Source organism: Actinacidiphila acididurans, assembly GCF_016918855.1.
GTDB lineage: Bacteria > Actinomycetota > Actinomycetes > Streptomycetales > Streptomycetaceae > Actinacidiphila > Actinacidiphila acididurans.
In genome coordinates this window covers 1-193391 of sequence record NZ_JADKYB010000018.1, presented here as the reverse complement: position 1 = coordinate 193391, position 193391 = coordinate 1, and the positions used below count along the sequence as shown (strand labels likewise).

At 72.1% G+C, this 193391-nt stretch carries 184 protein-coding genes, 1 tRNA gene, 1 rRNA gene and 6 pseudogenes; 89 read left to right on the top strand and 103 right to left on the bottom strand.

Annotation, left to right across the window (positions count from 1 at the left end):
• Positions 1–492 precede the first annotated feature (492 nt).
• The gene (gene trpS, locus ITX44_RS29365) at positions 493–1491 is read left to right on the top strand and encodes a tryptophan--tRNA ligase (protein ID WP_205360733.1); all 999 of its coding nucleotides are present in this window, start codon (positions 493–495) and stop codon (positions 1489–1491) included.
• Between the two features lie 34 nt (positions 1492–1525).
• Here trpS and proC read toward each other — a convergent pair whose 3' ends face one another.
• From proC to ITX44_RS29350, 3 genes are all read right to left on the bottom strand, one after another.
• Positions 1526–2338, bottom strand: a complete 813-nt coding sequence (proC, locus tag ITX44_RS29360; RefSeq protein ID WP_205360731.1) for a pyrroline-5-carboxylate reductase — start codon at positions 2336–2338, stop codon at positions 1526–1528.
• Between the two features lie 557 nt (positions 2339–2895).
• Positions 2896–3363, bottom strand: coding sequence for a hypothetical protein (locus ITX44_RS29355; protein ID WP_205360723.1), 468 nt, complete (start codon positions 3361–3363; stop codon positions 2896–2898).
• Positions 3360–3572 carry a hypothetical protein gene (locus ITX44_RS29350; protein WP_205360722.1) on the bottom strand — a complete coding sequence of 71 codons (213 nt, stop codon included), beginning with the start codon at positions 3570–3572 and terminating at the stop codon, positions 3360–3362. The genes ITX44_RS29355 and ITX44_RS29350 overlap by 4 nt, the downstream gene beginning before the upstream one ends.
• A 166-nt stretch (positions 3573–3738) precedes the next feature.
• Between ITX44_RS29350 and ITX44_RS29345 the strand changes: the two genes are divergently transcribed.
• The 3 genes from ITX44_RS29345 (at position 3739) to ITX44_RS29335 (ending at position 6471) form a co-directional block, all read left to right on the top strand.
• On the top strand, positions 3739–5001 hold the full coding sequence (locus ITX44_RS29345; RefSeq protein ID WP_236061906.1) for a sensor histidine kinase: 1263 nt from the start codon (positions 3739–3741) through the stop codon (positions 4999–5001).
• Complete coding sequence (locus ITX44_RS29340) at positions 4998–5690, top strand: response regulator transcription factor (protein WP_205360721.1); 693 nt, start codon at positions 4998–5000, stop codon at positions 5688–5690. Before ITX44_RS29345 ends, ITX44_RS29340 begins: the two co-directional genes overlap by 4 nt.
• A gap of 142 nt (positions 5691–5832) precedes the next feature.
• On the top strand, positions 5833–6471 hold the full coding sequence (locus ITX44_RS29335) for a Uma2 family endonuclease (protein ID WP_205360720.1): 639 nt from the start codon (positions 5833–5835) through the stop codon (positions 6469–6471).
• Positions 6472–6504: 33 nt separating this feature from the next.
• Here ITX44_RS29335 and ITX44_RS29330 read toward each other — a convergent pair whose 3' ends face one another.
• Positions 6505–7593, bottom strand: a complete 1089-nt coding sequence (locus ITX44_RS29330; RefSeq protein ID WP_205360719.1) for a hypothetical protein — start codon at positions 7591–7593, stop codon at positions 6505–6507.
• Positions 7594–7790: 197 nt separating this feature from the next.
• On the opposite strand from ITX44_RS29330, the gene ITX44_RS29325 reads away from it, so the two are divergent.
• Positions 7791–8057 (top strand): hypothetical protein, encoded by a 267-nt coding sequence (locus ITX44_RS29325; RefSeq protein WP_205360718.1) that lies wholly within the window; start codon positions 7791–7793, stop codon positions 8055–8057.
• Positions 8054–8458: a DNA-binding protein gene (locus ITX44_RS29320; RefSeq protein WP_205360717.1), complete on the top strand. Its 405-nt coding sequence runs from the start codon at positions 8054–8056 to the stop codon at positions 8456–8458. The genes ITX44_RS29325 and ITX44_RS29320 overlap by 4 nt, the downstream gene beginning before the upstream one ends.
• Before the next feature lie 101 nt (positions 8459–8559).
• Here ITX44_RS29320 and ilvD read toward each other — a convergent pair whose 3' ends face one another.
• The 3 genes from ilvD to ITX44_RS29305 form a co-directional block, all read right to left on the bottom strand.
• Positions 8560–10413, bottom strand: a complete 1854-nt coding sequence (gene ilvD / locus ITX44_RS29315) for a dihydroxy-acid dehydratase (protein ID WP_205360716.1) — start codon at positions 10411–10413, stop codon at positions 8560–8562.
• A gap of 176 nt (positions 10414–10589) precedes the next feature.
• The gene (locus ITX44_RS29310) at positions 10590–11444 is read right to left on the bottom strand and encodes a sugar phosphate isomerase/epimerase family protein (protein WP_205360775.1); all 855 of its coding nucleotides are present in this window, start codon (positions 11442–11444) and stop codon (positions 10590–10592) included.
• 300 nt (positions 11445–11744) lie between these two features.
• Positions 11745–12743 carry a Ppx/GppA family phosphatase gene (locus ITX44_RS29305; protein ID WP_205360714.1) on the bottom strand — a complete coding sequence of 333 codons (999 nt, stop codon included), beginning with the start codon at positions 12741–12743 and terminating at the stop codon, positions 11745–11747.
• 187 nt (positions 12744–12930) lie between these two features.
• On the opposite strand from ITX44_RS29305, the gene ITX44_RS29300 reads away from it, so the two are divergent.
• A complete protein-coding gene (locus tag ITX44_RS29300; protein ID WP_205360773.1) occupies positions 12931–13671 on the top strand; it encodes a DUF3109 family protein in 741 nt (246 codons plus the stop codon).
• A gap of 89 nt (positions 13672–13760) precedes the next feature.
• On the opposite strand, the gene ITX44_RS42840 is transcribed toward ITX44_RS29300, so the two are convergent.
• Positions 13761–15458, bottom strand: coding sequence for a BACON domain-containing protein (locus tag ITX44_RS42840; RefSeq protein WP_205360712.1), 1698 nt, complete (start codon positions 15456–15458; stop codon positions 13761–13763).
• A 269-nt stretch (positions 15459–15727) separates the two neighbouring features.
• Here ITX44_RS42840 and radA point away from each other — a divergent pair, with 269 nt between their 5' ends.
• A complete protein-coding gene (gene radA / locus ITX44_RS29290) occupies positions 15728–17143 on the top strand; it encodes a DNA repair protein RadA (protein WP_205360709.1) in 1416 nt (471 codons plus the stop codon).
• 368 nt (positions 17144–17511) lie between these two features.
• Complete coding sequence (disA, locus tag ITX44_RS29285; RefSeq protein ID WP_205360771.1) at positions 17512–18570, top strand: DNA integrity scanning diadenylate cyclase DisA; 1059 nt, start codon at positions 17512–17514, stop codon at positions 18568–18570.
• Positions 18571–18637: 67 nt separating this feature from the next.
• Here disA and ITX44_RS29280 read toward each other — a convergent pair whose 3' ends face one another.
• On the bottom strand, positions 18638–19540 hold the full coding sequence (locus ITX44_RS29280) for a hypothetical protein (RefSeq protein WP_205360708.1): 903 nt from the start codon (positions 19538–19540) through the stop codon (positions 18638–18640).
• 152 nt (positions 19541–19692) lie between these two features.
• Here ITX44_RS29280 and ITX44_RS29275 point away from each other — a divergent pair, with 152 nt between their 5' ends.
• The gene (locus ITX44_RS29275) at positions 19693–20706 is read left to right on the top strand and encodes an iron-sulfur binding domain-containing protein (protein WP_205360706.1); all 1014 of its coding nucleotides are present in this window, start codon (positions 19693–19695) and stop codon (positions 20704–20706) included.
• 382 nt (positions 20707–21088) lie between these two features.
• Here the strand turns inward: ITX44_RS29275 and ITX44_RS29270 are convergent, their stop codons facing one another.
• The 5 genes from ITX44_RS29270 to ITX44_RS29250 form a co-directional block, all read right to left on the bottom strand.
• Positions 21089–22330 (bottom strand): ATP-binding protein, encoded by a 1242-nt coding sequence (locus ITX44_RS29270; RefSeq protein WP_205360704.1) that lies wholly within the window; start codon positions 22328–22330, stop codon positions 21089–21091.
• A 1-nt stretch (position 22331) separates the two neighbouring features.
• Complete coding sequence (cseB, locus tag ITX44_RS29265) at positions 22332–23015, bottom strand: two-component system response regulator CseB (protein WP_205360702.1); 684 nt, start codon at positions 23013–23015, stop codon at positions 22332–22334.
• Between the two features lie 4 nt (positions 23016–23019).
• A complete protein-coding gene (locus ITX44_RS29260) occupies positions 23020–23796 on the bottom strand; it encodes a hypothetical protein (RefSeq protein ID WP_205360700.1) in 777 nt (258 codons plus the stop codon).
• On the bottom strand, positions 23784–24341 hold the full coding sequence (locus tag ITX44_RS29255) for a SigE family RNA polymerase sigma factor (protein WP_372441023.1): 558 nt from the start codon (positions 24339–24341) through the stop codon (positions 23784–23786). The genes ITX44_RS29260 and ITX44_RS29255 overlap by 13 nt, the downstream gene beginning before the upstream one ends.
• 226 nt (positions 24342–24567) lie before the next feature.
• Positions 24568–26169, bottom strand: a complete 1602-nt coding sequence (locus ITX44_RS29250) for an MDR family MFS transporter (RefSeq protein ID WP_205360698.1) — start codon at positions 26167–26169, stop codon at positions 24568–24570.
• A 209-nt stretch (positions 26170–26378) separates the two neighbouring features.
• Between ITX44_RS29250 and ITX44_RS29245 the strand changes: the two genes are divergently transcribed.
• On the top strand, positions 26379–26960 hold the full coding sequence (locus ITX44_RS29245; protein ID WP_205360696.1) for a TetR/AcrR family transcriptional regulator: 582 nt from the start codon (positions 26379–26381) through the stop codon (positions 26958–26960).
• Positions 26961–26990: 30 nt separating this feature from the next.
• On the opposite strand, the gene ITX44_RS29240 is transcribed toward ITX44_RS29245, so the two are convergent.
• Positions 26991–27737 carry a M23 family metallopeptidase gene (locus ITX44_RS29240; protein WP_236061905.1) on the bottom strand — a complete coding sequence of 249 codons (747 nt, stop codon included), beginning with the start codon at positions 27735–27737 and terminating at the stop codon, positions 26991–26993.
• Between the two features lie 436 nt (positions 27738–28173).
• Between ITX44_RS29240 and ITX44_RS29235 the strand changes: the two genes are divergently transcribed.
• Positions 28174–28524: a trypco2 family protein gene (locus ITX44_RS29235; RefSeq protein ID WP_205360695.1), complete on the top strand. Its 351-nt coding sequence runs from the start codon at positions 28174–28176 to the stop codon at positions 28522–28524.
• 173 nt (positions 28525–28697) lie between these two features.
• Here the strand turns inward: ITX44_RS29235 and ITX44_RS29230 are convergent, their stop codons facing one another.
• On the bottom strand, positions 28698–31217 hold the full coding sequence (locus ITX44_RS29230; RefSeq protein ID WP_205360692.1) for an ATP-dependent Clp protease ATP-binding subunit: 2520 nt from the start codon (positions 31215–31217) through the stop codon (positions 28698–28700).
• A gap of 392 nt (positions 31218–31609) precedes the next feature.
• Between ITX44_RS29230 and ITX44_RS29225 the strand changes: the two genes are divergently transcribed.
• Positions 31610–32251: an SCO3374 family protein gene (locus tag ITX44_RS29225; RefSeq protein ID WP_205360690.1), complete on the top strand. Its 642-nt coding sequence runs from the start codon at positions 31610–31612 to the stop codon at positions 32249–32251.
• Here ITX44_RS29225 and ITX44_RS29220 read toward each other — a convergent pair.
• The 4 genes from ITX44_RS29220 to ITX44_RS29205 form a co-directional block, all read right to left on the bottom strand.
• Entirely contained in the window at positions 32182–32520 is a 339-nt protein-coding gene (locus ITX44_RS29220) for a histone-like nucleoid-structuring protein Lsr2 (protein WP_205360688.1), read from the bottom strand. The genes ITX44_RS29225 and ITX44_RS29220 overlap by 70 nt on opposite strands.
• Before the next feature lie 122 nt (positions 32521–32642).
• The gene (locus ITX44_RS29215) at positions 32643–33161 is read right to left on the bottom strand and encodes an amino-acid N-acetyltransferase (RefSeq protein ID WP_205360686.1); all 519 of its coding nucleotides are present in this window, start codon (positions 33159–33161) and stop codon (positions 32643–32645) included.
• A gap of 10 nt (positions 33162–33171) precedes the next feature.
• Positions 33172–33567, bottom strand: coding sequence for a BlaI/MecI/CopY family transcriptional regulator (locus ITX44_RS29210; RefSeq protein ID WP_205360684.1), 396 nt, complete (start codon positions 33565–33567; stop codon positions 33172–33174).
• Positions 33568–33681: 114 nt separating this feature from the next.
• Positions 33682–33861, bottom strand: coding sequence for a hypothetical protein (locus ITX44_RS29205; protein WP_205360682.1), 180 nt, complete (start codon positions 33859–33861; stop codon positions 33682–33684).
• A 167-nt stretch (positions 33862–34028) separates the two neighbouring features.
• On the opposite strand from ITX44_RS29205, the gene ITX44_RS29200 reads away from it, so the two are divergent.
• On the top strand, positions 34029–34823 hold the full coding sequence (locus tag ITX44_RS29200; protein ID WP_205360680.1) for a hypothetical protein: 795 nt from the start codon (positions 34029–34031) through the stop codon (positions 34821–34823).
• Positions 34824–35044: 221 nt separating this feature from the next.
• Here the strand turns inward: ITX44_RS29200 and ITX44_RS29195 are convergent, their stop codons facing one another.
• The 6 genes from ITX44_RS29195 to ITX44_RS29170 form a co-directional block, all read right to left on the bottom strand.
• The gene (locus tag ITX44_RS29195) at positions 35045–35500 is read right to left on the bottom strand and encodes a hypothetical protein (RefSeq protein ID WP_205360678.1); all 456 of its coding nucleotides are present in this window, start codon (positions 35498–35500) and stop codon (positions 35045–35047) included.
• A 131-nt stretch (positions 35501–35631) separates the two neighbouring features.
• Complete coding sequence (locus ITX44_RS29190; protein ID WP_205360676.1) at positions 35632–36426, bottom strand: type III pantothenate kinase; 795 nt, start codon at positions 36424–36426, stop codon at positions 35632–35634.
• Positions 36427–36433: 7 nt separating this feature from the next.
• On the bottom strand, positions 36434–37432 hold the full coding sequence (gene nadC, locus ITX44_RS29185; RefSeq protein WP_205360768.1) for a carboxylating nicotinate-nucleotide diphosphorylase: 999 nt from the start codon (positions 37430–37432) through the stop codon (positions 36434–36436).
• 69 nt (positions 37433–37501) lie between these two features.
• Positions 37502–39316, bottom strand: coding sequence for an L-aspartate oxidase (locus tag ITX44_RS29180; protein WP_205360674.1), 1815 nt, complete (start codon positions 39314–39316; stop codon positions 37502–37504).
• Entirely contained in the window at positions 39313–40179 is an 867-nt protein-coding gene (gene panC, locus ITX44_RS29175) for a pantoate--beta-alanine ligase (RefSeq protein ID WP_205360672.1), read from the bottom strand. Before panC ends, ITX44_RS29180 begins: the two co-directional genes overlap by 4 nt.
• Positions 40176–41066, bottom strand: a complete 891-nt coding sequence (locus ITX44_RS29170; protein WP_307795535.1) for a Rossmann-like and DUF2520 domain-containing protein — start codon at positions 41064–41066, stop codon at positions 40176–40178. The genes panC and ITX44_RS29170 overlap by 4 nt, the downstream gene beginning before the upstream one ends.
• A 774-nt stretch (positions 41067–41840) precedes the next feature.
• Here ITX44_RS29170 and ITX44_RS29165 point away from each other — a divergent pair.
• Complete coding sequence (locus ITX44_RS29165) at positions 41841–43112, top strand: threonine aldolase family protein (protein WP_205360668.1); 1272 nt, start codon at positions 41841–41843, stop codon at positions 43110–43112.
• Here ITX44_RS29165 and ITX44_RS29160 read toward each other — a convergent pair.
• The 4 genes from ITX44_RS29160 to cdgB form a co-directional block, all read right to left on the bottom strand.
• The gene (locus tag ITX44_RS29160; protein WP_205360666.1) at positions 43096–44073 is read right to left on the bottom strand and encodes a quinone oxidoreductase family protein; all 978 of its coding nucleotides are present in this window, start codon (positions 44071–44073) and stop codon (positions 43096–43098) included. The two genes, ITX44_RS29165 and ITX44_RS29160, sit on opposite strands and share 17 nt — an antisense overlap.
• A gap of 154 nt (positions 44074–44227) precedes the next feature.
• Complete coding sequence (locus tag ITX44_RS29155; protein ID WP_205360664.1) at positions 44228–44917, bottom strand: response regulator; 690 nt, start codon at positions 44915–44917, stop codon at positions 44228–44230.
• A 48-nt stretch (positions 44918–44965) separates the two neighbouring features.
• The gene (locus tag ITX44_RS29150; RefSeq protein ID WP_205360662.1) at positions 44966–46186 is read right to left on the bottom strand and encodes a sensor histidine kinase; all 1221 of its coding nucleotides are present in this window, start codon (positions 46184–46186) and stop codon (positions 44966–44968) included.
• Positions 46187–46441: 255 nt separating this feature from the next.
• The gene (gene cdgB / locus ITX44_RS29145) at positions 46442–48094 is read right to left on the bottom strand and encodes a diguanylate cyclase CdgB (protein WP_205360767.1); all 1653 of its coding nucleotides are present in this window, start codon (positions 48092–48094) and stop codon (positions 46442–46444) included.
• A gap of 429 nt (positions 48095–48523) precedes the next feature.
• Here cdgB and ITX44_RS29140 point away from each other — a divergent pair, with 429 nt between their 5' ends.
• Positions 48524–49036, top strand: coding sequence for a flavin reductase family protein (locus ITX44_RS29140; RefSeq protein ID WP_205360660.1), 513 nt, complete (start codon positions 48524–48526; stop codon positions 49034–49036).
• Between the two features lie 37 nt (positions 49037–49073).
• On the opposite strand, the gene arfB is transcribed toward ITX44_RS29140, so the two are convergent.
• On the bottom strand, positions 49074–49499 hold the full coding sequence (gene arfB / locus ITX44_RS29135) for an alternative ribosome rescue aminoacyl-tRNA hydrolase ArfB (protein ID WP_205360658.1): 426 nt from the start codon (positions 49497–49499) through the stop codon (positions 49074–49076).
• A gap of 243 nt (positions 49500–49742) precedes the next feature.
• Here arfB and ITX44_RS29130 point away from each other — a divergent pair, with 243 nt between their 5' ends.
• The 4 genes from ITX44_RS29130 (at position 49743) to ITX44_RS42835 (ending at position 53465) form a co-directional block, all read left to right on the top strand.
• Positions 49743–50318, top strand: coding sequence for a TerD family protein (locus ITX44_RS29130; protein WP_205360656.1), 576 nt, complete (start codon positions 49743–49745; stop codon positions 50316–50318).
• 248 nt (positions 50319–50566) lie between these two features.
• Positions 50567–51565 (top strand): zinc-binding dehydrogenase, encoded by a 999-nt coding sequence (locus ITX44_RS29125; RefSeq protein WP_205360654.1) that lies wholly within the window; start codon positions 50567–50569, stop codon positions 51563–51565.
• Between the two features lie 244 nt (positions 51566–51809).
• Positions 51810–52265, top strand: coding sequence for a tellurite resistance TerB family protein (locus ITX44_RS29120; RefSeq protein WP_205360652.1), 456 nt, complete (start codon positions 51810–51812; stop codon positions 52263–52265).
• Between the two features lie 204 nt (positions 52266–52469).
• A complete protein-coding gene (locus ITX44_RS42835; protein ID WP_205360650.1) occupies positions 52470–53465 on the top strand; it encodes a helix-turn-helix transcriptional regulator in 996 nt (331 codons plus the stop codon).
• A gap of 393 nt (positions 53466–53858) precedes the next feature.
• Here the strand turns inward: ITX44_RS42835 and ITX44_RS29110 are convergent, their stop codons facing one another.
• From ITX44_RS29110 to ITX44_RS29095, 4 genes are all read right to left on the bottom strand, one after another.
• Positions 53859–54434, bottom strand: a complete 576-nt coding sequence (locus tag ITX44_RS29110; RefSeq protein ID WP_205360648.1) for a hypothetical protein — start codon at positions 54432–54434, stop codon at positions 53859–53861.
• A 110-nt stretch (positions 54435–54544) separates the two neighbouring features.
• A complete protein-coding gene (locus ITX44_RS29105; protein ID WP_205360646.1) occupies positions 54545–55513 on the bottom strand; it encodes an SMP-30/gluconolactonase/LRE family protein in 969 nt (322 codons plus the stop codon).
• A gap of 85 nt (positions 55514–55598) precedes the next feature.
• On the bottom strand, positions 55599–56498 hold the full coding sequence (locus ITX44_RS29100) for a helix-turn-helix domain-containing protein (protein ID WP_205360644.1): 900 nt from the start codon (positions 56496–56498) through the stop codon (positions 55599–55601).
• Between the two features lie 167 nt (positions 56499–56665).
• Positions 56666–57829 carry a methyltransferase gene (locus ITX44_RS29095; RefSeq protein WP_205360642.1) on the bottom strand — a complete coding sequence of 388 codons (1164 nt, stop codon included), beginning with the start codon at positions 57827–57829 and terminating at the stop codon, positions 56666–56668.
• Positions 57830–58312: 483 nt separating this feature from the next.
• Between ITX44_RS29095 and ITX44_RS29090 the strand changes: the two genes are divergently transcribed.
• Positions 58313–59413: a right-handed parallel beta-helix repeat-containing protein gene (locus ITX44_RS29090; protein WP_205360639.1), complete on the top strand. Its 1101-nt coding sequence runs from the start codon at positions 58313–58315 to the stop codon at positions 59411–59413.
• A gap of 58 nt (positions 59414–59471) precedes the next feature.
• Here the strand turns inward: ITX44_RS29090 and ITX44_RS29085 are convergent, their stop codons facing one another.
• From ITX44_RS29085 to ITX44_RS29075, 3 genes are read right to left on the bottom strand one after another with little or no spacing between them, the layout of a single operon-like run.
• Positions 59472–60497, bottom strand: a complete 1026-nt coding sequence (locus tag ITX44_RS29085) for an NAD(P)/FAD-dependent oxidoreductase (protein WP_205360637.1) — start codon at positions 60495–60497, stop codon at positions 59472–59474.
• Positions 60494–61036 carry an isoprenylcysteine carboxyl methyltransferase family protein gene (locus ITX44_RS29080; RefSeq protein ID WP_205360766.1) on the bottom strand — a complete coding sequence of 181 codons (543 nt, stop codon included), beginning with the start codon at positions 61034–61036 and terminating at the stop codon, positions 60494–60496. Before ITX44_RS29080 ends, ITX44_RS29085 begins: the two co-directional genes overlap by 4 nt.
• A gap of 52 nt (positions 61037–61088) precedes the next feature.
• Positions 61089–62165: a type III polyketide synthase gene (locus ITX44_RS29075; RefSeq protein ID WP_205360635.1), complete on the bottom strand. Its 1077-nt coding sequence runs from the start codon at positions 62163–62165 to the stop codon at positions 61089–61091.
• A gap of 469 nt (positions 62166–62634) precedes the next feature.
• On the opposite strand from ITX44_RS29075, the gene ITX44_RS29070 reads away from it, so the two are divergent.
• On the top strand, positions 62635–63453 hold the full coding sequence (locus ITX44_RS29070) for a UbiA family prenyltransferase (protein ID WP_307795534.1): 819 nt from the start codon (positions 62635–62637) through the stop codon (positions 63451–63453).
• A gap of 65 nt (positions 63454–63518) precedes the next feature.
• Here ITX44_RS29070 and ITX44_RS29065 read toward each other — a convergent pair whose 3' ends face one another.
• From ITX44_RS29065 to ITX44_RS29060, 3 genes are read right to left on the bottom strand one after another with little or no spacing between them, the layout of a single operon-like run.
• Positions 63519–63950, bottom strand: a complete 432-nt coding sequence (locus tag ITX44_RS29065; protein ID WP_205360633.1) for a hypothetical protein — start codon at positions 63948–63950, stop codon at positions 63519–63521.
• Positions 63947–64075: a hypothetical protein gene (locus ITX44_RS42355; RefSeq protein WP_265934320.1), complete on the bottom strand. Its 129-nt coding sequence runs from the start codon at positions 64073–64075 to the stop codon at positions 63947–63949. The genes ITX44_RS29065 and ITX44_RS42355 overlap by 4 nt, the downstream gene beginning before the upstream one ends.
• 33 nt (positions 64076–64108) lie before the next feature.
• Entirely contained in the window at positions 64109–64471 is a 363-nt protein-coding gene (locus ITX44_RS29060; RefSeq protein WP_205360631.1) for a hypothetical protein, read from the bottom strand.
• Between the two features lie 240 nt (positions 64472–64711).
• Between ITX44_RS29060 and ITX44_RS29055 the strand changes: the two genes are divergently transcribed.
• On the top strand, positions 64712–65098 hold the full coding sequence (locus ITX44_RS29055) for a hypothetical protein (RefSeq protein WP_205360629.1): 387 nt from the start codon (positions 64712–64714) through the stop codon (positions 65096–65098).
• A 171-nt stretch (positions 65099–65269) separates the two neighbouring features.
• Here the strand turns inward: ITX44_RS29055 and ITX44_RS29050 are convergent, their stop codons facing one another.
• Complete coding sequence (locus tag ITX44_RS29050; protein WP_205360627.1) at positions 65270–67231, bottom strand: tetratricopeptide repeat protein; 1962 nt, start codon at positions 67229–67231, stop codon at positions 65270–65272.
• Positions 67232–67591: 360 nt separating this feature from the next.
• On the opposite strand from ITX44_RS29050, the pseudogene ITX44_RS42830 reads away from it, so the two are divergent.
• Positions 67592–68002, top strand: a pseudogene (locus ITX44_RS42830) (DUF6193 family natural product biosynthesis protein); the annotation flags it as partial.
• Here the strand turns inward: ITX44_RS42830 and ITX44_RS42350 are convergent.
• Together ITX44_RS42350 and ITX44_RS43125 are read right to left on the bottom strand one after the other, a co-directional pair.
• Entirely contained in the window at positions 67932–69398 is a 1467-nt protein-coding gene (locus ITX44_RS42350) for a recombinase family protein (RefSeq protein ID WP_265934325.1), read from the bottom strand. The pseudogene ITX44_RS42830 and the gene ITX44_RS42350 overlap by 71 nt on opposite strands.
• A complete protein-coding gene (locus ITX44_RS43125; protein WP_372441027.1) occupies positions 69371–69934 on the bottom strand; it encodes a transposase in 564 nt (187 codons plus the stop codon). The genes ITX44_RS42350 and ITX44_RS43125 overlap by 28 nt, the downstream gene beginning before the upstream one ends.
• A 354-nt stretch (positions 69935–70288) precedes the next feature.
• Between ITX44_RS43125 and ITX44_RS42340 the strand changes: the two genes are divergently transcribed.
• The 4 genes and pseudogenes from ITX44_RS42340 to ITX44_RS29025 form a co-directional block, all read left to right on the top strand.
• The gene (locus ITX44_RS42340) at positions 70289–70423 is read left to right on the top strand and encodes a hypothetical protein (RefSeq protein ID WP_265934318.1); all 135 of its coding nucleotides are present in this window, start codon (positions 70289–70291) and stop codon (positions 70421–70423) included.
• 128 nt (positions 70424–70551) lie between these two features.
• The gene (locus ITX44_RS29035) at positions 70552–70704 is read left to right on the top strand and encodes a hypothetical protein (RefSeq protein ID WP_205360623.1); all 153 of its coding nucleotides are present in this window, start codon (positions 70552–70554) and stop codon (positions 70702–70704) included.
• A 149-nt stretch (positions 70705–70853) separates the two neighbouring features.
• Complete coding sequence (locus ITX44_RS29030) at positions 70854–71120, top strand: DUF4190 domain-containing protein (protein WP_307795538.1); 267 nt, start codon at positions 70854–70856, stop codon at positions 71118–71120.
• A 54-nt stretch (positions 71121–71174) separates the two neighbouring features.
• Positions 71175–71366 (top strand): annotated as a pseudogene (locus tag ITX44_RS29025) (CHC2 zinc finger domain-containing protein); the annotation flags it as partial.
• A 364-nt stretch (positions 71367–71730) separates the two neighbouring features.
• On the opposite strand, the pseudogene ITX44_RS42820 reads toward ITX44_RS29025, so the two are convergent.
• Positions 71731–73387, bottom strand: a pseudogene (locus ITX44_RS42820) (reverse transcriptase/maturase family protein); the annotation flags it as partial.
• 225 nt (positions 73388–73612) lie between these two features.
• Between ITX44_RS42820 and ITX44_RS29015 the strand changes: the two are divergent.
• From ITX44_RS29015 to ITX44_RS28995, 5 genes and pseudogenes are all read left to right on the top strand, one after another.
• A pseudogene (locus tag ITX44_RS29015) lies at positions 73613–73984 on the top strand (adenylyl cyclase); the annotation flags it as partial.
• Positions 73985–74000: 16 nt separating this feature from the next.
• Positions 74001–74357: a hypothetical protein gene (locus ITX44_RS29010; protein ID WP_205360621.1), complete on the top strand. Its 357-nt coding sequence runs from the start codon at positions 74001–74003 to the stop codon at positions 74355–74357.
• 337 nt (positions 74358–74694) lie between these two features.
• Positions 74695–74991: a WXG100 family type VII secretion target gene (locus ITX44_RS29005; protein WP_205360619.1), complete on the top strand. Its 297-nt coding sequence runs from the start codon at positions 74695–74697 to the stop codon at positions 74989–74991.
• The gene (locus tag ITX44_RS29000; RefSeq protein WP_205360617.1) at positions 74976–76442 is read left to right on the top strand and encodes a WXG100-like domain-containing protein; all 1467 of its coding nucleotides are present in this window, start codon (positions 74976–74978) and stop codon (positions 76440–76442) included. Before ITX44_RS29005 ends, ITX44_RS29000 begins: the two co-directional genes overlap by 16 nt.
• Before the next feature lie 22 nt (positions 76443–76464).
• Positions 76465–76758 carry an immunity protein CdiI family protein gene (locus tag ITX44_RS28995; protein ID WP_205360615.1) on the top strand — a complete coding sequence of 98 codons (294 nt, stop codon included), beginning with the start codon at positions 76465–76467 and terminating at the stop codon, positions 76756–76758.
• Positions 76759–76894: 136 nt separating this feature from the next.
• Here the strand turns inward: ITX44_RS28995 and ITX44_RS28990 are convergent.
• The 3 genes and pseudogenes from ITX44_RS28990 to ITX44_RS28975 all read right to left on the bottom strand — a co-directional run bounded on the left by ITX44_RS28990 (position 76895) and on the right by ITX44_RS28975 (position 79968).
• Positions 76895–78435, bottom strand: a pseudogene (locus ITX44_RS28990) (relaxase/mobilization nuclease domain-containing protein).
• Positions 78435–78821, bottom strand: coding sequence for a MobC family plasmid mobilization relaxosome protein (locus tag ITX44_RS28980; protein WP_205360609.1), 387 nt, complete (start codon positions 78819–78821; stop codon positions 78435–78437). Before ITX44_RS28980 ends, ITX44_RS28990 begins: the two are co-directional and overlap by 1 nt.
• An 889-nt stretch (positions 78822–79710) precedes the next feature.
• Complete coding sequence (locus ITX44_RS28975; protein ID WP_205360761.1) at positions 79711–79968, bottom strand: helix-turn-helix transcriptional regulator; 258 nt, start codon at positions 79966–79968, stop codon at positions 79711–79713.
• A 501-nt stretch (positions 79969–80469) separates the two neighbouring features.
• On the opposite strand from ITX44_RS28975, the gene ITX44_RS41605 reads away from it, so the two are divergent.
• The 4 genes from ITX44_RS41605 (at position 80470) to ITX44_RS28960 (ending at position 83702) form a co-directional block, all read left to right on the top strand.
• Positions 80470–80862 carry an N-terminal phage integrase SAM-like domain-containing protein gene (locus ITX44_RS41605; protein WP_236061898.1) on the top strand — a complete coding sequence of 131 codons (393 nt, stop codon included), beginning with the start codon at positions 80470–80472 and terminating at the stop codon, positions 80860–80862.
• A gap of 266 nt (positions 80863–81128) precedes the next feature.
• Positions 81129–81719 (top strand): tyrosine-type recombinase/integrase, encoded by a 591-nt coding sequence (locus ITX44_RS41600; protein WP_236061897.1) that lies wholly within the window; start codon positions 81129–81131, stop codon positions 81717–81719.
• A 227-nt stretch (positions 81720–81946) separates the two neighbouring features.
• Positions 81947–82735 carry a hypothetical protein gene (locus tag ITX44_RS28965; RefSeq protein WP_205360607.1) on the top strand — a complete coding sequence of 263 codons (789 nt, stop codon included), beginning with the start codon at positions 81947–81949 and terminating at the stop codon, positions 82733–82735.
• 124 nt (positions 82736–82859) lie between these two features.
• Positions 82860–83702 carry a BRCT domain-containing protein gene (locus tag ITX44_RS28960; RefSeq protein WP_236061896.1) on the top strand — a complete coding sequence of 281 codons (843 nt, stop codon included), beginning with the start codon at positions 82860–82862 and terminating at the stop codon, positions 83700–83702.
• Positions 83703–83704: 2 nt separating this feature from the next.
• On the opposite strand, the gene ITX44_RS28955 is transcribed toward ITX44_RS28960, so the two are convergent.
• Together ITX44_RS28955 and ITX44_RS28950 are read right to left on the bottom strand one after the other, a co-directional pair.
• Complete coding sequence (locus ITX44_RS28955) at positions 83705–84085, bottom strand: hypothetical protein (RefSeq protein WP_205360605.1); 381 nt, start codon at positions 84083–84085, stop codon at positions 83705–83707.
• A 115-nt stretch (positions 84086–84200) separates the two neighbouring features.
• Positions 84201–84274 (bottom strand) — tRNA-Thr (locus ITX44_RS28950).
• Positions 84275–84488: 214 nt separating this feature from the next.
• Between ITX44_RS28950 and ITX44_RS28945 the strand changes: the two genes are divergently transcribed.
• The 3 genes from ITX44_RS28945 (at position 84489) to ITX44_RS28935 (ending at position 87156) form a co-directional block, all read left to right on the top strand.
• Entirely contained in the window at positions 84489–85610 is a 1122-nt protein-coding gene (locus ITX44_RS28945) for an ABC transporter ATP-binding protein (RefSeq protein WP_205360602.1), read from the top strand.
• 195 nt (positions 85611–85805) lie between these two features.
• Positions 85806–86234: a hypothetical protein gene (locus tag ITX44_RS28940; RefSeq protein WP_205360600.1), complete on the top strand. Its 429-nt coding sequence runs from the start codon at positions 85806–85808 to the stop codon at positions 86232–86234.
• 172 nt (positions 86235–86406) lie between these two features.
• Positions 86407–87156, top strand: a complete 750-nt coding sequence (locus ITX44_RS28935; protein WP_205360598.1) for a nucleotidyltransferase family protein — start codon at positions 86407–86409, stop codon at positions 87154–87156.
• A gap of 174 nt (positions 87157–87330) precedes the next feature.
• On the opposite strand, the gene ITX44_RS28930 is transcribed toward ITX44_RS28935, so the two are convergent.
• The 7 genes from ITX44_RS28930 to ITX44_RS28900 all read right to left on the bottom strand — a co-directional run bounded on the left by ITX44_RS28930 (position 87331) and on the right by ITX44_RS28900 (position 94581).
• The gene (locus ITX44_RS28930) at positions 87331–89154 is read right to left on the bottom strand and encodes a DoxX family membrane protein (RefSeq protein ID WP_205360758.1); all 1824 of its coding nucleotides are present in this window, start codon (positions 89152–89154) and stop codon (positions 87331–87333) included.
• Between the two features lie 246 nt (positions 89155–89400).
• Positions 89401–90357, bottom strand: coding sequence for a 23S rRNA (guanosine(2251)-2'-O)-methyltransferase RlmB (rlmB, locus tag ITX44_RS28925; protein ID WP_205360596.1), 957 nt, complete (start codon positions 90355–90357; stop codon positions 89401–89403).
• A gap of 82 nt (positions 90358–90439) precedes the next feature.
• Positions 90440–91831: a cysteine--tRNA ligase gene (cysS, locus tag ITX44_RS28920; RefSeq protein ID WP_205360594.1), complete on the bottom strand. Its 1392-nt coding sequence runs from the start codon at positions 91829–91831 to the stop codon at positions 90440–90442.
• 119 nt (positions 91832–91950) lie between these two features.
• Positions 91951–92343 carry a PPOX class F420-dependent oxidoreductase gene (locus ITX44_RS28915; protein ID WP_205360592.1) on the bottom strand — a complete coding sequence of 131 codons (393 nt, stop codon included), beginning with the start codon at positions 92341–92343 and terminating at the stop codon, positions 91951–91953.
• A gap of 217 nt (positions 92344–92560) precedes the next feature.
• Positions 92561–93100 (bottom strand): 2-C-methyl-D-erythritol 2,4-cyclodiphosphate synthase, encoded by a 540-nt coding sequence (gene ispF, locus ITX44_RS28910; RefSeq protein WP_205360590.1) that lies wholly within the window; start codon positions 93098–93100, stop codon positions 92561–92563.
• Positions 93090–93821: a 2-C-methyl-D-erythritol 4-phosphate cytidylyltransferase gene (gene ispD, locus ITX44_RS28905; RefSeq protein WP_205360756.1), complete on the bottom strand. Its 732-nt coding sequence runs from the start codon at positions 93819–93821 to the stop codon at positions 93090–93092. Before ispD ends, ispF begins: the two co-directional genes overlap by 11 nt.
• Positions 93822–94098: 277 nt before the next feature.
• Positions 94099–94581 (bottom strand): CarD family transcriptional regulator, encoded by a 483-nt coding sequence (locus ITX44_RS28900; RefSeq protein ID WP_205360582.1) that lies wholly within the window; start codon positions 94579–94581, stop codon positions 94099–94101.
• A gap of 552 nt (positions 94582–95133) precedes the next feature.
• Here ITX44_RS28900 and ITX44_RS28895 point away from each other — a divergent pair.
• The gene (locus ITX44_RS28895; protein WP_205360580.1) at positions 95134–95808 is read left to right on the top strand and encodes a DUF461 domain-containing protein; all 675 of its coding nucleotides are present in this window, start codon (positions 95134–95136) and stop codon (positions 95806–95808) included.
• Positions 95809–95976: 168 nt separating this feature from the next.
• Here the strand turns inward: ITX44_RS28895 and phoP are convergent, their stop codons facing one another.
• Both phoP and phoR read right to left on the bottom strand, forming a co-directional pair.
• Positions 95977–96657: a two-component system response regulator PhoP gene (gene phoP / locus ITX44_RS28890; RefSeq protein WP_031525271.1), complete on the bottom strand. Its 681-nt coding sequence runs from the start codon at positions 96655–96657 to the stop codon at positions 95977–95979.
• Positions 96654–98012 carry a two-component system sensor histidine kinase PhoR gene (gene phoR, locus ITX44_RS28885; RefSeq protein WP_205360578.1) on the bottom strand — a complete coding sequence of 453 codons (1359 nt, stop codon included), beginning with the start codon at positions 98010–98012 and terminating at the stop codon, positions 96654–96656. Before phoR ends, phoP begins: the two co-directional genes overlap by 4 nt.
• A 291-nt stretch (positions 98013–98303) precedes the next feature.
• On the opposite strand from phoR, the gene phoU reads away from it, so the two are divergent.
• A complete protein-coding gene (phoU, locus tag ITX44_RS28880; protein ID WP_205360576.1) occupies positions 98304–98975 on the top strand; it encodes a phosphate signaling complex protein PhoU in 672 nt (223 codons plus the stop codon).
• A 552-nt stretch (positions 98976–99527) separates the two neighbouring features.
• Here the strand turns inward: phoU and ITX44_RS28875 are convergent.
• Complete coding sequence (locus tag ITX44_RS28875; protein WP_205360574.1) at positions 99528–99905, bottom strand: hypothetical protein; 378 nt, start codon at positions 99903–99905, stop codon at positions 99528–99530.
• A gap of 229 nt (positions 99906–100134) precedes the next feature.
• A complete protein-coding gene (locus tag ITX44_RS28870; protein WP_236061895.1) occupies positions 100135–100494 on the bottom strand; it encodes a hypothetical protein in 360 nt (119 codons plus the stop codon).
• 118 nt (positions 100495–100612) lie between these two features.
• On the opposite strand from ITX44_RS28870, the gene ITX44_RS28865 reads away from it, so the two are divergent.
• Together ITX44_RS28865 and ITX44_RS28860 are read left to right on the top strand one after the other, a co-directional pair.
• Positions 100613–101050, top strand: coding sequence for a hypothetical protein (locus ITX44_RS28865; RefSeq protein ID WP_205360572.1), 438 nt, complete (start codon positions 100613–100615; stop codon positions 101048–101050).
• 264 nt (positions 101051–101314) lie between these two features.
• Entirely contained in the window at positions 101315–102385 is a 1071-nt protein-coding gene (locus ITX44_RS28860; RefSeq protein WP_205360570.1) for a glycoside hydrolase family 43 protein, read from the top strand.
• A gap of 79 nt (positions 102386–102464) precedes the next feature.
• Here ITX44_RS28860 and ITX44_RS28855 read toward each other — a convergent pair whose 3' ends face one another.
• Positions 102465–103223, bottom strand: a complete 759-nt coding sequence (locus ITX44_RS28855; RefSeq protein WP_205360568.1) for a phosphoglyceromutase — start codon at positions 103221–103223, stop codon at positions 102465–102467.
• 125 nt (positions 103224–103348) lie between these two features.
• On the opposite strand from ITX44_RS28855, the gene ITX44_RS28850 reads away from it, so the two are divergent.
• Positions 103349–104665 carry an MDR family MFS transporter gene (locus ITX44_RS28850; RefSeq protein WP_205360566.1) on the top strand — a complete coding sequence of 439 codons (1317 nt, stop codon included), beginning with the start codon at positions 103349–103351 and terminating at the stop codon, positions 104663–104665.
• A gap of 24 nt (positions 104666–104689) precedes the next feature.
• Here ITX44_RS28850 and ITX44_RS28845 read toward each other — a convergent pair whose 3' ends face one another.
• The 3 genes from ITX44_RS28845 to ITX44_RS28835 form a co-directional block, all read right to left on the bottom strand.
• Positions 104690–105322 (bottom strand): YbjN domain-containing protein, encoded by a 633-nt coding sequence (locus ITX44_RS28845; protein WP_205360564.1) that lies wholly within the window; start codon positions 105320–105322, stop codon positions 104690–104692.
• Positions 105315–106652 (bottom strand): D-inositol-3-phosphate glycosyltransferase, encoded by a 1338-nt coding sequence (gene mshA / locus ITX44_RS28840; RefSeq protein ID WP_372441018.1) that lies wholly within the window; start codon positions 106650–106652, stop codon positions 105315–105317. The genes ITX44_RS28845 and mshA overlap by 8 nt, the downstream gene beginning before the upstream one ends.
• A 318-nt stretch (positions 106653–106970) precedes the next feature.
• Positions 106971–107762 carry a class I SAM-dependent methyltransferase gene (locus ITX44_RS28835; RefSeq protein WP_205360561.1) on the bottom strand — a complete coding sequence of 264 codons (792 nt, stop codon included), beginning with the start codon at positions 107760–107762 and terminating at the stop codon, positions 106971–106973.
• Positions 107763–108789: 1027 nt separating this feature from the next.
• Between ITX44_RS28835 and ITX44_RS28830 the strand changes: the two genes are divergently transcribed.
• Positions 108790–110004, top strand: coding sequence for a PP2C family protein-serine/threonine phosphatase (locus ITX44_RS28830; protein ID WP_443609514.1), 1215 nt, complete (start codon positions 108790–108792; stop codon positions 110002–110004).
• 103 nt (positions 110005–110107) lie between these two features.
• Here the strand turns inward: ITX44_RS28830 and ITX44_RS28825 are convergent, their stop codons facing one another.
• The 3 genes from ITX44_RS28825 to ITX44_RS28815 form a co-directional block, all read right to left on the bottom strand.
• A complete protein-coding gene (locus ITX44_RS28825; RefSeq protein ID WP_205360556.1) occupies positions 110108–110473 on the bottom strand; it encodes a DUF2516 family protein in 366 nt (121 codons plus the stop codon).
• Between the two features lie 239 nt (positions 110474–110712).
• A complete protein-coding gene (locus ITX44_RS28820) occupies positions 110713–111249 on the bottom strand; it encodes a hypothetical protein (RefSeq protein ID WP_205360554.1) in 537 nt (178 codons plus the stop codon).
• Positions 111233–111760, bottom strand: a complete 528-nt coding sequence (locus ITX44_RS28815; protein WP_205360552.1) for a helix-turn-helix domain-containing protein — start codon at positions 111758–111760, stop codon at positions 111233–111235. The genes ITX44_RS28820 and ITX44_RS28815 overlap by 17 nt, the downstream gene beginning before the upstream one ends.
• A gap of 246 nt (positions 111761–112006) precedes the next feature.
• Between ITX44_RS28815 and ITX44_RS28810 the strand changes: the two genes are divergently transcribed.
• From ITX44_RS28810 to ITX44_RS28760, 11 genes are all read left to right on the top strand, one after another.
• Complete coding sequence (locus ITX44_RS28810; protein WP_205360550.1) at positions 112007–114601, top strand: lantibiotic dehydratase; 2595 nt, start codon at positions 112007–112009, stop codon at positions 114599–114601.
• A gap of 63 nt (positions 114602–114664) precedes the next feature.
• On the top strand, positions 114665–116002 hold the full coding sequence (locus ITX44_RS28805) for a B12-binding domain-containing radical SAM protein (RefSeq protein ID WP_205360540.1): 1338 nt from the start codon (positions 114665–114667) through the stop codon (positions 116000–116002).
• 4 nt (positions 116003–116006) lie between these two features.
• Complete coding sequence (locus tag ITX44_RS28800) at positions 116007–117101, top strand: arginase family protein (RefSeq protein ID WP_205360538.1); 1095 nt, start codon at positions 116007–116009, stop codon at positions 117099–117101.
• A complete protein-coding gene (locus ITX44_RS28795) occupies positions 117098–118150 on the top strand; it encodes a hypothetical protein (protein ID WP_205360536.1) in 1053 nt (350 codons plus the stop codon). Before ITX44_RS28800 ends, ITX44_RS28795 begins: the two co-directional genes overlap by 4 nt.
• On the top strand, positions 118150–119085 hold the full coding sequence (locus ITX44_RS28790; RefSeq protein ID WP_205360534.1) for a PHP domain-containing protein: 936 nt from the start codon (positions 118150–118152) through the stop codon (positions 119083–119085). The genes ITX44_RS28795 and ITX44_RS28790 overlap by 1 nt, the downstream gene beginning before the upstream one ends.
• A complete protein-coding gene (locus ITX44_RS28785) occupies positions 119082–121679 on the top strand; it encodes a lantibiotic dehydratase (RefSeq protein WP_205360532.1) in 2598 nt (865 codons plus the stop codon). The genes ITX44_RS28790 and ITX44_RS28785 overlap by 4 nt, the downstream gene beginning before the upstream one ends.
• Complete coding sequence (locus tag ITX44_RS28780) at positions 121676–122929, top strand: MFS transporter (RefSeq protein WP_205360524.1); 1254 nt, start codon at positions 121676–121678, stop codon at positions 122927–122929. The genes ITX44_RS28785 and ITX44_RS28780 overlap by 4 nt, the downstream gene beginning before the upstream one ends.
• Complete coding sequence (locus ITX44_RS28775; RefSeq protein WP_205360523.1) at positions 122926–123834, top strand: phosphotransferase family protein; 909 nt, start codon at positions 122926–122928, stop codon at positions 123832–123834. The genes ITX44_RS28780 and ITX44_RS28775 overlap by 4 nt, the downstream gene beginning before the upstream one ends.
• 42 nt (positions 123835–123876) lie before the next feature.
• The gene (locus tag ITX44_RS28770) at positions 123877–124452 is read left to right on the top strand and encodes a cob(I)yrinic acid a,c-diamide adenosyltransferase (RefSeq protein ID WP_205360521.1); all 576 of its coding nucleotides are present in this window, start codon (positions 123877–123879) and stop codon (positions 124450–124452) included.
• Between the two features lie 120 nt (positions 124453–124572).
• Positions 124573–125694: a MerR family transcriptional regulator gene (locus ITX44_RS28765; protein WP_205360519.1), complete on the top strand. Its 1122-nt coding sequence runs from the start codon at positions 124573–124575 to the stop codon at positions 125692–125694.
• Positions 125695–125898: 204 nt separating this feature from the next.
• Complete coding sequence (locus ITX44_RS28760) at positions 125899–126999, top strand: oxidoreductase (RefSeq protein ID WP_205360518.1); 1101 nt, start codon at positions 125899–125901, stop codon at positions 126997–126999.
• Between the two features lie 87 nt (positions 127000–127086).
• On the opposite strand, the gene ITX44_RS28755 is transcribed toward ITX44_RS28760, so the two are convergent.
• Positions 127087–128028 (bottom strand): FG-GAP repeat domain-containing protein, encoded by a 942-nt coding sequence (locus tag ITX44_RS28755; protein WP_307795533.1) that lies wholly within the window; start codon positions 128026–128028, stop codon positions 127087–127089.
• 397 nt (positions 128029–128425) lie between these two features.
• Here ITX44_RS28755 and ITX44_RS28750 point away from each other — a divergent pair, with 397 nt between their 5' ends.
• Both ITX44_RS28750 and ITX44_RS28745 read left to right on the top strand, forming a co-directional pair.
• Complete coding sequence (locus ITX44_RS28750; protein ID WP_205360517.1) at positions 128426–129718, top strand: M14 family zinc carboxypeptidase; 1293 nt, start codon at positions 128426–128428, stop codon at positions 129716–129718.
• Between the two features lie 153 nt (positions 129719–129871).
• The gene (locus ITX44_RS28745) at positions 129872–130768 is read left to right on the top strand and encodes a YhjD/YihY/BrkB family envelope integrity protein (RefSeq protein WP_205360516.1); all 897 of its coding nucleotides are present in this window, start codon (positions 129872–129874) and stop codon (positions 130766–130768) included.
• Here ITX44_RS28745 and ITX44_RS28740 read toward each other — a convergent pair.
• A complete protein-coding gene (locus tag ITX44_RS28740; protein WP_205360750.1) occupies positions 130765–131877 on the bottom strand; it encodes a HesA/MoeB/ThiF family protein in 1113 nt (370 codons plus the stop codon). The genes ITX44_RS28745 and ITX44_RS28740 overlap by 4 nt on opposite strands.
• Positions 131878–132147: 270 nt before the next feature.
• On the opposite strand from ITX44_RS28740, the gene ITX44_RS28735 reads away from it, so the two are divergent.
• Positions 132148–133449 carry a M14 family zinc carboxypeptidase gene (locus ITX44_RS28735; protein WP_205360508.1) on the top strand — a complete coding sequence of 434 codons (1302 nt, stop codon included), beginning with the start codon at positions 132148–132150 and terminating at the stop codon, positions 133447–133449.
• A 131-nt stretch (positions 133450–133580) separates the two neighbouring features.
• Here the strand turns inward: ITX44_RS28735 and ITX44_RS28730 are convergent, their stop codons facing one another.
• The gene (locus ITX44_RS28730) at positions 133581–134612 is read right to left on the bottom strand and encodes an aspartate-semialdehyde dehydrogenase (RefSeq protein ID WP_205360506.1); all 1032 of its coding nucleotides are present in this window, start codon (positions 134610–134612) and stop codon (positions 133581–133583) included.
• 97 nt (positions 134613–134709) lie between these two features.
• Positions 134710–135942 (bottom strand): dihydrodipicolinate synthase family protein, encoded by a 1233-nt coding sequence (locus ITX44_RS41595; protein ID WP_236061894.1) that lies wholly within the window; start codon positions 135940–135942, stop codon positions 134710–134712.
• Between the two features lie 84 nt (positions 135943–136026).
• Between ITX44_RS41595 and ITX44_RS28715 the strand changes: the two genes are divergently transcribed.
• Positions 136027–136437 (top strand): GNAT family N-acetyltransferase, encoded by a 411-nt coding sequence (locus tag ITX44_RS28715; RefSeq protein ID WP_205360497.1) that lies wholly within the window; start codon positions 136027–136029, stop codon positions 136435–136437.
• A 34-nt stretch (positions 136438–136471) separates the two neighbouring features.
• On the opposite strand, the gene ITX44_RS28710 is transcribed toward ITX44_RS28715, so the two are convergent.
• Together ITX44_RS28710 and ITX44_RS28705 are read right to left on the bottom strand one after the other, a co-directional pair.
• A complete protein-coding gene (locus tag ITX44_RS28710; RefSeq protein WP_205360496.1) occupies positions 136472–137272 on the bottom strand; it encodes an HAD family hydrolase in 801 nt (266 codons plus the stop codon).
• A 33-nt stretch (positions 137273–137305) separates the two neighbouring features.
• Entirely contained in the window at positions 137306–138175 is an 870-nt protein-coding gene (locus ITX44_RS28705) for a GntR family transcriptional regulator (protein ID WP_205360494.1), read from the bottom strand.
• 246 nt (positions 138176–138421) lie between these two features.
• Between ITX44_RS28705 and ITX44_RS28700 the strand changes: the two genes are divergently transcribed.
• A complete protein-coding gene (locus tag ITX44_RS28700) occupies positions 138422–138616 on the top strand; it encodes a hypothetical protein (protein WP_205360493.1) in 195 nt (64 codons plus the stop codon).
• A gap of 16 nt (positions 138617–138632) precedes the next feature.
• Here the strand turns inward: ITX44_RS28700 and ITX44_RS28695 are convergent, their stop codons facing one another.
• Both ITX44_RS28695 and ITX44_RS28690 read right to left on the bottom strand, forming a co-directional pair.
• Positions 138633–139889, bottom strand: coding sequence for a GNAT family N-acetyltransferase (locus ITX44_RS28695; RefSeq protein WP_205360491.1), 1257 nt, complete (start codon positions 139887–139889; stop codon positions 138633–138635).
• A 126-nt stretch (positions 139890–140015) separates the two neighbouring features.
• A complete protein-coding gene (locus ITX44_RS28690; protein ID WP_205360489.1) occupies positions 140016–140588 on the bottom strand; it encodes a TetR/AcrR family transcriptional regulator in 573 nt (190 codons plus the stop codon).
• A 112-nt stretch (positions 140589–140700) separates the two neighbouring features.
• Here ITX44_RS28690 and ITX44_RS28685 point away from each other — a divergent pair, with 112 nt between their 5' ends.
• A complete protein-coding gene (locus ITX44_RS28685) occupies positions 140701–141585 on the top strand; it encodes an SDR family oxidoreductase (RefSeq protein ID WP_205360487.1) in 885 nt (294 codons plus the stop codon).
• A 196-nt stretch (positions 141586–141781) separates the two neighbouring features.
• Here the strand turns inward: ITX44_RS28685 and ITX44_RS28680 are convergent, their stop codons facing one another.
• Complete coding sequence (locus ITX44_RS28680; protein ID WP_205360485.1) at positions 141782–142420, bottom strand: RsiG family protein; 639 nt, start codon at positions 142418–142420, stop codon at positions 141782–141784.
• A gap of 196 nt (positions 142421–142616) precedes the next feature.
• On the opposite strand from ITX44_RS28680, the gene dtd reads away from it, so the two are divergent.
• A complete protein-coding gene (gene dtd / locus ITX44_RS28675) occupies positions 142617–143042 on the top strand; it encodes a D-aminoacyl-tRNA deacylase (RefSeq protein ID WP_205360483.1) in 426 nt (141 codons plus the stop codon).
• Positions 143043–143084: 42 nt separating this feature from the next.
• Here dtd and ygfZ read toward each other — a convergent pair whose 3' ends face one another.
• The 6 genes from ygfZ to ITX44_RS28645 form a co-directional block, all read right to left on the bottom strand.
• A complete protein-coding gene (gene ygfZ / locus ITX44_RS28670; protein WP_205360481.1) occupies positions 143085–144053 on the bottom strand; it encodes a CAF17-like 4Fe-4S cluster assembly/insertion protein YgfZ in 969 nt (322 codons plus the stop codon).
• Positions 144054–144077: 24 nt separating this feature from the next.
• The gene (locus tag ITX44_RS28665; protein WP_205360479.1) at positions 144078–144521 is read right to left on the bottom strand and encodes a Fur family transcriptional regulator; all 444 of its coding nucleotides are present in this window, start codon (positions 144519–144521) and stop codon (positions 144078–144080) included.
• 34 nt (positions 144522–144555) lie between these two features.
• Positions 144556–145119 (bottom strand): heme-binding beta-barrel domain-containing protein, encoded by a 564-nt coding sequence (locus ITX44_RS28660; RefSeq protein ID WP_205360477.1) that lies wholly within the window; start codon positions 145117–145119, stop codon positions 144556–144558.
• A gap of 178 nt (positions 145120–145297) precedes the next feature.
• A complete protein-coding gene (locus ITX44_RS28655; protein WP_205360475.1) occupies positions 145298–146233 on the bottom strand; it encodes a hypothetical protein in 936 nt (311 codons plus the stop codon).
• Complete coding sequence (locus ITX44_RS28650) at positions 146233–147201, bottom strand: hypothetical protein (protein WP_205360474.1); 969 nt, start codon at positions 147199–147201, stop codon at positions 146233–146235. The genes ITX44_RS28655 and ITX44_RS28650 overlap by 1 nt, the downstream gene beginning before the upstream one ends.
• Positions 147198–147917: a hypothetical protein gene (locus ITX44_RS28645; RefSeq protein ID WP_205360472.1), complete on the bottom strand. Its 720-nt coding sequence runs from the start codon at positions 147915–147917 to the stop codon at positions 147198–147200. The genes ITX44_RS28650 and ITX44_RS28645 overlap by 4 nt, the downstream gene beginning before the upstream one ends.
• 93 nt (positions 147918–148010) lie before the next feature.
• Between ITX44_RS28645 and ITX44_RS28640 the strand changes: the two genes are divergently transcribed.
• Positions 148011–148373 carry a DsrE family protein gene (locus ITX44_RS28640; RefSeq protein WP_205360470.1) on the top strand — a complete coding sequence of 121 codons (363 nt, stop codon included), beginning with the start codon at positions 148011–148013 and terminating at the stop codon, positions 148371–148373.
• Between the two features lie 65 nt (positions 148374–148438).
• On the opposite strand, the gene ITX44_RS28635 is transcribed toward ITX44_RS28640, so the two are convergent.
• The 8 genes from ITX44_RS28635 to ITX44_RS28605 form a co-directional block, all read right to left on the bottom strand.
• Positions 148439–148726, bottom strand: coding sequence for a DUF3099 domain-containing protein (locus ITX44_RS28635; protein ID WP_205360468.1), 288 nt, complete (start codon positions 148724–148726; stop codon positions 148439–148441).
• 218 nt (positions 148727–148944) lie between these two features.
• Positions 148945–149235 (bottom strand): DUF1416 domain-containing protein, encoded by a 291-nt coding sequence (locus ITX44_RS28630; protein WP_205360466.1) that lies wholly within the window; start codon positions 149233–149235, stop codon positions 148945–148947.
• Between the two features lie 25 nt (positions 149236–149260).
• Complete coding sequence (locus ITX44_RS28625; RefSeq protein ID WP_205360464.1) at positions 149261–150100, bottom strand: sulfurtransferase; 840 nt, start codon at positions 150098–150100, stop codon at positions 149261–149263.
• Positions 150101–150247: 147 nt separating this feature from the next.
• Positions 150248–150328, bottom strand: coding sequence for a putative leader peptide (locus ITX44_RS43120; RefSeq protein ID WP_355342331.1), 81 nt, complete (start codon positions 150326–150328; stop codon positions 150248–150250).
• Between the two features lie 183 nt (positions 150329–150511).
• A complete protein-coding gene (locus ITX44_RS28620) occupies positions 150512–151210 on the bottom strand; it encodes an LmeA family phospholipid-binding protein (protein ID WP_205360462.1) in 699 nt (232 codons plus the stop codon).
• 200 nt (positions 151211–151410) lie between these two features.
• Positions 151411–153174, bottom strand: a complete 1764-nt coding sequence (locus ITX44_RS28615) for a hypothetical protein (protein ID WP_307795532.1) — start codon at positions 153172–153174, stop codon at positions 151411–151413.
• The gene (locus tag ITX44_RS28610; RefSeq protein WP_205360747.1) at positions 153171–153431 is read right to left on the bottom strand and encodes a MoaD/ThiS family protein; all 261 of its coding nucleotides are present in this window, start codon (positions 153429–153431) and stop codon (positions 153171–153173) included. Before ITX44_RS28610 ends, ITX44_RS28615 begins: the two co-directional genes overlap by 4 nt.
• Before the next feature lie 33 nt (positions 153432–153464).
• The gene (locus ITX44_RS28605; RefSeq protein WP_205360460.1) at positions 153465–154403 is read right to left on the bottom strand and encodes an alpha/beta hydrolase; all 939 of its coding nucleotides are present in this window, start codon (positions 154401–154403) and stop codon (positions 153465–153467) included.
• 198 nt (positions 154404–154601) lie between these two features.
• On the opposite strand from ITX44_RS28605, the gene ITX44_RS28600 reads away from it, so the two are divergent.
• The 5 genes from ITX44_RS28600 (at position 154602) to ITX44_RS28580 (ending at position 160341) form a co-directional block, all read left to right on the top strand.
• Positions 154602–155417 carry a response regulator transcription factor gene (locus tag ITX44_RS28600; protein WP_205360459.1) on the top strand — a complete coding sequence of 272 codons (816 nt, stop codon included), beginning with the start codon at positions 154602–154604 and terminating at the stop codon, positions 155415–155417.
• Positions 155418–155460: 43 nt separating this feature from the next.
• On the top strand, positions 155461–156489 hold the full coding sequence (locus tag ITX44_RS28595; RefSeq protein ID WP_205360456.1) for a LacI family DNA-binding transcriptional regulator: 1029 nt from the start codon (positions 155461–155463) through the stop codon (positions 156487–156489).
• Positions 156490–156638: 149 nt separating this feature from the next.
• The gene (locus tag ITX44_RS28590) at positions 156639–157799 is read left to right on the top strand and encodes a S1C family serine protease (RefSeq protein ID WP_205360454.1); all 1161 of its coding nucleotides are present in this window, start codon (positions 156639–156641) and stop codon (positions 157797–157799) included.
• Between the two features lie 368 nt (positions 157800–158167).
• Positions 158168–158911, top strand: coding sequence for a response regulator transcription factor (locus ITX44_RS28585; protein ID WP_205360746.1), 744 nt, complete (start codon positions 158168–158170; stop codon positions 158909–158911).
• A complete protein-coding gene (locus ITX44_RS28580) occupies positions 158908–160341 on the top strand; it encodes a sensor histidine kinase (protein ID WP_205360452.1) in 1434 nt (477 codons plus the stop codon). Before ITX44_RS28585 ends, ITX44_RS28580 begins: the two co-directional genes overlap by 4 nt.
• 51 nt (positions 160342–160392) lie before the next feature.
• Here ITX44_RS28580 and ITX44_RS28575 read toward each other — a convergent pair whose 3' ends face one another.
• Positions 160393–160821: a PIN domain-containing protein gene (locus tag ITX44_RS28575; protein WP_205360450.1), complete on the bottom strand. Its 429-nt coding sequence runs from the start codon at positions 160819–160821 to the stop codon at positions 160393–160395.
• Positions 160818–161069 (bottom strand): type II toxin-antitoxin system Phd/YefM family antitoxin, encoded by a 252-nt coding sequence (locus ITX44_RS28570; RefSeq protein ID WP_205360441.1) that lies wholly within the window; start codon positions 161067–161069, stop codon positions 160818–160820. Before ITX44_RS28570 ends, ITX44_RS28575 begins: the two co-directional genes overlap by 4 nt.
• A gap of 384 nt (positions 161070–161453) precedes the next feature.
• On the opposite strand from ITX44_RS28570, the gene ITX44_RS28565 reads away from it, so the two are divergent.
• The 10 genes and pseudogenes from ITX44_RS28565 (at position 161454) to pstB (ending at position 173345) form a co-directional block, all read left to right on the top strand.
• Entirely contained in the window at positions 161454–161948 is a 495-nt protein-coding gene (locus ITX44_RS28565) for a hypothetical protein (RefSeq protein ID WP_205360439.1), read from the top strand.
• A 158-nt stretch (positions 161949–162106) separates the two neighbouring features.
• Positions 162107–163381, top strand: coding sequence for an MFS transporter (locus tag ITX44_RS28560; RefSeq protein WP_307795531.1), 1275 nt, complete (start codon positions 162107–162109; stop codon positions 163379–163381).
• Complete coding sequence (gene mshD / locus ITX44_RS28555) at positions 163378–164334, top strand: mycothiol synthase (RefSeq protein ID WP_205360437.1); 957 nt, start codon at positions 163378–163380, stop codon at positions 164332–164334. The genes ITX44_RS28560 and mshD overlap by 4 nt, the downstream gene beginning before the upstream one ends.
• Positions 164335–164733: 399 nt before the next feature.
• Complete coding sequence (locus tag ITX44_RS28550) at positions 164734–166956, top strand: RNA degradosome polyphosphate kinase (protein WP_205360436.1); 2223 nt, start codon at positions 164734–164736, stop codon at positions 166954–166956.
• Positions 166934–168292 carry a CHAD domain-containing protein gene (locus tag ITX44_RS28545; RefSeq protein ID WP_372441017.1) on the top strand — a complete coding sequence of 453 codons (1359 nt, stop codon included), beginning with the start codon at positions 166934–166936 and terminating at the stop codon, positions 168290–168292. Before ITX44_RS28550 ends, ITX44_RS28545 begins: the two co-directional genes overlap by 23 nt.
• A gap of 229 nt (positions 168293–168521) precedes the next feature.
• Positions 168522–168940, top strand: a pseudogene (locus ITX44_RS28540) (NUDIX hydrolase).
• Positions 168941–169204: 264 nt separating this feature from the next.
• Positions 169205–170368: a phosphate ABC transporter substrate-binding protein PstS gene (gene pstS / locus ITX44_RS28535; protein ID WP_205360435.1), complete on the top strand. Its 1164-nt coding sequence runs from the start codon at positions 169205–169207 to the stop codon at positions 170366–170368.
• A gap of 109 nt (positions 170369–170477) precedes the next feature.
• The gene (gene pstC / locus ITX44_RS28530; RefSeq protein ID WP_205360434.1) at positions 170478–171458 is read left to right on the top strand and encodes a phosphate ABC transporter permease subunit PstC; all 981 of its coding nucleotides are present in this window, start codon (positions 170478–170480) and stop codon (positions 171456–171458) included.
• On the top strand, positions 171455–172534 hold the full coding sequence (gene pstA, locus ITX44_RS28525) for a phosphate ABC transporter permease PstA (RefSeq protein ID WP_205360433.1): 1080 nt from the start codon (positions 171455–171457) through the stop codon (positions 172532–172534). The genes pstC and pstA overlap by 4 nt, the downstream gene beginning before the upstream one ends.
• Before the next feature lie 34 nt (positions 172535–172568).
• Complete coding sequence (gene pstB, locus ITX44_RS28520) at positions 172569–173345, top strand: phosphate ABC transporter ATP-binding protein PstB (protein ID WP_205360432.1); 777 nt, start codon at positions 172569–172571, stop codon at positions 173343–173345.
• A gap of 141 nt (positions 173346–173486) precedes the next feature.
• Here the strand turns inward: pstB and ITX44_RS28515 are convergent, their stop codons facing one another.
• Together ITX44_RS28515 and ITX44_RS28510 are read right to left on the bottom strand one after the other, a co-directional pair.
• Positions 173487–174479, bottom strand: a complete 993-nt coding sequence (locus tag ITX44_RS28515; protein WP_205360431.1) for an inorganic phosphate transporter — start codon at positions 174477–174479, stop codon at positions 173487–173489.
• A gap of 6 nt (positions 174480–174485) precedes the next feature.
• Positions 174486–175106 carry a DUF47 domain-containing protein gene (locus tag ITX44_RS28510; RefSeq protein WP_205360430.1) on the bottom strand — a complete coding sequence of 207 codons (621 nt, stop codon included), beginning with the start codon at positions 175104–175106 and terminating at the stop codon, positions 174486–174488.
• Positions 175107–175297: 191 nt separating this feature from the next.
• On the opposite strand from ITX44_RS28510, the gene ITX44_RS28505 reads away from it, so the two are divergent.
• On the top strand, positions 175298–175624 hold the full coding sequence (locus ITX44_RS28505) for a metal-sensitive transcriptional regulator (protein WP_205360428.1): 327 nt from the start codon (positions 175298–175300) through the stop codon (positions 175622–175624).
• A 104-nt stretch (positions 175625–175728) separates the two neighbouring features.
• Here the strand turns inward: ITX44_RS28505 and ITX44_RS28500 are convergent, their stop codons facing one another.
• Entirely contained in the window at positions 175729–175929 is a 201-nt protein-coding gene (locus ITX44_RS28500; RefSeq protein ID WP_205360426.1) for a hypothetical protein, read from the bottom strand.
• A gap of 143 nt (positions 175930–176072) precedes the next feature.
• The gene (locus ITX44_RS28495) at positions 176073–176936 is read right to left on the bottom strand and encodes an SCO4651 family lipoprotein (protein ID WP_205360425.1); all 864 of its coding nucleotides are present in this window, start codon (positions 176934–176936) and stop codon (positions 176073–176075) included.
• Between the two features lie 309 nt (positions 176937–177245).
• Here ITX44_RS28495 and ITX44_RS28490 point away from each other — a divergent pair, with 309 nt between their 5' ends.
• Positions 177246–178823, top strand: a complete 1578-nt coding sequence (locus ITX44_RS28490; RefSeq protein WP_205360423.1) for an FAD-binding oxidoreductase — start codon at positions 177246–177248, stop codon at positions 178821–178823.
• A gap of 74 nt (positions 178824–178897) precedes the next feature.
• Here ITX44_RS28490 and ITX44_RS28485 read toward each other — a convergent pair whose 3' ends face one another.
• Positions 178898–179596 (bottom strand): phosphatase PAP2 family protein, encoded by a 699-nt coding sequence (locus tag ITX44_RS28485; RefSeq protein WP_205360421.1) that lies wholly within the window; start codon positions 179594–179596, stop codon positions 178898–178900.
• 343 nt (positions 179597–179939) lie between these two features.
• The gene (locus ITX44_RS28480; protein ID WP_205360419.1) at positions 179940–180941 is read right to left on the bottom strand and encodes a bifunctional lytic transglycosylase/C40 family peptidase; all 1002 of its coding nucleotides are present in this window, start codon (positions 180939–180941) and stop codon (positions 179940–179942) included.
• A gap of 236 nt (positions 180942–181177) precedes the next feature.
• Between ITX44_RS28480 and ITX44_RS28475 the strand changes: the two genes are divergently transcribed.
• The 6 genes from ITX44_RS28475 (at position 181178) to ITX44_RS28450 (ending at position 188476) form a co-directional block, all read left to right on the top strand.
• Entirely contained in the window at positions 181178–181486 is a 309-nt protein-coding gene (locus ITX44_RS28475; protein ID WP_205360417.1) for a DUF8827 family protein, read from the top strand.
• A gap of 156 nt (positions 181487–181642) precedes the next feature.
• Positions 181643–182503, top strand: coding sequence for a hypothetical protein (locus ITX44_RS28470; RefSeq protein ID WP_205360415.1), 861 nt, complete (start codon positions 181643–181645; stop codon positions 182501–182503).
• Positions 182493–183818 (top strand): hypothetical protein, encoded by a 1326-nt coding sequence (locus ITX44_RS28465; RefSeq protein WP_205360413.1) that lies wholly within the window; start codon positions 182493–182495, stop codon positions 183816–183818. Before ITX44_RS28470 ends, ITX44_RS28465 begins: the two co-directional genes overlap by 11 nt.
• Entirely contained in the window at positions 183815–185359 is a 1545-nt protein-coding gene (locus tag ITX44_RS28460) for an SCO6880 family protein (RefSeq protein WP_205360411.1), read from the top strand. Before ITX44_RS28465 ends, ITX44_RS28460 begins: the two co-directional genes overlap by 4 nt.
• A gap of 32 nt (positions 185360–185391) precedes the next feature.
• Positions 185392–186801 (top strand): ATP-binding protein, encoded by a 1410-nt coding sequence (locus ITX44_RS28455; protein WP_205360743.1) that lies wholly within the window; start codon positions 185392–185394, stop codon positions 186799–186801.
• Between the two features lie 34 nt (positions 186802–186835).
• Positions 186836–188476, top strand: a complete 1641-nt coding sequence (locus ITX44_RS28450; protein WP_205360409.1) for a type IV secretory system conjugative DNA transfer family protein — start codon at positions 186836–186838, stop codon at positions 188474–188476.
• A gap of 84 nt (positions 188477–188560) precedes the next feature.
• Here the strand turns inward: ITX44_RS28450 and ITX44_RS28445 are convergent, their stop codons facing one another.
• A complete protein-coding gene (locus ITX44_RS28445) occupies positions 188561–189655 on the bottom strand; it encodes a LacI family DNA-binding transcriptional regulator (RefSeq protein ID WP_205360408.1) in 1095 nt (364 codons plus the stop codon).
• 475 nt (positions 189656–190130) lie between these two features.
• Here ITX44_RS28445 and ITX44_RS28440 point away from each other — a divergent pair, with 475 nt between their 5' ends.
• The gene (locus tag ITX44_RS28440; protein WP_236061890.1) at positions 190131–191192 is read left to right on the top strand and encodes a hydroxyacid dehydrogenase; all 1062 of its coding nucleotides are present in this window, start codon (positions 190131–190133) and stop codon (positions 191190–191192) included.
• Between the two features lie 137 nt (positions 191193–191329).
• Here the strand turns inward: ITX44_RS28440 and ITX44_RS28435 are convergent, their stop codons facing one another.
• The 3 genes from ITX44_RS28435 to rrf form a co-directional block, all read right to left on the bottom strand.
• Entirely contained in the window at positions 191330–192460 is a 1131-nt protein-coding gene (locus tag ITX44_RS28435; protein WP_307795530.1) for a sigma-70 family RNA polymerase sigma factor, read from the bottom strand.
• A gap of 207 nt (positions 192461–192667) precedes the next feature.
• Entirely contained in the window at positions 192668–193195 is a 528-nt protein-coding gene (locus tag ITX44_RS28430) for a GNAT family N-acetyltransferase (RefSeq protein ID WP_205360407.1), read from the bottom strand.
• 73 nt (positions 193196–193268) lie between these two features.
• Positions 193269–193385, bottom strand: a 5S ribosomal RNA gene (rrf, locus tag ITX44_RS28425).
• Positions 193386–193391: the final 6 nt, after the last annotated feature.

Here is a 193391-nt window from a genome sequence, read left to right as displayed (position 1 = left end):
CCAGTCAGCGGGGCTTGTCTTTCCGGCCCTTCGGCCGTTCCGACGAGTGAGACTTTAGCCGACCTCCAGCGTCCGAACCAAATCGACCGCTTTCCGATCCGCCACACCCAATCCCAAAAACAACACAGGCCGACCGCGAATGCGCACAGCCGTGCACAGCACAGCCATGACCCTTCCGGGCCTTACGAGTGGTGTTCCGGGATGGTCGTCCGGGGACCGACCGAAGTCGGCGCTCACGTCGGACAACCCGAAGAACTTTACGCATCGACCTGCCCCGTGTCAACCCGTGCCGGTACGGCCGCCCGCGGGTTACTCTGAGCACCATGATGACGCGTACGTGCCGAAGCCAGTGGTGGGCCGCCTAGGGCGGCCCCGGGTTACGTACGCATCCACGGCCGCCGCCTCCGGCGGCCGTTCTCGTCTCTCCACAGGCCGTCGGTCGGCGGTGGTCCCACGCAGCAGTCGCTTACGGGACGAGGAGTGAACGGCGTCATGACGCGGATCTTCAGCGGGATCAAACCGACCGGGCATCTGACCCTGGGGAACTACCTGGGCGCGGTCCGGCGGTGGGTGGCGGAGGACCAGCACAGGGCAGAGGCGCTTTTCTGCGTGGTGGACCTGCACGCGCTGACCGTCGAGCACGATCCGGCGCGGGTGCGTCGGCTGAGCCGGCAGGCGGCGAGCCTGCTGCTGGCCGCCGGGCTGGACCCGCGGCTGTGCACCGTGTTCGTGCAGAGCCATGTGGACGAGCACGCGCGGCTGTCGTACCTGCTGGAGTGCGTGGCGACCGACGGCGAGATGCGGCGCATGATCCAGTACAAGGAGAAGTCCGAGCGGGCCCGGCGGTCCGGGCAGAGCGTACGGCTGTCGCTGCTGACGTACCCGGCGCTGATGGCGGCGGACATCCTGGCGTACCGCGCGGACGAGGTGCCGGTCGGGGACGACCAGACCCAGCACGTGGAGCTGACCCGGGACCTGGCCGTTCGCTTCAACCAGAAGTACGGCGCCACGTTCGTGGTGCCGCGGGCCACGCCGCCGGCAGTGGCGGCGCGGGTGATGGACCTTCAGGACCCGGCCGCGAAGATGGGCAAGTCGCACGACGCGACCGCCGGGATCGTTTACCTGCTCGACGAGCCCGAGGCGATCACCCGGAAGATCATGCGCGCGGTCACCGACAGCGAGCCCGGGGTGTCGTACGACCCCGAGGGCCGGCCCGGCGTGGCGAACCTGCTGGAGATCCTGTCGGCCTGTACCGGCAAGGAGCCGGCGGCGCTCGCCGAGTCGTACGAAGGCGCGGGTGTGCTCAAGCGGGACACCGCGGAGGCCGTGGTCGAGCTGTTGCGGCCGCTCCAGGCCCGGCACGCCGAGCTGGCGGCCGACGCCGGCTATCTGGAGGAGGTGCTGCACGAGGGCGCGGCCCGGGCGCGCGCCCTCGCCCGGCCGACCGTGGACGCGGCCTACCGGGCGATCGGGCTGCTGCCGCCGCAGTGAGCGCGACATCCGGTCGTACGGCCGGCTGCTCCCGCTAGGCGCCGGAGGCCAGCTCACGGCTGCGGTCGCGGGCGGCCTCCAAGGCGTCGAGCAGGGCGGCGCGTACGCCGTGCTTCTCCAGCTCGCGGATGGCGTTGATCGTGGTGCCGGCCGGGGAGGTGACGGCCTCGCGGAGCCTGACCGGGTGCTCGCCGCTGTCGCGCAGCATCACCGCGGCGCCGATCGCGGACTGCACGATCAGGTCGTGCGCCTGGGCGCGGGGCAGGCCGAGCAGGATGCCCGCGTCCGTCATGGCCTCGACCAGGTAGTAGAAGTACGCCGGGCCCGAGCCGGACAGCGCGGTCGCGGCGTCCTGCTGCTTCTCCGGGACGCGCAGGGTCTTGCCGACCGGCTGGAAGATCGCCTCCGTACGGGCCAGGTGCTCCTCGCCCGCGTGGCGGCCGGCCGAGATCACGGACATGCCCTCGTCGACCAGGACGGGCGTGTTGGGCATCACCCGCACCACCGGGGTGCCCTCGGCCAGCCGCTCCTCGAACCACGCGGTCGGGATGCCCGCGGCCGCGCTGATCACCAGGCGGTCGGCTGCCACGTGCGGGGCCAGCTCGTCCAGCAGCGCGCCCATGTCCTGCGGCTTCACCGCGAGGATCAGGGTGTCCGCGGATTTGGCCGCGTCCGGGTTGCCCACGGCCTCCACGCCGTAGCGGTCCCGCAGGTCCGCCGCGCGGTCCGCGCGGCGGGCGGTCACCAGGAGGTCGGCGGGGGACCAGCCGGCGCGGATCATGCCCGAGAGGAGGGCTTCGCCGATTTTGCCTGTGCCCAGGACAGCGATCTTTTGGCTTACGTCCATGGGGTCATCCTTCCACCCTTGGGGGTGGGGTTTCCCCGGCTTGGGCTTTGGCGGGGTTCAGCTCGGGGGGTTCTGTTGCGTTGCCGAGGGTGCGTTGTTTGTGGGTGGGGCGGCTTCCAGCTCGGGGGGGGTTCTGTTGCTTTGCCGGGTGACGGTGCGTTGTGGTTTCTCGCGCAGTTCCCCGCGCCCCTGAGGGGCCGGCTTCCATCTGTCGCGCCCACGCGGCGCCAGCCGCAGATTGAATACAGCCTCGTGCCCCTGAGATTCGGTGCCGTATTCCGCCGGGGCGGCTTCCAGCTCGGGGGGTGCGGTTGCGTTGCCGGGTGCCGCGTGCGCTGTGGTTTCTCGCGCAGTTCCTCGCGCCCCTGAGGGGCCGCCTTCCACCCATCGCGCCCACGCGGCGCCAGCCGCAGATTGAATACAGCCTCGCGCCCCTGAGGGGGCCGCCTTCCGCCCGTCGCGCCCACGCGGCGCCGCCCGCACGTCAAAGACAGCGCCGCGCACCTGGGAGGTGCCCTGCATCCGCTGGTGGCGGCCGTGCGGCGGTAGCCGCACATTCAGCGGCGGGCGGCGCTGACTGCGCCCACGGTGCCGACGATGGCGGTGACGACGGCGGCGTGCCAGAGGGAGGTCCAGAGGGTGCTGAAGAGGCCTTGGGAGGTGAGGACTTGGCGGATGAGGAGGTCGGTGAAGAACATGAGGGCGGCAGGGACGGCGGCGACCTGCCAGGGGTGGGTGCGGGCCCAGCGGCGGATGCGGCGGTCACGGTTGGAGCTTCGGCCGGAGTAGCCGAGGACGGCGCCGGAGCCGCCGACGGCGTAGAAGAGGAGGGCGGCGACGGAGGCGGCGCCGGCGAGGATGCCGAGGCCGAAGTGGCCGTGGACCAGGTGGAGGGCGAGAGAGACGCCTCCGCCCAGCGCTCCCACGACCGCTGCCGGCCGCCAGGGACCGAGGGTCGCCGATGCCACGGCCAACTGCCGCTTCTCCGCGCCCGACACACTCATTTCACGGGATGAACGCCTCATACCGCAACGGTCCTCCCGGGCGCCCCAAGAACGCCATAGGGGATGACCCTGACCCTTCCCTCACCCCGGGACGAGGGCAGCCCGGTGCCGTACTCCCCGGACAGTGCCATGCCGCCGACGCTGCCGGCGCCGAGCAGCAGCATCATGGCGCCGATCTGGGTGAAGGCGTCGCGCAGTGCCCAGTCGGGGACGAAGTCGGCCCTGATCATGGGGCCGTAGTGCGGCCAGTTGGATGTCGATCACCCGCACACCGTGGCGCGGCTCGGGCGGGAGCGGCATCGGGCAGGGAGTCACAGGCGGCGCGGGGGCGGTGGCCCGGCGGTGTACTCCCGCGGGCCGATGCCGGGCCGGTGACCTGCTGGTTACGATCCGGGCATGTCGCTTCTGGCGCGTGTGCCGCGGTCCGCGCGGGTGGAGTCGCGGATGGAGTCCCCGGGCGGGCCACCGCCGCTGCTGCTGCCGCTGCCGAGGAGGGCGTCGCCGGGGGTGTGGCTGACGCTGCTGTGGTGTGCGGCGATGGCGTTTCCGTTGCTGGTGCCGCGCGGGCCCGGGCCGATGCCGGGCGGGCCGGTCTGGTTCGGGGGCGGGGGTTTCGTCCTGTTCTTCGTCATGGCGGCGGCCGCGGTGGGGGCCTCGGCGATGGCACGGCACCGGCCGGTGTCGGCGCCGGCGCTGCTGCCGGCGGTCACGGTGGTGGCGACGGCCGCGCTGCGGGTGCTGGGGGTGCCGCTGCTGGAGTTCGTGCCGGTGGCGGTGGCCGTGTGCTGGATCGCGGCGACCTGGCCGCGCCGGGTCTCGGTGACCGTGATGTCGTTGCTGGCCGTCGCCGGGTACACCACCACCAGGTTGCCGCTGTGGCTGTCGGCCGCGCCGAGCACGGCCGCGCTGGTCGGGCTGAGCGCGGTGATCGCCTGGCTGATCGGGGACTCGATCCGGCAGAACCGGCTGCACGCGGAGGCGCTGCGGGCCCGGGCCGCCGAGCAGGCGGTCATCGCGGAGCGGCTGCGGATCGCCCGCGAACTGCACGACGTGATCGCGCACAGCGTAGGGGTGATCGCCATCCAGGCCGGGATGGGCCGCCGCGTGATCGACACCCGGCCCGCCGAGGCCCGGGCGGCGCTGGCCACGATCGAGGCGACCAGCCGGGAGACGCTGGCGGGGCTGCGCCGCACGCTGGGGGCGCTGCGCCGGCCGCCCGGTACGGAGGGCGCCGGTCCGGCGGCGGGATCCGTACCGCTCGCGCCGACACCTGGGCTCGCGGACCTGGACCGGCTCGCCTCGTCCACCGGGGACGCGGGGGTACGGGTGCGGGTGCGCCGGGAGGGCGAGCCGCGGCCGCTGCCGCCGGACGTGGAGCTGGCGGCCTTCCGTATCGTGCAGGAGTCGCTGACGAATGTCGTACGGCACGCCGGGACCGCGGAGTGCGCGGTGACCGTCGATTACGGGGCCGCCGCGCTCACCGTGGAGGTCCGCGACCGGGGCCGGGGCGTGGTGGGCGGTGCGCCGCCCGTGCAGGGGTACGGGATCGCGGGGATGCGGGAGCGGGTGGCGCTGTTGCGCGGGGAGTTCGCTGCGGGGCCGCACCCGGAGGGCGGGTTCCGGGTGGCGGCGGTGCTTCCGCTGGGGGCCGGCGGATGACCACCGTGGGGGCCGAGCAGCCGGTGATACGGGTCGCGCTCGCCGACGACCAGCCGCTGGTGCGGGCCGGGCTGCGGGTGCTGATCGGGGACGAGCCGGGGATGGAGGTGGCCGGGGAGGCGGGCACCGGTGCGGAGGCGGTGCGGCTGGTGGCGCGGGTGCGGCCCGACGTGGTGGTGATGGACATCCGGATGCCCGGCATGGACGGCATCGAGGCCACCCGGGAGATCACGGCGGCCGGCGGCCGCACCCGGGTGCTGGTGCTCACCACCTTCGACGACGACCCGTACGTGTACGGGGCGCTGCGCGCGGGGGCGAGCGGGTTCGTGGTCAAGGACATGGCCGTGGAGGACATCCTGGCCGCGATCCGGGTGGTGGCCGCGGGCGACGCCCTGATCGCGCCCGCGGTCACCCGCCGCCTGATCGCCGACTTCGCCGCCGCGGACCCGGCGCCGCGCGCCCCGACCCCGCACCGCCCCCTTCCGCCCACGGTCACCGACCGGGAACGCGAGGTCCTCGCCCTGGTCGCCCGCGGCCTGTCCAACGCCGAGATCGCCGAGCGCCTCTTCATCTCGGCGGCCACCGCCAAGGCCCACGTCGCCCGCCTGTTCACCAAGCTCGCCGCCCGCGACCGGGTCCATCTCGTCATCCTGGCCTACGAATCGGGCCTGGGCCCGCCGCCGCCCTGACGTACCGTCAGTTTCCCGACGCCGGGTCCTGCGGGGCGCCGCCGAGGAGGGCGAGCCCGTGCGGGCCCAGGGGTCACCCTTACGGGTGGTAGCGGCGGCATAGGCCGTGGGTAGTCTGGACACACCGGACAGAATCCCGTCCATGGGAGGAACCATGATCGCCGAGGCCGAGCCGGACACTCAGGCGGCGGAGCCCGCGCAGCCCGACGGGGCCCCGTGGCCGATTCCGCCGGAGGGCGGTTACACCCTTGACGATCTCTACACGCTGAGCCTCCCGCCGCACACGCAACTGATCGACGGGAGCCTGGTCTTCGTGAGCCCGCAGCGGAAGTTCCACACTGTGGCGATGTATTTGCTGGAGACGGGGCTGCGCAGCAGCGTGCCCGAGCACTACCGGGTGCGCCGGGAGATGGCCGTGGTGCTGGGGCCGCGGAATGTGCCGGAGCCCGACCTGGTGGTGGTCACCGCGGAGGCGGACGCGGACCAGAACCAGACGCGGTACGAGGCGAAGGACGTGGTGCTGGCGGTCGAGGTGGTCTCGCCGGATTCCGAGGAGCGGGACCGGGACACCAAGCCGCACAAGTACGCCGCCGCGGGCATCCCGCACTTCTGGCGGGTCGAGCAGGCCGCGGAGTCCCACCACCCGGTGGTGTACGTGTACGAACTGGACCAGGGCGCGAAGGCGACGTCGTACGTACTGACCGGGATTCACCGGGACGCGCTGAAGGTGGAGGTGCCGTACGGCATCGGGATCGACCTGACGGAGATCGACCGGTTGTGACGGGGCGCCGGGCCCGGCAGCCGGGAGGGGCGGTCAGGCCGGGAGGTCGGTGGGGGTGGCGGTGAGGCGTTCGCCGGCGAAGGTGTGGAGGGTGGGGAGGACGGCGGGGGCGCCGCCGGGGAGGCGGTCGAGGCGGATCAGGGCGTAGGCCTGGTGGCCGTCGACGAGGTGGGTGCGGCCGCGGTCGAGGGGCGTGCCGGGCAGGGGCCAGACGGTGAGCCAGGGGCGGGTGTCGGTGGCGTTGGGGGCCGGGCCGACGGTGACGGCGGCGATGTCGGGCCAGGGGATGCGGAAGTCGGCGGGGGCCGAGGTGTCGCGGACCGCGATGCCGGCCGGGCCGATGCGCAGCCGCAGCGGGCGCCGCCAGTGCCGTATCGTGCGAGCGGTGGCCCACCAGGTGAACGCGGTGCCCAGGAACCACACGCCCAGCAGTTGAGCGGGGACGGGCATCCGGCGGGTGAGCAGCAGGTCCACCAGCGGCAGGACGAGGGTCGCGGACAGGGCGAGCAGCGCCAGGGCGGCGGGGCCGAGGGCCGGGGAGTGCGCGGTGAACACCCGCTCCGCGCCGGGCACCCGGTGTTCCGGGCCGGACACGGTGACCGGAGTCGGCGGCCGCAGTGAGCGCGGCGCGGTCTCGTAACGAGCGCCCCCGTACTGCGCGAGCGCGGCGCCGAGCGCGGCCGTGCCCTGGTCGAGGTCGCCGGTGTCGACCAGGGTGTAGCGCCGACGGCCGTCGAACGTACGGTCCGGGCGGCGCGGCAGGGTCACCCCGGGCGCCGGCCACACCACCAGCCGCGGCGGGACCGGGTCGTCGTCCTCGTCCCCGGACTGCGGCGGATGGTGCAGGGCGACGGCCGCGATCTGCTCCCAGCTCAGTTCGGCGTCGTGCAGCGTGATCCCGAAGTCGTCCACCATCAGGTGGAACGGCTTCTTCAGCCGGGCCCGTTCCCGTATCCCCACCACCAGCACCGCCACGGCCAGCCCCAGCGCGGTCAGCGGGCCCCCCGGCTTGTGCCCGCCCGCCGCCACCAGCCACCCCACCGCCCCGACCACCCCGGCGCCCCCACCCGCCAGCATCCCCCGCGCCCGCCGCCCCACCCGTCTCGCGATCGTGAACTCCACGCCTCCGCCCCCCTGTCCGCGCGTCCCCCGCGCTCTCCCCCACCACCATCGCCCCCACCCCGCCCCCGCGGAATCGGCCGTACGGGGCTGATGCAGGACGGTGACAGAAGGGGGCGAAAGTGAAGAGGGGGTGACCGGTGGGCGCCTCGGTCGGAGGTCGCGCCGCCGCGGCGAGCATACTGCAGTATGCTCGCCCTATGGCCGATACGACGCGGATCACGGTGACCTTGCCCACGGAGCAGGTGGCGGAGCTGAAGAAGCTCACGGACAACGTGTCCGGGTATGTGGCCGAGGCGGTGGCGCGGCAGATCAGGCATCAGTTGCTCGGGGCCGATCTGCGGGCGCACGCCGAGGAGCACGGCGCGTTCAGCGAGGAGGAGATGGAGCGGGCGCGCGGGCGGATCTTCGGGAACGCCGGGAACGCCGGGAACGCCGGGAACGAGGGCGGCGCGAGCGCCGCGTGAGCGGGCAGCACATCGAGACGGTCGTCCTGGACAGCGAAGGGCTGTCCGCCTGGATCGCGCAGGACCGGGCGGTGCTGGCCATGTTCCAGGTCTTCCACGACATGGGGACGGACCTGGTGATCGGCGCCAACACGATCGTGGAGGTCAGCCACTCCCGGGTGAACCTGCCTCGCCTGCACTGGGCGCTGTCCCGGGTGAAGGTGGAGCCGGTCACCGAGCAGTCGGCGAAAGCGGCCGCCCGGCTGCTCAAGGAAGCTGGCCTGCACGGTCACAAGTACGCGATCGACGCCACCGTGGCCGAGACCGCGCTGCGCCAGCCGGGCCCCGTCGCCGTCCTCACCTCCGACGCCGACGACATCGGGCGGCTGTGCGGCGACCGCGTCCGGGTCATCGCCCTCTGAGCCCCCCTGAGCTCTCCGGGACCGCCGCCGCACAGTTTGCACAGCAGCGGGGGCGCCCCGCGCGCGAACGCGGGGCGCCCCACCGTGGAAAAAACCGAAGCTCAGCCCTGGAGGCGGGACACGTCGCGGACCGCGCCCTTGTCCGCGCTGGTGGCCATGGCCGCGTAGGCGCGCAGGGAGGCGGAGACCTTGCGGTCGCGGGACTTGGGGGCGTAGACGCCGCCGAGGGCGGCGCGGCGGGTGGCGAGGACGTCGTCGGGGACGAGGAGGTCCATGGTGCGGCCCGGGATGTCGATGCGGATCCGGTCGCCGTCCTCGACCAGGGCAATCGTGCCGCCGGAGGCCGCCTCGGGGGAGGCGTGGCCGATGGACAGGCCCGAGGTGCCGCCGGAGAAGCGGCCATCGGTGACCAGGGCGCACACCTTGCCCAGGCCGCGGCCCTTCAGGAAGGACGTCGGGTAGAGCATCTCCTGCATGCCCGGGCCGCCGCGCGGACCCTCGTAGCGGATGACCACCACGTCTCCGGGCTTGACCTCCTTGCGGAGGATCTTGTCGACGGCCTCCTCCTGCGACTCGCAGACCACCGCCGGGCCCTCGAAGGTCCAGATCGACTCGTCCACACCCGCGGTCTTGACCACCGCGCCGTCCTCGGCGAGGTTGCCGCGCAGCACCGCGAGGCCGCCGTCCTTGGAGTACGCGTGCTCCACGTCGCGGATGCAGCCGGTGGCCGCGTCGCTGTCCAGGCTGTCCCACCGCTCGGACTGCGAGAACGCCTCGGCGCTGCGGCGGCAGCCGGGCGCGGCGTGCCACAGCTCGACGGCCTCCTCGGACGGCGAGCCGCCGCGCAGGTCCCAGGTGCCCAGCCACTGCTTGACCGACGGAGAGTGCACGGTGCGCACGTCCTCGTTGAGCAGCCCGGCCCGGTACAGCTCGCCGAGGATCGCCGGGATGCCGCCGGCCCGATGCACGTCCTCCATGTAGTACGTGCCGGTGGGCGCCACGTTCGGCGCCACCTTGGCCAGGCACGGCACCCGGCGGGAGACGGCGTCGATGTCGGTCAGCCCGTAGTCGAGCTCGGCCTCCTGGGCTGCGGCCAGCAGGTGCAGGATCGTGTTGGTGGAGCCACCCATGGCGATGTCCAGCGCCATGGCGTTCTCGAACGCCGCCGGGGTGGCGATCGCGCGCGGCAGCACGGTCGCGTCGTCCTGCTCGTAGTAGCGCTTGGTCAGCTCGACCACGGTGGTGCCGGCCTTCTCGTACAGCGCGCGGCGGGCGGTGTGGGTGGCCAGCACCGAGCCGTTGCCGGGCAGCGACAGGCCCATCGCCTCGGTCAGGCAGTTCATCGAGTTGGCGGTGAACATGCCCGAGCAGGAGCCGCAGGTCGGGCAGGCGTTCTCCTCGATGCGGAGCATGTCCTCGTTGGAGACGTTCTCGTTGACCGCGTCCGAGATCGCGTTGATCAGGTCCAGCTTGCGGACCGTGCCGTCGACCAGGGTGGCGCGGCCGGCCTCCATCGGGCCGCCGGAGACGAAGACCGTCGGGATGTTCAGCCGCAGCGCGGCCATCAGCATGCCCGGGGTGATCTTGTCGCAGTTGGAGATGCACACCAGGGCGTCGGCGCAGTGCGCCTCGACCATGTACTCCACCGAGTCCGCGATCAGGTCGCGGGACGGCAGGGAGTAGAGCATGCCGCCGTGGCCCATGGCGATGCCGTCGTCCACCGCGATGGTGTTGAACTCGCGCGGCACCGCGCCGGCCGCCTTGATCGCCTCGGAGACGATCCGGCCGACCGGCTGGAGGTGGGTGTGGCCCGGTACGAACTCCGTGAAGCTGTTGGCGACCGCGATGACCGGTTTGCCGATGTCGGAGTCGGCGACGCCGGAGGCGCGCATGAGGGCGCGGGCGCCCGCCATGTTGCGGCCGTGGGTGACCGTACGTGACCTCAGCTCGGGCACGGTGTCCACTCCCTTTTTGGTCCCTTTGGGTGCCTCGGGTTCACTTCACTCGCACGAGGTGTACCCGAGCGTACGCCCCGCGGCCCAGGATCCGGACGTCCCGTCCGTATCCCGGAATGTCAAGTCTTCGCGTGTCCGTACGGCTTCCCGTAGGGCTTCCCGTACAGTGCAGGCGGTCAGCCGCCCACCTGCGCGGCCGCGGCCAGGTGCAGGCGGGTGAAGGCCAGCGCCTCGGCGAGGTCGCCCTCGCGCTCGGCGGACGACATGGCACGCCGCGTGTTGACCTCCACCACCACATGGCCGTCGAAACCGCGGGCGGCCAGCGACTCCAGGAGTTCGCCGCACGGCTGGGTGCCGCGGCCCGGCACCAGGTGCTCGTCCCTGGCCGAGCCGCTGCCGTCGGCCAGGTGCACGTGCGCCAGGCGCTCGCCCATCCGGTCCAGCATCTCCAGGGTGGCGCTGCGGGAGGTCGCGGCGTGCGACAGGTCCAGGGTGAAGTGCCGGTAGTCGCCGTCCGCGACGTCCCAGTCGGGGGCGTAGGCGAGCATTTCCCGGTCCCGGTAGCGCCAGGGGTACATGTTCTCGACCGCGAACCGTACGTCGGTCTCGTCGGCCATCCGCCACACCCCGCGTACGAAGTCCTTGGCGTAGCCGCGCTGCCAGCGGAAGGGCGGGTGCACGACCACGGTCGAGGCGCCCAGCCGCTCGGCCGCGAGCCGGGCCCGCTGGAGCTTCACCCACGGGTCGGTGGACCACACCCGCTGCGTGATCAGCAGGCACGGCGCGTGCACGGCCAGCACCGGGATCCCGTGGTAGTCGGACAGCCTGCGCAACGCGTCCACGTCCTGGCTGACCGGGTCGGTCCACACCATCACCTCGACCCCGTCGTAGCCGAGCCGCGCCGCGATCTCGAACGCCGTCGCCGTCGACTCCGGATACGCCGACGCCGTGCTCAGCGCCACCTTCGCGTCCGGCACCCGTACGACACGACCGGCCCGGCTCCGCGCCTCCCGCGCGACGCCGGGCTCCACGTGCTCCCCGGGTTCGGCCACGCACTCAGCGTACGGCGGCCCACCCCCGATGGGCCGCCCCCAACGACCACCTGTGCGATGCCTCACCCCCGGGCATGGCCTCCAGGATGCACAAATGAGCCACGGACGAAGCAGGGCGAATGTCCACGGAAGAAGCCCAGCAAAAAATGAGCCCGCCCGGCGATTGAGGGCAGCGGACCGGACGGAGCCGCACGACTGGCCACGTCCTGCCTGAGCGCTTCCGGAGCCCGCCCGGCGATCGAGGGCAGCCACGGACCGGCGAGCCGCACGAAAAGCGTGCTACTCCCGGACGCGGGCCACCGCGACCTCGGACCCGGGATCCTCACCAGGTCGCACCACATGATCGGGCTCGGTCGCCATGACATCGAGCTTCCGCAGGATCACCCCTTCCCGCAGCGCCCAGGGACAGATGTCGAGCTCGTCGACCTCGAACAGATCCATCGCCCCCTCGGCGACGAGGGCGCCGGCCAGCAGTTGAGGCGCGCGACCGGTGGAGACGCCGGGCAGCGCACTGCGCTGCCCGGCACTCATCGCGGCCAGCCGCGGCACCCACTCCTCGAGGGCGCCGCGCCGCAGGGTCCGCTGCACGTAGAGCCCCTCGGCGCTGCGCGCGGCGCCGGCGATCCGGGCCAGCTGGCGGAACGTCTTGGACGTGCCGACGGTCAGGTCGGGCCGGCCGAACCGGGCGAAGTCGGCGACGGTACGGGCGATTTCGGCCCGTACGTGGCGGCGCAGGGCCCGTACGTCCGAGGTGCCGGGCGGATCGCCGGGCAGCCAGCCGCCGGTGAGCCGCCCGGCGCCCAGCGGCAGCGACACCGCCGCGTCGGGGTACTCGTCCATGCCGAAGCCGATCTCCAGGGAGCCGCCGCCGATGTCCAGCACCAGGAGCCGGCCCGCGGACCAGCCGAACCAGCGGCGTACCGCGAGGAAGGTCAGCCGGGACTCGTCCTCGCCGGACAGCACGGTCAGGCGTACGCCCGTCTCGCGCTCGACGCGATCGAGCACCGCCTCGCCGTTGGTGGCCTCGCGGATCGCGGAGGTGGCGAACGGCAGCACGTCCTCGGCGCCCTTGTCCTCGGCGACCCGCAGCGCGTCCTGGACGGTGGCGACCAGCCGGTCCACCCCGTCGCGGTGGATCGAGCCGTCGCGGTCGAGGAGTTCGGCCAGCCGCAGATCGGCCTTGTGCGAGTACGCGGGCAACGGGCGGGCGCCCGGGTGCGCGTCCACCACCAGCAGGTGGACAGTATTGGAACCCACGTCGAGCACTCCGAGTCGCATGCGACGACGCTAGCGCGGACCGGGACCCTGCCGCGCGGCCGGGTGACCGCATTCCGCGCATTCCGGTCTTACGCTTGGCGGCGTGGCGAAGGCGAGGGCCCGCAGGGGCGACAGGCAAGGTACGGACGGTACGGCGGAGACGAGCGGTACGGGCGGGACCGCCGGGCCGGCGCGCGACGAAGCGGAGCTGGATTTCCCGCGGGCGTGGGTGGAGTTCGCCGACCCCGCGGACGAGGAGCAGGTCTTCCGGTGCGACCTGACGTGGCTCACCTCGCGCTGGGCGTGCATTTTCGGCAGGGGCTGCCAGGGGATCGTGGCGGGCCGGGCGGACGACGGGTGCTGCTCGCTGGGGGCGCACTTCTCGGACGACGACGACGAGAAGCGGGTGGCCCGGCACGTGGCCCGGCTCACGCCGGAGACCTGGCAGTTCCACCCGCTCGGCACCGGTGCGGACGGGTACTGGGCGGAGGAGAACGAGGACGGCGAGCGGCAGACGCGCGTGGTCGACGGGGCGTGCATCTTCGCGAACCGGCCCGGCTTCCCCGGCGGCGCCGGCTGCGCGCTGCACGCGCTGGCCCTGCGGGAGGGCCGCGAGCCCCTGGAGACCAAGCCGGACGTCTGCTGGCAGCTCCCGATCCGCCGCACCTTCGACTGGGTCGACCGCCCCGACGACACGCGCGTCCTGGTCGTCTCCATCGGCGAGTACGACCGCCGCGGCTGGGGCCCCGGCGGCCACGACCTCCACTGGTGGTGCACCTCCGCCACCTCCGCCCACGCCTCCGGCGACCCCCTCTACCTCTCCTACCGCGCGGAACTCACCGAACTGATGGGCCCGGCCGCCTACGCCCGCCTCACCACCTTCTGCGAGTCCCGCCTGGCCTCGAGCCTGCCCCTGGTCGCGCCCCATCCGGCGGACCCGGAGGGGTAGCACCCGCCCACGCACCGGCAGCCGCCGACGGCGGGGAACCCCCACGGGAAGACCCGCGGACGACATCGCATCCGCACAGGTGGGGGGGCCTACGTCGAGGTCGGAGAAGGCGAGGCGGTGGGCGAAGGGGACGTCGGGGGCGGGGTGGCCGAAGGGGAAGCCGTGGCCGTGGGAGAAGGGGACGGGGGCGGGGTGGACGTGGGAGACGGGTGCGTGAAGCCGTGGAGGGTGACCGTGGCCGCGCCCGGGGAGAGGGTGACCGTGGCGGTCCAGGGGCCGGAGGGGGCGAGGGCGGGGTCTGCGGTGACCGTGATGGTGACGGATTCGCCGGGGCGAAGGGTGCCGGCGGTGGCGGACAGCCGCAGCCAGTAGGCGGAGGGGGTGGCCGTCCAGTGGACGGGGGCGCCGGAGGCGGTGAGGGTGACGGCGGTGACCGAGGCGGACCGGGAACGGGCGGTCACGGCGAGGTAGCCGGCGCTGCCGCCGGGGCCGTCGGTCGGCGGCGCGGCCGGGGAGACGGACACGCCGGTGGCGGCCCGCCCGGGCGGGGGCGAGGCAGAGGGCGCGGCGGAAGGCGCGGGCGCACCGCCGAGTCGCGGCGGGGAGGGCCGTACGCTGTCCGCCTTCTCGTACGGCAGCCCGCCCACCTCATCGGGCGCCGACGTCCGCCCCCCGCCGGACGAGGGCGCCGCATCTCCCGCGGTCTCCGCCCGGCACGCGGCCCAGACGGCGAGCACGGGCGCGGCCACCACCGCGGCGACCACGGTGGTGGTCACCGCCCGGTGCCGCAACTGCGCCCGCCGCGCCGCCCGCTCCCGCAGGTCCAGCGGAAAGCCGCGCCGGTCGAAGCGGGGCGTGCCCTCCCGGCTGCGCCCCGCGCCGCCCTCCATGGCGTCGAGCATCGCCGCGTAGACCGCCGAGCGCGGCGCCTCGGCGAGCGCCAGCACCGCGCCGGCGGCGCCCGGCCCGCCCGGCCAGGGCCCCGCGGCCACCACCCGCTCCGCCGTGCACCGGCACTCCTCGCACTCGTCCACGTGCCGCACCAACTCCGCCCGCAGCGCCGTCCCGAGCGGCGCCCGGCCCGCCCCGGCGAACCGTACGATCCCGGGGCACGCCCGGCACTCCGCGACGGCCAGCGCCGTACGGGTCCGCTCCACCTCGCAGGCGGCCCGCGCCAGCAGCGTCCGTACCGGCTCGGCCTCCAGGCCGAGCACGAGTGCGACGCCCGCCGCGGAGAGCTGATGGCGGACCGCGAGTTCCAGCGCCTCGCGCTGGCCGGGGCTGGTGCCGGCCGCCTCCGGCCAGGCCAGCGCGGCCAGTTCGGCCTGCCGGGCCGCGGCGACCGCGGGCGCGGCCCGGCAGGGCGAGGGCGCGGGGCCGGCCGCGAGCCGGCGCAGGCACACCCAGCGGGCCAGCGCGTACAGCCACGGCCGCCGCAGCGCGGTCTCGCGCAGCCGGGCCCGCTGGCGTTCGGCGAGCGCGAGCACCTCGCCGAGCCCCGAAGCCGCGGCGTCGTGCTCGCGCAGCACGCCCAGGCAGTACGTGAACAGGCCGTCCAGATACGGCTCGTAGTGCGCGGGCGGCTGCATGGGCAGCGTGCCGCGCGGCCGCCGCACCGGCTCCCGGTCCCGGCCGCGCTCCCCGCCGCGGTCCCGGTGCTGGCCGCGGTCCGGGTCACGCTCCCGGTCGCGGTCCCGGCCCGCGGGCGCCCGGTGCCTGCGGTGCGCGCCGGTGCTCACAACGCGCCCGGCGCCGGTCGTGGTGGGGCTCTGCTGCCTGCTCGTCACCGGAGCGACGGTAGGCCGCGCGGCGCCCCTGGACCCGTACTCCGGGCCGCCATTGACCCGTACGGGTGACGATCAGTGGCAAATCCGGACAGGACATCCCTTCGTACGAGTGAATACGCGCGCGTGCGCTCGAACCCGCGCCCCGCGCCCCCCGAAGCGCCCCCGGAGCACCCGCGGTTGACGGCCGGGGCGCCCCGCCACCCCGTAAGGTCACGGCCGTCCACCCCGTACCGGCCCGCTTGTCGGACCCGCCCGCTACGGTGAACGGCATGGCTGCCCGCAAACCCGCCTCCAAGGACCGCCCCTCCTACCGCTGCACCGAGTGCGGGTGGACCACCGTCAAGTGGCTCGGCCGGTGCGGCGAGTGCCAGTCCTGGGGCACGATCGAGGAGTACGGCGCGGCGCCCGCCGCGCGCACCACCGCCCCCGGCCGGGTCTCCGCGGCGGCCCGCCCGATCGGCCAGGTCGACGGCAAGCAGGCCACCGCCCGCTCCACAGGCGTGCCCGAACTGGACCGGGTGCTCGGCGGCGGCCTGATCCCCGGCGCCGTCGTACTGCTGGCCGGCGAGCCCGGCGTCGGTAAGTCCACGCTGCTGCTGGACGTGGCCGCCAAGGCGTCCGGCGAGCGGCACCCGACGCTGTACGTGACGGCCGAGGAGTCCGCCTCCCAGGTGCGGCTGCGCGCCGACCGCATCGGCGCCCTCGCCGACCACCTCTACCTGGCCGCCGAGACCGACCTGTCCGCGGTCCTCGGCCACCTCGACGACGTGAAGCCGTCGCTGCTGATCCTGGACTCGGTGCAGACCGTCGCCTCCCCGGAGATCGACGGCGCCCCCGGCGGCATGGCCCAGGTCCGCGAGGTGGCCGGCGCCGTGATCCGCGCCTCCAAGGAACGCGGCATGTCCACTCTGCTGGTCGGCCACGTCACCAAGGACGGCGCGATCGCCGGCCCGCGGCTGCTGGAGCACCTGGTCGACGTGGTGCTCAGCTTCGAGGGCGACCGGCACGCCCGGCTGCGGCTGATCCGCGGAGTGAAGAACCGGTACGGGGCGACCGACGAGGTGGGCTGCTTCGAGCTGCACGACGAGGGCATCACCGGCCTCGCCGACCCCTCCGGGCTGTTCCTGACCCGGCGCGACGAGCCGGTGCCGGGCACCTGCCTGACCGTGACCCTGGAGGGCCGCCGCCCGCTGGTCGCCGAGGTGCAGGCGCTGACCGTGGACACCCAGATCCCCTCGCCGCGCCGCACCACCTCCGGCCTGGAGAACTCCCGGGTGTCGATGATGCTCGCGGTGCTCGAGCAGCGCGGCCGGATCCGGTCCATCGGCAAGCAGGACATCTACACCGCGACCGTCGGCGGGGTGAAGCTCACCGAGCCCGCCGCCGACCTGGCCGTCGCCCTCGCGCTGGCCAGCGCCGCCATCGACACCCCGCTGCCGAAGAACCTGGTGGCCATCGGCGAGGTCGGCCTGGCCGGGGAGGTGCGCCGGGTCACCGGCGTGCAGCGGCGGCTGTCCGAGGCGCACCGGCTCGGCTTCACCCACGCCCTGGTGCCGCCGGACCCGGGCCGGATCCCGGCAGGCATGAAGGTGATCGAGGTATCGGACATAGGGGACGCCCTGCGCGCCCTGCCGGGCCGCGCACCACGACAGAAGGAGCAGGGAAGCAGCAGGTCCGGAGGCTGATCGGCAGGTCAGGGGCCCGGCCGGGGCGGAGTCTTCCCCGCCCGGCCGGCCGGGGACGACGTAAACTTTGCCCTGGTCTCGCCTCTGGCCCGGCGGGCAGCGCCGCGCGACGGCGTGCGCCGAGGCGCGCCGACGTGCACCGAAAGCGCGCCGGAGCGCGCCCGCCGGGCTTCAGGCATCCGTAGCGACCGGAGGATTGCTAAGTGGCAGCCAACGACCGGGCCGGCGGCACCGCCCCGGCCCGAAGGGCAGCGGGGGACTCCGCCGGCCGGTCCGGGCCGGGGGCGCCTCCCAGGCCGAAGGCTTCGGGGGACGCACCTCCGCGGCCCAAGGCCCTGGCGGACGGCGCCGGCGCCGACGGCGGGCTGATGCGCGCCGCGCTGAGCGCGGCGGCCCCCGGGACCTCCCTGCGCGACGGCCTGGAGCGGATCGTCCGGGGCAACACCGGCGGCCTGATCGTGCTCGGCATGGACAAGGCCGTGGAAGCGCTGTGCACCGGCGGCTTCGTGCTGGACGTGGAGTTCACCGCGACCCGGCTGCGCGAGCTGTGCAAGCTCGACGGCGCCCTGATCCTCGACAAGGACATCACCAAGATCCTGCGGGCCGGCGTGCAGCTCGTGCCCGACCCGGCCATCCCCACCGAGGAGACCGGCACCCGGCACCGCACCGCCGACCGGGTCAGCCAGCAGGTCCCGTTCCCGGTGATCTCGGTCAGCCAGTCGATGCGGGTGATCGCGCTGTACGTGGACGGCCAGCGCCGGGTCCTGGAGGACTCCGCGGCCATCCTCTCCCGCGCCAACCAGGCACTGGCCACCCTGGAGCGCTACAAGCTGCGACTGGACGAGGTGGCCGGCACCCTGTCCGCGCTGGAGATCGAGGACCTGGTGACGGTCCGCGACGTCACCGCCGTCGCCCAGCGGCTGGAGATGGTCCGCCGGATCGCCACCGAGATCGCCGAGTACGTGGTGGAGCTGGGCACCGACGGCCGGCTGCTGTCGCTCCAGCTCGACGAGCTGATCGCCGGTGTGGAGCCGGAACGCGAACTGGTCGCGCGGGACTACGTGCCCGAGCCGACCGCCAAGCGCAGCCGTACCGTCCCCGAGGCGCTGGCCGAACTCGACGCGCTGCCGCAGAGCGAGCTGATCGAACTCACCACCGTGGCGCGGGCGCTGGGCTACACCGGCTCCCCCGAGTCGCTGGACTCGGCGGTCTCCCCGCGCGGTTACCGGCTGCTGGCCAAGGTGCCGCGGCTGCCCAACACCGTCATCGAGCGCCTGGTCGACCACTTCGGCGGCCTGCAGAAGCTGCTCGCGGCCAGCGTGGACGACCTCCAGACCGTGGACGGCGTCGGCGAGGCCCGCGCCCGCTCGGTCCGCGAGGGCCTGTCCCGGCTGGCGGAGTCCTCGATCCTCGAACGGTACGTGTAGGGCGTACGGCCGGCCGGCCGTACGCCCTGCGGGTGACGTCGTCGGTGGGACTGCTCAGTCGCGACGCTCAGTCCGCGGACAGGACGAACGAGACCTGGCGGGCCGGGTAGCCGGCCAGCTCGGACTGCACGAGGTACGTGCCGGCGGGCGCCGACTGCCCCTTGGGGGCGGCGCACTGCGGCGAAGAGGTCTTCTCGTTCCACCGCACGGTGTAGGTGGCGGAGGAGCCGGCCGGGACCTCGATCGGGTACGAACCGGTGGCCGGGCAGTCGTTCGTCGCCCACACGTGGTGGTTGTCGGTGGCGGTCACGGTGAGCACCGCCGACCGCGGGCCGACGTCGATCCGGCAGCTCACCGAACCGGAGTTGACGGCCTTGAGCTGGAACGCCGGTACGTCGCCGGGCGAGTAGGAGTTGCTGACGCTGCTCAGGGTGACCTGGACCGAGCCAGGGGCGCAGTCCGGCAGGGTCGAACTCGCCGCCAGCGGGGCCGGGTTGGGCGGCAGACCGGCCGTGCCGCCGGAGCCGCCCGTACCGCCGCCGGCCGTGCCGGAGCCGCCGGATCCGCCGGCCGATCCACCGGCCTGGCCCGCGGTCGCGCCCGCGTCGGAGGCCGTTCCCGTCGTACCGCCGTCGGCCGGGGTGTCGCCCGCGCTCGGCGTGCTGCCGCCCGAACTGCCGTCGCCCGTACCGCCGTCGGAGGAACCCGAGGCGGGCGGCGCGGTGTCCCGGCCGCCGGGCCGGCCGCTGATGTGGGTGCCGCTGGGGTCGGGCCCCGGGGTGATCGAGGCGACCGGGGTGTGCGAACCCGCGGGCGCACTACGGCCCTTGCCCTTCCCACCGCCCCCGCCGGACGCCACCACCCAGGCGACGACGGCGACCACCAGCGCACACAGGCAGGCCAGAATGACCCGCCGCCGCCAGTAGATCGTGGAGGGCAGAGGTCCTACGGGATTGCGCAGAGAGCCCACAGACGCACTCTATGGGAGATCACCCACGCTCCGGCGCAACACCCGCCGCTCCAGGGCCGGTCTTTGCGGATCATCACGTTTACCCGTGCCAAATCGTTACGTTGACGCGCGCACGGAGGTGGTGCGGGTGGTGTGCGAGGATCGGAGATGTCATGAGTTCACGCCCGGCCGATTCCGTGCCTGCTGCTTCGCCCGTGCCCGCTGCTGCGTCTGCGGTTGCCGCGTCCGCTGTGTCCGCCGCTTCTGTCGCGTCCGGCGTGCCCGCCGTACGGGCCGCGGGTGGCGCGGCCGACGCCACGCCGGAGCTGCACGGCCTGGTCATCGACTGGTTCGACGCGCACGCCCGGGACCTGCCGTGGCGGCGCCCCGACGCCGGGGCCTGGTCGGTGATGGTCAGCGAGTTCATGCTCCAGCAGACGCCGGTCAGCCGGGTGCTGCCGGTGCACGCGCAGTGGCTGGCCCGCTGGCCGCGCCCGGCCGACCTGGCCGCCGAACCGGCCGGCGAGGCGGTCCGCGCCTGGGGCCGGCTCGGCTACCCGCGCCGGGCGCTGCGGCTGCACGCCGCCGCCACCGCCATAGCGCAGCAGCACGGCGGGGAAGTGCCGCACGACCACGCGGAGTTGCTGGCGCTGCCCGGGGTCGGCGAGTACACCGCCGCCGCGGTGGCGTCCTTCGCGTACGGGCGGCGGCACGTGGTTCTCGACACCAACGTCCGGCGGGTCTTCGCCCGTCTGGTCACCGGGGTCCAGTACCCGCCCAACGCGACCACCGCCGCCGAGCGGCGCACCGCCACGGCCCTTCTCCCCCCGGACGACCCCACCGCCGCGCGGTGGGCCGCCGCCACGATGGAGCTGGGCGCTCTGCTGTGCACCGCCCGCTCGCCCCAGTGCGGGACCTGTCCCGTCGCCCGGCGGTGCGCCTGGCGGCTGGCCGGCGCTCCCGCCCACGACGGGCCGCCGCGTCGCGGCCAAACCTATGCCGGCACGGATCGTCAAGCCCGCGGACGTCTCCTCGCCGTCCTCCGGGCTTCGCCCGGGCCCGTACCCCAGTCTTCCCTCGACGCGGTCTGGGCCGACTCCCTCCAGCGCGCCCGCGCGCTTGACGGTTTGGTCGAGGACGGCCTGGTCGAACCTCTCGCTGACGGCTTCTACAGGTTGCCCCTTTAGGGCCCGCTCCCGTTTTCGGGTCCCCCCGTCAACGGCGCCCTTTCCCCGGCTTGGGCTTTTTTACGGCTTCCAGCTCGGCGGGTTCCGGCCGCCGGCCGGGTGCGGATGTTTTTGGGTTGCTCGCGCAGTTCCCCGCGCCCCTTCGGGGCGCGCCCTGCCCCCGGCGGAAGGCGGCACCCTCAGGGGCGCGGGGAACTGCGCGACAAGCCACGACCGACCGGCAGTCGGCAAAGAACAGAACCCCACGAGCTGGAAGCCGCAAAAACCCCGAGCCCGAAAAAGCGCACCGCAGAACAAGAACCGCGCCTCTCGCAAGCCCAAGCCGGGAAAAGCGAACCGCAGCGGGAGAACGGGACCCCGTTCAAGCCCAAGCCTGAAGCGCTCAGCGCGGAAGGAGAAGCTGAGCCACGGCACCGCCACCTTCTTCCGGAACGGCGTTCCGGAAGGTGAGGCGGGCCCCCAGGACGCGGGCTTGGCCGGTGGCGATGGTGAGGCCGAGGCCGTGGCCGCTGCCGGAGCGGTCGGAGGAGCCGGTGCGGAAGCGGGAGGGGCCTTCGCGGAGGAGGTCGGGGGGGAAGCCGGGGCCGTGGTCGCGGACGCGGACGTAGGGGCCGTCGACGACGACTTCGATGGGGGCGCGGCCGTGGCGGGCGGCGTTGGCGAGGAGGTTGCCGAGGATGCGTTCGAGGCGGCGCGGGTCGGTCTGGACGACCGCTTCCTCCTCGACGGCGACCTTGGCGTCGGGGGCGAGGGTGGCGACGCGGCGGCGGACGAATTCGCCGAGGGCGACCTCGGTGAGCTCGGGGTGCTCGGCGGCGCCGTCCAGCCGGGCGACCTCGAGGACGTCCTCGACGAGGGTGCGCAGGGCGTGCACGCGGTCCCGTACCAGCTCCGAAGGGCGGCCGGGCGGCAGCAGCTCGGCCGCGGTGACCAGCCCGGTGACCGGCGTGCGCAGCTCGTGCGCGATGTCCGCGGTGACGCGGCGCTCGGCCTCCAGGCGGAGCTGGAGCGCGTCGGCCATGGCGTCGACCGCGCGGGCCAGCTCGTCGGTCTCGTCGCGCACCCGGCGGCCGCCGATCGCCTCGCGCACCCGTACCTGGTTGTCGCCGTCGGCGACCTTGCGTGCGGCGGTCGCCGCTTTGCGCAGCCGCCGCGACATGCGGCCGCCGATGAGCACGCCGATCGCGGTGCCGCCGACCACCACCGCGAGCGACCCGGCCACCAGCGCCTGGTCGAGGTCGTCCAGCACCGAGTAGCGGTCGGTGAAGGGGCTGCGCAGGGACAGCACGTGGCCGCCGCCGGCCGGGGTCTCGGCCCAGACCTCGGGCGCGTGCCGGGTGTCCTGCACGTAGGTGGCGCGCTGGCCCTTGGCGGCGTACGCCTTGAGCTCCTTGGGCAGCGAGGGGTCGTCCATCTCGGCCAGGAAGGCCAGCCGGCCGGTGGTCTCGTAGATCCGCAGCGCGGACTGCACGCGCTCGTCCTGCACGTCCCGGGTGCTGTTGATCATGCTGACCTTGGCCGCGTTGTGCACGACCAGGCTGAGCGCGAGGGCCACCAAGCACGAGACGACGGCGATGGCCGCGCTGAGCTTCCAGCGCAGGCCGCTGCGGAAGAAGGGGTGCACGTCAGGCCCGCAGCTTGTACCCGAAACCGCGCACGGTCTCGATCCGGTCCTGGCCGATCTTGGCCCGCAGCCGCTGGACGTGGACGTCCACCACGCGGGTGTCGCCGCCCCACTCGTAGTCCCAGACCCGCTCCAGCAGGCGGTCCCGGGAGAGCACCGTGCCGGGGGCGGCGGCGAACTCCAGCAGCAGCCGCATCTCGGTGGGGGTCAGTGCGAGCCGTTCCCCGTCGCGGGTGACCTCCATGCCCTCGGGATCGATCTCGATGTCGCCGAAGGACAGCGGGGTGCTGTCGTCACCGTCGCCGGCGGCCGAGGAGACACGGAAGCGGCGCAGTACGGCCCGGATGCGGGCGACCAGGACGGCGGTGTCGAACGGTTTGGTCACGTAGTCGTCGGCGCCGGCCTCCAGGCCGAGCACGATGTCGATGGAGTCGGCCCGCGCGGAGAGCATGATCACCGGCACGGTCGACTCGTCGCGTATCCGCCGGCACAGGCTCACCCCGTCCAGGCCGGGGACCATGACGTCCAGCAGGGCGAGGTCGGGTTGCTTGGTGCGGAAGGCGTCCAGTCCGGTCAGCCCGTCGGGGGCGGCCGTGACCTGGAAGCCGTCGCGTTCCAGCGCGAGGGTGGTGGCCTCGCGGATCACGTCGTCGTCCTCGACGAAAAGGACATGGGTGGCAGCCATGCAGCTATCGTGCCGCACCCGAAGGGGTGCCGGACCCGGTCCCCGAAGGAGTGCCCGATCCGGTCGGTGTCGGGTCCGGCCGGGGGGAGGGCGAATAGTGCGGCAGCGTCCGGGGGGTGGGCGTGTCGCTGGGCAGGTCCGGGTCGAGCGGGGTGGACGAGGGCTGCGGCAGGGGCTCGGTGGAGGTCGGCTCCGGGGAGGCGCTGGGCGTCTTGGAGGTGAAGTCCGAGAAGGACCGGGCCACTTCCTTGAACCGGTTGCCCTCCCATGCGTAGGTGATCTGCTCCTGCCCGGTGGGGTACGAGACCGGGTCGTCGGTCTTGTAGACCTCGTGGATGATCTGCAGCCGGCCGCCGTCCGCCGCTCCGTACACCGGCGGGCGCTCGTCGGTGAACACGTTCTGGTACTTGCCGTTGATCATTCGGTACACATAGGCCGCGACGCCGAGGCCGTCGCCGCAGGTGGTGACGTTCACCACAAGGTCGGGCCCGTCGCCGGAGGTGAGCCAGCCCGGGGTGGCGTCCATGGGGTAGTCGTCGCCCACGCACGGGGTCAGGTCCTCGCGGACGTCGGCGCTCACGCTGGTGTCCCGGCGGAGCATGCCGGCCAGGGCCGCGGGGTTCGCCGCGATCGCCGGGGTCGCGGCGGGGGTCTTCTTGACGGTGGCGACCGGTGCCGGGCCCTCCCGGCGCGCGCCCGTGGTGGTGGTGCCGCAGCCCGCGGCCACAAGACAGGCGCACACCAGCGCACCCGCCGTGGCGATGGGGGCTATGCGGCGCACACGTCCTCCTTGCGTGAGTAGCCGTACCGGCCGTGCTCCAGTTCGTGCCGCAAACGGGCGAGCGCCCGGTGCAGGGTGCTCTTCACCGTACCCGTGGACATCCCCAGGGCGCGGGCGGTCTCCTCCGTGGTGAGCTGGCCGTAGTGGCGCATCATGACCACCTGGCGCTGCTTGGGGGCGAGCACCTTGAGCACGTCGCGCAGCATCTCGCGGTCGGCCCGCTGGTCGGCGCCGTCGTCCACGCTCGCGTCGGGCAGCTCGCCGGTGGGTACTTCCTCCAGTTTGCGGTTGCGCCACCACTCGGTCCGGGTGTTGATCATCACGCGGCGCATGTACGCGTCGGCGAGGGTCTTGTCGGCGATGCCGTCCCACCGCGGGTAGGTCCGCACCAGGGCGGTCTGCACCAGGTCCTGGGCGTCGACGGGGTCGGGGACCAGCCGTCGCGCGCTCCTGAGCAGCGCGTCCTGCCGGGTCCGTACGTACTCCTCGAAGTCCAGAACCGCGCCGTCCGCCGCCATGGCTGCCTCCGTCCACTGCATCCGCATGCCCGCCCCGGAACCTTCCGGGCGGCCATGACGAAGCTACGGAGCGGATGTTGGGCTTCTGCGACTGTGAGCGCACAGCGGCCGCACAGCGACCCATCGGTTGTGTAACGGCCGGTGCGCCATTGCCGCACACTGCGCATCGCGTGGCATTTCCGGCATTACGCGCGGAGCGGCGGTGGCACCGGGGGTCCGGTGCCACCGCCGCTCCGGGGAACGCGGGTGGTGCCTACAGCGCGTCGGCCACCAGTTCCGGGGCCTCTTCCGCCTCGCCCTCCGCCGAGGGGGCCGCCTTGGGGGCGGCGCCGCGCAGCGGGGTCTCGACCAGGAACCAGGCGGCGAGGAAGCCGAAGACGCTGATCACCGTGCCCCACAGGAAGACCGTGTGGGTGCCGGAGGAGACCGCGTGGAAGTAGGTGTCCTTCACGGCGGCCGGGAGCTTGGCGATGGTCGCCGGGTCGAGCTGAGCGCCCGACTTGGTGACCGCGGCGCCCTGGCTGCCGCCGGAGGCCATCACGTGCTGCACCCGGTGCGAGAACAGCGCGCCGAACAGCGAGACACCGAAGGAACCGCCGATGGTGCGGAACAGCGTCGCCGAGGACGAGCTCACCCCGATGTCCCGCATCGACACGCTGTTCTGGGCGATCAGCATGGTGATCTGCATGATGAAGCCCATGCCGGCGCCGAGCACGGCCATCCACAGGCCGGAGACCAGCCGGCTGGTGTGCACGCCCATGGTGGACAGCAGGAACATGCCGACGGTGATCAGGGCGCCGCCGACGATCGGGAAGATCTTGTACTTGCCGGTGGAGGTGGTGATCCGGCCGGCCACCATGGACACGGCCATCATGGCCAGCAGCATCGGCAGCAGGAGCAGGCCGGAGTTGGTGGCGGACGCGCCCTGCACGGTCTGCTGGTACAGCGGCAGGAAGGTCATCGCGCCGAACATGGTGAAGCCGACCAGGAAGCCGATCACCGAGATCAGCGAGAAGTTGCCGCTGCGGAAGATGCGCAGCGGCAGCACCGGCTCGGCGGCGCGCGTCTCGGCGTAGAGGAAGCCCGCGAGCGTGACCAGACCGACCACCAGCAGTCCGATGATCACCCCGGAGCCCCAGGCGTACTGCGTGCCGCCCCACGTGGTGAGCAGCACCAGCGAGGTGATGGACACCGTCAGCAGCGCCGCGCCCAGGTAGTCGATCCGGCCCTCGGAGCGCTTCTTGGGCAGGTGCAGCACGATCGTGACCATGGCCAGGGCGACCACGCCGATCGGCAGGTTGATGTAGAAGCTCCAGCGCCAGCCCCAGTTGTCGGTGATCGAGCCGCCGACCAGCGGGCCGCCGATCATGGCGACCGCCATGACGCCGGCGATCAGGCCCTGGTACTTGCCGCGCTCGCGGGGCGGGATCAGCTCGCCGATGATCGCCATCACGCCGACGATCAGACCGCCGGCGCCCAGGCCCTGGATCGCCCGGAAGGTGATGAGCTGGTCCATCGACTGGGACATGCCCGACAGCGCCGATCCGCACAGGAACAGCACGATCGAGGTCAGGAAGATGCCCTTCCTGCCGTACATGTCGCCGAGCTTGCCCCAGATCGGGGTCGAGGTGGCGGTGGTCAGGGTGTAGGCGGTGACCACCCAGGACAGGTGGTTGAGACCGCCGAGCTCGCCGACGATGGTCGGCATCGCGGTGCCGACGATCATGTTGTCGAGCATCGCCAGCATCATGGCGATCATCAGGCCCATCATCACCACGCGCACGCTGCGCGGGCGCGGACCCGAGGCAGCGGCTGCGGCGGTGGCTGTGGGCGGCGGCGCATCGGTCTGGGACATGACCGGATTCCTCCCCCGCGTCGGGCGGTGCGTACCGTTCGCTTCTTACTTGCCGCCCAGCTAGTACAACGTCGCACAGCACGGTACGGTGTTTACTAGCCGGGCGTCAAGTAAGTGCGTGGCGAGGCCCTCAGGCCGTACCGTTGAGCATCGGGTCCGTCACACCGTGGGAGCGGGGTGGCGCCACAGTGCAGCAGGAGAGCGACACCATGGCCACACCGCAGCAGCCGCGCCGCGGCGACACCCGGCGCCGGATCCAGGACGTCGCCCTGGAGCTGTTCGCCGAGCGGGGCTACGAGAAGACATCGCTCCGCGAGATCGCCGAGCACCTGGACGTCACCAAGGCCGCCCTCTACTACCACTTCAAGACCAAGGAAGACATCCTGATCAGCATCACGGACGACCTGGCCCGGCCGGTCGACGAGCTGATCGCCTGGGCCCAGTCGCAGCCGCGGACGCTGGCCACCAAGCAGGAGGTGCTGCGTCGCTACAGCGATGTGCTGTGGGGGGCGGCGGCGCTGTTCCGCTTCATGCAGGAGAACCAGGCCACGGTGCGCGAGCTGAGCATCGGGGAGTCCTTCCGCAGCAAGGTCTCCGCGCTCAACGGGCTGCTCACCGAGTCCGAGTCCACGCTGACCGCGCAGGTACGCAGCTGCACCGCGCTGTTCGCGCTGCACGCCGGGATGTTCGCCATGCAGGGCATCGAGGCCGACCCCGAGGAGAAGCGCGCGGCCATCCTCGAGGTCGCCCTCGATCTCGTCGCCCAGGCGGAGGCGGCGGTCACCGCCTGACGTCCTCCTCCGTACAGGTCAATGTGCCCGTCACGGGTTGACGCCGTGCTGCTTCAGGAAGTGGATCGGCTCGACACCCGAGCCGTAGTACGGCGTGGTGCGCACCTCGAAGTGCAGGTGCGGGCCGGTGGAGTTGCCGGTGGAGCCGGACAGGCCGATCTCCTGGCCGGTGTTCACGTGCTCGCCGACGTAGACGCCTATGTGCGACAGGTGGCCGTACTGGGTGTAGAGGTGCGACCCGTGCTCGATCACGATGTTGTTGCCGTACGCGCCGCCCCAGCCTGCGGTGACGACGACGCCCTCGTGCGCGGCCCGGACGTGGGTACCGGTCGGCACCACGAAGTCCTGGCCGGAGTGCTTGTGCATCCAGTGCGAGCCGGCCTGGTTGAAGTGGGCGCCCAGCACGTAGCCGGTGGTCGGGGTCACCCAGGCGGCGTTCTGCTTGGCCTGGTCGGCGGTCTTCATCGCGGCGACCGGCCGCGCGGTGACGGTGGTCGTCGTCTTGGCCGTGGTCGTCTTGAGGACGGCCGGGGCGGCCTTGACGGCGCCGGCGCCGTGGTCCGGCTGCTGGTCGGCCGTCTGGTGCACGGCCTGCGCCACCGCGCCCGTGCTCGCGGCGGAGAACCCGTGGTGCTGCCCTCCGCTCGCGGCGAACGCCGCGGTGGAGCCCAGCGCGAGCGCCGCGACCACGCCTCCGGTGACCACGGCCGCGCGGCGGCGGGTCAGGGACTTCGCGGTGCGGGCCGTGCGGTTCTTCATCGTCGAGTTCTTGAGCATGGAGAAATGACCTCACTGAATGGGGGGAGCGGCTTCCGCCTGCGTCGAGCCGCGAATCCTTGGTAACCCGGCATTCCGCCGGGCGGCAAGGAACCCTCCTACGAAGCGAGGTCGTAGCGAAGGGCATGTCGGAACGCCACCACCGCATGTCCTTGAATGCACTAAATGCCCGAACTATCCACACGGCAAAGCAGGACAAGCCGGGCTCCCCCGCCGAACAGCGCCCTCTCCCCGCCCGCCCCCCGAGCACCCCACTATTTCCCTTCGTACGTGGCCCCCGTCACGTGCGACACCTCACCCGGCGGCGGTCCCGACCCTCTTTCCCGGCAATTCCGGACCCTCCCCATTCCCCGGAATTCATGGCGCCGGTCACATTTGCTGCACTACGGTGGAGGGCCGCGCGCACAGCGCCGATCCGGCAGGGGGTACACCGTTCATGGCCGACGCCGACCACGTGGAGCCCGTCACGGGCATGGAACTCGCCGACGCGGTCGAGGCGATCCGCCAGGGCCTGATGAGCGGCGCCGCGCGGGGCGCGGGAGCGGGCATCCGCTTCGAGGTGGGCGAGATCCGGATGGAATTCGCCGTCCAGCTCTCCCGCACCGGCACCGGCCGCGCCGGCGTCAAAGCCTGGGTCATCGACGCCGGCGCCGAACGCACCCACACCGACGCCCGCACCCACACCGTCTCCGTCACCCTCCGCCCCAAGGACCCCACCACCGGCGCCTACCTGGAAATCGGCGCCCCCCGCCCGGGCGAAGACCCGGACCTGTCCTACGAGGGCTGAGCGCGCTCATCGCTCCGCCACGCGGAAGATCGCTCTGCTACGTGGAAGAACCCCGCGGAAAACACGACGCCCGGCCCCGCGCCCTCCGGGAGCCCCGGTGAGGGGGCTCGAGAGGAGGCGGGGCCGGGTGTCGTGAGTGGCGTCAGCCCGGGTGCGGGGCCCGGACGGGGTGACTACTCCTTGGAGAGGTTGGGAGCGCCGCCGGCCGTCTCGATGGGCGGGGCGTCGGCGACCGTGACCTTCTCCTCGCCGCGGAAGGTGAACTTGGCGTTCTCGCCTTCACCCTCGGTGTCCACGACCACGATGTGGCCGGGGCGCAGCTCGCCGAAGAGGATCTTCTCCGACAGCGAGTCCTCGATCTCGCGCTGGATGGTCCGGCGCAGCGGCCGGGCGCCCAGCACGGGGTCGTACCCGTGCTTGGAGAGCAGCACCTTGGCCTCGGTGGACAGCTCGATGCCCATGTCGCGGTCCTTGAGGCGCTCGTCCACCCGGCTGATCATCAGGTCGACGATCTGCAGGATGTCGTCCTGGGTGAGCTGCGGGAAGACGATCACGTCGTCCACACGGTTCAGGAACTCCGGCCGGAAGTGCTGCTTCAGCTCGTCGCTGACCTTGGCCTTCATCCGGTCGTAGTTGGACTTCGTGTCGCCCTGGGCGGCGAAGCCCAGGTTGAAGCCCTTGGAGATGTCCCGCGTGCCGAGGTTGGTGGTCATGATGATCACCGTGTTCTTGAAGTCCACGACCCGGCCCTGGGAGTCGGTCAGCCGACCGTCCTCCAGGATCTGCAACAGGCTGTTGAAGATGTCCGGGTGGGCCTTCTCGACCTCGTCGAACAGGACCACGGAGAACGGCTTGCGCCGCACCTTCTCGGTGAGCTGGCCGCCCTCCTCGTACCCCACGTAACCGGGGGGCGAGCCGAACAGCCGCGAGACGGTGTGCTTCTCGCTGAACTCCGACATGTCCAGGGAGATCAGCGCGTCCTCGTCGCCGAACAGGAACTCCGCCAGCGCCTTGGACAGCTCGGTCTTACCGACGCCGGACGGGCCGGCGAAGATGAACGAGCCACCGGGACGCTTGGGGTCCTTCAGCCCGGCACGGGTGCGCCGGATCGCCTTGGACAGCGCCTGGACGGCGTCCTTCTGGCCGATGACGCGCTTGTGGAGCTCGTCCTCCATGCGCAGCAGCCGCGAGGACTCCTCCTCGGTCAGCTTGAAGACCGGGATGCCGGTCGCGGTCGCCAGGACCTCGGCGATCAGATCGCCGTCGACCTCGGCGACGACGTCCATGTCGCCGGCCTTCCACTCCTTCTCCCGCTTGGCCTTGGCCGCCAGGAGCTGCTTCTCGTTGTCCCGCAGGGACGCGGCCTTCTCGAAGTCCTGCGAGTCGATCGCGGACTCCTTCTCCCGGCGCACGTCGGCGATCTTCTCGTCGAACTCCCGCAGGTCCGGCGGCGCGGTCATGCGGCGGATCCGCATCCGCGAGCCGGCCTCGTCGATGAGGTCGATCGCCTTGTCCGGCAGGAACCGGTCGGAGATGTAGCGGTCGGCCAGGGTGGCCGCCTGCACCAGGGCCTCGTCGGTGATCGAGACGCGGTGGTGCGCCTCGTACCGGTCGCGCAGGCCCTTGAGGATCTCGATGGTGTGCGGCAGGGACGGCTCGGCGACCTGGATGGGCTGGAAGCGGCGCTCGAGGGCCGCGTCCTTCTCCAGGTACTTGCGGTACTCGTCCAGGGTGGTGGCACCGATGGTCTGCAGCTCGCCGCGGGCCAGCATCGGCTTGAGGATGGAGGCCGCGTCGATCGCGCCCTCGGCCGCGCCGGCGCCGACCAGGGTGTGCAGCTCGTCGATGAACAGGATGATGTCGCCGCGGGTGCGAATCTCCTTGAGCACCTTCTTCAGGCGCTCCTCGAAGTCACCGCGGTACCGGGAGCCGGCCACCAGGGCGCCCAGGTCCAGGGTGTAGAGCTGCTTGTCCTTCAGGGTCTCGGGGACCTCGCCCTTGACGATGGCCTGCGCCAAGCCCTCCACGACGGCGGTCTTGCCGACGCCGGGCTCGCCGATCAGGACGGGGTTGTTCTTGGTGCGGCGGGACAGCACCTGCATGACCCGCTCGATCTCCTTCTCGCGCCCGATGACCGGGTCGAGCTTGGCCTCGCGGGCGGCCTGGGTCAGGTTGCGGCCGAACTGGTCCAGGACGAGCGAGGTCGAGGGAGTGCCCTCGGCCGGCCCGCCGGCCGTGGCCGACTCCTTCCCGCCGGAGTAACCGGACAGCAGCTGGATGACCTGCTGCCGCACCCGGTTCAGATCGGCGCCCAGCTTCACCAGGACCTGGGCGGCGACGCCCTCGCCCTCGCGGATCAGGCCGAGCAGGATGTGCTCGGTGCCGATGTAGTTGTGACCCAGCTGAAGGGCCTCGCGGAGCGACAGCTCCAGGACCTTCTTGGCACGGGGGGTGAAGGGGATGTGCCCGGACGGGGCCTGCTGGCCCTGGCCGATGATCTCCTCCACCTGCTGGCGGACCGCCTCAAGAGAAATCCCGAGGCTCTCCAGGGCCTTAGCGGCGACACCCTCACCCTCGTGGATCAGGCCCAGGAGGATGTGCTCGGTGCCGATGTAGTTGTGGTTGAGCATCCGGGCTTCTTCCTGAGCCAGGACGACAACCCGCCGCGCGCGGTCGGTGAACCTCTCGAACATCGTTAATCGCTCCTCAGAGCGGTCGGGCAGTGGGGGGTCGGTCCCCTCCCTGTCCTTCCGCATGCTAGTCCCGCACAGCGGCGCCGCTCACGTATCACCCCCGCTGCTACGGGGAAAGCTGCGCTACCGGCTGACGTCACTCCCACAACCTCGATGGTGCGAGACGATGTTCCCGCAGGCCAGGCGAATACCCCTTTATCAACTACGCCTACGGCGAACGCCCGCCCCTCCTGCTCGAACACCAGCCCTTCTCACTAGGTACTTCTTACCCTCAGCCGCACGTAATCCACATCGTGTCGGCTCCGGGAGTGCGCTACGGGCGAACAGCGTTGCGCGATTGCGGCGGCTCTCCGATGGGCATCCGGTGACACTCCGGGACGGCACCCTCACCGATGGTGACTCGGCGTAACCCCGGGGGTCCGCCGACAGTTGCACCGGGTATGGGCTGGTACGAGCAGGAGCTGGGCTGGCCGGTGACCGGCACCGTGCCCCCGGGGCTGGTCACCGGGGTGCGGTTCGACGTGCTGGACGCGCCGGCCGAGGCCGGGTTCGCGATGCTGGGCCGGTTCTCCCGGCCGGGACTGCTCGGCCCGGTGGCGCTGGAGGGCCACCGGATCCGGCTGCTTGTGGCCGCCGGCTCCGCCGAGGAGCTGCCGGGGCTCCTGGAGTGGCTGGAGTGGGCCGGCCTCGGGCTGGACCTGGCCGCACTGGGAGCGGGGCAGGCGATGCGGGCGCCCGCCCATCCCGACTGGGGCCGCCGGGAGGCCGCGTACGACCGGTCGGCACCGGTGTGGCTGCGGCCTCCTCGGCCGGGACTCGACGTGGAATCCACCGTGCCCGCGCTCCGCCTGGGCGGCGGTGCGGGTCAGTCCGATGGGGCGGGGGCGCCCATCGGCCTTCCGGCGCTGGTGGCCGCCCTTGCGACGGCCTGCCATCGGATCGCGCTGCGAACGCGGAGCCAGGATCAGCCGTGGGCCTTCTCGTACGCCTCACGGATGGTCGCCGGCACCCGGCCGCGGTCGTTGACCTCGTAGCCCTTCTCCTTGGCCCACGCGCGGATCTTGGCGGTGTCGGGGCCGGAGCCGCCGCTGCCGCGGACCGCCTTGGTACGGCCCCGACCGGCCCGGCCACCGGTACGACGGCCACTGTCCGTGTACGGGTGGAGCAGCCCGCGCAGCTTGTCGGCATTCTCCGTGGTGAGGTCGATCTCGTACGTCACACCGTCCAGTGCAAACGTCACGGTCTCGTCAGCCTCGCCACCGTCGAGGTCGTCAACAAGAAGGACCTGAACCTTCTGTGCCACCGGCTTCCCTTTCATCGAAAACGGATTAACGGTAAAAGCAAAGCGCCTTTCTGCGGAAAACACAAACCCCTTGCGCGAAGAGGTTCGCGCGAGGTAGGTGCGATCCGGACAAACCGGATCACTCACAGTTGCAGCAGCATGCGAGTGTTACCCAAGGTGTTCGGTTTCACTCGCTCCAGGTCGAGGAACTCGGCCACGCCCTCGTCATTGGAACGGAGCAGCTCGCCGAAGACATCGCCGTCCACCGGGGTCTCCCCGATCTCCACGAACCCGTGCTTGGCGAAGAAGTCCACTTCGAAGGTGAGGCAGAAAATACGTCTGACCCCCAGCCAGCGTGCGGTCTGCAGCAACTTGGCCAGCACGTGGTGGCCGGCGCCCTGCCCCCGCCAGGCCGGATCGACGGCCAGCGTCCTGACCTCGGCCAGGTCCTCCCACATCACGTGCAGCGCGCCGCAGGCGACCACTACGCCGTCCTCGTCGCGTTCGGCGACCCAGAACTCCTGGATGTCCTCATAAAGCGTCACGGTGGCCTTGTCGAGGAGGATCCCCGCGCGGACATAGGAGTCCAGCAGGCGCCGCACGGCGGCGACATCGCCCGTGCGGGCGCGGCGGATGGTGACCTCATTCGAGAGCAGCGGCATGGGCCGGACGCTATCGCCCTTCGGCTTCCGGCGGGCCGGAGGGGTCCACGGACTGGATGATGCGCAATGCGTCGCGGACCGCTTCGCGCTGTTCCGGCGTCATCATGCCGAAGAAGTGGACGAGCGCCGCCGCAGGGTTGTCACTGGCCGACCACGCTTCGTTCATCAGTGCGGCTGCGTAAGCCGCTCTTGTCGAAACCGCCTCATAGCGATATGCCCGGCCTTCCGCCGACCGGCGGAGCCAGCCCTTCTGGCGCAGGTTGTCCATTACGGTCATCACCGTTGTGTAGGCGATCGTCCGGTCCTGTGTCAGGTCCTCGAGCACCTCACGAACCGTGACCGGGCGGTTCCACTCCCACACCCGTGTCATCACGGCGTCTTCGAGTTCTCCCAGTGGTCGCGGCACACTGGAAATACTACGGTCCGTTAAGGACGAATGCCGGAATTGCCCCTGCCCGGCCCCGGCCGGAGGAGCTGTCGCCGGAGGGAGTGGCGAGGGGGTGCGCGGCCGAGCCGTCGCTCAGCGGTCCTCGCCGGCCGCCTCGGCGCCGCGCGCGGCCTCGCGGGCGAGCATGGCGTCCACGGCCGCGTCCTCCTTGGCCTTGTTGGCGCCGCCCTGGTTCTTGATGATCGTCACGACCAGGCCGATGAAGAACACCGCCATCACCAGCGGGGGCACGATCGCGGATACGTAGTCCATGCCGCCAAGAGTAGCCAGCACCCTTTGCGGCGCTTCGGGCGCCCTCCCAAGGTCTTCCCGGGGCCCTCACGGATTCTTCCCAAGGGCCTTCCCGGCGCCCGGCAGAAAGCGGACTGGGCAATCCCGGATGTTGTGGCCGAGCCGGGGGCAGGCCACACTCTGGGGTCATGCGAGAGGACGAACAGCCGGTCGAGGCGTACCTGGACGGGCTGAGCGGTCGTACCCGCAGAGCCCTGGCGGACGCCGGATTCGGCATGGAACGGCTGCGACAGCTGGGCACCACCGCGTCCGGCGCGCGGCAGGTGCGGCACATCGTCACCGAGTTCGGGGTGCTGCCCGACCGCGACGGGCGCTTCGTGCTGCCCGGCGACCGGCGCGAGGTCGCGGCCGGCTGGGCGTGGGCCCTGCTGGCGGTCCTCATGGGGCTCGCGGCTGTGGTCGCCGCCTCGATCTGGGCCGGGCGGCCGGTGGGGCTGCTGGTGGCCTTCGTGGCGGGCGCGATCCTGGCGGTGCTGGCGCTGCGCACGCCGGAGTCGCGCGGGCGCGAGCCGGCCGTCCTGATCGCCCTGGCGGCCGGGGCGGTGCTGTACTTCACCGCCTTCATGAACGCCCCGCAGTGGTATCTGGCCGTGCACGGCAAGGACGCCACCGCCACGCTGGACACCCCCGCCCTGCTGACCCGCGGCGGCCACGTCCGGCACTGCCGGGTGGAGCTGCCCGACGGCAAGGTCCGCCAGGTCGACCACGACAACCGCACCTGCCTGGCCCGGGCCGGCCGGACGGTGCACGTGGTCTACGACCCCTCCGACAACCTCGCCCCGGAGCTGGGCACCAAGAACGGCCTGGCCACCATCAGCGGCACCGTCGCGGTCGCCTCCCTGGCCGTCCTGACGGCCACTGCCACGGCCGCGGTGTCGGCCGCGGGCCCCCGCACTCGGCTGCGGGGGCCGGACGGCCGCTAGGCCGTGTCTGACAAATAGCGTCGTCCGCCCGCCAGGGCGGGGCCCGCGGCGTCCGGTGCGTGCGATCGCAAGGCGGAGGGAGGAGAGCGCAGCGGGCTGCGCCGACGACCGACAACGCAGCGAGCGTGCGTGCGGGGCGTCGCGGGCCAGGCGGGATTTGTCAGACACGGCCTAGGGCGTACCGGGGCCGTACGACGGCGCATCGGGGCCCGTACCGCGGATCAGGCGCTGCGGGCCTCGCCCGGTTTGCGGGGACGGCGGTGGGGCGGCCAGATCTCCGCGGGGGTGGGGGTGCGGCGGCGGGCCGGCTGCTCGGGCTCGGGCGTCTTCGGCTGCTGCTGGGGCGGCTGCTCCTTGTCCGGCGCCGGCGCCGCGGGCTGCTGCTCCTCGCCCGGCTTCGGTTCCGGCTCGGTGTCCTTCCGGTCCTTCCTGTCGCGCTCCTCCGCGAGGGACGGGTGCGGCAGGGTCAGCAGGCGGCGCGGCGCGGGCATATGGGCCTCCAGGCGCAGTCGTACGTCGTTCTCCGCGAGGGTTTCGCAGCGGCGCGGCAGCGCGGCCGGGTCAACCGCGGCAACCGGCCGGGACGGGCGCGGCGCCTGTGCCGGAGCGCGCCGGACCACCCGCGCCTCGTCCGCGCCGAACGCCGGCCCTCCTCGGGTTCCGTGTGGCGTGGGCATGAATGGACTTTAAGTGCCAATCGGAAAAAATACGCGCATTACGGTGATCACGGTGCGTCGCGGACAGCCCACGGGCCGGGCCCGTACCCGGACCCGGCCCGTACCGCGGCAGTGACCGCTCGAGCGGCCGCTCAGGTGACCGAGACGTTCCGCTCGTACACCAGCCGCAGCCCGATCAGGGTCAGCCAGGGCTCGTGCGCGTCGATGATGGACGCCTCGCCGAGGACCAGGGGGGCCAGACCGCCGGTCGCGATCACGGTCACGTCGTCCGGGTCGTCGGCCAACTCGCGGGCCATCCGCTCGGCGATCCCGTCGGCCTGCCCGGCGAAGCCGTACAGGATGCCGGACTGCATCGCCTCGATCGTGTTCTTGCCGATCACGCTGCGCGGCCGGGCCAGTTCGATCTTGCGCAGCTGCGCCCCGCGCATCCCGAGGGCGTCCACCGAGATCTCGATACCCGGAGCGATGGCGCCGCCCACGTACTCCCCGCGCGCGGTGACCGCGTCGAAGGTGGTGGCGGTACCGAAGTCGACCACGATGCACGGGCCGCCGTAAAGGTGCACCGCGGCCAGCGAGTTGATGATCCGGTCGGAACCGACCTCCTTGGGGTGGTCGACCAGGATGGGCACGCCGGTCTTGATGCCGGGCTCGACCAGGATCGAGGGGACGTCGCCGTAATAGCGGCGGGTCACCTCGCGCAGCTCGTGCAGCACCGAGGGCACCGTGGAGCAGATCGCGATGCCGTCGATGCCGTCGCCGAGGTCGCCCAGCAGCGGGTGCATGCCCATCAGGCCCTGGAGCAGGACCGCGAGCTCATCGGCGGTCCGGCGGGCGTCGGTGGAGATCCGCCAGTGCTCGACGATCTCCTCTCCGTCGAAGAGCCCCAGGACGGTGTGGGTGTTGCCGACGTCGATGGTGAGCAGCATCCGCCTTCTACGCTTCCGCTCGCAGGTCCAGGCCGATGTCCAGGATCGGGGAGGAATGGGTGAGGGCGCCGACGGCCAGGAAGTTGACGCCGGTCTCCGCGTAGGCGCGGGCGTTGGCCAGGGTGAGCCGGCCGGAGGACTCCAGGAACGCCCGGCCGCCGACGATGGCGACGGCCTCGGCGGTCTCGGCGGGAGTGAAGTTGTCCAGCAGGACCAGGTCCGCGCCGGCCTCCAGCACCTCGCGCACCTGGTGCAGGGTGTCCACCTCGACCTCGATGGGCACGTCCGGGAACTCCTCGCGGACCAGCTTGAACGCCTGGGCCACGCCGCCGGCGGCGACCACGTGGTTGTCCTTGACCAGCGCCGCGTCCGACAGCGACATCCGGTGGTTGACGCCGCCGCCGCAGCGCACCGCGTACTTCTCCAGCGCACGCAGCCCCGGAGTGGTCTTGCGGGTGTCGCGCACCTGCGCCCGGGTGCCCTCGATCGCGTCCACCCAGTGCCGGGTGGCGGTGGCGATGCCGGACAGCCGGCACAGCAGGTTGAGCGCGCTGCGCTCGGCGGTGAGCAGGTCGCGGGTGCGGGTGCGCACGGTCAGCAGCACCTGCCCGGCCTCGACCCGGTCGCCGTCCGCCACGTGCCGCTCGACCTCGAACTCGTCGGTGCACACCACCGACAGCACCGCCTCGGCGATCCGCAGCCCGGCCACCACGCCCGCCTCGCGGGCGGTGAAGTCACCGGTGGACAGCGCGTCCTCGGGCACGGTCGCCACCGTGGTGACGTCCACGCCCTGGTCGAGGTCCTCCTCGATGGCCAGGTGCGCGATGTCCTCGACCTGGACCGGGTCCAGGCCGTCGGCGACGATCAGCGACGCCAGGTCCGGGTCGAGGCCGCACTCCAGCGGGTCGAGCTCGTACTCGCCGTGGGCGTCGGCGGCCCCGCAGGCACAGCCGTCGCCGCAGCCGCCGTCCGCTGCGGCCTGGCCCGGCGGCCCGAACTGCGGCATGGGGAGAATGACGGGCTGGGGACGGTCCGGGGTGGTCACGGCTGCTCCTCGAAAGCGGCGTATCTGTGGTCAGGCGCGGCGGCCGGCGGCGGAGCCGGGTTGCGCGGCGGCGGCCCCATCATCCCCGAAAGCGGGCCCCTCCACGACGCCGGCCGGGTGACGTACGGGCACGGTTGCGTCGAAATCCGGCCCCGCGGTGGTGCGGACCTCCAGCGTACGGTGCGCGGTGAGGCGTACCACCAGGTGACGGCGCCACGTCAGGTCGTCACGGGCGGGCCGGTCCTCGCGCCAGTGGCAGCCGCGGGTCTCCTCGCGGCGCCGGGCGGCGGCCACCAGCACCCGGGCGACCAGGGCGAGGTTGGTGGCCTCCCAGGTCTCCACGCACGGCTCGGCGGTCTTGCCGTCCCGCTCGTACGCCTCCACGGCCGCGGTGTGCAGCCGCTCCAGGGCGGCCGCGGCCGCCGTCAGGCTCTCGGCGCTGCGCAGCACGCCCGCGCCCGCGGTCATGATCCGCTGCACCTCGTAGCGCGCCTCGGAGGCCAGCAGCGGGGCGGGCGCGGGGTCGGGGAGCACCGGCTCGCCCGGGCCGGCCGGGTGGGCGGCGATGTCGGCGGCGATCCGCTCGGCGAACACCAGGCCCTCCAGCAGGGAGTTGGAGGCCAGCCGGTTGGCGCCGTGCACGCCGGTGCAGGCGACCTCGCCGCACGCGTACAGGCCCGGCACCGTGGTACGTCCGCGCAGGTCGGTGCGCACGCCGCCGGAGGCGTAGTGCGCGGCGGGGGCGACCGGGATCGGCTGCGTGACCGGGTCGATGCCGTGCGCCCGGCAGGCGGCCAGGATGGTGGGGAAACGTTCCTGCCACATGGCGGCGCCGAAGTGCCGCGCGTCCAGGTACATGTGCGCGGCGCCGGTCTCCCGCATGCGGCGCATGATCGCCTTGGCCACGATGTCGCGCGGCGCGAGTTCGGCCAGTTCGTGCTGTCCCACCATGAAGCGCACCCCGTCGGCGTCCACCAGGTGCGCGCCCTCGCCGCGGACCGCCTCGGACACCAGCGGCTGCTGGCCCTCGGCGTCCGGGCCCAGCCACAGCACGGTCGGGTGGAACTGCACGAACTCCAGGTCGCTGACCTCGGCCCCGGCGCGCAGCGCCAGCGCCACCCCGTCACCGGTGGACACCGGCGGGTTGGTCGTCGCCGAGAACACCTGGCCCATGCCGCCGGTGGCCAGCACCACGGCGCCCGCCCGCACCGCGCCCACTCCGTCGCGCTGCCCCTCCCCCATCACGTGCAGGGTGACGCCCGCGGTACGGCCGGCCACATCGGTGAGCAGGTCCAGGACCAGCGCGTTCTCCACCAGCTTGATCCCCTCGGCGGCGCGCACCGCGGCGATCAGGGCCCGCGAGATCTCCGCGCCGGTCGCGTCGCCGCCCGCGTGGGCGATACGCCGCCGGTGGTGGCCGCCCTCCCGGGTGAGCAGGATCGTGCCGACCTCGTCCGCGTCGAAGTGCGCGCCGGTGGCGATCAGCCGGCGCACCGCGTCCGGCCCCTCGGTGACCAGGGCCCGCACCGCCGGCTCGTCGCACAGCCCGGCGCCCGCGACCAGGGTGTCCGCCAGGTGCTGGTCGGGCGTGTCGCCGTCGCCGAGGGCGGCGGCGATGCCGCCCTGGGCCCAGCGGGTGGAGCCGTCGTCCAGATGCGCCTTGGTCACCACCGTGACCTTCGCGCCGGCGGCGGCGCAGCGCAGCGCCACGGTCAGCCCGGCCACGCCGGAGCCCACGACCACCACGTCGGAGGCGATCGTCCAGCCGGGGGCGGGGGCGTGCAGGCGTATTCCGGTGGACGGATCGGCGTAGGGGGCGGCGGCTCTGGCGTCGTTCGCGGTCATGGGGCGGCTCCGAACTGCGGAGTGGCGGCTGCTTGCGGGCCGGGGAACTCCAGCGGGATGTTGTCGATCAGACGGGTGGTGCCGACCTTGGCGGCGACGGCCAGGACGGCAGGTCCGGTGTGGCCGGGCGGGGCCGCGGTGAACGTCGCGGGGTCGATGAGGTCCAGGTAGTCCACGGCGACGCCCTCGGCGCCGGCCAGCGACGCGCGGGCGGCGTCCCGTACCGCCGCGGGACCCTGCGCGAGGCGGTCACGGCCGGCGAACAGCGCGCGGGACAGCGCCAGGGCCTGACGGCGCTGCACGCCGCTCAGGTAGCGGTTGCGGCTGGACAGCGCCAAGCCGTCGTCCTCGCGGACGGTGGGCACGGCGGTGATCTCCACCGGGAAGTTCAGGTCGGTCACCATGCGGCGGATCACCGCGAGCTGCTGGGCGTCCTTCTGCCCGAAGAAGGCCGCCCGCGGCCGGGTCAGGTGCAGCAGCTTGGCGACCACCGTGAGGACCCCGTCGAAGTGGCCGGGCCGCGACGCGCCCTCGTACCCCTGTCCCATCGGCCCCGCGGTGATCCTGACCTGCGGCTGCCCGCCCGGGTAGACCTCCTCCGCCGCCGGCGCGAACACCCGGTCGGCGCCCGCCTTCGCGGCCACCTCCAGATCCGCGTCCAGGGTGCGCGGATACCGGTCCAGGTCCTCGTTCGGCCCGAACTGCAGCGGATTGACGAATACGGTGACGGTGACCGGTCCCTCGCCCGCGTACTCCCGGGCCGCCCGGATCAGCGTGGCGTGCCCCTCGTGCAGCGCGCCCATGGTCATCACCACGGCCGCCGCCGGGGGCAGGTCCGCGGCGCGCCGTATCAGCTCCGTCATCGGTTCCCCTCGTCGGCCAGGGCGCCCAGCAGCGCCTCGGCGTACTCCGCCTTGAGCATCCCGTTGGCCAGGGCGCGGTCGGCGGTGGCGCGGGCCATGGCCACGTATCCGGCCACGGTCTCGGGCGCGTGCGTACGCAGCTCCCGCAGGTGGGCGGCCACCGTGCCGGCGTCCCCCCGGGCGACCGGGCCGGTCAGCGCGGCGTCCCCGGAGCGCAGGGCGTTGTCCAGCGCCGCGCCCAGCAGCGGCCCCAGCATCCGGCCGGGCTCGGCCACCCCCGCCTCCCGCAGCAGGTCCATCGCCTGCGCGACCAGGGTGACCAGGTGGTTGGCGCCGATCGCCAGCGCCGCGTGATAGAGCGGGCGGGCCGACTCCTCGATCCACTCCGGCTCGCCGCCCATCTCGATCACCAGCGCCTCGGCCGCGGTGCGCAGCTCCACCGGGGCGGTCACGCCGAAGCAGCAGCCCGCCAGGCGCTGCACGTCCACCTCCGTGCCGGTGAAGGTCATCACCGGATGCAGCGCCAGCGGCAGCGCGCCCGCCCTCAGCGCCGGCTCCAGCACGGCGATCCCGTACCGCCCCGAGGTGTGCGCCACCAGCTGTCCCGGCCGCACCGCCCCCGTCTCGGCCAGCCCGCTCACCAGGTCCGGCAGCGCGTCGTCCGGCACCGTCAGCAGCACCAGATCGGCCCGCTCCAGCACGGCCGCCGGCTCCACCAGCGGCACCCCCGGCAGCAGTTCCTCGGCCCGCCGCCGCGACGCCTCCGACACGCCCGACACGGCCACCGGGTGGTGCCCCGCCATCCGCAACGCCGCGGCCAGCGCGGGCCCCACACGCCCGGCCCCCACCACCCCCACGGCCAGCCTCGCCGGCTTCTCCTCCACCACCACACGCCTCCCGCGGCCCGGACTTCTCGTCAATCCTACGCGAATCCCCTTCCCGGGGGGTTCCCCGACGCAGTGACCCTTCGCACGTCCTGCCTCCCTCTTCCCGGCTTGGGCTTGGAGGTCGCCTGCCTGCTCCCGCCGGGGGGCCGCTGCCACGGAGGGGGTCGTTGCGGGGAAGGGGTGCGGTTCGCAGGGGCGTGCCTCTGCTCAAGGGGTTCGAGGGGAAAGGCTGTTGCGGGGCCGAGGCAGGTGAGTGGTGGAGCGCTCTTGACGGCTCGCCGCCCCGCTTGCGGCCGGCTCGGCACCGCCGATTTCCGCCATCGTCGCGCGCCGCCGCGGCGGCGGATTCGAGGGTGCGGGCCGGCGGAGGGCCAGGCAGGGGTGGCCCGGAAGGCGCGGGTGCCCCGGGAGACGGGGTGGCCGGAGGACAGGGTGGCCCGGGCTGGCGGGTGACGGAAGGGGCGGGCCAGCCCGGGGGTGCGGGCCGGAGGCGAACTCGGGAGGCGGCGTGACCCGGGGGACGGCGTGGCCCTGGGGTGGTGGGAGGGGTCGGAGGGGTGGGGGTCCGAAATGCTGACTTATATTTGTGGGCCGCCAGGCCCGTAAATATGAGATTTCGGACTCCCGCTCCGGAGGCCCCGACCCCCGTACGTACAACCCGCGCTCCGTTCAAGGCCCGCCCCCGTACGACCCGCACCCTTCGAAAACAAGCGCCGCAGCATTTCCCGGCGCCCCGGGGTCGAAGTGGGAACCCCCGGAGGGGAGGATCGGGGGATGGATGACGTGACGGAGAAGGCGCGGCTGGTGGCGGCCGTGGACGCGTGCGGGAAGGTGCTGAACGGGGGGAAGGGCGAGTCGGTCCGGGCGCGGTGGGAGCGGCTGGGACGGGAAGGGGGTGAGGTGTGGGATCTGGAGGGGGAACCGGATCGGTACGGGGACGAGGTGGTGCGGGGACTGGAGGAGAAGGTCGCCGAGCTGCTGGGAACGCAGGACGCCGCCTTCTTCCCGACCGGGACCATGGCCCAGCAAGTGGCGCTGCGCGCATGGGCGGGCAGGACCGGCAACCCGGTGGTGGCCCTCCACCCGCTGGCCCACCCCGAAGTGCACGAGCGCAACGCCCTGTCCACGGTGACCGGACTCCGCACGGTCCACCCCACCCGCGCCCCCCGCCTCCCCTCGGCCGACGAAATACGCGAATTCCCTGAACCGTTCGGCACCCTGATGCTCGAACTCCCCCTGCGGGACGCCGGATTCGTGCTGCCGTCGTGGGACGAGCTGACGGCGACCGTGGCGGCGGCCCGCGAACGGGACGCCGTGATCCATTTCGACGGCGCCCGTATATGGGAATGCGCCCCGCACTTCGGCCGTACGCTGCCCGAAATCGCGGCCCTCGCCGATTCGGTCTACGTGAGCTTCTACAAGTCGCTGGGCGGCCTGGCCGGCGCCGCACTGGCCGGCCCCACCGACCTGATCGACGAAGCCAAGGTGTGGCGGCACCGCTACGGCGGCCTCGCCTACCAGCAGTTCCCGATCGCACTGGCCGCACTGGCCGGCCTGCACACCGAACTGCCGCGCCTGCCCTCGTACGTGGCGCACGCCAAGACCGTGGCGAAGGCCCTGCGCGAGGGCATCGGCGAAGGGCTCGCGGACGCGGGAGCCGCCCGGGGCTGGCCCAAGGTCCACCCGGCCGAACCCCACACCCACCAGTTCCAGCTCTGGCTCCCGTACCCGGCCGAGATCGTGAACGCCGCCGCCCTGCGCCAGGCCGAGCAGGACCGGGTCACCCTCTTCGGCCGTGCCCGGTTCACCGAACCGGGCCTGCCCGGCCTGTCGATGACCGAGATGATGATCGCGGCGAGCGCCCTGGAGTGGACGGAGAGCCAGGTACGGGAGGCGGCGGCATCCTTCGTACGCCACCTGGTCGCCGCAGAAACCGCCGCGCATGCCGATCAGCCCGCACCTGACATCCCGTCACAACCGGCCGGTCAGGCGGAACGTCAGGCCGAACATCACGCCGAAGAGGAACCCGTCACGCCGGCACCCTGAGCAGCAACTTGCCCGTCGTCGTCCGCGACTCCACCAGCTCGTGGGCCCGCCCCGCCTCCTCCAGCGGGAACTCCGCGGTTATGGGCAGCTCCACCCCGCTGTCGGTGAGCAGGGAGAACGCCCGCTCGGCCAGGGTCCGCAGCGCCTGCGGGTCCTCCCCGGCCATGCTGAGCATGGAGAACCCGGCGACCGAGATCGCCCGCGGGGCGATCTCGGCGGCGGCGGTCTGCCACGGCTCGGCGCCGCGCGCGTTGCCGAAGTTGACCAGGCGGCCGAACCGGGCCAGCACCTGGAGCGTGCGGTGGAAGGTCTCGCCGCCGACTGAGTCGAGCGCGAGGTCCACCCCGCGCCCGCCGGTCACGGCGAGCACGTCCGCGTCGAAGTCAGCCGCCTCGAAGACCTGGTCGTAACCGGACTTGAGCGCGTGCTCGGCCTTCGCGAGGCTGGAGACCGTGCCGTAGACCCCCGACGCGCCGCCCATCCGGGCGAGTTGGCCGGCGATGGTGCCGACGCCGCCGGCCGCGCTGTGGATGAGGACGGTGTCGCCCTCGCGCAGCCGGCCGATCTCGTGCAGCAGGGCGTACGCGGTGGGCAGGACGGTGGGCAGCGCGGCCGCGGTGCGCAGCGAGACGCCGTGCGGGAGCGGGAAGACGGTGGCGGCCGGGGCGACGGCGATCTGCGCGTAGCCACCGCCGCGCATGAAGGCCGCTACTTCCTGGCCGGGAACGATTCCGGAGACGCCGTCACCGACCGCCCGCACCGTGCCCGAGACGTCCATGCCGGGGCGGAAGGGCAGCTTCGGCACCCGGTAACCGTCCGCGCGGGCTTTGATGTCGGCGAAGTTGACGCCGGCGAAGGCGACGTCGATGGTGACCTCGCCCGGCCCCGGATCCGGCTCCGGCAGTTCCACCGTGGTCAGGACCTCGGGACCGCCGAACTCTTCGATGACGATGGCACGCATGCAATGCTCCCCGTAGCTGAACCGGTACTGCTCGTCCGCGGGCGCCGGTTGGCGCCCGACAGCGCTTGCCGCCGTACGAACACCGCGAATGCTGGGATCATTCCAGCCGCGCGCGACTTCCCCCCGTTCGGGGGTGCGGGCCCGGCGGCGCCGGTCAGTTGGCGCTCCCACCTGCGCGAACCAGGCCCGATTCATAGGCGAGCACCACCGCCTGCACCCGGTCCCGCAGACCCAGCTTGGTGAGGATCCGTCCGACGTGCGTCTTCACAGTAGCCTCGGACAGCACCAGCTTGGCAGCGATTTCGCCGTTCGACAGGCCCTGGGCGACCAGCAGCAGCACCTCCCGTTCCCGGTCGGTGAGTTTGTCGACCTCGGTGTGGCGGCGCTCGCCGGCGGCGCTGGGCAGCATCGGGGTGAACCGGTCCAGCAGCCGCCGGGTGGTGCTGGGCGCCACCACCGCGTCCCCGCTGTGCACCGCCCGGATCGCGGTCAGCAGCTCGTCCGGCGGCACGTCCTTGAGCATGAAGCCGCTGGCGCCGGCCTTGAGCGCGGCGAACGCGTACTCGTCGAGGTCGAAGGTGGTGAGGATGAGGACGCGCGGCCCGCCCGCCTCGGGGGTACGGTCGCCGCCGCAGATCCGGCGGGTCGCCTCCACCCCGTCCATCTTCGGCATGCGCACGTCCATGAGGACCACGTCCACCCGGGTGGCGCGCAGCACCTCCAGCGCCTCCGCGCCGTCCCCGGCCTCGGCGACCACCTCCATGTCCGGCTGCGCGGCCAGCACCATCCGGAAGCCGGTGCGCAGCAGCACCTGGTCGTCGACGAGCATGACGCGGATCGCCATCGGAAGCCTTTCGGTTTTTCTGTTGGGATGGGGGTGCTGGTCGGTACGTCACGGCAGGGCCGCCGTCTCGCCGCTGGTCCGCAGCGGCAGCACCGCGCTGACCCGGAAGCCGCCGCCCGGGCGCGGGCCGGCGTCGAGGGTGCCGCCGATCATGCCGATCCGCTCGCGCATGCCGATCAGGCCCTGGCCGAGGCCGTCCTGGCCGCCCTGCCGGTACAGCTCGGCGCGGGCGCCGTGCCCGTCGTCCTCGATCAGCAGGTCGAGCGCGGCGTCGCCGAAGCCGAGCAGGACCGAGGCGCTGGCGCCGTCGCCGCCGTGCTTGCGGACGTTGGTCAGCGCCTCCTGGACGATCCGGTACGCGGTCAGCTCCACGCCGCTGGACAAGGGGCGGGCGTGCCCGGCGACCTCGAAGCGGACCGGGAGGCCGGCGCCGCGCACCTGGTCGATGAGGTCGGCGAGCTGGTCCACGCCGGGCTGCGGCACGTATTCCCCGCCTGCGTCGTCGCCGGCCCGCAGCAGGCCGAGCAGCCGGCGCATCTCGGCCAGCGCCTGGCGGCCGGTGCTGGAGATGGTCTCCAGCGCCTGCTTGGCCTGGTCGGGGGCCGCGTCCAGCACATAGGCGGCGCCGTCGGCCTGGACGACCATCACCGAGACGTTGTGGGCCACCACATCGTGCAGTTCGCGGGCGATCCGGGCCCGCTCGGCGGCGACCGCGGCCTTGGACTGTGCCTCGCGCTCCCGGTGCAGCCGGGCGGCCCGCTCCTCCAGCTCCGCGTAGTAGGCGCGGCGGGTGCGCAGCCGGTCGCCGACCACCCAGGACAGGGCGAAGATGCCGGTCAGGAAGCAGGTGGACAGCAGGGTGGTCCAGATGGTGCTGTCCCTGCCGTGCGGCGGCCAGCGGATGATCGACAGCGGCGCGGCGAGCAGGCCGGCGGTCAGCGCCAGCCGGGAGGACCAGCGGGTGCCGGTGGCGGCGCAGGTGTAGATGATCACCAGGTACGCGATGTCGCCCGGGTTGGTGGACACGTCCAGGGCGAGCTGGAGCAGCCCGGTGGCCAGCGCCACCAGCAGCATCTTCTCCGGCACCTTGCGGCGCAGCGCGACGACCGCGGCCAGCGCGAAGGACAGCGGCACCGCGGCGACCCGGGCGGCCGCGGACAGGCTCGGGTCCAGGACGATCCACACGCCGGACACGCCGAGCAGGACGACGGCCCAGAAGCTGTCGACCCACGTCGGGTGTCGGCGGAAGAAGTCGTAAACGCGCTGCACATCACCCAGCGTATGCACGGCGCCCCGCGACGGGGTCACCCCCAGGAGCGATCTGGACCTACGCCCCAAGGTGGACGGCCCTTTTTATTGCCGCGCCTTCGCCTCCGGGCGCTCAAGCCCGATGTCGACAGTCGATCGTGCTCCGTCCCTCGTTCCTCGGGACGCTGCGCGCGTTCTCCCTTTCGACATCGGCGCGCCCTTTGGCTCAGTCGCTACACGGCGAACCCTGCACGGGCCGCCACCAACGGTCGCCCGTCAGCCTGCCCTGCGGTGGCTCGGGCGGGTGGCGGAGCGGGAGCGTTTTTCGACGTACATGCGCTGGTCGGCGGAGTGGAGGACTTCCTCGGCGGTCATGCCGCAGCCGGCCCAGCCGATGCCGAAGCTGGCGCCGACGCGGACGGCGCGGCCGTCCACCCGGATGGGGGGGATGATCGCGTTGCGCAGGCGGACCGCGAGGTCGGCCGCGTCGGCGGGGGCGAGGCCGTCGGCGAGGACGACGAATTCGTCGCCGCCGAGTCTGGCAACGGTGTCACCGTCGCGGACGGCGCCGCTGAGCCGCCGGGCCACCTCGATGAGCACGGCGTCGCCGGTGTGGTGGCCGAAGCGGTCGTTGATGGACTTGAAGCCGTCGAGATCGCAGAAGAGGACCGCGAGCCCCTTGCCGGCCGCCTCGTCCTTCTCGTCCGGGGCGACGGTGTGGGTGTGGGAGTCGAGGGAGCCCAGCGGTGCGGCGAGCTCGTCGGGGCCGTAGCCGTAGCTGAAGGCGAATTCGTCCAGGCCCTCGGGGCCCTCGGCGGCGCGCGCGGCCGCGTCCTTGTCCTGGGGGCGGCCGCACAGCCGGGCGGACAGGCGCGCGCGCAGTTCGGCGCTGTTGGGCAGGCCGGTCAGGGAGTCGTGGCTGGCGCGGTGGGCGAGCTGGAGCTCGCGGCCCTTGCGTTCCTCGATGTCCTCGACGTGGGTGAGCAGGAAGCGGGGGCCGTCGGCGGTGTCGGCGACGACGGAGTTGCGCAGCGAGACCCACACGTAACTGCCGTCGCGGCGGGCCAGCCGCAGCTCGGCCCGCCCGCCCTCGGCGGAGGTGCGCAGCAGCAGGCCGACGTCCTCGGGGTGGACCAGGTCGGAGAAGGAGTAGCGGCGCATGACCGAGGCGGACCGCCCCAGCAGCCGGCACAGGGCGTCGTTGGCGCGCAGCAGCTTGCCGTGCTGGTCGCCGCCCATCTCGGCGATGGCCATCCCGCTGGGCGCGTACTCGAAGGCCTGCCGGAAGCTCTCCTCGCTGGCCCGCAGCGCCTGCTGGTCGCGTTCGAGCCGGACCAGGGCACGCTGCATGTTGGCCCGCATCCGCGCGTTGCTGATCGCGACACCCGCCTGGAAGGCGTACATCTGCAGCGCCTCGCGGCCCCAGGGGCCGGGGTGACGGCCGCTGGAGGGCTTGTCGACCGAGATCACGCCGATCAGCTCGCTGCCGACGCTCTGCGAGGAGAACATCGGCGCGTACAGGCGGTCGCCGGGGTGCCATTCGTCGGGGAAGCGCGGCAGCGGGCCCTCGGTGTGCCACTGGGGCACGTCGTCGTCGATGAGCACCCAGCCCTCGGTGTGCGGGATGAACCGCAGGGTGCCCCAGCGCTCGCCCATGGTCAGCCGGCGCTCCCAGGAGGTGCGCGAGCCCACCCGCCCGGCCAGCAGCGCCTCACCGGCGGTGCTGCCGGCGAACGCGGCCACCACGAGGTCGCCGTCCGGGCGGACCAGGTTCACCGCGGCCAGCTCGAACCCCAGCCCGCGGACCACCCCGTCGGCCACGGCCTGAAGGGTGTCGGCGAGGCTGCGTGCCGTGTTGAGGTCCGCCACGACCTGGTGGAGCTGGCGCAGGGTCGCCAGGCGGACGTACGGCTCCGACTCGGTGTCCATGCCCCCCTCCACGCCCTCGGCGTCGTCTCGTCCAGTGGTGTCCGGTGCTCGGCTGCCGGCCCACTGGCCGGCCTGGTGGCCGTCGCTGCGGCCACCGCGTGCGCGGTGGCTGATGCCCTCACTACGCATACGCATTCATCCGATTACACCGCCACTGAATCACAGCGAGCTGTGCGCCCGGTACACAGGGTCAACAATTCGTGCTCCTTGTGACTCAAGTCACACCATCGGGTGAGCAGTTGAACACAGAACGTATAGCCTCCGGTCCACGGTGCCCCGGGCACCCCCGGGTCCTGGGCCACGCCTCGGGACACGTCCTAGGTCCGCCGTCCGGCCGTCTGCGACCACCGGCCGATGTCCGCGCCTCTACCGACCCGTAACGTGATGAGGGTGCACCACACTTCAGCAGGACGGCATTCTGGGACCACCATGGGCCAGCCCGTCAACACCGATGAGTTCCGTGCCGCGATGTCCCGGCTCGCCGCCGGCGTGGTCCTCGTGACCGCCCACGACCCGGAGGACGGGCCGCGCGGCGAGGACGTCGGCATGACGGCGACCGCGTTCATGTCCGTCTCCCTCGAACCGCCTCTGGTGCTGGTGAGCGTACGTGCCGGCGCCCGGATGGACGAACTGCTGGAGCGGCAGCCGCGGTGGGCGGTGTCCGTGCTCAGCGAGAGCCAGCGGCACATCGCCGGCCGGTTCGCGCTGCGCGGCCGGATCAGCGACCGGCTGCTGTTCGAGGACATCGCGTACTACCGCGGCCAGGAATCCGGCGCGCCCGTGCTCGGCGGGGCGCTGGCGATACTCGAGTGCGAGACCGACCAGCGGGTCGAGGCGGGCGACCACACGCTGATCGTGGGGCGCGTGCTCACGGTGCGCACGCCCAGCGCGGACGGCGGCCCGCTCACCTACTTCCGGGGGCGGTACCGCTACCTGGGGTAGTGCCGCTACCGGGGTAGTGCCCCGGAATTCCCGGGCCTCAGTCCCAGGACCCGGAACGCGAGCGCTTGGTGTCGCTGCGCTGCCGCTTCTGCCGCAGCCGGTGCTCGTTGACCGACCGCGGGATGCGGGTCGGGCGGCGCGGCTGGGGCGGCGGCGCGGTGGCCTGGGCCAGCAGCGCGGCCATCCGGGCCGCTGCGGTCTCGCGGTTGCGCCACTGGGAGCGGTGCTCGGAAGCGGTCACGGTGAGGGCGCCGCCGGTCAGCCGGCCGGCCAGCCGCTCCAGCGCGCGCTCCTTCCACACCGGCGGCAGCGCGTCGGTGCCCGCGAGGTCGAAGCGCAACTCCACGCGCGAGTCGGAGGTGTTGACGTGCTGCCCGCCGGGCCCGGAGGACCGCGAGAAACGCCACATCAGTTCGGCCTCCGGCACGGAGACCGAACCGCGGATGAACAAGGGCCCGGACATGCCTCCATGGTCGCGCGTCCGGCGCGGTCCGTCACGGGGATTTAACGGGCACAGCTGCACGGGACCCGGCGGTACGCGACCCGGCGGCGACCCGGCGGTGCGGGAATTGCCGATGGTGCGGCCGTGGCCCGTGCTTCGGGCGGGTTTCCGGCGGGTCAAGGAACCGTAAGGGCCGGGCTCCGCGTAAGGAGGGATGACGGTAGTTTCGACGGCAACACCCACGACCACAAAAGGGGACTTCCCATGGCGGTAAGCCTGTCCAAGGGCGGCAACGTCTCGCTCAGCAAGGAGGCGCCCGGCCTGACGGCCGTGACGGTCGGCCTCGGCTGGGACGTCCGGACCACCACCGGCACCGACTTCGACCTGGACGCGAGCGCCATCGCCGTCAACCCGACCGGCAAGGTCTACTCCGACGGCCACTTCGTCTTCTTCAACAACAAGCAGAGCCCCGACCAGACCATCGTCCACACCGGCGACAACCGCACCGGCGCGGGCGAGGGCGACGACGAGCAGATCAACGTCAACCTCGCCGGCCTGCCCGCGGACGTCGACAAGATCGTCTTCCCGGTGTCCATCTACGACGCCGAGTCCCGCAGCCAGAACTTCGGCCAGGTGCGCAACGCCTACATCCGCATCATCAACCAGGCCGGCGGCGCCGAGATCGCCCGCTACGACCTGAGCGAGGACGCGGCCACCGAGACCGCCATGGTCTTCGGCGAGCTCTACCGCAACGGCGCCGAGTGGAAGTTCCGCGCGGTCGGCCAGGGTTACGCCTCCGGCCTGGTCGGCATCGCCCAGGACTTCGGCGTCAACATCTGACTGCCGCGCCCGCAGTCCGCGGCCTCTCGACGGCCGCCCCGCAGCCCGGACAAGGCACCCGGCACCGCCCAACGCGGCCGGGTGCCTTTCCATTTGGGCTTTCGCGGGCCTCCTCGGGTCCCCCTGGGCCTTTCCCGGCTTGACCTCAAGCGGACTTGACGTTGTTGGCTGAGCGTGACCGGCGAAGAGCCAACGGAACGACGGACCGGAACACGACGGGCCGGAACACGAAAAAGGGGGAGCGGCGGATGCGCGCGGTGATGCTGTACGAGTTCGGGCCGGCGGAGAACCTGCGGTACGAGGAGGTGCCCGATCCGGTGCCCGGCCCCGGCCAGGTCCGGGTGGCCGTCGAGGCGGCGGGCGTGCACCTGGTGGACACGCTGCTGCGGGCCGGCGGTTACGGCAACGGCCCGATCCCCGCGCCGCGGTTGCCGACGATCCCCGGCCGCGAGATCGCCGGGACGGTCGACGCGCTCGGCGCGGACGTCGGCCCGCAATGGTTCGGCCGCCGGGTGGTCGCCCACCTGGGCATGGCGCCCGGCGGCTACGCCGCGTCGGCGGTGACCGAGGTGGAGCGGCTGCACGAGGTGCCCGCCGGGCTCGGGTTCGCCGAGGCGGTCGCCATGATCGGCACCGGGCGCACCACGATCGCGGTCCTCCGCCAGGCCGCCCTGACCGCGGCCGACACCGCGGTGGTGCTGGCGGCCGCGGGCGGCATCGGCTCGCTGCTGGTGCAGCAGGCGCGTGCGGTGGGCGCGACCGTGGTCGGCGCGGCGGGCGGGCCGGACAAGACCGCCCGGGTCCGCGACCTGGGCGCCGATGTCGCCGTGGACTACGCCCGGCCGGACTGGGCCGGCGAGGTACGGCGCGCGCTGGGCGGCGAGCGCCCGGCGACCGTGGTCTTCGACGGCGTGGGCGGTACGGCGGGCCGCGCCGCGGTCGGCCTGCTCGCGCCGGGCGGCCGGCACCTGGTGTACGGCTGGGCGGGCGGCCCCGGCCCGGTCCCGTTCGCTCAGAGCGAACTCGCCGCCCTGGGCGTCACGTCGACCGTCGTCGTGGGCCCCGCGATGCAGAAGATCACCGGCACCCCGGAGGGCCTGCGCGCCGTCGAGGCCGAGGCCCTGGCCGCGGCCGCCGAGGGCCGGCTCGTCCCCGCCGTCCACCCCTTCCCCCTCGCCGACGCCGCCCGCGCCCACGCCGCGCTGGAGTCCCGGGCCACCATGGGCAAGGTGGTGCTGATCCCGTAGCGGGGTCGGGCATGGAGCCGTGCACCGGGTCGTACGCGGGATCGCATCCGGGGCCGTATACAAAAGGACACGGCGCACGCGCGTCCGTACCCCGGACGTACCCCCCGAGTACCCCGGACGCGGCACCGTACGGCGCCGCACGGCACTGCCTCGGCCCCGGGACTTGGGAACTCCTTTACGCTTCGTGAGAGTTGTCGGAGCGAACGCCGACACCGGACGACCGTACGACGAGGAGAGCCCTCCGATGCCTCTGTGGGACCGCTTCAAGGAATCCGCCCAGTCCATGCAGACCCAGCTCAACGCCAAGAAGAACGACCTGAAGAGCGGGGCCTTCCGGGACGCGAGCATGGCGATGTGCGCCCTGGTGGCCGCCGCCGACGGCTCCGTCGACCCCGCCGAACGGCAGCGCGTGGCCGCCCTGATCGGCAGCAACGAGGTCCTGCAGAACTTCCCGGCCATGGACCTCCAGCGCCGGTTCGAGGACTACCTCAACAAGCTGACCGCCGACTTCGACTTCGGCAAGGTCGCGATCCTCCAGGAGATCGGCAAGGTGCAGAAGAAGCCGGCCGAGGCGCGCGCGGTCATCCAGATCGGCATCGTGATCGGCGGCGCGGACGGCACGTTCGACAAGACCGAGCAGGCCGTGGTGCGCGAGGCGTGCTACGCGGTGGGCCTGAACCCGGCGGAGTTCGACCTCTGAGCCGCTGATGAGCCGCTGACGAGCCGCTGAGCTCCCGACGCCTCCCCCCGTCACCCGTACCCCTGCCTGCGTACCGCCTCCGTACCGCCGCCGCCCGACTCCCCCGGCCACCTCGCACCGCGGTGTGACCGGGTGGGTATCGTCGGTCACCCGGGGGAGTCAGGGGAACATCGTTGTCCCAGTTGTCCCAGGGGAGGGCGTCCGGTGCCGGACGAGGACGAATACGCGCTGTCGGTGTATCAGGCGCTGCGCAGCCGAGGGGGGCTGGCGGCGGGCGCGCTGCGCAAGGCGGCCGGGCTGAGCGAGGAGCAGACCAGGCACGGCCTGGCGCGGCTGCGCGAGCTCGGCCTGGTCGAGGAGCGCGCGGGCCGGCTGGACCCGGTCGAGCCGGACACCGCGGTCGTGCAGACCATGGAGGCGATGCACCGCGGCGCCGAGGAGCTGATCCGGGTCCAGCGGCTGACCCGCGCCCTGGTGTCGGTCTACCGCCCGGCGGCCAGCCGCGGGGCGTCGCAGGTCGAGGTGGAGTACGTCACCGGCCGCCGCCGCAAGGACCGGCTGATGCTGGACTTCAACACCACCGTCCGCCAGGAGTGCGCCTCGCTGCACCCGGGCCCGATGCCGCCCATGGACGTCCTGGAGGGCTCGCTCGGCCTGGACGAGGCCATGCTCGCCCGCGGTGTGCGGGTGCGGGCGATCTATCCCACCGCGCTCCTCCAGACCCCCAAGCACGTCCGCTACCTGCAGCGGCTGGAGAGCCTCGGCGTCGAGGTCCGGCTCGTCGAGCACGCCGCGTACGACCTGCTCATCTTCGACCGGGCCGTGGCCTGCGTGCCCGGCGACCCGGACAACCCCGGCGAGTCGATGCTGGTGGTGCGCGGCTCGGCGCTGATCAAGACGTACGCCGCGATGTACGAGGACTACTGGCTGCGGTCGGTGACGCTGGACGCGGGCACCGCCGCCGCCTCGGTCACCCGGCTCACGTCCCAGGAACGGGTCGTCTTCCGCCTGATGGCCGGCGGCCTGACCGACGACCAGATAGCCCGCCGCCTGGGCGTCCACCGCCGCACCGTCCAGCGGGCCGTCACCAAACTCATGGAACGCCTCGGCGTCGCCAGCCGCTTCGAGGCGGGGCTCCGGCTGGCCCAGGACCCGGAGTTCGCCCGCGCGGCCCGGTGGGTGGGGCCGCCGGCGCACTGACAGGTACTGGTGCGTGCAGTGGGGGCCGGCGGGCCGGGCCGGCCCCCACGGTGCCGGCACGTGTCCCCCCCGGGAGACCGGGCGAGCAGTCCGGTTCGCCACGTGCCGGCGCCGGCCGCAGCGCTCGGGGATACCACGGCCGGTCGGCACCTTTCGGTGCCGCGGCACTCTCGGTAGACGGGGAGTCACGCCTCGAAGTGCCGCAACAGATTGGTACCTGATCACGCCGGTGCGTGCCTACCGCGTTCGACCCGCCTCCGCCGCTCGGCTCCCGGTGCGAACCGCCCCCGACGTGCACCTTTTCCGTCGTCGGCCTTTGGATGTCCAAAAAGGAACATCTACCAATGTGGACAGCGATATGGACATCGAACGACCGGACCCGGTCCGCAACGGTCACCAGAGCGACTTCAGGGCCCGCCGGGTGACGGGCCACCACAGGCCCGGCCTGGAGAGGAACCCGTACAGAAGGAGGACGGGGTTGGGTACGGGTTTCCGCAGCCACGCGTGCTCGTCGCTCAGGCCCACGAGGGCGGCGCTGCACCAGGCGGCCGTGATCGCGGGGACGAGGGTGAGCAGGACGGTCAGCAGCACGGGTCCGTAGCCGACGTCGGTGATCACTGCCACGATCCCGACCTCGCCGAACCACATGACGGCCGCCGGGAACGCGGCGAGCAGGCCCCGCGGAATCGCGTGCCGTAGCAGCCCTTCGGGCACGACGGCCAGCACAGTCGCCACCGCAGCCCCGATCAGCACTGCGACGGCCAGGGTCCCCAGGGCGCCCACCACCAGCCACGCGTCGCACCACACCGCGTCGCTGATGCCGCCCCGGACATCGCCCATAACAGCGCCCGCCGCCACCGAGTCCAACCCCAGCGCGAGCGCGAGCGCTCCCCAGACCACCGCGCCCACACGCCCGAGCCGGACCCCGAACCGCACCCCGCGGACCAGGATTTCGCGCCTCGACACCATGCCGCCCCCCACAGAGCCGGTCGGGGTCGTCCCCCGCTCAGCAGTATGGCTCCGGCCCGGGGAGAGGGGCGCGGCGGCCCCTCCCCCGGGCCGGACTCGGGCTCAGCGGCTCAGCGGCTCAGCCGGGCGACGATCAGGTTGGGGTCCTCCGCGGTGTTGTACGCGGCGCTGAAGACGGAGACGGTGTCGCCGCGTACGGCGACGGACGTGGGGTTCTGCAGGCCGTCGGCCCCGGTGAGGACGATGGAGTGGGTGCCGTCGGGGCGGACGAGGGCGACCTCGTTCGGGGCGTTCAAGGCGGCCAGCAGCTGGTCGCCGTGGCCGGTGAACGCGAAGTCGTCGATCCCGGCCAGGCCGGTGGCCACGGTCCGGACCGCGCCGGCGCGCCCGTCCGGGAGGACGGGGACGCGCAGGACGGTGCCCTTGTCGAGGTTGGTCGCCCACAGCGCGCCGCCATGGAGCTTCAGGCCGTTGGCGCCGAGGAAGCCGGTGGAGGCGAGTTCGGGGGCGGTGGACCAGGCGGTGGGGGTGCCGCCGGTGGTGGGTACGCGCCAGATGGTGCCGAGCGCGGAGTCGGCGGCGTAGAGGGTGTGCGTGCGCCGGTCCAGCGCCAGGCCGTTGGGCAGGGCGTCGGCCGGCAGTGCGGCTATCCGCCGCGGTACGCCGCCGGGGCGCAGCCGCCACACCCCGGTCAGGTCGGCGGTGCCGGTGGCGTACAGGAAGTACAGCGTGCCGTCGTCGGCGCGGACGATGCCCAGGGTCAGCGGGAAGCCCAGGACCGGGGTGTGGACACCGCCGTCCGCGGGCGCGGGCAGGGTGGCCAGCACGCGGGTGGTGCCCCGGGCGGTGATCTCGGCGACCTGGCGGCCCTCGGCGAAGGTGACGTACGCGGCGCCGCCCGGTGCGGCCGCCACGTTCTCGGGCGTCTGCCCCTGCGCGAGGTCGAAGTGCACGGCGATCCGCGGGTCGCTCAGCGGCGCGGAGGCGGCCGAGGCCGCCGGGAGCGGGCTGAGCGCCGCGGCGGCGGCACCGGCGAGGACGGCCGCCGAGGCGGCGACCCTGGAGAACTTCTTGGTCATGGTTCCTTCTCAAAGGGATCGTGTGTGTGGGCGTGCGGCAGCGGTACGCCGACGCGTGGGTGGAGGCGAGAGAGGTACGGGAACGTCAGCCGGTGCCGGCCGGGAACCCGCTGCGCGGCTGCGGGACCGGTACGGCGGCTTGGCCGACGGTCTGGGCGAGCAGGGCAAGGGCCGCCCGCGAGGACGAGCCCGCCTCCGTGGTGGCGGCCACCACGGCGGGGCCCGGGCCGTGCGAGAGGGTCTGCTGCACGACGGTGAGCGGGCCGACCAGCGGATGCCGCATCCCGTACGTGGCGACAGTGCAGGCCCGGACCCGGTGATCGGCCCACATGGCGGCGAACTCGGTGCTCTTCGCGCTCAGTTCGCCCACCAGGGTGTGCAGGGCCGCGTCGTGCGGATGCGCGCCCGCCACGATGCGCAGGTTCCCCACCACCGCCCGGGCCTTGGCCGGCCAGTCGTCGTAGAGATCGCGGGTGTGACTGTCGAGGAACACCAGTCTGGCCATGTTCGGCCGCCGGCCCGGGAGTTGCGGGGCCTCCGGGTCCAGGTGCCCGGCGAACAGCGCGTGGCCCAGGCGGTTCCACGCCAGCACGTCGCTGCGCCGGCCCACGACGACCGCGGGCGTGTCCCCCAGGGCGTCGAGCAACTGAACGACGGCCTGCGTCACCCGTTCCGGCGCGGCCCGCCGCGCACCCGTACGCCGCCGGCCCGCGCGGACCAGATCGTGCAGGTACGCCCGCTCGCCTTCGTCCAGCCGCAGCGCGCCGGCCAGCGCGTCCAGCACCTCGGCCGACGCGCTCACCGCCTGCCCCTGCTCCAGCCGCCGGTAGTACGACACGCTCACCCCGGCCAGCAGCGCCAACTCCTCGCGCCGCAACCCCGGCACCCGCCGCCGCTCCCCGTACGTCCGCACCCCCACGTCCTCGGGCCGCGCCTGCGACCGCCGCGCCACCAGAAACTCCCCGAGCCGCGTTCTCCCCTCCATGCCCCCGAGTATGAGCCGCACCCACTGCCCGCAGCCTGCCCCAACCATGGGTACCCACGGACGGGGCCCGGGCCAGGTGCGGGCTTGCGGGACGGGAATCGGCGGGCTCCCGCCGTACCGGAAGGGGTACGGCGGCGGCCCGGTGGATGGCTCGGCGGCGGCGCGGGTCAGGCGGTGGCGATCAGCAGGCCTGTCGAGGAAGCCAGAGCCGTGGTCGCGACGTGGCGCAGGCCGGCGGCGGCGAAGAGGGCGGCGTATTCCGATTCGGTGCGTTCGCGGCCCGGGTGGAGGGTCATCATGATGATGTCCCGCAGCTTGCCGTCGTGGGGTACGTTGCCGGCCGGGACGATGGACTCGACGACCATGATCCGGGCGCCCGGGGCCATGGCCCGGCGGATCGTACGGAGCACCGATACGCACTGCTCGTCGTCCCAGTCGTGCAGGATCATGGAGAGCAGGTAGGCGTCCGCCCCTGACGGCACGTCGTCGAAGAAGTTGCCGCCGACCAGGTCGACCCGGTCCGCGACGCCGGCCGCGTCGAGCACCGCTTTCGCGCCCACCACCACCGACGGCTGGTCCAGCAGGGTGGCCCGCATCTCCGGGTAGCGCGGCAGGATCGTGGCGAGCAGGTGCCCGTGCCCGCCGCCGACGTCGACCACCCGCGCCACGCCGGTCAGGTCGCAGCTCTGCACGGCCGCGGCGTGGATGCGCCGGGCCAGGGCGCCCATCGCGTCGTTGAAGAGGTCGGCCTGCTCGGGGTGGACGGCCAGGTGCGACCACCAGTCCGTGCCGTACAGGTGCGGGAAGGCCGGGCGGCCGGTGCGCACCGAGTACGACAGTTCGTTGATGGCGCGGAGCTTTTCGGGCAGCCCCCAGACCCGGGCCCAGGCCCGTACCGACCCGGGCGAGCCGGCCCGTAGTGTCTCGGCCAGCGGGGTCAGGGCGAACACCCCGGGTTCCGCCTCCTGGAAGACGTCCTGGGCGGCCAGCGCCCGCAGTACCCGGTGCAGTGCCTGCGGGTCCGCCTCGCACCGGCGGGCGAGCTCCTCCACCGGCAGCGGCCCGTCGGCCAGCAGCTCCGCGATGTCGAACTCGGCTGCCACGGTGAGGAGTTGCGTGACGAGGGCGCCGTGCAGCAGGTGCATCATCTGCTGCACCCGGCCGTCGACCGGCGCGGGAGCCGTGCCCGGCGGGTCGGCCGGCTTCGCACCCGGCGGGCGCCCGGCCGCGGTCCCGGGCGTGGCCTCGCCGGCCTTCGCCGAGCCGTGCGCCTTCCGCGCTTCCCGCTCTTCCGGCTCTCCCCGCTCTTCCCGGATCTCGTGGCTCTGCATGTGGCTCCTCCTTGCTGTGAGTGCTGTGCGTACCGACCGCGCCTACCGGCTGCGCGTACCGACCTCTCGGGCCTCGGGTGATCGGCTCTCCCCGGGCGTGCCTTCGGCGGTGCTCCGCGCGACCCGCGCCTGCCCCCGGGCATGGCACCGGCGGGACCGCAGGCGTGCCCGTCGGGTGCCGGCGGCGCCCGGCGCTTGCGCCGTGGCCTCAGGCCCCCCGCTCGTACTCCCGCACCGCGGTCCACCGGGCCGGCTATCCGTCGTCCTCCGCGCCCGCCCCGCCGGACCCTCTCGAACAGCCACTCACGCGACGTGTGCACCAGCGGTCTCCCGGACCTGGGCCGTGATCAACAGCCACAGCGTGAACTCCGTACGGTCCGCAGCCACCGATTACGCCGAATGCGGCATGTCGCCCACTCGCCCAGCACACTCAACGTCATTTTCCGATCGCGAAACGTAATCCCCGCGGTTAGCGTGTGCCGCATGTCGACCCAAAAGCTCACACATCGGATAATCCGTCAGTCGCGCCCCTACGCCGCCCTGGCCGCGGCCGGCGCCACCACCGCGCTCCTCGCGCTCGCCGCCCCCACCCCCGCGCAGGCCACCGGCCTGCACCTGGTGCTCCCGGGCCAGTCGATCCAGCAGGCCATCGACCGCTCGGCGCCCGGCGACACGATCCTGGTCACTCCCGGCACGTACCGCGGCAGCCTGCGCATCTCCGTCCCCGGCCTGACCCTGCGCGGGATGGGCGCGACCACCGTGATCGCCCCTCAGGACGACCCGGTGACCGGCAGTGCGGCCGACTGCGCCGCGGCCGGCCACGGCATCTGCGTCACCGGGACGGCGGACAAGCCGGTCCCCGACGTCACGATCGAGTCCCTCGCCGTCTCCGGCTTCGTGCACAACGGCATCTGGGGCAGCGGCACCGACCGGCTGACCGTCCGCCGGGTGCTCGCCGAGCAGAACGGCCAGGAGGGCATCGGCGAGGAGAAGTCCGTCCGCGGCCGGTTCACCGACAACACGTCCCGGGACAACGGCGAGGCCGGCATCTTCCTGGCCAACATCGCCGACGGCAAGGGTGGCGCGACCGACACCCAGGGCACACTGATCGCCCGCAACGACCTCACCGGCAACCGGATGGGCCTGGTGGTCCGCCGGCTGCGCGACCTCACCGTCGAACACAACACGATGAGCAGCAACTGCGCCGGAGTCTTCCTGGTCGGCGACGACGACCGGCCGCGCACCGGCGACCTCGACGTCCGCGACAACCAGGTGACCGGGAACAACAGCTACTGCCCGGCCACCGACAAACTGCCGTACCTGCAGGGCATCGGCATCGTGCTGACCGGCGTCGAGCAGACCCGGGTGACCCACAACCAGGTCACCGGCAACACCGGCGCCGCGCCGATGTCCGGCGGCATCGTGCTGTTCAAGAGCTTCAACGGGGGCCCGAGCATGGACAACACGATCAGCGACAACATCGTGACCGGCAACGGCCCGGCCGACCTGGCCGACCGTGACACCGGCACCAACACCTTCACCGGCAACCAGTGCCAGACCTCCGAGCCCGCGGGCCGGTGCTGACCGACCCCTGGTCCTCCCGGACCCCGGCCCCCCGAGTGGCCGGGGTCCTGCCCGCCGGTCACCCGAGCTGGTTGACGGCCGCCGTGAACAGCGCCGGGAAGCGGGCGGCCGTCGGGACGATGTGCGCCGCCAGGCGCGGCTGGTGGCGTGCCCACAGCAGCGCGCCGGTCAGTGCGCGGTGCCGGCGGGACATGCGGCGCCAGGCCCGGTCGTAGTCCTGCGGCCGGTCCGCGCGCAGGCACCGTACGAGGTGGGCCGCCGCGGCCAGTGCGGTGGAGATGCCCTCGCCGGTGAGCGCGTCGACGTATCCGGCCGCGTCGCCGACCAGCAGGGTGCGGCCCGCGACGGGGCTGCGGACGCGCTGGCGCAAAGGCCCGGCGCCGCGGGCGGGCGTCACCGCGGACGGCGGCAGCCGGGCGGCCAGCCGGGGGAAGCGGGCGAGTTGACTGTCGTACGGCGCCCGGTCGGCGGTGAGGATCGCGACGCCGACCAGTCCCGGTCCGACCGGGGTCACGTACGCCTCGCTGCGCGCGGACCAGTGCACTTCGACGCAGTCGCTCCAGGGCGGTACGGCGAAGTGGCGGCGCAGCCCGTACCGCGTGGGGTGCCCGGCAGCAGGCGGCAGGTCCAGGCCGAGGCTGCGCCGGATGGGTGAGTGCAGGCCGTCGGCCGCGGCGAGGTAGCGGGCGGTGATGCCGGCGGCCGTGACGCTGTCGCGATCGTGCCGCAGGGTGCGTACGTCCACCCGCAACGGCAGGACCCGCACGCCGAGTTCGGCCGCTCTGCGGGCCAGTGCGCCGTGCAGGGCCGTACGCCGCAGGCCGAGGCCCGTCCCGCCGCGGAAGTGCGCCTCCGCCTCGACGGCGCCGTCGACGTACCGGATGCCGCGGAAGGGGTGGCCCGTGACGGCGACCCCCAGGTCGGCCAGCGCCCGTACGCCCGCGGGCATCACCCCTTCGCCGCAGGCCTTGTCCACCGGTGCGGGCCGCGGCTCGGCGACCACCACGTCGAGCCCGGCCCGGGCGGCGTGGATGGCCGTGGCCAGCCCGGCCGGTCCGCCGCCGGCCACCAGCAGGTCGATCACGGCGTCGTGGCCGCGGGTGCGGCCGGCGGCGGGGCGCTCGCGCCGAGGGCGGCGTTCTCGCAGCGCAGGCGGACCGCGAGCAGCGGCACGTCGGCCGCGGTGAAGCACGCGGCGGTGAGCCAGGCGCCGTGCACCAGCGGCAGCGCGGCGCCCTCCACCACGACGGCGAGGTAGTTGGGATGGCGCATCAGCGCGTACGGTCCGGCGCTCACCAGCGGCAGACCGGGGACCACGATCACCCGGGTGTTCCAGCGGGGCCCGAGGGTGCCGATGCACCACCAGCGCAGGGCCTGGGCGGCGAGCGCGAGCGCGGCCATCGGCCAGCCGAGCGCAGGCTGGAACGGCCGCCCGGCCCCGTACACCTCGGCCAGGCACCCGGCCAGCAGGCCGGTGTGCAGCGCGACCATCACCGGGTAGTGGCCGCGGCCGTACTCGACGCCGCCGCGTCGGCGGCTCCATGCCGTGTTGCGGCGGGCGACGGTGAGTTCGGCCAGCCGCTCGGCGGCGACCAGCAGGACGAGGACGGCGTACCAGGGCATGTTCGACGGCATGGTCACGGCAGGTTCCAGGGCACGTTCGAGGGCATGGCGGTCACCAGCGGAGCAGGACGAGTTCGGTGCTGAAGCCCGGCCCCATGGCGAGCAGCAGTCCGTACGAGCCGGGGAGCGGGCGGGCCAGGTCGATGGTGTCGCGCAGGATGTGCAGCACGGACGCCGAGGAGAGGTTGCCGACCTCGGTGAGGGAACGCCAGGTCAGATCCAGCGCGCGGGCGGGCAGGTCGAGCGCGTCGCGTACCGCGTCGAGGACCTTGGGGCCGCCCGGATGGCAGATCCAGGCGGCGATGTCCTGGGGTTTGAGGTCGTGGTCCGCCAGGAACGCGCGGACGTCGGGGCCGAGCCGCTGCCGTACGAGGTCGGGGATGTCGGTGCCCAGGACGATCCGGAAGCCGCTGTCGACGATGTCCCAGCCGAGCAGGCGCTCGGTGTCCGGGTACAGGTGGCTGCGGGTCGACACGACCACCGGTCCGCTCGCCGCCGGTTCCTGCTTCCGGTGTGCCGGGTGCCGCGGGCCCACGGCCACGACGGCCGCCGCGCCGTCCCCGAAGAGCGACCCTGCCACCAGGTTGGCCGTCGAGGCGTCCTGGCGCTGCACGGTCAGCGAGCACAGCTCCACCGACAGCAGGACCGCGACGCCGTCCGGCCGGCCGGCCAGGAAGTCGTGCAGTCGGGCGAGCCCCGCCGCACCGGCCACGCAGCCCAGTCCGAAGATCGGCACCCGTCTGACGTCCGGCCGCAGCCCGAGCCGTCCCGCCAGCCGCGCCTCGATCGAGGGCGCGGCGATGCCGGTGACCGAGGTGGAGACGACCAGGTCCACGTCGCTTGCCTGCAGCCCGGCGTCGGCGAGCGCGCCTTTGACCGCCTGCTCGCCCAGTTCCAGGGCGCTGGCGATGAACATGTCGTTGGCCTCGCCGAAACCGCTCAGCGTGGCGTAGCGCTCCAACGGCATGGCCAGCCGCCGGGTGCGTACGCCCGCGGTCCCGGACAGCCGGTCCAGGACCCCCCGTTCACCCGCGGGTGCCATTCCCATCGCCGCCAGCGCGTCGGTGATCTCGTGCTGTTCGTACCGGTACGGCGGAAGCACACCGTGTACGGCGGCAATTCGCGTCATTGGCGCAGTATAAGGAGCTATGCGGTGGATTTACGGCAATAGGGGTGGGCGTGGTGGCGGCGCTGGGGGCGGGGGTGGTGCGGGGGCCGGCGGCGGCGTGGGGCGGGGGCCCGCAGGGGGGTCGGTGCCGGTCGGGGCACCGGGACCCGTGGGGGCACGGTCAGGTGTGGGGCCACCGTCAGGTGTGGGGTCACCGTCAGGTGTGGGGTCACCGTCGGGCGTGGGGGCACCGTCGGGCGTGGGGGCACCGTCAGGTGTGGAATCACCGTCAAGCGTGAGGCCACCGTCAAGCGTGGGGCCACCGGCAGGCGTGGGGTCACCGTCAGGTGTGGAATCACCGTCAAGCGTGAGGCCACCGGCACCGGTCGGGGCACCGGCGACCGTCGAGTCACCGGCACGCGTAAGGCCGCCCGCAGCCGATCACCCGTCGGCCGCGGCGTCCGGAGGGGGCACATCTGCTCTCGCGGCCGTGACCGGGCTGGTCCCGGCCTGCCACCCCGAACCGGTCGTCGTGGTGACCGTGCTGGTCACCGCGCTGGCGGTGGCGTCGGGGCGGAGCGCGGGCGGCTGCGCGCTGGTCGCGGGCGCGATCCTGACCGGGCAGTTGTCGGTGGGCTGGTGCAACGACCGCCTGGACGCCGGACGGGACACCGCGACGGGACGGCGCGACAAGCCGCTGGTGACCGGTGCGGTCGGCGCGCGTACGGTCACGGTGGCCGCGGCGGGTGCGCTGGCGCTGTGCGTGCCGCTGTCACTGGCCAGCGGCCCGGCGGCTGGCGCGGCGCACCTGGTCGGGGTCGCGGCGGCCTGGAGCTACAACCTGGGCGTGAAGCGTACGGCGGTCTCGTGGCTGCCGTACGCCGTCGGCTTCGGCCTGCTGCCGGCGTTCGTCACCCTCGGCCTCCCGGGCCACCCCTGGCCCCCCGCCTGGTCCACGGCGGCCGGCGCGTTGCTGGGAGTGGGCGCCCACATCACCAATGTGCTGCCCGACATCGACGCCGATCTGGCCGGCGGCGTACGGGGGTTGCCGCAGCGCCTGGGCCGCCGCCGGGCCCGCGCCGTGGCCCCCGTACCCCTCTTCGCGGCCGCGGCCCTGCTGGCGTTCGGCCCTCCGGGCCCGGCCGGCCTCGCGGGCTGGGCCGCCTTGGCCGTCACCGGCCCCTTGGCCCTCGCCACGGCCGTCCCGGCGTCCGCCGGTTCCGCGAGCCGCCTGCCCTTCCTGGCCACCCTGCTGACCGCGGCCGCGGCGGTGGGTTTGCTGCTCCTGCACGGCGGGGCGCTGGCGTGACCGTTTTCCGGGGCGCCGGCCGTTTCCGCCTCACGCCTCACGCCTCACGCCTCAGGTGTCAGGTGTCACGCGAAGTGCGGGTTCGTCAGATCGATGGTGACGGAATTGCCGAGGTTGTTGGTGAAGGTGGCCAGCGAGCCGTGGGCCTCGGCCTTCTCGAACGGATTGGAGTCCAGCAACGACACCAGCCACACCAGGTTCTTGTCCTTGTCGAGCCGCGCGAAGAACCCCTCCGAGCCGTGCGCCCCGTCCCCGCAGCACACGTACCCCGACCGGTCCGGCAGCTCCGTGAAGCCCTGCGGATGCGGGTCGGCCGACGTCAGCCACTCGGGATCCTCGGCCAGGAACCCCTCCAGGTCGAACGGCCCGCCGACGTCGAACCAGGACAGCCGCGGACCGTCCACCTCGACCGCCCACGCGGACCCGTCCGCCCGGAACAAGCCGTCCACGGCCGGCCGCTCGTCCGCCAGCCACAGATCGACGATGCTTTTCCTCACTTCTCCTCGCCCTCGGACTGCCACTGCCGTCGCTTCCACTCCCGGTAGACGACCGACAGCGCCACGAGACCAGGCACGAAGGCCACCTGACGCCACGACTCGTGCACCCACAACCGGGCCGCCACGGAGCAGAGACCGGCCCACGCGCGCGAAGGGTCTCACGCGTCCAAGTAGCGGTACGCCTCGACGCCGCCGCGGATGTGAACCACGCCGTCCCGGACCTGCCACTCACTCATTCCGTCCACTTCATGGCTGACCAGGAACAGTCCCACGAGGTGATAGCCGTCCTCGTCGGGCGGGAGCGCGGCGATCTTCCGCAACTGCCGCAGAAATCCCTCGACCCCGCTCTCCCGCATTTCGGCGCCGTAGAAGACGAACCCGATCCCGTTGTACGGGCGCTCGGGAAACCCCCAACCGCCTCCGTACACCTCGTCCGCCTCCGCACGCACCACCTCCCTGGCCCGGGCCAGTTCCTTGTGACCGCCCTCGACCCACCCCCGGACGTTCACGTAGACGCCCATGTCGTCCCCCCTTCGCTGGACCGCACCGAAGCTGTACGGTGCGGCACCGCCTCGGCAGCCCAACTCCACGAACGCAGATCCGTGCAGGAGCCCATCATCACCCGCGCACCCCCGCTGCCGCCCCCCGAAATCGGCACCCCCGGCCCCCCTCGGCGGCAGCTTTGGAACCGCCCGCGCGCGGTTCCACGTAATACATTGCGCCGGCACCAGCGCACCGAACCAGCCCGAGGAGGGGTGCGGATGAACTCGCCGTCCCTGTCGGTCGGTATCTGGTGGACGATCGCGGCAGCGGCCGGCGCGCTCCACCTGGCAACGATGAGGCGCTGGATGCCCACGCCGTGCACCCAGCTCCAGGTCTCCATGGCCCCCCTCCTCGCCGCCGTCATCGTCCCCGCGGTGTCCCTCGGCCGGCACAAACCCCTCTCGGAAGGCCTGGGCATGGCCTCGGGCCTCCTGCTGGGCATCCCCCTCTCCCTGGTGGGCCGGCACCGCGAGCTGTCCCGTCGCATCCTCGAATGGGAGGCAAACGGCCGCAGGCGAGGCGAACTCCTCGCCCCCACCTGCGTGATCGCCCGCTACGTCATCATCGTCCCGCCCCTGGCCGTCTTCGGCTGGTGGCTGGCCTGACGACCCCAATGACGGTCGGCGAATCGGTCACCTACCCCTCCCGTCGGCCCGGCCCGCCTCCACCTCCAGGACCCCTCAACCAGCCCAGTCCTCCTCATGAAAACAATCCGCGCCGCCCTGGCCCACCACCTCCACCAAGCAGGCATCCCTACAAGGGGCAGAACGGCCCTCTCAGGACCGTTGGAATTCGCCGGCTTGCTCTTCGAGGAGACGCAGCAAATCCGCGCAGGCAAGGGTGTCGCGATGGCCTTCCCCAAGCGCTCGGCGACGAATGTCGAGAACGGCTCGGCACTCCGTCATTGCGTCGGACAGGTGACCAGTTTGTTGAAGAGCCACCACGAGAGCGAACCGGGAAGCAAGCGTCGCGTGGTGATCCGGGCCCAGTTCCGGGTCTGTGCTCCGGGCTTCGACGTCGGCACGCAGGCGTTCCAACGTCGAGAAAGGGGAGCCGCGCTCCTCGCGCATAGCGTCAAGCGCCTGTCTGCTTTCCACGGTCAGTTCGTGACTGTCCCCGAGAAGCCGGACCCGTATGGCGAGTACTCCCTCACATTCGGCCACCGCAGCATCTGTGTCACCGAGTTCATAACTGAGGAGCGACCGTAGGTGGCGGCTGGCGAGGGTCTGGGGGTGATCGCTGCCAAGCGCCCGGCCCTGCGCATCGACGACCGTTCGGACTTCCTGTCTGGCTTCAAGAAGGTCACCCATGACATGCAGCCAGCGCGCGAAGGTGAACCGTACGGACAGAGTGCGGATGTCAGTGGCGCCGAACTGCTCCGTGTACAGGAAAATTGCTGATTGGAATGCCCGACGCGCAGTGGAAGGGTGGCCGTAAGCGTGTGCTGCGGCAGCGATGCCCTCCGCTTCATCCGCAGTCACCTGGTTGAGGACAGCGGCACAGATGTCTTCCGATACCCAGACCGGCCCATTGTCCCGTGCCCGGTCGTCCTGCTCAGTAGCGTCGACGAGATACGGGAAGACATCTACCGGAGACTCGCCACCGGACGGGACCGAGGGAAACAGTAAGGAGACTGTTCCTTCACGCTGCTCCAGTGCCCATGCCCAGGCATCACCCAGCGGCTCGGGATTCCAACGCGGGCGCTCCCTGAGATAGACAGTGTGGAGGTCCTGAAGCAATCCGCGTGCCAACGGCCGGGTGAGACCGAGACGACGGCAGTCGACAGCCGCTCGCACCAACGACGCTCCGCGTGGGTTCGCACCCCAAGCGTTGCGCCACCGCTCGAACTCCAGTGGGCCCGCCCCGAAGTATTCGGCCAATCCGAACTCACGGGGCGGCCGGAGCGCCGCGGCGATTCGCTCGTCCGAGATCAGCGAGTACGCCCGATCGAGTTCTGCTTGGGAGAGCTGCCAGGGAAGCAGCACCCGCTCACTGCGTAAAAGAAGAAGTTTGATCTCCCTCAACTCCGGCGTTGTGCCCTCCAGGAACGGCTGCAAGTCGTCGCTTCTGATGGTCGCTACGATCGCCCGATACTTTCCACCGTCCACCAAGTGCTGGACATCGTGAAGAGTGAGCCCGCCCGTCTGGAGGTACCGGTCGATCTGGTCCAGCCACAGAACTGCCGACGGCAGCCGCTTGCTGTGTTCTATGGCTGCGCGCAACGACTCCGGCTCTTGGGGCGCGACGAGCAAGTGCTCCGGCAGCGCTTCGCGCATCGCCTCATACGCCGTTCTCGTGGTGCCGGTCAGCCTCTCACCGACGAGAAGGACGAACTTCCCAGCTCGAAGGTGCCGGACCAAGGCCTCGTGGACATCGCGGCGGACGTACGGCGGCGAGGCCGGCTCATCGGGTAACGACCAGGTCGGCCGCACTCCTAGGTAAGTCGGGTCAGTCACCTCATGTACCAAGGGAAGGCGCCCCTCGCCCGGCACCGTCAAGCAGCCCGCCAAGACCGCCCCCCGATGGTTCTCCGCGCGTTGCCACCTGGCCTTCACCGAATCGGCCAGGGGCGAGGTAAGAACTCCAGCAACCGCGGCGATCAAGACTCCCAGGACCAGCAGCCAACGGGCCTTGATTCCCGCGCTCTGCAATGCCACCGGAACAGCCACGACAAACGCCGCCGCACACGCGCCGAGTACCAGCGCAGAGGTCGGCACCTCCCGCCGGAACCACGCCATCCCCAGCCCCCTGCCGACGTGTAGGCCGCCGATGCCCTATCGTCACCGCATCCCCAGTCCAGGGTCAACTATCGTCAGCCCCCAAGACGGGCACGAGGGGCGCCACGCGGTTGCGTGATCCGGGCCCTTCGACGCTTGTCAGCCATCGGGGCGAGCGCGCAGATCAGCACCTCGGCACCGACGAGCCCGAATGACCTGCAGGTCGCGTGAGCCGATTCGATAAGTTGCGCAGGTCAATGGCCCATCCCCTGCCTCAAATCGTCAGATCGTTCCTCCGCACCCGGGCATTCAACCGAACAGTTGAAGTCGGGAGCAACGGGCAGTTGCCTTCCCCGCGCCCAACGACAAGTCGGTGACGCTATGCGCACAGCAGATCGCTGGGATCCCGGCCATGGCACACGAGGGGCTGCCTTTGGCGACACAGGTTCACCCTGCCGTCCTGCACTTCCGGTACTGGCCTCGTTCGTATGCGCCCCGGGGCAAGATGCCGGGGTGACCAGCCCAGAATCAGCGATGAGCGTCGTTGAGGCAGCGTGGCAGGAGTTGCTGACCTCGGACCGGATCAACCACGAATTGGCAGAGGCGGTCCACGCCGAACCTCGGCTCCGCCGGCTCTTCCCTTGGGCGGGCATGTGGGAACTGCACTTCAGCCGGTGCACAGAACACCCACCGACCTGGGACATCCCGTACATCGCGCCGCTCAAGGGCGAGTGCTTCCTCGTTGAGGGTCCCTCCCGGTCGGAGGTCGTCGGACCCGCGCCGACGGTCGAGACAGCCGAGGCCATGGTGGTCGAACGACTGCCTCTGCGGTGCGGACCGGCCTTCCTCGGGAACCGCCACGAACTGGCGGCTTACGAGGCGAACCTCTGACGCCCACGAGTCCCGCGGCGGGTGCGCGGACCATCCAGCTCGGACCGCACACTGGCACGTAAGTGGCACGCCCGTGATCAAGGGACAGGGCCAGGCTCGGGGGATCAAGCCCCTGACCTGGCCCTGATGCGTGAGCCCCCTGGGCGGCTCCGACAGCAACGCCACCCTTGGGGCCCTTCAGCGGGCTGCGGGTGTGCGCCGGCATGGCGGTGGTGATCCTTTCGGCCATGAGGGCCAGGTCGGGAAGGTAGTCCGCGGGCAGGGTGATCGTGAGCGTGAGGTCGTCGCTGTCGGCGTGGAGGCGGACGGTGAGCTGGGTCAGCTCGAACAGCCGCTGGAGAAGCGGCTCGGGCGCGTCGGTGAGGTTCATGGCCACGTACGGCAGTGCGTCCAGCAGGCCGACGGCGTCGGCGCTCGGGCGAGCGGGTTCCTCCGCGTCGGCCGCGTCCAGGCCGGCGATCGCCTCCAGGGCGGCGGTGCGCTGCTGTTCGAGGTCGTTGTACGACTCTCGGAGCCTTCTGGCGAAGGGGTCGTCGGGTGCGGAGTCCTGGGCCTGGCGGATGAGGTTGTCCTGGCGGCGGGTGAGGTCGGCGAGAGTGCGCCGCCAGCGCTCTCGCTCGGCGTCTCGCTGCCGGGCGGCGCGGTCGTCGCTCGTGGCGAGATCCGCGGCGAACAGCTCTCGCCGGTCGGGGCCGAACACGCGGTCGGCGTAGAAGGCGCTCACGGCGTCGAGAATGGCGCTCTCGCCGATGTAGACGGTCTTGGGGTGCTCTGCGTACGCCTGCGGCCGGCCGCGGTTGTTCCCCTTGGGCCAGCACTTGTAGTAGGTGACGCGTTTCCTCTCGGCCCCGGTCATGCGGCGCTGGCAGAAGCACAGGACCCTGCCCCGGAGCAGGTACGTGCGGCGCGTGGCCGGATGGGTGTTGGGGGCATCGCCGTCGCGGGAACCGCGCTTGGCATTGCGGCGGGCCGTCAGTTCGTCGTGCATCCATTTCGGCATGAGCGGCTCGTGGGTCGGCTCCGGCGACCAGACCCACAGGACGGGGTCGTTGTAGGCGCCGCGCTTGGAGCGGGTGCCGCGCCGGTTGAAGACCTGGTATCCGGTGTACTTGGGGTTGCGGAGGATGTCGCACACGGTCGACTTGCTCCACGCGCCTCTGGCCCGCGCCCTGCCACCCGGAGGTTCCGGGAACGGGTAGCGGTCCGGGTCGGCGTTGAGGCGCTCCACGATGGTGTCGTAGCCGAGGTCTTCGTAGTAGCGCCACCGGGCTATCTGGGTGACCGTCTCCCCGCGCAGGCCGTCCGGCTCAAGCCGTGTCTTGGTCGCTCCGCGTTCGGCCTTGACGGGGTTGGGATGCCGGTAGCGCTTGGCCGACCCGTACGGCGGCTTGCCGATGTTCCATCCTTCGCGCACGTGGGTGCACATGCCGCCCTGCGTACTCGGCCACCGACTGGTTGATACGCCGCTGCAGGATCTGCTGGGCGCGACCCCCGTCGAGCTTGATGGGCTCGTGGAGGCGAACAACGGCACTCCGGCTCGCTCCAGTTCCCGTTCGATGGACAGCCCTTCGAACATCCGGCGGGCGGTCCGGGAGACGCTTTCGCAGATGACGACGTCGAACCGCCGGTCGGGTCGTGCCGCCTCGGCGAGGAGGGCACCAGGCCGGTTCGCCTGTGATGGCGGCCGAGACGGCGAGTCATGACCATGGTCATCGACCAGAGGATCATCGCCTCGGATGGCGCGGGCAGCCGCTCGTAGACGCGGGCCAGGCGCCGGGAGCGGGTGAGCCAGACGAAGGTCCGCTCGAGGATCCACCGTTTGGGCAGCACCACGAAGCCCTGCTGGCCGTCGTTGCGGCGGATGATCGTCAGTTTCAGGTTCACGGCGGTCGCGCACCAGCCAAGCAGCAAGCCGGTGTATCCGCCGGTGCTGCGGACCGGGATGCCGCGGCAGAGCGCCGTCTACCCGGAGGACGCGCGGCCGGAGACCTTCCACGTCGCCGCGTACGACGGGCAGGGCGCGGTGCGCGGCTGCGTGACGGTCTTCCCCGACGCCCTGCCCGGCGAGGCCGCCCCCGCCCACCGTTTCCGCGGCATGGCAGCGCCCCCGGGGCCCGCGGCCGGGGCTACGGCGCCGCCGCTCTCGTCGCGGGGCTGCGCGAGGCCGCCGCCCGCGGCGGCGAACTGGTGTGGTGCAACGGCCGCACCTCCGCGACCGGCTTCTACGGGCACTTCGGGTTCACCGCGGTCGGCGAGGAGTTCGTCCTCAGACCGAGCGGCGCGCACTACGTCTTCGTCACCAAGGACCTGCACCCGGCCTGACGGCCGGCCACTCCCGCACGGACCGGGCCGGGCACGAACGAAGAAGACCGCCGGTACGCCCGCGCCCCATGGTGGTTGTGGCGGGCCATGAGGCCCGGCACCACTCGGCGTACCGGAGGTGCACGGCAATGAGTCTGGTGGTCCTCCTGGTGGGCATGGGCGTCCTGATGGGCGCCGCGGCCCACACCTCCCTCCCCGTCTTCATCGCGGCCGCCTCCGCCATCGGACTGTGGCTGGCGGCCTTCGCCGTCCGCGAGACCCTCGGCCGCCGCCGCGGCTGAACCGGCCGTCGCCCACCACGACAGCGCAGGGAAGGGACACCGTGAACACCGCAGCATCGACCGGCGCCGCGGGCCGACCCGCGAGCGACACCGCGGGCCGGCCCGTAACGGAATCCGCGGCCGGGTCCGTATCCACACCCGCCCAGCCCCTGCGTACGCCAGGTACGCCGCGCAACCCCCGGACCCACGACGCCGACGGCATGGCGGTCGCGTCCTTCCTGCTGGGCCTGCCCGGACTGCTCGTGCTGAACCTGGTCCTCGGCCCGACCGCCATCGTGCTGGCCCTGATGGCCCTCGCCCAGGGCACCAGCCGCCGCGGCCGGGCCCTGCTGGGCTTCGCGCTGGGCGTCGCCGACCTGGTCATCATGGTCGCCCTGATCATCGCCGACCACGGCGTCATCTGGTCCTTCGACTGACGTCCCCGACCGTTGTGGCGGCACCGCTGTCGCAGCCGCGCCGTACACTTCCCCGTGGCCGGCAGGATCAGGGACGAAGAGGTGAAAGCGGTACGGGACGCCGTCCCGATCGACACCGTCGTCTCGGAGTACTTCCAGTTCAGACCGGCCGGCGGCGGCAACCTGAAGGGCCTGTGCCCCTTCCACGACGAGAAGTCCCCCTCCTTCCAGGTCGATCCGTCCAAGGGCCTGTACCTGGGATTCGGGTGAAGCCGCAGGCCAGGAAGCTGTGGTGGGGAGGACACCGGAGGGGAACGAGGCGGGGACGCCGTCGGCGGCGAAGCCGGGGTCGGTGGTTCCGGTCTGGCGGGAGGGGCTGTCGGCCGAGGTGCTGGCGCCGGAATATCAGCAGGTCCTGAGCTTGCTGGCTGAACGTCGTGTCACCGGCGGTCAGCCTCGGATGACGCGGGCAGCCGCTCGTAGTCGCGGGCCAGGCGCCGGGAGCGGGTGAGCCAGGCGGTTGGGTCGGCCGCGCGGTGAGGTGCCTGCCGTGCAAGCGGGTCCTGTTCCGCGCGGCCTCCCGCCGAACCGGACATGACGGTTTCCCGGTCATCCGGCTCTCCAGTGACCACTGCGTGAGTGGTCTGGCCGGCCGTTCCGAGTGGATGCGGTCGTGGCAGTTGTCGCAGGCCACGACGGTTTTGCGGCGTCGGTGGAGCATGACGCGCGCCCAGTCGAAAGGCTGCCATCCGGCATGTGCGAGGTCGGCGAGGGCTCGGACATGGTGCACTTGCACGTTGCCTTTGCTTCCGCAGATTTCGCAGGTATCCGCCAGGAGCCTCGTGATGAGTTCCTTTTGCGGATAGTCCACCCTCACTGGCTCGCGGTCGGCGATCTGTGCTGTCCGCTGCCGTTGGAGAGGAATTCCACCGAACCGTGCCACCAGTGGTTTCCTGTTCTTCCGTTCGATGCGGGCCTCGAAACAGACTCGGGGCCCGTTGGGGGTGTCGATTCGGGCCTTGTGCTTGGCGGCCATCTTCGGCACCGACGAACGGTGCTTGGCCGCAAGAGTCTTGAGCATGGATGTCTCCATGACCCATTGCAGCCGGTGCAGCCGGAAGACGTCTCCGGCAAGCAGGTAGTACTGGGCTATGCGCCGGTAAACGGCACCGAACGTTGCAACGATCGCGTGATCACTGCTGTTGATCAGAGCCTTTCTCTTCGCGGGTTTTCCGCGCATGAGTGATCAGGGTCTTGTCCTGGGACAGTTCCAGCCTGAGTTCATCACGCAGGAACTGGGACAGGCGCAGCTTGATCTGCTCGGCCTCGGATTTTGGTCCGGCAAAACCCAGGAGATGATCGTCCGCGTAGCGGATGTAGCGCAGCCTTCGATATCCCGGATCATTCGGATCCGAGCTCGGCAGGCGACCTTCTGCTGACGCAGCATGCGGGCCTGGGCCCGGTCGCCGCGCCGGCGGGCTTTCGCCAGCAGATTCTGCATCTCCAGATAGGCCGGATTGCGGGCCCGGCGATCTCCTCGGGTGTACTCCGGGATCAGAACCGTCTCGACGAACTCGTCCAGCCTGTGCAGGTAGATGTTGGACAGGATCGGGGAGGCCACGCCGCCTTGCGGTGCTCCGGAGAGCGTGGCGCCCCACTTCCAGTCCTCCAGGTATCCGGCGCCCAGCATGTTGCGCACCAGCCGCAGAAACCGCTGGTCATGGATCTTCTCACCGAGAATCGACAGCAGAACCTGGTGGTCCAGGCTGCCGAAGCAATCGGCGATGTCTCCTTCGATGAACCACGCCGTTCCGGTCCAGGTCTGGTCCACCTCCCGCAGCGCGGTATGGCAGCCGCGGCGGGGACGGAATCCATGCGGGCGATCGGAGAACGTCGGCTCGTAATACGCCTCCGCTAACAGGCGGACCACTTCACCAACGAGCTTGTCCGACCAGGTCGGCAGCCCCAGCGGGCGCATCTTCCCGTTCTTGTTCGGGATATGGACACGTCGCACCGGACGGAACCGATAACGCGTGGTGCATCGCCTCGACGATCCGGGCGATCTTCCGCTGGGACATGCCCTCCACGGTCTCCGACGTGACCCCGGGCGTCATCGCGCCATGGTTGGCGTAGATACGTCCGTAGGCCAGCAGATACAACTGCGGGTTGAACAATTGCCGATACGGTTCATCGCACGGCAGGTTGCGCCTGCCGCGTTCACGCAGGACACCCAGCACCGTTGCGGCGCTCTGCGTTTCGCATACCTCCCGAGTCTCGGGTGTCCGAATCGCCTGGCCCCCTTCGCCCTGCGGACGGCTTTCCCGTCCTCCCTGGCCGGGCGTTAATCCGGCGACTACTACGGGGCCTCCGTCGCCATAGGACTCGCGTCCCGTAGGCGATCCCACGTTCGTCTCTGTCTGTACGTTCTAGTGCGAGGTAGGCGTCCCACTCATCTCCTTGAATGCCCTCGCTGGGCATCGCTCCGCATTCCGGAAGTTGCTCCGGCCACACCATACGAAGTCACCACCGAGATCGAAACCGAGGTCGGCGACCTCAATGCCATGGCCGAGATCCTCACCAACCTCGGCCTGCGCGAAGTGCGCTACCAGGAGAACTTCCGCGAGGAATGGCAGCTCGGCGACCTCGCCTTCGACTTCGACACCTGGCCCGACCTGCCCACCTTCCTGGAGATCGAAGGTCTCGACGAGCAGTCCGTCCGCCAGGCCGCCGCCGATCTCGGCCTGGACTACGCCGAAGCCCGGTTCGACAGCGTCGACGTCATCTACAAGAGCGAGGCCGGCCGCGACATCCTCGCCGAACCCACCCTCCTGTTCGCCGACACCGCCCAGGAGCAGCCCCTCCAGGCTTCCGCACCTGGACAGTAAGGGCCGAGGCCGAACCGTGCTGACAGAGGTCTCTCTCCAGCACCGCGTAATCCCAGGCATCGCCGCGTTCGCCCGCGGCGGCCTGCCCGAACCCGCGACCACGGACGACGGCAACGAGTGGACCGACGGCTACTGCTGGCTGTTCTGCGGCCGGCAGTGGACCCGCGTCCTGTGGATCGGCCCCGCCAGCGTCGCCGGAGCCCAGGCACCGATGTTCGCCTGTGAGCCCTACATCCGGGAACTGCAGGGACGGATCTGGCAGGCCATCCTGCTGAAGGACGAGCCCGTGGCATCCACTCCGCCGCCCGGCCTTCCCCGATCCGTGGAACCAAGCAAGCCGAGCCGGCGAGCACGACGCCGACGCTGGAGTTAGCGTTCCTGAGCGCCCCTCATGGAAACCCGGAGCGCTTGCCTTGTCTCCGCGTGGGAGGTGCGCACCGCGATGCAGCATCAGCAATCCGCAGAGAGTGACCGCGCGGGCTCCGCCGGCCTGCGCCCCTGGCGGAAATGGTAAGAGGAGCCCAGTCCTGGTAGGTGGTCGGCTCAGGCTCCGCTCATAGGGGCGGATGGGCGGGATGGATGCAGCCGGTGCGCCTCTCGTAGGCCACCTCGAGGGAGCATGTTCAGGGGCCTGGCGCGATCCGTACGTAATCTTCAACGGAAAGTAACAACGCTCGCTAGGCTTGCCCGGCGACGAATGTGGGGGGCAGATGCCTGGACGACTGACCGTGCACCTTCCGCACTTGGCTCAGGCCGCCGCCGACCTCGACACCTTGGCCGCTGAGCTGGAGAAGCATCTGGCCGAGGTCGACCGCGGAGTGCGCCGAGTTGCAGAGACCTGGGAGGGAGAAGCGCAGAAGGCGTTCCACGAACGCTACCGGCAGTGGCACTCGGCCTCGACCGACCTGCACCGCGCCCTGCGCACGCTGCAGGGGATCGTGGACACCGCTCACGGCAATTACTCAGCCGCCCGTGCCGCCAACTTACGCATGTGGGGCGGCGCATGAGTCGGCCAGCCGATGACGGCGGAAGCAGCACACTCGACGTATATCCGGACGACCTGCACAACGTCGGACTGCAGTTCGCGGGCGGCCAGGACCGTATCGACACCATAGCCAGCACGCTGAACAGCGCTCTGCAGAATGCCGGCGGAATGGCGGGGGACGACGAGTACGGGCGCAACTTTGGCGCCAAGTACGATCCTGCGGCAAAGGCCCTGTTCGCGGCCCTGTCCGCAGCCGTACGCGCGATCGGCCAAGCAGCGACCGGGCTGGTGACTACGGCCAACAACTACCTTCTGGCCGACTACCACTCCAACGCTCACGCCTCGCGCTCCGGCGGCCCGGAACAGTATCCGCTACCACCGGTCTTCACCGACATCATGTACCCCGACCCGAACTCCGCGATCGGGGCAGGCCACAGTTCCGTCCCCCACGTCATCGCGAAGTACTGGCCCAACGGCCACCAGGACACGCTCCGCGCTGCCGCGAGCGCCTACCGCACGGCCTCCGGCGACATCTCCACTCTCGGCACCAACCTGCACCTGCAAGTGCTGTCGATCACGGACGCAACATCCGACGATTCCGTCAAGGCGATGGCCGCCTTCTGGGGCAAGATCTGGCAGGACGGCGACACTGGTGGCAAGGCACCGCTTTCCACAGCGAAGCACGCCTGCGATCAGCTCGCCAAGGCATGCGACTCCTTCGCCGAAGCCATCGACCACGCCCACAGCTCCACAGAAGACAAGCTCGCCGGGGCGGGTATCGCCATCGGATTAACCACCGCTGTCGGCGTCCTGCTCACCGTCTTCACCTTTGGCGGGTCGGACGCCGCTGCCGGTGGACTGGACGCGGCCGAGGCCGCCGCCATCCTCGGCGACGTCGAGGTCACCCTTGACTCCACCGTCGCCACGATCAGCGCGGACACCATCGCGGACGTCGAAGCCTCCCTGTCCACCGCCGCCGAGAGTGTCCCGGACATTGAAGTCGTGGACGCGGAGACCACCCAGGTCAGCCAGGAACTCGACCGCGAACTCGCCGAAACCGAAGCCCGCGAGCCCGGTGCCACCCGCGCCCCGGAGGAGGGCGCGGGGCCTTCAGACGGGCCGGCCAGGGACGCGCTGGTCAAGGAGTTGCAGGACAACGGCGTGAAGTGCGACCCGTCCAAGATCGTGCGAATCGAGCGTGGCGCGGACGGGAAGATACGCTTCCTGGAGCGGGGAAACGGCCGAGCCGGCCTGCAGCACATCGTCGAGCGGCACGCGGAGGACTTCGCGAACAAGGGAGTCCCCGAGGGAGACATCCCCGATGTTGTCATGCGCGCCGTGACCGAAGGAAAGCAGGTCGGAATGCAGGGAACCCGGCCGATATACGAGACGACCTACCAGGGACAACCGCTGAAGATCGCCGTCACCGTCGGCGACAACGGCTTCATCGTCGGCGCCAACCCCGCCTCCTGAACCGGAAAGGAACCCCCAGACCGTGCCGAAGCTGCGGCTCTCCCCGGAGATCCAGTGTCACCCCACCTGGCTGGAGAAAGACGGCGCCGTCGAGAACGTGGCCCCCGAGAAGCTGCCCGTCTCCCCGGAGCTGGCCGCCGCCCTCAACGAGTGGCGCGACCGCTGGGACGCCACGTACGACATGGATGACCCCATGAACTCCGGGTTCTCCTCCGACGCCGAAGAGCAGAAGTTCCGCCAGGACGGCGAGAGCCTCGCCGCACGGCTCGAGTCCGAACTCGGCCCGGACTGGGTGGTTCAGCTACGCCTCAGCTGACGTGAGGTGCCCATGCACCTCGCACCGACAGGGGTACCGACGCTCCGGCGGCCTCGTCGATCTCGGCGAGGCCCGGGGTCGAAGCCGAGGTCGGCGGTAGCAAAAGACTCCGGCTTCAGCTTCCGTGGAAGCCCATCTATCGGTGCCTTCGTGTGCTCTGTTCCGACTGACCGTTCGGCGGCCTAATCGTCATGTCATTGGGCCCGGCGCGTGAAGTCCCGATCTTGGTGCGGGCCTGGGCGGCCTGGGTTCGGTGATTGGGGACGAGGGTGATGCGCCAGGTGAGGACTTCGGCGGGTGAGTGGGCGGTGTCCAGTTCGCGTTGGGCGGTCTGGGGGCGTGGGGTGCGTTGGGTGAGGTCGGCCAGGACGGGGGCGGCGGCTTGGCGGTAGCCAGCCTGGAGGTGGGTAAGAGTCTGCTGGGCGGCTGCTGCTTGCTGCTGGTAGCCGCGCTGTTCGTACCAGCGAGCCGCGGCAACAGCGAGGTGGACGATGGTGGCGATCACCGCGACTGGGAGGCCGCCCGCGTCGTGGGATGCGTAGATGAGGTCTTTGGCGGCTTCGCGTAGTGCGGTGGCCTTGTGGTGGTCGGCCCGGATGGCGGAGCGGCGGGCGCGGTTGAAAGCGGTGGCGGCGGCGCGCAGCTCGGCCCGGTAGGCAGGTGGCGCGTTGAGGGCGGTGTTGTGCAGGAGGGTGCTGTAAGCGGCAAGGTGGGCCTGGGCTGCGGCGTCGTCTCCGCTGTCGAGGATGTTCGCGGTCTCGCGCAGGGCCGTCTCGGCCTGCCGCCACACCTCTTGCGGGCGCGGCGGGGTCCGCCTGGCCGGGGTCTGGTCTGCGTGGGCGAGGGTCTCGCGGATGCGGTTGAGGGACAGGTCAGGGGCGAGTTTGGAGCCGCCGAAGTAGACAGGCTCGCCTTCGGTGTTGGTGTCGCCGGGGGCGGCGAGGCTATAGCCGGTGACCTCGGCGGTCTCGGGGCCGACGCGCTTGTGGACCTTGATACCGAGGCTGCCGAGGACGTCGAAGAACTGCTCCTCGGTGCGGACTGCCGCCAGCACGGCGTACGCCTGCTCGCGTAGCCACTGCCGGCTGGTCACCGCCCTTCCCATACGGGTGGCCTTGGCCTGCTCTGCGCTGGTGGGAGTCTTGGGCGCGGTCATGTCCCCGGACTTGAGCTGCCGCAGCCCGTACTCCTTCTCGATCTCCCGGCAGGCCTTCTGCGCCCGCCACCCGTCACGTTGGTACGGGCACGGCGGCCGTCGGCACGTACCGACACCGTGGCGATGTGGATGTGGTCGTCCGCATGGCGTACGGCGATCCACCGGCAGGCCAGATCGTCTCCCTCGGGGGCGATGCCGGTGGCCGCGACGATCCGGCGGCCGACCTCCGCCCACTCGGCGTCGGTCAGGTAGCGGTCCCCGGGCGCGGTGCGCACCGGGCAGTGCCACACATGCTTGGCCGGCATGGCCCCGGTCTCCCTGGCCCGCAGGCGCGCGTGCAGGTCCAGACGGTCGGCGAGCTGGGTGATGGTGGCATTCGGGTCGCGGCCGGGATCGGGGGCGCCGGCAAGGTCCCAGGCGGCAACGATGTGCGGGGCGGTGTGCTCGTCACGGCGGCCCTTGCCGAACAGGTAGTACAACAGACCGGCGGTATGGGAGCCGGTGGAGACGTCAGGGACCATCAGCCCACGTCCAGGCTGTCGGCGAAGCCGTCGAGGAGGACGAAGACGTCCTCCACTGCCGTGTCGACCCGGGCGAGAATGCGGTCGGCGTGCTCGGGGATCGTGCCGGTGTTGACCGCGCGGGCGACCTGGTTGAGGTTGTTGCCCACGCGCCGCAGCTGTGCGATCAGCCTCTCCAGCCGTTCCACCAGCGGGCGGAACGGATCGTCGTCGGGGCTGGTCACGCTGGTACGGCCCAACGCGATGGCGTAGGCGGCGTCCCCGACGAAGCCCGCGAAGTACTTCCGGTAGTCATCGGCGGCCTTGTCGATGACCCGAATGGCGGTCGGGCTGAAACGGATACTCTTGACCTCGGTCCGGCTCTCGCTCGTGCGCTTGCGGTACATCCGCGTCAGCAGCGGCGGCTCCTCCGAACCCCGCCACGGCGGTTGCTCCTCGGCGGGCTCGAAGCCGGGGGCTGTCTGGCAGCCGCATGCCGGGCACGGCGGATGCGCCGGCGGTGCGGACGACGGGTGCCCTGCCGGGTGGAGGTCGCGCTCGGCCTCCACCTCCTGCTCCGGCGCCCCCAGGCGCCGGGCCTCCCCCGCCCCCGATGGGGCGGGGACAAGCGCGGACGAAACCCGAAAGGAGTTTCGACCGCTCCAGCTTGCTCCCACTCGGGCCACCTCCGAGGTGGTGCCGGAGACCGTGTTGTCCCTGGCCCCAGTGCCAGGGCCGTGATCAGGCCGGGGCGCCAGTGGCGGCCGAGCGTTGGGGAGTTCGTCGGTGTGGCGGGTCATGGTGGTACTCGATTCGGTGGAGGGCGTCGTCAGTACCGGCGGGGTCGCAGGCAAGGCGGCGCCAGGGCAAGAACTGAGCGGGCGGAACGGAAAGGCGAACGGCAGCGTGTTCAGAGACTGAATAGGTGAGGAGCCGCTCTCGGAGAACGACCCGGCCGGTGGTCACGGGGAGAGCGAGCCCGGTGTTCTGGTGACAGAACGGGATGTCTGCCGGTTGGCGGGCAGCGGCGTGTTGTGTGCGGTGGCTGGTCGGTTGCGTGCTGACCGGAAGGGCGGACCGGCCTGGGGCCCGGTCCGCCGGTAGCCTGCGGTGATTTCCGCCCTCGGGGTCTTGGGGCGTATCGTTCATGTTGAACTCCTCCCGGTGAGGCAGTGGGCTGGCAGGCCCGCCCCACCGTCGTGATCGATGAACAGTCGCTTGGGGTGTTCACGAGGCCCTCGGTGTTCCAGCACCGGGGGTCGTTTCGTTCTCTGTGGCTGGTCGCGGCTGGGGTGGTCAAGCCGCCAGGTCGATGACCTGCCGGTCTACCCACGCCTCCACCTCCGTCCAGCGGTAGCGCAGGTGACGGCCCAGCTTGTGGACCTTCGGCCCGATCCCCCGGTGCCGCCACTGGTACAACGTGGCCACCGGCAACCCCAAGTACTGCGACACCTCCGCCGGAGTCGCCAGCGGCCGACGCTCCGCCTCGACGGCGTCGTTCTTCGTCTTCGGCGCTCTTCTTTCTTCCTCTCTCCTGGCCGGGGGCGCGGACAACACAACCACGTGTCACCCGCGCCATCCAGCCACATTCTGGTGACGATTCACGGATGCCCCAAATGAGCTGCGGCCGGGATCTCGAAAACGGTAGGTGCCGATCGGCGGTCGACCAAGTAATTCGGGGGTTTGGCTCCAGGAACCTGCGAACCACATCGGGCAAGAGGGATCAAATGCTGCACATTGCGGCGTCTCCGAACACGGCCACCAGCCTTCCGACTCCCTGCCCCTGAAGGCCCTTCACCAGGAGAGACCCGGGCCGCGGGTCCGGGCGCGGGAACATACCACGGGGTTCGCCGCGATGGCGCATCCTTATCAATAAGACGGAGCGTCAGGTTTAGACCCCTTGGTTCGGGCTCACTTATCACGGAAAGACGGGCAGACCAAACCACTCCCCAGACCGCAGAATGCCGTGTACATTCACCGAGCCCATGAACCGAATGCAAGGGAGCAGCACAGCTTGTTCATAGCGAAACCCGCACACCCCCAGGCAGGTGCCTGATGGCACGCGTCTGGATCGAGGACCGCGCCGGCCACACCGCCTACACCCAAGCCGTCGCCAAGGCCAAGCAAGCTGGGCGCACACTGCCCGGCCGCTATCGGGTGCGCTGGTACGGCCCCGACGGCATGCCGAAGATGAAGACGGTTGTCCGGAAGGTCGATGCCGAAGCGGAGCGGACCCGGATCGAGGCCCGCCTGGCCGATGGCTCGTACCGCGACCCGGCGGCCGCGCGCGTGAAGTTCGCCGAGGTCGCCGAGTCCTGGCTGACCGCTCAGGTGCACCTCAAGCGGTCAACCCGCAACCGCTACCGCGGCGTGCTCGACATCCACGTTCTTCCCCGGTGGGGTACCACTCCCCTGGACCGCATACGCTACGACGATGTCGCGGCCTGACTCGCCGACCTCCTGTCCGGCGAGGCCGTCGGGGGCCGCGAGCTCAGTCCCCGCAGCGTCCGCAAGGCGTACGTCGTCCTCAGCCGTGTCCTGGGCTTCGCGGTCAGGGCACACCGCCTGGCGGCCAACCCGGCCGCCGGCGTTCCCCTGTCCAAGGTCACCCCGGCCGACCACGTCTACCTTGACGAGCTCCAGGTCGAGGCGCTCGCCGAAGCGGCAGGCGGCTACGGGATGTTCATTCGACTGCTCGCCTACACGGGCCTGCGTTGGGGCGAGGCGTCACCCTCAAAGTCGGCCGGATCGACCTTGACGCGAGGCGGGCGTACATCGTGGAGGCGTACGCCGACGACAACGGCAAGCTCTACCTGGACTCCCCCAAGGACCACGAGCGCCGCTCCGTCCCGCTGCCGCAGTTCCTCGTAGCCGATCTCGCGGGGCACATCGCCGAACGGGAGCCGGATGAGCTGCTGTTCACGGCCCCGCAGGGCGGTCCCCTGCGTATCCGCAACTTCCGCCAGCGCTTCTTCGACCCGGCTGTGAAGGCAGCGGGCCTGGATCACCTCAAGCTGACCCCGCACAAACTGCGGCACACCGCCGCCTCGCTCGCCATCGCCAGCGGCGCGGACGTCAACGTCGTCCAGACCATGCTCGGCCACAAGTCCGCCACCCTCACCCTCGATGTCTACGGCCACCTCTTCCCGGACCGCCTCGACGAGGTCTTGGAGAAGATGCACAAGCGCCGCGCCAAGCTCATCGCCAAGGCGAAGGCCAAGGCGGTGAAGGCGGAGCGAAAGGCCAAGAAGGCGGCTGAGGAACTGGCTGCGCTGGCGGGACAGGAGGACCAAGCGAGCGCCTGAGAGGGCCCCGATGACGAGCGCCGCTCACTGTCAGCGGCGCTCGTCACCTTCCCTAGCGACCTTGATCGTGACCACCGCACCCACAGAGCGGAGGCCAAGGGGCGTCCCTGGGCGCTCCTTTCATGATGGCGGCGCGAGCTACTGCGACGGTCTGCGTCGGCCGCAGCAGATGCCGCATTTCTGGACTTTCGCTCAGCCAGATGAGTCCCGCTGGCATGATGCCGGGCGTGGGGAGACAGGACAGCGACGAGGCATACGTCCTCGGCTTGTGCGATGAGGTACTGGCCGAGCGGGGAAAGCGGCAGCACCGGTTCGACTGGCTGCTCGGTGACCCGAGTCAGTCAGGGCGACAGGTGAAGCTGCCGGTCGATTCGTACTGGCCGCGATACGGGCTCGTGGTGGAGTACCGGGAGGTCCAGCATGACCGGCCCGTGGCATTCTTCGACAAACCGGACCGGCTGACCATCAGCGGTGTGCACCGTGGCGAGCAACGCGTCCTCTACGACGAGCGCCGCGACATCCTGATACCGCGCAAAGGCCTCGACCTCGTCGTCATCCGCCCCGCCGACCTGGCCGCCGACGACAGAGGCCGCTTGTACCGCAACCGCGAAGCAGACCTGACGGCCGTGCGCGGGCTCCTCGCAGCAGCGCGCCCCCGCATCACATCGGACGAGGACCGCGTGGTCGACGCCTTCCGCCGATGGCTGCGCTCGGAAGGCTGGACCCCGATCTCGCCCACCGACGACCACACCGATATCGAGGCAGTACGAGACGGCAACCGGCTCGTCGGCGAGGCGAAGGGCCGGACCCAAGAGCCGGGGACGGACGTCGACATCGCCTACGGCCAACTCCTCCGCAGGATGACCGCCAGTTCGCCAGATACGCGTTACGCCGTCGTCGTTCCGACGCCTGCCGTCTGGCACGCTCAGCGAGTGCCGGCGGCCGTCCGCCGCGCCCTTCGGATCGAGGTGTACGAGGTCACCGACCAAGGAGAGGTTCAGTCGGTGGCCGACTAGCGAGGGAGCCCAGCGAGATGCGCCCGGCGGTGCTGACACCGTGTGCCTGCACCTCTCGCAAGGCTCCGTCCAACCGTCCCGCCATTTCCTTTGATGCGACGTCTTCGATACCGAGGAGGGTGTGATGCACGGCGAGCAATGTGACGGGTGGGTTCACACTCTTCGCGGTCAGTTGATCTGTTACACCGGCAAGGTCTGGATCGACGGTCTCAAGACCACTCGCGAAGAGTGCGCTGAACGTGCAAGGCGGTACGGAGCTGGCTGGAAGAACGACTTCTCGCGCAAGATCACGCTTGTCGTCCACGGCGATCTCGCCAGTCAGGCAGTGACCGATGCTCGTCGGCAGTACAGCGGGACGCTCGTTCGAGCGGCATGGGAACGGGATCGCGGCTTTCACGTATGCGTTGTGGACGCTGAAGGCTTCACCGACCTCTTGGCCGGCCATTCGGCTCGTTGCCGTGAATTGCTACGCCTCAGGGGAGAAGCCAAGGAGAAGGTCATGGTCCTGTCCCAACCTGGGGACGGAGTACTCGGAGGACCTCTGCGGCGTCACGCATCAGGTCGGCACGATCCCGCAGAGCTCATCCTGGATCTCAACCTCCTTGATGAAGGTACAGAAGCCCACGAGTCGACCTTGACCGCCCTCGTCAGCCACCTGGCTGACCAAGGCATAGAGGTCCGAGGCCACGCCCGTAAGGCTCCGCGCTTCGACGCCGGCTGGACGCGAGGCGACGATGTGTTCGTGGCGGAAGTCAAGAGCCTCAGCCCGGCCAATGAAGTGCAGCAGATACGCCTGGGCATTGGCCAAGTGCTCGACTATGCAGATCAGGTGCAGCACCAAGAGGCACTGCATCGGGTGCGACCGACCCTTGTCCTGGAGCGGCAGCCTACGGATCCACGGTGGCGTCGTCTCGCCGACTCCCACGGCATATTGCTGACTTGGGGCCCGAACTTCGAGGGTTGCTGATCCTAGCGAACGGGGTTGTCCCGCCGAGACGTGGGCACCTCTTGGCGCCCGGACTTCCGTCCCCAGACACCGTCCATATTCCGGACACCTTGCTGCAGAATCAGATCGCGCACCGCTTCCGGCGGCTCCCGGTCATCCACCACGAAGACCCGCCCGTCGATCTCCCGCGTCACCATCTTCCACCCCAGACGCCGGCCCACCGCCCGCGCTGCCCGCCGGATCTCCTCAGCCGAGCCGCCCAGATCCTCCACCATCTCCACGCTCAGCAGGACCTGGCCGCCGTACCCCTCAAACTCCGGCCGCAGCGAGCCCGCCATCAGCTCCTCAACCCGGCACGCCAGCTTCCCGTAGCGGCGCCTCGCCAGCTCGTCCTCGGCAGCCATCCCAGCCGCCTCCCCCACCGCACTCGTCCCGCGCGATGTGTGCCAAATGTGTGCCGGGCGCTCCCGCTCAGGAAGCCGCAGCCCACGCCACGGCCCCTGACCTGGGAAAACGAAGAGCCCCCTGTCGGGTTCGAACCGACGACCCCCGCTTTACAAGAGCGGTGCTCTGGCCAGCTGAGCTAAGGAGGCGTAGGTGCAGTGTAGCGGGCGGGTGGGGGGAGGGGTGGGGGGAAATTGGGGGTCAGGGGCTGGTGACAAGGGGCGTTTGGGCAGGTAGCGTCACCGGCAGTGCTGCTCGGCGTGGACTGGACCACTGGGGACGGGACGCGGAAGGACCGGGGCGGCACCTACCTTTACTCGGATCGTCCGGCACGTTCCTGCCGGTGAAGGGACCCGTGAGGTCATGGCAACTGTCACGTTCGACAAGGCGACCCGGATCTACCCGGGTGGCGACAAGCCCGCCGTCGACTCGCTCGAGATCGAGGTCGGGGACGGCGAGTTCCTCGTCCTCGTCGGCCCGTCCGGCTGCGGCAAGTCCACCTCGCTCCGCATGCTCGCGGGGCTGGAGGACGTCAACTCCGGAGCCATCCGGATCGGTGAGCGGGACGTCACGCACCTGCCCCCCAAGGACCGGGACATCGCCATGGTGTTCCAGAACTACGCGCTCTACCCGCACATGACGGTCGCCGACAACATGGGCTTCGCGCTCAAGATCGCCGGCGTCAACAAGGCCGAGATCCGCAAGCGGGTTGAGGAAGCCGCCAAGATCCTGGACCTCACCGAGTACCTGAGCCGCAAGCCCAAGGCGCTCTCCGGTGGTCAGCGCCAGCGTGTCGCGATGGGCCGGGCCATCGTCCGCGAGCCCCAGGTCTTCCTCATGGACGAGCCGCTGTCCAACCTGGACGCCAAGCTCCGTGTCCAGACCCGTACCCAGATCGCGAGCCTGCAGCGCCGCCTCGGGGTCACCACGGTGTACGTGACCCACGACCAGGTCGAGGCCATGACCATGGGCGACCGCGTCGCGGTCCTCAAGGACGGCATCCTCCAGCAGGTCGACAGCCCGCGGAACATGTACGACCGCCCCGCCAACCTCTTCGTCGCCGGCTTCATCGGCTCCCCCGCCATGAACCTGGTCGAGGTCCCGATCCACGACGGCGGCGTGAAGTTCGGCAACGCCGTGGTCAGCGTGGCCCGCGAGGCCGTCCAGGCCGCCGCGGACAAGGGCGACCGCACGGTCACCGTCGGCGTGCGCCCCGAGCACTTCGACATCGCCAACGGCGACACCAGCAACGCCCTGTCCAAGGACGCCCCGGCCGGCCTCGCCGTCACCGTCAACGTCGTCGAGGAGCTCGGCGCCGACGGCTACGTCTACGGCACCGCCAAGGTCGGCGACGAGTCCAAGGACCTGGTCATCCGGGTCGGCGGCCGCCAGATCCCGGAGAAGGGCTCCGTCCTGCACGTGGTCCCGCGCGCGGGCGAGACCCACGTCTTCTCCACCTCCACCGGCGAGCGCCTGAGCGACTGACCCCGGGGCGGCTGATCTCGGGCGGCTGGTCTCGGGGGGCGACCCCGAGCAGTCGGCACGAAAATCCGGCACGAAAACGGTGGGCGGGTACGTTTCGGACGTACCCGCCCACCGTTTTGCCGTAACCGCCCGCCCCATCCCCCATTAGGGTGACTAAATGTCGCCAAATCACTACTCTTCGCTACCATCCGTTGCGTGAACCAGGTAGCCCGCCGTCTCGGCAAGACCCTCGCACTCGTTCTCCCGGTCGTCCTCGTCCTGTCCGGGACGCTCGCCGTCACCCGTGTCCCGTGGGTGGCCTCGTCGTCGGAAGCCCAGATCCTCACCGCCTCGGCCAAGAGCCAGGCGGAGGTGGCCGCGAACGACACCACCCGCGCTCCCCAGGAAGTGCTGCGCCGCCGCCTGCTGGCCGAACTCCAGCAGAAGGACCCGGGCACCGCCCTGACCGGCCTCCAGGTCGCCATGGCCGAGCACCCCTCCCTCGCCCGCTACTGCTCCTCCATCGCCCGCTCGCTGGGCCGCGCGGCCGTCGCCAAGTACGCCGGCTCCGTGCGCCGCGCGCAGAAGTGGTCCCGCCCGGTGTGCGACACCGCCTTCGCCACGGGGGTCGCCTCGGTCGGGTGACACCGGCGCGGACCGACGCGGACCGGACCGGGGTGGACCGGCGCGGACCGACGTGGACCGGCCCGGGTGACTTCGCGGTACGTAGGCTGACGCCCCGGAACACGCCGGACGCCACCGGGCGTGCCGCCCGCCCTGCGCGGGGCGCACGCCCGGTTCGCATAGGGTGCGCTGCATGACGCGTGCCGACCAGCAACCCGCTCACCACAGCGCCACCCCCGTCACACAGGCCGTCCTGCTGGCCGGCGGACAGGGCTCGCGCCTGCGGCCGTACACCGACGACCGGCCCAAGCCGATGGTCGAGATCCCCGGTACGGGAACGCCGATCATCGGCCACCAGCTCGCCTGGCTGTCCGCCGAGGGCGTCACCGACGCCGTGGTCTCCTGCGGCCACCTCGCCGAGGTCCTCCAGGAGTGGCTGGACGCCACCCCGCTGCCGCTGAACGTCACCACGGTCGTCGAGCACGAACCGCTCGGCCGCGGCGGCGGGCTGAAGTTCGCCGCCGCCTCGCTGCCCCGCCCCTACGAGCCCTGGTACGCCACCAACGGCGACATCTGGACCCGCTTCTCGCTGCGCGAGATGGCCGCCTTCCACGAGGAGCGGGACGCCACCGCCACCTTGGCGCTGGCCCGGCCGCGTATCCCCTGGGGCGCTGTGGAGACCAACGAGTTCGGCCAGGTGCTGGACTTCATCGAGGCGCCACCCTCACCGTTCCTCATCAACGCCGGCGTGTACGTCTTCGCGCCCGAGTTCACCGCGCTGCTGCCCGACCTGGGCGACCACGAGCGCACGACCTTCCCCCGGCTGGCCCGCGAACGCCGCCTCGCCGGCTACCCCATCCCGCAAGGCGCCTACTGGCGGGCCATCGACACCGCCAAGGACCTCCGCGAGGCCGCCAAGGAGCTCGGCGTCCACCACAAGTAGGTCCCGCCGAAGGCAATCTCCGCCGGAAGCAATCCCCAAAACCCGACACCTGGCGCCCGATAGGCCACTACCCACTACCCGGCACAAATGCGGCGGCCCGTACCAGGGAGGGGTTCGGTACGGGCCGCCGCGGCCTTGGGCGAGGCCCACGAGGGGCCCGCGGAACGGGAGTTGTTACGCCGCTCCCTGCGGGCTCGTGCCCGCCCGCCGCGGGGACATGCCCAGCAGCAGGCCGGTCGGTGACTTGCTGCCCAGCAGGCCGCCGATGGCGCCGCCCTGAGTGGGCTTGGCGGTCGGTTGGGGCTGCGGGGCGGGCGCCGGGGCCTGGGCGGGCGGTGCGGCCGGGGACTGGACCCCCTGAGTACCACCGCCACCGCCGCCGGACCCGGTCCCCGCGCCGGTCGTACCGCGCGGACGTGAGCCCGTACGGGACGGGGAGGATCCGCCGGAGAAGGGCGTGGACGACGCCGGGCCGGACGATGTGCCGCCCGCGACGGTACGGCCCGGGGTCGCGGTCGGGCTCGCCCCTGCGGCCTTACGGTGCCGGGTGGGCGCGGTGGCGCTGCCGGACGGGACCGGCGAGGCGCCGGGAGCGGTCGTCCCGCCGGAGCCGGCGGAGGACGGCAGCGGGACGCCCGGCAGGTTGTTGGTGGGCACCACGGTGGGCTCGGTGCCGCCGGGACGGACGGGGGTGCTGGCCCGCACGGCCGCGCCCAGCATCGAACCGACCAGCAGGGTCAGGCCGATGACGAGGGTGGCGATCACGGTGCCGCGGCGCAGCACCCTGCGGCGCAGGTCCCACACGGTGACCCGCGGGCCGAGCGTGCGCCAGGCGTCGGCGGCCAGGTGGCCGTCCACGGAGTAGACGGGGGCGCCGGCGATGACCAGCGGGCTCCAGGCGGCCAGGTAGACGAAGTCCGGGGCGTCGTACACCGGGACGGTACGCCAGCTCACGGTGACCAGCAGGGCGATCGACAGGGCCGCGCCGAAGACGGCCGCGATCCGCTGCCACAGGCCGAGCACGGTGAGCACGCCCACCACGACCTGGAGGAAGGCGATGCTGAGCCCGGCGCCGACGGGGTGGTTGAGGGCGGCGGCACGCAGCGGCTCGGCGGCGGCCCAGGGGTGCAGCGAGGACAGCCAGGTGACCATGGAGCCGCGTCGGCCGCCGTCGAAGTAGACGCGGTCGCACAGCTTGCCCATGCCGGCGTAGATGCAGACGAAGCCGAGGAAGACGCGCAGCGGCAGCAGCACGATCCCCAGGTTCATCCGGCGGCCCGGGTACCAGGCGTGGCGCACCGGCTCCCCGCGCCGGTCGCGCGGCCGCCGCTCCTCGCCCCGCAGGCCCCGTTCGCCCCGGACACCGTCGTCGCCCTGACCGCCGCCGCCCACGTACCCGACCCGCGGCTCACCGGCGTGACCCGCGTGACCCGCGTGACCCGCGTGACCCGCGTGACCCGCGTGACCCGCGTGACCCGCGTGACCCGCGTGACCCGCGTGACCCGCGTGAGCAGCATCGGCGGAACCCGGCGCCATGGTGTCGTACGCCCCCGTGGCCGGCCGCATGCCGCTGAGCAGCCCGGTGGGTTCCTGGGGGGTGCGCGGGCCGACGACGGTGGGCAGGACGGTGGTCTCGTCGATCCGCGGCAGCACCTGGGTGGCAGCGCCGGCGCCGGGCGGGCGCGACGGGTGCGCCGGGTCCGCGGGGCCGGGCTGCGCGCCGGCCCGGCGGACGGCCCGCAGCAACTCACCGGCGAGCGGGTCGCCGGGCCTTGACCGCCCGGACCAGACCAGGGGCGCGGACCGGCGCCGCGGGGCGGCCACCCCGGCGCCGCCGGTGACCGCGGCGGACGCGGAGGCGTAGGCGCCGCCCCGGACCGCGGAGAGTTCCCTGGTGACGCCGAGGCCGAGGGCGCGCGTCGAGGTCGCGCCGAGCTGGACCCGGAAACTCGCGTGATTGACGATGACCTGGGCAGGGTCGCTCGGCACCCGCGGCATGGTCAGCACACGCTCGTCGTACCCGGGCGCCCCTCCCCCCGTGGGATTGCGGGGTGTTCTGGTGTCCACACTCAACTAACCGAGTGACGGGGGGATAGGACACTGCGTTGGTTGACGCTTACCGTGAGCGACCGGAAATCGTTACGCGGCAGGGCCGTGTGGACACGCGTACGGATCCGCCCCTATGCCCCGCCGACCCGCGGGTCGGCGCCCCCGCGGACCGGCAGACCTGGGCCCCCGCGGCCCTCAGCTGTCCCGGCGCCGCGCGGCCTCGTACAGCACGATCCCGGCCGCCACACCGGCGTTGAGGGATTCCGCGCCGCCCGGCATCGGGATGCGCACCAGCAGGTCGCAGGTCTCGCCGACCAGCCGGGACAGCCCCTTGCCCTCGCTGCCGGCCACGATCACCACCGGCCCGTCCAGGACTTCGAGTTCGTGCAGCGCGACGCCGCCGTCCGCGGACAGGCCGACCACGGTCAGGCCCGCCTTCTGGTACGCCTCCAGGGCGCGGGTGAGATTGCCGGCCCGGGCGACGGACACCCGGGCCGCGGTGCCGGCCGAGGTCTTCCAGGCGCCGGCCGTCATCCCGGCGGCGCGCCGCTCGGGCACGACCACGCCGTGACCGCCGAAGGCCGCGACCGAACGCACCACGGCACCCAGGTTGCGCGGGTCGGTCACCCCGTCCAGGGCGACGATCAGCGGGTCCTCGCCGATGTCCGCGGCGTCGGCCACCAGGTCGTCGGGGTGCGCGTACTCGTACGGGGGAATCTGCAGCGCGACGCCCTGGTGGTTCAGACCGCCGGTGAGCCGGTCGAGTTCGGGGCGGGAGGCCTCCATCAGCGGCACCCCGCGGTCGGCCGCCAGGCTCAGCGTCTCGCGCACCCGGTCGTCGTTGTCGATGAACTGCTGCACATAGACGGCGGTCGCGGGGATCTCGGCGCGCAGCGCCTCGACCACCGGGTTACGGCCGACGACGAGTTCGGGCGCGTCCTTGTTGGGGCGTCCGGTACGGCGCCGGGGCTGGGTGGCGCCGCGCTTGGCCTGCGCGTTGGCCGCGCGGAACTTCTTGTGGCCCTTGCGCATCTCGGCGGGGGGCGTGGGGCCCTTGCCCTCCAGGGCCCGGCGCCGCTGCCCGCCGCTGCCGACCGTGGCGCCCTTCTTGTTGGACGTACGGCGGTTCCTGCGCTGGCTGTTGCCGGCCATGGGGCACTCTCACTCTTCTGCGTCGGGTCGCACGCTTCGTGCGTAGGTCATGCGTCGCTCGCGCGCCGGGACCCCGCGGCGGTCAGCCGCGCAGGGTCCAGCGGGAGCCGGTCGGGGTGTCCTCGATCTCCAGGCCGGCCTGGACGAGCTGGTCGCGGATCGCGTCGGCGGTCCCGTAGTCCTTGCGGGCCCGGGCCGACTGCCGCTGTTCCAGCACCAGGCGGACCAGGGAGTCCACCACGCCGTGCAGGTCGTCGCCGCGGTCGGTGCCCGCCCAGTGCGCGTCGAGCGGGTCCAGGCCCAGTACTCCGAGCATCGCACGGACGTCGGCCAGCCGCGCGACCGCGGTTTCCTTGTCGTCGGCGGACAGCGCGCTGTTGCCCTGGCGTACGGTCGTGTGCACCACGGCGAGCGCCTGCGGGACGCCCAGGTCCTCGTCCATGGCCTCGGCGAAGGCGGGCGGCACCTGCGCGGCGGGTTCCACGGTGCCGGCCTTCTCCACCACCCGCTGCACGAAGCCCTCGATGCGGGCGAAGGCGGCCTCGGCCTCGCGCAGGGCCTCCTCGCTGTACTCGATCATCGACCGGTAGTGCGGGGTGCCCAGGTAGTAGCGCAGCACAATGGGGCGCCAGCGCTGGACCATGTCGGAGACCAGCACCGAGTTGTCGAGCGACTTGCTCATCTTCTCGCCGCTCATGGTGACCCAGGCGTTGTGCACCCAGTAGCGGGCGAATTCGTCGCCGTAGGCCACGGCCTGCGCGATCTCGTTCTCGTGGTGCGGGAAGATCAGGTCGATGCCGCCGCCGTGGATGTCGAAGGCGCGGCCCAGGTACTTGTGGGCCATCGCCGAGCACTCCAGGTGCCAGCCGGGCCGGCCGCGGCCCCAGGGCGTGTCCCAGGACGGCTCGCCGGGCTTGGCCGCCTTCCACATGGCGAAGTCGCGCTGGTCGCGCTTGCCGGTCTCGCCCTCCCCCTCGGGCTGCTTGAGGTTGTCCAGTTCCTGGTTGGACAGCGCCAGGTAGCCGGGGAAGGAGTGGACGTCGAAGTAGACGTTGCCGTCGACGGCGTACGCGTGACCGCGCTCGATCAGGCCCTGCATCATTTCGATCATTTCCGGCACATGGCCGGTGGCCCGCGGCTCGTACGAGGGCGGTTGGCAGCCGAGCGCGTCGTAACCGGCGGTGAAGGCGCGCTCGTTCTCGTACCCGATGGACCACCAGGGCCGCTCCTGGGCGGCGGCCTTGGTGATGATCTTGTCGTCGATGTCCGTGACATTGCGGATGAACGTCACGTCGTAGCCGCGGTAGCGGAACCAGCGCTGGAGGATGTCGAAGTTGAGCCCCGACCGGATGTGGCCGATGTGCGGGGCGGCCTGTACGGTCGCGCCGCACAGGTAGATCGAGACGCGGCCCGGCGTGAGCGGGACGAAGTCGCGTACCTGGCGCGCGTTGGTGTCGTACAGGCGAATAGTCACGCCTTCAAGGGTAGTGGGCCGGAGCGTGTGCCTTGCGCGGTTGGGCGCAGGGCACACACAGCCGTGACAATTGCGCAGTGTTCGGTCAATGATCCGGGCCGGGGTCCCGGCCCGAGGGGTCAGGCGCGCTCGACCACGTGCTCGGGGGTGACGCGGACGGTGACCCGGCGGGCGCCGGGCTCGTCGAAGGTGTACGGCTTCCCGGTGTACTTCACGCTCAGCGCGTCGACCGTCTCGGTGTTCTCGGCCGGCACCAGGGTGGCGGTGCCGCGGATCTCGGCGTACGCGTACGGGTTGTCGACCTCCGTCACCAGGACGCTGAGCCGGGGGTCGCGGGCCAGGTTGTGGTACTTCTGCCGGACCGCCAGCACCGAGAAGATCACCTCGTCGCCGTCCCGCATCACCCATACGACGCTCTGCTGCGGCCGGCCGTCGGCCTGGACGGTGGCGACGGTGGCGAAGTTCTTGCCGTCGAGCAAGGCGCGGGCGGACTCGGACAGGGTGGTGGCCATTGCGGGGGTCCTTTCACGGAGCGGGCGATCAACCCGGCCAACGCGCGGGGGCTCCGGGGGGATTCCCGCGATTGGGCCGTACGGGGAGCCCTTCCGTACCGGCTTCATACGCGCTTCGTACGGCGTCACGCGGGCGTCGTACAGGCTTCACACGTTCTTCGTACGGGCGCCGCCCGTTGCCCGTCCCGTACGGCCGCGGGCGCCGCCCCTGTACGTCTCAGCCCGTCGCCGGGCCGACCCGGACCACCAGGGCGGTGGCGATCGCCGCCAGGCCCTCTCCGCGGCCGGTGAAGCCGAGACCGTCGGTGGTGGCGGCGCTGACCGCCACCGGGGCGCCGACGGCCGCCGAGAGGACCTTCTGGGCCTCGTGGCGGCGCTTGCCGATTTTGGGGCGGTTGCCGACGACCTGGACCGCGACGTTGCCGATCACGTAGCCGGCGGCGCGGACGATCCGGGCCGCCTCGGTGAGCAAGGTCACACCGGAGGCGCCGGACCACTCTGGGCGCGAGGTGCCGAAGTGGGCGCCGAGGTCGCCGAGGCCGGCCGCGGAGAACAGTGCGTTGCAGGCGGCGTGCGCGACCACGTCGGCGTCGGAGTGGCCGGCCAGCCCCGGACCCTCGCCCTCCCACAGCAGGCCCGCGCACCACAGCTCGCGGCCCTCCTCGAAGGCGTGGATGTCGGTGCCGACGCCGACCTGGGGCAGCGGGGGCAGCCCGGCGACGCTTCCAAGGGCCTCGGCGGCCGGCTCAGTAGCCATCGGTGGCCCTCCTGCGCGCCAGGACCGCCTCGGCGAGCACCAGGTCCAGCGGGCGGGTGACCTTGAAGGCCTCCTCGTGGCCCGGCACCACCTGCACCGGCACCCCGAGCTGTTCGACCATGCTCGCGTCGTCGGTGACGTCGTGGGTGACGGTGTCGTGCGCCTTGACGAGGGTGGCCCGGTCGAAGCCCTGCGGGGTCTGCACGGCCCGCAGCAGGGCGCGCCGCGGGGTGCCGGTGACCAGGCCGGTGTCCGGATCGACGGTCTTGACGGTGTCGGCCAGCGGCAGCGCGGGCACCACGGCGGGCGCGCCGGCCCGTACCGCCTCGGCGACGGCTTCGACGGTGTCGACCGGCACCAGGGGGCGGGCGGCGTCGTGGACCAGCACCACGTCCACGTCGTCGGGCAGCGCGGCCAGCCCCAGGCGGACCGATTCCTGCCGCGCCTCGCCGCCGGCGACCACCTTTATGTCGGTGGACTCCGGCATGCCGTGGGCGTCCAGCAGGGCTCTGACCTCGGCGGTACCGTCGGGCGGCGCCACGACGACGATCACCTGCACGGCGCGGGCGCGGGCCATCGCCCGGACCGCGTGCACCAGGATGGGAACCCCGCCGAGCGTGCGCAGCGCCTTGGGCACGCCGGGGCCCAGCCGGACGCCACGTCCGGCAGCGGGAATGACGGCAGCGGTACGCAGGTTTGTGTCCTTGTATGAGATGGGTATCGCACTCAACGTGCCGGGTACGGCCTCTTCCGGACCCCTTCCGTGAAGTCCGGTGACGCCGTGAACAGCATGCCGCAGCACCCGGCAGTCGCGCTCGACCGGGTGCCACGGCAGGTCCCCGGGGACGGGTTTCCCCGGGGTGCGTCTTCGGTTGCCGGCACGTCGCAGAGGCGTCGGGCCTCCCGCCCGGCGCGGTCCGGGGGGAGGCACGGCATGTGACGAGCGGCACGAGAGCGTCCAAGGTGGACGGTTCGGCGACCGCCCGGAAGGGACGGTCTTACGACGCGAGGACCTCGTCGAGCAGCGTCTCGGCCTTGTCCTCGTTGGTGTTCTCCGCCAGGGCGAGCTCGCTGACCAGGATCTGCCGCGCCTTGGCGAGCATGCGCTTCTCGCCGGCCGACAGGCCCCGCTCACGCTCCCGGCGCCACAGGTCGCGCACGACTTCCGCGACCTTGATGACGTCGCCGGAGGCGAGTTTTTCCAGATTTGCCTTGTATCGGCGGGACCAGTTCGTGGGCTCCTCGGTGTACGGCGCGCGCAGCACCTCGAAGACCCGGTCCAGGCCCTCCTGACCGACCACGTCGCGCACGCCGACGAACTCCGCGTTGTCCGCGGGCACACGCACTGTCAGGTCGCCCTGGGCGACCTTGAGCACCAAGTAGGTCTTGTCCACGCCTTTGATCTGGCGAATTTCGATGGCCTCGATCAGCGCGGCCCCGTGATGGGGATAGACCACGGTGTCGCCAACCTTGAACGTCATGTGACAGGTACCCCTTCCGTGGCTATCCAGGGTAACACGGGAAGGGCTTCTTCTGAATGGCGTTTTCGCAGGTCAGGGCATATCTCGGGGCTTGACAAGCGCCCCCGGGACGTGCTGGAGGGGGCCTCACGAAGGGGGTATTCGCAGGTCGGAGCCGGTATGCGGGGAGGGTGAAACACGCCCGTTACGCCCCTGGAAGACCGGGTAGACGAGGCGATACGTCCCGCTTTGTCACTCCCGCAGGAGTGGATCTTCGCTACTCCGTTCGGGTTCCACAGATGTCGGCCGGCAGAACCCGCGGAAGCTTCCCGGATCATCCCCTGTTCACCTCCCCGCCAGGTCAGCGGGGCGGAAGTGGACACGGACGGTGGATGAACACCGGCCGGAGATCACGCGAAGATGAGGCCGAAGATCCAATTTTGCGCAGTCATGGAAAAAGGGCGGGTAATCGGCGGCCGGTTAAAGCGAGCCCCCGTGCACGAGCGGCAGGGGGCCTCGGTAATCTATGGCCGCTGGAAGATCTTCCCGACCTGCCCAAGGAGATGCGCCGCCGTGGTCCGCAGCTTCCGTCGCGGCGGCCTCGCCGCCGTCCTCGCGCTCTCGCTCGCGCCGCTGACCGCCTGCGCGGCCGGCAGCAGCTCGCAGACCCTGCACATCAAGCCGGACAACGCCGAGGTCACCAAGGGTTCGATCCAGGTGCAGAACGCCTGGGTGCTCACCCAGACCAGCGGCCCGGCCACCGTCTCGGCCCGGCTGTTCAACAACGGCACCAGCACGCAGACGCTCCAGGCCGTCCAGATCGCGGGCGGACTCGTCGCCACGCTGAAGGACAAGAACGGCAGCTCGACGGTCACCGTCCCGGCGCACGGCACGGTGCTGCTCGGCGGTCAGGGCAACCCGGCAGCCGTGCTGAACAGCGGCGCCGAGACGCTGCGCAATGGTGACGTGCAGAACGCGGTGTTCGTGTTCAGCTCGTCCGGCGCGGTCTCCCTGCCGATCAACGTGACCCCGGCGGCCGGCTTCTTCGAGCCCTACGGTCCCGGCTCGCTGGCCCCGTCCACGCCGCCGTCCCCGACCGCCACGCCCGGTGGGACGGCCACGCCCGGCTCGACCGCCACCCCGACCGGCACGGCGTCCCCCGGCTCCAGCTCCGGCAAGGGCCACAAGTCCACGAAGGGCGCGACGGCCGGCTCCACCGCCACCCCGACGAGCACGCCCACCCGGTGACGCCCACGGCTCCGCTCGTCGCCTGTGCGGCGGGCGGACCCGTACGACGTCACCTGCGGACGCGTCACGTACGCACGTACGAGCAGGGCGCGCGCCACGACGGCGCGCGCCCTTTGCCGTATGGAATTCGCGACCGGACTGCCCACCCGCGGACCGCCCGCCCGCGGTTTACGGCTCGAACTTGTAGCCGAGGCCGCGGACGGTCACCAGGTAGCGCGGGGCGCCCGGGTCCGGCTCGATCTTGGCGCGCAGCCGCTTGACGTGCACGTCGAGGGTCTTGGTGTCGCCGACGTAGTCCGCGCCCCACACCCGGTCGATGAGCTGCATCCGGGTCAGCACCCGGCCGGCGTTGCGCAGCAGCATCTCCAGCAGGTCGAACTCCTTCAGCGGCAGGTCGACCTTGCCGCCGCCGACCGTGACGACGTGCCGGTCCACGTCCATCCGGACCGGCCCGGCCTCCAGGGCGGCCGGCGAGATCTCCTCCGGCTCGCCGCGGCGGCGCAGCACCGCGCGGATGCGGGCGACCAGCTCGCGCGAGGAGAACGGCTTGGTGACGTAGTCGTCGGCGCCTATCTCCAGGCCGACGACCTTGTCGATCTCGCTGTCCTTGGCGGTCACCATGATGACGGGGACATTGGACTTCAGGCGGAGCTGGCGGCACACCTCGGTGCCGGGCAGTCCGGGCAGCATCAGGTCGAGCAGGACCAGGTCGGCGCCATTGCGCTCGAATTCGTCCAGCGCGTCGGGCCCGGTCGCGGAGATGGCGACCTCGAAGCCCTCCTTGCGGAGCATGTACGACAGCGCGTCGCTGAAGGACTCTTCGTCCTCGACGACGAGTACGCGGGTCACGGAAGGACCTCCGGGGCGGGGATGTGTTCGGGGAGGGTCTGGAAAAGCTGATCGTCCGACGGCTCGTCGGCCGGGTCGGCCTCCGCCTCGGCAACAGGGTCGGTGCCGGGCGCAAGCGCGCGGTCGCGGGCGATCCCGGCCTCGGGAAGCCGCAGTGTGAAAGTGGAGCCCTGCCCTTCGACGCTCCACACGGTGACCTCCCCGCCGTGCGAGGCGGCCACGTGCTTGACGATGGACAGGCCGAGCCCGGTGCCGCCGGTGGCCCGCGAGCGCGCCGGATCGACCCGGTAGAAGCGCTCGAAGACCCGTTCGCGGTCCTTCTCGGAGATGCCGATGCCCTGGTCGGTGACGGAGATCTCGATGAAGTCCCCACCGGAACCGCCGGAGCCGCCCGAGCCACCGGCCCGGGAGGCGCCCGTACCGGAACCCGCGGCGCGGGAGGAACCCCCCGGCCCCGGGGTGCGGCGGGCGGCGATGCCGACCCGGGTACGGGCGGGACTGTAGTTGACCGCGTTCTCCACCAGATTGCCCAGGGCAGCGGCGAGCTGGCCGCGGTTGCCCCAGATGAACAGGTCGGGGGCGGAACCGGTGGCCATGGTGATCTGTTTGGTGTTGGCCTGGTGCCGGCAGCGGTCCACGGCCTCGGCGACCAGGTCGTCCACGGCGACCGGCTCGGCGTCGTCGAGCAGGTCGTCGTCCTGGACCCGGGACAGGTCGATGATCTCCTGCACCAGGCTGGTCAGCCGGGTGGCCTCGATCTGCATCCGCCCGGCGAACCGGTTGACCGCCTCGGGGTCGTCGGCCGCGTCCATCACGGCCTCGGACAGCAGCGAGAGCGCGCCGACCGGTGTCTTGAGCTCGTGGCTGACATTGGCCACGAAGTCCCGCCGTACCGCTTCGATCCGACGGGCCTCGGTCAGGTCCTCGACCAGCAGCAGCACCAGCCGGGAGCCCAGCGGGGCGACCCGGGCGGAGACCGCCAGGCCCTCCCCGCGCCCGGCGCCCCGGCGCGGCAGGTCGAGTTCGACCTGCCGTATCTCGCCGTCGCGGCGGGTCTCCCGCGCCATCTGCAGCATCTGGTCGACGGCCAGCCGGCCGCCGCGCACCAGACCGAGGGCGTACGCCGCCGAGCTGGCCTTGACCACGGTGTCGCCCTCGTCCAGGACGACCGCGGAGGACCTGAGCACGGACAGCACCGTGTCCACGCCCGGCGGCAGTACCGCCTCGGTGTGCAGTGCGGTACGGGTCGGGCGGGCCTGTTCCCGCTCGCTCCAGCGGAACGCGAGCACGGCGATCACGCCGGTCAGCAGACCGGCTGTCGCAGAGGCCGCGGCGACGGCCGCGTTCACGTCCATGGGCCCAGGGTAGGTGGACGTTTCAAGCACTCCACACCCCTGTGAGACACCTCTCGGATGTACGTTGCCAAGAGTTCACCTTCACGTGGGGGCTGATTCATTCCGGGTGCGCGGCCGGTACGCGTATCCCCTTCAGCGTTGGAGCGTGGAGGAGAGGCCTTGCGGCGTACGGCCGTACGGTCGGTACGTATGGCGTACGGACAGTCGTATGAGCTGTTCTACGGACTGCCGTACGGATCGTCGTACCCGTGTCGTGCGTACGGGGTCTCCGTACCCAGGGGAAGGAAAGCGATGCGGGACGCATATCACGAGGAGCTCGACTCGATCAGCGACGCGCTGGTCGAGATGGCGCGGCTCGTCGGCTCCGCGATCGGCCGGGCGACCACCGCGCTGCTGGACGCCGACCTGAACGTCGCGGAGAGTGTGATCGCCGCGGACGAGAAGGTCGACGGTTTGCAGCGGGACCTGGAGAACCAGGCGATCGCCCTGCTGGCGCGGCAGCAGCCGGTGGCCACCGACCTGCGGGTCGTGGTCACCTCGCTGCGGATGAGCGCGGATCTGGAACGGTCCGGCGACCTGGCCCGGCACGTGGCCAAGCTCGCCCGGCTGCGGTTCCCCGCTTCCGCGGTGCCGGGTGATCTGCACAGCACGATCCTGGAGATGGGCCAGCTCGCGCAGCGGCTCATGGCCAAGGCGGCCGAGGTGATCGTCACCAAGGACGTGGACGAGGCGCTTCAGCTCGAGGCCGACGACGACCGCATGGACGACCTGCACCGCACGCTGTTCCAGCACCTGCTGGACGACCGCTGGAAGCACGGGATCGAGACCGCGGTGGACGTGACGCTGGTGGGCCGATACTACGAGCGGTTCGCCGATCATGCGGTGTCGGTGGCGAAGCGGGTCATTTACCTGGTGACCGGTGAGCACGCGGACGAGATGACGCCGGCGCCGATCGAGCCGTAGCGGCGGGGTCGCGGGCGTCGCGCGGGGTGGGCTTCCCCCGGGGCGGCGCTCTTCCGGGTGCGGGCGGTCGGTGTCCGTCCGGGCCGGGGTACGTACGTGCGTGGGGCGCGAGAGCGGGGCGCGCGCGCCCCGCACCGCGAGGTGGTATGCCCTTGTGCGCCCTGGATACGCCTTGATACGCCGGATCGTCCGGCGGTTGACTGGCTGGCAGGCCAGCAAGAGGAGGGTGTACCCATGCCGGAATCCGCCACCCCATCGCCCGTCCGTGACCTGCCCGCCTCCGACGCGGAGGCTCCCCTGCGCATCCCGCTCCCCCTGGTCGCCGCCTGCGGCTGCGGCTCGGGCTGCGGCTGCGGCTGCCAGTCCGGCGGCCCCTGCCAATGCGGCGGCTGCACGTCCTGACCCCTCCCGCTGCCGCACCCCAGGCCCCGCCCGCACTTGGGCGGGGCCTGAGCGTTCCCTTTGTCTATGGGCGGGCGCTACGGGCCCGCCTTGTCCAGAGCTTCGGCAGGGCTGCCGGGACCGGCTGCCAGGACGCGTCGCAGGAGTTGGTCAGCCGTGATGTCCGCCGCTGTGGTGGCCGCTGTGGAACCCGCCGCCGGCGTCATGATGCCCGCCCCCGCCGACGAAGCCGGCGGGCTCCAACCCGTGGCCGCCATGCCCATGGTGACCCTGATGTCCGTGGTGGCCGTGGTGGCCCCCGGCCCCATGTCCGGGCTGCTGCTCGATCGCCTCTTGGAGGCATTGGGCACCGACAGCCGACGGTACGACCGCACGGCCGTCGTCACCCCAGTACGCCGACCAGCGCGCAGTCGTCACGCTCCTCCTGGGCCGCCGACCGGCGACGATGATCAGCCCCAGGACCACGGCCACGACGGCGACCACCGCCAGCCCCGCGATGCCCATCGCGAGCACACCCACGATCGCCATCCCCGCTTCTCCCGTCCCCGATCACGCCGAGCCACCCCAGGTCTCCCCCCGGACTGTGCCCCACCCCCCACCCCATGTCACCTGATTTGAGCCTTTCCTGAGCTTTGAACGATCGACAAGGGCCGGCGAGGCCACCCGGCGGAAACGGCGAGCCAGTCGAGATCGGCGATGGGCGGGAGGTCCAGGGGGCGCCGTGCCGTCAGAATGCCAGGCCGTACCCGACGGGACGTCAGAGCCCTTCGACGATGCGGGGTGGGGCGAAGAGGTGACGGGCGCGGTGTTCCATGACCAGTTCGGGCGGCATGGTGCTGCTGGCCAGATCGGAACGGCAGCGGGCGCAGGCCGGATCGGGGTCCGGGACCTGTTCGGCGTGGTGGAGGGCGATGTGGCGGGCCAGCCGGATCTGGGTCGAGAGCACCGAGTCGAAGGGGTCGCAGTCGTACCCCGGGCCCAACTCCTCCCGGGCGGCCTCCACCAGCTCCGGCGCACGCTTCATCGCCTTGTACAGCTCGGCGCACTGCTTGCAGGCCCACATCCACGGCGGCGGCAACGGCCACTCGTCCGCGGAACCGGCGTCCCTGGCGTTCATGGCCACACCGTAGGACCTCCCCACCCCCACTGCCCCCACCTTCGCGACACCTTCACCCGCCCGTGCACCGGCCTCCCGCGGCGCACCCCGGATCGGGCCGTACTCCATCATGTGCGTCATGCCACTGACCTTCGGCCCCGACCGGCAGACCCGCGAATTCACGTGCGACTGCTGCGGTGCCCCCATCGAACGAGCCTGGAACTTCGTCCACGCGAACGGCGCCCCGTACGCGCTCTATTACGCGAACTGCTACCACCACAGGGACCAGGATCATGACGCCTGGATAGACGTGATCTTCGGAACCTGGGGCGTGGGCCCCGACCAGTGGGACGACCACATCTCCTTCGCCTGCCGAGTGGGCCCCGTCGTCGACCGCCCGGGACCCGCTTCCACTCTGGTCACCGCAGGCCTCGTAAACCCCGATGGCCCCCTCTTCGGCCACAAGCTCGACCGGGAAGCCGCCCTGCAGCACCCCCGCCTGCCCGAGTTCTGGCAGGTCTCCGACTTCGTCCTGGAAAACGATCCCTTGGTGCGAGGCCACATCTACGGGCGCTGACCAACCACCTGTCCACGACGACAGGCACCGCGTATCCAGGCGCGGATGCGGCAAGCTGCACCACTGATTGACATGCCCACACCCATTCGGGATGCTGTTGGAATGTGCGCCCAGCGGTGTTGAGCCCTGTGCGGAAGCGGTGGAATCCGGACGGTCAGAGCGCCCAGATCCCCCCTCCGATGCGATTCTGACCGGACGTCGTGCCTCGGTCGGCGTGCCGCCGGCGGACGGCGTCGAAGCGGAGGCCGACCATGGAACGGGACCATGAAGCATCTGCGAAGTCTCAAGGGAGCCTTGGCCTTCACACTGAGCGGTGCCCTGGCCGCGCTGTTGGCGCTGCTGTACCCGGCGCCCGCACAGGCGTCCCAGACCACCATTCACAACGCGGATCCGAGCGTCATCCGGGTCGGCAGCACGTACATCTCGGCGGAGTCGTCCGGCGGGGGTGTCGCGGTGCGGGAGGCGTCCTCCCCGAGCGCGCTGGGGGCGGCGACTTCGCGGAAGGTGTGGTCGGACGCCAAGGGCCGCGGTGAGGTGTGGGCCCCGGAGATCGTGGTGGACGGCGGCCGGTACTACATCTACTTCACGGCCGGCACGGGATCGGCCCACCGGATGTACGTGATCAGTTCGGCCACCGCGAACAGCGGGTACGGCGCGGAGACCGAGCTGGCCCTGCCGGACGACAAGTGGGCCATCGACGGCAACATGTTCACGTTCAACAGTCAGCGGTGGTTCGTCTGGTCGGGCTGGGCGGGCGACACCAACGTCGAGCAGAACCTCTACATCGCCCGGATGAGCAGCCCGACCACGCCGACCGGAGCGCGGTACATCATCTCGCAGCCGCGCGAGAGCTGGGAGCGGGTGGTCGGCAACCCGTACATCAACGAGGCGCCGGCGGCCATCAAGGACCCGAACGGCCAGCTGCACATCGTCTACTCCGCCAACGGAAGCTGGAGCGACCAGTACTGCATGGCCGATCTGCGGCTGCGGTCGGGCGGCGACCCGACCTATGTCTGGGACTGGTACAAGTCGAACGGCTGCCTGTTCGGCTCCCACGCCAACACGATGATGACCGGCTGGGACCCCACCCTCTACGTCGACGGCCCCGGCAGCCACAGCTTCGTCCTGCTCAACGGCGACATCAACACCAGCCCGCCGGCCGGCCCGACCTTCCCCCTGATGTTCACCGCGGTCCCCAAGGGCACCCCGTACTCCTGGTCCAACCGCTACTGGTTCACCGGCACCTTCTGCTGGTGGGGCAACACCACCTACACCCGCGCCGACGTCCCCGGCGCGACCAGCAACACCGGCTGGGGCCTGAAGTTCTTCGAGTAGCCGCGCCCCGACCACCCCACCACCATGCCCCCCGCCCCGCGGAGAACCCGCAGGTCGGGGGCATGGTCAAACAAAAGACCTACTTCTTGCCCTGGTTCTTCACCGCTTCGATCGCCGCCGCGGCCGCTTCGGGGTCGAGGTAGGTGCCGCCGGGGGTGACGGGGCGGAAGTCGGGGGTGAGGTCGTAGACGAGGGGGATGCCGGTGGGGATGTTGAGGGTGGCGATCGCCTCGTCGGAGATCTGGTCGAGGTGCTTGACCAGGGCGCGCAGGGAGTTGCCGTGGGCGGCGACCAGGACCGTGTTGCCGGCCAGGAGGTCGGGGACGATGCCGTCGTACCAGTACGGGAGCATCCGGGCCACGACGTCCTTGAGGCATTCCGTGTCGGGGCGCAGCTCCGGCGGGATCGTGGCGTAGCGCGCGTCGTCGGCCTGGGAGAACTCGGCGTCGGCGGCCAGCGGCGGCGGCGGGACGTCGTAGGAGCGGCGCCACAGCATGAACTGCTCCTCGCCGAACTCCGCGAGGGTCTGCGCCTTGTCCTTGCCCTGCAGCGCACCGTAGTGGCGCTCGTTCAGCCGCCAGGAGCGGCGGACCGGGATCCAGTGGCGGTCCGCGGCCTCCAGCGCCAGCTGCGACGTGCGGATGGCCCGCTTCAGCAGCGAGGTGTGCAGCACATCGGGCAGCAGGCCGGCGTCCTTGAGCAGCTCGCCGCCCCGGACCGCCTCCTTCTCGCCCTTGTCGTTGAGGTTGACGTCCACCCACCCGGTGAACAGGTTCTTCGCGTTCCACTCGCTCTCGCCGTGGCGGAGCAGGATCAGCTTGTACGCAGCAGCAGCCATGGCGCTGAGCCTAATCGAAATGCCGTGGCGCCTCACCGACGCCCTCTGTAATCTGCCCACGGCGGTCGCGGGCATTACAGGGCCCATGACGGGGACGGCCGCGGGGCCGGGAACGGGGAGGCACGGTGGCGGCACTGTCACGCGCGATACGGGAGACGACCGCGGGACTGCCCCGCCAGTTCTGGTGGCTGTGGACCAGCACCCTCGTCAACCGCCTCGGCGGCTTCGTCGTCACCTTCCTGGCCCTCTATCTCACGGTGGACCGCGGCTACTCCGCCTCGTACGCGGGCCTGGTCGCCGCCCTCTACGGGCTCGGCGGCGCGGGCGGCGCGGTCCTCGGCGGAGTCCTCGCCGACCGGGTCGGCCGCCGCAGCACCCTGCTCGTCGCCCAGATCGGCGCGGCCGCCACCACCGCCGTGCTCGGCCTGGTCACCCATCCGGCCGCCATCGCCTGCGTCGCCGCCCTGGCCGGCCTGACCAGCAACGCCTCCCGCCCCGCCCTCCAGGCCATGATCGCCGACCTGGTCCCGCCCGCCGACCGCGTCCGCGCCTTCGCCCTCAACTACTGGGCGATCAACATCGGTTTCGGCGTCTCGGCCGCCGCGGCCGGCTTCATCGCCGAGGTCGGCTACCTGTGGCTGTTCCTGGGTGACGCGCTCACCACCGTGCTGTGCGCGCTCGTCGTGTACGCCAAGGCCCGCGAGACCCTCCCGGCGCGTGAGCCGCACACCCCGGACCCGGCGCGGCCCGCGAAGGACGTCCGCGAGACCCGCTTGGCCGACGTCCTGCGCGACCAGCGCTTCATGGCCCTGGTCGCGCTCACCTTCCTGCTCGGCAGCGTGATGCAGCAGGGCAACTCCACCCTCGCCGTCGACATGGGCGACCATGGCCTGTCCGCCCGCCAGTTCGGCCTGGTCGCCGCGATCAACGGCGTACTGATCGTCATCCTGCAGATCCCGGTGACCCGCCTCCTGCGCGACCGTTCCACCGCGGGCCTGCTGGCCGCCGGCTCCCTGCTGGCGTGCTGGGGCTTCGGGCTGACCGCCTTCGCCGGCACGGTCGGGATGTACGCCCTGACGGTCGTGGTGTGGACGGTCGGCGAGATCGTGCACGCCCCGGCGTCCATGTCGGTGGTCGCCGACCTGGCCCCGGCCCGGGCGCGCGGCCGCTACCAGGGCATGTACACGCTGGCCTGGTCGGCCGCCTCCTTCGCCGGGCCGCTGGCGGGTGGCCTCACCCTGGACCTCCTCGGCCGCGACGCGGTGTGGGCCGGCTGCGCCCTGGTCGGTACGGTCACCGCGGCCGGCTACTACGTCCTGCTGCGCACCCGCCACGCTCCCGTCGCCGTCCCGGTCCCGGCGGCCCCCGCGCAAGCCGCCGCTCCGGCGGACCCGCACCCCCAGGACGTCCCCGCGCGCGAGGCGGGCGCCCCGGGCCGCTGAGTCGGCGGTCGTACGAGGGCCCGCTCAGCCCTCCTCGGCGATCAGCCGCGCGAAAGCGTCCAGATTGCGGGTCGACTCCCCCCGCGACACCCGCCACGCGTACTCCTTGCGGATGGACGTGGCGAAGCCCAGCTCCAGCAGGGTGTTGAAGGGGCCGTCGGAGTGTTCGGCGACCGCGCCGAGCAGCCGGTCCACCTCGTCGGGCCGGACCGCGGCCAGCGGCACCCGCGCGGTCAGGTAGACGTCGCCGAGCCGGTCCACCGCGTACGCGACGCCGTACATCCGCAGATTCCGCTCCAGCAGCCAGCGGTAGACGGCCTCGTGGTTCTCGTCGGGGCGGCGCACCACGAAGGCGTTGAGCGACAGGGTGTGCCGGCCGACGATGAGCTGGCAGGTGGTGGACAGCTTGCGGGTGCCGGGCAGCTGGGTGACGTACGTGCCCGGGCGCGGCGCGTCCCACTCCAGGCCGGCCTCGGCCAGCGCCTGCTCGACGGCCTGCCGGGCCTGCCGCTGCTCGGGCCCGTCCGGGCCGCCGGCCCCTTCCGGTACGCCGTCGGATCCGTGCTCCGGGCGTACGCCTGTCCCGGGTACGCGCTCCCGTACGCCGCCGTCTTGTACGCCGTCGTCGCCGGCGTCCTCGCCGCTGCCGTCAGCCATGGGCCGATCGTAGGCGACGGCGGTGGTCGTGCAGCGCCGCCGCGTACACCTCGGCCGTGTCCCTCGCCGCGGTGTCCCAGCCGAAGCCGCGGGCGTGCCCGGCCGCGGCGGCGCCGAGGCGCTCGGTGAGGTCCGGCCGGTCGACGAAGCGGCGCAGCACCCGGGCGTAGTCGTGCGGGTCGTGCCCGGGGACCAGGAAGCCGGTGTGCTCGTCGCGCACCGCCACCGGCAGCCCGCCGACCCGCGCCGCGATCACCGGGGTGCCGCACGCCTGCGCCTCGATGGCCACCAGCCCGAACGATTCGCTGTGCGAGGGCATCACCAGGACGGTCGCCGCCCGGTACCAGTCGGCCAGCCGCGTCTGGTCCACCGGCGGCTGGAACCGTACGACGTCGCTCACGCCGAGCGTGGCCGCCAGCTTGTGCAGCGCCTCGGGGCGGGCCAGCCCGGTGCCGCTCGGGCCGCCGACCACGGGCACGACCAGCCGGTCGCGCAGTGCCGGGTCCTCCGCGAGCAGCACCGCGACCGCCCGGATCAGCACGTCGGGCGCCTTCAGCGGCTGGATCCGGCCCGCGAACAGCGGGACCACCGCGTCCTGCGGCAGGCCGAGCCGCGCGCGGGCCGCGGCCCTGCCCTCACCAGGCCGGAAGAGGTCCAGGTCCACGCCCGGATGGACGACCGCGACCTTGCCGGGCGCCGCGTCGTAGTGCCGTACCAGCTCCCCGGCCTCCTCCGCGGTGTTCGCGATCAGCCGGTCCGCGGCGTCCACCACCTGCGTCTCGCCGATCACCCGGGCGAGCGGTTCGGGGCAGTCGTCGGCGGCCAGCGCGGCGTTCTTGACCTTGGCCATCGTGTGCATGGCGTGCACCAGCGGCACGCCCCAGCGCTGTGCGGCCAGCCAGCCCACCTGGCCGGACAGCCAGTAGTGCGAGTGGACCAGGTCGTAGTGGCCCGGGCGGTTGCCCGCCCATGCCTGCATCACGCCGTGCGTGAACGCGCAGAGCTGCGCCGGCAGGTCCTCCTTGGCCAGACCCTCGTACGGCCCCGCCGTCACGTGCCGCACCAGCACCCCGGGGGCCAGCTCCACGCACGGCGGCAGAGCGCCGGTGGTCCCGCGCGTGAAGACCTCCACCTCCATGCCCCGCTCGGCCAGCCGCTTGGCCAGCTCCACGATGTACACGTTCATCCCGCCGGCGTCCCCGGTGCCCGGCTGATGCAAGGGCGAGGTGTGCACGCTCAGCATGGCCACCCGCCGCACCCGCCGTCCCGACGGCCACCGCGCGTGCGGCCGACCGGACAGCGACGCGAGCCGGGACGTGTGCTTGGTCACTTCCCTGTTCCTTTCGCCGTGCCGTCCTACCGTTCTGCGCGGGGTCGCTGGGCGCTGGGCCGCAAACGCCGTGCCAACCCCCGTCAACACCGGAATGGGGAGTTCCATTTCCGGTCGGGGGGAGCTGTCGCCGAATCGATACCAAGAGGAGGCTTTTCGGGGGCCCGTGGGGGGACGGTGCCGTACTCCTGTGGAGCTCGCGCTCTCCGGGCTTGGGCTTGGGCGCCGCGGTCCCTCGCCGTTGGCTTGCGCCCCTGGAAGTCGGTGCCCTACCCCGCCGGGGGCGCAACCCGCCGTTGCACCTGCGGCGCGTTGCCGTCAGGCGTGGGGCGCGACCGCGGACCAGGCGAGGGTGACCTCGCCCTGGCGCCAGCGGGAGGGGCCGTCGGTGACGGGCCAGCCGTCGGCGCGAAGGGAACGCACCGCCGCGGCCCACCGTTGCCGCGCGCCCAGGGTGGACAGGGGCGCCGCGGTGGCCCAGGCCCGGTCGAAGGCGGTCAGGAACGCATGGACCGGCTCACCCTGGACGTTGCGGTGGATCAACGCCTTGGGCAGCCGTTCGGCCAGGTCGGAGGGCCGGGTCAGGGAGCCGAGCCGGGTGGCGAAGGTCACCGTGCGGGGCCCCTCCGGGCCGAGCGCCACCCATACGTGGCGGCGGCCGATCTCGTCGCAGGTGCCCTCGACCAGCAGACCGCCGGGCGCGAGCCGGGCGCGCAACCGTTCCCAGACGGCCGCGACCTCGGCCTCGTCGTACTGCCGCAGGACGTTCGCGGCCCGTATCAGCACGGGTCGCCGGCCGCCCGGCAGCGGCACCTCGAAGCCGCCGTGCGCGAAGGTGAGCCCGTCGCGGGCGTACGGTTGCGCGGCCGCGACCCGCGCGGGGTCGATCTCGATGCCCGTCACCGTCAGGTCCGGCCGTACGGTGCGCAGCCGCCCGAGCAGCTCGACGGCGGTCCAGGGTGCGGCTCCGTAACCGAGGTCCACCGCGATCGGGTCGGATGTCCGGCGCAGTTGGGCGGCGAACGTCGCCGCGATCCACCGGTCCATTCGGCGCAGGCGGTTCGGGTTGGTCGTGCCGCGGGTGACCGTGCCGATCGTCCGCGGGTTCATGGGTTGAGCGTATAGGTGGCCGTACTCCTTTTGAGCTCGCGCTCTCCGGGCTTGGACTGGTCGAAAATCGGTGCCCTCGCCTTTGGCCTGCGCCCCTGGAAGTCGGTGCCTACCCCGCCGGGGCGGCAACCCGCGGTTTCGGTGCCCTACTTCTCCAGAGCGGCAACTCGCCGTTGCACCTGCGGTGCGTCGCCGGCTGCCGCCGGTTCGCGGCTGGTCGCGCCCCCCCGGCGCCAGCCCCACATCAGGCAGAGCCCCGCGCCCCTTGGGTGACCGTCCTCCCGCTGCAGCCGCGCCTCCGCAGCAGCACCGCACTCCCCCGCACAACAACCCACCGTCACCCCCTCCGTACACGGCCAAGCCCCTACCCCAACCACAGCAACCCACCCCGCCCGGCACCAGCCGCAGGTCCCGTGCGGGCAGAACCCGCACAACCCCCGCACCACCCCAAAAGCGCCCCTCCCGAAAGGCCACCCCCGGCCACAGGGGATTCATAGTCGGCTGAAATAAGGTGAACGTTCACCGTGGGGTGAGCGTATGTATTGCTGTAGGTGGGGAAGAGGATCGCGACCGGGGCATGGTTGTGACCTGTAGGCGTGATGTTCGTCATGTGCGGACCGGCACATCGGGGGTGAAATCCCCCGCTGGCCACCGCATATGACCGTGGCGGTTTACAACTGGCTCTCCCGTCACGCCCATCGCAGCCATTAGGGTCACCCGTGACCCTCGGGGAGGGAAGGAGTCGGGTGTGATGTCCGCACGGCGCGGCACTGAACGGCCCTCAGCCACCGCACCCGGTGCAGAGGGCGGGACGGTCATGCCCGCGGACGGGCACGACGGGCTGGCGGCGCACGACGGCGACGACCAGGCCCGCGACCTCGATCCGGACACGCCCGGTCATCCACAGGCCGCCGGCGAAACCGGCGCCGCGGCGGAGTTCCCCGTGGGGGACCTCGCGGACGTGGACGGCGGCGTGCCCGGCCTGGACGGCTTGGACGACCTGGACCTGGGCGAGCAGGGGCTGGACCTGCCCGGGGCGGTGACGCTGCCGCGGCAGCGGACGAACGGGGCCGGGCCGCTCACGCTGACGCTGCTGGTGATCGGGGACGACCCGACCAGCGCGTTCACGGCGCCGTACTTCGAGGAGAAGGGCGGCCCGCGGATCAAGGTGCTGCGTGCGGCCAATCTGACCGCGGCGGGCCGGCTGCTCACCGACGGCGTGCACTGCATCCTGCTCGACCTGCCGGACGTGCTGGCGAGCCTGCGGCAGGTGAACCGGCTGGCGCCGGGCACGGCGGTACTGGTGCTGACCGACGGCCCCGACGACGGCCGGGCGGCCGAGGCGGTACGGATCGGCGCGCAGGACCACCTGTCGCGGCACGACGTGGGCGCGGCGACCGTGACCAGGGCGGTGCGGTACGCGGTGGAGCGCAAGCGGGCGGACCTCGCCCAGCGGCAGCTCACCGAGTCGCGGCTGCTGGCGCAGGAGAACTCCCGGCTGGAGCGCGGCCTGCTGCCGACGCCGCTGCTGGAGGGCGCGGCGGGCCTGCGGTTCGCCGCGCGGTACCGGCCCGGCCGCAGCCGCGCGCTGCTCGGCGGCGACTTCTACGACACCGTGCGCACCGCGGACGGCACCGTGCACGCGATGATCGGCGACGTGTGCGGGCACGGCCCGGACGCGGCGGCGCTCGGCGTGGAACTGCGCATCGCCTGGCGCGCGCTGACCTTCGCCGGGCTGGGCGGCGAGCAACTGCTGCACACGATGCAGGAGGTGCTGGTCCACGAACGGGCCAGCGAGGAGATTTTCGCCACCTTGTGCCTGGTGGACATCGCCGCGGACGGCGACCTGGCCTGCCTGTACCTGGCCGGCCACCCCGCGCCGCTGGTGGCGGGCCCCGGCCGGGTGCCGGCGCTGCTGCCCTGCGACGAGCCCGGGCCCGCGCTCGGGCTGCTGCCGGACGCCTCGTGGGAGCGGGTGCCGGTCCGGCTGGACGGCGAGTGGGCGCTGATGCTCTACACCGACGGCCTGATCGAGGGCCGGGTGGACGGCAGCAGGCAGCGGCTCGGCCAGGACGGCATGGTGCGGCTGGCCGCCCGCCTCCTCGCCTCGGGGCTGCGCGGCGAGGGCTTCCTCGACGCGGCGGTCACGGAGGTGCGCGAGCTCAACGGCGGCGAACTGACGGACGACGTGGCGGTGGTGCTGCTGGAGCGGCAGCCGCTGGAGGGGCCGGCGAAGGGCTGAGGTCCTGGGGTCCCCGGGGCAGATGCCGTCCTGATCGGCGCGCGGGGTGCGGCCGGGCGTGCGTACCGCCGGCCGTCCCCCGTATCGGCTGTGTATCGGCGTCTCAGCGGCGGCCGTTGTACGGGCCGTACGGGCCGTCGCTGCTGCTGCCGCGGTTACGGCGCCGGAAGGCCGTCCGGTTGCCGCCCGTGCCGCGCCCGGTGACCTGCCGGACGGCGGGGCGTACGTCGACCATGTACACGATCACGGCGACGAGGCCGATGATCGGCAGGAACGAGAGGATCGAGACGAACTTCATCACCACGGCGGCCAGGCCCAGCACGACCAGCCAGAACGGCTTGGACTTCTTGTCCGCGGCGCGGTATGCGTCCTCGCGGTGAATGGCCGCGTCGACGAAGGCGAACAGCGCGAAGAGGAAGAGCGCCCAGGAAAGCAGGGCGATGACTCCGAAGAACCCCGTGATCAGCATGCCGTCCACCGCCTAGCGTGTCGCTTCGTCCGCCGGCCACCACCGTACCGGTCCCACCGGGACAACGACCCGGTACGGAGTTCGGTGCCCGCACTTCTTGGCGTCACTCATACGGGTACCGGTTTCCGGGGGCTGCTCTCACGGGTGCTGCTCTCCGGACGCCCCTTCCGGCGCCGTCCCCGCCCGGCCGCGGAACCGGTACGGCACCGCGGGCCGGCGGGGGCGGGCACCGGCAGGTGTCACTTGGCCGGCTTCTTCGGGGTCGACCTGCGGGCCGCCGGCTTCTTGACGGGCTCGTCCTTGGCCTCGGCGGCCTGGTCCTTGTCCGGCTCGACGGCGGCGGCGATCTCCACCACCTCGTCGGCGGTCTGGCCGCGCCAGTTCGCGACGGCGCCCTTGCCGCGCGCGGCGAGGTCGTCGTACGTCTCGCGCAGCGCCACAGCGGCGCCGGCCGCGCGGCCCACGCCCTGGAGGGCGGCGCTCTGCACGGACTCGCTGATCCGGCGGACGTCCCGCAGTTCCTTCAGGTCCAGCTCGTGCCAGGTCTGCTGGACCTTGGTCTGGGCGTCCTTGGCCTGGGCGGTGACCCGCTCCTGGACCGCCTTGGGGTCGGTGCCGCGCAGCTTCTCCAGCCGCTCGGGCGCCTCGTCCCGGATCCGCACCAGCAGCGGGGGCACTTCCCGCAGCTTCTGCGCGGCCAGGTCCGCCGCGCCCGCGACCGCGTACAGCGGGGTGGGGTTGCGGAGGTTCTTCACGATGTCATCGGTGATCGCCATGATCGGTTTCCTCCCGTACGGGTCCGCGCGCGTCGTGGCGTCCGGCCCCGGCTTTCGTGTCGTTCCCGTGGTCGTCCCGGGGATCCCCGGGCTCACGGCCGTCCTGGTCGCCCCGCTCGCCGCCGGCATCGTCGCCGGCCGCCGGGTCCTCCGGTACGGGGTTCCCTTCCGCGGCCGCGGCATTCTCCTTGCGGAAGGACTCGTAGATCTGGATGAGCACCTGCTTCTGGCGCTCGTTGATCGACGGGTCGGTGAGGATCGCGGCCGGCACCTCCAGCGCGTCCCGCTCCCGTGCGTCGAGGATTCCGGCCTGCACGTAGAGCGTCTCGGCCGATATCCGCAGCGCCTTCGCGAGCTGCTGCAGGATCTCCGCGCTGGGCTTGCGCAGCCCGCGCTCGATCTGGCTCAGATACGGATTCGACACCCCGGCCGCGTCCGCGAGCTGCCGCAGGCTGAGCTGCGCACTGCGCCGCTGCTCCCGCAGATACTCCCCGAGCTTCAGGGTTCCCATGCCTTCCAGCGTCCCCCATTCCGCTAACTTTTGCAAGCAACCCGCTTGCAAGTGTTCCCGCCACGCGTTGCGGCTGGGACACAGGACGACAGATGTCGCATTCGCGGGACAACCACCCCCGCCCCAAAGAATGATCAAGCCACTCTTTGGCTTGAAGTCGGCGAGCCTTGCATATGCCATTGAATACGCCCCACTGCATGACTAGCGTCACTCCCGTTGCGAGCACTGAGCCGCCGAGGGGCACGCATGGACACGCGAGCGCAGCGTCAAAACGACGCGCGACTTCGAGGTGACAAGACCCTGACCAGCCACTTCAATGACCACAACGAGTGGGCGCTCGCGCCGATCATGCTGCTGCGCCACGCCGGATTCCCCAGCTCTCTCCTGCGGCACGTGGCCGACTCGTCGACCGCCGAAGCCGCGGATGCCGTACTCGCCCACTGCGATGAGGCGCTGGGGATCGGCCAGCGGTTGAAAGCGGTATTACGTGCGGAGCGCGTGGGCACGAAGGGCGACATCGCCTCCGGCGTGGGCATGCTGCGTCCCTTCCCGCCCCGCGACCTCGCGCGCTTGGAGCAGGACCTCGGCCCGTCGGCCATGGCGACGGTCAAGCGCTACCAGGACGCGGTGCTGACCCTGGACAGCGCGTGGGTCGCCTTCGAGAAGGATCACGCCGCCGCGCTGGCCCGCGGTCGCGAGACCGTCCTGCGCCTCTTCCGGGACCCCGCGCTCCAGCAGGTCCTGCTCCTGTCGAACGACGCGCGGTTCGAGGAGTTCGCCGGCTGGATCGACGGTGGTGGAGGGGGATCGGACGGGCACGTCAGGCGCATGACCGACCTGCTCACCATGTACCTCCAGCGGGTCACGACGAAGAACGAGACCCACTCGCACTTCGGCCCCCTGGCGGTGGCCCGGGTGGCACCCGACACCGCGGGGATCTCCTGGTCCACCGGTCCACTGCGACGCGTCGCCTTCCTGAGCCACTGGGCGGGCGAGGCGATGGCCGAGGCATTCAGCGGCCGCCCCGAGCTCTTCGAGACCGTACGTCCACGGCGGCGCCCGCTCGCGTTCGGCCAGGACTCCCGGATCCGGCGGTACGCGTTCGAGACGCGCACCGGCATGCCGGACGACTGGCGCTTCACCGAGGTGACGGCCGACACGTTCGACGACGACCAGTCATGGCTGTGGGAACGATGCGACGGCGAGCACACGGTGGCACAGCTGCGCGCCGATTGGATGCGCCGCGGCAGCACCTCGCCCGGTCGCACCTTCGACGAGGTGCTGCGCGAACTGGTGGCCAAGGACTGGCTGACCGCGCGCTGGGAGATTCCCGTCGGGGCCGCCGATCCGCTCCGGACGCTGTCGGGACACCTGGAAGAGGGAGCGGAAGGGGCGGCCGAACTCGCGGTGGTGCGGTGGTTCGCCGACACGCTGCGCCGGTTCGCCGACGGCCCGGTCGAGGACCGTGCCGCCCTGTTGGGCCGCCTCAAGGAGACCTTCGAGGAGGTCACCGGGACCGCGGCCAACCGTTCCCAGGGTCTGCACTACTCCGACCGGAGCGTCCTCTACGAGGAGGCGTACAGCCCGGTCAGGAACATGACCCTCGGCGAAGACCTCGGGAACGTCATCAGTCGCGAGCTGTCCGTGGTCTACGACCTGACACTTCTCGCACCCCGGCTCCGTGTCCGCCGCGAGCAGGAAATCCTGCGCCGCTGGACGGAGGACCGTTTCGGCCTGGGAAACCCCGTTGCCCTCCAGCACTTCTACGCCGGCTTCTTCGAGGACAAGCCGCAACTCGCCCGACTGTGCGAGGAAGTGGACCGGGACATCGCGGCGCTCGACCAGGAGATCACGGACGTACTGCTGGCCGGGACCACCGGTGATCAGCACGAGACGGTCGTGGACCGGGACCGGCTGGAGGAACTGCTCGCCCGCCATCCGGCCACGCCACCGGCCCTGTGCAATCCGGACGTCATGCTCGCCGCGCGGGACGCCGACGCCCTCGCCGACGGCGACTTCCTCGCGGTCGTGGGCGACTGCCATGCCGTCCGCGAGGCCCTCACCCACTCCAGCTTCGCCCCGATGATGCAGGCGCAGGCCCCGGACCTGCTCGACGAGGTCTACGCCCGGTACCAGAGCCTGCTCGACGAGGACGAGGTGCTGATCGACCTCTCCCGCGCGCATCCCGACAAAACCGCCGCCCAACTGACCTACCCCTGCCCGGACCTGGAGGTTCACGGGCTGTCCCCGAAAAGCCGGGACACCGTGCTCCAGCCCGACCGGCTGTACCTCGTGGCCACCGCCGAACGCCTGGAGTTGCGCGCCCAGGGAGTGGAAGGCCGGCTGAAGCTGCTCGCTCCGCTGGCGGGCGGACCCAGCATCCGCCAGGACCCGCTCTCCCCGTTCGCCTTCCCCCGGCACTTCGGGGGCGTCGGCATACGCAGCGTCGGCCTCGACCATCTGCCGCGCATCCGCTGCGGCCGTATCGTCCTGCACCGGGAGCGCTGGCGCATCCCCGCGAACGCCCTTCGCGGCTGGAGCCCGGGGACGCGCCCGGCGAAGGGGGACGCGGCCGAGTTCGCCGCCGCCGGCAAGCTGCGCCGCGACCTGGGTCTGCCCCGCCACGGCTTCCTGAAGATCCCCGGCGAGCCGAAGCCGGTGTATGTCGACTGGGAGTCCCCTCTCGTCGTCAGACAGATCTTCCGTCTTTCCCGGAAATCGGATTCCCCGCTGGAATTCAGCGAGATGCTCCCGTCGCCGGAAGAGCTCTGGCTCGACATCGACGGAGAACGTCACACGAGCGAACTGCGCTGTGCGGTCTTCTCCCGCGGTTCCCACTGACTTCATGACTGCTTGACTGCACCACTTCGAGGATGCCCCCACATCATCGAGCAAGGGACGACCATGCCCAAAAGCTGCATAGTCCAACTTCCTTTCCCGTCCAGTCATGACCCGGATCCCCGGCTGTCGAACTACTACGACGACTACGACCGGAGATTCCGGGCGTTCCTCCCCGAGTACTTCATCCCGTCCGACGGGTTATGGGAAATGCCGCTGTGGGTCGCCCATCTGACGGCCCTGCTGGACACCGCGGGCATCGACTCCGTCTTCCGTGACCTGTCGAGGACGCCGGCGGAACCGGACGACTGCTCCGAACCGCTGCTGGCGGCGACGGCCCCCGGCGACCTGGTCCTCATGTCGCCTCTCGCCCAGAACTTCCGCCTCGCGCTGGACGTGGCCAAACACCTGGAACACGCCGGACGCCGTGTCGTCCTCGGCGGGAACATGGCCCCGCTCGCCCCGGACGGTGCCGTCCACGCGGTGCACCGCGGTCAGCTCGACGCCACCTTCGTGCGCAGACTGGTGGGGCTCGCCTCCGGAGCGGGCGGGGGCCTGGAGAAGCCGCTGCTGCCCGGGCTGGCGTCCGAGCGGATCACCTGGGCGCCGGACTACCGCCACCTCGGCGGCTACGAGGGCCAGGTTCCGCTGCTGCGGCTCAATGCCAGCCACGGATGCCTGTACCAGTGCTCCTTCTGCGGCGACGCCTGGAGCAAGCAGCTCACCCTCGTCGAGAAGAGCGCCCTCGAGCAGGAAGTGGACGAGCTCACCGCCCGGTTCCCGGAGACCCGGCTCTTCTACATCGGGGACAAGACGTTCGGTCAATCACGCGAGGCGGTCGCCAATCTGCTGGACGTCTTCCGCGACCGGCCCGGATACCGCTTCATCGTGCAGACGCATGTCATGCAGGTGAAGGACTGGATCGTCGACGCCATGCTGGAACTCGGCGTCGTCGCCGTGGAACTCGGCTTCGAGTCGGCCGACTCCCAGATGCTGAAACGGCTCAACAAACTCTCGCGGGGCCTCGACGACTACACGACGAAAATCCACAAGTTGAGCGACGCCGGTCTGAAGGTCGTACTCAACATGATGGGCGGCCTCGACGAGGAAACGGAAGCCGCGCACGGCCAGACCGTCGACTGGATGCGGGAGAACAGTTCGGCGCTGTGGCTCTTCAACCTCTACAATTTCGTTCCCTATCCGCTGACCCCGGACTTCCCGAGGCTGCGTGAGCGCATTTTCGACTGGGAATTCGCGGATTGGCGGGAGGACGCGCCCGTCGTCTACCGGCCGCAGCACCTGTCCCCCGAAGCGAGCTGGGACCTGTTCCAGGAGAAGATCGCCGCCGCGCACGACATCATCCGCACCCCGACGACCGTTCCCACGTCCTCTGCGCAGGAGTGATGACATGACCGAGCTCCCCGACTTCGAAGCGCTGCAGAACAGCGTCAAGGCCGAGGACTTCGTGGCGGACCCGCTGCCGGGTTGGGCCGGTATCGGGACACTCTTCGGTGCCCCCACCACTCCCGCCGACCGGGTGGACGTGGGGGAGGACGGCTGGGTGGTGTCCGGCGTTCCCTTCGACGCCACCGCCAGCTCCCGGCCGGGAGCCGCGGAAGGGCCCCGGGCCATCCGCCAGGCGAGCCTGGTCTTCTCCAGCTACCTGACCAGTCTGGGCCAGTGGCGGATGCTGGACACCCGCACCGGCCAGGCCTTCCGCTACCGCGCCCCCCAGGTCGCGGATGCCGGTGACCTGCACGTCTACCCGACGGACACGGTGCGGACGTTCCAGGCCGTCGCGGCGGAGAGCCGCCGGGTGAGCCAGTCCGCCCCACGGGTGATCTTCCTCAACGGTGACCACTCGTGCACGTTCCCCACGTTCGCCGGTTTCCGTGCCGGGCGGCTCGACCGCGGCGCGGGCCGCGTGGGGTTCATCAACATCGACCACCACTTCGACTTCGGCAACTGGAGCACCCTGCACGGGCCGCTCTACCACGGCTCCAACTCCCGCCGGATCAGCGAGATCCCCGGGATGCACCCGGAGGACATGGCCTTCGTCGGTGTCGGCGACGTCACCAAGTACGACCAGTACCGGGGGCTGATCGACAGCGGCTTCCACATCGTGCCGGGCTCGCAGATCGTCAGGGACGGCGCCGCCGCCGCGCTGCGCCCCCTCGTCGAGGACCTCGGCTCGCGGTGCGACACCGTCTACGTCTCGCTCGACATCGACGTGCTCGACAGCGCCTCGGCGACCGGCACCGGCCATGTGACCATGGGCGGCATCAGCACCGGAGACCTCCTCGACGTCTACGAGGAACTCCGCGCGCTTCCCGTCGGCGCCGTCGACATCGCGGAGATCGCCCCTCGCTACGACCCGTCCGGCAGCACCGCCCAGATCGCGGCACGCCTGCTCTTCGAGTTCCTCTTCCGCGCCGAGTGCGTTCCGTCCGACTTCGCGCCCTGGTCCGACAGCACTTCCGACGAACCCCTGGAGCAGCAGTGAAATTCACCCCCAGCGAGGCTCGGTTCGACTGCACCGATCTCGTCTCCGGGTCCGAGGACCGGCGCGAGCAGGCGCTGGACGACCTGGCCGCCGCGTCCGTCGACGTCATCCACCGGGTCGGCTACGCGGTGTTCCGGATCGGCCGCCTGCGGCTGGGCGTCGAGGAGAGCCGCCGGCTGTCCACCGCCCTGGCCGAACGGATCCGCGCCGCGCTGATCGCCCGCGGCGCCCCCGCGCAGATGCGGCTGGAGATCGACCGACCGCAGCAGACGTACGTACCCGAGGGCTTCTCCACCCGGACCCTGCTGCCCCACCACGACGGACAGCACTGCTCGTACCTGACGCCCAGTCTCCAGGACGCGCCCGACTGGGATCCCGCCTGGCGGGAGTTCGGCAGTTCCGGCTACACCACCACTCCCGCGCACAAGATGTACCAGGGCATCTTCCTGCCCGACGTGGGAGAAGGACTGAGCGTCACCACCTACTACGACTTCCTCGGCGTCATCGACGACGTGCTCGACCGGCGCGGCATCGACCTGGGGGACGACCGGCCGGCCGCCGCGGCCCGCTGGATCGGTGACAACCTGCGCCGGGGGCTGGAGCGCCAGCCGGAGCACGGCTGCGTCTACCCGTCGTTCGGAGCCATGCTCGGTCTCGAGGAACCCCATTGGCACGGCCTGTCCTTCCACCACAGCGAGGCCGTACTGACGAAGGAGGAACGGGTCCGCTTCCCCGCCGCCGTGCCGCTGACCCAGCGCTGTGCCTGCGGGGAGTGCGAGGGCGAGGCGGCACGTCTGTTCTGCCACCAGGTGCTCATGGCCACCGGCCTGACCTGGGCGCAGTTCCGGCGCCGCTGGGAAGTACTCGCACCGGGTGAGCACTGCGACCTGTTGTTCGGCCACAACCTCACCATGCTGCACGGCGGCCTGGCCGGCGGCCCCGGGCGGATCATCGAGCCCTTGTGCCTGGTGATGGACAACCCGTCCGGCGCCGAGTACGAGCGATGGCTGGCCGCGTCCTGGCGGCGAGCCCTGCCCGGAGCGCATTGATGCGGGGGGCGTCCGCCACTCTCGCCACCGCGGTGGACCTGCATCTGCACACTCGGCACTCCGACGGGGACGAGACTCCGGCCGAGCTGGCACGGCGCTGTGTCGACGCGGGGCTGCGGGTGGCCGCGGTGACCGACCACAACACCGTGGCCGGCATCGCCGCGTTCGAGCAGGCCCTCGGCGGACGCCTCACCCTCGTACCGGCCTGCGAAATCACCGCCGCCTGGCGTGGCGAGGAGACCCACTGCCTGGCCTACTTCGTCGACCCCCACGACCTGCGGTTCCAGGAACGGATCGGTGGCGTCCACGACGCCGAACTGGCGTGGTGGCGCACCTGGATCGACCGTGCCCACGCCATAGGAGTGCCGCTCACCTGGGACGATGTGGTGCGGCGCCTCGGCGGCCACCGGGTGGCCTATGTGGGGGACTATCTCGCCCTGCTGCTGGAGGCGGCGCACGGCGACCCGAGGTTCGCCGCGTACCCGGCGGATGCGTACGACCGGCTCGTGGCCGACTGGTGCCGTCCCGGCCGGCCGCTCCATGTGGAGCACCCCGAGATGCCCGACGTGGTCGACGTCCTGTCGTGGATCGAGGAGGCGGGCGGGGTCGCGGTCCTCGCCCACCCCGGCCGGTTCGTGACAGGCATGGACGGCTCCGAGTGCGCGGCGCTGCTGGAGCCCCTGCGGGAAGCCGGACTGGCCGGGCTCGAAGTATGGACGAGCTGGCACACGCCGACGCAGAGCAGCCACCTCGCCGAGGTGTGCGACCGGCTCGGCCTGGTCGCGACCGCCGGGTCCGACTACCACGGGGTCCGGGTCAAACCCTGGGCGCCGCGGCCCGGCCTGCTGCCCGCGCTCCCCGCGGATCCGCCGGCCGTCATCGACGCGCTGCACGATCGTCGTCCCGTCCGCACGAGTACCAAGGCAGGGCTGTGACCAGCGTCAACGACTCCCAGACCAGCACGATCCCCGTCCCGGGCGGGGCGTGGAGCCTGGTACCGATCGTCGTGCTCCGGCAGGCCGGCTTTCCGATGGAGGCGCTGGACCCCCTCGTGGACTCCGCCTCCGTCGGCGAGGCACACGCCCTCCTGGAGCACAGGAAGCGGCTGGCCTCGCTGGCGCGGGAACTCAAGCCGGTGCTGCGGCGGCACCCGGTCCCCGGTGGCCCGCAGTCGGCGTCGCGCGTGGGCCGGCTACGGCCACTGCCCGGCCGTGAACTGCGGCGTGCCACCGCGGCGCTGCCCGACGAGGCCGCACGCACCCTGCGCGCCTACCAGGAGTGCGCGCAGGAGTTCGCCGGAGAACAGGAGGCCTTCGCCACCCGGCACCGCGCCCGCCTGGACCGCGCCAGAACCGCCGTGGTCGAGGCGTTCGGCGACGAACGCCTGCGGCAGGTGCTGCTGTTGTCGAACGACTCCGCGTATCCCGAGTTCGCGGCATGGCTCGACGCCTTCCAGGGGGACATGGGCCGGCACACCCGGAGAATGACCGACCTGCTCACGATGTACCTCCAGCGGGTCACGACGAAGAACGAGACGCACTCCCACTTCGGACCGTTCACCGTGGGCCGGGTCGGGGACGTGCCGGGCATCGCATGGACCTCGGAACGGGAGATGGAGCGCAGGACGCTCTTCAGCCACTGGGCCGCGGAGAAGCTCGCCCAGAGCGCCGCGGCGGCCCCGGGCCTGTTCGACTTCGTACGTCCTCGCAGGCGCCCGCTGTCCTTCCTGCGCGAGGGCCGTATCGACCTCTACGCGTTCACCACCCGGGACGGGCTGGACACCGACTGGAACTTCCAGCACCTCGGGGGCAGGGAGGTGGCGGCGCACGAGGAATGGATGTGGCGACGCTGCGACGGCGAACGGACCATTCACGAGTTGCGCTCGCACTGGGACACCGAGTTCGGTCCCGACGCCCCCGTCTCCTTCGAGCAGGTGCTCAAGGAACTGGTCGAGCGCGAGTGGGTGGTCGCCGAATTCGAGATCCCCGTGGGCGACCACGAGCCCCTGGCCGCCCTGCGCCGGCAACTGCTCCCCGCTCCACCGGAACAGGCCGCACCGATCCTCTCGGCAACGGATCGCTTCGAGCAGGACCTGACCCGCTTCGCGACGCTGCCCCTCGCCGAGCGCCCGGCCGCACTGGCCGCGATCAAGGCCAGGTTCGAGAGGCTGACGGGGACACCCGCGAACCGCAACAGCGGCCTGCATTACGCCGACCGGAGCATCCTGTTCGAGGAGGCCCACGGCGAGCCGGCCGACCTGACCATCGGACCGGACATCGCCCGCTTCATCACGGACGAACTGTCGATCGTGTACGAGACCGTGCTCGCGCGACCGCGGCTGCGCATGCGGCGTGAGCTCGTCATTCTCACGCGATGGGTGGCGGAGCGCTTCGGCGCCGACGTCGAGGTGCCGCTGGACCGCCTCTACTCGGAGTTCTTCCGGGACCGGCACGCCCTGGCGCAGGAGTGCGCCGCCGTCGAGACCGAACTGGCGGCTCTCGACCGGGTGATCACCGACGCCCTGCTGGGCGAAGAGGGCGTGGACCGGCCGGAGGTCGTCGTGGAACGGGACCGGATGGAGGCGATCCTCGCCGCCCATCCCCGTACCCCCGCGGCGGTCGTCGATCCGGACGTGCTGTTCGCCGCCGCCAGCCGCCAGGATCTGCGGGAGGGCCGGTTCACCGCGGTGATCGGAGACTGCCACGCCGTCCGCGAGGTCATCACCCACACCAGTTTCGGCCCCCTGATCCAGGAACGCGCCCCGGAACTGCTGCCGGAGGTCTACGCGGGCTACCTGTCCCTGCTCGACGACGGCGAGGTCCTGGCCAACCTGTCCCGGGGCCACCCGGACAAGTCGTCGACGCAGCTCGTCTACCCCTGCTACGACCTGGAGGTCTTCGGCCGTTCCGGGCAGTCCCGCGACCGGGTGGTGCAGCCCTCGCAGCTGTACGTCGTGCTGCGGGACGGGCGGCTGGAGCTGCGGGCCCGCGGTGTCGAGGGCAGGCTGCGCCTCATGGCGCCCCCGGCCGGCGGACCGAGCATCCGCCAGGACCCGCTCTCCCCGTTCGCCTTCCCGCGGCACTTCGGCGGAGCGGGGCTGGACGCCCCCGCCCTGGACCACATCCCCCGTATCCGGTCCGGCCGTGTCGTCCTGCAACGCGAGACCTGGCGGGTCCCCGCTGCGCGCCTGCGTGGCGCGGCCGCTTTCGACGGCCCGGTGGAGCGGACCGGGGAACAGGCGGGCGGGGAGGAGAGCGCGGAGTTCGTCGCGGCCTGCCGGCTGCGCGCCGAACTCGGCCTGCCCCGACACGTCTTCGTCAAGATCCCGGGTGAGCCGAAGCCGGTCTACGTCGACTGGCAGGCACCGCTCCTGGTCAGGCAGCTGTGCCGGCTGGCCGCGCGGAAAGGCGGCACCCTGGAGGTGTCCGAGATGCTGCCCACGCCCGACCAGCGGTGGCTGAGCGTGGACGGCCGTCGCTACACCAGCGAGCTGCGGTGCGCCGTGTTCTCACCGGGGAGCCCGGCGTGAGCGCCCCCACCGCCGTTCGCTTCAGCTCCGGGTATCACCGGATGATCGGCGCCGCGAGCGCGTCGGCGGTCGGCGACGGCATGCGGTTCGCCGCCCTGCCGCTGCTGTCCGCAGCGCTGCTGCACGGCGCGTTCCGGGTGTCCGCGGTCACCGCCGCCACGACGGTGCCCTGGCTGCTGTTCGGCCTGCCGGCGGGGGCGTATGCCGACCGGTTCGAGCGCGGTCGCCTGATGGTGATCGCCGACCTGCTGCGCGCCCTGACGCTGATCGTCACTGTGGTGCTGCTCGCCTGCGGCGGGCTCACCTTCTGGCCCCTGCTGGCCGCGGCCTTCCTGCTGGGTGTCGGGGAGGTGCTGTTCGACTGCGCGTCCTTCGCGCTGCTGCCCAGCGTCGTTCCCAAGGACAAGCTGGAGACGGCGAACGGCCGGCTCTTCCGGGCCCAGACCGTGGGCCGCGATCTGCTGGGGCACGTGCTCGGAGGGGTGCTGTTCACGGTGGGCCGGGCCATCCCCCTCCTGCTCGACGCGCTCTCCTTCCTGATGTCCGCGGCGCTGCTGACCGGCGTTCGCGGGCCGCGGCCCGAGCGCTCCGCCGACAGGCCGCGACTGCTGGCCGACATCCGCGAGGGCCTGGACCATGTGCTGCGTGATCCTCTGCTGCGCGCCATGACCGTCTCCGCGGGCGTCATCAACGCCGTGTACCTCGGACAGATCGCCGTCTTCGTCCTGCTGGTGCGCGACGTGCTGAAGCTCCCGAACGCCGCGTACGGGGCGCTGCTGGCCGCCGGAGCCGTCGGAGGCGTCGTCGGCAGCATGGCCGCGAGCCGTATGACCGCGGCGACGGGCCGGATCCCCACCCTGGTCGGGAACCTGGCCCTCATGGGTGTCGGAGATCTGGCGGTGGCGGCGACGAAAAGCGTGTACGTGGTCGCCGTCGGCTACTTCGCCGCCGGGTTCGGCCTCATGGTCTGGAACATCGTGGCCGTCTCCCTGCGGCAGGAGCTCATCCCGGACCGCCTGCTCGGCCGGACGACGGGCGTGTACCGATTGTTCGCCTGGGGGACGATGCCGCTGGGCGCGCTGCTCTTCGGCTGGCTGAGCACGATGGGGGGACCGCAGACGGCCTTCGCGGCCGGCGGCGCGGTCACACTGGCGATGTGCCCGCCCATTGCTCTCACCATGCTGAGGGACAGCAGGCTGAAGGGCAGCAGGATCACCGACGACCGCAAGACCCCCGAAGGTGCACGATGAGTGAGCGATTCGCCGAGTTGGACCGCCTGGCCGAACAGTGGGGCCTGAGCGGCCTGGAACCGGTCGGCAAGGGTCTGGAGTTCTCCGTCTACCGGGCGCAGGGGCGCGACGGGCTGCCGGTCGCGGTACGGCTCGCGCACCGGCGATTCGACTCGAACGCCAATGACCCGCACGTGGACACCCGAGCCCTGCTCCTTCAGGAGTACGCGATCGCACGGCATCTGGCCGCCCACGGTCTGCCGGTCGCGGAGGCGAGGGAACTCGTCCTGGCGGACGATCCGGCACTCCCCGACGTATTGCTGTCCGCGTACGTCCCCGACGACGGGTCGGAGCTCGACTCCTTCGCGCTCGGGCAGCTCCTCGCGCGGCTTCATCAGGTGCCGCCGCCGCGCCTGACGCCCGTCGCGTCGGAGGCAGTGCCCACGGCGCGTGCGATCGCCGCACGCATCGGCCGCCGATGGGCCCGGATCGGCGACCTTGTCGACGACTGGCCCGAGCCGCCGGACGCGTCCCTCGTCGCCGAACGGCTCGCCGGCCTCACCGAGGACAGCCTCCTCCACCTCGACGTCCGCAGCGACAACATCAGGCGCCGGCACGGGCGGGCCGTCGCCCTACTGGACTGGTCGAACGCGCTGCTCGGGCCCCCCGCGCTGGAGTTCGGGCGGCTGGTGGAGTACGCGAGGTATCCGGAGAACGAGCTCGACATGGAAGCGATCCGCAGCGGATACGCGACGCTGGCGACCGTGCCGCCCGACAGCGATCCTTGCCTGTCCGTGTGCCGGCTGGACGCCGCGCTGATGCTGGCTCTCGTCTTCCTTTCCGAGGCGCCCGACCCGAGCCGTGGACCGGCGGCGGCCGACCACGCACGGGAGCTCGCGCTCAGGACGATCGCACCGCACGCGTAACAGCTCAGGTCATTTCTCACCGCGAATCCCTTGGAGTGCGTCATGGTGAACCTCACCCGTATCTACACGAAGACGGGAGACGACGGCACGACCGCTCTTGGTGACATGAGCAGAACGAGCAAGCTGGACCCGAGGCTCGCGGCCTACGCCGACGTGGACGAGGCGAACTCCGCGATCGGCGTGGCCGTCGCCGCGGGGGACCTCCCGGACGAGATCGTCACCCTGCTGGTGCGGATCCAGAACGACTTGTTCGACGTGGGCGCGGATCTGTGCACGCCCCTGTCGGGATCCGGGCGCGACACGGCTTCGCTTCGGGTGGCGGAGTCGTACATCGAGTTCCTGGAAGAGCAGTGCGACCGGTTCAACGAGGGGCTCGAAAAGCTGCGCAGCTTCATTCTCCCCGGCGGAACTCCCGGCGCCGCATTCCTCCATCAGGCCCGCACGGTGGTACGCCGCGCCGAACGCGCGACCTGGGCCGCGCTGGACGAGCACGGCGACACCATGAACAGCGCCACGGTGAAATACCTGAACCGCCTCTCCGACCTGCTCTTCATCCTCGCCCGGCAGGCCAACGTCACCCGAGGCGACGTCCTCTGGCAGCCGGGCGCCAACCGGTAGGACGCCTCCGGCCCGACCGCCGAGGCCGACGTCCCGGCACGAGGTTGACCTTGCCCCTGGGGGAGACGGCAGGGTCGGTGGAGCCGGGCCGGGAGGCGGCCCGGGACGAGGAGGGGCCGGATGGAGCCGGAGCTGCTGGGGATCGGGGCGTTCGCCCGTGCGTCGCGGCTGTCGCCGAAGGCGCTGCGGCTCTACGACGATCTGGGCCTGCTGCGGCCGGCCCGGGTGGACCCGGTGACCGGGTACCGGCGGTACGCCCCGGACCAGCTCGAACAGGCCCGGCTGGTGGCGTGGCTGCGCCGGCTCGGCATGCCGCTGGCCCGTATCCGGCGGATCTGCGCGCTCGCGCCGGAGCAGGCCGCGCACGACGTCCGGGCGTACTGGGCCGCCGTGGAGGCCGACACCACCGCCCGACGCGACCTGGCCGCCTTCCTCGTCGACCACCTCAGCGGGAAGGACCATGCCATGCCCACCCCTTTGACGATCCGTTACGCCGCCGGCTCCGACGCCGGCCTGGTACGGGCGAACAACCAGGACATCGCCTACGCCGACGACCGGCTGCTGGCCGTCGCCGACGGCTTCGGCCCCGGCGGCGCCCGCGCCGGAGCCGCGGCCGTCGCGGCACTGAAGCCCTTGAAGCACATGGAGCACATGGCAGACCCGGACTCCGCGGCCCCGCCGGCCGGCGGCCTGCTCGCCGAACTCCAGGACGCCGTAGACCGAGCCGAGCATGCCGTGCGCGCCCTGGCCGATACGGACGGCGCCCGTACCCCGGACGCCCCGGACGACGACTCCCGCGCCGGGACCACGCTCACCGCGATGCTGTGGACCGGTTCCCGGCTCGCCCTGGTGCACATCGGGGACACCCGGGTGTATCTGCTGCGCGGGGGCGAGCTGTTCCGGATCACGCAGGACCACACCCTGGTGCAGGCGATGGTGGACGAGGGACGCATCACGGCGGAGGAGGCGGCCGGCCACCCGCAACGGGCCCTGCTCCTGCGTGCGCTGGCGCCCGGCGCCGACGGCACCCCCGACCTGCGCCTGCACGACGCCGAGCCCGGAGACCGCTATCTCCTGTGCTCCGACGGCCTGTCCGCCGTCGTCCCCGACCCGGACCTGCGGCGCGCGGTGGTCGCAGCGGACGGCCCCGAGCAGGCCGTACGCGACCTGATCGCGCTCGCCAACGCCCACGGCGGCCCCGACAACATCGGATGCGTGGTCGCGGACGTACTGGCGGCGTGATCGCGAGCGAAGGGCTGCCCGCGCGCCGGACGGCCCGACGGCGGCGGCCCTGCTCGCCCGCTTACCCGGGCGAAAGCGAGGAGCCATGACCCCTGCGGGTGCCGGCCGCCCGCCGCGAAGGGCGACCCTCAGCCCCGAGAAAGCGCTCGCCCCTTCGAGCCGCGCTTGATGGCCGCCCCAGCGGGCGTTTCTAACGTCAAGGACATGACCTCCTCACCCTCACTGTTCGCGTCCGCTCGCGTCGGCGGGCTGGAGCTGCCCAATCGCCTGGTGATGGCGCCGATGACCCGGACCCGGGCCGGCGCCGACGGGGTGCCGGGGCCGCTGATGGGCACGTATTACGCGCAGCGTGCCGGTGCCGGGCTGATCGTGGCCGAGGCGACTACGCCGAGTGCGGTCGGGCGGACGTATCCGCACATTCCCGGGATCCACAGCGACGCGCAGGTGGCGGGGTGGCGGACCGTCACCGAGGCGGTGGGCGCGGCGGGCGGGCGGATGGTGCTCCAGCTCCAGCACGGCGGGCGGGTCGGCCACCCGGCGACGTCCGGGCACATCCCGCTCGCGCCCTCGGCGGTCGCGCTGCCCGGGACGATCATGACCCCGGACGGGCACCTGCCGACCGTCGAGCCGCGTGCGATGACGGCCGCGGACATCCGGGCCACGGTCGCCGACTTCGCCGCCGCCGCGCGCAACGCGGTGGCGGCCGGTTTCCACGGGGTCGAGGTGCACTCGGCCAACGGCTACCTGCTGCACCAGTTCCTGGCGCAGAACACCAACCGCCGTACCGACGGCTACGGCGGCCCGGTCGCGGCGCGGATCCGGTTCACCGTCGAGGTGGTGGCCGCGGTCGTCGAGGCGATCGGCGCGGACCGGGTGGGGGTGCGGCTGTCCCCGGGGTGGCGGGCGGAGGGCATCGAGGAGGGCGACACCGAGGCGATCTACCCGCCGCTGGTGGCGGAGCTGGCCCGGCTGGAGCCGGCCTGGCTGCACCTGGTGCAGGCCGACCCGGACCAGCCGCTGTTCGGCGGGATCCGCCGGGCCTGGCCCGGCACGCTGATCGCCAACCCGGCCTCGTCCCACCGGATGATCCCGGCGGACGGCGGCCTCGCCTCGGCGACCCGGCTACTGACCGCCGGCGCCGACCTGGTCTCGCTCGGCCGGCTCTTCCTGATCAACCCGGACCTGGTCGAACGGCTGCGCACCGGCGCGCCGGTCAGTCAGGCGCTGCGCGGCGACCGGCTGCTGTACGTACGCGGCGCCGAGGGCTACACCGACTACCCGGCGCTGGCCGCCACCTCCCGCTGACGGCCGCGGGCCCGCCGCCGGGAAGGCGTCCCGGCGGCGGGCCCGTACCTGTGCGGATCCGCGAAGGGCGGTCAGGCGCCCCTGCGGTCAGAACAGGTAGTTGTACGAGTTCCAGTTGGTGCCGATCTGCGCCCGCGTCTTGTACGGCGCCGCCGCGTTGCCGGTGCCCGCGTAGAACCAGAGCACGCCGTGGGTGTCCCGGGCCAGCAGGTCGTTGTGGCCGTCGCCGTTGGTGTCGCCCAGCGCGATCAGCTTGTTGTACGTGTTCCAGCCGGCACCGATCTTCGTGCGCGGCAGGAACGGCTGCTTGTAGGTGCCCGTGCCCTTGTAGAGCCACAGGGTGCCGGAGGAGTCGCGGGCGACGATGTCGGCCTTGCCGTCGCCGGTCAGGTCGTCGCGGCCGGCGATCTGGGTGTAGATGTTCCAGCCCGCGCCGACCCTGACCCGGCTGCCGAAGGTGCCGTTGCTGTTGGACAGGTACTCCCACAGCACGCCGCTGGTGTCGCGGGCGAGCAGGTCGGGGTAGGCCGCGCCGCCGATGTTGCCGGGCGTCACGAAGGCGTTGTACGAGCCCCAGCCGCCGGCCAGCACCGTGCCGGAACCGCTGCTGCCGGTGAAGACGCGCAGCTGGCTGCCGAACCGCGCGTACACGTTGACGTGCGCGGTGTTGGCCGAGTTGTTCTTGAAGAACGCGGTGGCGGAGCCCATGCCCGTGCCGGTCTTGACCCGGGCGGCGAAGCCGCCGGCCGCCTTGGGCGGGTAGTCCCAGATGGTGCCGGCCGAGTCGCGGCCGTCGATGCCGAACGCCCAGGTGTTCTGCGTGGCGGCGGTGGGCGCCTGGGTGGCGAAGGCGGTCCGGGCCGGCAGCGTGTTCGCCCGCGCGGAGTACGGCTTGCTGATCACCGCGCCGCCCTCGTCCGCGCTCGCGGCCACCGAGGTGCCGACGGCCAGCGCCAGCGAACCGGCGGCGACGGCCAGCAGCCGGGCCCGGGTGCGGCGGCCGGCGCGGCGGGTGTGGTGCGCATTCACTTGTGGTCCCCCTAGCAGACATTGTCCCGTTACCCGCTCGGCGCGTGGCGGAGCGAGACCCCAGAAGCTACCGCCCGCCGCCCCGGCAAGGCCGCACAGAAGGGTCATGGGTTCGTCATAGCTCCGTCACAATTCCCCCTTGCCACCCCGCGCCGTGTCCCGGCCGGTGCCGGGCCCGGGCCTACCCTTGACACACCGGGCCGATCCGAACAATCTGGGCCATGCGCGTCGCGGCATCCGTTCAGCGCCGTCCATGCCCCTTGCGTGTCCCTTGCATGTGCCTTGCATGTCCCATGCGCGAGAGCAGAGCTGAGCCAGCACCCGGCTGACCGCGCGTCACGGGTACGTACACGTAACGTGTGCCGGCGGAGAGCGAACGGATGAGGAGGAGCCGTTTATGCGCGGGCCAGACGCCTATCCGACGGTGTCCGGTGTGGCCGCGGCGGCCCGTATGCTCACCCGCCGCCACCCCGACCTGTGCCGGATGCGGCTGGCCGGGGAGTCCCGGGCCGGGCGCCCGCTGTGGCTGCTCCAGGTCGGGCACGGCAGCCGGCACGTGCTGGTGGTGGCCGGCCCGCACCCGGACGAGCAGGTCGGCGGCGCCACCGCGCTGTGGCTGGCCGAACAGGCCGTATGGGACCGGCAGCGGGTCGCGGACGCGGATCTGACCTGGGACATCCTGCTGTGCCTGGACCCGGACGGCGCGGTGCTCAACGAGACCGGCCCGGCCGGCCCGCGTCCGGCCGCGGTGCACTACCGGCACGCGTACCGCCCGGCGGCGGCCGAACAGCCGGAGTGGGCGGGCTCCTTCCGGGTGCCGGGCGACGAGCTCCCGGAGACCTCGGCGCTGCTGGCGGTCATCGACGAGCTGCGGCCGGTCCTGCAGTGCTCGCTGCACGGCACCGACGTGGGCGGCAGCTGGGTGCAGCTCACCGAGGACATCCCCGGGCTGTCCGAGCCGTTCGGGAAGTACGCCGCCGAGCTCGAGATCCCCGTGCAGACAGGCACCTACGATGCGATCTACTGGCCGACCGCGGGGCCCGGGGTGTTCGTGATGCCGCCGCCCGGATCGCAGGAACGGTTCGCCAGCGAGCCGGAGAACGCCAAGGGCTCCACCTGGAGCCGCCCGCACCGCCACGGCGGTTCCACCGTGCTGGTCGAGGTGCCGATGTGGGCCTCCCGCAAGGTGGCCGACCCCGCGCCGCACCCGGACCCGGCGCAGGCGGTGACCGTGCTCGCGGCGCGGCTGCGCAAGGAGGGCGCGGGCGCCGCCACGGCGCTGGAGCGGACCCTGCCGCTGCTCGGCGACGACCTGACGGGCCCGCAGGGGGCGCTGCTGCGCGGCGTGGAGCAGGCGGTCGGCGCGGTGACCGGGCTCGCCGACGACTACGAGGGACTGGCCGTCACCTCCCCGGTCCCGCTGACCATGGCGCACATCGCGGCGCTCGACATCGCCGCCCGGCGGATCCCGCTGCGCGCCACCGGCATGCTGCTGCGGCTGCTGGACCAGCGGCGCCTGGCGGACGACCCGGACTCCGAGGGCGGGCGGGTGCGGGCCCGGCTGGAACGGCGGCTGGAGGCGGGCACCCGCGACCTGGTGTTCGGCATGGACGCCAAATGGGTGCCGGTCGGCGACCAGGCGGAGCTCCAGGCGCGCACCGTACTGGCCGCGGTGGAACTGCTGCCGTGATCCGCGCCTCTTTTTGACGGGGGGACCCGTGTCGCGGCCCGTGTGATCCCGTGTGATCCGGCGACAGGTGACGCGTCCTGTGGGCCGGGAGTTGCGCGGGGGGAACCTCGGCAGGTATCCACTGCGGTAACGCTGCGGAGAGGTGACGACGTCATGGCCGGACTGAAAGGCGCCTGGAAGCGGTCCGCGACCGGGCGGCTGTGGAAGCAGGCCGTGCACATCGAACTGATGCACCGTTCGATGGGCTTCGCCGCGCTCGGCTTCGTCACGCTCATGCCGCTGCTGGTCGTGGTGGCCGCCGCGACCCCCTGGGAGCACCGGCCGGGCTTCGCCCAGTGGGTGGTGGACGGCATGGGCCTGAACGACCAGGGCGCGAGCAGCGTACGCGGGCTGTTCGCGGCGCCCGGCAATGTCCTGAGCGCCACCAGCGCGTGGAGCCTGGCGTCGCTGGCGTACTTCGGGCTCACCTTCGTGGCCAGCATCGAGACGGGCTACCGCAAGATCTGGGACCTGCCGGCCGGGCCCTGGCACCGGGACCTGCGCCGCACGGTGTGGCTCGCGGTGCTCACCGGCTACCTGTTCTGCGAGTCGCAGAGCGCCGAGGTGCTGGGCAGCGGGCCGGCGTCGCGGGTGACGCGGATCGTGCTGACCTTCGTGCTGGGCGTGGTCTTCTTCGCCTGGGGCCAGCGCTTCCTGCTCGGCGGCATGATCACCGCGCGCACCGCGCTGCCCGGCGCGGTCTTCACCATGCTCGGGCTGGCCGGCCTGCGGGTGTTCTCCCAGCTCGTCTTCGCCAAGATGACGGTCTCCAACGCCGACACCTACGGCCCGGTCGGCACCGTGCTCACCGTGGTCACCTGGCTGGTCGGCGTGGGCTTCGTGGTGTTCGGCGGCGCGCTGCTCGGCCGCCACCTGCGCGACGGGCGGATGCTGCGCCGCGGCGGCGAGATACCGCGCCCGCGCCGCCCCGAGGAGTGGTACGAGGTCGCCGAGGAGACCCCGCAGGACATGCTGTGGCGCTCGGACGGCGCGGGCGGCACCATCGACTAGGCGGCGCCGGGCGCGAGGCGCGCGGTGCCGCAGGCCGGGCAGTCCGGGCGACGGGGATGGCGGATCAGCACGGGATCGCCGAGCGCCATCAGGTTGAGCCCGAAGCGGAAGCCCGGCTCGGTGGGCGGCACCCCGGTGAGGTACGCCAGCGCCGCGTGGGCGACCAGGGTGCCGGAGAGGGTGGCGGTGACCGCGCTCGCCGGGTTCCAGGGCATCCGCGGGGAGGCGGCGTCCTCGCTCTGGCCCGGGGCCAGCCGCAGGTCGCGGCGGGCGATCTCGCCGGCCCGCTGGCACTCCCAGCAGGGGCCCGCGCCCGGCACGTGCAGCCCGGCGGTGATCAGCGGGCCGCGGTAGCCGCCCTCCACCCAGGGCAGCCCCAGGCGCAGGCAGACCCGGTTGGCCCAGCGGCGGATGTCCGGCGGCCGGTCGGCGCCGAGGACGAGGATGTCGTACGGGGCCGCGGTCAGCAGCGCGGCCAGGTCGTCGGGGCCGCGCACCTCGCGGCGCTCCCCGGTAACCGTGACGTCGGAGTTCAGCGATTTCAGGGCGGTCAGCGCGGCGGCCACCTTGGGGCGGCCGATGTCGGTCTCGCGGTAGAGCAACTGGCGGTTGAGGTTGGACAGTTCGACCACGTCGGGGTCCACCGCGTGCAGCCGGCCCAGCCCCGAGGCGACCAGCACCTGAGCGGCGGCGCCGCCCGTACCGCCGACACCCAGCACCAGCGCGCGGGCCCGGCGTAATCGGGCCTGCGCCGCCCACGGGGTGCTGCGCGGGCTGAGGTCCATCCAGCGCAGCAGCGCCACCCCGCGCCCGTGCCGGACCCGGTCGCGCTCGCCGAGGTCCGGCGGCAGCGGCGCGGCGGCGTCGTCGACGAACCCGGCCGCCCGCAGTTCCGCCATGGCCGCGCGTACCGTCTCCGGCGGCACGGACGGATGGCGGGCGGCGACCTCGGCGGTGATCAGGTCGACGGTCCGGGTGCCGTCCATGGCCTCGGTCAGGGCCCACACCCAGCCGTCGGGATCCTCGATCTCGGCGCCGATCCCGTAGATGACGCTGCCGATCCGGACGTTTCCGTCCACGGTGCGGTAGGGCCGGTGCTCGGGTTTGATCCGGGGCCGCAGCAGTTCCCCGGTGTCCCCGTCGGCCCGCGATGCGCTCGTCACGCACTCCCCCCTCACGCCCAATGCGCGCCCTTGACACTGTCCCCGGGTCGCCGCAGCCTTGGCAAGGCGCGGGAGAAAACCGGGGAGAAAACCGGGGGAAGGGCATCAACTCCCGTGCCACACAGCCGACTTGAGGGGAGTCATCATGGCTGCGACCATCGTCATCCGACCGCTGGACAAGAGGGAGACCACGGGCGACAGCAACGCGTCCGGCACGTGACGTCGGCACTTTCGGGAACAGCCGACGCATATCCCAGCGTCGCGGAGGTCGCTGCTGCGGCCTCCGCGTTCGCGCGTCTGCGCCCGGGACTGTGCGTGCTGCGCGAGGTCGGCCGCTCCCGCCGGGGCCGGCCGCTGCACCTGCTGACGGTGGGGCGCGGGCGGCGCAACGTGCTGGTGGTCGCCGGGCCGCACTCCGACGAGCGGGTCGGCGCGGCGACCGCGCTGCGGCTGGCCGAACGGGTGACCGCCGACTCCCGGCTGCACGTGCGCGCGGACGCCTCCTGGCACTTCCTGCTCTGCCTCGACCCGGACGGCACGCTGCACACCGAGGCCGGGCCCGCCGTCCGCCGCACCCCCGCCGAGCACTTCCGGCACGCCTACCGCCCGCCCGCCGACGAACAGCCGGAGTGGGCGCCCTCGCTGCGCGCCGCGGACGACCAGCTGCCCGAGTCGCTGGTGCTGACCGCCCTGATCGACGAGCTGCGGCCCTTCCTGCAGTGCTCGCTGCACGGCAACGACCTCGGCGGGAGCTGGATCCAGCTCACCCGGGACCTGCCGGGCCTGGCCGAGCCGCTGCTGAAGCTGTCCGCCGAACGCGACGTGCCGGTGCAGACCGGCACCTACGACGCGATGTACTGGACGGTCTCCGGCCCCGGCGTCTACGTGATGCCCGCGCCCGGCGAGCCCACCCAGTTCGCCAGCCTCCCGGAGGACGTCAACCGCTCCACCTGGATCCGGCCGCACCGCTACGGCGGGACGACCGCGCTGTTCGAGGTGCCGATGTGGGCCTCCCGCAAGGTGGCCGACAGCGCCCCGCACCCGGACCCGGCGCGCGCGATGACCGAACTCGCGGGGCTGCTGCGCCGGCAGTCGGCCCGTACCGCCGCGCTGCTGGACCGGGTCCGGCCGCTGCTGCCCGAGCCCGGCGGCTCCCCCGCCGCGCCGCCGCTGCTGCGGGTGGCCGAGGAGCTGGCCACGATAAGCCACAGCGTGGCCGGGGACTGGGAGGAGTTCCACCGGCCGCCGGTGGAGCTCACGCTGGCGCACCTGAGCGCCCTGGACATCGCGGCCCGCCGGATCTCGCTGCGCGCCACCGGGGTGCTGCTGCGGCTGCTGGACGGGCTGCCGGGCACGGCCCCCGCGCACCTGCGCGCCGCCTGCGAGCACCAGCTCGCGCACTGGGCGGACGAGCTGTCCGCCGGGCACGACCTGGCCTGGGTGCCGGTGGACGTGCAGACCGATCTCCAGGCGGAGGCGGTGCTGGCGGCCTTCCGGCTGCTGGTGTGGGGGCCGTGACCGCGGCTGCCGGTACGGGGCCGTGACCGGCCCGGCGGCGTCCGGAGAGGCCGCCGGGCGTGGCGTACGTACGAAGCGCGTACGGGCCCGTGGGCGTCGCACGACTCGTACGGGCGGCCTAGCCTACCGGCTCAGATCGCGGCCAGCTCGGCGGCGACCAGCTCGGCGACCTGGACGGCGTTGAGCGCGGCGCCCTTGCGGAGGTTGTCGCTGGAGACGAAGAGCGCGAGGCCGTTCTCGACCGTCTCGTCCACCCGGATCCGGCCCACGTAGGAGGCGTCCTTGCCGGCGGCCTGGAGCGGGGTGGGGATCTCGGAGATCTCCACGCCGGGCGCGGCGGCCAGCAGATCGTAGGCCCGCTCGACGGACAGCGGGCGGGCGAAGCGGGCGTTGATCTGCAGCGAGTGGCCGGTGAAGACGGGCACGCGCACGCAGGTGCCGGACACCTTGAGCTCCGGGATCTCCAGGATCTTGCGGGACTCGTGGCGGAGCTTCTGCTCCTCGTCGGTCTCGTGCAGGCCGTCGTCCACGATCCTGCCGGCCAGCGGCAGCACGTTGTACGCGATCGGCCGCGCGTACACCTCGGGCTCGGGGAAGTCGGCGGCCTCGCCGTCGAAGGTGAGCCGGTCGGCGTTCTCGGTGACCTTCAGCGCCTGGCGGTGCAGCTCGGCGACGCCGGCCAGGCCCGCGCCGGACACCGCCTGGTACGTGGTGGCGACCATGGAGACCAGGCCGGCCTCCTGGTGCAGCGGCTGCAGCACCGGCATGGCGGCCATGGTGGTGCAGTTCGGGTTGGCGACGATGCCCTTGGGACGCTCGGCCAGCGCGTGCGGGTTGACCTCGGAGACGATCAGCGGGACCTCGGGGTCGCGGCGCCAGGCGGAGGAGTTGTCGATCACCACCGCGCCCTGGGCGGCCACCTTCTCGGCCAGCTCGCGGGATGTGGAGCCGCCCGCCGAGAAGAGCACGATGTCCAGGCCGCTGTAGTCGGCGGTGGCCGCGTCCTCCACGACGACCTCGCCGCCGGCCCACGGCAGCGGCCGGCCGGCCGAGCGGGCCGAGGCGAACAGCCGCAGCTCGGTCACCGGGAACTTGCGCTCGGCCAGCACCTGGCGCATGACCCCGCCGACCTGTCCGGTGGCTCCGACGATTCCGATCCTCATCCGGTCTCTCTCCGATCTGGTGCGCCGTGGGGGCTCGCGGGTCCCGTCCCGTCCGCTTCGAGTATCACCCGGCGCGGCGGCCGGACGCCCCCGGGTTTCAAGTGACGAGACGCACCCGGGCGGGGCCGCTCGCGGCGGGCCCGTCGAGTCCGGCGAGCCCGGCGAGCCCGTCCAGGGCGCCCAGCGCGTCCTCGAACGCCTCCCGGCCGGCGGGCAGCAGCGGCAGCCGGACGTCGGGGGTGGGGATGCGGCCCTGGGCGTGCAGCACCGCCTTGATCACGGCCGGGTTGGGCTCCCGGAACAGAGCCGCGGCCAGTGCGGAAAGCCGGTGGCCGAGGGCCACGGCGCCGTCGGGCGCTGCATGACCGAGGGCCGGGTCGGCCCCGGGCGCCGCGTGGCGGAGGACCGGGCCGCGGCCGGACGCCGCGTGGCCAGCCGCACGGCCAAGGGCCGAGCCACCAGCGGACGCCGCGTGACCGGGGCCCGGGACGCCGCCGGACGCCGCGTGGCCAGCCGCACGGCCAAGGGCCGAGCCACCAGTGGGCGCCGCGTGACCGAGGGCCGGGATGCCGCGGGGCGCCCCGGGCCCCGGGACAGGGGCGCCGCCGGTCGCCGCACGGCCGGCCGACTCGCCGGAGCCGGTGCCGTCACCGCCTGGCCCGTCGCCGCGCGCCGCGAGCCGTACCCACTGGGCGGTCGCCAGGTGCGCGGAGGCCAGGATGCCGCCGTGCGCGCCCAGCGCGAACAGCGCCGGGGCCAGCACGTCGTCCCCGGCCAGCACCTCGAAGCCGGCCGGCAGGTCGCCCAGCAGCTCCACGGTCTGCGCGTCTATGACGTCGACCGCGTACTTCACCCCGGCGATCCCGGGCAGCGCGGCCAGTTCCCGCAGCGCGGCGGCGCTCAGCGGCTGACCGGTGCGGCGCGGGACGTGGTAGACGAGCAGCGGTACGGGCCCGGCGGCGGCCAGCGCGCGGAAGTGCGCGACCACCCCGGCTTCGCCCGGACGGGTGAAGGGCGGGACGGTGACGAGCGCGGCGTCCGGCAGCACCGGCAGCGTCTCCAGGGCAGCCAGCGCGGCCGCCGCGCGCTCCGTGCCGGACGCACTGACGCCGACCGTGAAGCGCGCGCCGTGCTCCCGGCAGACCCGGCCGACCACCGCGGCGACCTCGGCCCGTTCCTCGTCCGCCAGACCCGCCGGCTCCCCGGTGGTGCCGAGCGCGACCAGCCCGCCGGCGCCGTCGGCCAGCACCTCGTGCGCCAGCTCCTCCAGCGCGGCGGTCGCCACGCTCCCGTCCTCGGCGAACGGCGTGATCAGCGGTACGTGGATCATGCCGTCGAGTCTCGCCCTGGGCACACCGAAGGTCCAGTTAATTGTCGTGCAGTGAACCCTTAAGCACCTCTACGCTTCCCGGGCATGTACGAGATCTCGGCCGATCCGGCCCGCCTCGATGTCCCCCGTATCCACCAGTGGCTGTCCACGGACGCCTACTGGGCGCTCGGCCGCCCGCTGGAGAAGATGGAGGCCGCGATAGCCGGCTCCCTCAACTTCGGCGCCTACCACAGCGGGACGGGCGAGCAGCACGCGTACGCCCGCGTGGTCACCGACCGGGCCACCTTCGCCTGGCTCTGCGACGTCTACGTCGCCCCCGCCGCCCGCGGCCAGGGCGTGGCCACCCGGCTCCTGACCGCGGCCCGCGAGCACCTCGCCCCCTTCGGCCTGCGCCGCGTCCTGCTGGCCACCGACGACGCGCACCCGCTCTACGCCAAGCTCGGCTTCGAGCCGCTGACGCACCCGGGCAAGTGGATGGCGCTCGGGCTGCAGTAGCGGGGACCGCGGCCCGGCACCGGGGCCCGCGGGCTCAGCGGGCGGCGACCGGCGGGTCGAGCACGCGGGCGGCCGCCGCCAGCGAGGCCATGCCCACCACCACCGGGTGCGGCTCGGCGCGCCGGAGCCGGGCCACGCGCTCGGGGGTGTGCGCGAAGCCGAGGAAGCCGACCCCCGCGGCCGTGGCGGCCTCCGCGTCCGACGCCGAGTCACCGATCATCAGGCACTCGCGGGGATCGGCGTCCAGCGCCTCGATCGCCCGCAGCAGGCAGTCGGGGTCCGGCTTCATGCGGCTCGGGTCCTCGGGGTCCCGGCCGAAGACCCGGTCCCCGAACGGCTCGTCCAGGTGATGCGTGCGCAGATACGTACGCACCGAGCCGGGCGAGTTGTTGGTGGTGACCGCCAGCAGCTTGCCGTGGCCGGCCGCGGCGCGGACGAACTCGGCGGCGTACGGGGTGGGTTCGGCGGACCGCGCCGCCACGTCCTCCTCCCGGGTGAGGAGTTCCTCCAGTTCGAGGATCAGCCCCGGGTCGGCGCCCGGTTCCGGGCGGCCGTCGGCGTCGGGCGGTTCGGTGCCGGAGGCGACGCGGGCGATGGGCGCCTTGGGGCCCAGGCAGTACAGGATCGCGTGCGGGTCGCGGGTGCGGGCCAGCCGCTCGTCGGTGATGCGCAGGCCCCGGTGGGCGAGCCGGTCGTGCATGGCGAGGGCGATCCGGTCGGCCCGGTGCCGGTAGAAGAGCCTGCAGATCGGCCCGTCGAAGTCCAGCAGCAGACAGCGGGCCGACAGCAGGCTCCGCAGATCGGAGGGAGTCGGCTCTTCGGAGGGTGTGGTCACAGTGGGCGTCTCGGTGGGGTAGACAGCGGGTGATCAGAGCGTAAGGGGGAACGGTTCGGCGATCGTGGACCAGTAGGAGTCGAACCAGCGCTGCGCCTCGGCGACGAATTCGCGGCCCTGCTCGTCGCCGCTCTCCGGCCGCGCGGAGTAGTGGAAGAGCGGGGCGCCGAGGCCGAGGCCGTCGTAGATGTCCAGGTCCTCGCCGTTGATGTCGACCGGCCGTTCTATGACCCGGTAGAGGCCGTACAGCACCTCGGTGCCGTTGACGATGTAGAGCTTGCTCACGGGGGTGATGCTCAGCCCCCTGACCTCGAGGTTCACCTCGGGAACCAGGCGCAGTTCGCGGAGCCCCTTGATCATGGTCTCCATCAGGAGGGCGGTGCTCCGCGTCAGCATGCGCACCCGGAGCAGCGGGCGCTCGTCGGCGGGGTCGGCGATGAGCCGGGGCAGGGCGAGCGGGGCCTGCGGCGAGGGGAGCAGCAGCCGTACGGTGATCGACTCCGGCCTGAGCTCCCTGGCCCGGATGCGCCGGACCGGCCCCTGGAGCGCCGCATGCAGGGTTTCCGACGTCAGGGAGTGGACGTCGAGCGTGACGTGCCGGACCTGGAAGGCGGCCTCGATGTGCGCCGACAGGCTGCGGCCGGCCGCGTTCATGGTGGCGCGGCTGCGGTCCGTCACATAAGTGCCGCGTCCCTGCTGCGAGTCGATCCATCCCTCGTGCCGGAGGTCGTCCAGGGCACGCTGAATGGTCCCCCGGGTCACGGCGAATCGGCGCGCCAGTGCCGTCTGGGTCGGCATCTGCGCCCCGGCCGGGAGGGCCCCACGGTTGATCTCGTCACGGAGTACTTGCGCGATCTTCTTGTACGGCGCCACGCCGCCGAGGTCGTCCGTGCTCACGCGCATACGCTACATCCTTTCACCCAACCTTTCGCCCAACCCACAACACTTGGCCAAGCGTTGTTTGTTGATCTCCACCATATGGCAAGAACATGATGGAGATAGTTAGTCAACTTCGACGATTTGACTGAGAGTTGATGGCGCAGGATCAGCACTGGACCGACACCGGCCCGACAATGCGTCAACTCTCCCTGGCAGGTTGAGCACAACTTGCCCAACACAAGAAGGGCAGTCTCGGGGGAAAGGACGATCATGGTCACGCAAATAGTGCTGTGGCTCGTTCAGCAAGCACTGGAAACGCGCTACGGGCCGCTGATGACACTGGGCCTGCTGGCGCTGGGGATGGGCATCCGCTCGTCCCGCACGCCGGGCACACGCCCCGGCGAGACCACGTACTACTGCGTCGGCGGAGTCCTCGTGGTGCTGGCCTGGCTGGCCCACCGCTGAGCCCGACGCCGGGGCATCAGAAAACGTCCGGACACCAGGGCCGGCGAGGGGTGCGGAACAGGACATCGGTGGTCCTGGCCGCACCCGTGCTGTGTTCGGCCAGCCGGCCGAGGGCCGCGAGGCGGACCGCGGACTCGTCGCCGAGGTAGAGCGAGGCCAGGTCCGCGGCGGAGAGGGTCACGTCCGGGGACGCGTAGGCGGGGGCCGGCAGGCAGGACGCGGCGCCCTTGGCGTCGGTCTCCAGCAGGAAGCGGCCGCCGGCCGGACCGGCCGGGTCGACGACCTCCAGGACCAGGGCAGCCGGGCCCGTGCCCTGATACGTACGGGCGGACAGCGCCGCCGGGACGTCGAGCAGCCGCAGCCACATGAAGTCCGCGTACGTCTCGGTCCGCGCGGCCCGCGTGTCGCCGAGCAGCAGCGGCAGGATGTCGTCCGGGGCGCGGTGCCCCGTCCTGATCAGCGTCACCCAGTCCAGTGACATCAGGTAGCGCCACAGGGCGGCCTCGGCGGCAGGGGTCACCGCCACGAGATCGCGCACGTCGGCCGCGACCCGGGGCAGCTTGTTCGGCCAGTGCGTGTCGTCGATGTCGTACGCGACCAGGCCCTCCACCCGGCCGTCGGCGGCGCGGTACAGCGCGTAAAAGGGCTCCTTCCACGGGCGGGAGGGCAGTCGGCGCTCACCGGTGCTGAGCTCCCACCAGTACGGGGTCCGGTCGATCGCGCCGTGCGTCACCGCGCGGACCCGGTCGTGCAGGGCCGGGCCCGCCTCCCGGACCTCGGCGAGGCTCGCGAGGTCCACCCGGGCGCCGTCGGGCGGGCCCGCGTACCGCCCGTCCAGCGCGGCCCGCGGCACGTCCACCTCCCAGTCGGTGACCCAGGTCGCCGGGCCGAAGCCGAACCGGCCGTAGATCGGGTACTCCGCCGCGATCAGGATCGACACCGCGTCGCCGCGCTCCTTGGCGTCCGCCAGGTCCGCCGCCATCAACCGCGAGGCCAGGCGGCGGCGGCGGTGCGTGGCCGTCACCGAGACGTTCGTGATCGCCGAGGCGGGGACGGCCGCGCCGCCCGGCACCGTCAGCTCGCGCGGCATGCTGCGGAAGGTGGCCACGCAGCGGCCCGCGTCGAACGCTCCCCTGGTACGCGTCAGGTCGTACGACGGCCGGCGCGCGGCGACCTCCTCCTCCGTCACCGAGGGGGAGATCAGGAACCCGGCGTGCAGGGCCCTCAGCCAGTCGGCGACGTCACCCTCGTCCAGGGCGCGGATGGTGGTCATAGCCGCACGTTAGGGGGCCGTACTCCCGGGTGCACCTGAATTTTTTTGTGCGGCTCGCCGGTCCGTCCCTGCCCTCAATCGCCGGGCGGGCTCGGGAAGTCGTTCGGGCCGGGCCCGGTATGTCCCCTAGGTCAGGGTGGTCAGGGCCGCGCGGAGGGTGCTGAAGGTGTCGCGGGTGAGGGCGGTCAGGGACTGGCCGTTGGCGGGGGCGACCCATTGGTCGAAGGCCTGGTAGAAGGCGCGGATGCCGAGTTCGGCGGCGAGGCCGGCGGTGGGTTCGGGGACGCCGCGCTGGTGGAGGGCGCCGGTGAGGGCGTCAGTGAGCTTGGCGCGCTTCAGGGCGGCGCGTTCCTGGAGTTCGGTGTGGCCGGCGATGACGGGGCGGAGCTTGGCGCTGAACTCGCGGCGGTCGTCGGCCCAGAAGGCGGTGAGGGCGTCGAGGGCCGCGCCGACCGCTTCGAGGGGGGTGGCCGAGGCGGGCACCGCGGCGACGGCGTCGTTGAGGAGCCCGGTGTGCAGGTCCTGGCCGGCGAAGAGGACTTCGCGTTTGTCGCGGAAGTGCCGGAAGAAGGTGGTCTTGGTCAGGCCGGCCCGATCGGCGATCTCGTTGACGGTGGTGGCGTCGTAGCCCTGCTCGACGAACAGGTCGACGGCGGCGTGCAGCAGCCGTTCCTGTGCGTTCGGTTCCCATCGAGCCATGCGCACAGCATAAGTGATGTGACTTGGTAACGTCACTTGGGCTATGGTGATGTTACCAAGTCACATCACTCCGCCCGGCCCGGGCGGAGCCCCCTTTTCTGGAGAGCTGCACATGCGTGTATTCGTCACCGGCGCCAGCGGCCACATCGCGTCGGCCGTGGTGCCCGAACTGATCGACGCCGGACACGAGGTGACCGGTCTGGCCCGGTCCGACGCCTCGGCCGCCGTCGTCAAGGCCCTGGGCGCGGAGGTGCGCCGCGGCGACCTCGACGACCTGGACGGGCTGCGCGAGGCCGCGGCCGAGGCGGACGCGGTCGTCCACCTCGCGTTCGACCACGATGCCGTCCCGGCGGGGCGGTTCGCCGAGGCGGCGGCCGCCGATCTGAGGGTGGCGCGGACGTTCGGCGACGCGCTGGCCGGCACGGGCAAGACCCTCATAGGCGTCGGCCTGACGCCCACCGGTGATTCCAAGCTCGACGCCGCCATCGAGGCGAATCCGCGGTCCGCGGTCTGGCGCGAGATCGCCGCGTACGCCGAACGCGGGGTGCGGACCGTGCTCGTCGCGATCCCGCCGGTCACCCACAGCGCCCGGGACCGGATCGGCTTCGTCCCGAGCCTGATCGATATTGCCCGCGCGAAGGGTGTGTCCGGCTACGTCGGCGACGGCTCCAACCGCTGGGCCGCGGCCCACGCCCTTGACGTCGGCCGCCTCTACCGGCTCGCCCTGGAGAAGGCCCCGGCCAGCGCGCAGCTCTACGCCGCGGCCGAGGAGGGCATCACGGTGCGCGAGATCGCCGAGAGCATCGGCAGGCACTTGGGAGTGCCGGCCGTGAGCATTCCGGCCGACCGCGCCACCGAGCACTTCGGAGGGTTCCCGTTCGCCGGGCTCGACCTCACGATGCCCGTCGGGGAGACCGGACGTTTGCTCGGGTGGGAGCCGGTGCAGGTCGGATTGCTCGCGGATCTGGAGGACGGCCACTACTTCGCCGCGGCGTGAGCTTCAGCAATCCGTCGAAGGGCTCCCTCGTATCTCTGCCCTCAATCGCCGGGCGGGCTCAGAATTTTGGCCTTCGCCCGCACGGGCCCCCTGCTCCCCGGGGCAGGCTCCGACTCCGCTCGACTCCCTCCGGTCCGCTGCCCTCAAACGCCGGGCGGGCTTGGAAGGTGCCCGGGTTCGCCCGGCCCGGTGAGGGTCAGGCTTCGTCCGCCAAAAGATCGTCGACGTGGGCTTCGCCGGCGCGGTAGCGGCGGGCGATTTCGGTGGAGGAGGCGTCGATGGTGAGCTGGAGGGTGTGGCGGCGGCCGGAGACATGTTGCTCGTGGCGGACGAGGCGGGCGTGGGCGGCGTGGAGTTCGGCGTCGGTGCGGGCCGAGAGGTCGGAGAGCTCGACCTCGGAGAGCATGTCCTCGGCGAGGCGGCGGACGGTGTCGGTCAGGGGGGTGCCGAGGGTGACGTGGCGGGCGGAGGAGCGGACGGTGGAGGGCTCGTCGGTGAGGATCTCGGGAAGCCGGTCGACAAGGGCGGCGGGGGCGGGGGCGACCCTGCGGGCGAGCTCGGCCTGGAGGATGTCGATCCGGCCGTGCAGCATGCGCCGCAGGTAGGACAGGTCGGCCTCTTCCCGCTGTGCGTCGCGGCGCAGGGTGCGCAGGGTGGCGAGGCCGAGGGCGCCGAGGTCGGGCGCGGACGGCTCCGCGAGCGGATCGCGCGGCCCGGGCGGGAGCGGCGGACCCGATGCGTCGGCCATGAGCATGCGGTGGTCCTTCATGGTGAACGCCGCCGGTTCGGCGGGCGCGGCGGTGCCGGAAGTCTGTCCAGCGGCAGGTGTGGTCATGCCTGTCCCCTCCTGACGGCGCGTACGCCACCCAGGATTCCGATGCTGCCACCTGCCGGTCACGCAGCGCAGCGTCTCTGCACCCGTTCGGCCGTCGCTACAGATGTACGAGGCGCCCGACCGGGCGTACGCGCCCGGGAGCGCACGCCCCCACCCGGCGCACCACCCCCGCCGCAGGACCCGCCACAATGAGGCCATGCGAGCGGTGGCCCAGCGGGTGAGTCAGGCGAAGGTCGAGGTCGGCGGCGAGGTGGTCGGCGCCATCGAGGGGCCGGGGCTGTGCGTCCTGGTCGGGGTGACGCACGACGACACCAAGGAGAAGGCCGCGGCGCTGGCCCGCAAGCTGTGGACGCTGCGGATCCTGCCGGACGAGGCGTCCTGCTCCGACATCGACGCCCCGCTGCTGGTGATCAGCCAGTTCACGCTGTACGGCGACGCCCGCAAGGGCCGCCGCCCGACCTGGAACGCCGCCGCCCCCGGCCACCTGGCCGAGCCGCTGGTGGACGAGGTGGTGGCGCAGTTGCGGGCGCTGGGCGCCACCGTCGAGACCGGCGTGTTCGGCGCCGAGATGAAGGTGTCCCTCACCAACGAGGGACCCTTCACCGTCGTCGTGGAGATGTAGCCGGACCGTACACAAGACCGTACAGAAGAAGGAAAGCGAAGGTCAGGGCGCGACCACGGTCTCCTGCGCGGCCGCCGTGTCCTCGGCCAGCAGCGTGGCCCCCTCCGGGGTGCTGCGCTTGACCAGGGCCAGGGCGATCGGGCCGAGTTCCCAGTGGCGGGCCGACGAGGTGATGAAGCCGACCGGGCGGCCGTCCTCCCCGTCCTCGGCGACCCGCACCGGCGCGCCGTGGCCGGGCAGCCGTACTTCACTGCCGTCCAGGTGCAGGAAGACCAGGCGGCGCGGCGGGCGGCCCAGGTTCTGCACCCGGGCGACCGTTTCCTGGCCGCGGTAGCAGCCCTTGTGCAGGTGGACCGCGCTGTCCAGCCAGCCCACCTCGTGCGGGATGGTGCGGTGGTCGGTCTCCTGGCCCAGCCGCGGCCGGTGCGCCTCGATCCGCAGCGCCTCGTACGCCAGCACGCCGGCCGCGGGGGCCGCGGTCCCGGCGAATGCCGGCAGTTCGTCGCGCGGCACGAACACGTCGCGGCCGTACGGCGTCTCGCGCACCGGCCAGTCCAGCGGGACCGCGGTGATCGAGCCGGCCGGCAGGTACACCACCGCGTACTGCTCGGTGGCGTCCGCGATCTCGACCCGGTAGAAGAACTTCATGCTCTCCAGGTAGGCCAGCAGCGCGTCCTGGGTGCCGGGCTCGACGTGCATCCACGTGGTGGTGCCGTCGTCCACCAGGTAGAGGGCGTGTTCGATGTGGCCGTGCGCCGACAGGATCAGCGCTTCGGTGGCCTGGTTCTGCGGGAGCTGCTCGACGTGCTGGGTGAGCAGCAGGTGCAGCCAGGACAGCCGGTCCGCCCCGCTGACCGTCACCACACCGCGGTGGGACAGGTCGACGAATCCGGTTCCGTCCGCGAGCGCGCGCTGCTCGCGGAAAAGGTCGCCGTAGTGGGCGGCGACCCCCTCGTCAGGGCCTTCTGCGGGGACGGCGCCGGGCAGCGACAGCAAAGGGCTCTTCGTCATGTCGTCAAGCGTACGACCGACCGCTCACCCGTCGGCGTCCGCTTCCCGTGCCTTGCGGGCGCAGTCCCGGCAACGGCCGAAAATCGCGAAGTGCTTCATGTCCGTCTCGAAGCCGAACTGCTCGCGCAGCCCCTCCCGCAGCGAGGCGGCGAGCCCCACCCCGGCCTCGGTGACCGCGTCGCAGTCCCGGCACACCAGGTGCAGGTGGTTGTGCCGGTCGGCCAGGTGGTACGTGGGCGCGCCGTGCCCGAGGTGGGCATGGCTGACCAGGCCCAGTTCCTCCAGCAGTTCCAGCGTGCGGTAGACGGTGGAGATGTTGACCCCGGAGGCGGTCTTGCGGACCTCGCACAGAATGCCGTCGGGCGTGGCGTGTTCGAGGGAGTCGACGGCCTCCAGGACAAGCTGCCGCTGCGGGGTCAGCCGGTAACCGCGCTGCCGCAGATCGCTTTTCCAGTCCGTGGTCGCCACACGGCAAGTGTAGGTCGGCGGTTGCTCCGAGCGGCTACTTGAAGAACGCGATGCCGTCGTCGGGCAGGTCCTTCAGGTCCCCGATCCACTCCCGCGGGTCGGGCACCTTCTTCAGGTGCGCGGACATGTACGGGCGCAGCTCCACCGAGGGGGTGGACTTCTCGCCCACCCACATCAGGTCGCCGTTCACATAGCCGTACAGCCGCTTGCCGCCGCTGTAGTCCGGGGCGCCGGCCAGCCGCGCGACCGCGTCCGTGACCAGGTCGATCTGCGGCTTGTCCGGGGCCAGCTCGCCGGTCCAGATCTCGGCCACGCCCTCGTCGCGGGTGAGGGTGATGTCCACCTTGCGCTCGGCGTCGATCCGCCAGAAGCCGGTCTCGTTCTCCAGCGGGCGGACCTTGTTGCCCTCCGCGTCGAGCACCCAGGTGTACGAGGTGTACGCCAGGAACGGCCGGCCGTCGTGGCTGAAGACGACCTCCTGCCCGAAGTTGCACTGCTCGGCGCCGGGGAAGTCGTGCACACCCGCGCCCGTCCAGCGGCCGAGCAGGAAGGCCAGCGGGACGAGCTGCGGGTGCAGGTCGGACGGGATCTCGATCATGTCAGCGCTGACCCTGGTAGAGCTTCTTCACCGCATAGAACGCGAAGGCGGCCACGCCGACGCACACCAGCACCAGCAGGATGTCGAAGTAGTACTCAATGTGCACGGGACGTGCTCCTCGGCGAGCGGGGACAGGCGGGTCGGGCAAAGCCGCTGCCGAGTCTAGTCCGGCCGCCGGTCACCCCAGCAGCTGGGCCTGGAGCCGTACGGTCTGCCGGAACGGCACCTCCAGGCCGGTGCCCCGGCGGGACTGGACCACGATCCCGATGGTGTCGCCGGAGCGCACATAGGCGAACCGGGTGTCGTCGGTGCCGTACGGCCTGGTCTCGTGGTAGGCGGCGACCGCGATGGCCGACGGGACCGCGGAGGAATCCACCGAGCCGTCCTCGGCCTCGTCCGTGACCCCGTCGGGCCACATGGCCTCCATCGTCTCCATGTACTGGCTCGCGTACCCGGCGCTGACGAACTGGGCCAGGTAGATCTGGGTGCGGGTGCCGTCGGGCATGGTCCAGCCGGACGCGGCGACGTGCCGCAGGCCGTTCTCCCGCAGGTCGACCAGCGCGCTGTAGCGGTCGCGCATCTGGAACCGGCGCACGAAGGCGTCCGGCGTGAGCCAGCCCTTACGGCCGGGCAGGCCGTGGTCGGCGGTCGCGTTCAGCGGCTCGGGCAGCAGCAGCGAGCGCAGGTCCACGTAGTGCAGGCCGGCGGTGTTCGCGTCGGCCAGCGGGCGCGGCTTGCCGGCCGGCAGCTTCGGCAGGACCGGTGTCGCGTACGTCCACCGGCCGTCGCCCGGCGTGCGCAGCCCCGGGATCCGGGTTCGGTCCGGCACGGTCACCGCGTACGCGGTCGCCGCCCCGAACAGCCCGAACACCAACGCCACCGCGGTCCACCGCAGCACCCCGCGCAGCAGCCTGCGCCGCGGCCGCCCCTCGCCCTCCGGCGCCTCACCGCCCGGCACGTCGGCCGGGTACGGGAACAGGTCCGGGGCCGACACCGGCAACGGCAACGGCTCGGGCATCGGGCCGGGGAGCGGATCGGGCATCGAGGCTGGCATCGGATCCGGCGCCAGGTCGTGGCCCGGGTCCGGGTACGAGTCCGGTACGAGCTGCGTCATCAGACCGCCTCCCCCGGGTCCTGGATCCGGTCGAGCTGCTTGGCCAGCAGGCCGGCGGCGGCGGTCGTGTCCATCGGCTTGGGCGCGGTCGCCGACAGGGTCACCAGCAGGTCGCCCTCGGTGGCGCGGCACAGCATCGAGTCGATCTTCTCCTCGCGGTCGGACGGGGACAGTACGCAGGTCGCGTAGGGATGGCCCGTGATCTTCGGACCGGGCCGGAAGACGTGCATCGCCTTGGTGATCGCCGCGAACAGCCGGGTGTCGTCCCTGGCCAGCACCTTGTTCCGCATCTGGAGGATCTGCACCGAGATCACCAGGTCGTCGGTGCTGCCCTGGTAGGTGCGCAGGCCCGCGCCCTCGATGTGCATGTCGCGCAGGGTCGCGTCGTAGGCCTTCCGGTCCTTGGCCGACAGCGATGCCACGTTCTGCCGCATCAGGTCCTGCGCCCGGCCGGCGTCGAGGACGGCGTCGTTCCCGTACGTCTGGATGTCCGGCCCGGGGTCGAAGTCGTCCGGGACCGGGAGCAGCATCAGGCCCAGGCTGCCGTAGTGGCTGCCGCCGGAGCGGGCGCCGAACGCCTTGGCCCGCGGGTGCGACGCCCCGGACGCGGCCGGGGCGTCCTTCGTACCGTCGCCGCCGCCCCTGGTCACGGCGTACCCGATGCCGCCGGCCGCGGCGAGGGCCACCAGCGCGGCGGCCACTCCCAGCGCGATCCCCCGCCGGCGGCGGGACCGTACCGCGGCGGCCACGACACCGGGCGGCGCCTCGGGCGGGTAGGGAGGCGAGGTCGGAGGCGGCCATGCGGCCGGGTCGAAGGAGGCGGGCGGGCCGAATCCGGCCGGCGGATCGGCGGCGGGCGGCGGACCGAAGCCGGCGGGCGGATCGGCAGGCGGCTGGTCGAAAGCGGCGGGCGGGCCGAAGGCCTGCGGGTCCTGCCCCGGCGTGGCAGGCGGGAAGTGGTCGCTCACAGCCGCACCAACTGCTTCTTCATCAGGGCCAGTACGGCCGACGCCTTGACCGGCTTGCTCGCGTCCACCCAGACCTCGACGTAGATGTTGCCGACCCGGGCCTGGCCGTGGCCGCTGTATATGGGCTCGTAGCCGGGATCCGACTGCGGGTGGGCCGAGCCCCAGACCTGGCCGTCGACGGTGCCGGGCACGTCCAGCGAGGCACCGTAGTGCGAATCGCCGCTGGCCAGGTTCGCCTGGTAGAGCATCTCCTGCGGTGTCCAGGGCGCGGCGTCGTCGCGGTACTGGACCAGGTGGACGGTGAAGTAGCTGCTCTTCCGGTCGGTCCACTCGGCATCGGCGCCACGCTGGTACTGGTGGTCGACCAGGCCGGTGAAAGCGCCCGCGGGATTCTCGAAGTCCTCGGCGTAATCGGCCAGCGACATCCAGCTCCGGTTCTCCTCCTTGTCGCCCTTGGGCGTCGGGACCAGCAGCTTGAGGAGGTCGCCCCGGTAGACCGCGTCGCGGTCCTGCGCGAGGGGCAGCGCCTTCGGCACGGGACCGGCGCCGGCCGGCTGTACGGGCATCGCCCCGGTCAGCGGCGGCAGCGGCGTGGGTGCGCGGTGGTCCTGGATGTCGTAGCCGAGTAATCCCCCGGCCAGCACGCCGAGCACTGCCGCGGACGTGGTGATCAGCGCCGTGCGCCTGCGTCGGCGCACCGCGTTCGGTTGTTTCACGTTGAAGGCCCCCCCGGGCATTCATTCCGTCACCGCACATGTATGCGTGTGACACACAAGAACCGCAGTTATATCACCGCATAGGCTGTGGCCATGGCTAATAAGCTGGTGATCAAGGTGACGGCGGGGGCGGACGCGCCCGAGCGGTGCTCGCAGGCCTTCACGGTGGCGGCGGTGGCGGTGGCCAGCGGCGTCGAGGTCTCGCTGTGGCTGACCGGGGAGTCGGCGTGGTTCGCGCTGCCGGGGCGGGCCGCGGAGTTCGAACTGCCGCACTCGGCGCCGCTGCCCGACCTGCTGGAGTCGGTGCTCGCGGCCGGCACGGTGACGCTGTGCACGCAGTGCGCGGCCCGGCGCGACATCGCGCAGGCGGATGTCGTCGAGGGGATCCGGATCGCGGGGTCGCAGGTCTTCGTCGGCGAGATCATGGCCGACGGCGTGCAGGCGCTCGTCTACTGAACCGGTCCGCCGATTCGCTGCGCCGACCAGGCCCGAACGTCCGCCGGCCGCCCACGGGCGGCCGGTCACTGTTCGTGGTGGTGGTCCTTGCGGTCCTTGCCGTCGAGTTCGGCCCACCAGTCGTCGGACTGCGGGTCACCGGAATCGCCGGGCTGCTGCTCGTCCCACCAGCGGTCGTCCGGGCCGCGCCGGTTCGCCACGATCGCGGCGATCGGGGGAATCACCATGGCCACCACGCACATCCCGATCGCGGCGGGCACGGACCAGATGCGTACGACCGCCCACGCCAGGACGAACAGGCCCACACAGGTGCCCATCATGGCGTAGTACACGTGACGACGCCGCTCCAACACACTTTCAGGGTACGCCGCGAGTGCCTCGGCGGCACCTGGCCGGCGCAGGCCCGCCGCAGGTGGGGTACGCGAGCGGTTCTCCCGCCGGACGGAGTCCGGCAGGGCGGTTCGAAGCCCGCGAGGCCCCCCGGGGCCGAGCGGTGCGAGTGCCGCAATCCGAAATAGGTCGGCCCGGACGCGGGGTGCGTCCGGGCCGTCCCTGGGTTGCCTCAATCGGCTCAAACTGCAATAGCGACTTCCGCCGCCGTGCCCTTCTGGGCGACGACCGTACGGTCCACCGTGGCGCCCGGCACCAGGGCCCGCAGGGTCCACGTGCCGGGGGCCGCGAAGAAGCGGAACTGCCCGGTCGCCGAGGTCGGGACCTCGGCCGTGAACTCGCCGCCGCCGTCGAGCAGCCGCACGTAGCCGCTGACCGGCTCGCCGTCGCGGGTCACCGAGCCCTGGATGATGGTCTCGCTCGCCACATCAATACCGGCCAGGTCCGGGCCGCCGGCCTTCGCTCCACACATATGTTTCCAGTCCTCCGCAATCAGTTCAGTTGGCGCCGAGCTCGATCGGCACGCCCACCAGCGAGCCGTACTCGGTCCACGAGCCGTCGTAGTTCTTCACGTTGGGCTGGCCGAGCAGCTCGTGCAGCACGAACCACGTGTGCGCGGAGCGCTCGCCGATGCGGCAGTAGGCGATGGTGTCCTTGGCCAGGTCCACGCCCTCGCCCTCGTAGAGCTCCTTGAGCTCGTCGTCGGACTTGAAGGTGCCGTCGTCGTTCGCCGACTTCGACCAGGGGATGTTGCGGGCACTCGGGATGTGACCGGGGCGCTGCGACTGCTCCTGCGGCAGGTGCGCGGGGGCGAGCAGCTTGCCGGAGAACTCGTCGGGCGAGCGCACGTCGACCAGGTTGAGCGAGCCGATCGCGGCGACGGCGTCGTCGCGGAACGCCCGGATCGACGTGTCCTGCGCCTTGGCCTTGTACTCGGTGGCGGTCCGCTCGGGCGACGCCGTGGCGACCAGGTCGCGGGAGTCCAGCTCCCACTTCTTGCGGCCGCCGTCGAGCAGCTTCACGTCCTCGTGGCCGTACAGCTTGAAGTACCAGTAGGCGTACGCCGCGAACCAGTTGTTGTTGCCGCCGTACAGCACGACCGTGTCGTCGTTGGCGATGCCCTTGGCGGACAGCAGCGCCTCGAACCCGGCCTGGTCGACGAAGTCCCGGCGGACCGGGTCCTGGAGGTCCTTCTTCCAGTCGATGCGGACGGCGTTCTTGATGTGGTTCTTGTCGTAGGCCGAGGTGTCCTCGTCGACCTCCACGATGACTACCTTCGGGTCGTCGATGTGGGCCTCGACCCAGTCGGCGCCCACCAGGACGTCACTGCGGCTCATGCTGTTCTCCTCCGGGGCAGTGCGGATGTGCGGATGCGCGGATCTGCTGGGCGCGCGCGGGCGCGCGAGGGGGCTGCCGGAACGGCAGGTCAGGGGCGTCGGGCGGGCCGAACGGCCGGCCTGGAGTGCACAGAAAGGCACGGGCCCCTAGGGCATGCGACAGAGCATGGCGGCCACGCGGCACAGGTCGACTGCCCGCCGCTTGGTGAGATCCGCCTGTCGCTTCATGATGTCGATCGTAGGGACACCTACGGGCGGGTGTCACCGCCGTGTCGCATGTCGAGACAAGATTGTCCGTATGGCGGTACGCCGTCCCGCCGCGGGCCGGTCGCGGCCGGTCCGGGACCGGCCGGACGGCCTCCGGAGGCCGTCCCGGCGCCGTTCTCGGACTGGTGTACGGACGCCGCCGTCTCAGTTGGCGAGAACGACGTGGTGACCGTCGGCCGTCACCGTTATCCCGTCCTGGGCGGCGGCGACCGAGGTCAGGCCGAGGCCTTCGGGCAGGTGGGCGATGGGCAGCGTCACGTCGATCTGGTGCCGGAGCTGGTTCTCCAGGCCCAGCGCCGAGAACGCGGTGGGCACCTTGTCGGCGTGCAGCGCCACGCTGTGACCGCCGTCCGCGCTCAGTGTGCTGACCACGCTGAGCTGGGAACCCAGCATCGGTCCGGACAGCCGCACCCGGGCGCCGCCGCCGGCCGCCGGGCCGCCGTAGGACACCGTGAGCCCGGGTATGTTGATGGCCTTCTGCAGGTCGGCGTAGGTGAGGAAGACCTGGCCGTCGGCCCGGTCGGCCACCGCGCTGCGGAAGCCGTTGGAGAGCTTCACGCCGTGCAGGTCGGCGTGCAGGCTCTCGAACCGCACCTGCTGGCCGTCGCTGCTCGCCGCCAGGCCCTGCGCCGACACCTTCACGTGGTCCAGCTTGCCCGACAGCACCTGGGTGAGAAACGGGAAGCCCTCGATCGACACGTGCGGTTTGCTGCTCAGGCCCTGCGTGGTCTGCGCCTGCTGGGCGGCCTTGTTCTGGGCGATCGACACGGTGATCCGGTCGGCGGCCACGAACAGGCCGAACAGGACCACCAGCACGATCAGGACGTTCCTGGCCACTCGCATGGGTACGTACTCTCCCGTTCCGCACGAGCTCGCCTCGGCTCGTCCCTCGATCGGCTTTCCGCAACGCGTGACGGACGGTAGGGATCGTACGGTTCCCGGCCGGCTGGTTTTCGTCCGGCCTGTTCGGTTTCGGTGCGAGGTGTCCGCCGGACGGGGAGCCTGCCCCGCGGGTCGCCGGTCAGGCCCCGGTCAGGCTCGGGTCAGACCAGCGCGCGGCCCAGCGCGTACACCACCGGCGCGGCGGCGGTCAGCGGCAGCGCCACCCCAGCGGTGAAGTGCACGAACCGGGACGGCCAGTCGTAGCTGGCCACCCGCAGGCCGATCAGGGCGCAGGCGCCGGCTGCTGCCGCGAGCAGGGCGCCGTGCCCGCCGCCGAAGCCCGTGGCCGGGCCGGTGGCGAGCCCGGTGGCCGTGGCCACCAGCAGGGACAGCACGACCGATACCGGTTCGCCGCCGGGCAGCCGGACCGCCCGGACCAGGGTGGCCGCGGCGACCGCGATCGCGCCGACCACCACCGGGTCGCTGCCCGCGTGCGAGGTCGCGGTGGCCAGATAGGTGGCCGCGATCACGGTGAGCAGGGTGGAGGCGGAGGTCGCGGTGAGCGAGGCGAGGCGTTCGTCGGCGCTGCCGTGGTGGCGCAGTTGCAGGACCAGCACCAGCACCAGCCACACCCCGAGGGTGCCGGCCAGGGCGAACGGCCCGTGCCGGCCGTTGACCGCGAGCAGCGCGACGTCGGCGGTCACGCCGGACAGGAAGGCCAGCACGATGCCCTGCCGGGCCGGCCACATGCCGTTCAGCCGGAACCAGCCGGCCGCGGTGACCGCCTGGAGCAGCACGAGCACCACGGCCAGCGCGGGCCTGCCCAGCGCGACGCCGCCGGCCGTGAGCAGGCCGAGCACCGCGGTCAGCGCGGCCGGCTGGATGCCCGGCGGGATGATCGGCGAGCCGGTGCGCACGGTGGCCGGCTGCTGCGGGGCGGGACCGGCTTCCTCGATCACCGGCAGCACCGCGGTGTGCTCGCCGCCCGCGGCCGGATACGGCGGGGCGCCGGCCGGCGGATACGACTGCGGCTGCGCGTAGGCGTGCGCCTCGGGCGCCATTGGCGGCGGCGCGGTGCCGTCCGCGGCGAAACCGCCGTACGGGCCGGTGTGCTCCTGGGTGCCGGCCGGGCCGGCCGGCGGTGCCTCCCAGGACTGCGCCCACGGCTGGGCCCCGGCCGGTGCCGCGCCCCAGTCGCCCGGCGCCGGCGGGGCACCGGGTGTGCCGAGGCCGCCGTCCGGCGCGGGGGCGTGCGCGGCCCAGGCGTCGCCGCCCGACGGCGCCCCGAACGCGGCCCCGGGCTCGGCCTCCAGCGGCACCTGCCCGGCCAGCGGCTCGGGCACATAGGCGTCGCCGTGGCCGTAGGAGCCGGCGGCGTTGCCGTATCCGTCGTGACCGGCGTACGGACCCTGGCCCGCGTACGGGTCCTGGGCGCCGGGGTACGGGGCCTGGCCGTAGGGAGCCTGCGCGCCGTGCGGGTCCTGGGCGGCGTACGGATCGGGCCCGGCGTACGGGTCGGGTCCCGGGTACCGACCTTGCCGAGGGCCCTGCCGGGATCCCTGCTGCGGGCCCTGCTGGGCGTACCCGCCCTGGACACGGCCACCGGCCGGGGGCACCTCCCACGCCGAAGGCTCCGGTGGGGGCACCTCCCAGGCCGAAGGCTCTGGGGGGGGCACCTCCCAGGCCGAAGGCTCTGGGGGAGGTACGTCCCAGGGGCCACCGGTTGGGGGTACCTCCCACGCCGAAGGCTGTGGGGGGGAGTCCTGCGCGAAGTGGGGATCGTGGCCGCCGTACGCCGAGGGGTCGGCGTCGTGGCCGGGCAGCGGGCCGTCTCCGTAACCGCTGCCGGGCAGGGGGCCGTCCGCGCCGCGGGCGTGGCGGGGGACGCGGCCGCCGTGGCCGTACTCGTCGGGCTGCTCGCTCACGCGCTGCCTCCCGCGAAGGGGGGAAGGACCTCGACCGTGCCGCCCTCGGGGAGCGGGACCGAGGCCGGGTCGCGGGTGCCGACCGGGTTGCCGTCGACCAGGAAGGAGCAGCGCTGCAGCACGCGGGCGAACTCCGCGTCGTGCCGGGCGCGGGCGCCGTCCAGGGCGTCGGCGAGGGTCGCGGCGCGGTACGGCTCCTCCGCCGTGCCCGCGGCGGCCTTCGCGGCGGCCCAGTAGCGGATGGTGCCTCCCCGCACGGCCGTGTCGGGTGCTGCCATGAGCTCTCGTCCTCAACTGTCGTCGGGGCCGGCGGCCCTCAGGTGTCGGTCCCGTGTCTCGGTGCCGGCGTCCATTGTCCCCGTGCCGGCGTCCATCATGGCCCGTCCGGGCCCCGGCGGCGGCACACGGTCGGCCAGCCAGTCCCCGATGCGGGACAGCAGGGCCGGGTCCGCGGCGTTCTCCGCGTGCCCGAAGCCGCGCTCTATCCACAGTTCGCTGCTGGCCGGGTCGGCCGCCGCGGCCAGCGACAGGGGGTGGTCCAGCGGGAAGTAGCCGTCCCGGTCGCCGTGCACGACCAGCAGCGGGGTGGGCGCGATGTACGGCACGGACTCCACCGGGGACGGCGGCACCGGGTCCCATTCCCGCGGGTGGATCCGGGTGTGCAGGCCGACCCGGGAGACCAGCCGGCCGGCCGGGCGGGTCACCACCCAGTGCAGCCGCCGCATCGGGGCGGTGCCGCGGTAGTACCAGCGGGCCGGTGAGCTGACCGCGACCACCGCGTCGGGGCGCACCCGGTCGGGTACCGGCTCGGCGCGCCCGGCCTGCCGCAGTACCACCGAGCCGCCCATCGAGAAGCCGACCGTGGCCACCTTCGGGTAGCCCAGCGAGCGGGCCCAGGCCACGGCCGCGTCCAGGTCCAGCACCTCCAGGTCGCCGACCGTCGAGCGGCCGCCCGAACGGCCATGGCCGCGGAAGGAGAAGGTGACCACCCCGCCGTACCCGGTGAAATGCTCGGCCGCCGCCCGGATCGCGGGCCGGTCCAGCGCGCCGGTGAAACCGTGGGCGACCACGACGGCCAGCTGCTCGACGTGGCCGGAACCGCCCCTGGGCGGGTGGTGTTCGGCCTCGACCGCGACCCCGTCCGTCGTCAACAGAACCGCACGCCGGCCACCCGATGTGGTCACGGAAACACGCAAACGCTCGTCGTCGGTCTCGGCAGGGCTGTTCATGTGGGCTATTCTTCCGTGCAAGAGGACCTGGGCAATGTCGCCCCCGGGTCCTTTCGTGCTTTTCGGCACGCGGTACGCCGCCCTCGCCGGGACCGAGGAGGGGTTCACTTTGAGCCGACCCGACCAGCAGCCTGAGCACCACCGCACGCCCGCAGCAGGCGGGACGCGTCACGTACGGACGAACGACGGGAGCGCCAGGTGAGTTCTCTCCTGCTTCTGACCAACGCCCTCCAGCCCTCCACCGAGGTCCTGCCCGCGCTCGGCCTGCTGCTGCACAGCGTGCGGGTGGCACCGGCCGAGGGCCCGGCGCTGGTGGACACCCCCGGTGCCGACGTCATCCTGATCGACGGCCGGCGGGACCTGCCGCAGGTGCGCAGCCTGTGCCAGCTGCTGCGCTCCACCGGCCCCGGCTGCCCGCTGGTGCTGGTGGTCACCGAGGGCGGCCTCGCCGCGGTGACCGCGGACTGGGGCATCGACGACGTCCTGCTGGACACCGCCGGACCGGCCGAGGTCGAGGCGCGGCTGCGGCTGGCGATGGGCCGGCAGCAGATCACCGCCGACGACAGCCCGATGGAGATCCGCAACGGCGACCTGTCGGTGGACGAGGCGACCTACAGCGCCAAGCTCAAGGGCCGGGTGCTCGACCTGACCTTCAAGGAGTTCGAGCTGCTGAAGTACCTGGCGCAGCACCCGGGCCGGGTCTTCACCCGGGCCCAGCTGCTCCAGGAGGTCTGGGGCTACGACTACTTCGGCGGCACCCGCACCGTGGACGTCCACGTACGGCGGCTGCGGGCCAAGCTGGGCGTGGAGCACGAGTCGCTGATCGGCACGGTGCGCAATGTCGGCTACCGTTTCGTCGCGCCGGAGAAGGTGGAGCGCGCCGCCGAGGAGGCGGAGCGGAGCCGGGGCACGGGCGGCAACGCACAGCCGGCGGGGCAGCCGGGCGTACCGGCGGCCGGTCCCGCGGCCGAAAACCGCAACCAGGCCCGTACGTCCGCGCAGCAGGCCGTCTGACGAGGCATATGGCGGCCGGATAGACACGCGTAGACTGCGCGTCGTGCCCAAGGTGACGCGCGACGACGTGGCCAGGCTGGCGGGGACCTCCACCGCGGTCGTCAGCTACGTCATCAACAACGGACCCCGGCCGGTCGCCCCGGCCACCCGCGAGCGGGTGCTCGCGGCCATCAAGCAGCTCGGCTACCGGCCCGACCGGGTCGCCCAGGCGATGGCCAGCCGCCGTACCGACCTGATCGGGCTGATCGTGCCCGACGCACGGCAGCCGTTCTTCGCGGAGATGGCGCACGCGGTCGAACAGGCCGCGTCCGAGCGCGGCAAGATGGTGCTGGTCGGCAACTCCGACTACCTGGACGAGCGCGAGGTGCACTACCTGCGGGCGTTCCTGGGGATGCGGGTGTCCGGGCTGATCCTGATCAGCCAGGGGCCGAGCGAGAACGCGGCGATCGAGATAGACGCCTGGGACGCCCGGGTGGTGCTGCTGCACGAGCGCCCGGAGGCCATCGACGACATCGCGGTGGTCACCGACGACATCGGCGGCGCGCAGCTCGCCACCCGGCACCTGCTGGAGCACGGCCACCCGTACGTGGCGTGCCTGGGCGGCACCGAGATCACCCCGGTCACCGGCGACCCCGTCACCGATCACGTGGCCGGCTGGCGGCGGGCCATGCAGGAGGCGGGGCGGTCCACCGAGGGCCGCCTCTTCCAGTCCCCGTACAACCGCTACGACGCCTACGAGGTGGCGCTGCGGCTGCTGTCCGGCCCGGACCGGCCGCCGGCCATCTTCTGCGCCACCGACGACCAGGCGATAGGGGTGCTGCGGGCGGCCCGCGAGCTGCGCATCGAGGTGCCCGGCGAGCTGGCGGTGGCCGGCTTCGACGACGTGAAGGAAGCGGCGCTGGCCGACCCGCCGCTGACCACGGTGGCCTCCGACCGGCAGGCGATGGCCCGGGCGGCGGTGGACGCGGTGCTGGACGACTCGCTGCGGGCGCCGGGCACCCGGCGGGAGCGGGTGCGGCAGTTCCCGTCCCGGCTGGTGGTCCGCAATTCGTGCGGGTGCGAGGCGGGCTGAAGCGGGGGCTGAGGCCGGGTTCGAGACGGGGTCCGAGACGGGGTCCGGTCACCTGATCGGATCTTCCTTATATCGGGCATACACCCTTCTGCCGGGCTTCTCAGCGCACGCTCAGGAAGCTCTCATGAAACGGCTGCACAGTCGTAGACATGAGAGAAGAGAGCTACCGCACCGGCGGCGAACCCGAGCACCCGCACGACCCGCAGCTTCCGCTGCACTTCGGCCCGACCGTCCCGGCCCCCGGCACCCCCGGCGGCGACGGCACCTCCGCGTACGGTGACCCCTACGCCTCGGGCCCCGCCGGCTCCGCGCACTCCGCTTCGGCCACCGGTGAGCCGGTGGACCCCCCGCAGTACCCGGCCGCGCCGCCTGCCTGGAGCGAGCTGCCGCCGCCGCAGGTGCTGCCCCCGCACCGGCGCCGGGCCCGCCGCCCGTACGCGCTGCTCGCCGCGGTCGCGGTGGCCGCGGGCGTGATCGGCGGCGGCGCCGGCGCGCTGATCGGCAACGCCACCGGTGACTCCGGTAAGCAGACGGCCGCCTCCGTCGCGGCGGCGACCACCGCCTCCAAGATCGACGGCAGTGTGGCGAGTGTCACCAAGGCGGTCGACCCCAGCGTGGTGGAGATCAACGCCACCTCGGCCGACGGCAAGGCCACCGGCTCCGGTGTGATCATCACCTCCGACGGCCAGATCGTCACCAACAACCACGTGATCGCCGGCGCCCAGTCGGTCTCGGTGACCTACACCAACGGCCGGTCCGCCAGCGCGACGGTGGTCGGCGCGGACCCGCAGAAGGATCTGGCGCTGATCAAGGTGCAGGGCGCCAGCGGGCTGCCCGCGGCCACCCTCGGCGACTCCAACGCGGTCGCGGTCGGCGACCAGGTGGTGGCCATCGGCTCGCCCGAGGGGCTGAGCAACACCGTCACCAGCGGCATCGTCTCCGCGCTCAACCGCGACGTGACCGTCCCCGTCGAGGACGGGCAGAGCGTCCAGAACAACCCCTTCGGTGGCAACAGCGGCCGCTGGCCGTTCTCCTTCGGCGGCAACCAGTTCAACGGCGACACCGGCTCGTCCACCACCACGTACAAGGCGATCCAGACCGACGCCTCGCTCAACCCGGGCAACTCCGGCGGCGCGCTGATCAACATGAGCGGCCAGATCATCGGCATCAACGCGGCGATGTTCTCCGACTCCTCCTCCTCGTCCGGCGGCGACTCCTCAACGGCCGGCAGCGTGGGCCTGGGCTTCGCCATCCCGATCAACACGGTCAAGGCCGACCTGGCCCACCTGCGCGCGGGCGGCACCAACTGATTTTTTGCCGCGCCTTCGCCTCCGGTCGCTTGAACCCGGTGTGGGGGTCCCCCCGGACGAAGTCTGGGGGAGGTCGATCGTGCTCGGTCGCTCTCCCCCAGACTTCGGCGCGGGACCCCCATCACGACACTGCGCGCTCCCCCAGGCCTTCGCCTGGGGGTGCCCCCACCTTTCGACACCGGCGCGACCCGCGGCCGGAGGCCGCTGATGAGCACAGCGACTCAGTCGCTACGAGGCAGGGCGGCAACCGGTCACTGAACCCGCGCACCCCACCGGCGCGGCTGTGCGAGGCTGAGAGTGTCCGTACTCCAGCCGCGTCAGCCGCGCCCGGCATGACCAGCATCTTCAGCAGTGAGGTAACCGAGACCATGAGCCCCGGCTCCGGCGAGAGCGGCGAGGCGCCCGCGCGCATCCTGATCGTGGACGACGAGCCCGCCGTGCGCGAGGCGCTGCGCCGCAGCCTGACCTTCGAGGGCTACGACACGGACATGGCCGCGGACGGGATGGCGGCGCTCGAGCGGGCCGACGCGTACCACCCGGACGTGATCGTGCTCGACGTGCTGATGCCGCGGATGGACGGCCTGACCACCGCCCGGCGGCTGCGCTCCACCGGGGTGACCACGCCGATCCTGATGCTCACCGCGCGGGACACCGTCGGCGACCGGGTCACCGGGCTGGACGCCGGCGCCGACGACTACCTGGTCAAGCCGTTCGAGCTGGACGAGCTGCTGGCCCGGCTGCGGGCGCTGCTGCGCCGCTCCTCGTACGCCACCACGGCCACCCAGGCCGGCGCCGACACCGCGCTGACCTTCGCCGACCTGCGGATGGACACCACCACCCGGGAGGTGACCCGGGCCGGCCGGCCGGTCGAGCTGACCCGCACCGAGTACACGCTGCTGGAGCTGTTCCTGACCCACCCGCGCCAGGTCCTCACCCGCGAACAGATCCTGAAGTCGGTCTGGGGCTTCGACTTCGAGCCCTCGTCCAACTCGCTGGACGTCTACGTGATGTACCTGCGCCGCAAGACCGAGGCGGGCGGCATGCCGCGCGTCGTCCACACCGTGCGGGGCGTCGGCTACGTGCTGCGCGCCCCGGAGGGCTCCTCCGCGTGAACCGGCTCCCCCTGCGCTCCCGGCTGACGATCCTGACGGCCGCGGCCGTCGCGGTCGCGGTCGCCCTGGCCGCCCTGGCCTGCTGGCTGATCACCCGCAACGAGCTGAACTCCCAGATGGACGGCTCGCTGCGACAAGGCCAGGAGGTCGCGCTGCGCGCCCTGAACGACAACCTGCCCAGGGGCGGCCTCGGGCGCTGCGTGCCCAGCCAGATCGTCGGCCAGTCCAACCAGTTCGGCGTCAACCCGTCCAACGTGCTGGCCCAGCTGGTCACCCCCGACGGCATCGCCTGCCCGATCACCGGCGGCGGCACCTTCGCCGTCAACGCCACCGACCGGGCGATCGCCGCCGGCTCCCAGCAGCAGCCGCGCTCGGAGATCCACACCGTGCACGCCGCTCATCAGCACACCCTGCGCGTCTACACGGCCAGCACCAACATCGAGCTGCTCGACGGCCGGCCGCTGGCGCTGTCGGTGGCCCGTCCGCTCAGCGACGTGACCGACCCGCTGACCACCCTGGCCTGGGTGCTGCTCGCGGTGGCCGGCGTGGGCGTGGTGGGCGCGGCCAGCGCGGGCCTGTGGATCGCGCGGACCGGGCTGCGGCCGGTGGACGCGCTGACCCAGACCGTGGAGCACATCGCGCGCACCGAGGACCTGAACGTGCGGATCCCGGTGGAGGGCGAGGACGAGATCGCCCGGCTGGGGGCGTCCTTCAACGCGATGACCGCGGCGCTGGCCTCCTCCCGGGACCGGCAGCAGCAGCTCATCGCGGACGCCGGGCACGAGCTGCGCACCCCGCTCACCTCGCTGCGCACCAACATCGAGCTGCTGGAGCGCAGTGAGGCGACCGGCCGGGCGCTGCCGCCGGAGGACCGGCGGGCCCTGCTGGCGTCGGTGAAGGCGCAGATGACGGAGCTGGCCGCGCTGATCGGGGACCTCCAGGAGCTGTCCCGCCCGGACACCGGCCCGAACCTGACTGTGGTGCCGCTGCACGACGTGACGGCCACCGCGCTGGACCGGGCCCGGCTGCGCGGCCCGGACCTGAAGCTCATCTCCGAGCTGGCCCCCTGGTTCGTGCGCGGGGACGCGGCCGCGCTGGAGCGGGCGATCGTGAACCTGCTGGACAACGCGGTGAAGTTCAGCCCGCCCGGCGGCGAGATCGAGGTACGCCTGCGCGACGGCCTGCTCACCGTACGCGACCACGGCCCGGGCATCCCGGCCGAGGAACTCCCCCACGTCTTCGACCGCTTCTGGCGCTCCCCCTCGGCCCGCAGCCTCCCCGGCAGCGGCCTGGGCCTGTCCATCGTGGCCCGCACCGTCCAGCAGTCCGGCGGCGAGGTCTCCCTCGCCCCCGCCCCCGCCGGCGGCACCCTGGCCACCATCCGCCTCCCCGGCGCCCCGACGGCCCCCCCGGGAGAGCCGAGCGCCTGATCACCCGCACAGTACGACCGGGCCGGCTTCACCGAGGGGAGGTGGGTGGGTTCACAGATCGTCCGGGAGCAGGCGGAAGGCGGTGTGCCCGGTCAGCGGTCGCACCATGCGGAAGTGACGGCGGTCCAGCGTCAGAATGGCGTCCGTACGGTACTCGGCAGCCATGACGACGTTCATGGTGTCCGTGAGGCCGATCTGCGGGTACCGCCGCATGGTCACCAGCGCCGTCGACAGATGCGGCTCGGCCTCGGGCACCGCGTAACGCCGGACGGCGACACGGTCGCGAACATGGGCCAGCGCTCCCTGCGCCGCCGCCGCGCCGATCCGAGTGCTCAGCAGGTAGTCCAGTTCCGCCAGCACCAACGGTGTCACCACCAGATGAGCGGTGGCCGCCACAGCTTTGCGGCACGCTTCGTGCTGGGCGTCACCCCGGTCGTAGTAGGCGTACAGGCCGGACGTGTCGGCGATGGTCACGGTCACGAGCCGAACCCCTCCAGATAGTCCGCCCGACCGGCCGACCAGTCCACGGCTGAAGCGCTGTCGAAGACGGGCGCCTCGTCGTCCTCACCCATGGGGTCGGTCGGATACAAGGGGACGTCCTGGTCGCCCACGGGAGCGAGCACGGCGACCGGCCGCCCGTTCTTGGTCACGGTGATGCGCTCACCGCGTTCTGCGGCGGCGAGGATTCTCGATGCGTTCTGGTTGAACTCGCGGGCGGTCGTCTCCATGTAGTACAGGGTACTACCGCGTGTCGACCTTGAACCACCCGTCCCTGCCCATGGCGGTCGGCACCCTCTGACGCGTCCGCCCCGGAATATCCCGTTCACGCAACGAAATTCCTTGCCTGCATCCTTTTGATACGGGCGTGGGTCGTATGGAGGGGATGACGGGATTCGGCCTGGGGGGGCGGCTCGATGAGGAGAGCGTTGGTCGCGACGGTGTGCGGTATGGGGTTGTTGGCGCTGTCGACCGCAGCTGTGCAGAGCGGCGAGCACGGGGAGTCAACTGCTGCGCACAGCCGCTCCCCTCGGCCGAAGCCGACGGCGCCCTTTGTCGCCGGGCCAGGGCACGCGGTGGAGGCGCAGGGCCGACTCGGGCCTGGGGACGGGGAGTTGGTCTCGCTGATCCGCGACATGCCCCCTCCCGGCGGGAGTCCGCAGCCGCGGCAGGACGCCATGGTGGTGATCCACCGGGTGCCCGGGGACGGCGGCGAGGCGGGGTGGATCTCCGGTGACCACTACTGCCTGGGCTACTACCGCAAGGCGCTCAAGGAGGTGCTCTGCGGCACGTACCGTCTCTCCGCGGGGTCGTCGGTACACGCGCTCTATCCGCTGAGCACCGTTGACAATTTCTCTCCCCGCCCGCGCGGCACCAAGCCCCCGTTCTGGGTGGCCGTGGCCGTCGTGGGCCATCCCGGCCCCTTCCGCCTGGTCGGGGACCCCCACCACCGGATCGACCTGCACCAGGCACGTGCCGCCCTGGAATTCGACCGCCCGGTCACGTTCCTGGCGTGGAGCATCGCGGCCGATATGGGGAGGGAGCAACCCCTGATCTGCGACGCGCATGAGATCCACTGCCTCGACATCGACGGCACGCTGACTCCCTGATCCCGGGACGAACGCCTTTCCCTGCGCCTCCTCGGCTCCGGGTGGCCGGATGACACCCATCACGCGTCCACCATATGGAATGAACTGTCTCGAAAATCGGACCCCGGCGCATAGTGGTGAGCACCGTCCGTGGAGGACTCCGTCGAGGAGGTGGGACCGTGCGCCGGTGGCTGATGCTGGCTCTGGGGACCGCGGCGCAGACCGCGGCCTGTGCGTTCGTGTACGGAGTGCCGTATCTGGCCGACGAGTTGCGGCACCGGCAGGGGCTGACGCTCACGCAGGTGGGGGTGCTGGTGGCGTGCCCGACGGCCGGGCTGGTGCTCGCGCTGTACGCGTGGGGGGCCGCCGCCGACCGGTTCGGGGAGCGGGTGGTGATCGCCTGCGGGCTCGGGGTGGCGACCCTCGCGCTGGCCGGGGCGGCCGCAGGGGCGCACGGCATGGTGCCGCTCGGCGCGCTGCTGGCGGTCGCGGGGGCGGCCGGGGCCTCGGTGTACTCCGCGAGTGGGCGGCTGGTGATGGGCTGGTTCGGACGGCGCCAGCGCGGGCTGGCCATGGGCATCCGGCAGACCGCGACCCCGCTGGGCATGGGGGTGGCCGCGCTGGCGATGCCGCCGCTGGCCACGGCGCACGGGCTGGGCGGCGCCCTGGGATTCCTCGCCGCGATCACCGGCGTGATGACCGTACTGATCGCGGTGTTCGCCGCGAACCCGGCGCGCCCGGAGCGGGCCGCGGCCGGCCCGGCGGCCAACCCGTACCGCGGCTCGCGCACCCTGCCGCGCCTGCACGGCTCGGCGGCCCTGCTGGTGGTGCCGCAGTTCACCGCGGGCGCGTTCGCGCTGGTGCTGCTGACGGACGTGTGCGGCTGGTCACCGGTGCACGCCGGGCAGCTCATCGCACTGGCCCAGGCGCTGGGCGCGGTCGGCCGGGTGCTGGTCGGGCGCTGGTCGGACCGTACCGGCAGCCGGCTGCGGGAGATGCGGCAGCTCGCCGTGGCCACCGCCGCCGTGGTCGCCGGGACCGCGCTCGCCACCGCCTTCCCCTCCCCACTCACCCCGGTCCTGCTGGTCGTCGCCATCGCGATCACCGCCAGCACCAACGGGCTGTCCTTCACCTCCACCGCCGAGATCGCCGGCAGCGCCTGGTCCGGCCGAGCCCTCGGGCTGCACAACACCGGGCAGAACCTGACCGCGGCCCTGGTGCCGCCGGCCGCGGCCGTACTGATCTCGGCCACCGGTTACTGGCCGGCCTTCGTCCTGGCCGCCGCAGTCGCGGCCCTGTCGGCCACGATCGTCCCGGTGGCCGCCGGGCCCGGCGGGGCGAAGGACATCGCGGACGGCGAGCACGAAGCTCAGCCGGGCCAAGCGGGGCACGACGGGCAGGAGGCGGATGCCTCGCAGGTCACGGGACCCGGCCGCCGTACGATCTCCGCATGAGCGACCGGCGCATCGAGGCTCTGACGGAACTGGACCAGGCCACCGCCGACGCGGTGCTCGGGCTGATCGCCGCCGCGGCGGCCGAGGACGGCCAGCCCGCCGTGTCGGAGCAGGGCAGACTGCACGTGCGGCGCGGGTCCCGCGAGGGCATCGTGCACCTGCTGCTGTGGGCGCCCGGCGCGGACGCGGACGGCCCCGCCGGGGACGAGGGCGAGGCCGAGGGCGAGGTGCTGGCCGGGTACGCGCAGATCGACGGGAGCGACCCGGTGGAGGCGCCGGTCGCGGAGTTCCTGGTGCACCCGCGGCACCGCTCGCACGGGCACGGCCGGGCGCTCGGCCACCGGCTGCTCGGCGAGACCGGCAAGCGGCTGCGGGTGTGGGCGCACGGCGGCCACCCTGCCGCCCGGCACCTGGCCCTCCAGCTCGGCCTGAAGCTCTTCCGCGAGCTGTGGCAGATGCGCCGCCCGCTGGACCCGGCCGACGACGGCCTGCCCGAGCCGGTGCTGCCGGCCGGCGTCACCGTCCGTGCCTTCGTGCCCGGCCGGGACGACGCGGCCTGGCTCCGGGTGAACTCCGCCGCCTTCGCCCACCACCCCGAGCAGGGCGGCCTCACCCAGCGTGACCTGGACGACCGGATGGCCGAGCCCTGGTTCGACCCGGCCGGCTTCTTCCTGGCCTTCCGCGGCGAGGTACTGACCGGCTTCCACTGGACCAAGGTGCACGCCGAGGAGGGCCTGGGCGAGGTCTACGTCCTGGGTGTCGCCCCCGGCGAACAGGGCGGGGGCCTGGGCCGCGCCCTCACCACGATCGGCCTGCGCCACTTGGCCCGCGACCGGGCGCTGCGCACCGCGATGCTCTACGTCGACGCCGACAACGCGCCCGCCGTCGCCGTCTACGAACGCCTCGGCTTCACCCTCCACGAGACGGACCTGATGTACCGCACCGAGAACTAGCCGTGGGGCCGGGCCGGACCGCCGCCCGGCGCCCGGCAGGGCGGCGGCCCGGCAGGGCGCGGGGTCGCGGCCTCGGAGCCCGCTCGCGGGCGCGGTCCGCGAACCTCAACTGCCCTGGCCCGACCGGAAAGCACCTCTCGCCGGGCGGCAGTCCGCAGGCGTGCGGCGACGTACTCCGGAAGTGTCTCGCTTGCCTTACGGCCATGCGCTCGTTACCGGCGATTCAACCGCCCTTGCGAGCATCGCAGGATGCAGCCCGCTGCCCCACCCCCCTCTCCCCCGCCCGACCTGCCGAAAGTCACCGGCACCCGGGACAATGGAGTGACGGCTGATGGCCACCTCGGCAAGGCCGCCGGCCGCGCGTACCACGTGCCGGAACCTGAGGAGGGCTCGCACACCATGGCCCAGACGAATCACCCGAGTGTCCCCGCCCAGCCCCTGTCGGGGGAGCCGGAGGGGGCGGCCGACGGCGTTTTCCGGCCGCGCCTGGTCAGCCCGCCGGAGCCGGAGCTGCCGGACCTGAGCGGAGCGGGCGAGGAATTCGGGGAGGAGCTGCCGCCCGGCCGCTTCCTGGACCGTGAGCGCAGCTGGCTGGCGTTCAACGAGCGGGTGCTGGAGCTGGCCGAGGACCCGGCCACGCCGCTGCTGGAGCGGGCGAAGTTCCTGGCCATCTTCGCCAGCAACCTGGACGAGTTCTTCATGGTCAGGGTGGCCGGCCTCAAGCGCCGCATGGCCACCGGGGTGGCCACCCGGTCGGCCTCGGGGCTGCAGCCGAAGGAAGTACTGGACCTGATACTGACCAGGTCCCGCGAGCTCATGGCGCGCCATGCCGCCTGCTTCCAGAACGACGTCGCCCCGCAGCTCGCCGACGAGGGCATCCACGTCATCCGGTGGGGTGAACTCACCCGGCAGGAGCAGGAGCGGCTGGCGATCCTGTTCCGACAGCAGATCTTCCCGGTCCTCACCCCGTTGGCGGTCGACCCCGCGCACCCCTTCCCGTACATCTCCGGGCTCTCGCTGAACCTGGCCGTGGTGGTGCGCAACCCCGTCTCCGGGCACCAGCACTTCGCCCGGGTGAAGGTGCCGCCGATCCTGTCCCGCTTCCTGGAGGCCGGCCCGCAGCGGTACGTGCCGCTGGAGGACGTGATAGCGGCGCACCTGGACGACCTGTTTCCCGGCATGGAGGTCATCGACCACCACATGTTCCGGGTCACCCGCAACGAGGACCTGGAGGTCGAGGAGGACGACGCGGAGAACCTGCTCCAGGCGCTGGAGAAGGAGCTCATGCGGCGCCGCTTCGGCCCGCCGGTGCGGCTGGAGGTCGAGGAGTCCATCGCGCCGCGCGTGCTGGACCTGCTCGTCCACGAGCTGAAGATGAAGCACACCGAGGTCTACCCGCTGCCCGGGCCGCTGGACCTGACCGGCCTGTTCGCGATCGCCCAGCTGGACCGGCCGGAGCTGAAGTACGCCAAGTTCATCGCCGGCACCCACCGCGACCTGGCCGAGGTGGAGTCCGCCTCGCCGCCGGACATCTTCGCGGCGCTGCGCGAGCAGGACGTGCTGCTGCACCACCCGTACGACTCCTTCTCCACCTCCGTGCAGGCCTTCCTGGACCAGGCCGCCGCCGACCCGGCCGTGCTGGCCATCAAGCAGACCCTGTACCGCACCTCCGGCGACTCGCCGATCGTGGACGCGCTGATCGACGCGGCCGAGGCGGGCAAGCAGGTGCTGGTCCTGGTCGAGATCAAGGCGCGCTTCGACGAGCAGGCCAACATCAAGTGGGCCCGCAAGCTCGAGGAGGCCGGCTGCCACGTGGTGTACGGCCTGGTCGGCCTGAAGACGCACTGCAAGCTGTCGCTGGTGGTGCGCCAGGAGGGCGAGGTGCTGCGCCGCTACAGCCACGTCGGCACCGGCAACTATCACCCCAAGACCGCCCGGCTGTACGAGGACCTGGGCCTGCTCACCGCCGACCAGCAGGTCGGCGCGGACCTGTCGCACCTGTTCAACCGGCTGTCCGGGTACTCGCGCCGCGAGTCGTACAGCCGGCTGCTGGTGGCACCGCGCAGCCTGCGCGAGGGGCTGATCCGGCGGATCATGGCGGAGGTCGAGCACCACCGCGCGGGCCGTCCGGCGTACGTGCGGATGAAGCTGAACTCGATCGTCGACGAGGCCCTCGTGGACGCCCTTTACCGGGCATCGCAGGCGGGCGTGCCGGTGGACATCTGGGTACGCGGGATCTGCGCGGTACGCCCCGGCGTGCCCGGCCTGTCGGAGAACATCCGGGTCCGCAGCGTGCTGGGCCGGTTCCTCGAACACTCCCGGGTGTTCGTCTTCGCCAATGGCGGCGAGCCCGAGGTGTGGCTGGGCAGCGCCGACATGATGCACCGCAACCTCGACCGCCGCATCGAGGCGCTGGTCCGGGTCGCCGACCCGGCTCACCGCGCCACCTTGAACCGCCTGCTGGAGACCGGGATGGCGGACACCACGTCCTCCTGGCACCTGGCGGCGGACGGGAACTGGACCCGGCACAGCACCGACCCCGACGGCCGGCCGCTGGTCAACGTCCAGGAGATGCTCATCGACGCCCGGAGGCGCCGGCGTGGCCCATCAGCAGCTACCTGAGCAGGCGCAGCAGCTCCCTGAGCAGACGACCGCCGCCGCGCACCACCACGCGGTGGGCGGCGGCACCGCGGGCGGCGCCAGCCCGCCGCCGGCCCCGGCACCGGCCCGGCGCGGCCGGGCCCGCGGTGCCACCGCCGCCGCGGCAGTCACGAGAGACGTGACGACGACGGCAGTGACGACGAGCAGTGCGCCGCCGCGCGACCGCACGGCGGCCGGAACCACGGGGAGCAACACAGTGGCCAGCGGCAAGGCGGCGCCGGGCGGCGGTCCGGCCCACGGCGGGACGATCGGCACGGTCGCGATCTCCGCCGGAGGGGCGTTCACCGCCTACCTCCAGCAGCAGGCCACCGCCTTCCTGCGGGGCCTGAGCCTGCGCGGGGAGAGCGAGACCGAGGCGGACGCGCTGCTGCGCGGCAGTGCCCGCCGGATCGCCGGGGTCCTGCACACGTACGCGCCGCTGGCCGACCCGGGCTGGGCCGAGCCGCTGCGGGCGGAGCTGGCCTGGCTGTCGGCGACGCTGGGACGCGAGCCGCAGTACGCGACGCGGCTGGCCCGGCTGGTGGACGCGCTGCGCCGGCTGTCGGCCGCGGGCACCCCGGAGGCGGTGCTCAGCGCGGCGCTGCCGCTGCCGTCCGACGGGCCGCCGGCCGAGGTGGCCGCCGCGGGCGGCGGGGCCGCACCACTGGCGCTGGGCGCAGCGAGGGCCGCGGCCCTGCTGGAGCGGCAGCTCACCCTGGCCCGCACCCGGGCGCATTCCGCGACCCTCCAGGCCATGGGCTCCTCTCGGTTCCACGGGCTGGCCGACTCCATCGCGGTGCTGGCCTCGGAGGTGCCGCTGACCCCCGGCGCCGCCCAGCCGGCCCACGAGGTGCTGCCGGCCCTGGCCGGGCAGGCGTACCAGCGGCTGTGCGACGCGGCCGACGCGCTGCCGCTGCACCGGGCGGCGCTGCCGTACAACGCCGAGGCGGTGCAGGCGGCCCTGGGCGCGGAACTGACCGCCGACCTCCAGGACGCGCCCTGGCACCAGGTACGGATCCTGCTGCGGCTGGCCCGCTACGCCGCGGAGGTGCCCGGCGCCGAGCCGCGCGCCGACGAGCGGCTCGGCGATGCCGCGACGCTGCTCCAGCGGCACCGCGAGGCCAGCGAGTCCGCCGCCGCGGTGGCCTCCGCGGCCCGCACCCCGCGGATCGCCCCGGCCACCGCCTACGCGCTCGGCGTGCTCCACGCCGACCAGCGGCACGAGGTCGAGGCGGCCCGTTTCGCCTTCTCCCGGCTGTGGCAGACGCAGGGGCAGGACGCGAATGCGGCGCCCGCACCGGGAGTACGTACGGAGTAACGGAGCAGGCGACCGCACGACAGCCACGTACACGGGGAACGCACGGGCAGGTATGACTCGACCGGAACACCAGGAGCACCAGGCGCAGCACGACCAGCACGTGCCGCATGACGAGCGCGTGCCGCACGACCAGCCCCATCAGCGCGACGAGCACGGCGAACGCGATCGCGACGGCCACGACCGGCACGACGAGCGCGATACGTACGACCGGCGTGATCGGGCGGAGGTCGTGCGCGCCGCCGGCGTGGTGCTGTGGCGCGGCGCGCCCGCCCACGGCCGGCCGACCCGCCCGCCGCCCCCCCGCGGCTCGCGCTGGTGCACCGCCCGCGTTACGACGACTGGAGCTGGCCCAAGGGCAAGCTCAAGCGGGGCGAGGAGTTCGCGGCGGCCGCGGTGCGCGAGACCCGCGAGGAAACGGGGATGGAGTGCGAGCTGGGCGCACCGCTGCCGCCCACCCACTATCTGGTCGACGGCCGGCCCAAGGAAGTGCGGTACTGGGCCGCGCGCGCGGTCGCCGGCCGCTTCGAGCCCAGCCGCGAGGTGGACGCGGTCGTGTGGCTGAGTCCGGCCGCCGCTCGAGCGCGGCTCACCCACGAACGCGACCGCCCGCTCGTCGACGCTTTCCTGCGAGTCTTCTACGCGCGCTGAAACCGTAACGTTACGCGGTCGTGACCCCATCTAATCCGTAAACCGCATGTGTCACTCGTACGACGCTCTGTGTGACGCGAAAAAAGTGCGCCACCACCCTGATGGACGAGGTTCACCTCCCGTTCACCATCCCCCGAGGGTCGCTTCACCTGATCTGCCTAATTTCGGCCGTACCGGTGGGCACTGTGCCGCCGGGTGGATGCAGAAAACCTCAACCCTCTGCTTCGCCGTCCACCGGCGGGCTCTCGGAAGGAACACACGAAGGTGAAGCTTCAGCGTAAGAACGGACTGCGCGCTCTGACCGTCGGCGCGGTCGCGGTTACCGGCGCGCTGGTCCTGACCGCCTGCGGTTCGGACAACAACAGCAGCAGCAACTCCACGCCGAGCGCCAGCGCCTCCGCGGGCGGCAGCACCACGAGCAGCTCCGCGAACGCTTCGGGCATCTCCTGCGCCACCGGCCAGGTCCTGGCCTCCGGCTCGACCGCCCAGCAGAACGCCATCGAGGCGTGGGTGAAGAACTACCAGCAGGCCTGCTCCGGCGCCTCCATCAACTACAAGCCCTCGTCCTCCGGCGAGGGCATCGTCGACTTCAACCAGGGCACGGACGCCTTCGCCGGCTCCGACTCCCCGCTGAAGCCGGAAGAGGTCGCCTCCTCCAAGAAGGTCTGCGCCGGTGGCACGGGCATCGACCTGCCGATGGTCGGCGGCCCGATCGCGGTCGGCTACAACCTGCCCGGCGTGAACAACCTGGTGCTGGACGCCACCACCCTGGCCAAGATCTTCAACAGCCAGATCACCACCTGGAACGACGCCGCCATCAAGAAGCTCAACCCGGGCGTCAACCTGCCGAGCACCAAGATCCAGACCGTGCACCGCCAGGACGAGTCGGGCACCACCGACAACTTCACCAAGTACCTGAAGGGTGCCGCCCCGGCCGCGTGGCCGTACGAGCACGCCAAGGCGTGGGCGGGCAAGGGCGGCCAGGCGGCTGCCAAGTCCTCCGGCGTGGCGGGCCTGGTCAAGCAGACCGCCGGCTCCATCGGTTACTTCGAGCTGTCCTACGCGACCGCCAGCAGCATCCCGACGGTGAAGATCAACACCGGCGCCCCGCAGCCGGTCGAGGCCACCTCCGCCAACGCCTCCGCGGGCATCGCCTCCGCGAAGGTCGTCGGCACCGGTGCCGACCTGTCCCTGGACCTCAGCGGCGCCTACACCACCAAGGCCGCCAACGCCTACCCGATCGTCCTGGTGACCTACGAGATCGCCTGCGACAAGGGCAACAAGGCCAGCACCCTGCCGCTGACCAAGTCCTTCCTGAACTACATCGCCAGCAGCCAGGGCCAGGGCATGCTCTCCTCGGCCGGCTACGCGCCGCTGCCGACCGAGATCGCCACCAAGGTCCAGTCGGCCATCACGGCCCTTTCCTGATCCAGGCGACGGGTCCCGCGGCACGCACCATCGCCGCGGGGCCCGTCGTACATCCGGTGCACCGCCGCCGGGGGAGCCCCGGCTCCCCCACACAGACCGGAGAATCTCCATGACAACCACCGCTCCACCCCCTACCGCTCCCCCGCAGAAAACGCGGACCGTGACGCGGCCGGGCGACCGGATCTTCTCCGGTCTCTCCCGCGGCTCGGGCATCTTCCTGCTCGTGGTCATGGCCGCGATCGCCATCTTCCTGACCTACCGCGCGGTCCAGGCGATCTCCAAGGACCACGGCAACTTCCTGACCACCTTCGAGTGGAACGCCAGTCTGAACCCGCCGGTCTTCGGCGTCGCGGTCCTGGCGTACGGCACCGTCGTCAGCTCGATCATCGCCATGCTCATCGCGGTGCCGATCGCGGTCGGCATCGCCCTGTTCATCACGCACTACGCGCCCCGCCGGCTCGGCGGCCCCATCGCGTACGTGATCGACCTGCTCGCCGCGGTGCCCAGCATCGTCTACGGCCTGTGGGGCGCCCTGTTCCTGGTGCCACACCTGAGAGGCCTGAACCTCTGGCTGGACAAGTACTTCGGCTGGACCTACATCTTCCACAAGCAGGACCCCAACTCCGCGCCCCGCTCGCTGTTCACCGTGGGCATCCTGCTGGCCATCATGATCCTGCCGATCATCACCAACGTCAGCCGCGAGGTGATCCGGCAGGTGCCGCGGATGCACGAGGAGGCGGCGCTCGCGCTCGGCGCGACCCGCTGGGAGGTCATCCGCCTGTCGGTGCTCCCCTTCGCCCGCTCCGGCATCATCTCGGCCTCCATGCTGGGCCTGGGCCGCGCGCTCGGCGAGACGATGGCGGTGGCCACCGTGCTGTCCGCCTCCCCGCAGCTGTCCGGGCACATCCTCGACCCGCTCGGCGGCACCTTCTCGCAGAACATCGTCGCCAAGTTCGGTGAGGCCGACGAGTTCGGCCGCGACGCGCTGATCGCCTCCGGCCTGGTGCTGTTCATCATCACCCTGCTGGTCAACGGCGCCGCCCGGATCATCATCCAGCGCCGCAAGGAGTACTCGGGGGCCAACGCATGAGCGACGTAGTCAACGACGCGCAGCCGCTGTCCGGCGCCCCCGCGCCCAGCCGGCTGGCCACCGCCCGGCTGCCCCGCTGGGCCCCGCTGGGCATCGCGGTCGGCGCCATAGTGGTCGGCTTCGGTGTCGGCGCCGCGGCCGGCTGGAAGAGCCACATCCAGTGGGGCCTGCTCGCCCTGTTCCTGTTCGTGGCCGGCTCCTACGCGATCACCGCCCGGGTCGAGGGCCGCCGCCAGGCCAAGGACCGGGTGGCCACCAGCTTGATCTGGGCCTCCTTCATCCTGGCCGTGATCCCGCTGTACTCGCTGGTGCAGACGACGATCAGCAAGGGCTCCAAGGCGCTCGACGGCACCTTCCTGACCCACTCGATGAACAACGTGCTGACCATCCAGCCCGGCGGCGGCGTGTACCACGCCATCATCGGCACCCTGGAGCAGGTCGCCATCGCCACCGCCATCGCCGCCCCGATCGGCATCCTCACCGCGATCTACCTGGTCGAGTACGGGGTGGGCCGGCTGGCCCGCTGGGTGACGTTCTTCGTGGACGTCATGACCGGTGTGCCGTCCATCGTGGCCGGTCTGTTCATCCTGTCGGTGTGGTTCGAGGCCACCGGCCAGGCCCCGCACGAGGGCTTCGCCGGCTCGCTGGCGCTGACCATCCTGATGCTCCCCGTCGTGGTGCGCTCCACCGAGGAGATGCTCAAGCTCGTCCCGAACGAGCTGCGCGAGGCGTCGCTGGCGCTGGGTGTGCCCAAGTGGCGCACGATCACCAAGGTGGTCATCCCGACGGCTGTCGGCGGTATCACCACCGGTGTCATGCTGGCTGTCGCCCGTATCGCCGGCGAGAGCGCCCCGATCGCCCTGCTGGTGTTCGGCAGCGACGTGATCAACAACAACCCCTTCCAGGGGCCCCAGTCGTCGCTTCCCTACTACATCTACCAGCAGTACACGAACGGCAACGACCCGAGCTACAACCGCGCGTGGTCGGCAGCCCTGGTGCTCATCGCGTTCGTGATGATCCTGAACGCGCTGGCCCGCGCCATTGCCCGTTGGAAGGCACCCAAGACGGGCCGCTGACGCGGCCATCAGCAGAAGAGAAGTGATCCCCACCATGGCCAAGCGAATCGACGTCAGCGGACTGTCGGCCTACTACGGCACCTTCCGCGCCATCGACGACATCTCCATGACCATCGAGCCGCGGTCGGTGACCGCCTTCATCGGCCCTTCCGGCTGCGGCAAGTCCACCTTCCTGCGCACCCTGAACCGGATGCACGAGGTCGTGCCCGGTGCCCGTGTCGAGGGCAAGGTGCTGCTGGACGACGAGAACCTGTACGGCTCCGGGGTCGACCCGGTCTCCGTGCGCCGCACGGTCGGCATGGTCTTCCAGCGGCCCAACCCGTTCCCGACCATGTCGATCTACGACAACGTGGCCGCGGGTCTGCGGCTGAACGGCATCCGCAAGAAGGGCGAACTCGACTCGATCGTCGAGAAGTCCCTCAAGGGCGCCAACCTCTGGAACGAGGTCAAGGACCGGCTGAACAAGCCCGGTTCGGGCCTGTCCGGCGGTCAGCAGCAGCGACTGTGCATCGCCCGCGCCATCGCGGTCGAGCCGCAGGTGCTGCTGATGGACGAGCCGTGCTCGGCGCTCGACCCGATCTCCACCCTCGCCATCGAGGACCTGATCGGCGAGCTGAAGACGCAGTTCACCATCGTGATCGTCACCCACAACATGCAGCAGGCCGCGCGCGTGTCGGACCGTACCGCCTTCTTCAACCTGGCGGCGGTCGGCCAGCCCGGCAAGCTCATCGAGATCGACGAGACCGAGCGGATCTTCTCCAACCCCACGGTGCAGGCCACCGAGGACTACATCTCCGGCCGTTTCGGCTGACCGGGACCGCCGTGCGGTGCTGCATGGCGGTGCCACCGCAGGGCGCGGGCCCCGCCTCCTTCATGGGGGCGGGGCCTGATCCATGTCCGGGCACTGCTGTCGGAACGTGGGGGAACGGGGCGTTTACGGTCCGGGCGGCGGTCAGGCGAAGGCGACGCGGACCAGCCAGTAGCAGCCGGCGGCGACCAGCGCGGCGGCCGGCATCGTGATGAACCAGCCCGCGACGATGCTGCGGGCCACTCCCCAGCGCACCGCCTTGATCCGCTTGGTGGCGCCGCTGCCCATGATCGCCGCGGTGATGACGTGCGTGGTGGAGACCGGCGCGTTGAAGACCGCGGTGACGTAGAGCACGGCGGCCGAGGAGGTCTCCGCGGCGAAGCCCTGCGGCGGGTCGACCTCGATGATCCGCCGGCCCAGGGTGCGCATGATCCGCCAGCCGCCGGCGTACGTGCCCAGCGACATCATCAGCGCGCACACCAGCTTGACCCACACCGGGATGCCGAAGCCCTTGGACGGGTCGTTGATCACCAGCGCAAGGACCACCACGCCCATGGTCTTCTGGGCGTCCTGGAGGCCGTGGCCCAGCGCCATCGCGGCGGCCGAGACGGTCTGGGCTATCCGGAAGCCGCGCTTGGTGCGGTTCGGGCTGGAGCGGCGGAAGAACCACAGGATGCCCAGCATCAGCAGGTAGCCGACCACCAGGCCGGCCACCGGGGACAGGAACATCGGCGCGACAACCTTGTCGACGACGCCGTTCCAGTGCACGGTGACGCCGCCGGCCAGCGCGGCGCCCACCAGGCCGCCGAACAGCGCGTGGCTGGAGCTCGAGGGCAGCCCGAAGTACCAGGTGACGAGGTTCCACGCCACTGCCCCGGCCAGCGCCGCGAAGAGGATGGCCATCCCGGACCGGCCCTGCGGGGTGGCGATCAGTCCCTTGCTCACCGTCTTGGCCACGCCCGACCCGAAGAAGGCGCCGGCCAGGTTCATCACGGCCGCCATCGCCAGCGCCGCCTTGGGGGTCAGCGCCCGGGTGGACACCGAGGTGGCGATCGCGTTGGCGGAGTCGTGGAAACCGTTGGTGTAGGTGAAGAACAGCGCGACCGCGATGGTCACGACCAGGGCGAACGTGTCCACGTCGGGTCAGGACTCCTTGACCGCGATGGTCTCCACCGTGTTCGCGACGTGCTCGAAGGCGTCCGCCGCCTCCTCCAGGACATCGACGATCTGCTTGAGCTTGAGGACCTCGATGGCGTCGTACTTGCCGTTGAACAGGTGTGCGAGCAGTTTGCGGTGGATCTGGTCGGCCTGGTTCTCCAGCCGGTTGACCTCGATCCAGTATTCGGTGAGGTTGGACATCGTGCGCAGGTTGGGCATCGCCTCCGCGGTCAGCTCCGCGGCCCGCGCCAGCACCTCGATCTGCTGCTCGACCCCCTTGGGGAGTTCCTCGATGTTGTAGAGGACGACCAGGTCAACGGCCTCCTCCATGTAGTCCATGATGTCGTCGAGGGACCCGGCCAGGGTGTAGATGTCCTCCCGGTCGAAAGGGGTGATGAAGGAGGAGTTCAGCTGGTGAAGGATCGCGTGCGTCGCGTCGTCCCCCGCGTGCTCGGCCGCCCGCATCCGCTCCGAGATCTCGGTCCTCGTTGCCGGATCGGCCCCGAGCAGTTCCATCAGGAGCTTCGAACCGGTGACGATGTTGTCCGCGGATGCGGCGAACATGTCATAGAAGCTCGTCTCCCTGGGGGTCAGACGAAAGCGCACGTGAGGTCCTCGGTGTCCTTCGTATCGGGTCTCGATGATGCTAGGCGCATCATCCGGCCGCGGCTAACCGGCGTCACCCAGTGTCGCCCATCGACAAACGTCCCCCGGACGGGGGATGCCTCGCACTCAGTATCGATTCGGTAAGGTATACCCATCGGGGGTATAACGGGACAGAAGGGCTGGCGGGCGGGATGACCACGGAAAGGGTCGCGGGGGAGATTGTGAAGCCGCTGGGACCGCATGGCTACAGCCAGGACAAGGAGTCCCATCTGAAGCGGCTGCGCCGGATCGAGGGCCAGATCCGGGGCCTGCAGCGGATGGTCGAGGAAGACGTCTACTGCATCGACATCCTCACCCAGGTGTCGGCCAGCACCAAGGGGCTGCAGTCCTTCGCCCTCCAGCTCCTGGAGGAGCACCTGCGCCACTGCGTGGCCGCCGCGGCGGCCGGCGGCGGCCCCGACGTCGACGAGAAGGTCGCGGAGGCGACAGCGGCGATAGCCCGCCTGCTGCGGACCTGAGGAGTACGGGCGCCACGGGCGGCGGGGGTTCTCCGGCCGCCCTGCCCGGTTCCGGCCCGGGCACTGCCCGGCGCCGGCGGCGGTTCGCCCGGTCCCGCCCGGTTCTAGCCCGCCGGGCCGGCCGGCCCGACCTCCAGTGCGCCGGACAGTGCCTCGGGCCGGCCGACCTCGAGCACCTCGTCGATGCGGGCGAAGCTCAACCGCTCCTCGTCGGCGGTGATCGCGGCGATCATCAGCTCGCCGAACAGGTCGATCTCGGCGAGGGCCACCGGGTCGTCCTGCACCGTGGTTCCGGACGACGGCATGCGCACACCACCTCCTCGCTGGGGAGCGCGGGTGTACGCGTGCCCGTACACCCGTCAACGGCCGCCCACAAGCCTAGGGACCAAATGTGCCCCGCCGCATGGCACGGAAGGACCATTTAGCGTCGCCCGACCGGGCCTGGCCCCTACCCAGCGGGTGCCGAAACGATCTTTCCTGACCAGATGTCCGCAGGCCGGGGCATGATCACCGAAACCGGCGCGCCGAAGTGGCCGTAACGGATGGTCGAGACCACCGTCGCGTTCCGGCCTGCGCCGCGCCTGGTACCGGCCGCGCTGAAGGTGAAGGTCTGGCTCAGCTCGCGCAGCCGCCCCGAGGGGTCGAGCCAGGCGTCGAAGGGCACCCGGGTCACCGCGAAGCCGCGCGCGGCGGCGTCCAGGGCGGCCCGGGCGGGGGCGGGTGCCGCGGCGGCGGCGCGGACGATGTCGGCGGTGCCCCGGAAGTGCCGCACCCGGGTGCCGTCCGGCAGGGTCTCCTGTGCGACGAACTTCACGTCCTGGGCGCCGCGCAACAACTCGGCCGCGGCCAGCGGTTCGGTGGCGCCGCCGGTGACCACGTTCAGGTCCGGCAGGCGGGTGGTGTCCACCCGTACCCACTTGCCGGCCGGCACGCCCTCACCGCGGTCCTTCATGTACAGCACGCCGGGGGTGAGCAGTTCGGTGATCGGCTTGTGCTCCTGGACGCCGGCCGCGTCCCGGGGCAGGGTGACGGTGAGCCGGCCGCGCCCGGCCGCGTAGTCGAAGCCGCCGGTGCCGGTGATGGTGAGCCAGGTGCCGCCGCTGGCCATCCGCATCGAGGTGGCCACCCGGGAGGTGCCGGCCGCCACCAGGGCGTCGGCGGCGCCGCTCAGCGTACTGACGAACGCCGCGTCCTGGGGCGTGCCCGGCACGGCCGTGCTGCCCTCCACCCGGCCCGCGCACCCGGCCAGCACGACCGTGCCCAGCGCCGCCGCACCGAGCGCGGCGGCCGCCACGACCCCCGCGACCGCCACCCGGGCCACCGGGCCGCCCCGCCGCCCTGTCGCCGTCCCCCGCCCGCCTGTGGACACCGCTGCCGCCATCACCCGTCCGATCCCTCTGCCGCCGCCCTCCGGCCGGGGCCTCACTGGGCTAACGACGGTCCGGCGGGGCCCGTCACGCGAAAGCTACCGGGGAGTCAGGTCGGTTCCGTGCCCCGCGCCCGCGCCGCTGCCGAGCCCTTCGCCGAACCCCTTCGCGACCGGCAACCGGAAGGGCCGGACGGGACGTCTGGGGTTCCGGGTAGGCGGTGCAATGACGACGGCCGAAGAGGAGTGGGCGGGATGAAGCGGCGTGGGGTGCTCGGGGCCGGCGGCGCGGTGGTCGCGGGCATGTGGCTGAGCGGGTGCACGGACAAGGGCGGCCGGGCGCAGGGCGCGCCGGGCGGCACCACGGCCGCCGGCAGTCCCGCCACGACACGAGCGGCCACTGCGACGGAAAACACGCCCGGCGCCAAGGCGCCGGCGACCGCGGGCCCGGGCGACTGGAAGGGCCTGGCCGGCACGCTGCACGGGGAACTCGTACGGCCGCAGGACGCGGCGTACGCGACCGCGCGGCGCCTGTACAACACCCGCTTCGACACCTTGCGCCCGGCCGGCATCGCCTACGTGACGGGAACCGCGGACATCCGCGCGTGCCTGACGTTCGCGCGCGACACGGGCACGCGCCCGTCGATACGCAGCGGCGGCCACTCGTACGCGGGCTTCTCCAGCGGCGACGGCAGGCTGGTGATCGACGTCTCCCGGCTGAACTCGGTGCGGGTCGGCGCCGACGGGGTGGCGGAGATCGGCGCGGGGGCCAAGCTGATCGACGTCTACAGCCGGCTGGGCGCCCAGGGGCGGACCATACCCGGCGGCTCGTGCCCGTCGGTGGGGATCTCCGGGCTGACGCTGGGCGGCGGGCACGGAGTGGTGAGCCGGTCGATGGGCCTGACCTGCGACAGCCTGGTCGGCGCCACCATGGTGACGGCCGACGGGCAGGAGCACGAGGTGTCGGCGAGCAGCGATCCGGAGCTGCTGTGGGGGCTGCGCGGCGGCGGCAACGGGCAGTTCGGGGTGGTCACCGCACTGCGTTTCCGTACCCATCCGGTGCCGTCCGGGGTGGTGACGGGCTATCTGACCTGGCCCTGGTCGCGGGCCGCGGCAGTGGTGCGGGCCTGGCAGCAGTGGGGGCCGGACCAACCGGACGCCATCTGGTCGGCGCTGCACCTGGACTGCACGGCCGGGGGCGCGCCCACGGTGTCGGTCCCGATGATGTCCACCGGTTCCTACGCGGGCCTGTCGGCCGCCGCGGACGCGCTGGCCACGGCGGTGGGCGCCCCCGCCTCGTCGGTGACGCTGCGCCGCCACGGCTACATCGACGCCATGTTCGCGTACGCGGGCTGCTCGGGCCTGACCGCCGCCCAGTGCCACCTGGCACCGAACGGCCGCCTGGGGCGCGAGACGTACACCGCGCGCTCGGACTTCTACACCACGGACCTTCCGGCGGGCGGCATCGACACGATGTTGGGGCGGATGGAGCACCTGCCGCGCGTCTCGGGGACGGGCAGCGCCAGCATCGCGCTGACCGCGCTGGGGGGCGCCGTAGGCCGCCTCTCCCCGACGGCCACCGCCTTCCCGCACCGCGGCGCCCGGTTCCTGGCGCAGTACATCGCCTCGGACCGGCTGACCACGGCCTCCTGGCTGACGGACACTCACGCCGCCGTGCGCCGCTGGGCGTCGGGCGGCGCGTACGCCAACTACACCGACCCGACGCTGACGTCCTGGCGCACCGCCTACTACGGCCCCAACGTGCCGCGGCTGACGGCCCTCAAGCGCCGTCTGGACCCAGGGCGCCTGTTCGACTTCCCGCAGGCGCTGTGAGGCCCGGACGGGCCGTCAGGACGCCCGCAGCCGCTCAGGACTGCTCACCGCGCCGGGCCGGTCCTGCGCCCGGGTCAGGCCGCCAGGTCCTTGTCGGCGGCGCTGTGCCGGGGCGTGGCAGCCTGACCCGGGCGCGGTGCCGGCCGGGTGGCGGCGCCGGGGGCGCGGACCAGCAGCTTCCAGCGGGAGCGGGCGGTGGCGGTGGCCGCGGCGGTGAGCAGGGCCAGCGCGATCGGGGCGAGCAGCAGGGCGGTGGCGGCGCCGAGCGCGAACCCGCCGACGACGTCAGTGGGGTAGTGCGCGCCGGTGTAGACCTGGGTGAAGCCCTCGGCGAGGGCGAGCACCCCGGCGATCAGGCCGGCCCGGCGGCTGACCATGAACAGGCCGACCGCGACCGCCCCGGCGAAGGCGGCCCGCCCGCTGACGAAGGAGTAGTCGTGGGCGGTGCGCACCAGGACGTCCAGGCCGTCGTGTTCCTCGTACGGGCGCGGGCGCGCGACGAGCGCGCGGATGGGCAGGCCCAGCAGCAGCGACAGGCCCGCGGCCAGCACCGCCCAGGCCACGCCGGCGACGGCGGCCGGGGCTTCGGCGGCGCGCCGGGCCACCCGCCACCAGCACCAGAAGGTGAGGACGGCCAGCACGGCCAGCAGACCGTAGTCGCCGATGAACTGCACGGCCCGGTCGACGCCGCGGGGCGCCTGTCTGGCGAGGCCGTTGATGCCGCGCAGCAGGCTGATGTCAGGGTTGACGCTGTCGTCAGCGACCTGTGCCATGGCGGTACTGCCCCTTACCTTGCAACCGGCGGTACGTGGCTCGGCTCGTGTGCAACCCCCGTCGCTTGAGTCCCAAGCCATTCTTCCCCGTACAACGAGCGCCTGCGCATGTGACGTTCCGGTCTTCGCCGGATGATCACCATGCCGTTATCCAAGGGTGACCGGGAGCGAGGGTTGACCGGCCGCCGACCCCCATGCTCGGGCCAACGGCTCACCCAGCGCACCCGTCACAGGAGTTTCGGCCGAACAGACGTCCGGAGCGCGCGCCGGTCCGCGTGCGCCGCCGAGCTTCAATACGCCCCCGCACACGCCGTACGCGCCCTGCGCGCGCCCCCTTGCGCGCCTACACCCCGGTGACCGGAAGAGCCGCCGCGCCGTCCTGGGTGACCCGCGTGGCGCCGATGTAGTCGGCGGAGTCGATCGGGTCGAAGCGGATGACCGCGCCCGTGTGCGGCGCGTCGATCATGTAGCCGCCGCCCACGTAGATGCCCACGTGATGGATGGACCGCGGGTCGGTCAGATCATAGGCGAAGAACACCAGGTCGCCCGGCAGGAGTTGATCGCGGCCGGGATGCGGCCCCGCGTTCCACTGGTCGTTGGCCACGCGCGGCAGGCTGATGCCGACCGACGCGTACGACGCCTGCGTCAGCCCCGAGCAGTCGAACCGTCCGCCCTGGTCGGCCCGGCCCTCGCCGCCCCACAGGTACCTCTTGCCGAGCTGCTGCTGCGCGTAGTAGATCGCCGCCGCGGCCTGCTGCGACGGCGCCACCCGGCCCACCGGCGCGGCGAAGCTCTTCTCCAGCGAGCGGATCACCTTCACGTAGTTCTGCGTCTCGGCGTACGGCGGTATGCCGCCGTACTTGATCACCGCGTACGCGCCCGCGTTGTAGGCGGCCAGCATGTTGTCGCTGTTGTCCCCCGGCACGTCCTTCACGTACGAGGCCAGTTCGCAGTCGTAACTGGCGGCCGACGGGATCGCGTCCTGCGGGTCCCACACGTCGGCCTTGCCGTCGTGATTGCCGTCCACCCCGTGCGTGGCCCAGGTGCCCGGGATGAACTGCGCGATGCCGTCGGCGTTCGCCCCGCTGTGGGCCAGCGGGTTCCACCCGCTCTCCTGGTAGAGCTGGGCGGCCAGCAGCGCCGGGTTCAGCGCCGGACACAAGTTCCCCCACTGCTGCACGATCGGCTGATACGCGGCCGGCACCGCACCCTTGGCCAACGACACCTGCACCACGTTCTTCGCCAGCCCCGCCGCGGCCGAGAACGTCCCCACCACGAGCAGCGCGATCAGCGAAAAGAACAGCCCCACAGCGATGGTGACGATCAGCCACAATCTCCGCGCCACGGCGGGCCACCCCTTCCCGTTGCCCTACGGTGATGCTCGTGATACACAGAGTAGTCGTCGCTACTTTCGAACACCGGTCCGCGCACCATTTTGACGGTCTGAGGCCGGATCACACGGAGGATCCGCCGAGAAAGTCGTTGAGTCGACATGCAAGAGCGGAATCCTCCGTCAAGATAGATCCTGGCCCCTTGCGCCCCGGCGAGGAGGTCAACTGATCGAGCGGGGTGGTGAGTTCTATGTACCTGGCAGCCGCAAAGGGCGACATCAACACGATCATCGGCGGCATCGCGCCCGACTGGGGACCTTTCGGTTCCCTGGGCAACCAGGCGCGTGTGATGATCGAAGTGGTCATGGCGGTGGCGATCCTGCTGTGCCTGGCCATCGCGATCTGGGGCGCGGCGAAACAGCGGATCGGCGCGACCGCTCTGCGCGACACCTTCAGCGCGGAGCAGGGCAAGGGATTGATCATCGCCGGGCTGACCGGTGTGTTCATCATCGGTTCACTCGGCACGCTGTTCACCATCGTGTACGGGATGGCCGTCTAGCCCCTGCCGACGGCCGGCTCCGCGGACTCCCGCGGCCGGCCCACGGCCCCCGCCCCACCTTCACATCCGAGGCTGTGTGCTGATGCCCACTCGATCAAGCAGCGGTGCCGTCCGCGACGCCCGCGGCTTCGGCGTGCCCGCGAAGGCGGCTCCCCGATGAGTCTCGGCCAGGACGGACCCCCGACCAGGACCCGCATGCCCGAGGGCCGCGGCGGCCCCGCCCGCCGACCGCCCCAGCCCCGACGCGCCCTGGTCACCGTCGTCAGCATCGTCGTCCTCCTCATCGCCGCGATCGCCTTCGCCAACCGCGGCGGCCACCACAGCGACGCCTCCTCCCCCGGCACCTCCACCGCCTCCGGCTCCACCGGCTCATCCGCCTCGGATTCCGCTTCCGGTTCCGGTTCGGGATCCGGTTCCGCGAAGAGCGGCTCGGCCACCGCCCCCTCCGGCACGGCCCCCGTCGCCGGCCACACCAACGGCATCCCCTCGGGCTTCGCCCACACCCAGCAGGGGGCGCAGTCGGCCGCGGCGAACTACGCGGTGGCGCTCGGCGGGACGGGCATGTTCGACACCGGGCAGCGGCATGTGATCGTCAACACGATCGCCGACGCGAGCGCTGTGAACGCCCTGCAGGGCGGCTTCGACCGCGACTACAACGCGACCTTCAACGCCCAGGTGGGACTCACCGCGGACGGCAAGGCCCCGACCGGACAGACCTTCGTCAGCAGGACGCTGCCCGCAGGGGCGAAGACCACGCAGTACGACGGAACGCGCGCAGACGTGGCGGTGTGGTGCCTGGGCCTGTTCGGCCTGGCCGGCACCGACTCGACCAAGCCGGTGACCAGCAGTTGGTTCACCGTCACCTTCCAACTGCGGTGGAACGGTTCGGACTGGAAGGTCGTCACGACCGGCCAGACCAAGGGCCCGACCCCCGTCAGCGGCGACAATCCCGTCTCCACGGCCGACGAGATCGCCGGTGCCGTGCAGGGCTTCGGAGGCTTCACCTATGCCCGCTAGCCGCACCCTCCGCCGACTGTCGCTCCCCGCGGCCCTGGCCGGCCTCCAGGCCGCCGCCTGGGCCCTGGCGAGCCGCGCCGTGGCCGCCCCCGCCACGCCCACCCCGACGCCCACCGGCCCGAAGGCCACCCCCAAGTCCGACCCCTGCGCCCTCATTGCGGGCCCCGCCAAGGCCTACTGCACGCAAGGCAACCCCGCCCCCGCCCCCAAGAGCGGCGCGGCGGACTCCCTCGACCCCCTCACCTCCCTCGCCAAGGGCTGCGCCACCGCCGCGTCGTGGTCGATCGACAAGCTGGCCGAGGCGGTGAACAGGACCACGCAGGTCGACTTCACGAACACCGCGTTCCTGCGCCAGTACGCGGTGGTCTTCGCCGCCTCGACGATCCTGACGCTGGTGCTGTGGCTGCTGGCGGTCGCCAAGCGCGCGGTGCGCGGCGTGCCGCTGACCGAGGCGCTGACCGAGGCCGTGGGCTTCCTGTGGCTGACCGTGCTGGCCAGCGCGTTCACCCCGCTGATCCTCTACACCGTGGTGAGCGCGACGGACGCGGTCACCACCGTGGTCTCCTCGGGCACCAAGTCCGACACGCAGGTCTTCTTCGGCTCGTTCTCCCAGGCGCTCACCAAGGGCACCGACATCGGCGGCGGCCCGATCATGCTGATCGTGGTCTCGCTGGTGTCCGTGCTGGCGGCGGGCGTGCTGTGGCTGGAGCTGGTGATCCGGGCCGCGCTGCTGTACGTGGGCGCCCTGCTGGGCACCGCGGTGTACGCGGGCCTGGTGGACAAGAACATGTGGCACCACGTCAGGCGCTGGGCCGGCATCATGATCGCGGTGATCCTGGTCAAGCCGGTGATCGTGATCGTGCTCGGGCTGGCCGGCGCGCTGTCGTCGAACGACAACGGCCCGGGGGCGTTCTCCGCGGTCGTCTCGGGCCTGGCGATCATCCTGCTGGCCATCTTCGCCAGCTTCGCCATCTACCGGTTCGTACCCGGTTTCGGCGACGACGTGGTGAACCTGCGCAACAGCCGCAAGGACGCGGGCGCCGGCGGCAGCCAGGCCGCCGCGGTGATCTCCTCCCCTGCCGCACTGGTCAAGCAGGGCATCAAGACGCACAGCGCCCGCGGCGGACCCCAGGAGCAGGCCACGGGAGGCGGCGCGCAGCCGTCCAACCCGGTGGCCGGCGGAATCGCCGCGCACAGCTCCCGCAACCCGGCCCAGCCCCAGGGCGGCGCCGACCCCGCACAGGCCGCTTCACCCTTCCGGTCCGGTTTCGGATCGTCGAACAACGGCTCTTCGCAGGGAGGTGACCGCAGGTGACGGTGCAACCGTTCACCCAGCCGCGGCGCACGTATCTGATCGGCAAGGCCCGGCCCAACGCCATCGTGGGCAAGAACCGGGAGACGGGCGAGATCGCCCTGATCATCGGCGGCGCGGGTCTCGGCATGCTGTGCGGCCTGCTGGTGCCGATACTCCTGCTGCGGATCGTGGGCCTGGTGAGCTGGCCGACCCTGGCCCTCGCCGCGGTGTACATGCCGTACCGCAGGCGCACCTTCTACCGCTGGTTCGAGATCAACCGCTCCTACCGCCGTACGCTGCGGGTCGCGCCCGCCTACCGGTCCGCGGTACAGGAGGCCGGCACCCGGCTGGACGGGCGCGAGGTCGAGGTCGGCCCGCCCCCCGGCATCGGCCGGATCACCTGGCTGACCGCGCCCTTCGGCCCGGACGAGATCGCCGTGCTGCTGCACGTGGACCGGCGCACCGTCACCGCGGCCATCGAGATCGAGGGCCCGGGCGTGGGCCTGCGCGACAGCGAGGACCAGGAAGCGCTGGTGGAACGCTTCGGCACGCTGCTCAAGCACGTCGCCAACGGGGACGGCTACGTGACGCGGCTGCAGATGCTGGCCCGTACCCTGCCCGCCGACCCCGACGCGCACGCCAAGGACGTGGCGCAGCGCGGCGACCCCGAGGCCGACCGGTGGCTGAAGGACTCCTACGACCAGTTGCAGTCGATGGTGTCCACCTCCTCCGAGCAGCACCGCGCCTATCTGGTGGCGTGCATGCACTTCACCCGGGAACTGGCCGCCGAGGGCGCCGCGATGGCCCGCGCCATGACCGGCCGCGGCTCGAAGGTCGACAAGGACGCGGGGCTCGCCGCGGTGATGGCCCGCGAGCTCACCGACATCTGCGCCCGGCTGGCCGAGGCCGACATCCGGGTGCGCCAGCCGCTCGGCCAGGCCCGGCTCGCCTCGCTGATCCACTCGATGTACGACCCGGACCACCCGATCGACCACATCCAGGCGATGACCCGCCGCAACACCTGGCCGGCCGAACTCGACGCGACCGAGCCGACGTACCTGCAGGCCAAGACGCGCGAGTCGGCGACCCGCGAGCCCTGGCACCACTCCACCGCGTGGATCAAGGAGTGGCCGCTGACCCCGGTCGGGGTGAACTTCCTGGCGCCGCTGCTGGTGCACACCCCGGACGTGATCCGTACGGTGGCGGTGACGATGGACCTGGAACCGACCGATGTGGCCATCGAACGGATGCTGACGGAGAAGACCAACGACGACGCCGACGCCAGCCGGGCCGCCAAGATGAACCGCGTGGTGGACCCGCGCGACATCGCCCACACCGGCCGGGTCGACCAGCGCGGCGAGGACCTGGCCAGCGGCGCGGCCGGAGTGAACCTGGTCGGCTACATCACGGTCTCCTCGCGCACCCCGGAGGCCCTGGCCCGCGACAAGCGCACCATCCGCGCGTCGGCTGGTAAGTCGTATTTGAAGCTCGAGTGGTGCGATCGTGAACACCATCGGGCATTCGTCAATACGTTGCCCTTCGCCACCGGCATCCGCCGCTAGTCCGCCCGTACGAGGAGGCCACTGCCATGCCCATGCTGGACCCTCTCGCGGCGATCACGGACGCGTTCACCAGCTTCCTCTTCGGCCGCGTGGAGACCACCCGCCTGCCGGTCCGCACCTCGACCGGCCAGGCCCAGGCGGTCTACCTGCCCACCGCAGCCCCCGGCCTGGGCGACTCCGGGGTGATCATCGGCCGCGAGGTGTACTCGGGCAAGGGCTACGTCTACGACCCGTTCCAGCTGTACGGCCAGCAGCTGCCCGCCCCGCACTGGCTGGTGCTCGGCGAGTCCGGCAACGGCAAGTCCGCGCTGGAGAAGACGTACGTGCTGCGCCAGCTCCGGTTCCGCGACCGGCAGGTGGTGGTGCTGGACGCGCAGGGCGAGGACGGCGTCGGCGAGTGGAACCTGATCGCCAACGCGATGGGCCTCACCCCGATCCGGCTGGACCCGATGGCCGCCCTGGACGGCGGCATCAAGCTCAACCCGCTGGACCCGGCGATCACCGTCACCGGCCAGCTCGCGCTGCTGCGCACCATCATCGAGGTGGCCATGGGCCGCGGCCTGGACGAGCGCTCCGGCTTCGCCCTGAAGGTCGCGCACGCCTACGTCGCCGAGACGGTGACCGACCGCCAGCCGATCCTCACCGACATCGTGGAACGGCTGCGGCACCCGCTCCCGGAGTCCGCCGAGGCGATGAACGTCGAGCTGGAGGACGTACGCGCCTGGGGCCTGGACGTGGCGCTGGTGCTGGACCGGCTGGTCGACGGCGACCTGCGCGGCATGTTCGACGGGCCCACCAGCGACGGCATCGACCTCGACTCGCCGCTGATCGTCTTCGACCTGTCGCACATCGACCGCAACTCCATCGCCATGCCCATCCTGATGGCGATCGTCGGCGTGTGGCTGGAGCACACCTGGATCCGCCCCGACCGGAAGAAACGCATCTTCCTGGTCGAGGAGGCATGGCACATCATCAACTCGCCGTTCGTCGCGCAGCTCTTCCAGCGGCTGCTGAAGTTCGGCCGCCGGCTGGGCCTGTCCTTCGTCGCGGTCGTCCACCACCTGTCCGACGTGGTGGACGGCGCCGCCGCCAAGGAGGCCGCCGCCATCCTGAAGATGGCCTCCACCCGCACCATCTACGCCCAGAAGGCCGACGAGGCACGCGCCACCGGGCGGGTGCTGGGCCTGCCGCGCTGGGCGGTGGAGATCATCCCGACCCTCACCCCCGGCATCGCCGTCTGGGACGTCAACGGCAACGTACAGGTCGTCAAACACCTGGTCACCGAGCTGGAACGGCCGCTGGTCTTCACCGACCGGGCCATGACCGAGAGCTCCCAGCAGCATGCCGCCGACCTGGAGGCGGAGGCCGACGCGGAGGCCGAGGCCCGCGCCCGGGCCCACGCGGCGGCGCTCGCCCAGCACATGGCCGACGAAGTGGCTTAGCGGCCCACAGCCGAGCAGGAGGTGAGGTGACGTCATGGCGGACCGGAAGAAGGAGTCGGGCGGCCTGCCGGACGGCCTGGTCGTCGGCATCATCGGCGTTCTCCTGGGAGTGACGTTCCTGGCCTGGACGGGCACCGGCATCGCCGGCCTGCTCGCCCACGGCCACTGGCCGCACGACCTGCACTTCACCCGCACCCCGCGGGCCCTGCGCGACCTGATCGGGGACCCGCACGACATCCCCGCCGCCTGGCCGGACGCCGAACAGGCCGCACTGCCCTCCTCCGGCCTGTTCTGGGGGGTGTTCATCAGCCAGTTCATGGTGCTGATCGTGGTCATGGTCTGGGTGATCAACACCCTGGCCCGGCTGCGCTACGCCCGCAGGCGCCCCGCCGGGCGCCGCGCCCCCGCACCCGTCCGCGCGGCCGAAGCCGACGAGCCCGGGCAGCCCCTCGTCACCGGACCGGCCCCGGCCGCCGGCGTGCCCACCCCGCGCCGCGCGGCCGCGAAGGCCGGCGACGAGAGCCTGGACGCCTGGTTCCGTACGGTGCCGCAGGCCGCCCCGCCCGGCGCCACCGTCCGCGACGAGGCCCCCACCTCGGTGCTGCCCGCCGTCGCCCCCGACCCGACCCGCGCCGCCTCCCCGCTGGCCGACGGCGAAGTGACCCGCACCTACGCCCTGTTCGCCCGCGAACGCGGCGACAAGGCCAAACGCGTCACCCAGCCGGCCGTCCTCGCCGCCGCCGGACCTGTCGTCGTCACCACCGCGGACCCCGACACGTACCACCAGACGGTCGGCAACCGCGCCAAGCTCGGCCCCGTCCACGTCTACGACCCCGCGCACCTCATCGACGTGCCCGGACGGCTGCGCTGGGCGCCGCACGCCGGCTGCGAGCACCCCGCGGACGCGGCGGTACGGGCCCGCGCCCTGCTCGCCCCCCTGCGCACCGCCCGCGCCGACGAGGCGATCGTGCACGACACCGCGGTGACCCTGCTGCGCTGCTGGCTGCACGCCGCCGCCGTGGACGGCCGCCCCTTCCGCCAGGTCCAGCGCTGGGCTGCCGGAAGCACCGCGGCCGGCGAGGCGGTACGGATCCTGCGCACGCACGTGGCCGCGGCCGGCGGCTGGAGCGGGGAACTGGAATCGGTGCTGCACGCCCACCCCGACCGGCGCGACGCCGCCCTCGCCCTGATCCGGCACCTGCTCGAGCCGCTGAACACCGTGCACATCCGCGACGCGTGCAGCCCCACCCGGGCCGGGGGCCTGGATCTGGAGTCGTTCGTCGCCGAACGGGGAACGCTGTACGTAGTGGGCGAGCGCATCGAGGACCCCGCCTCCCGGCCGGGCACCATGCCGCTGCTCACGTCGCTCGTATCCAGCGTGGTCGAGCACGGCCGGCGCATGGCCGCAGGGTCATCCGCCGGCCGGCTCGACCCACCACTCACCTTCGTCCTGGACGACGTGGCCGCCCTGGCCCCGGTCCCGGACCTGCCCGCACTGCTGTCCGGCGGCCATGCGGCCGGCCTGCCCACCCTGGCCGTCCTGCGCTCCCCCGAACAGGCCCTGGCCCGCTGGCACGCCCCACTGTGGCAGGACGCCGACGTCCGCCTCGCCCTCGGCGACGAGACCGCCGACACCCTGCCGCCGTCGGTCCCGGACGCGGTGCGGATCCGCTGAGCGGCGCTCTCCGGCTCACGGTCCGGGGCAATCCGTTCGGGCGTCACGGCAGCCGGGCGAAGGCCGTGACGGTCCGGGCCCGGCTCAGCGGCGCGGCGCCACCGACTGGCGCAGCACGATGTGCGTGCCCAGCAGATGCCGGCTCTGCGCGGCGCCACGGGGAACATCCGCCGCCTCCTCGGCCAGCGCCAGCCGCACCGCCTCACGGCCCAGTTCGTACGCGGGGATGCTGACCGTCGTCAGCGGCGGGTTCAGGTCCTGGGCGACGAAGTCGTTGTTGTAGCCGACCACCGACACGTCCCCCGGCACGGACAGCCCGTACTCGCGCAGCGCCGCCATCGCACCGGCCGCCACCATGTCGTCACCGGCGAACACCGCGGTGAAGTCCGGCCGCCCGCCGCACTCGGCGAGGATCTCCCGCATCGCGGCGTAGCCATTGGCCCGGCCGAGTCCCCGGCCGGCCGGCCGGACCGCGCCGGGACCCAGGCCGTGGTCGGCCAGCGCCCGCCGGTAGCCGGCGATCCGCGGCTCGACCGTGGTGTGCCCGGGCAGCAGCCCCAGGTAGAGGATGTCGCGGTGCCCGGCGGCCAGCAGATGGCTCACCACCGCGTACGCGCCGGCCTCGTTGTCGTACTCCACCACCAGCACCGGCGTGTCCGGGCCGGGCGCCGGACGCCCGCACAGCACCAGCCGGGAGCCGGCGGCCGCCAGCCCGTGGGCGTACTCCGTCAGCCGGGCCCGGTAGCGCTCGTTCTCCACCGCGCCGCCGACCAGCACCACGAACTCGGCCCGCTGCTCGCGCATCATCTGCACCAGCGCCAGCTCCCGCGCCTCGTCCCCGCCGTGGCTGCACACCATGCACAGCCGGCCGCGGGCCGCCGCCTCCTGCTCCACGCCCTGCGCCACCGTGGCGTAGAAGGCGCTGTCCACCGACATCACGATCACGGCGACCGTACGCGGCCCGGTCCCGGCCAGCGCCCGCGCCCGGCCGTCGATCACGTAGTCCAGGTCCTTGACCGCGCGCAGCACCTTGGCGCGGGCCGCGGCCGACGTCGGGTAGTTCCCGGCCAGCACCCGCGAGACGGTGGCGACCGACACCCCGGCCCGGCCCGCCACGTCCCTGATGGTCACCCGGTTCCGGCCACCGGCCGGCCCCGGACCCTGCGCTCTGTCCGCCATCCCGCCCACCCGCCTGTGCCCGCCTGTTCGCGGCTGCCGCACCGCGCCGCGCCGCGGCCAGCGTAGTGGCGCCGACCGCGTACGGGCCTCCCCGCGACACCGGGGTCCGGGCCGGCCCGGTGCCCGGCGACAGCGGCGGGGTACCTGAAGCGGTTACTGCCGACGGCCCGATCGCTCCCGCATCGGCGGGCCCCGGAGGACCCCCGCAGCCCGGCCGAATACAGGCCGGGGGCAGGCCAACTCATTGACGGCCGGAACAGTACGCGCTTACTCTCGGGCCGGATGGGCGTAACCGCTTACGCCACCGATGACGCACCGACGCAGAGCTGTACGGGCGCCGTACGAAAGCGGGGGCAGGGGCGGCGACGGCCCCGTGGCGTACGGCCGAACGCACCCGTCCGGCCGCCCCGAAGCAGCCGCCCGGGCAGCCCCGGCCGGCTCGACGACCGGCACATCGCGCGAGGAGCGGACACACATGGCGGAGCGGCCCAACCTGGTGGTGGCGATGCGCCCGGACATCGTGGACCTGGTGCTGCCGGCCCCGCTGCGCGACCGCCTCGCCGCCCTGGCCACCGTCCATCCGCGGCCGGTCACCGACTTCGGCACCGGCACCTCCGGCCCGGGCGCGGGCGGGGTCGACTCCGGCGCGGCCGACGCCCGCGGCACCACCCTGCCCGCCGACGCGCTCGCCGCCACCGACATCCTGCTCACCGGCTGGGGCTGCCCGCCGCTGGACGCCGCTGTGCTCGCCCGCGCGCCCCGGCTGGCCGCGGTGATCCACGCCGCCGGCACCGTCAAAGGCCACGTCCGCCCGGAGGTGTGGCAGCGCGGCATCGCCGTGTCGTCGGCCGCCGACGCCAACGCCGGGCCGGTGGTCGAGTTCACCCTCGCCGCGATCTGGTTCGCCGCCCGCCGCGCCCTCGGCGGCGCCGCCGACTACCACCGGGGCCTGCTGCCCGCCTACGGCGACCGGCGCGGCGCCGACGGCGCGGTCGTCGGCGTCATCGGTGCCTCCCGCATCGGCCGCGGCGTCATCGCCCGGCTGCGCGCGGCCACCGCCGCGTACCGGATCCTGCTCGCCGACCCCTACGTCACCCCCGAGCAGGCCGCCGCCCTCGGCGCCGAACTCGTGAGCCCGGACGACCTGTGCCGCGCCGCCGACATCGTCACCGTCCACGCCCCCGACCTGCCCGAGACCCACCACCTGCTCGACGCCCGCCGCCTGGCGCTGCTCAGGAACGGCGCCGCGGTCGTCAACACCGCCCGCGGCCGGCTGGTGGACACCGACGCCCTCACCCGCGAGTGCGCGTCCGGCCGCCTCGACGCCTACCTCGACGTCACCGACCCCGAGCCCCTCCCGCCCGGCCACCCCCTGCACTCCCTGCCCAACGTCCTGCTCACCCCGCACATCGCCGGCGCCCAGGGCACCGAGGTGCAGCGCTTGGGCGCGTACGCCGTGGCCGAGGTCGAACGCTGGATCCGCGGCGAGCCGCTGCTCGGCGCGGTCCGGGCCGACGAGCTGGCCCGTATCGCCTGAGGGCCTTCGTGTCAGGGGCGTTCGTACGGTGGCGGTGGCGGTGGCGGCCCGTCCGGCGCGCGCCGCGGCCGCACGGATACGGTGCCGGGCGCGCGTCGCGTGCGTACGGGACGGCTTGGTTGCAGGACAGGCTCCGGTCAGGCCGCCCTGAGCGACTCCGGCAGCCCGAACGACGTCATCAGCACGTTGTCCAGGAAGCGGGTCACTCCCGCGATCCGGTCCCCGGCCAGGGTCAGCACCACCACGCCGTGCGGGTGGAGCACCGGGCTGTCCCAGTCCCGGGCGTACGCGCCGAAGGCCGGCTGGCCGTTCGCGCGCGTCGCCCGCAGTGCGTAGCTGCGGCCCTCGCGCAGCGCGACCGATGCCAGGAAGTCGCCGATCGCGGCCTGACCCTGGTACTCCAGCGGCAGCGGCGGCATGGTGAGCAGCGCGTCCTCGGTCAGCAGCGCCACGAGTGCGTCCACGTCGCCCGTCTCGAAGGCGTGCGTGAAGCCGTCCACGATCCGCCGCTCCTGCAACGAGCCCGGCAGGGGGGCGTTCTCGCGGTCCGGCCGCTGCAGCCCCTCGTTCTCCTCCAGCCCGGCCCGCGCCCGGCGCAGTGCGCTGTTGACGGCGACCGTGGTGATGCCCAGGATCTCCGACACCTCCGCGGCGCGGAACCCCAGCGCGTCCCGCAGCACCAGCACGGCCCGCTGGTTGGGCGGAAGCTGCTGTATCGCGATCAGAAACGCAAGCGACACCGACTCCCTGGTCTCGTACCGCGCCTCCGGCCCCGGCGCGCGGTCCGGCACCTCGTCCAGCAGCGCGTCCGGATACGGCTCCAGCCAGGTCGGCTCCGCCCGGCGGCGCGACGGCTCGGGCAGGATCGCCTCCTGCTTGCGCATTTCCGTCAGGTCACGCGACCTGCGCGCACCGGCGCGCAATTCGTTGAGGCAACGGTTCGTGGCGATCCGGTACAGCCAGGTCCGCACCGAGGCGCGTCCCTCGAATCCTGCCAGACCCCGCCAGGCCGCCAGCAGCGTCTCCTGCGTCAGGTCCTCGGCGTCCTGGATCGACCCCAGCATCCGGTAGCAGTGCACCTGCAACTCGCGCCGGTACGGTCCGACGAGCTCCTGGAACGCGTCGTCGTCCCCGGCCTGCGCGGCCGCCAGTACCCCTGTCTCGGCCTGTACTCCCTCGTCTGCCGCACCCCCGGCGACCGCTGCCTCCTCGGTCAGTGCCGCCTCCGGTGCCATCGTCGTCGCATCGGCGTGAATGCTGCCCCGCACGGCATTCCTCCTTGCTCCCCGAGACTCCGCGGGCTCCGCCGCTTCGGGTTCTTCCTGTGCAGACACCACAGACTCCCAGAACTCGTCGTCCCCTGCAGCCGAATCCCCCTCCCACCCGGACCTGGATCCGCTCCCCTACGCCTACCCTCTCAGCCCGGCCGTCCCCCCGGCTGTCCCCCGCATGACCGGCGCGTCGACGGCCGGGGCTCAGTCCCGGTGGAGCGCCATCTCGTACTCGGTCTGGGCGGGGTCCTTCGGGTAGGCCATGGTGCGGCCGGTCCGCTCGAACCCGATCCGCCGGTAGAGCGCCTCCGCCCGCGGGTTCTTCTCGTGCACCCAGAGGTAGAGACGGTCGGTACGTTCCCAGGACCACGCGATGAGGGTACTGAACAGCTCCGCGGCCAGGCCGGAACCGCGTACTTCGGGTCGCAGATAGACGGCGTTGACGCTGTGGCGGTCCGGGCGTTCGGCGATCACCACCGCCATCCCGACCCAGTCCGCGCTGGGTTGAGTGCCCTTGGGTGTGGCGTCCGGGTCCGGCTCCCGGATGACGGCGAACTGCTGGGCACCGTTCCCGGAGGACCGCTGCTGCCACACCTCGTCGGGCAACGCCGACTCCTCGGCGTAGCTCCTGGCGAACGCCACGGCGCTGACCGGGTCCTGAAGGGCCGTCAACCGGACCTCGCGGATCTCCCGCCACTCGGCCGGCGCCACCGGTCGTATCACGTATCCCATGGGCCGACCGTACAACGCAAAAGAGCTCGGGTCCCTCGAATAAATCGGGGGACCCGAGCTCTCATCAATAATTGTTCGGCGGCGTCCTACTCTCCCACAGGGTCCCCCCTGCAGTACCATCGGCGCTAAAAGGCTTAGCTTCCGGGTTCGGAATGTAACCGGGCGTTTCCCTCTCGCTATGACCACCGAAACACCA

Coding starts and splice junctions, on each gene's coding strand:
- trpS (WP_205360733.1), top strand. CDS start 493: ATGACGCGGATCTTCAGCGGGATCAAACCGACCGGGCATCTGACCCTG.
- proC (WP_205360731.1), bottom strand. CDS start 2,338: ATGGACGTAAGCCAAAAGATCGCTGTCCTGGGCACAGGCAAAATCGGC.
- ITX44_RS29355 (WP_205360723.1), bottom strand. CDS start 3,363: ATGAGGCGTTCATCCCGTGAAATGAGTGTGTCGGGCGCGGAGAAGCGG.
- ITX44_RS29350 (WP_205360722.1), bottom strand. CDS start 3,572: ATGATCAGGGCCGACTTCGTCCCCGACTGGGCACTGCGCGACGCCTTC.
- ITX44_RS29345 (WP_236061906.1), top strand. CDS start 3,739: ATGTCGCTTCTGGCGCGTGTGCCGCGGTCCGCGCGGGTGGAGTCGCGG.
- ITX44_RS29340 (WP_205360721.1), top strand. CDS start 4,998: ATGACCACCGTGGGGGCCGAGCAGCCGGTGATACGGGTCGCGCTCGCC.
- ITX44_RS29335 (WP_205360720.1), top strand. CDS start 5,833: ATGGGAGGAACCATGATCGCCGAGGCCGAGCCGGACACTCAGGCGGCG.
- ITX44_RS29325 (WP_205360718.1), top strand. CDS start 7,791: ATGGCCGATACGACGCGGATCACGGTGACCTTGCCCACGGAGCAGGTG.
- ITX44_RS29305 (WP_205360714.1), bottom strand. CDS start 12,743: ATGCGACTCGGAGTGCTCGACGTGGGTTCCAATACTGTCCACCTGCTG.
- radA (WP_205360709.1), top strand. CDS start 15,728: ATGGCTGCCCGCAAACCCGCCTCCAAGGACCGCCCCTCCTACCGCTGC.
- disA (WP_205360771.1), top strand. CDS start 17,512: ATGCGCGCCGCGCTGAGCGCGGCGGCCCCCGGGACCTCCCTGCGCGAC.
- ITX44_RS29275 (WP_205360706.1), top strand. CDS start 19,693: ATGAGTTCACGCCCGGCCGATTCCGTGCCTGCTGCTTCGCCCGTGCCC.
- cseB (WP_205360702.1), bottom strand. CDS start 23,015: ATGGCTGCCACCCATGTCCTTTTCGTCGAGGACGACGACGTGATCCGC.
- ITX44_RS29255 (WP_372441023.1), bottom strand. CDS start 24,341: ATGCGGATGCAGTGGACGGAGGCAGCCATGGCGGCGGACGGCGCGGTT.
- ITX44_RS29250 (WP_205360698.1), bottom strand. CDS start 26,169: ATGTCCCAGACCGATGCGCCGCCGCCCACAGCCACCGCCGCAGCCGCT.
- ITX44_RS29245 (WP_205360696.1), top strand. CDS start 26,379: ATGGCCACACCGCAGCAGCCGCGCCGCGGCGACACCCGGCGCCGGATC.
- ITX44_RS29240 (WP_236061905.1), bottom strand. CDS start 27,737: ATGCTCAAGAACTCGACGATGAAGAACCGCACGGCCCGCACCGCGAAG.
- ITX44_RS29235 (WP_205360695.1), top strand. CDS start 28,174: ATGGCCGACGCCGACCACGTGGAGCCCGTCACGGGCATGGAACTCGCC.
- ITX44_RS29230 (WP_205360692.1), bottom strand. CDS start 31,217: ATGTTCGAGAGGTTCACCGACCGCGCGCGGCGGGTTGTCGTCCTGGCT.
- ITX44_RS29225 (WP_205360690.1), top strand. CDS start 31,610: ATGGTGACTCGGCGTAACCCCGGGGGTCCGCCGACAGTTGCACCGGGT.
- ITX44_RS29215 (WP_205360686.1), bottom strand. CDS start 33,161: ATGCCGCTGCTCTCGAATGAGGTCACCATCCGCCGCGCCCGCACGGGC.
- ITX44_RS29205 (WP_205360682.1), bottom strand. CDS start 33,861: ATGGACTACGTATCCGCGATCGTGCCCCCGCTGGTGATGGCGGTGTTC.
- ITX44_RS29200 (WP_205360680.1), top strand. CDS start 34,029: ATGCGAGAGGACGAACAGCCGGTCGAGGCGTACCTGGACGGGCTGAGC.
- ITX44_RS29195 (WP_205360678.1), bottom strand. CDS start 35,500: ATGCCCACGCCACACGGAACCCGAGGAGGGCCGGCGTTCGGCGCGGAC.
- ITX44_RS29190 (WP_205360676.1), bottom strand. CDS start 36,426: ATGCTGCTCACCATCGACGTCGGCAACACCCACACCGTCCTGGGGCTC.
- nadC (WP_205360768.1), bottom strand. CDS start 37,432: ATGCCGCAGTTCGGGCCGCCGGGCCAGGCCGCAGCGGACGGCGGCTGC.
- ITX44_RS29180 (WP_205360674.1), bottom strand. CDS start 39,316: ATGACCGCGAACGACGCCAGAGCCGCCGCCCCCTACGCCGATCCGTCC.
- panC (WP_205360672.1), bottom strand. CDS start 40,179: ATGACGGAGCTGATACGGCGCGCCGCGGACCTGCCCCCGGCGGCGGCC.
- ITX44_RS29165 (WP_205360668.1), top strand. CDS start 41,841: ATGGATGACGTGACGGAGAAGGCGCGGCTGGTGGCGGCCGTGGACGCG.
- ITX44_RS29160 (WP_205360666.1), bottom strand. CDS start 44,073: ATGCGTGCCATCGTCATCGAAGAGTTCGGCGGTCCCGAGGTCCTGACC.
- ITX44_RS29155 (WP_205360664.1), bottom strand. CDS start 44,917: ATGGCGATCCGCGTCATGCTCGTCGACGACCAGGTGCTGCTGCGCACC.
- cdgB (WP_205360767.1), bottom strand. CDS start 48,094: ATGGACACCGAGTCGGAGCCGTACGTCCGCCTGGCGACCCTGCGCCAG.
- ITX44_RS29140 (WP_205360660.1), top strand. CDS start 48,524: ATGGGCCAGCCCGTCAACACCGATGAGTTCCGTGCCGCGATGTCCCGG.
- arfB (WP_205360658.1), bottom strand. CDS start 49,499: ATGTCCGGGCCCTTGTTCATCCGCGGTTCGGTCTCCGTGCCGGAGGCC.
- ITX44_RS29130 (WP_205360656.1), top strand. CDS start 49,743: ATGGCGGTAAGCCTGTCCAAGGGCGGCAACGTCTCGCTCAGCAAGGAG.
- ITX44_RS29125 (WP_205360654.1), top strand. CDS start 50,567: ATGCGCGCGGTGATGCTGTACGAGTTCGGGCCGGCGGAGAACCTGCGG.
- ITX44_RS29120 (WP_205360652.1), top strand. CDS start 51,810: ATGCCTCTGTGGGACCGCTTCAAGGAATCCGCCCAGTCCATGCAGACC.
- ITX44_RS29110 (WP_205360648.1), bottom strand. CDS start 54,434: ATGGTGTCGAGGCGCGAAATCCTGGTCCGCGGGGTGCGGTTCGGGGTC.
- ITX44_RS29105 (WP_205360646.1), bottom strand. CDS start 55,513: ATGACCAAGAAGTTCTCCAGGGTCGCCGCCTCGGCGGCCGTCCTCGCC.
- ITX44_RS29100 (WP_205360644.1), bottom strand. CDS start 56,498: ATGGAGGGGAGAACGCGGCTCGGGGAGTTTCTGGTGGCGCGGCGGTCG.
- ITX44_RS29095 (WP_205360642.1), bottom strand. CDS start 57,829: ATGCAGAGCCACGAGATCCGGGAAGAGCGGGGAGAGCCGGAAGAGCGG.
- ITX44_RS29090 (WP_205360639.1), top strand. CDS start 58,313: ATGTCGACCCAAAAGCTCACACATCGGATAATCCGTCAGTCGCGCCCC.
- ITX44_RS29080 (WP_205360766.1), bottom strand. CDS start 61,036: ATGCCCTGGTACGCCGTCCTCGTCCTGCTGGTCGCCGCCGAGCGGCTG.
- ITX44_RS29075 (WP_205360635.1), bottom strand. CDS start 62,165: ATGACGCGAATTGCCGCCGTACACGGTGTGCTTCCGCCGTACCGGTAC.
- ITX44_RS29060 (WP_205360631.1), bottom strand. CDS start 64,471: ATGGGCGTCTACGTGAACGTCCGGGGGTGGGTCGAGGGCGGTCACAAG.
- ITX44_RS29055 (WP_205360629.1), top strand. CDS start 64,712: ATGAACTCGCCGTCCCTGTCGGTCGGTATCTGGTGGACGATCGCGGCA.
- ITX44_RS29050 (WP_205360627.1), bottom strand. CDS start 67,231: ATGGCGTGGTTCCGGCGGGAGGTGCCGACCTCTGCGCTGGTACTCGGC.
- ITX44_RS29035 (WP_205360623.1), top strand. CDS start 70,552: ATGAGTCTGGTGGTCCTCCTGGTGGGCATGGGCGTCCTGATGGGCGCC.
- ITX44_RS29005 (WP_205360619.1), top strand. CDS start 74,695: ATGCCTGGACGACTGACCGTGCACCTTCCGCACTTGGCTCAGGCCGCC.
- ITX44_RS28980 (WP_205360609.1), bottom strand. CDS start 78,821: ATGTACCGCAAGCGCACGAGCGAGAGCCGGACCGAGGTCAAGAGTATC.
- ITX44_RS41605 (WP_236061898.1), top strand. CDS start 80,470: ATGGCACGCGTCTGGATCGAGGACCGCGCCGGCCACACCGCCTACACC.
- ITX44_RS28960 (WP_236061896.1), top strand. CDS start 82,860: ATGCACGGCGAGCAATGTGACGGGTGGGTTCACACTCTTCGCGGTCAG.
- ITX44_RS28955 (WP_205360605.1), bottom strand. CDS start 84,085: ATGGCTGCCGAGGACGAGCTGGCGAGGCGCCGCTACGGGAAGCTGGCG.
- ITX44_RS28945 (WP_205360602.1), top strand. CDS start 84,489: ATGGCAACTGTCACGTTCGACAAGGCGACCCGGATCTACCCGGGTGGC.
- ITX44_RS28935 (WP_205360598.1), top strand. CDS start 86,407: ATGACGCGTGCCGACCAGCAACCCGCTCACCACAGCGCCACCCCCGTC.
- ITX44_RS28930 (WP_205360758.1), bottom strand. CDS start 89,154: ATGCCGCGGGTGCCGAGCGACCCTGCCCAGGTCATCGTCAATCACGCG.
- rlmB (WP_205360596.1), bottom strand. CDS start 90,357: ATGGCCGGCAACAGCCAGCGCAGGAACCGCCGTACGTCCAACAAGAAG.
- ITX44_RS28915 (WP_205360592.1), bottom strand. CDS start 92,343: ATGGCCACCACCCTGTCCGAGTCCGCCCGCGCCTTGCTCGACGGCAAG.
- ispF (WP_205360590.1), bottom strand. CDS start 93,100: ATGGCTACTGAGCCGGCCGCCGAGGCCCTTGGAAGCGTCGCCGGGCTG.
- ITX44_RS28900 (WP_205360582.1), bottom strand. CDS start 94,581: ATGACGTTCAAGGTTGGCGACACCGTGGTCTATCCCCATCACGGGGCC.
- phoR (WP_205360578.1), bottom strand. CDS start 98,012: ATGGACGTGAACGCGGCCGTCGCCGCGGCCTCTGCGACAGCCGGTCTG.
- phoU (WP_205360576.1), top strand. CDS start 98,304: ATGCGGGACGCATATCACGAGGAGCTCGACTCGATCAGCGACGCGCTG.
- ITX44_RS28875 (WP_205360574.1), bottom strand. CDS start 99,905: ATGGCGATCGTGGGTGTGCTCGCGATGGGCATCGCGGGGCTGGCGGTG.
- ITX44_RS28870 (WP_236061895.1), bottom strand. CDS start 100,494: ATGAACGCCAGGGACGCCGGTTCCGCGGACGAGTGGCCGTTGCCGCCG.
- ITX44_RS28865 (WP_205360572.1), top strand. CDS start 100,613: ATGCCACTGACCTTCGGCCCCGACCGGCAGACCCGCGAATTCACGTGC.
- ITX44_RS28860 (WP_205360570.1), top strand. CDS start 101,315: ATGAAGCATCTGCGAAGTCTCAAGGGAGCCTTGGCCTTCACACTGAGC.
- ITX44_RS28855 (WP_205360568.1), bottom strand. CDS start 103,223: ATGGCTGCTGCTGCGTACAAGCTGATCCTGCTCCGCCACGGCGAGAGC.
- ITX44_RS28845 (WP_205360564.1), bottom strand. CDS start 105,322: ATGGCTGACGGCAGCGGCGAGGACGCCGGCGACGACGGCGTACAAGAC.
- ITX44_RS28835 (WP_205360561.1), bottom strand. CDS start 107,762: ATGAACCCGCGGACGATCGGCACGGTCACCCGCGGCACGACCAACCCG.
- ITX44_RS28825 (WP_205360556.1), bottom strand. CDS start 110,473: ATGCTGATCACGGGGTTCTTCGGAGTCATCGCCCTGCTTTCCTGGGCG.
- ITX44_RS28820 (WP_205360554.1), bottom strand. CDS start 111,249: ATGGCGATCACCGATGACATCGTGAAGAACCTCCGCAACCCCACCCCG.
- ITX44_RS28815 (WP_205360552.1), bottom strand. CDS start 111,760: ATGGGAACCCTGAAGCTCGGGGAGTATCTGCGGGAGCAGCGGCGCAGT.
- ITX44_RS28810 (WP_205360550.1), top strand. CDS start 112,007: ATGGACACGCGAGCGCAGCGTCAAAACGACGCGCGACTTCGAGGTGAC.
- ITX44_RS28805 (WP_205360540.1), top strand. CDS start 114,665: ATGCCCAAAAGCTGCATAGTCCAACTTCCTTTCCCGTCCAGTCATGAC.
- ITX44_RS28800 (WP_205360538.1), top strand. CDS start 116,007: ATGACCGAGCTCCCCGACTTCGAAGCGCTGCAGAACAGCGTCAAGGCC.
- ITX44_RS28790 (WP_205360534.1), top strand. CDS start 118,150: ATGCGGGGGGCGTCCGCCACTCTCGCCACCGCGGTGGACCTGCATCTG.
- ITX44_RS28775 (WP_205360523.1), top strand. CDS start 122,926: ATGAGTGAGCGATTCGCCGAGTTGGACCGCCTGGCCGAACAGTGGGGC.
- ITX44_RS28770 (WP_205360521.1), top strand. CDS start 123,877: ATGGTGAACCTCACCCGTATCTACACGAAGACGGGAGACGACGGCACG.
- ITX44_RS28765 (WP_205360519.1), top strand. CDS start 124,573: ATGGAGCCGGAGCTGCTGGGGATCGGGGCGTTCGCCCGTGCGTCGCGG.
- ITX44_RS28760 (WP_205360518.1), top strand. CDS start 125,899: ATGACCTCCTCACCCTCACTGTTCGCGTCCGCTCGCGTCGGCGGGCTG.
- ITX44_RS28750 (WP_205360517.1), top strand. CDS start 128,426: ATGCGCGGGCCAGACGCCTATCCGACGGTGTCCGGTGTGGCCGCGGCG.
- ITX44_RS28745 (WP_205360516.1), top strand. CDS start 129,872: ATGGCCGGACTGAAAGGCGCCTGGAAGCGGTCCGCGACCGGGCGGCTG.
- ITX44_RS28730 (WP_205360506.1), bottom strand. CDS start 134,612: ATGAGGATCGGAATCGTCGGAGCCACCGGACAGGTCGGCGGGGTCATG.
- ITX44_RS41595 (WP_236061894.1), bottom strand. CDS start 135,942: ATGATCCACGTACCGCTGATCACGCCGTTCGCCGAGGACGGGAGCGTG.
- ITX44_RS28715 (WP_205360497.1), top strand. CDS start 136,027: ATGTACGAGATCTCGGCCGATCCGGCCCGCCTCGATGTCCCCCGTATC.
- ITX44_RS28705 (WP_205360494.1), bottom strand. CDS start 138,175: ATGCGCGTGAGCACGGACGACCTCGGCGGCGTGGCGCCGTACAAGAAG.
- ITX44_RS28700 (WP_205360493.1), top strand. CDS start 138,422: ATGGTCACGCAAATAGTGCTGTGGCTCGTTCAGCAAGCACTGGAAACG.
- ITX44_RS28695 (WP_205360491.1), bottom strand. CDS start 139,889: ATGACCACCATCCGCGCCCTGGACGAGGGTGACGTCGCCGACTGGCTG.
- ITX44_RS28690 (WP_205360489.1), bottom strand. CDS start 140,588: ATGGCTCGATGGGAACCGAACGCACAGGAACGGCTGCTGCACGCCGCC.
- ITX44_RS28685 (WP_205360487.1), top strand. CDS start 140,701: ATGCGTGTATTCGTCACCGGCGCCAGCGGCCACATCGCGTCGGCCGTG.
- ITX44_RS28680 (WP_205360485.1), bottom strand. CDS start 142,420: ATGACCACACCTGCCGCTGGACAGACTTCCGGCACCGCCGCGCCCGCC.
- dtd (WP_205360483.1), top strand. CDS start 142,617: ATGCGAGCGGTGGCCCAGCGGGTGAGTCAGGCGAAGGTCGAGGTCGGC.
- ygfZ (WP_205360481.1), bottom strand. CDS start 144,053: ATGACGAAGAGCCCTTTGCTGTCGCTGCCCGGCGCCGTCCCCGCAGAA.
- ITX44_RS28660 (WP_205360477.1), bottom strand. CDS start 145,119: ATGATCGAGATCCCGTCCGACCTGCACCCGCAGCTCGTCCCGCTGGCC.
- ITX44_RS28655 (WP_205360475.1), bottom strand. CDS start 146,233: ATGACGCAGCTCGTACCGGACTCGTACCCGGACCCGGGCCACGACCTG.
- ITX44_RS28640 (WP_205360470.1), top strand. CDS start 148,011: ATGGCTAATAAGCTGGTGATCAAGGTGACGGCGGGGGCGGACGCGCCC.
- ITX44_RS28630 (WP_205360466.1), bottom strand. CDS start 149,235: ATGTGTGGAGCGAAGGCCGGCGGCCCGGACCTGGCCGGTATTGATGTG.
- ITX44_RS28625 (WP_205360464.1), bottom strand. CDS start 150,100: ATGAGCCGCAGTGACGTCCTGGTGGGCGCCGACTGGGTCGAGGCCCAC.
- ITX44_RS43120 (WP_355342331.1), bottom strand. CDS start 150,328: ATGAAGCGACAGGCGGATCTCACCAAGCGGCGGGCAGTCGACCTGTGC.
- ITX44_RS28620 (WP_205360462.1), bottom strand. CDS start 151,210: ATGCGAGTGGCCAGGAACGTCCTGATCGTGCTGGTGGTCCTGTTCGGC.
- ITX44_RS28605 (WP_205360460.1), bottom strand. CDS start 154,403: ATGAACAGCCCTGCCGAGACCGACGACGAGCGTTTGCGTGTTTCCGTG.
- ITX44_RS28590 (WP_205360454.1), top strand. CDS start 156,639: ATGAGAGAAGAGAGCTACCGCACCGGCGGCGAACCCGAGCACCCGCAC.
- ITX44_RS28585 (WP_205360746.1), top strand. CDS start 158,168: ATGAGCCCCGGCTCCGGCGAGAGCGGCGAGGCGCCCGCGCGCATCCTG.
- ITX44_RS28570 (WP_205360441.1), bottom strand. CDS start 161,069: ATGGAGACGACCGCCCGCGAGTTCAACCAGAACGCATCGAGAATCCTC.
- mshD (WP_205360437.1), top strand. CDS start 163,378: ATGAGCGACCGGCGCATCGAGGCTCTGACGGAACTGGACCAGGCCACC.
- ITX44_RS28550 (WP_205360436.1), top strand. CDS start 164,734: ATGGCCCAGACGAATCACCCGAGTGTCCCCGCCCAGCCCCTGTCGGGG.
- pstC (WP_205360434.1), top strand. CDS start 170,478: ATGACAACCACCGCTCCACCCCCTACCGCTCCCCCGCAGAAAACGCGG.
- pstA (WP_205360433.1), top strand. CDS start 171,455: ATGAGCGACGTAGTCAACGACGCGCAGCCGCTGTCCGGCGCCCCCGCG.
- pstB (WP_205360432.1), top strand. CDS start 172,569: ATGGCCAAGCGAATCGACGTCAGCGGACTGTCGGCCTACTACGGCACC.
- ITX44_RS28505 (WP_205360428.1), top strand. CDS start 175,298: ATGACCACGGAAAGGGTCGCGGGGGAGATTGTGAAGCCGCTGGGACCG.
- ITX44_RS28500 (WP_205360426.1), bottom strand. CDS start 175,929: ATGCCGTCGTCCGGAACCACGGTGCAGGACGACCCGGTGGCCCTCGCC.
- ITX44_RS28490 (WP_205360423.1), top strand. CDS start 177,246: ATGAAGCGGCGTGGGGTGCTCGGGGCCGGCGGCGCGGTGGTCGCGGGC.
- ITX44_RS28485 (WP_205360421.1), bottom strand. CDS start 179,596: ATGGCACAGGTCGCTGACGACAGCGTCAACCCTGACATCAGCCTGCTG.
- ITX44_RS28475 (WP_205360417.1), top strand. CDS start 181,178: ATGTACCTGGCAGCCGCAAAGGGCGACATCAACACGATCATCGGCGGC.
- ITX44_RS28470 (WP_205360415.1), top strand. CDS start 181,643: ATGAGTCTCGGCCAGGACGGACCCCCGACCAGGACCCGCATGCCCGAG.
- ITX44_RS28465 (WP_205360413.1), top strand. CDS start 182,493: ATGCCCGCTAGCCGCACCCTCCGCCGACTGTCGCTCCCCGCGGCCCTG.
- ITX44_RS28455 (WP_205360743.1), top strand. CDS start 185,392: ATGCTGGACCCTCTCGCGGCGATCACGGACGCGTTCACCAGCTTCCTC.
- ITX44_RS28450 (WP_205360409.1), top strand. CDS start 186,836: ATGGCGGACCGGAAGAAGGAGTCGGGCGGCCTGCCGGACGGCCTGGTC.
- ITX44_RS28445 (WP_205360408.1), bottom strand. CDS start 189,655: ATGGCGGACAGAGCGCAGGGTCCGGGGCCGGCCGGTGGCCGGAACCGG.
- ITX44_RS28440 (WP_236061890.1), top strand. CDS start 190,131: ATGGCGGAGCGGCCCAACCTGGTGGTGGCGATGCGCCCGGACATCGTG.
- ITX44_RS28430 (WP_205360407.1), bottom strand. CDS start 193,195: ATGGGATACGTGATACGACCGGTGGCGCCGGCCGAGTGGCGGGAGATC.